221 protein-coding genes, 1 other RNA gene, 3 pseudogenes and 2 riboswitches (1 of these 227 cut by a window edge) are annotated in these 225,780 nt (G+C 63.0%); of the genes and pseudogenes, 138 read left to right on the top strand and 87 right to left on the bottom strand.

Annotation, left to right across the window (positions count from 1 at the left end; translation table 11 throughout):
* A protein-coding gene (gene metF, locus V1277_RS10955; protein ID WP_334416153.1) for a methylenetetrahydrofolate reductase [NAD(P)H] crosses the window boundary here: on the bottom strand, positions 1-508 show its 5' portion. The gene continues 407 nt to the left of window position 1, outside the view; 508 of the gene's 915 nt are visible here — the first part of the coding sequence; it begins with the start codon at positions 506-508; its stop codon lies off the left edge, out of view.
* Between the two features lie 382 nt (positions 509-890).
* On the opposite strand from metF, the gene V1277_RS10950 reads away from it, so the two are divergent.
* Positions 891-1,910, top strand: a complete 1,020-nt coding sequence (locus V1277_RS10950) for an LLM class flavin-dependent oxidoreductase (RefSeq protein ID WP_334416152.1) — start codon at positions 891-893, stop codon at positions 1,908-1,910.
* A gap of 925 nt (positions 1,911-2,835) precedes the next feature.
* Here V1277_RS10950 and V1277_RS10945 read toward each other — a convergent pair.
* Positions 2,836-3,696, bottom strand: coding sequence for a prephenate dehydratase (locus V1277_RS10945; RefSeq protein WP_334416151.1), 861 nt, complete (start codon positions 3,694-3,696; stop codon positions 2,836-2,838).
* Positions 3,697-3,729: 33 nt separating this feature from the next.
* The gene (locus V1277_RS10940) at positions 3,730-4,470 is read right to left on the bottom strand and encodes a 3-deoxy-manno-octulosonate cytidylyltransferase (protein WP_334416150.1); all 741 of its coding nucleotides are present in this window, start codon (positions 4,468-4,470) and stop codon (positions 3,730-3,732) included.
* A 200-nt stretch (positions 4,471-4,670) separates the two neighbouring features.
* Between V1277_RS10940 and V1277_RS10935 the strand changes: the two genes are divergently transcribed.
* The 8 genes from V1277_RS10935 (at position 4,671) to V1277_RS10900 (ending at position 13,943) form a co-directional block, all read left to right on the top strand.
* Positions 4,671-5,222, top strand: coding sequence for a c-type cytochrome (locus V1277_RS10935; RefSeq protein WP_334416149.1), 552 nt, complete (start codon positions 4,671-4,673; stop codon positions 5,220-5,222).
* A gap of 295 nt (positions 5,223-5,517) precedes the next feature.
* Positions 5,518-7,431 (top strand): extracellular solute-binding protein, encoded by a 1,914-nt coding sequence (locus tag V1277_RS10930; protein WP_334416148.1) that lies wholly within the window; start codon positions 5,518-5,520, stop codon positions 7,429-7,431.
* A 14-nt stretch (positions 7,432-7,445) separates the two neighbouring features.
* On the top strand, positions 7,446-9,329 hold the full coding sequence (locus V1277_RS10925; protein ID WP_334416147.1) for an extracellular solute-binding protein: 1,884 nt from the start codon (positions 7,446-7,448) through the stop codon (positions 9,327-9,329).
* Complete coding sequence (locus V1277_RS10920; RefSeq protein WP_334416146.1) at positions 9,329-10,441, top strand: microcin C ABC transporter permease YejB; 1,113 nt, start codon at positions 9,329-9,331, stop codon at positions 10,439-10,441. The genes V1277_RS10925 and V1277_RS10920 overlap by 1 nt, the downstream gene beginning before the upstream one ends.
* Positions 10,441-11,619: an ABC transporter permease gene (locus tag V1277_RS10915; protein WP_334416145.1), complete on the top strand. Its 1,179-nt coding sequence runs from the start codon at positions 10,441-10,443 to the stop codon at positions 11,617-11,619. The genes V1277_RS10920 and V1277_RS10915 overlap by 1 nt, the downstream gene beginning before the upstream one ends.
* Positions 11,620-11,654: 35 nt before the next feature.
* Positions 11,655-11,882, top strand: a complete 228-nt coding sequence (locus V1277_RS10910) for a hypothetical protein (RefSeq protein WP_334416144.1) — start codon at positions 11,655-11,657, stop codon at positions 11,880-11,882.
* Positions 11,875-12,315 carry a type II toxin-antitoxin system VapC family toxin gene (locus tag V1277_RS10905; protein WP_334372587.1) on the top strand — a complete coding sequence of 147 codons (441 nt, stop codon included), beginning with the start codon at positions 11,875-11,877 and terminating at the stop codon, positions 12,313-12,315. The genes V1277_RS10910 and V1277_RS10905 overlap by 8 nt, the downstream gene beginning before the upstream one ends.
* The gene (locus tag V1277_RS10900) at positions 12,315-13,943 is read left to right on the top strand and encodes an ABC transporter ATP-binding protein (protein WP_334416143.1); all 1,629 of its coding nucleotides are present in this window, start codon (positions 12,315-12,317) and stop codon (positions 13,941-13,943) included. Before V1277_RS10905 ends, V1277_RS10900 begins: the two co-directional genes overlap by 1 nt.
* Positions 13,944-14,103: 160 nt before the next feature.
* On the opposite strand, the gene V1277_RS10895 is transcribed toward V1277_RS10900, so the two are convergent.
* Entirely contained in the window at positions 14,104-14,946 is an 843-nt protein-coding gene (locus tag V1277_RS10895) for a C40 family peptidase (RefSeq protein WP_334416142.1), read from the bottom strand.
* Positions 14,939-16,321, bottom strand: coding sequence for a leucyl aminopeptidase family protein (locus V1277_RS10890; protein ID WP_334416141.1), 1,383 nt, complete (start codon positions 16,319-16,321; stop codon positions 14,939-14,941). The genes V1277_RS10895 and V1277_RS10890 overlap by 8 nt, the downstream gene beginning before the upstream one ends.
* 130 nt (positions 16,322-16,451) lie before the next feature.
* Here V1277_RS10890 and V1277_RS10885 point away from each other — a divergent pair, with 130 nt between their 5' ends.
* The gene (locus tag V1277_RS10885) at positions 16,452-17,288 is read left to right on the top strand and encodes a tetratricopeptide repeat protein (RefSeq protein WP_334416140.1); all 837 of its coding nucleotides are present in this window, start codon (positions 16,452-16,454) and stop codon (positions 17,286-17,288) included.
* A gap of 334 nt (positions 17,289-17,622) precedes the next feature.
* Here the strand turns inward: V1277_RS10885 and V1277_RS10880 are convergent, their stop codons facing one another.
* From V1277_RS10880 to V1277_RS10835, 10 genes are all read right to left on the bottom strand, one after another.
* Positions 17,623-18,597: a type II secretion system F family protein gene (locus tag V1277_RS10880; RefSeq protein WP_334372595.1), complete on the bottom strand. Its 975-nt coding sequence runs from the start codon at positions 18,595-18,597 to the stop codon at positions 17,623-17,625.
* A 10-nt stretch (positions 18,598-18,607) separates the two neighbouring features.
* Positions 18,608-19,585 carry a type II secretion system F family protein gene (locus tag V1277_RS10875; RefSeq protein ID WP_334372597.1) on the bottom strand — a complete coding sequence of 326 codons (978 nt, stop codon included), beginning with the start codon at positions 19,583-19,585 and terminating at the stop codon, positions 18,608-18,610.
* A 7-nt stretch (positions 19,586-19,592) separates the two neighbouring features.
* Entirely contained in the window at positions 19,593-21,059 is a 1,467-nt protein-coding gene (locus tag V1277_RS10870; protein ID WP_334372598.1) for a CpaF family protein, read from the bottom strand.
* Positions 21,060-21,081: 22 nt separating this feature from the next.
* Positions 21,082-22,353 (bottom strand): AAA family ATPase, encoded by a 1,272-nt coding sequence (locus tag V1277_RS10865; RefSeq protein ID WP_334416139.1) that lies wholly within the window; start codon positions 22,351-22,353, stop codon positions 21,082-21,084.
* Complete coding sequence (locus V1277_RS10860; RefSeq protein ID WP_334416138.1) at positions 22,350-23,099, bottom strand: CpaD family pilus assembly protein; 750 nt, start codon at positions 23,097-23,099, stop codon at positions 22,350-22,352. The genes V1277_RS10865 and V1277_RS10860 overlap by 4 nt, the downstream gene beginning before the upstream one ends.
* Before the next feature lie 9 nt (positions 23,100-23,108).
* Positions 23,109-24,572 carry a type II and III secretion system protein family protein gene (locus tag V1277_RS10855; RefSeq protein ID WP_334416137.1) on the bottom strand — a complete coding sequence of 488 codons (1,464 nt, stop codon included), beginning with the start codon at positions 24,570-24,572 and terminating at the stop codon, positions 23,109-23,111.
* Between the two features lie 17 nt (positions 24,573-24,589).
* Entirely contained in the window at positions 24,590-25,381 is a 792-nt protein-coding gene (cpaB, locus tag V1277_RS10850; RefSeq protein ID WP_334372604.1) for a Flp pilus assembly protein CpaB, read from the bottom strand.
* 127 nt (positions 25,382-25,508) lie between these two features.
* Positions 25,509-26,033, bottom strand: coding sequence for an A24 family peptidase (locus V1277_RS10845; RefSeq protein WP_334372605.1), 525 nt, complete (start codon positions 26,031-26,033; stop codon positions 25,509-25,511).
* Between the two features lie 85 nt (positions 26,034-26,118).
* On the bottom strand, positions 26,119-27,903 hold the full coding sequence (locus tag V1277_RS10840) for a GtrA family protein (protein WP_334416136.1): 1,785 nt from the start codon (positions 27,901-27,903) through the stop codon (positions 26,119-26,121).
* A gap of 183 nt (positions 27,904-28,086) precedes the next feature.
* The gene (locus V1277_RS10835; protein WP_334416135.1) at positions 28,087-28,251 is read right to left on the bottom strand and encodes a Flp family type IVb pilin; all 165 of its coding nucleotides are present in this window, start codon (positions 28,249-28,251) and stop codon (positions 28,087-28,089) included.
* A gap of 278 nt (positions 28,252-28,529) precedes the next feature.
* On the opposite strand from V1277_RS10835, the gene V1277_RS10830 reads away from it, so the two are divergent.
* The 6 genes from V1277_RS10830 (at position 28,530) to V1277_RS10805 (ending at position 33,681) form a co-directional block, all read left to right on the top strand.
* Positions 28,530-29,357, top strand: a complete 828-nt coding sequence (locus V1277_RS10830) for a sterol desaturase family protein (RefSeq protein WP_334416134.1) — start codon at positions 28,530-28,532, stop codon at positions 29,355-29,357.
* Between the two features lie 18 nt (positions 29,358-29,375).
* Complete coding sequence (locus V1277_RS10825; RefSeq protein WP_334416133.1) at positions 29,376-30,824, top strand: hypothetical protein; 1,449 nt, start codon at positions 29,376-29,378, stop codon at positions 30,822-30,824.
* A gap of 60 nt (positions 30,825-30,884) precedes the next feature.
* Positions 30,885-31,712, top strand: coding sequence for a sterol desaturase family protein (locus V1277_RS10820; RefSeq protein ID WP_334416132.1), 828 nt, complete (start codon positions 30,885-30,887; stop codon positions 31,710-31,712).
* Positions 31,713-31,847: 135 nt separating this feature from the next.
* Positions 31,848-32,342 carry a pilus assembly protein N-terminal domain-containing protein gene (locus tag V1277_RS10815; protein WP_442894469.1) on the top strand — a complete coding sequence of 165 codons (495 nt, stop codon included), beginning with the start codon at positions 31,848-31,850 and terminating at the stop codon, positions 32,340-32,342.
* Between the two features lie 182 nt (positions 32,343-32,524).
* Positions 32,525-33,085, top strand: coding sequence for a TadE/TadG family type IV pilus assembly protein (locus V1277_RS10810; protein WP_334416131.1), 561 nt, complete (start codon positions 32,525-32,527; stop codon positions 33,083-33,085).
* An 8-nt stretch (positions 33,086-33,093) separates the two neighbouring features.
* Positions 33,094-33,681 (top strand): TadE/TadG family type IV pilus assembly protein, encoded by a 588-nt coding sequence (locus V1277_RS10805; protein ID WP_334416130.1) that lies wholly within the window; start codon positions 33,094-33,096, stop codon positions 33,679-33,681.
* 124 nt (positions 33,682-33,805) lie between these two features.
* Here V1277_RS10805 and V1277_RS10800 read toward each other — a convergent pair whose 3' ends face one another.
* The 3 genes from V1277_RS10800 to V1277_RS10790 form a co-directional block, all read right to left on the bottom strand.
* On the bottom strand, positions 33,806-34,018 hold the full coding sequence (locus V1277_RS10800; RefSeq protein ID WP_002714433.1) for a cold-shock protein: 213 nt from the start codon (positions 34,016-34,018) through the stop codon (positions 33,806-33,808).
* A 268-nt stretch (positions 34,019-34,286) separates the two neighbouring features.
* Entirely contained in the window at positions 34,287-34,574 is a 288-nt protein-coding gene (gene infA / locus V1277_RS10795; RefSeq protein WP_247834591.1) for a translation initiation factor IF-1, read from the bottom strand.
* 23 nt (positions 34,575-34,597) lie between these two features.
* The gene (locus V1277_RS10790; RefSeq protein ID WP_334416129.1) at positions 34,598-36,040 is read right to left on the bottom strand and encodes a DEAD/DEAH box helicase; all 1,443 of its coding nucleotides are present in this window, start codon (positions 36,038-36,040) and stop codon (positions 34,598-34,600) included.
* A gap of 543 nt (positions 36,041-36,583) precedes the next feature.
* Here V1277_RS10790 and urtA point away from each other — a divergent pair.
* From urtA to V1277_RS10715, 15 genes are all read left to right on the top strand, one after another.
* Positions 36,584-37,900: an urea ABC transporter substrate-binding protein gene (gene urtA / locus V1277_RS10785; RefSeq protein WP_334365194.1), complete on the top strand. Its 1,317-nt coding sequence runs from the start codon at positions 36,584-36,586 to the stop codon at positions 37,898-37,900.
* Between the two features lie 101 nt (positions 37,901-38,001).
* Positions 38,002-39,615, top strand: a complete 1,614-nt coding sequence (gene urtB / locus V1277_RS10780) for an urea ABC transporter permease subunit UrtB (RefSeq protein ID WP_334416128.1) — start codon at positions 38,002-38,004, stop codon at positions 39,613-39,615.
* On the top strand, positions 39,612-40,778 hold the full coding sequence (urtC, locus tag V1277_RS10775; protein WP_334416127.1) for an urea ABC transporter permease subunit UrtC: 1,167 nt from the start codon (positions 39,612-39,614) through the stop codon (positions 40,776-40,778). The genes urtB and urtC overlap by 4 nt, the downstream gene beginning before the upstream one ends.
* Positions 40,779-40,782: 4 nt before the next feature.
* Complete coding sequence (gene urtD / locus V1277_RS10770; protein ID WP_065747478.1) at positions 40,783-41,544, top strand: urea ABC transporter ATP-binding protein UrtD; 762 nt, start codon at positions 40,783-40,785, stop codon at positions 41,542-41,544.
* Positions 41,545-41,701: 157 nt separating this feature from the next.
* Entirely contained in the window at positions 41,702-42,397 is a 696-nt protein-coding gene (gene urtE / locus V1277_RS10765; RefSeq protein WP_334416126.1) for an urea ABC transporter ATP-binding subunit UrtE, read from the top strand.
* Positions 42,398-42,432: 35 nt separating this feature from the next.
* Positions 42,433-43,269, top strand: coding sequence for an urease accessory protein UreD (locus V1277_RS10760; protein ID WP_334416125.1), 837 nt, complete (start codon positions 42,433-42,435; stop codon positions 43,267-43,269).
* Positions 43,270-43,309: 40 nt separating this feature from the next.
* Positions 43,310-43,612 carry an urease subunit gamma gene (locus V1277_RS10755; RefSeq protein ID WP_028349318.1) on the top strand — a complete coding sequence of 101 codons (303 nt, stop codon included), beginning with the start codon at positions 43,310-43,312 and terminating at the stop codon, positions 43,610-43,612.
* A gap of 131 nt (positions 43,613-43,743) precedes the next feature.
* Entirely contained in the window at positions 43,744-44,049 is a 306-nt protein-coding gene (locus V1277_RS10750) for an urease subunit beta (protein WP_065747475.1), read from the top strand.
* A 176-nt stretch (positions 44,050-44,225) separates the two neighbouring features.
* Positions 44,226-45,941, top strand: coding sequence for an urease subunit alpha (gene ureC / locus V1277_RS10745; RefSeq protein ID WP_334416124.1), 1,716 nt, complete (start codon positions 44,226-44,228; stop codon positions 45,939-45,941).
* A 46-nt stretch (positions 45,942-45,987) separates the two neighbouring features.
* Positions 45,988-46,287: a putative quinol monooxygenase gene (locus tag V1277_RS10740; protein ID WP_334416123.1), complete on the top strand. Its 300-nt coding sequence runs from the start codon at positions 45,988-45,990 to the stop codon at positions 46,285-46,287.
* Positions 46,288-46,311: 24 nt separating this feature from the next.
* Positions 46,312-46,611, top strand: coding sequence for a putative quinol monooxygenase (locus V1277_RS10735; protein WP_057841049.1), 300 nt, complete (start codon positions 46,312-46,314; stop codon positions 46,609-46,611).
* A gap of 21 nt (positions 46,612-46,632) precedes the next feature.
* Positions 46,633-47,208: an urease accessory protein UreE gene (locus V1277_RS10730; protein ID WP_334416122.1), complete on the top strand. Its 576-nt coding sequence runs from the start codon at positions 46,633-46,635 to the stop codon at positions 47,206-47,208.
* Entirely contained in the window at positions 47,189-47,926 is a 738-nt protein-coding gene (locus V1277_RS10725; protein ID WP_334420335.1) for an urease accessory protein UreF, read from the top strand. Before V1277_RS10730 ends, V1277_RS10725 begins: the two co-directional genes overlap by 20 nt.
* Before the next feature lie 162 nt (positions 47,927-48,088).
* Positions 48,089-48,721, top strand: a complete 633-nt coding sequence (ureG, locus tag V1277_RS10720; RefSeq protein WP_334416121.1) for an urease accessory protein UreG — start codon at positions 48,089-48,091, stop codon at positions 48,719-48,721.
* Between the two features lie 363 nt (positions 48,722-49,084).
* Entirely contained in the window at positions 49,085-50,743 is a 1,659-nt protein-coding gene (locus V1277_RS10715) for an HWE histidine kinase domain-containing protein (RefSeq protein ID WP_334416120.1), read from the top strand.
* A 131-nt stretch (positions 50,744-50,874) separates the two neighbouring features.
* Here the strand turns inward: V1277_RS10715 and V1277_RS10710 are convergent, their stop codons facing one another.
* On the bottom strand, positions 50,875-51,423 hold the full coding sequence (locus tag V1277_RS10710) for a sigma-70 family RNA polymerase sigma factor (protein WP_028349310.1): 549 nt from the start codon (positions 51,421-51,423) through the stop codon (positions 50,875-50,877).
* A complete protein-coding gene (locus V1277_RS10705; RefSeq protein ID WP_028349309.1) occupies positions 51,423-51,614 on the bottom strand; it encodes a NepR family anti-sigma factor in 192 nt (63 codons plus the stop codon). Before V1277_RS10705 ends, V1277_RS10710 begins: the two co-directional genes overlap by 1 nt.
* 314 nt (positions 51,615-51,928) lie before the next feature.
* On the opposite strand from V1277_RS10705, the gene V1277_RS10700 reads away from it, so the two are divergent.
* The 5 genes and pseudogenes from V1277_RS10700 to V1277_RS10680 all read left to right on the top strand — a co-directional run bounded on the left by V1277_RS10700 (position 51,929) and on the right by V1277_RS10680 (position 57,141).
* Entirely contained in the window at positions 51,929-52,735 is an 807-nt protein-coding gene (locus V1277_RS10700) for a response regulator (protein ID WP_065747466.1), read from the top strand.
* Positions 52,736-52,883: 148 nt separating this feature from the next.
* Positions 52,884-53,883: pseudogene (locus V1277_RS10695) on the top strand (DUF808 domain-containing protein).
* Between the two features lie 291 nt (positions 53,884-54,174).
* Positions 54,175-54,789, top strand: coding sequence for a LabA-like NYN domain-containing protein (locus V1277_RS10690; RefSeq protein ID WP_442894572.1), 615 nt, complete (start codon positions 54,175-54,177; stop codon positions 54,787-54,789).
* Between the two features lie 432 nt (positions 54,790-55,221).
* Positions 55,222-56,496: an MFS transporter gene (locus V1277_RS10685; protein ID WP_334416119.1), complete on the top strand. Its 1,275-nt coding sequence runs from the start codon at positions 55,222-55,224 to the stop codon at positions 56,494-56,496.
* A 228-nt stretch (positions 56,497-56,724) separates the two neighbouring features.
* Positions 56,725-57,141: a hypothetical protein gene (locus V1277_RS10680; protein WP_334416118.1), complete on the top strand. Its 417-nt coding sequence runs from the start codon at positions 56,725-56,727 to the stop codon at positions 57,139-57,141.
* Between the two features lie 1,164 nt (positions 57,142-58,305).
* On the opposite strand, the gene V1277_RS10675 is transcribed toward V1277_RS10680, so the two are convergent.
* From V1277_RS10675 to V1277_RS10665, 3 genes are all read right to left on the bottom strand, one after another.
* Positions 58,306-58,755 (bottom strand): hypothetical protein, encoded by a 450-nt coding sequence (locus V1277_RS10675; protein WP_334372648.1) that lies wholly within the window; start codon positions 58,753-58,755, stop codon positions 58,306-58,308.
* Positions 58,756-58,873: 118 nt separating this feature from the next.
* Complete coding sequence (locus V1277_RS10670; protein ID WP_334416117.1) at positions 58,874-59,233, bottom strand: DUF883 family protein; 360 nt, start codon at positions 59,231-59,233, stop codon at positions 58,874-58,876.
* A 66-nt stretch (positions 59,234-59,299) separates the two neighbouring features.
* Positions 59,300-60,403, bottom strand: a complete 1,104-nt coding sequence (locus V1277_RS10665) for an AI-2E family transporter (RefSeq protein ID WP_334420333.1) — start codon at positions 60,401-60,403, stop codon at positions 59,300-59,302.
* A 310-nt stretch (positions 60,404-60,713) separates the two neighbouring features.
* Here V1277_RS10665 and V1277_RS10660 point away from each other — a divergent pair, with 310 nt between their 5' ends.
* Positions 60,714-61,466 (top strand): L,D-transpeptidase, encoded by a 753-nt coding sequence (locus V1277_RS10660; RefSeq protein WP_334416116.1) that lies wholly within the window; start codon positions 60,714-60,716, stop codon positions 61,464-61,466.
* A 35-nt stretch (positions 61,467-61,501) separates the two neighbouring features.
* Positions 61,502-62,143 (top strand): DUF2865 domain-containing protein, encoded by a 642-nt coding sequence (locus tag V1277_RS10655; protein ID WP_334416115.1) that lies wholly within the window; start codon positions 61,502-61,504, stop codon positions 62,141-62,143.
* Between the two features lie 42 nt (positions 62,144-62,185).
* Here V1277_RS10655 and V1277_RS10650 read toward each other — a convergent pair whose 3' ends face one another.
* Complete coding sequence (locus V1277_RS10650) at positions 62,186-64,279, bottom strand: methyl-accepting chemotaxis protein (protein WP_334416114.1); 2,094 nt, start codon at positions 64,277-64,279, stop codon at positions 62,186-62,188.
* 206 nt (positions 64,280-64,485) lie between these two features.
* On the opposite strand from V1277_RS10650, the gene V1277_RS10645 reads away from it, so the two are divergent.
* A complete protein-coding gene (locus V1277_RS10645) occupies positions 64,486-64,638 on the top strand; it encodes a Thivi_2564 family membrane protein (RefSeq protein ID WP_156908724.1) in 153 nt (50 codons plus the stop codon).
* 51 nt (positions 64,639-64,689) lie between these two features.
* Here the strand turns inward: V1277_RS10645 and V1277_RS10640 are convergent, their stop codons facing one another.
* The 4 genes from V1277_RS10640 to cysD all read right to left on the bottom strand — a co-directional run bounded on the left by V1277_RS10640 (position 64,690) and on the right by cysD (position 70,083).
* Complete coding sequence (locus V1277_RS10640; RefSeq protein WP_334372657.1) at positions 64,690-64,890, bottom strand: CsbD family protein; 201 nt, start codon at positions 64,888-64,890, stop codon at positions 64,690-64,692.
* A gap of 93 nt (positions 64,891-64,983) precedes the next feature.
* Positions 64,984-67,146: a malate synthase G gene (locus tag V1277_RS10635; protein WP_334416113.1), complete on the bottom strand. Its 2,163-nt coding sequence runs from the start codon at positions 67,144-67,146 to the stop codon at positions 64,984-64,986.
* A gap of 201 nt (positions 67,147-67,347) precedes the next feature.
* Positions 67,348-69,264: an adenylyl-sulfate kinase gene (cysC, locus tag V1277_RS10630; protein ID WP_334416112.1), complete on the bottom strand. Its 1,917-nt coding sequence runs from the start codon at positions 69,262-69,264 to the stop codon at positions 67,348-67,350.
* Positions 69,265-69,288: 24 nt separating this feature from the next.
* Positions 69,289-70,083 (bottom strand): sulfate adenylyltransferase subunit CysD, encoded by a 795-nt coding sequence (cysD, locus tag V1277_RS10625; protein ID WP_028349295.1) that lies wholly within the window; start codon positions 70,081-70,083, stop codon positions 69,289-69,291.
* A 253-nt stretch (positions 70,084-70,336) separates the two neighbouring features.
* Between cysD and cysG the strand changes: the two genes are divergently transcribed.
* From cysG to V1277_RS10565, 12 genes are all read left to right on the top strand, one after another.
* Positions 70,337-71,773, top strand: a complete 1,437-nt coding sequence (gene cysG / locus V1277_RS10620) for a siroheme synthase CysG (RefSeq protein ID WP_334416111.1) — start codon at positions 70,337-70,339, stop codon at positions 71,771-71,773.
* On the top strand, positions 71,770-72,081 hold the full coding sequence (locus V1277_RS10615) for a DUF2849 domain-containing protein (protein WP_065747452.1): 312 nt from the start codon (positions 71,770-71,772) through the stop codon (positions 72,079-72,081). Before cysG ends, V1277_RS10615 begins: the two co-directional genes overlap by 4 nt.
* Before the next feature lie 13 nt (positions 72,082-72,094).
* The gene (locus V1277_RS10610) at positions 72,095-73,750 is read left to right on the top strand and encodes a nitrite/sulfite reductase (RefSeq protein ID WP_334416110.1); all 1,656 of its coding nucleotides are present in this window, start codon (positions 72,095-72,097) and stop codon (positions 73,748-73,750) included.
* A complete protein-coding gene (locus V1277_RS10605) occupies positions 73,737-74,252 on the top strand; it encodes a DUF934 domain-containing protein (protein WP_334372666.1) in 516 nt (171 codons plus the stop codon). The genes V1277_RS10610 and V1277_RS10605 overlap by 14 nt, the downstream gene beginning before the upstream one ends.
* On the top strand, positions 74,249-74,980 hold the full coding sequence (locus tag V1277_RS10600) for a phosphoadenylyl-sulfate reductase (RefSeq protein WP_442894468.1): 732 nt from the start codon (positions 74,249-74,251) through the stop codon (positions 74,978-74,980). Before V1277_RS10605 ends, V1277_RS10600 begins: the two co-directional genes overlap by 4 nt.
* Before the next feature lie 137 nt (positions 74,981-75,117).
* Positions 75,118-76,107: a sulfate ABC transporter substrate-binding protein gene (locus V1277_RS10595; RefSeq protein ID WP_334416109.1), complete on the top strand. Its 990-nt coding sequence runs from the start codon at positions 75,118-75,120 to the stop codon at positions 76,105-76,107.
* Between the two features lie 68 nt (positions 76,108-76,175).
* Positions 76,176-76,982 carry a sulfate ABC transporter permease subunit CysT gene (gene cysT / locus V1277_RS10590; protein ID WP_334372669.1) on the top strand — a complete coding sequence of 269 codons (807 nt, stop codon included), beginning with the start codon at positions 76,176-76,178 and terminating at the stop codon, positions 76,980-76,982.
* A 10-nt stretch (positions 76,983-76,992) separates the two neighbouring features.
* Positions 76,993-77,991: a sulfate ABC transporter permease subunit CysW gene (gene cysW / locus V1277_RS10585; protein WP_334416108.1), complete on the top strand. Its 999-nt coding sequence runs from the start codon at positions 76,993-76,995 to the stop codon at positions 77,989-77,991.
* The gene (locus V1277_RS10580) at positions 77,981-79,030 is read left to right on the top strand and encodes a sulfate/molybdate ABC transporter ATP-binding protein (protein ID WP_334372673.1); all 1,050 of its coding nucleotides are present in this window, start codon (positions 77,981-77,983) and stop codon (positions 79,028-79,030) included. Before cysW ends, V1277_RS10580 begins: the two co-directional genes overlap by 11 nt.
* A gap of 197 nt (positions 79,031-79,227) precedes the next feature.
* Positions 79,228-79,725, top strand: coding sequence for a CAP domain-containing protein (locus tag V1277_RS10575; RefSeq protein ID WP_334416107.1), 498 nt, complete (start codon positions 79,228-79,230; stop codon positions 79,723-79,725).
* 136 nt (positions 79,726-79,861) lie between these two features.
* Positions 79,862-81,037, top strand: a complete 1,176-nt coding sequence (locus V1277_RS10570; RefSeq protein ID WP_334416106.1) for a patatin-like phospholipase family protein — start codon at positions 79,862-79,864, stop codon at positions 81,035-81,037.
* A 5-nt stretch (positions 81,038-81,042) separates the two neighbouring features.
* Complete coding sequence (locus V1277_RS10565; protein WP_334416105.1) at positions 81,043-81,831, top strand: 3-hydroxybutyrate dehydrogenase; 789 nt, start codon at positions 81,043-81,045, stop codon at positions 81,829-81,831.
* Between the two features lie 164 nt (positions 81,832-81,995).
* Here V1277_RS10565 and V1277_RS10560 read toward each other — a convergent pair whose 3' ends face one another.
* The 4 genes from V1277_RS10560 to V1277_RS10545 all read right to left on the bottom strand — a co-directional run bounded on the left by V1277_RS10560 (position 81,996) and on the right by V1277_RS10545 (position 84,969).
* Entirely contained in the window at positions 81,996-82,823 is an 828-nt protein-coding gene (locus V1277_RS10560; protein WP_334416104.1) for a sulfite exporter TauE/SafE family protein, read from the bottom strand.
* A 216-nt stretch (positions 82,824-83,039) separates the two neighbouring features.
* A complete protein-coding gene (locus tag V1277_RS10555; RefSeq protein WP_334416103.1) occupies positions 83,040-83,321 on the bottom strand; it encodes a type II toxin-antitoxin system RelE/ParE family toxin in 282 nt (93 codons plus the stop codon).
* A complete protein-coding gene (locus V1277_RS10550; RefSeq protein ID WP_334416102.1) occupies positions 83,318-83,539 on the bottom strand; it encodes a hypothetical protein in 222 nt (73 codons plus the stop codon). The genes V1277_RS10555 and V1277_RS10550 overlap by 4 nt, the downstream gene beginning before the upstream one ends.
* Before the next feature lie 71 nt (positions 83,540-83,610).
* On the bottom strand, positions 83,611-84,969 hold the full coding sequence (locus V1277_RS10545; protein ID WP_334416101.1) for an oligosaccharide flippase family protein: 1,359 nt from the start codon (positions 84,967-84,969) through the stop codon (positions 83,611-83,613).
* 277 nt (positions 84,970-85,246) lie between these two features.
* On the opposite strand from V1277_RS10545, the gene V1277_RS10540 reads away from it, so the two are divergent.
* Positions 85,247-85,519: a hypothetical protein gene (locus tag V1277_RS10540; protein ID WP_334411825.1), complete on the top strand. Its 273-nt coding sequence runs from the start codon at positions 85,247-85,249 to the stop codon at positions 85,517-85,519.
* A gap of 134 nt (positions 85,520-85,653) precedes the next feature.
* Here the strand turns inward: V1277_RS10540 and V1277_RS10535 are convergent, their stop codons facing one another.
* Positions 85,654-86,487 (bottom strand): protein-disulfide reductase DsbD domain-containing protein, encoded by an 834-nt coding sequence (locus V1277_RS10535; protein ID WP_334372686.1) that lies wholly within the window; start codon positions 86,485-86,487, stop codon positions 85,654-85,656.
* Between the two features lie 137 nt (positions 86,488-86,624).
* On the opposite strand from V1277_RS10535, the gene V1277_RS10530 reads away from it, so the two are divergent.
* A complete protein-coding gene (locus tag V1277_RS10530; protein WP_065747440.1) occupies positions 86,625-87,275 on the top strand; it encodes a YqgE/AlgH family protein in 651 nt (216 codons plus the stop codon).
* 113 nt (positions 87,276-87,388) lie between these two features.
* Here the strand turns inward: V1277_RS10530 and V1277_RS10525 are convergent, their stop codons facing one another.
* Together V1277_RS10525 and V1277_RS10520 are read right to left on the bottom strand one after the other, a co-directional pair.
* Positions 87,389-88,276 carry a TauD/TfdA dioxygenase family protein gene (locus tag V1277_RS10525; RefSeq protein WP_334416100.1) on the bottom strand — a complete coding sequence of 296 codons (888 nt, stop codon included), beginning with the start codon at positions 88,274-88,276 and terminating at the stop codon, positions 87,389-87,391.
* A gap of 346 nt (positions 88,277-88,622) precedes the next feature.
* Positions 88,623-89,402, bottom strand: coding sequence for an SDR family NAD(P)-dependent oxidoreductase (locus tag V1277_RS10520; protein ID WP_334416099.1), 780 nt, complete (start codon positions 89,400-89,402; stop codon positions 88,623-88,625).
* Between the two features lie 98 nt (positions 89,403-89,500).
* Here V1277_RS10520 and V1277_RS10515 point away from each other — a divergent pair, with 98 nt between their 5' ends.
* The 3 genes from V1277_RS10515 to V1277_RS10505 all read left to right on the top strand — a co-directional run bounded on the left by V1277_RS10515 (position 89,501) and on the right by V1277_RS10505 (position 91,245).
* Positions 89,501-90,019, top strand: coding sequence for a GNAT family N-acetyltransferase (locus V1277_RS10515; RefSeq protein WP_334416098.1), 519 nt, complete (start codon positions 89,501-89,503; stop codon positions 90,017-90,019).
* Between the two features lie 23 nt (positions 90,020-90,042).
* Positions 90,043-90,777, top strand: coding sequence for an SDR family NAD(P)-dependent oxidoreductase (locus V1277_RS10510; protein ID WP_334416097.1), 735 nt, complete (start codon positions 90,043-90,045; stop codon positions 90,775-90,777).
* Between the two features lie 93 nt (positions 90,778-90,870).
* Positions 90,871-91,245 carry a CsbD family protein gene (locus V1277_RS10505; RefSeq protein ID WP_334372693.1) on the top strand — a complete coding sequence of 125 codons (375 nt, stop codon included), beginning with the start codon at positions 90,871-90,873 and terminating at the stop codon, positions 91,243-91,245.
* Between the two features lie 235 nt (positions 91,246-91,480).
* On the opposite strand, the gene V1277_RS10500 is transcribed toward V1277_RS10505, so the two are convergent.
* Both V1277_RS10500 and V1277_RS10495 read right to left on the bottom strand, forming a co-directional pair.
* Positions 91,481-93,184: an SGNH/GDSL hydrolase family protein gene (locus tag V1277_RS10500; protein ID WP_334416096.1), complete on the bottom strand. Its 1,704-nt coding sequence runs from the start codon at positions 93,182-93,184 to the stop codon at positions 91,481-91,483.
* Between the two features lie 159 nt (positions 93,185-93,343).
* Positions 93,344-94,726, bottom strand: a complete 1,383-nt coding sequence (locus V1277_RS10495) for a lytic murein transglycosylase (protein ID WP_334420331.1) — start codon at positions 94,724-94,726, stop codon at positions 93,344-93,346.
* A gap of 231 nt (positions 94,727-94,957) precedes the next feature.
* Between V1277_RS10495 and galU the strand changes: the two are divergent.
* The 3 genes and pseudogenes from galU (at position 94,958) to V1277_RS10480 (ending at position 96,519) form a co-directional block, all read left to right on the top strand.
* Positions 94,958-95,837: pseudogene (gene galU, locus V1277_RS10490) on the top strand (UTP--glucose-1-phosphate uridylyltransferase GalU).
* Between the two features lie 44 nt (positions 95,838-95,881).
* Positions 95,882-96,220, top strand: coding sequence for a type II toxin-antitoxin system RelE/ParE family toxin (locus V1277_RS10485; protein ID WP_334416095.1), 339 nt, complete (start codon positions 95,882-95,884; stop codon positions 96,218-96,220).
* Positions 96,217-96,519, top strand: a complete 303-nt coding sequence (locus V1277_RS10480; RefSeq protein WP_334372701.1) for a helix-turn-helix domain-containing protein — start codon at positions 96,217-96,219, stop codon at positions 96,517-96,519. Before V1277_RS10485 ends, V1277_RS10480 begins: the two co-directional genes overlap by 4 nt.
* Here the strand turns inward: V1277_RS10480 and V1277_RS10475 are convergent.
* Complete coding sequence (locus V1277_RS10475; protein ID WP_334416094.1) at positions 96,516-98,042, bottom strand: GGDEF domain-containing protein; 1,527 nt, start codon at positions 98,040-98,042, stop codon at positions 96,516-96,518. The genes V1277_RS10480 and V1277_RS10475 overlap by 4 nt on opposite strands.
* A 132-nt stretch (positions 98,043-98,174) precedes the next feature.
* On the opposite strand from V1277_RS10475, the gene V1277_RS10470 reads away from it, so the two are divergent.
* On the top strand, positions 98,175-98,459 hold the full coding sequence (locus tag V1277_RS10470) for a DUF7662 domain-containing protein (RefSeq protein ID WP_334416093.1): 285 nt from the start codon (positions 98,175-98,177) through the stop codon (positions 98,457-98,459).
* Between the two features lie 157 nt (positions 98,460-98,616).
* On the opposite strand, the pseudogene V1277_RS10465 reads toward V1277_RS10470, so the two are convergent.
* From V1277_RS10465 to V1277_RS10455, 3 genes and pseudogenes are all read right to left on the bottom strand, one after another.
* Positions 98,617-98,918, bottom strand: a pseudogene (locus tag V1277_RS10465) (HigA family addiction module antitoxin).
* Positions 98,919-98,969: 51 nt separating this feature from the next.
* Entirely contained in the window at positions 98,970-101,846 is a 2,877-nt protein-coding gene (locus V1277_RS10460; protein ID WP_334416092.1) for an EAL domain-containing protein, read from the bottom strand.
* Between the two features lie 121 nt (positions 101,847-101,967).
* On the bottom strand, positions 101,968-102,966 hold the full coding sequence (locus tag V1277_RS10455; protein ID WP_065747424.1) for an NAD(P)H-quinone oxidoreductase: 999 nt from the start codon (positions 102,964-102,966) through the stop codon (positions 101,968-101,970).
* Between the two features lie 121 nt (positions 102,967-103,087).
* Here V1277_RS10455 and V1277_RS10450 point away from each other — a divergent pair, with 121 nt between their 5' ends.
* The gene (locus V1277_RS10450) at positions 103,088-103,279 is read left to right on the top strand and encodes a DUF1192 domain-containing protein (RefSeq protein WP_334416091.1); all 192 of its coding nucleotides are present in this window, start codon (positions 103,088-103,090) and stop codon (positions 103,277-103,279) included.
* Between the two features lie 505 nt (positions 103,280-103,784).
* The gene (gene rcdA / locus V1277_RS10445) at positions 103,785-104,297 is read left to right on the top strand and encodes a protease adaptor protein RcdA (protein WP_065747422.1); all 513 of its coding nucleotides are present in this window, start codon (positions 103,785-103,787) and stop codon (positions 104,295-104,297) included.
* Between the two features lie 194 nt (positions 104,298-104,491).
* Here the strand turns inward: rcdA and rpmE are convergent, their stop codons facing one another.
* On the bottom strand, positions 104,492-104,719 hold the full coding sequence (gene rpmE / locus V1277_RS10440) for a 50S ribosomal protein L31 (protein ID WP_057833964.1): 228 nt from the start codon (positions 104,717-104,719) through the stop codon (positions 104,492-104,494).
* 180 nt (positions 104,720-104,899) lie between these two features.
* Between rpmE and V1277_RS10435 the strand changes: the two genes are divergently transcribed.
* On the top strand, positions 104,900-106,753 hold the full coding sequence (locus V1277_RS10435; protein WP_334416090.1) for an ABC transporter ATP-binding protein/permease: 1,854 nt from the start codon (positions 104,900-104,902) through the stop codon (positions 106,751-106,753).
* Between the two features lie 18 nt (positions 106,754-106,771).
* Here the strand turns inward: V1277_RS10435 and V1277_RS10430 are convergent, their stop codons facing one another.
* The 3 genes from V1277_RS10430 to V1277_RS10420 all read right to left on the bottom strand — a co-directional run bounded on the left by V1277_RS10430 (position 106,772) and on the right by V1277_RS10420 (position 109,404).
* On the bottom strand, positions 106,772-107,218 hold the full coding sequence (locus V1277_RS10430) for a GNAT family N-acetyltransferase (protein ID WP_334416089.1): 447 nt from the start codon (positions 107,216-107,218) through the stop codon (positions 106,772-106,774).
* Entirely contained in the window at positions 107,218-108,243 is a 1,026-nt protein-coding gene (locus tag V1277_RS10425) for a peptidoglycan -binding protein (RefSeq protein WP_334372711.1), read from the bottom strand. Before V1277_RS10425 ends, V1277_RS10430 begins: the two co-directional genes overlap by 1 nt.
* 165 nt (positions 108,244-108,408) lie before the next feature.
* Complete coding sequence (locus V1277_RS10420; protein ID WP_334416088.1) at positions 108,409-109,404, bottom strand: flagellar motor protein MotA; 996 nt, start codon at positions 109,402-109,404, stop codon at positions 108,409-108,411.
* Between the two features lie 372 nt (positions 109,405-109,776).
* Here V1277_RS10420 and V1277_RS10415 point away from each other — a divergent pair, with 372 nt between their 5' ends.
* The 3 genes from V1277_RS10415 to V1277_RS10405 all read left to right on the top strand — a co-directional run bounded on the left by V1277_RS10415 (position 109,777) and on the right by V1277_RS10405 (position 115,493).
* Positions 109,777-110,802, top strand: coding sequence for an SAM-dependent methyltransferase (locus tag V1277_RS10415; protein WP_334416087.1), 1,026 nt, complete (start codon positions 109,777-109,779; stop codon positions 110,800-110,802).
* 320 nt (positions 110,803-111,122) lie between these two features.
* Positions 111,123-112,328 (top strand): efflux RND transporter periplasmic adaptor subunit, encoded by a 1,206-nt coding sequence (locus V1277_RS10410; protein WP_334416086.1) that lies wholly within the window; start codon positions 111,123-111,125, stop codon positions 112,326-112,328.
* 9 nt (positions 112,329-112,337) lie between these two features.
* On the top strand, positions 112,338-115,493 hold the full coding sequence (locus V1277_RS10405) for a multidrug efflux RND transporter permease subunit (RefSeq protein WP_334416085.1): 3,156 nt from the start codon (positions 112,338-112,340) through the stop codon (positions 115,491-115,493).
* 203 nt (positions 115,494-115,696) lie between these two features.
* On the opposite strand, the gene V1277_RS10400 is transcribed toward V1277_RS10405, so the two are convergent.
* The gene (locus V1277_RS10400) at positions 115,697-116,683 is read right to left on the bottom strand and encodes a LysR substrate-binding domain-containing protein (protein ID WP_334416084.1); all 987 of its coding nucleotides are present in this window, start codon (positions 116,681-116,683) and stop codon (positions 115,697-115,699) included.
* 135 nt (positions 116,684-116,818) lie between these two features.
* Between V1277_RS10400 and V1277_RS10395 the strand changes: the two genes are divergently transcribed.
* Positions 116,819-117,781 carry a tripartite tricarboxylate transporter substrate-binding protein gene (locus V1277_RS10395; RefSeq protein WP_334416083.1) on the top strand — a complete coding sequence of 321 codons (963 nt, stop codon included), beginning with the start codon at positions 116,819-116,821 and terminating at the stop codon, positions 117,779-117,781.
* A gap of 38 nt (positions 117,782-117,819) precedes the next feature.
* Entirely contained in the window at positions 117,820-118,980 is a 1,161-nt protein-coding gene (locus V1277_RS10390) for a mandelate racemase/muconate lactonizing enzyme family protein (protein WP_334416082.1), read from the top strand.
* 248 nt (positions 118,981-119,228) lie between these two features.
* Here the strand turns inward: V1277_RS10390 and V1277_RS10385 are convergent, their stop codons facing one another.
* Positions 119,229-119,864: a cation diffusion facilitator family transporter gene (locus V1277_RS10385; protein ID WP_334416081.1), complete on the bottom strand. Its 636-nt coding sequence runs from the start codon at positions 119,862-119,864 to the stop codon at positions 119,229-119,231.
* Positions 119,865-119,954: 90 nt separating this feature from the next.
* Positions 119,955-120,389: a hypothetical protein gene (locus tag V1277_RS10380; RefSeq protein WP_334416080.1), complete on the bottom strand. Its 435-nt coding sequence runs from the start codon at positions 120,387-120,389 to the stop codon at positions 119,955-119,957.
* 890 nt (positions 120,390-121,279) lie between these two features.
* Here V1277_RS10380 and V1277_RS10375 point away from each other — a divergent pair.
* Genes V1277_RS10375 through V1277_RS10365 form a run of 3 tightly spaced genes read left to right on the top strand, consistent with a single transcriptional unit; the run spans position 121,280 to position 122,192 of the window.
* The gene (locus V1277_RS10375) at positions 121,280-121,549 is read left to right on the top strand and encodes a hypothetical protein (protein ID WP_334416079.1); all 270 of its coding nucleotides are present in this window, start codon (positions 121,280-121,282) and stop codon (positions 121,547-121,549) included.
* Positions 121,542-121,838 (top strand): hypothetical protein, encoded by a 297-nt coding sequence (locus V1277_RS10370; protein WP_334416078.1) that lies wholly within the window; start codon positions 121,542-121,544, stop codon positions 121,836-121,838. Before V1277_RS10375 ends, V1277_RS10370 begins: the two co-directional genes overlap by 8 nt.
* Positions 121,839-121,883: 45 nt before the next feature.
* Positions 121,884-122,192: a DUF1488 domain-containing protein gene (locus V1277_RS10365; RefSeq protein WP_334416077.1), complete on the top strand. Its 309-nt coding sequence runs from the start codon at positions 121,884-121,886 to the stop codon at positions 122,190-122,192.
* 694 nt (positions 122,193-122,886) lie between these two features.
* Here the strand turns inward: V1277_RS10365 and V1277_RS10360 are convergent.
* The 8 genes from V1277_RS10360 to tkt form a co-directional block, all read right to left on the bottom strand.
* Positions 122,887-123,681 carry an inositol monophosphatase family protein gene (locus V1277_RS10360; RefSeq protein ID WP_334372739.1) on the bottom strand — a complete coding sequence of 265 codons (795 nt, stop codon included), beginning with the start codon at positions 123,679-123,681 and terminating at the stop codon, positions 122,887-122,889.
* A 40-nt stretch (positions 123,682-123,721) separates the two neighbouring features.
* Positions 123,722-124,873 (bottom strand): tetratricopeptide repeat protein, encoded by a 1,152-nt coding sequence (locus V1277_RS10355; RefSeq protein ID WP_334416076.1) that lies wholly within the window; start codon positions 124,871-124,873, stop codon positions 123,722-123,724.
* Between the two features lie 9 nt (positions 124,874-124,882).
* Positions 124,883-125,593: a thiamine phosphate synthase gene (locus V1277_RS10350; RefSeq protein ID WP_334416075.1), complete on the bottom strand. Its 711-nt coding sequence runs from the start codon at positions 125,591-125,593 to the stop codon at positions 124,883-124,885.
* 2 nt (positions 125,594-125,595) lie between these two features.
* Positions 125,596-126,621 (bottom strand): class I fructose-bisphosphate aldolase, encoded by a 1,026-nt coding sequence (locus tag V1277_RS10345; RefSeq protein ID WP_334416074.1) that lies wholly within the window; start codon positions 126,619-126,621, stop codon positions 125,596-125,598.
* Positions 126,622-126,735: 114 nt separating this feature from the next.
* On the bottom strand, positions 126,736-127,803 hold the full coding sequence (gene fba / locus V1277_RS10340) for a class II fructose-bisphosphate aldolase (protein ID WP_334416073.1): 1,068 nt from the start codon (positions 127,801-127,803) through the stop codon (positions 126,736-126,738).
* A gap of 50 nt (positions 127,804-127,853) precedes the next feature.
* Positions 127,854-129,050: a phosphoglycerate kinase gene (locus V1277_RS10335; RefSeq protein ID WP_334416072.1), complete on the bottom strand. Its 1,197-nt coding sequence runs from the start codon at positions 129,048-129,050 to the stop codon at positions 127,854-127,856.
* Positions 129,051-129,179: 129 nt separating this feature from the next.
* The gene (gene gap, locus V1277_RS10330) at positions 129,180-130,187 is read right to left on the bottom strand and encodes a type I glyceraldehyde-3-phosphate dehydrogenase (RefSeq protein ID WP_334372749.1); all 1,008 of its coding nucleotides are present in this window, start codon (positions 130,185-130,187) and stop codon (positions 129,180-129,182) included.
* 140 nt (positions 130,188-130,327) lie between these two features.
* Positions 130,328-132,313, bottom strand: coding sequence for a transketolase (gene tkt / locus V1277_RS10325; protein WP_334416071.1), 1,986 nt, complete (start codon positions 132,311-132,313; stop codon positions 130,328-130,330).
* Positions 132,314-132,601: 288 nt separating this feature from the next.
* Between tkt and V1277_RS10320 the strand changes: the two genes are divergently transcribed.
* Together V1277_RS10320 and V1277_RS10315 are read left to right on the top strand one after the other, a co-directional pair.
* On the top strand, positions 132,602-132,928 hold the full coding sequence (locus V1277_RS10320) for a DUF4164 domain-containing protein (protein WP_334416070.1): 327 nt from the start codon (positions 132,602-132,604) through the stop codon (positions 132,926-132,928).
* A complete protein-coding gene (locus tag V1277_RS10315) occupies positions 132,925-133,308 on the top strand; it encodes a cell division protein ZapA (RefSeq protein WP_028349229.1) in 384 nt (127 codons plus the stop codon). The genes V1277_RS10320 and V1277_RS10315 overlap by 4 nt, the downstream gene beginning before the upstream one ends.
* 321 nt (positions 133,309-133,629) lie before the next feature.
* Here V1277_RS10315 and V1277_RS10310 read toward each other — a convergent pair whose 3' ends face one another.
* A complete protein-coding gene (locus tag V1277_RS10310) occupies positions 133,630-134,025 on the bottom strand; it encodes an endonuclease domain-containing protein (RefSeq protein WP_334416069.1) in 396 nt (131 codons plus the stop codon).
* A 243-nt stretch (positions 134,026-134,268) separates the two neighbouring features.
* On the opposite strand from V1277_RS10310, the gene ssrS reads away from it, so the two are divergent.
* From ssrS to V1277_RS10295, 3 genes are all read left to right on the top strand, one after another.
* Positions 134,269-134,429: non-coding RNA, 6S RNA (ssrS, locus tag V1277_RS10305), on the top strand.
* Between the two features lie 195 nt (positions 134,430-134,624).
* Positions 134,625-135,200, top strand: coding sequence for a 5-formyltetrahydrofolate cyclo-ligase (locus V1277_RS10300; protein WP_334416068.1), 576 nt, complete (start codon positions 134,625-134,627; stop codon positions 135,198-135,200).
* A 3-nt stretch (positions 135,201-135,203) separates the two neighbouring features.
* The gene (locus tag V1277_RS10295; RefSeq protein WP_334372757.1) at positions 135,204-136,025 is read left to right on the top strand and encodes a TIGR00282 family metallophosphoesterase; all 822 of its coding nucleotides are present in this window, start codon (positions 135,204-135,206) and stop codon (positions 136,023-136,025) included.
* A 179-nt stretch (positions 136,026-136,204) separates the two neighbouring features.
* On the opposite strand, the gene V1277_RS10290 is transcribed toward V1277_RS10295, so the two are convergent.
* The 4 genes from V1277_RS10290 to V1277_RS10275 form a co-directional block, all read right to left on the bottom strand.
* A complete protein-coding gene (locus V1277_RS10290; protein WP_334416067.1) occupies positions 136,205-138,412 on the bottom strand; it encodes a xanthine dehydrogenase family protein molybdopterin-binding subunit in 2,208 nt (735 codons plus the stop codon).
* Between the two features lie 5 nt (positions 138,413-138,417).
* Positions 138,418-139,434 carry an FAD binding domain-containing protein gene (locus V1277_RS10285; protein ID WP_334416066.1) on the bottom strand — a complete coding sequence of 339 codons (1,017 nt, stop codon included), beginning with the start codon at positions 139,432-139,434 and terminating at the stop codon, positions 138,418-138,420.
* Positions 139,431-139,910 (bottom strand): (2Fe-2S)-binding protein, encoded by a 480-nt coding sequence (locus V1277_RS10280; protein ID WP_442894571.1) that lies wholly within the window; start codon positions 139,908-139,910, stop codon positions 139,431-139,433. The genes V1277_RS10285 and V1277_RS10280 overlap by 4 nt, the downstream gene beginning before the upstream one ends.
* Before the next feature lie 323 nt (positions 139,911-140,233).
* A complete protein-coding gene (locus tag V1277_RS10275; RefSeq protein WP_334416064.1) occupies positions 140,234-141,991 on the bottom strand; it encodes a methyl-accepting chemotaxis protein in 1,758 nt (585 codons plus the stop codon).
* A 197-nt stretch (positions 141,992-142,188) separates the two neighbouring features.
* Between V1277_RS10275 and V1277_RS10270 the strand changes: the two genes are divergently transcribed.
* From V1277_RS10270 to V1277_RS10230, 9 genes are all read left to right on the top strand, one after another.
* Positions 142,189-142,935: a YebC/PmpR family DNA-binding transcriptional regulator gene (locus tag V1277_RS10270; protein ID WP_065743088.1), complete on the top strand. Its 747-nt coding sequence runs from the start codon at positions 142,189-142,191 to the stop codon at positions 142,933-142,935.
* Between the two features lie 231 nt (positions 142,936-143,166).
* Positions 143,167-143,694 carry a crossover junction endodeoxyribonuclease RuvC gene (ruvC, locus tag V1277_RS10265; protein WP_334416063.1) on the top strand — a complete coding sequence of 176 codons (528 nt, stop codon included), beginning with the start codon at positions 143,167-143,169 and terminating at the stop codon, positions 143,692-143,694.
* 304 nt (positions 143,695-143,998) lie between these two features.
* Positions 143,999-144,616, top strand: coding sequence for a Holliday junction branch migration protein RuvA (ruvA, locus tag V1277_RS10260; protein WP_334416062.1), 618 nt, complete (start codon positions 143,999-144,001; stop codon positions 144,614-144,616).
* Positions 144,617-144,657: 41 nt separating this feature from the next.
* Positions 144,658-145,077, top strand: coding sequence for a cytidine deaminase (locus V1277_RS10255; protein ID WP_065726757.1), 420 nt, complete (start codon positions 144,658-144,660; stop codon positions 145,075-145,077).
* Positions 145,074-146,117 carry a Holliday junction branch migration DNA helicase RuvB gene (gene ruvB, locus V1277_RS10250; RefSeq protein ID WP_334416061.1) on the top strand — a complete coding sequence of 348 codons (1,044 nt, stop codon included), beginning with the start codon at positions 145,074-145,076 and terminating at the stop codon, positions 146,115-146,117. The genes V1277_RS10255 and ruvB overlap by 4 nt, the downstream gene beginning before the upstream one ends.
* A gap of 147 nt (positions 146,118-146,264) precedes the next feature.
* On the top strand, positions 146,265-147,176 hold the full coding sequence (locus V1277_RS10245) for a metallophosphoesterase (RefSeq protein ID WP_334416060.1): 912 nt from the start codon (positions 146,265-146,267) through the stop codon (positions 147,174-147,176).
* Positions 147,177-147,380: 204 nt separating this feature from the next.
* Entirely contained in the window at positions 147,381-147,833 is a 453-nt protein-coding gene (gene ybgC, locus V1277_RS10240; protein ID WP_334416059.1) for a tol-pal system-associated acyl-CoA thioesterase, read from the top strand.
* A 123-nt stretch (positions 147,834-147,956) separates the two neighbouring features.
* A complete protein-coding gene (locus tag V1277_RS10235) occupies positions 147,957-148,424 on the top strand; it encodes a nuclear transport factor 2 family protein (RefSeq protein WP_334416058.1) in 468 nt (155 codons plus the stop codon).
* 4 nt (positions 148,425-148,428) lie between these two features.
* The gene (locus V1277_RS10230) at positions 148,429-148,995 is read left to right on the top strand and encodes a TetR/AcrR family transcriptional regulator (RefSeq protein WP_334416057.1); all 567 of its coding nucleotides are present in this window, start codon (positions 148,429-148,431) and stop codon (positions 148,993-148,995) included.
* 180 nt (positions 148,996-149,175) lie between these two features.
* On the opposite strand, the gene V1277_RS10225 is transcribed toward V1277_RS10230, so the two are convergent.
* Complete coding sequence (locus V1277_RS10225; protein WP_334416056.1) at positions 149,176-149,820, bottom strand: glutathione binding-like protein; 645 nt, start codon at positions 149,818-149,820, stop codon at positions 149,176-149,178.
* Between the two features lie 107 nt (positions 149,821-149,927).
* On the opposite strand from V1277_RS10225, the gene V1277_RS10220 reads away from it, so the two are divergent.
* Both V1277_RS10220 and V1277_RS10215 read left to right on the top strand, forming a co-directional pair.
* Entirely contained in the window at positions 149,928-150,587 is a 660-nt protein-coding gene (locus tag V1277_RS10220) for a TetR/AcrR family transcriptional regulator (protein WP_334416055.1), read from the top strand.
* A 204-nt stretch (positions 150,588-150,791) separates the two neighbouring features.
* Positions 150,792-151,220, top strand: a complete 429-nt coding sequence (locus V1277_RS10215; protein WP_334416054.1) for a VOC family protein — start codon at positions 150,792-150,794, stop codon at positions 151,218-151,220.
* A gap of 102 nt (positions 151,221-151,322) precedes the next feature.
* On the opposite strand, the gene V1277_RS10210 is transcribed toward V1277_RS10215, so the two are convergent.
* Entirely contained in the window at positions 151,323-152,288 is a 966-nt protein-coding gene (locus tag V1277_RS10210; protein ID WP_334416053.1) for a 2-hydroxyacid dehydrogenase, read from the bottom strand.
* A gap of 334 nt (positions 152,289-152,622) precedes the next feature.
* Between V1277_RS10210 and V1277_RS10205 the strand changes: the two genes are divergently transcribed.
* The 5 genes from V1277_RS10205 (at position 152,623) to V1277_RS10185 (ending at position 156,093) form a co-directional block, all read left to right on the top strand.
* Positions 152,623-152,991 (top strand): YciI family protein, encoded by a 369-nt coding sequence (locus V1277_RS10205; RefSeq protein ID WP_334372786.1) that lies wholly within the window; start codon positions 152,623-152,625, stop codon positions 152,989-152,991.
* Complete coding sequence (locus tag V1277_RS10200) at positions 152,988-154,259, top strand: RNA polymerase sigma factor (protein ID WP_334416052.1); 1,272 nt, start codon at positions 152,988-152,990, stop codon at positions 154,257-154,259. The genes V1277_RS10205 and V1277_RS10200 overlap by 4 nt, the downstream gene beginning before the upstream one ends.
* Positions 154,260-154,573: 314 nt before the next feature.
* The gene (locus V1277_RS10195; RefSeq protein WP_334416051.1) at positions 154,574-154,987 is read left to right on the top strand and encodes a DoxX family protein; all 414 of its coding nucleotides are present in this window, start codon (positions 154,574-154,576) and stop codon (positions 154,985-154,987) included.
* A 32-nt stretch (positions 154,988-155,019) separates the two neighbouring features.
* The gene (locus V1277_RS10190) at positions 155,020-155,556 is read left to right on the top strand and encodes an SRPBCC family protein (RefSeq protein WP_334416050.1); all 537 of its coding nucleotides are present in this window, start codon (positions 155,020-155,022) and stop codon (positions 155,554-155,556) included.
* Between the two features lie 123 nt (positions 155,557-155,679).
* Complete coding sequence (locus tag V1277_RS10185; protein WP_334416049.1) at positions 155,680-156,093, top strand: VOC family protein; 414 nt, start codon at positions 155,680-155,682, stop codon at positions 156,091-156,093.
* Between the two features lie 146 nt (positions 156,094-156,239).
* Here V1277_RS10185 and V1277_RS10180 read toward each other — a convergent pair whose 3' ends face one another.
* The 4 genes from V1277_RS10180 to V1277_RS10165 form a co-directional block, all read right to left on the bottom strand.
* Entirely contained in the window at positions 156,240-156,677 is a 438-nt protein-coding gene (locus V1277_RS10180) for a hypothetical protein (RefSeq protein ID WP_442894467.1), read from the bottom strand.
* Positions 156,678-157,218: 541 nt separating this feature from the next.
* The gene (locus tag V1277_RS10175; protein ID WP_334416048.1) at positions 157,219-158,007 is read right to left on the bottom strand and encodes an SDR family NAD(P)-dependent oxidoreductase; all 789 of its coding nucleotides are present in this window, start codon (positions 158,005-158,007) and stop codon (positions 157,219-157,221) included.
* Between the two features lie 165 nt (positions 158,008-158,172).
* Positions 158,173-159,858, bottom strand: coding sequence for a methyl-accepting chemotaxis protein (locus V1277_RS10170; RefSeq protein ID WP_442894466.1), 1,686 nt, complete (start codon positions 159,856-159,858; stop codon positions 158,173-158,175).
* Positions 159,859-160,066: 208 nt separating this feature from the next.
* The gene (locus V1277_RS10165) at positions 160,067-160,564 is read right to left on the bottom strand and encodes a winged helix-turn-helix transcriptional regulator (RefSeq protein ID WP_334365087.1); all 498 of its coding nucleotides are present in this window, start codon (positions 160,562-160,564) and stop codon (positions 160,067-160,069) included.
* 117 nt (positions 160,565-160,681) lie between these two features.
* On the opposite strand from V1277_RS10165, the gene V1277_RS10160 reads away from it, so the two are divergent.
* From V1277_RS10160 to V1277_RS10115, 10 genes are all read left to right on the top strand, one after another.
* Entirely contained in the window at positions 160,682-161,227 is a 546-nt protein-coding gene (locus V1277_RS10160) for a dihydrofolate reductase family protein (RefSeq protein WP_334416046.1), read from the top strand.
* Positions 161,228-161,280: 53 nt separating this feature from the next.
* Positions 161,281-161,934 carry a glutathione S-transferase family protein gene (locus V1277_RS10155; RefSeq protein WP_334416045.1) on the top strand — a complete coding sequence of 218 codons (654 nt, stop codon included), beginning with the start codon at positions 161,281-161,283 and terminating at the stop codon, positions 161,932-161,934.
* 11 nt (positions 161,935-161,945) lie between these two features.
* A complete protein-coding gene (locus tag V1277_RS10150) occupies positions 161,946-162,314 on the top strand; it encodes a nuclear transport factor 2 family protein (RefSeq protein WP_334416044.1) in 369 nt (122 codons plus the stop codon).
* Between the two features lie 277 nt (positions 162,315-162,591).
* A complete protein-coding gene (locus tag V1277_RS10145) occupies positions 162,592-163,008 on the top strand; it encodes a YciI family protein (protein WP_334416043.1) in 417 nt (138 codons plus the stop codon).
* 148 nt (positions 163,009-163,156) lie between these two features.
* Positions 163,157-163,582 (top strand): YciI family protein, encoded by a 426-nt coding sequence (locus tag V1277_RS10140; protein ID WP_334416042.1) that lies wholly within the window; start codon positions 163,157-163,159, stop codon positions 163,580-163,582.
* A 130-nt stretch (positions 163,583-163,712) separates the two neighbouring features.
* Positions 163,713-164,423 carry a TetR/AcrR family transcriptional regulator gene (locus tag V1277_RS10135; RefSeq protein WP_065726781.1) on the top strand — a complete coding sequence of 237 codons (711 nt, stop codon included), beginning with the start codon at positions 163,713-163,715 and terminating at the stop codon, positions 164,421-164,423.
* A 108-nt stretch (positions 164,424-164,531) separates the two neighbouring features.
* Positions 164,532-165,017, top strand: coding sequence for a DUF2852 domain-containing protein (locus V1277_RS10130; protein ID WP_334377019.1), 486 nt, complete (start codon positions 164,532-164,534; stop codon positions 165,015-165,017).
* 306 nt (positions 165,018-165,323) lie between these two features.
* Positions 165,324-165,611, top strand: coding sequence for a hypothetical protein (locus V1277_RS10125; protein WP_334372807.1), 288 nt, complete (start codon positions 165,324-165,326; stop codon positions 165,609-165,611).
* Positions 165,612-165,838: 227 nt separating this feature from the next.
* Positions 165,839-166,597, top strand: coding sequence for a serine O-acetyltransferase (locus tag V1277_RS10120; protein WP_334416041.1), 759 nt, complete (start codon positions 165,839-165,841; stop codon positions 166,595-166,597).
* A gap of 112 nt (positions 166,598-166,709) precedes the next feature.
* A complete protein-coding gene (locus V1277_RS10115; RefSeq protein ID WP_334416040.1) occupies positions 166,710-167,159 on the top strand; it encodes a GNAT family N-acetyltransferase in 450 nt (149 codons plus the stop codon).
* Between the two features lie 219 nt (positions 167,160-167,378).
* Here the strand turns inward: V1277_RS10115 and V1277_RS10110 are convergent, their stop codons facing one another.
* Positions 167,379-168,647, bottom strand: coding sequence for a serine hydrolase domain-containing protein (locus V1277_RS10110; RefSeq protein WP_334416039.1), 1,269 nt, complete (start codon positions 168,645-168,647; stop codon positions 167,379-167,381).
* A gap of 1,373 nt (positions 168,648-170,020) precedes the next feature.
* Here V1277_RS10110 and tolQ point away from each other — a divergent pair.
* The 4 genes from tolQ (at position 170,021) to tolB (ending at position 173,632) form a co-directional block, all read left to right on the top strand.
* Positions 170,021-170,734, top strand: coding sequence for a protein TolQ (gene tolQ, locus V1277_RS10105; RefSeq protein ID WP_057847291.1), 714 nt, complete (start codon positions 170,021-170,023; stop codon positions 170,732-170,734).
* Positions 170,735-170,771: 37 nt separating this feature from the next.
* Positions 170,772-171,251, top strand: a complete 480-nt coding sequence (locus V1277_RS10100; RefSeq protein WP_334416038.1) for a biopolymer transporter ExbD — start codon at positions 170,772-170,774, stop codon at positions 171,249-171,251.
* A 45-nt stretch (positions 171,252-171,296) separates the two neighbouring features.
* Entirely contained in the window at positions 171,297-172,229 is a 933-nt protein-coding gene (locus tag V1277_RS10095; protein WP_442894465.1) for a protein TolA, read from the top strand.
* A gap of 71 nt (positions 172,230-172,300) precedes the next feature.
* Positions 172,301-173,632 carry a Tol-Pal system beta propeller repeat protein TolB gene (tolB, locus tag V1277_RS10090; RefSeq protein WP_334420329.1) on the top strand — a complete coding sequence of 444 codons (1,332 nt, stop codon included), beginning with the start codon at positions 172,301-172,303 and terminating at the stop codon, positions 173,630-173,632.
* A 149-nt stretch (positions 173,633-173,781) separates the two neighbouring features.
* On the opposite strand, the gene V1277_RS10085 is transcribed toward tolB, so the two are convergent.
* On the bottom strand, positions 173,782-174,189 hold the full coding sequence (locus V1277_RS10085) for a hypothetical protein (protein ID WP_334416037.1): 408 nt from the start codon (positions 174,187-174,189) through the stop codon (positions 173,782-173,784).
* A 78-nt stretch (positions 174,190-174,267) separates the two neighbouring features.
* Between V1277_RS10085 and V1277_RS10080 the strand changes: the two genes are divergently transcribed.
* The 3 genes from V1277_RS10080 (at position 174,268) to pal (ending at position 177,843) form a co-directional block, all read left to right on the top strand.
* Positions 174,268-176,148 carry a putative bifunctional diguanylate cyclase/phosphodiesterase gene (locus tag V1277_RS10080; RefSeq protein ID WP_334416036.1) on the top strand — a complete coding sequence of 627 codons (1,881 nt, stop codon included), beginning with the start codon at positions 174,268-174,270 and terminating at the stop codon, positions 176,146-176,148.
* 160 nt (positions 176,149-176,308) lie between these two features.
* Positions 176,309-177,049 (top strand): N-acyl amino acid synthase FeeM domain-containing protein, encoded by a 741-nt coding sequence (locus V1277_RS10075; protein WP_334372816.1) that lies wholly within the window; start codon positions 176,309-176,311, stop codon positions 177,047-177,049.
* Positions 177,050-177,351: 302 nt separating this feature from the next.
* Complete coding sequence (pal, locus tag V1277_RS10070; protein ID WP_028351332.1) at positions 177,352-177,843, top strand: peptidoglycan-associated lipoprotein Pal; 492 nt, start codon at positions 177,352-177,354, stop codon at positions 177,841-177,843.
* Positions 177,844-177,894: 51 nt separating this feature from the next.
* Here the strand turns inward: pal and V1277_RS10065 are convergent, their stop codons facing one another.
* Positions 177,895-178,239, bottom strand: coding sequence for an alpha/beta fold hydrolase (locus V1277_RS10065; protein ID WP_334416035.1), 345 nt, complete (start codon positions 178,237-178,239; stop codon positions 177,895-177,897).
* Between the two features lie 181 nt (positions 178,240-178,420).
* Here V1277_RS10065 and ybgF point away from each other — a divergent pair, with 181 nt between their 5' ends.
* The 4 genes from ybgF (at position 178,421) to V1277_RS10045 (ending at position 183,154) form a co-directional block, all read left to right on the top strand.
* Positions 178,421-179,566 carry a tol-pal system protein YbgF gene (gene ybgF / locus V1277_RS10060; protein ID WP_334416034.1) on the top strand — a complete coding sequence of 382 codons (1,146 nt, stop codon included), beginning with the start codon at positions 178,421-178,423 and terminating at the stop codon, positions 179,564-179,566.
* A 50-nt stretch (positions 179,567-179,616) separates the two neighbouring features.
* On the top strand, positions 179,617-180,648 hold the full coding sequence (tilS, locus tag V1277_RS10055; protein ID WP_334372819.1) for a tRNA lysidine(34) synthetase TilS: 1,032 nt from the start codon (positions 179,617-179,619) through the stop codon (positions 180,646-180,648).
* 267 nt (positions 180,649-180,915) lie between these two features.
* Complete coding sequence (gene ftsH, locus V1277_RS10050; RefSeq protein WP_334372821.1) at positions 180,916-182,838, top strand: ATP-dependent zinc metalloprotease FtsH; 1,923 nt, start codon at positions 180,916-180,918, stop codon at positions 182,836-182,838.
* A 130-nt stretch (positions 182,839-182,968) separates the two neighbouring features.
* Positions 182,969-183,154, top strand: coding sequence for a hypothetical protein (locus V1277_RS10045; protein ID WP_334416032.1), 186 nt, complete (start codon positions 182,969-182,971; stop codon positions 183,152-183,154).
* A 95-nt stretch (positions 183,155-183,249) separates the two neighbouring features.
* Here V1277_RS10045 and V1277_RS10040 read toward each other — a convergent pair whose 3' ends face one another.
* Positions 183,250-183,450, bottom strand: a complete 201-nt coding sequence (locus V1277_RS10040; protein WP_334416031.1) for a hypothetical protein — start codon at positions 183,448-183,450, stop codon at positions 183,250-183,252.
* A gap of 164 nt (positions 183,451-183,614) precedes the next feature.
* Positions 183,615-185,990 carry a 5-methyltetrahydropteroyltriglutamate--homocysteine S-methyltransferase gene (gene metE, locus V1277_RS10035; RefSeq protein WP_334416030.1) on the bottom strand — a complete coding sequence of 792 codons (2,376 nt, stop codon included), beginning with the start codon at positions 185,988-185,990 and terminating at the stop codon, positions 183,615-183,617.
* A gap of 113 nt (positions 185,991-186,103) precedes the next feature.
* A riboswitch (cobalamin riboswitch) is annotated at positions 186,104-186,317 on the bottom strand.
* 133 nt (positions 186,318-186,450) lie between these two features.
* A riboswitch (cobalamin riboswitch) is annotated at positions 186,451-186,668 on the top strand.
* Positions 186,669-186,782: 114 nt separating this feature from the next.
* On the opposite strand from metE, the gene V1277_RS10030 reads away from it, so the two are divergent.
* The 5 genes from V1277_RS10030 to V1277_RS10010 all read left to right on the top strand — a co-directional run bounded on the left by V1277_RS10030 (position 186,783) and on the right by V1277_RS10010 (position 193,780).
* The gene (locus V1277_RS10030; protein ID WP_334416029.1) at positions 186,783-189,689 is read left to right on the top strand and encodes a ribonucleoside-diphosphate reductase subunit alpha; all 2,907 of its coding nucleotides are present in this window, start codon (positions 186,783-186,785) and stop codon (positions 189,687-189,689) included.
* Between the two features lie 25 nt (positions 189,690-189,714).
* Positions 189,715-190,845, top strand: coding sequence for a ribonucleotide-diphosphate reductase subunit beta (locus tag V1277_RS10025; RefSeq protein WP_334416028.1), 1,131 nt, complete (start codon positions 189,715-189,717; stop codon positions 190,843-190,845).
* Positions 190,846-191,096: 251 nt separating this feature from the next.
* Entirely contained in the window at positions 191,097-192,320 is a 1,224-nt protein-coding gene (locus V1277_RS10020) for a glycosyltransferase family 87 protein (protein WP_334416027.1), read from the top strand.
* A gap of 271 nt (positions 192,321-192,591) precedes the next feature.
* Positions 192,592-193,266 carry a TetR/AcrR family transcriptional regulator gene (locus tag V1277_RS10015; RefSeq protein WP_334416026.1) on the top strand — a complete coding sequence of 225 codons (675 nt, stop codon included), beginning with the start codon at positions 192,592-192,594 and terminating at the stop codon, positions 193,264-193,266.
* Between the two features lie 88 nt (positions 193,267-193,354).
* On the top strand, positions 193,355-193,780 hold the full coding sequence (locus V1277_RS10010; protein ID WP_334416025.1) for an OsmC family protein: 426 nt from the start codon (positions 193,355-193,357) through the stop codon (positions 193,778-193,780).
* A 140-nt stretch (positions 193,781-193,920) separates the two neighbouring features.
* Here the strand turns inward: V1277_RS10010 and pyk are convergent, their stop codons facing one another.
* Together pyk and V1277_RS10000 are read right to left on the bottom strand one after the other, a co-directional pair.
* Complete coding sequence (pyk, locus tag V1277_RS10005; protein WP_334372834.1) at positions 193,921-195,357, bottom strand: pyruvate kinase; 1,437 nt, start codon at positions 195,355-195,357, stop codon at positions 193,921-193,923.
* On the bottom strand, positions 195,354-195,932 hold the full coding sequence (locus V1277_RS10000; protein WP_213288724.1) for a DUF1036 domain-containing protein: 579 nt from the start codon (positions 195,930-195,932) through the stop codon (positions 195,354-195,356). Before V1277_RS10000 ends, pyk begins: the two co-directional genes overlap by 4 nt.
* 200 nt (positions 195,933-196,132) lie before the next feature.
* Here V1277_RS10000 and V1277_RS09995 point away from each other — a divergent pair, with 200 nt between their 5' ends.
* Positions 196,133-196,435 (top strand): DUF1244 domain-containing protein, encoded by a 303-nt coding sequence (locus V1277_RS09995; RefSeq protein WP_334416024.1) that lies wholly within the window; start codon positions 196,133-196,135, stop codon positions 196,433-196,435.
* A 295-nt stretch (positions 196,436-196,730) separates the two neighbouring features.
* Entirely contained in the window at positions 196,731-197,003 is a 273-nt protein-coding gene (locus V1277_RS09990) for a DUF2312 domain-containing protein (RefSeq protein WP_057847308.1), read from the top strand.
* Positions 197,004-197,215: 212 nt separating this feature from the next.
* Here V1277_RS09990 and V1277_RS09985 read toward each other — a convergent pair whose 3' ends face one another.
* The 5 genes from V1277_RS09985 to V1277_RS09965 all read right to left on the bottom strand — a co-directional run bounded on the left by V1277_RS09985 (position 197,216) and on the right by V1277_RS09965 (position 204,257).
* Positions 197,216-198,859 (bottom strand): DUF882 domain-containing protein, encoded by a 1,644-nt coding sequence (locus tag V1277_RS09985; RefSeq protein WP_334416023.1) that lies wholly within the window; start codon positions 198,857-198,859, stop codon positions 197,216-197,218.
* Between the two features lie 255 nt (positions 198,860-199,114).
* Positions 199,115-201,262, bottom strand: a complete 2,148-nt coding sequence (locus tag V1277_RS09980) for a L,D-transpeptidase family protein (protein ID WP_334416022.1) — start codon at positions 201,260-201,262, stop codon at positions 199,115-199,117.
* A 357-nt stretch (positions 201,263-201,619) separates the two neighbouring features.
* Positions 201,620-203,119, bottom strand: a complete 1,500-nt coding sequence (locus V1277_RS09975) for a sigma-54-dependent transcriptional regulator (RefSeq protein ID WP_334416021.1) — start codon at positions 203,117-203,119, stop codon at positions 201,620-201,622.
* A 103-nt stretch (positions 203,120-203,222) separates the two neighbouring features.
* On the bottom strand, positions 203,223-203,864 hold the full coding sequence (locus tag V1277_RS09970; RefSeq protein WP_334372841.1) for a TerC family protein: 642 nt from the start codon (positions 203,862-203,864) through the stop codon (positions 203,223-203,225).
* 120 nt (positions 203,865-203,984) lie between these two features.
* On the bottom strand, positions 203,985-204,257 hold the full coding sequence (locus V1277_RS09965) for a hypothetical protein (RefSeq protein ID WP_334416020.1): 273 nt from the start codon (positions 204,255-204,257) through the stop codon (positions 203,985-203,987).
* A 147-nt stretch (positions 204,258-204,404) separates the two neighbouring features.
* Here V1277_RS09965 and V1277_RS09960 point away from each other — a divergent pair, with 147 nt between their 5' ends.
* The 14 genes from V1277_RS09960 (at position 204,405) to V1277_RS09895 (ending at position 215,415) form a co-directional block, all read left to right on the top strand.
* Positions 204,405-204,737 (top strand): helix-turn-helix domain-containing protein, encoded by a 333-nt coding sequence (locus tag V1277_RS09960; RefSeq protein WP_334365056.1) that lies wholly within the window; start codon positions 204,405-204,407, stop codon positions 204,735-204,737.
* A 2-nt stretch (positions 204,738-204,739) separates the two neighbouring features.
* Positions 204,740-205,177, top strand: coding sequence for a hypothetical protein (locus tag V1277_RS09955; protein WP_334416019.1), 438 nt, complete (start codon positions 204,740-204,742; stop codon positions 205,175-205,177).
* Between the two features lie 45 nt (positions 205,178-205,222).
* Positions 205,223-207,085, top strand: a complete 1,863-nt coding sequence (locus V1277_RS09950) for a M3 family oligoendopeptidase (protein WP_334416018.1) — start codon at positions 205,223-205,225, stop codon at positions 207,083-207,085.
* Between the two features lie 100 nt (positions 207,086-207,185).
* A complete protein-coding gene (locus V1277_RS09945; protein ID WP_334416017.1) occupies positions 207,186-207,773 on the top strand; it encodes a dioxygenase family protein in 588 nt (195 codons plus the stop codon).
* A gap of 219 nt (positions 207,774-207,992) precedes the next feature.
* Complete coding sequence (locus tag V1277_RS09940; RefSeq protein WP_334416016.1) at positions 207,993-208,217, top strand: AbrB/MazE/SpoVT family DNA-binding domain-containing protein; 225 nt, start codon at positions 207,993-207,995, stop codon at positions 208,215-208,217.
* Between the two features lie 12 nt (positions 208,218-208,229).
* The gene (locus V1277_RS09935; protein WP_334416015.1) at positions 208,230-208,625 is read left to right on the top strand and encodes a type II toxin-antitoxin system death-on-curing family toxin; all 396 of its coding nucleotides are present in this window, start codon (positions 208,230-208,232) and stop codon (positions 208,623-208,625) included.
* Positions 208,626-208,709: 84 nt separating this feature from the next.
* A complete protein-coding gene (locus V1277_RS09930; protein ID WP_138831019.1) occupies positions 208,710-208,862 on the top strand; it encodes an aa3-type cytochrome c oxidase subunit IV in 153 nt (50 codons plus the stop codon).
* 133 nt (positions 208,863-208,995) lie between these two features.
* Complete coding sequence (locus V1277_RS09925; protein ID WP_334416014.1) at positions 208,996-210,123, top strand: Re/Si-specific NAD(P)(+) transhydrogenase subunit alpha; 1,128 nt, start codon at positions 208,996-208,998, stop codon at positions 210,121-210,123.
* An 11-nt stretch (positions 210,124-210,134) separates the two neighbouring features.
* Positions 210,135-210,452 carry a proton-translocating transhydrogenase family protein gene (locus V1277_RS09920; protein WP_018453812.1) on the top strand — a complete coding sequence of 106 codons (318 nt, stop codon included), beginning with the start codon at positions 210,135-210,137 and terminating at the stop codon, positions 210,450-210,452.
* Between the two features lie 43 nt (positions 210,453-210,495).
* Positions 210,496-211,893: an NAD(P)(+) transhydrogenase (Re/Si-specific) subunit beta gene (locus tag V1277_RS09915; protein ID WP_334416013.1), complete on the top strand. Its 1,398-nt coding sequence runs from the start codon at positions 210,496-210,498 to the stop codon at positions 211,891-211,893.
* A gap of 18 nt (positions 211,894-211,911) precedes the next feature.
* The gene (locus V1277_RS09910) at positions 211,912-212,769 is read left to right on the top strand and encodes an alpha/beta hydrolase (RefSeq protein WP_334416012.1); all 858 of its coding nucleotides are present in this window, start codon (positions 211,912-211,914) and stop codon (positions 212,767-212,769) included.
* 4 nt (positions 212,770-212,773) lie between these two features.
* Positions 212,774-213,871, top strand: a complete 1,098-nt coding sequence (locus V1277_RS09905; protein ID WP_334416011.1) for a calcium:proton antiporter — start codon at positions 212,774-212,776, stop codon at positions 213,869-213,871.
* A 15-nt stretch (positions 213,872-213,886) separates the two neighbouring features.
* Positions 213,887-214,171: a cupin domain-containing protein gene (locus V1277_RS09900; protein WP_028351303.1), complete on the top strand. Its 285-nt coding sequence runs from the start codon at positions 213,887-213,889 to the stop codon at positions 214,169-214,171.
* Between the two features lie 185 nt (positions 214,172-214,356).
* Positions 214,357-215,415 (top strand): hypothetical protein, encoded by a 1,059-nt coding sequence (locus V1277_RS09895; RefSeq protein ID WP_334416010.1) that lies wholly within the window; start codon positions 214,357-214,359, stop codon positions 215,413-215,415.
* Between the two features lie 23 nt (positions 215,416-215,438).
* Here the strand turns inward: V1277_RS09895 and V1277_RS09890 are convergent, their stop codons facing one another.
* Entirely contained in the window at positions 215,439-216,110 is a 672-nt protein-coding gene (locus tag V1277_RS09890; RefSeq protein ID WP_334416009.1) for a tetratricopeptide repeat protein, read from the bottom strand.
* A 197-nt stretch (positions 216,111-216,307) separates the two neighbouring features.
* On the bottom strand, positions 216,308-216,610 hold the full coding sequence (gene rpsU / locus V1277_RS09885) for a 30S ribosomal protein S21 (protein WP_028350145.1): 303 nt from the start codon (positions 216,608-216,610) through the stop codon (positions 216,308-216,310).
* A 254-nt stretch (positions 216,611-216,864) separates the two neighbouring features.
* On the opposite strand from rpsU, the gene aqpZ reads away from it, so the two are divergent.
* Positions 216,865-217,587 carry an aquaporin Z gene (gene aqpZ, locus V1277_RS09880; protein WP_334416008.1) on the top strand — a complete coding sequence of 241 codons (723 nt, stop codon included), beginning with the start codon at positions 216,865-216,867 and terminating at the stop codon, positions 217,585-217,587.
* 36 nt (positions 217,588-217,623) lie between these two features.
* Here the strand turns inward: aqpZ and V1277_RS09875 are convergent, their stop codons facing one another.
* Both V1277_RS09875 and purE read right to left on the bottom strand, forming a co-directional pair.
* Positions 217,624-218,727, bottom strand: a complete 1,104-nt coding sequence (locus tag V1277_RS09875; RefSeq protein ID WP_334416007.1) for a 5-(carboxyamino)imidazole ribonucleotide synthase — start codon at positions 218,725-218,727, stop codon at positions 217,624-217,626.
* On the bottom strand, positions 218,724-219,212 hold the full coding sequence (gene purE, locus V1277_RS09870) for a 5-(carboxyamino)imidazole ribonucleotide mutase (RefSeq protein ID WP_334416006.1): 489 nt from the start codon (positions 219,210-219,212) through the stop codon (positions 218,724-218,726). The genes V1277_RS09875 and purE overlap by 4 nt, the downstream gene beginning before the upstream one ends.
* Positions 219,213-219,363: 151 nt before the next feature.
* Here purE and V1277_RS09865 point away from each other — a divergent pair, with 151 nt between their 5' ends.
* On the top strand, positions 219,364-220,050 hold the full coding sequence (locus V1277_RS09865; RefSeq protein WP_334416005.1) for a GGDEF domain-containing protein: 687 nt from the start codon (positions 219,364-219,366) through the stop codon (positions 220,048-220,050).
* A 110-nt stretch (positions 220,051-220,160) separates the two neighbouring features.
* On the opposite strand, the gene V1277_RS09860 is transcribed toward V1277_RS09865, so the two are convergent.
* The 3 genes from V1277_RS09860 to V1277_RS09850 all read right to left on the bottom strand — a co-directional run bounded on the left by V1277_RS09860 (position 220,161) and on the right by V1277_RS09850 (position 221,058).
* The gene (locus V1277_RS09860) at positions 220,161-220,412 is read right to left on the bottom strand and encodes a hypothetical protein (RefSeq protein ID WP_028350150.1); all 252 of its coding nucleotides are present in this window, start codon (positions 220,410-220,412) and stop codon (positions 220,161-220,163) included.
* Positions 220,413-220,440: 28 nt separating this feature from the next.
* A complete protein-coding gene (locus tag V1277_RS09855; protein ID WP_213288746.1) occupies positions 220,441-220,647 on the bottom strand; it encodes a hypothetical protein in 207 nt (68 codons plus the stop codon).
* A 204-nt stretch (positions 220,648-220,851) separates the two neighbouring features.
* The gene (locus V1277_RS09850; protein WP_028350152.1) at positions 220,852-221,058 is read right to left on the bottom strand and encodes a YdcH family protein; all 207 of its coding nucleotides are present in this window, start codon (positions 221,056-221,058) and stop codon (positions 220,852-220,854) included.
* Between the two features lie 240 nt (positions 221,059-221,298).
* Here V1277_RS09850 and V1277_RS09845 point away from each other — a divergent pair, with 240 nt between their 5' ends.
* A complete protein-coding gene (locus V1277_RS09845) occupies positions 221,299-221,484 on the top strand; it encodes a YdcH family protein (protein ID WP_057858669.1) in 186 nt (61 codons plus the stop codon).
* Positions 221,485-221,557: 73 nt separating this feature from the next.
* Here V1277_RS09845 and V1277_RS09840 read toward each other — a convergent pair whose 3' ends face one another.
* Complete coding sequence (locus tag V1277_RS09840; RefSeq protein WP_334416004.1) at positions 221,558-222,721, bottom strand: NAD(P)/FAD-dependent oxidoreductase; 1,164 nt, start codon at positions 222,719-222,721, stop codon at positions 221,558-221,560.
* A gap of 198 nt (positions 222,722-222,919) precedes the next feature.
* Between V1277_RS09840 and V1277_RS09835 the strand changes: the two genes are divergently transcribed.
* On the top strand, positions 222,920-225,625 hold the full coding sequence (locus tag V1277_RS09835) for a sensor domain-containing protein (protein WP_334416003.1): 2,706 nt from the start codon (positions 222,920-222,922) through the stop codon (positions 225,623-225,625).
* The last annotated feature ends 155 nt before the right edge of the window (positions 225,626-225,780 follow it).

The following is a 225,780-nucleotide window of genomic DNA, read 5'->3' as shown; positions in this document are numbered from 1 at the left end:
CGATATCGGCGTCGATCGTCGGGCTCTCCGGATGTTTTTCCGGATAAGCGGACACCGAGATTTCGATATCTGGATAACGCTTCTTGATGCCTGCAATGAGATCAGGCGAACTCTGGTAGCCGTCCGGATGCGCGCGATAGGCGGTGCCGATGCCGGTGGTGGGATCGCCGCGCAACGCTACGATGTGGCGGACGCCGATCTCGTGGTAGCGCGCCACCACGTCGTCGATCTCGCCCTTGGGCGCGCCGACGCAGGTCAGGTGCGCGGCAGGCGTTAGGCGCGTCTCTTTCAGAATGCGGGCAATGGTCGAATGGGTTCGCTCGCGGGTCGATCCCCCTGCGCCATAGGTCACCGAGACGAAATTGGGGGCAAGCGGCGCCAGCCGGTTGATGGTCTCCCACAGGCTCCGCTCCATCTCTTCGGTCTTGGGCGGAAAGAACTCAAAGGAGATCTTTGGCGAATGCAGCGCGCGATGGCCGTCGAAAGCGGGGGGCGTAACCTCGGTCATGGCACTTCACAAAGCTCCGAAACGATGGGCGAACGTCAGCCGTAGCGACGATGCGCTAAAATAAGCGAAACAGGACGGGCCAAACAGCCCATTGGAGATGGGAAGTGGCCCAATATCTTAAAAATAGACGAGTTTTCTGTCTTTATCGAAGGGCTGAGTGGGCGACGCCCATGGTAAATTATGCAGCAAATACAATGGATAATAGGAGGGTTTCTGGTGAAGAGGGCGCGTTAGGTGGTGGGCACCAGTACAAATTATCAAATTTGTCACATTTCGTCCCACCCCAGCGCTGCGATATGGCGCTCTTTATCCCCACAAGCGCGGGCCTGCCCTGCGCCGGCCAGGCCTTTGTCGCCTCCCGTTGCCGCACTAGTTTAGCGCCATGATCCCGCTTTCCGTCCTCGACCTCTCCGTCGTCACCACAGGCACAAGACCCGCCGCCGCGCTGCAGAACAGCATTGATCTGGCGCGCCATGTCGATGGGCTCGGCTATGTCCGCTACTGGCTCGCCGAGCACCACAATCTGGCGTCGGTGGCGAGCCCCGCGCCTGATTTGATGATCGGGCAGATCGCCGCGGTGACCAAAAACATCCGCGTCGGCTCCGGCGGCGTGATGCTGCCCAACCATGCGCCGCTGGTGGTGGCCGAGCGTTTCAAGATGCTGGAGGCGCTGTTTCCCGGCCGCATCGATCTCGGCTTGGGCCGCGCGCCCGGCACCGATGGCGCCACCGCCCATGCGCTGCGCAGCCGGCTCGACCGCCGCGAGGGCGACGATTTTCTCGAACGGCTGAGCGAACTGGTGTTGTGGGAGACCCGCGGCTTTCCAGCCGGCCATCCCTACAACAACGTGGTGGCGATGCCGGACGATACGCCGCTGCCGCCGATCTGGCTGCTCGGCTCCTCTGACTACAGTTCGGAATTGGCGGCGCAAGTCGGCATGGGCTTCGCGTTCGCGCATCATTTTGCTTCCTACGATGCGATCGCGGCGATGACGAACTACCGCAACCATTTCAAGCCGTCCGGTTGGCGGGAGGGCCCGCACGGCATTCTGGCGGTTGCCGCAATCGCCGCCGAGACCGATGCGGAAGCCGAACAACTCGCGACCTCGATGGACCTCAACCGCCTGCGCCGCGACCGCGGACAATATCTGCCGTTGCCCAGCGTCGAGGAAGCGCTGGCTTATCCGTACACGGATGCCGAGCGCGCCTCGATCGCGCGCAACCGCTCGCGGCTGTTCGTCGGCAGCCCGGCGACCATCCTGACAAAGCTGCAGCCGATGATCGCGGCCAGCCAGCCGGATGAGCTCATGATCATCACGGCGGTCTACGACCACGACGCACGCAAGAAGTCGTATAGTTTGTTGGCCGACGCGTTCGGGTTGGGCAAGAAGGCTGCCGCGTAAAGACTGTCGTCTCTGCGAACGCAGGGACCTATAGCCACCGAATGCAATTGTTTTAGCGAACGTCAGCCACCGCGCTTCATCGATAGATCACGCGGTATGGGTCCCTGCGTTCGCAGGGACGACGCGTGGAAAGGGCCGCGCACTTACCTCAATCCAGCTTCTCGCTGAACGTCTCGCGGAAAGGGCGGGCCGGGTAGACGCCGACGATGCGCAATTGCGCACGCTTCGCGCGCCCCGGAATGACGGTTTTAGATCGTGATGACTTTTCTTCGAATCTCCTCTCATTTTTTTGAGCATACCCTGCGCTGGTTTCGGATCTTGGAAGCAACCAAACGTTGTCAAAGAGGTTGTTGAGGTCTCCAACCACGGAGACAAACCATGGAACTGAAATCTGCTATTGTTGGGTTGGCCGCCCTCGGCGGCGTTGTGCTCACCGCCGGCTCGGCTTCCGCTGCGATGCCGAACGGCCTTCCGCAGGCCGACCAGATTTCACGCCAAGCCAATGATGTCGAGCAGGTCCGCTGGGTCTGCAACGCTTGGGGCCGCTGCTGGTGGCGTCCGGGTCCAAGATGGGGCGCCTGGGGTCCGCGTCCGGGATGGCGCGGCGCCTATGCTTGGGGTGGCCCGCCAGTTTGGCGTCCGCGCCCGGTATGGGGCCCGCGCCCAGGATGGGGCCCGCGTCCAGGATGGGGGCCGCGTCCGGGATGGGGCTGGCACGGCAGGTGGTGATCGGAGAGGGGGCGTACGCCGGCTGATAATGCCGGGCGAGTACCGCTTTCAATATCCGTATCCGCTGCACCGTTGATGCCGCGCAACTCGCAGCTCGCTGGTAAGCACCCGGCTGCTGCACGTCACGAATCTGCGCTCTCCGCGCCCACGTCAGCAATCGTGCGCCGGGAGATGCGGGCAGACGTGCGCGCGTCCCTCAGTCCAGCTTCTCGCTGAAGGTGGCCCGGAACGGATGCGCCGGATAGACGCCAACGATGCGGAATTCGCGCGAGAAGAACTTCAGCTCTTCCAGCGCAAAGGCGAGGCCCTTGTCGTCGGGATGGCCGTCGACGTCGGCATAGAACTGGGTGGCGAAGAAATTGCCGTCGACCATGTAGCTTTCCAGCTTGGTCATATTGACGCCGTTAGTGGCGAAACCGCCGAGCGCCTTGTAGAGCGCGGCGGGCAGGTTGCGCACCCGAAAAACAAAAGTGGTGACCAGCGGGCCCGAGCCTTGCTTCGCCCAGTCGGCCTCGCGCGCCAGCACCACGAAGCGCGTGGTGTTGTGCGCTTCGTCCTCGACGTCCTCGGCAAGAATATCGAGGCCGTAGATTTGCGCCGCCAGCCGGGAGGCGATCGCGGCCACGCCTTTGTCCTTGCGTTCGGAAACGTCGCGCGCGCTGCCGGCGGTGTCGGCCGCGACGATCGGCTTGATGCCGAGCTTGCGGATGATGCGGCGGCACTGGCCGAGCGCATGGACGTGGCTCTCCACCGTCTTGATGTCGGCGAGCTTTGCCCCCTTCGGCGCCATCAATTGATGGCGGATCGGCAAGAACCATTCCCCGACGATGAACAGACCGGACGCCGGCAGCAAATGATGGATATCGGCGACGCGCCCCGCCACCGAATTCTCGATCGGGATCATGCCGAGATCGGCCTCGCCCGAGGCGATCGCCGACAGCGCGTCCTCGAAGGTCGCGCAGGGCAACGGCTCGGCGTCCGGATAGGCCTCGACGATGGCGATATGGGAATTGGCGCCAGGCTCGCCCTGGAATGCGATTTTGAGCTTTTTGGTCATGTTGTCTTTCCTGGCGGGCCTTTTAGCAGCCGATCAGCTATTTGCCAGTATGCGGCGGGCGGTTTCGAGGTCGGCCGGGGTATCGACGCCGCGCGGCACGCTATCGACGATGGTGATGTCGATCCGCATCCCGGCTTCCAGCGCGCGGAGCTGTTCGAGCTTTTCCTGCTGCTCCAGCGGGGAGGGGGGCAACGCCACGAACTGCTCCAGCGCGGCGCGGCGGTAGGCATAGAGGCCGATATGGTGGTAGCGCGGTCCGTCACCGTGAGGCGCGGTGGCGCGGGTGAAATAGAGCGCACGCAGCCGGTTTGGACCGATCGGCGAGCCGACCGCCTTCACCACGCTCGGCGCCCGGTCTTCCTCCTCGGTGTGGATCTGCGAGGCCAGCGTCGCGATGTCGACCGCGGGGTCGTCGAGCGGCGGCAGCGCGGCGCGGATGGTGTCCGGCATGATCGTCGGGAAATCGCCCTGCAGATTGACCACGATCTCGGCCTTGCCGGCCGGGTCGAGCGCCAGCATGGCCTCGTGGATGCGGTCGGAGCCGGAAGCGTGGGAGGCACCGGTCATCACCGCCTCGCCGCCGGCAGCCCGCACCGCGTCGGCGATCTCCGGGGTGTCGGTCGCAACCGCAACCCGGCCGATTTTGGCTTCTTCCGCCCGCCGCAGCACATGCACGATCATCGGCAGGCCGGCGATATCCAGCAGCGGCTTGCCCGGTAGCCGGGTCGCCGCCATCCGGGCGGGAATCAGCACCAAAATACGGGAATCGGTCATCGTCTGAAGGCCCGGCGGGACAGCTGGTTTTGATGGGGATGGGACGAAATTCGGCGCGTTTATACGGGTTGCCAGAGCCCGGGCAAACCGATATCTCAACCCTGCTGAGGGTGCGGCGCGAAAGGCTGATTCCTCACGCCCACCCGCGGCCGTTTTGCCGGCCTTCAGTCGACCTTTCCGGCCTGGAGCCTGATCCCGTTATGGACTCCTTCGAACTCAACAAAATTCTTGGTGCTGTCCTTGGCACCTGCATTCTTCTTCTGGTGACGAGCTTTGCCGCCCAGGCGATTTTTGCACCCGTGAAGCCGGAAAAGCCGGGCTTCGAGATCGCCGTGAAGGAAGACACCTCTCACGGTGCAGCCAAGGAAGCCGCCGCGCCGTCCGAGCCGATCGAGAAGCTCTTGCAGACCGCGTCCGTCGAGAAGGGCACCGCCGCCGCCAAGAAGTGCGCTGCCTGCCATACGTTCGAAAAGGGCGGCCCCAACCGCGTCGGCCCCAATTTGTACGGCGTCTTGAACGAGCCGAAGGGCCAGGGACGCGGCGGGTTCAACTTCTCGGCCGCCTTGAAGGGCAAGGGCGGCACCTGGACCTATGAGGACCTCAACAAGTTCCTCGCCAATCCCAAGGCCTTCGTTCCGGGCACGGCGATGGGTTTTGCCGGTATCCCGAAGGACAGCGAGCGCGCCGACGTGATCGCCTATCTGCGCAGCCTCTCGGAAAACCCGGCTCCGCTTCCGACGGCGGCGAAGTAATATTTCGTCAGTCCGGCATGGACTTGTCACGGCATGACGGCCAGGCATCGCCTGGCCGTTTCGCTATGTGGGATCGCATCGTTGTTGTCGGAGTTGTTACCGGGACTATTCGCCGCAGCGGCGGTGTTCCCAAGCTGCTATCATGAGGAAAAAGCAACGTAATTCGTCGAACCCTTGCCTTATATTGGGTCCTCACTAGCTCCGCCTTGTTGTTTGCGTAGTTCGTGTCCGGGGCCGCGGGCAGATCACCGACTTCGAAGGTATGGATACTGGGTCAGCAACAGGAATTCTGCATTTGGCAATTACCAGACGATACCTCCTTCAAAGCAGCGCCGCCGCCGCTATGGTGCCGGCGCTGGGGCTGGCCCCAGGCATCCCGGCAATTTCGTCGGCCCACGCACAATCGAGCGCGGGCGAGCCGGTCTTTCGGCATGCCCTGTCGCTGTTCGGCGACATCAAATACCCCGCCGACTTCAAGCGCTTTGACTACGTTAATCCGGACGCGCCCAAGGGTGGCACCGTCCGCAACGCTGCCTTCGGGACCTTCGACAATTTTAATATGGTGGTCGCAGGCGTGAAGGGCGCGCTCGCCGGCGCGATCCCTCTCATCTATGAAACTCTGACGACAGCGTCGCTTGATGAGGCCTCGACCGAGTATGGCGAACTCGCCGAGGCCGTCTGCCATCCCGACGATTTCTCTTGGGTAATCTATCGCCTGCGGCCGGAGGCGAAATGGCACGACGGCAAGCCGGTCAGCACCGATGACGTCATCTTCTCGCTGGAAGCTTTCAAGAAGCATCATCCGCAGTTTTCGCAATACTATCGACACGTTGTACAGACCGACAAGTTGAACGACCGAGAGGTGAAATTTGTCTTCGATGGTCCGGGCAACCGCGAGCTCCCGCTGATCGTCGGCCAGCTGTATGTCCTGCCCAAGCATTGGTGGGAAGGAACTGACGGCGAGGGACGCAAGCGCGATATCTCCACAACCACCCTGGAAGTGCCGCTCGGGTCTGGCCAATACCGGGTGAAGGAGTTTGTTGCTGGCAGGTCAATCACGTTTGAGCGTGTGAAGGACTATTGGGGCCGCAATCTTGCGGTCAATGTCGGCCGTGCCAATTTCGACGAGCTCCGGTACGACTATTTTCGAGATGCAACGGTCGCGCTTGAGGCCTTCAAAGGCGATCAGGTCGATTTTCGTGTCGAGAACAGCGCGAAGAACTGGGCGACAGCCTATGATTTTCCTGCGGTGACCGACAAGCGAGTGTTGAAGGAGGAATTCCCCAACAGGCGATCGGGGGTGATGCAGGCGTTTGTGCCGAACACTCGCCGCAGCAAGTTTGCCGATCCTCGCGTGCGACTGGCATTGAATTTCGCGTTCGACTTCGAAGAGATGAACAAGCAGATCTTCTTCGGGCAATACACGAGGATCAGCAGCTATTTCCACGGCATCGACGAATTGATGGCAACCGGGCTTCCGACCGGAAAGGAGCTGGAGATTCTCGAGTCCGTGCGGGCGGAGGTTCCGAAGGAGGTCTTCACGACCGCCTACTCCAATCCGGTTGGAGGAAGTCCGGAAGCGGTCCGCAGCAATCTGCAGCAAGCGCTAAGGCTGATGAAGGAGGCGGGCTTCGAGGTTCGTGATCGAAAGCTCGTCAACGTCGCAAGCGGTGAGCCGTTCTCAATCGAGCTGTTGTCGCGTGCCGATGATCCGGCTTTCGAACGCGTCGCGTTGTTTTACAAACCTTCTCTGGAACGGATCGGCATTTCGGTCTCTGTTCGTAGTGTCGATGCGATCCAATATCAGAACAGGCTTCGCAACTGGGATTACGACATGTTGACGATTTCGTCGTGGGGCCAGTCGCTGTCGCCGGGCAACGAGCAGCGTGAGCACTGGAGTTCGAAGTCCGCTGACCAGCCTGGATCGGACAATTACGTTGGAATCAAGAATCCGGCAATTGACAAGCTGGTTGACCGCGTCATCTTCGCTACGGATCGTCAAGACCTCATTGCGGCCACCAAAGCGCTCGACCGGGTGCTACTGTGGAATCACTACGTCGTGCCGCAGTGGACCTATCCGAAACAGCGCACGGTGCGTTGGGATCGCTTCAGCCGTCCTGCGGAAATGCCAAAATATGGCTTGTCGGCCTTCCCCGACATCTGGTGGTACGATGCAGAGAAGGCTACCCGGATCAGCAAGCGCTCTTGAAGGATATTTCGCGTATGGCGCAATTTTCCCGCCGGCACGTCCTCGGCCTTGGCGCAGGCGCGCTGAGCGTTCTGCGGCTTGGCCCCGTCCGCGCTACAGAGGAAAACGGCACTGAGATGCACGGCATCTCGGCGTTCGGCGATCTGAAATATCCGGCCGACTTCAAGAATTTCGACTATGTGAATGTCTCTGCCCCCAAGGGCGGCATGTTCTCGACCATCCCCTCGACGCGCTCCTACAATCAGTCCTACCAGACCTTCAATTCGCTCAACGCCTACATCCTCAAGGGCGAGGGCGCGCAGGGCATGGACCTGACCTTCTCAGCGCTGATGGTGCGGGCCGGCGACGAGCCGGATGCGATGTACGGGCTCGTCGCAAAGTCGGTGCGAATTTCGCCGGACAAGCTGACCTACCACTTTACGCTGCGCCCCGAGGCCAAGTTTCACGACGGCTCGAGGATCACGGCGCATGACGTCGCCTGGTCCATCAACACGCTGAAGGCCAGGGGCCATCCGCTGATCCAGGTGCAGATGCGTGACGTCAAGGGCGCCGAGGCGCTCGACGATGCGACCATGATCGTCACCTTCGCCGAGAAGCGCGCGCGCGACGTGCCGCTCTATGTCGCGGGCCTGCCGATCTTCTCGAAGAAATATTATGAGACGCGGCCCTTCGATGAATCGACGCTAGACACGCCGCTGGGCTCGGGGCCCTATAAGGTCGGCAAGTTCGAGGTCAACCGTTTCATCGAGTACGAACGCGTCAAGGACTGGTGGGGGGCGAACCTCCCGGTCTGCCGCGGCTATTACAATTACGATGTGGTCCGCTACGAATTCTATCGCGACCGCGACGTCGCCTTCGAAGGCTTTACCGGCAAGAACTACCTGTTCCGCGAAGAGTTCACCGCGCGCATCTGGGCGACGCGCTACGACTTCCCCGCCATCAAGGACGGCCGCGTCAAGCGCGAGCAAGTACCGGACGAAAGGCCGTCCGGCGCGCAGGGCTGGTTCATCAATACCCGCCGCGACAAGTTCAAGGACCCCCGCGTGCGCGAGGCGCTGATCAACGCCTTCGATTTCGAGTGGACCAACAAGACCATTATGTACGACGCCTATGCGCGTACGCATTCGCCATTCCAGAATTCAGACATGATGGCGAAGGGGCCGCCCTCACCGGAGGAGCTGAAACTGCTCGAGCCATTCCGCGGCCAAGTGCCCGACGAAGTGTTCGCCCAGCCCTACGTGCCCCCGGTTTCGGATGGCTCGGGGCAGGATCGCACCATGCTGCGCAAGGCGCAGCAATTGCTCAACGAAGCCGGCTTCGTCATCAAGGACGGCAAGCGGATGACGCCGAGCGGCGAAGTGTTTCGCATCGAATTCCTGTACGATGAGCCTTCGCTGAATCCACATCACGCGCCCTATATCAAGAATCTGGGAACGCTCGGCATCGAGGCGAGCCCGCGCATGGTCGATGCCGTGCAGTACCGCGCGAGGGTGGAAGATTTCGATTTCGACATGACTATCACGCGCTTCTCGATGTCGACGACGCCGGGCGACGCAATGCGTGCCTTCTTCTCCTCGCACGCTGCCAAAACCAAGGGCTCTTACAACCTGGCCGGTATAGAGAATCCCGCCATCGACGCGCTGATCGAAAAGATCATTGCGGCGGATACCCGCGCCGAGCTGACGGTTGCCTGCCATGCCTTCGACCGCGTTTTCCGCGCCGGCCGCTACTGGGTGCCGCAGTGGTACAACAAGACGCATCGGCTGGCCTATTGGGACACCTTCGACCGCCCGAAGAACCTGCCGCGTTATCAGATCGATGCATCGGGCTCCGGCGAGCGAGTTATCTGGTGGTATGACGCTGCCAAGGCCGGCAAACTTGAGCAGGCGAAGCAATAATGACCGCCTATATCGCCCGCCGCATCCTTTTGATGTTTCCGACCTTGCTCGGCATCCTCTTCATTTCCTTCGTGGTCGTGCAGTTCGCGCCGGGCGGCCCGGTCGAACGTGTGATCGCACAGCTTTCCGGCGCCGATACCGGCGGCTCCTCGCGCATCTCTGGCTCTTCCACCGGTGACTTTGCCGGCCGTACGCCCCAGGCGGGCGCCTCCGCCGATGCTGTCAATTCGAAATACCGCGGCGCGCAGGGCCTCGATCCGGATTTCATCAAGAACCTGGAAAAGCAATTCGGCTTCGACAAGCCGGCGCATGAGCGCTTTGCGCTGATGGTATGGAATTTCGCCCGCTTCGATTTCGGCAAGAGCTACTTTCGCGATACCACCGTGTTGCAGCTGATCAAGGAGAAGCTGCCGGTCTCGATATCGCTCGGCCTCTGGTTGACGCTGCTGACCTATTTGATCTCGATCCCGCTCGGCATCCGCAAGGCGGTCGCGGACGGAACGCGATTTGATACCTGGACTTCCGCCGCTATCATCGTCGGCTTTGCGATCCCCGGTTTCCTGTTCGCGATCCTGCTGATCATCCTGTTTGCCGGCGGCTCGTTCTTCAACTGGTTCCCGCTGCGCGGATTGACCTCGGACGGCTGGTCGCAATTCCCCTGGTACTGGAAGATCATCGACTACCTCTGGCACCTCACCCTGCCTTTGATCGCGATGGGTCTTGGCGCCTTCGCCACCATGACGCTGCTGACCAAGAACTCGTTTCTCGATGAGATCAGGAAGCAGTATGTCATGACCGCGCGTGCAAAGGGTTGCAGCGAGGGGCAGGTGCTCTACGGCCATATCTTCCGCAACGCCATGCTGATCGTAATCGCAGGCTTTCCCGGTGCGTTCATTGGTGCATTCTTCTCCGGCTCGCTGCTGATCGAGACAATCTTCTCGCTCGACGGGCTCGGGCTGCTCGGCTTCGAAAGCGTGCTCAACCGCGACTATCCGGTCGTGTTCGGCACGCTGTTCATCTTCTCCCTCGTGGGCCTTGTGGTGGGTCTGATCTCCGACCTCGCCTACATGTGGATCGATCCTCGGATCGATTTTGAGGCGAGGGAAGTCTGATGGCGCTGCTCGCTCCACAACCGGTCGAAACCACCGCGCGGTCGCCGCTTGGCGAGGTTGTGCCGGCCACGCAGCACGCGTTCGCGCCGTCGCCGCTGAACCGCCGGCGCTGGCAGAACTTCAAGGCGAACCGCCGCGGCTACTGGTCGCTCTGGATATTCCTTGCGCTGTTTATGGTCTCGCTGTTTGCCGAACTGATCGCCAACGATCGGCCGTTTCTTATCAAGTATGACGGAAAACTGTATTGGCCGGCTTTCGTCAGCTATTCCGAGACCACTTTCGGCGGCGATTTCGAAACCGCGGCCGACTACCGCGATCCCTATTTGCAAAAGCTGATCGCCGAAAAAGGCGGCACCATCATCTGGCCCTTGATCCGCTACTCCTACTCTACCCACAATCTCGATTTACCGACGCCGGCGCCGTCGAAGCCGACATGGATGCTGACTGAAGAGCAGTGCAAGCCCGTGGTGGAGAAGAAGGGCCTGAAGAGCTGTAGCGACCTCGAATACAACTGGCTCGGTACCGACGACCAGGGCCGCGACGTGGTGGCGCGACTGATCTACGGTTTTCGCATCTCGGTGCTGTTCGGCCTGACGCTGACCATCCTGTCCTCGATCATCGGCGTCATCGCCGGCGGCGTCCAAGGCTATTTCGGCGGCTGGACCGATCTGATCTTCCAGCGCATCATCGAAATCTGGAGCGCGATTCCCTCGCTCTATCTGCTGCTGATCCTGTCATCGGTGCTGGTGCCCGGCTTCTTCGTGCTGCTCGGCATTCTCCTGCTGTTCTCCTGGACCTCGCTGGTTGGCCTGGTTCGCGCGGAATTCTTGCGCGGGCGCAATTTCGAATACATTCAGGCGGCGCGCGCGCTCGGCGTCTCCAACGGCGTGATCATGTTCCGGCATCTGCTGCCGAACGCGATGGTGGCGACCATGACCTTTCTGCCGTTCATCGTGTCGTCCTCGGTGATGACGCTGACCGCGCTCGACTTCCTCGGCTTCGGCCTGCCGCCGGGTTCGCCATCGCTCGGCGAGCTGCTGTCGCAGGGCAAGTCCAACGTGCAGGCGCCCTGGCTCGGTTTTACCGGCTTCTTCTCGGTCGCGATCATGCTGTCGCTGTTGATCTTCATCGGCGAGGGCGTGCGCGACGCCTTCGATCCGCGCAAGACGTTCCGGTAAGATTTATGGTAAGCTCGACTGAATAGAGGTGAACCATGAACAAGATCGTCAAGGAGCACTATCCGGCATCGAAGCTTCCGGAAGATTTGCGTGCGGGCGTTGATCCCGCCGCTATCGTGACCGTGACTATAGTCGAGGAGCAGCCCCAACCGGAAAGAAGGGTAGCCCTGGACGAGATTTTTGCAGCTCGTCAGCCGCCATTCCGTTCCGTGGAAGACATCGATAAGGATTTGCGCCGTCAGCGAGACGAATGGAATGACTGAATCGCGCATCTATCTCGATGCAAATGTGTTCATCTATGCGGTTGAGGGAAGCCCTGACGTCGCCGGTCAGCTTCGTGATCTTTTTGAGTTGTTTGGAAACAATCGCGGCATCGGGGTCACAAGCGAACTAACGCTGGCAGAAGTGCTGCCGAAGGCATCTGCGGTGCGGAAACGATTATATCTCGACTTGATTGTCTGGAGCTGCCTTTTTGATTTGCAGCCTGTCAGTCGAGACATTCTGATTGAGACCGCCGAGTATCGAAGAATGGCCCAGATGCCCAAGCTTCCGGACGCCATTCACGTAGTGACCGCTATCCGCGCTGGTTGTCGTACGATTCTTTCAGCGGACTCGCGGCTCAAGCTACCCGAAGGACATGTGGCGCTATTGCCGAACTCTGTAAACATTGCTCGTCTTATCCGTGAGCTATCGTAATGGACGCCGTCAACCAGCCCTTGCTCGATGTGCGCGATCTCTCGGTGGCGTTTCACCAGCCGAGCGGCGCCACGATTGCGGTCGACCGCGTCTCGTTTTCCATCAAGCGCGGCGAGTGCGTGGCGCTGGTCGGCGAGTCCGGTTCCGGCAAATCGGTCAGCGCGTTGTCGGTGCTAAGACTGCTGCCCTATCCGACCGCGTCGCATCCCTCCGGCACCATCCATTTCAAGGGCCGAGAGCTGCTCAATGCCTCGGAACGCGAGATGCGCGAGATCCGCGGCAACGACATCTCGATCATCTTCCAGGAGCCGATGACCTCGCTCAATCCATTGCACACGATCGAGGCGCAGATCGGCGAAATCCTCTCGCTGCATAGAGGCATCGGCGGGCAGATGGCGCGGGCGCGCACACTCGAGCTCTTGACGCAGGTCGGCATTCCCGATCCCGAAACCAGGCTGAAGAGCTATCCGCACCAACTGTCCGGCGGCCAGCGTCAGCGCGTCATGATCGCGATGGCGCTCGCCAACGAGCCGGACCTTCTGATCGCGGACGAGCCGACCACCGCGCTCGACGTCACGGTGCAGGCCCAGATCCTGGCGCTGCTCGCGGAGATCAGGTCCCGGCTCGGCATGAGCATGCTGTTCATCACCCATGACCTCGGCATCGTCCGCCGCATCGCCGACGTGGTCTGCGTCATGAATTCGGGCAAGATCGTCGAGCAGGGCCCGGTCGAGCAGGTCTTCACCGCGCCGAAGCACGCCTATACCCGCGCGCTGCTCGCGGCCGAGCCCAAGCCCGATCCGGCGCCGCCACGGCCCAACGAGCCGGTGGTGATGTCGGCCGACAATCTCAAGGTCTGGTTTCCGATCAAGCGCGGGCTGTTGCGCTCGACCGTCGGCCACATCAAGGCGGTGGATGGCGTCAGCGTCGCGGTCCGCAAGGGGGAGACGCTCGGCGTCGTCGGCGAATCCGGCTCGGGCAAGACCACGCTGGGTCTCGCGCTGCTCCGGCTGATTTCCTCCGACGGCCCAATCGTGTTCCTCGGCAACAACATCCAGGGCCTGCGCTTCAAGGCCATGCTGCCGCACCGTCGCGACATGCAGATCGTGTTTCAGGATCCGTTCGGCGCGCTCAGCCCGCGCATGTCGGTCGGCGATATCGTCGCCGAAGGCCTGAGCGTGCATCAGAAGTCGCTGTCGCGTGAAGAGCGTGAAACGCGCGTCGTCAAGGCGCTCACAGACGTCGGTCTCGATCCGGCGACGCGATTCCGCTATCCGCATGAATTTTCCGGCGGCCAACGCCAGCGTATCTCGATAGCGCGTGCGGCGGTGCTGGAGCCGAATTTTGTCGTGCTGGACGAGCCGACCAGTGCGCTCGACATGCTGTTCCAGGCGCAGATGGTCGACCTGCTGCGCGAGCTGCAGCGCAAGCGCGATCTGACCTACATGTTCATCTCGCACGATCTGCGCGTCGTGGCCTCGCTGGCCAGCCATCTGATCGTGATGCGTCACGGCAAGGTGGTGGAGGAGGGGCCGGCCGCGGAGCTGTTCAAGAATCCGAAGAGCGACTACACCCGCGCCCTTTTCGCAGCCGCGTTCCGGATCGAGGCGGTTCCGGAGCCGCAGTAGCAGCCGTCACAAGTAACAGCCGTCAAAAATAGCGATCGTCATACCCCGCGAAGGCGCGCGAAGGCGGGGTATCCAGTACGCCGCAGCCCCTCGTTCACTCACAACTGTCTCGGAGTACTGGATCATCCGCTTTCGCGGGTGATGACAGTGGGACTTTTGGCTACAGCCGCTTGATCGCGGTCACCTCGCTACCCGCCGCCTTGATCCGCGCAATCGCGTCATGCGTGTTCTCGATCACCGTCGCCATGTGATGCGCATTGGCGTGCACGATGCTGTCGGCGTCCCGCACGATCGCGACGTGGCCCTTCCAGAAGATCAGATCGCCGCGCTGCAGCTTCGTCATCTCGGCGGGACTCAATGCCCGGCCGAGGCCTCCCTCTTGCATGTCGCTATCGCGCGGGCAGCCGGTGCCGGCGGCGTTCAGCGTCACCTGGACGAGGCCGGAGCAATCGATGCCGAGCGAGCTCTTGCCGCCCCAGAGATAGGGCGTGCCGATGAAGCGTTCGGCGACCGCGACGAAATCCTTTTCCACTTCGTCGAGGTTGCCGACATGGTGACGCGGCAGATACCAGCCTTCGCTTGTAATGGCGAACGCGCCGTCTTCGCGTATCACCGTCACTCTTGCTCCCGTCGTCAGCGTCTCGACCGGCGGCAGCTTGATCGTAGGGCCCGGAAACGCGAACGTCCGCAGCGCCGTGACCTTGTGCGTCGGTACGGCCGCTGGCTTTGCCAGCGCGGCATCCGGAATCCAGCCGACATAGCCGTCGCTCGCGAGTTGGCCCCAAGCAAATCCTTCGCCGTTGCGGTCGTAGATCGTGACGCGTTCGCCCTTCAGCGCCTGCGTCAGCATCATGGCGCCGGCAGCAGGTCGCTCCCACAGCGGGGCGATGGCCTCACACACGCAAAATTCTTCGCCGGACACATAGCGCGCGGCCTTTGCCTTGCCTTCGAGATATTTCGCGGCGATTTCGGGCCGTGCCGGCGTCAGGCGCGGATCATGCATAGCGTTCGCTCAACAGTTTGTAGATCGCGCGTGCGGCCTGGCATTCGCCGCCTTCGGGACGCGCGGGTTTTGCGGAAGGCGTCCAGCCGTAGATATCGACATGCAGCCAGCTTTTGGCATCGGTGACGAAGCGTTGCAGGAACAGCGCGCAGGTGATCGAGCCGGCAAAACCGCCCGACGGCGCGTTGTTGATGTCGGCGACCTTCGAATCTAGCCACGAATCATAGGGTGGCCACAGCGGCATTCGCCACAACGGATCGTTCTCCCGTTTCGCATGTTCTGCGACGCTTTCGGCCAGCGTCTCATCATGGGTGTAAAAGGGCGGTAAATCCGGTCCCAGCGCCACCCGCGCCGCGCCGGTCAGTGTGCCCAAGTCAATCAACAGATCCGGTTTGTCTTCGTCCGCCAAGGCCAGCGCATCCGCCAGCACCAGCCGTCCTTCGGCATCGGTGTTGCCGATCTCCACGTTAAGTCCCTTGCGCGACTTGAAGATGTCGAGCGGACGGAAGGCGTTACCGGCGACCGCATTCTCGACCGCGGGGATCAGGACGCGCAGGCGGACCTTCAGCTTCGCATCCATCACCATCTGCGCCAGCGCCAGCACGTTGGCGCCGCCGCCCATGTCCTTTTTCATGATCAGCATGCCGCTGGACGGCTTTAGGTCGAGCCCGCCGGTATCGAAGCAGACGCCCTTGCCGACCAGCGTCACTTTGGGGTGGGCGGGATCGCCCCAGCTCAGGTCGATCAGGCGCGGGGCACGCGCCGAGGCCATGCCGACGGCGTGGATCAGCGGAAAGTTCTGCTTCACGAGGTCGTCGCCGACGACGCAGTCGAAGCTGGCGCCGAAACGCGCCGCCAATGCTTTCGCGGCTTCCGCCAGTTGCTCCGGCCCCATGTCGTTCGACGGCGTATTGATCAGGTCGCGCGCCAGCGCCGCCGCTTCCGCCATCCGCGCGATGTCGGTGATATCGACGCCGTCGGGCGGCACCAGCCGGACCTCGGGCTTTTCGGCTTTGCGATAGCGGCCGAAGCGGTAGCTCCCGAGTGCAAAGGCGAGCGTCGCCAGGCGCAGGTCGTGCGGCGTGTTGGCGAAGCGATAGACGCCCGGCGGCAGCAGGCCGGGCAGCGCGCCGGGCCGGAACAGGTCGCGCGACTTGGCGGTCTCTTCATCAAGCCCGAACACGACCTGCGCAATCTTGCCGTCGGGGGCGGGGAGCGTCAGGCACTTGCCGGGCTTGGCGGTAAAATCATTGGCGAGCGCAAACTGCCGGGCCGGTTCGGGAAGGTCTTTGGCGATCGCGCTCCAGGTGGTTTTGGTGGCGAAGGTAATCGGAATGGCGGGGGCGATGGGCGCGGTCTCGAACGGCGATTGCATGCATGTCTCGCGGGGATTGGGGCGTGTCTGGCTGGCATAGCACGGCCAATTAACCGGCCGTTAGGGTTAACAGTCTATTGCTTCCTCGTACGGCTCTATTTGTTCCGCCATTCCCGTGAGTTGAAGTGCCATGCGTCGATCGTCCAGCCACGCCGGGTCTTTTGCCCGGTTCCTGACCTCAGCCGCGGTGACCGCGGTTTTGGCCGCGGGCCTTGGCGGCTGCCAGACCATGTCCGACATCACGGGATCGCTGAGCTCATCGTCACCCAAGGCGCAGGCCGTTCCCGACGATCCGCGCCGCGCGGCCGAGATATATGGCGAGCGCTATCGCGCCAATCCCAAGGATGCCGAGGCGGCGCTGGGGTATGGCCAGGCGCTCCGCGCCACCGGCCAGCGGGCACAGGCCGCTGCCGTGCTCGAACAGGCCACCATCGCCCATCCCGGCAACAAGACGCTGCTCGCCGCTTATGGTCGCGCGCTCGCCGACAACGGCAATTCGCAGGCTGCCTTCGACGTGCTTAGCCGCGCCCATACGCCCGCCAATCCCGACTGGCGCATTCTTTCGGTGCAGGGCACCACGCTCGACAAGATGGCGAAGCACGAAGAGGCCCGTCGCTATTACGCGAGTGCGCTGAAGATCGTGCCGGAAGAGCCGTCGGTGCTGTCCAATCTCGGTCTCTCCTACATGCTGACGCGGGAGCTGCCGCAAGCCGAGGAAACGCTGCGGCGCGCCTATTCCAATCCGCGTGCCGACGGAAGGGTGCGGCAGAACCTCGCGCTCGTCGTCGGCCTGCAGGGCCGTTTCGCCGAAGCCGAGACCATCGCCAAGGGCGATCTGCCCGCCGACGAGGCGGCTGCCAACGTGGCTTACCTGCGGGAAATGCTGAGCCGCAAGGACAAGGACCATTCGCGTCCCCCCGGCAACAAGGCGACCGTCCCGGTCGCCGCCCTCAACCGGCCGGACTGAGCATCGCAGCGGTCGCGCGCCGCAGCCGTGATCGCCGCGCGAAAGCACTGATTGTCCATCCACAGCTCAACGAATACTGCTCACCAGCTTTCGCGACTCATGAGGGCGGAGTTCCGGTACCTGCCGCATGGGCCCCGGATCTGCAGCGCACTGCCATAGCGCGTTGAAGACGCGCGTAAACGCGCTTTTGGCGCTGCGCAGCGTCCGGGGAACGGAGACTGTTTCCAGGTCTCAAAGCTCTCGTGTCACGGACGCGGCGCGTAGTGACGCGACGCAGAGCCGGACGACCACCGGACATATGCCCGGGAAGCGCCGGTCCGCCGCGCCGATCGCCTCATGGCAACGCCTGGATCTTGATGTAGGTCGGTCCGAGAATGACGATGAACAGGCATGGCAGGAAGAACAGGATCATCGGCACGGTCAGTTTCGGCGGCAGCGCCGCCGCCTTCTTCTCGGCCTCGTTCATGCGCATGTCGCGGTTTTCCTGCGCCATCACGCGCAGGCTCTGGCCGAGCGGGGTGCCGTAGCGCTCCGACTGCATCAGCGCCAGACAGACCGATTTCACGCCCTCCAGGCCGGTGCGCTTGGCGAGGTTCTCGTACGCCACCTTACGATCCTGCAGGTAGGACAATTCCGCCGTGGTCAGGGCGAATTCCTCCGACAGCGCGATCGATTGCGACGCGATCTCGGTAGAGACCTTGCGGAAGGCGACTTCGACCGACATGCCGGACTCGATGCAGATCAGCAGCAGGTCGAGCGCGTCGGGAAAGGCGCGCTTGATGGAGAGCTGGCGCTTGCTGATGGCGTTCTTCAGGAACAGCATCGGCGCCTGCAGCCCGAGATAGGCGGCGCCGATGCAGATGCCGAGCTTGACCGTCAGCGACTTGTCCATCTGCGTGATCACGAAGACGTAGAGGGCGGCGCCGAGAAACAGCACGACCGGCGTCACCGCGCGGGCAAACAGGAACGTGACGTAGGGCGCGTGGCCGCGGTAGCCGGCCATAATCAGCTTGTCGCGCGCGGCTTCCTGCGCCAGCCATTTGGTCAGGTTCAGGTCTTCCACAACCTTGGAAACGAGCTGCTTCGGAGTCTGGCGCAGCGACACCTTCTCCGATTTGTTGAGGCGGTCGCGCTCGCGCTGGCGGAGCCGTTCGCGCTCGCTGGCGACCGCCTTCATGCGCTTGGCAAGACCTTCGCCGGCAAACAGTGGCATGATCAGCGTATAGGCGGTGGCACTCGCCGCGATGGCGGCAAGCAGCATGGTCATGAACCGCGCGTCGTGCATCTTGGCGATCAGAAACTCAATCATAGGCGCACCGTCAGAAGTCGAAGTTGATCATTTTCTTCATCACCAGGACGCCGATCGTCATCCAGGCGACGCAGCATAGCAGCATGAACTGGCCGAGATGATGGGTCCAAAGCAGCCCGATGTAGTCGGGGGTCGTAATCCAGACCAGCAGCATCACGACCGGCGGCAACGAGCCGATGATGCCTGCGGAAGCCTTGGCTTCCATCGACATCGCCTGAATCTTCTCCGCCATCTTCTTGCGGTCGCGCAGCACCTTGGAGAGGTTGCCGAGCGCTTCCGACAGGTTGCCGCCGGACTTCTGCTGGATCGCGATCACGATGCCGAAGAAGTTGGCTTCCGGCAGCGGCATCCGCTCATACAGCCTTGCGCAGGCCTCACCCAGCGGCATGCCGATCGTCTGGGTCTCGATGATGGCCATGAACTCGCCCTTGAGTGGTTCCGGCGCGTCGGCGGCGACCACCTTGATCGATTCGAACAGCGGCAGGCCGGCCTTGATGCCGCGCACGATGACGTCGACGGCGTCAGGCAGTGCTTTCAGAAACGCCTTCTCGCGGCGTTTCCTGAGATAGCTCAAGAGCCAGCGCGGCAGGCCGAGGCCCGCGCCGAACGCCATCACGGCGGCGCCCAACAGCGAGCCGCCGACGATGAATGCGAGCGCGAAGCCCACTGCCGCGAGGATGCCGGAAGCGGTCCAGAATTTCTGAGGCGTCCAGGATCCCAGGCCGGCCTGGGTGAGGCGTGTCGAGAGCGGAACGGACTTGTCCTTCTTGCGCCGGGCGTCGAGTTCCTTGAGCGATCCTTCGACCTGCTCGCGGCGCGAGCGCTGGCTTTTCTCGGCCTGGCGCGCCGGCGCGTCGGCACGGGCGATCGAGGCGCGGCGCGATTCGGCCTTCCTCTCGCCCGACAGCGACGGATAGATGAATACCCAAGCCAGGCCGCCGATGGCGGTGGCGGCGAGGAACGCCAGTGCGAGCGCTTGCATGCTCATCGCCTCCTCACGTCTTGTCGACGACTTCGGCGGCATCGAGCGCGGCCGCAAGTCGCTTCTCTTCGTTGTAATACCGCGCGCGCTCCCAGAACCGCGGCCGTCCGATACCGGTCGAGCGGTGCCGCCCGATGATCTTGCCGTTGGCGTCTTCGCCGAGCAATTCGTAGACGAACAGGTCCTGGGTGATGATGGTGTCGCCTTCCATGCCCATCACCTCTGTGATGTGGGTGATGCGGCGCGAGCCGTCGCGCAGGCGCGCGGCCTGCACGATGACGTCGATCGAGGCGCAGATCATCTCGCGGATGGTGCGCGAGGGCAGCGAGAAGCCGCCCATCGTGATCATGGATTCGCAGCGCGACATGGCTTCGCGCGGGTTGTTGGCGTGCAGCGTTCCCATCGAGCCGTCGTGGCCGGTGTTCATGGCCTGCAGGAGGTCGAACGCCTCGGGTCCGCGGACTTCGCCGACGATGATGCGTTCGGGGCGCATACGCAGGCAGTTGCGGACCAGCTCGCGCATCGTGACCTGGCCTTCGCCCTCGATATTGGGCGGGCGGGTTTCAAGCCGCACCACGTGAGGCTGCTGCAGTTGAAGTTCGGCGGCGTCCTCGCAGGTGATGACGCGCTCGTCATGCTCGATGAACTGGGTCAGGCAGTTCAACAGCGTGGTCTTGCCGGAGCCGGTGCCGCCGGAAATCAGCACGTTGCAGCGGACCCGGCCGATGATCTGCAGGATTTCCGCGCCTTCCGGCGAGATCGCGCCGAACTTGACCAGTTGGTCGAGCGTCAGCTTGTCCTTCTTGAACTTACGAATGGTGAGTGCAGGCCCGTCGATCGCCAGCGGCGGAACGATGGCGTTGACGCGGGAGCCATCGGCGAGACGGGCGTCGCAGATCGGGGAGGATTCGTCGACGCGCCGGCCGACCTGGCTGACGATGCGCTGGCAGATGTTGAGGAGCTGCTGGTTGTCGCGGAAGCGGATGCCGGTTTTCTGAATCTTGCCGGCGACTTCGATGAACACCGTGCCGGCGCCGTTGACCATGATGTCGGCGATGTCGTCGCGCGACAATAGCGGCTCGAGCGGGCCGTAACCGAGCACGTCGTTGCAGATGTCGTCGAGCAGCTCTTCCTGCTCGGCGATCGACATCACGATGTTCTTGATCGCGATGATCTCGTTGACGATGTCGCGGATTTCCTCGCGTGCGGACTCGCCGTCGAGTTTGGCGAGTTGGGCAAGGTCGATCGCCTCGATCAGCGCGCCGAAGATGGTCGCCTTGACCTGGTAATAATTGTCGGAGCGCCGCGCCTCCATAGTGGCCGCGGGCTGCTGCTTTGCGGGGGCGAGTGGCGGCGAAGCCACCGTCGGCGCCGCGATCTCGCGCGGCGCGGCTGCGGCGCTGGAGACCGGCTCCGGCGCCTGAATGGCGGGCTTGAGTACCCGCGTATCACTATCATTTCCGCTACGCTTACCGAACACGATGGCACTCCACGCGGGCTATCTACTTCTTGGCCCGCAACTTCTCGATCAAAGGCGACAGCAACGAACTCTTCGGCTTCTTGGTCTCGCCACGGCCCGTGAGCCGTTGCGCAATCTGCAGGAACATCTCGGTGGTGCGATGCGTTGCGGAGAGCTCCGCGATCATCTGGCCGTTGTTGGCGGCCGAGCCGAAGATTTGCGGCTCGAACGGGATCGTGGCGATCGGGTGGTTTTCGATCGCCTTGGCGAACTCGGCGGCCGGGATCTCCGGCCGCTTCGGGATGCCGACCTGATTGAGGCAGTAGAGCGGCGCACGATCGTTCGGCCGCGATGCCTTCAGGAGGTCGAAGATATTCTTGGTGTTGCGCAGGTTGGCGAGATCGGGCGCGGCGACGATCAGGATGTCGTCGGCCGCGATCAAAGCACGCTTGGTCCATCCCGACCATTGATGGGGAACGTCGAGCACGATGCAGGGCATCGTGGTGCGAAGCGTATCGAAGATCGAATCGAAGGCTTCCGCGCCGAAATCGTAGACCCGGTCGAGCGTGGCCGGCGCCGCCAGCAGGCTCAAATGGTCGGTGCATTTCGCCAGCAGGCGGTCGAGGAACGCGGTATCGACCCGGTCGGGCGAGAACACCGCGTCCGCAATGCCCTGCGGCGGATCCTGGTTGTAGTCGAGGCCTGCGGTGCCGAAAGCGAGGTCGAGGTCGGCGACCACGGAATCCAGCGCCAGATCGCGCGCGATCGCCCAGGCGACGTTGTGGGCGACGGTCGATGCGCCGACACCACCCTTGGCGCCGACGACGGCGATGATGCGGCCGACGGCCTTGGCTTCCGGCGAGGAGAACAGGTTGCAGACCGAGCGCACGACGTCGATGGCGCTGACCGGGGCGATGACGTAATCGCTGACGCCACGGCGAACCAGTTCGCGATAGAGCATGACGTCGTTGACGCGCCCGATCACGATCACGCGGGTTCCGGCGTCGCAGACGGAGGCGAGTTGGTCGAGCCCGACGAGAATGTCGTTGCGGCCCTCGGTCTCCAGGATGATGACGTTCGGGGTCGGGGCCGAGCGGTAGGCCTCGATGGCAGCGGCCATGCCGCCCATCTGGATCTTGAGATGAGCTTTGCCGAGGCGGCGGTCTTCGCCCGCCGACTGCACGGCGGCCGCGGTTTCCACCGTCTCGCAGAACGCCTGCACCGACACCCGCGGCGCCGGCGCGATGTGGTCCTCGGTCGACGGCGCCGTGATTTCCGGCTGCGGTTCTGTATTCTGGCGCGAGTAAGTGATCATTTGCCGGTATCGCTGAGTTTGGCCCTGTCGCTCTCGGGATAGCTGGTCGCCGTGGTCGTACCCTTGCGATACTTGTCGAAGGCTGTGCCACGGCGCGGCGCAAAGGCTGGGGTTTCGGGACGCGGCTGCGCGAGGTCGGACGGGTTGTCGACCATCGCCGCCAGGTTGCGCTGGTTGGAGCAGCCGAAATTGTAATACTGCTTGTTGTCGAAATAGCCCTTGTTGTGGATCGACGGTCCGAGGTCCTCCGGCCACAGGCCGCACGGGCCGGCCACCGCCGAGATCTTCGGATAGTTGAGGCGGATCGCGGCCATGTGCCTGGGATCTTCGGGATGATACTGACGGACATTGATCGCGCGCGGCGGCACGCCGGCAGCGGCAAAGCTCGCCCGGATCTCGCGCAATGAATCCTCGGCTGCCCGCGCGTTCGGCGTATTGACGGGCACGTCGACGCTGATGACGCCGGTGCCTTCGCGAAGCCAGTCCTGGGCCAGGCCCATGACGTCGGCGCGCTGAGAGGCGGACAAGCCGCCGCGTCCGCGACCGACGAAAACCACGATCGAGCGGTCGGCTTCCTGGACCGCGATCGGATGGCGCTGGCGATAGTCGTCGGGCACGCCGGCTGTCGTCGCGGGATCGACGACGGTATGTTTGCAGGCGCCGAGCGCCACGGAAAGACCGATCAGCGCTGCGGTCACGCGGAGCGCGCGCTTGCGATCGGCGGGTTTTGTGTTCTGTGATGTCATCGTCCCGCCTCAGTCCGTAATAAAGCCGTAGGTGCCGCGATAATTCCGCGCCTTCTCGACGCGGCCGGGAACGCCGTAGATACGATTGATGCTGCCGAGCAGGTCAGCCTGCGGATCCGACGCGCTGGCAAAGCCGTCATCGGGACGCGACAGGTCCTTCTGCGCCACCGCGCGCACCACATAGGGTGTGACCAGAACCATCAGTTCGGTCTGGTTGTTGACGAAGTCGCGGCTGCGGAACAGCGTGCCGAGAACCGGCAGTTGCGCCAGACCCGGAAGACCGTTGATCGCCTGCTTGGTCTGGTCCTGGATCAGGCCGGCCATCGCCATCGCGCCGCCGGACGGAATTTCCAGCGTCGTCTCGGCGCGGCGGGTCTTGATCGACGGAATGGTTGTTCCATTTTGGCCGCCAGTCAGAGCGTTTTCGGTCGAGACTTCCGACACTTCGGTCATCACCCGAAGGCTGATCCGTCCCTCCGTCAGCACGACCGGCGTAAAGTTGAGGGAGATGCCGAATTTCTTGAAGCTGACGGTCTGGACGCATTGTCCGATGCCACCGGCCGTTGTTGCTTGGCAGGTCACGCCGGTCGGAATTGGAAATTCGCCGCCGGAGATAAAGGTCGCGGACTCGCCGGAAATGGCCGTGAGGTTAGGCTCGGCAAGGGTCCGGACCACGCCGGCGCTCTCCATCGCACGCAGCGTCGCCTGCACGGATGGCATCGTGCCGAAAGTCCCGGTAAGGGAGTTGCCGGGGACGAGCGGCGCACTGTTTGCGGTGAACGGGTTGTTGTTGGTGAACCTAACAACGGATGTGCCGTAGGTCATGCTGGCGCTGAGATCGATGCCCAGCTGCTTGATGACCGAGCGCTGGACTTCAGCGAGCGTGACTTTCAACATCACCTGGTCACGGCCGCGAACTACGATCGAATTGACGACCTTTTCGGCGCCGCCCACCAGGCGGGCGGCGATGTCGGCGGCCTGTTGCGCCTCGACCGGGGTCGCCGCGCTGCCGCTCAATAGCACGCCGTCACCGACTCCGTCGATCTGGATGTCCGAATTCGGCACCGACTGCTTCAGCGCGGCGCGCACGCCGTTGAGGTCGCGCTTGACGGCGATGTCGTAGGCCGCGATCTGCGCGCCGGTAGAATCGAAGAAAACGATATTGGTCTGGCCGACCGCGGCGCCGATGACATAGGCGCGCTGGGTCGAACGCACCACGGCGTTGGCGATCTTCGGATCGGCAACCAGCACGTCCTTGATCTCGTGCGGCAGGTCGATCACGATGGATTTGCCGATCCCGAGCGAAACGAAGCGCGCGTTCATCTGCCCGTCGGCGGACATCGGCGCGACGCGATAGTCGCTCGCCGCCACCGGCGTCAGCGCCGGATTGAGCGAGAGAGCAGCCACGGCCGAAAACGACAGGGCGCGGACGATGAACGTTCGCATCATCGGCTGAATTTCCCTGCACTTCATATCGTGCGTCCTTTCGGTCACTTCTGCATCGTCTGCTGGCTGGCAACGCCGTAACGAACGACGTTGAGGCTTTCGCCGGGCTTGTTGAGTTGTTCGTCCGGCTTTTCGACCGCCTTGATGTCGGCAATGCTGCGCAGCGCCAGCGTCAGCGTGCCGCTCTGGCGCGACCGCGCCAGCGTTTCGGCCTGCTCGGGCTTCACCTCGAGGGTGACTGTCCTGCCGACCAGCGAGCTGGCGCCTTCTTTTTCCTTCGGCGCCTGGTCGATCGCGAGAACGCGAATGTTGGTGAGAATGATCTCCGAATGGGAGACGTCCGGGCCCTTGGCGTCCGGATTTTTCTCGCGCTTGGTTAGAATCACGTCGACGCGGTCGTTCGGCAGGATGAAGCCGCCGGCGCCGGTTTCCGGTGAAATTTCGGTGGAAATGGCCCGGTAGCCGGCGGGCAGGATCGCCGCCATGAAACCGGAGCCGTCGGCCTTCACCAGCTTCTGCTCGCGAATCGGCTCGCCCGCGATGAACGGCGCGCGCGCGATCGAGCCGGTGATCTCCTTGACGGCGTCGGCCTTGCTGGCGCGGCTGATGAAATTGCTGCTGGCGGTCGCGGCCGGCCAGGTCTGCCATTGCAGATCGTCCGGCTTGACCGACTGGCCGAGGCCGATATCCGATTTCGCGACGAGAATATCGACGGTCTGCATCTGCACGACCGGCTGCGCCGGGGCAGACTTGTCGTCGGACCCACTGGCGAGATATGCGGCAATGCCGCCGGCGCCGATCGCGATGGCCAGGACCACAATGCGTGCGGATTTCATACGCGCTCACTTTCCACATTACGCTGCGACGCTTCCGTCGCTGTGATGGGAGTTGACCAGCTATTCGTCAAAGCATGGTTAATGAGGCGTGTGTAAATTGCCTTAACGGAAAGTTAGCGACGCCGGATCAGCGCATCGCGAGGTGAGTGAGGTCGACCGCCTTGATCCATTCGGTTTCCGGATAGACGATCAGCGCGCCGAGCGCGAGCGCTATGCCATAGGGGACTCCGCTCTGCCTGTCGTGCAGCCGGTTCAGCCAGGCTTGTCCCGTGAGCAGGGAAGGTAGCGGCCATTGCCGGAACTGAATCAGCAGGACCGTCAGCGCTCCGCCGAGCAGCGAGACATAGACGAGATAGTTGAGGAGATGGTCGAAGCCGAACCAGAGCGCCACGCTGGCCGCGACCTTGGCGTCGCCGCCGCCGACCCATCCCATCGCGAAGCAGGCAAAGGCCACGACGAGAACGGTGGCGCCGGCGCCGAAATGCAGCAGCATGTCGTGCAGACCCATGCCGCCGAACGCCGCAAGCGCAACGAAGCCCGCGATCAGCGCCAGCGACACCCGGTTCGAAATCGTCATGGTGAAAAGGTCGCTCGCGGCTGCGAACGCCATCAGGGCCGGAAACAGCAGGAGGCGGGCGGTATCGAGGATCATGGCGTAACGGCCCATTGAGTTGCGAAAGCGCTTCGCGCGTCGGCGCAGCCTATTGACGACAGGTAAACGATCGGAAAACGGCACATCAGGGTTGCGGCCGGACCCGATAGATATCGAGCGGCTGGCTGGCGTCCTGCGGCAACTTCTCGAGCCAGTCCGGCGGCTCGTCGCGGGCCAGCGCAGCGAGAAGGCCGGTGGGCGCTTGCCCGGCCAGCAGTGCGGTTTCTGCGTTGCCGCGACAGAAGACGACAAGTCCAATCCGGTTGTTCTGGACCGTGGTCAGCGCCTGCTCGGCCGTGCCCGTGAAGGCGTCGAGCGTGAGCAGGTTGCCGGTGACGTTGCGGTGATAGGGCCCAGCCAGCGCGCGGTGAGGCGAGCGCGCAAGGATCGGCGCCCCAAGGTTGGAGATCGCAAGTACGGTGGTCGGCGGCTGCGCAGCGAGAAGGGCGTAATCGGCAGGTCGCTCGCAAGTGCCCGCCGGCGAAGCCGCGCGCTCCGTCTCTCCGAGGGCCGCCGACGCCGCATGGGCGGCCGCGCTCCAGGTAACATTCAGGGAAACCAGCCAGACCAACGCCATCCGCGGCGAGGAGAACCGGTCCGACGACAACGCCGTGCGGTGTCGCCAGTCGCCGACCCAGCCTGCGAGCGCAATGGCTGCGAGCGGCAGCGAGAAAGTGGCCCCGCGCACCTGCCAAAGGCTGACAACGAAAGCTGCAGTCAGCAATGCCATCAGCATCCATCCAGCCCCGTTGCTACGACGGCGCAGCCGCAGCCCGAGCACGATCAGCGCGAGGATGGGTGTAACGTAAAAGCCGGCGGCCTTGACCCAGTTGTCGGAGAGCACGCGCCAGAACGGCTGCGCCTCAGTCACCTGATTCAACCAGAACTGCTGCAGCTTCGGATCCAATCCGGCATAGGGATCGGCGAGGCACTGTGGAAAAGCGGTCACCGCCACTGCGGCAACCGCGATACCGAGCGCAAGCAGCGCGGTGAGCCTTCTGCCGAAGCTGTGGGCGAGGATGGGAGAGACTGCAGCTACTGCCAGGCCGATTCCGGATATCGCCGCTACAGAGAATTGCGGGATCGAATAGGCGTCGCAATGCGGCAAGAGCCAGCTAATGGTCGGCACCGTGGCAACGAACGCGGCAAGGCCACCGCCGGCGAGGCCCATTCCGAAGCCGACCGCCTTGGCGGCCTCGGGGCGATCACCCAGCAGATACATTGCCGCTGCGGTCAGCCCGGCAACGGCCACATAGGGTAGCGTTTCCATGCCGACGGCCAGCATCAGCGCGCAGGCGGCGCCTGCAGCGATCCCGGCAACATAACCTCGTCCAACGATCAGGGCGGTTATGGCGGCGAGGCAGAGCGTGAGCTGGATATTGTGGTGGTCGATATTGCCGGGGGCAAAGACGCCGCTGAAGTGGGGCGCCGCGGCGCAGATGATGAACGCCGGCATGATCGTCCACTCGTCACCGACGGAGCGTGCGATCCGCAGCGAAAAAGTCAGCGCGGCCGCCATCAACGGGGTCGTCCAGGCGAACAGCGCCACGGTTTCGCCTGCCGCCAGCTTTCCGGTCAAGGCGGATACGACAAGGATAACAGCCGCGATCGGCGCATCGACAAGGCGTGACCAATGCATGACGAAGCCGCCTGGTGGGCCCATCCGGTACTGGTGCAGGTCGAACCACGCCTGCCCGCCGATGAAATCGCGAATCTCGACCAGCCGAAGCAGGCTGTCATTGTCTCCGTTGGCGACGGCGAGCGTCGGGAAACCGGCCAGCGCGTGCAGGCCGAGCGCCAGCAGAGCCCCTGCCAGTCCCAGCATGGCATCGTCGCGCCATGTACCCGGTCGGACAGCGCTTTGGAGCATCATCCTCTCGTTGACTGTCATTCGAAACTCGGACGTTGGGGAGAGGACAGGCTAGCGGCCCACTTTCAACGAAGCGTAAAGCATGCTCCGCAGCAACGCTGTCGTCCGGCGATCGGTCAAGGCCAATAACGATAAAGGCCCCGGCAATGCCGGGGCCTTTAAAGCACCTACGTGAGGCTTCGCTTACTTCAGCGAGGTCGAGATCGCGTTGAAGTTGGTCCCCAGCTTGGTACCGACGCCCTGAACGGCAGTGATGATCGCGATCGCGATGCCGGCGGCAATCAGACCGTATTCGATGGCGGTGGCGCCGGACTCATCCTTCACGAAACGCGAAACGAGATTCTTCATGATAACTCCTGTGTACACACGTGGCTGGTCGAACTTAAGTTTGGTCTGCCGGCGTTCTCAGCACCGTGACCATGGCGTCACCCTAGGGTGCGACAATTTCGGCGCAGTTAATTCGATCCCGCAAAAATGCTCGGAACTTGCAGTTCTTGAGCACAGTAAACACCGCATTAAGGCATCCGATAAAATGCAAGCGCGGCTTCGTCGACCGACGCCTTTGATTCACGGCTCCTTAAGCGCGAGCGGATACGCCTTGCGGTGTCCGATTGAACGAGGTCGTCATGTCCGGTTTGCCAATGGAAGTCATCGAGGTAGTGGGCCAGACGATAGCGAAGGTCGTTCCTGTCACGATCGCGCTCGCCCTTGTGTTCACGGTACTCTCGCATTTCTGGGCCTGCAATCCGGGCAAACCCTGGTGGCGCAAGCGCGAGCTCATCACCGACATCTGCTATTGGTTTCTCGTACCGGTGTTCGCGCGCATCTTCCGCATCGGACTATTGGTGCTCGGCGCTGCGGTCGTCTTCAACATTCACGAAGTCGACGAACTGATCGCATTCTACGACAATGGCCATGGACCGCTGGCGCAGCTTCCGCTCTGGGTGCAGGCGCTGTTGTTTCTCGTTGCATCCGATTTCATGCTGTACTGGCTGCACCGCATGTTTCACGGTGGCGGGTTCTGGAAGTATCATGCCATCCATCATTCCTCTGAAGATCTCGAGTGGATCTCGGCTGCGCGGTTTCACCCCGTCAACCTGTTCATCGGAACGATCCTGGTCGATGTCATCCTGCTGATGGCGGGCATTTCTCCCAACATCATGCTCTGGGTCGGGCCGTTCACGACCTTCCACTCCGCCTTCGTTCACGCCAACCTGAACTGGACGCTTGGACCGTTGAAGTATGTGCTTGCCACGCCGGTCTTCCATCGCTGGCATCACACATCGCTCGAGGAGGGCGGCAATACCAATTTCGCGGGCACCTTCCCGCTCTGGGACATTCTGTTCGGAACGTTCCGCATGCCGGAGAACCTGCTGCCCGAGGGCTATGGCGTAGACGATCAGGAGATCCCGACCGCGATCGGCGGACAATTGGCTTATCCATTCCGTCAATAATCCGGCCGGTCATTTCGTATGAGCACTGAAGCCGGGACGATCCAGCGGGCCAAAGCCTTCAGCCTTGGCGATGTCCCGGCATGGCTCTGGCTCGGCATCGCCGTCTACGCGCTGGTACTGATCGGTGGATGGCTTCTGAAGGATTCCGATACCTACTGGCAGATCGCCGTGGGCCAGTGGATCCTCGACCACCACGCTTTGCCACGCGTCGATATCTATTCTTTCACCAAGACCGGAGAGCCCTGGACATCATCGTCCTGGCTGTCGCAGGTACTGTATGCGGTGAGCTACAGTCTGGCGGGCTGGACCGGACCGGTGGTTCTCGCCGCGACCTCTATCGCCGTAACCTTTGCGTTGTTCGCCCATATTCTCGGCCGCCGCATTCCCGCGACCTATGCGGTCGCGGTCGCGATCGCGGCGCTGGTGCTCTCGATGGGCCATTTTCTGGCGCGCCCGCACGTGTTGGTGCTGCCGATCATGCTGGCATGGGCGTACGGGCTGATGTCGGCGAGCGAGCGCGGCCAGGCGCCGTCGCCATGGCTTTTGCTCTTGATCGCATTGTGGGCGAACCTGCACGGCGGATTCGTATTTGGCCTGGTGCTGGTCGGCGCCTTCGCGCTCGATGCGCTGTGGAACTCCGATCGGGCGCAGCAAAGGTCGCTGGCGCTGCGTTGGGCGGCATTCGGCATCGGCGCGCTGGTGGCCTGCTGCGCCACGCCTTACGGCTGGGGATCGATCCTTGCCGTACGCAAGATTCTTGATCTCGGCGAGCTGCTGCATCTGATCTATGAATGGAAGCCGGCGGACTTCAGTAAATTCGGCGCGTTCGAGATGGCGATTCTTACACTGATCGCCGGCGCGCTTCACGGCGGCGTCAAGCTCACGCCGCCACGGATCGCGCTGGTGCTCGGCCTGTTGCACATGGCGCTGTCGCACGTCCGGAACGTCGAGATCTTCGCGTTGTTGCTGCCGATCGTGGTGCTCGCGCCGGTGGCGTCGCAGTTCGCGCTGCGGCCGGCCTGGCCCGCCCGCGCCGGCGCTTCGATGTCTGTGATGGCCGCGGTAATCGTCCTGCTCAGCGGCTGGACATGGCTGCTCGCGGTCAACACCACATTTGCACCGCCGGAAAGCCAGTCGCCTTCCGCGGCCGTGGATGCGCTGAAGGCGCATAGTCCGAAGCGGGTTCTCAACGACCTTCCGTTCGGCGGCTATCTGATCTGGCGGCAGATTCCCGTATTCGTCGACGGACGCGCCGAGCTCTATGGCGAAGCCTTCGACGTGGCTTACTACCGCGCCATGCAGCTCAAGGACGTCAACCAGTTTCTCGACATTCTCAGGACCTGGGACATCGACGCCGTACTGCTGACGCCGCACACCCCGGCGGTCAGCCTGCTCGACAATATCAGCGGCTGGCGGCGCGCCTACGCCGACGAGAACGCAGTGCTGCACGTCCGCACCACTCACTGATCCGGCCGATCTCCGGGAGGCGAACTGGCGGACAAGCCGGGATTCTGGTACGCGAGCCGGATGAACCTGCCGATCGAAGTCGTGGAAATGCTGGGCCAGACCATGGCCAAGGTGGTGCCGGTCACGATCGCGCTGGCGCTCGTGTTCTCGCTGCTTTCGCATTTCTGGGCCTGCAATCCCGGCAAGCCGTGGTGGCGCAAGCGCGAACTCGTCACCGACATCTGCTACTGGTTTCTGGTGCCGCTGTTCGCGCGCGTGTTCCGCATCGGATTATTGGTGCTCGGCGCCGCTTTGTTGTTTGGAATTCACGACGCCGACGAACTGATCGCCTTCTACGACAACGGCCACGGCCCATTGTCGAGGATGCCGTTGTGGCTGCAGGCGATCCTGTTTCTGGTCGTGGCCGACTTCATGATGTACTGGCTGCACCGCATGTTTCATGGCGGCGGGTTCTGGAAATACCACGCCATTCATCATTCGTCGGAAGATGTGGACTGGATTTCGGCGGCACGCTTCCACCCCGTCAACCTGCTGTTAGGTACCATCGGGGTCGACGTCGCGCTGTTGACCGCCGGCATTTCGCCGGGCGTGATGCTCTGGCTCGGGCCGTTCAACATCTTCCATTCGGCATTCGTTCACGCCAACCTCAACTGGACGCTGGGGCCCTTCAAATACGTCGTGGCGACGCCGGTGTTTCACCGCTGGCACCACACCTCCCGCGAGGAGGGCGGGGACACCAATTTTGCCGGCACCTTTCCGCTCTGGGACATCCTGTTCGGGACCTTCCGAATGCCGTCGGATCGCCTGCCGGAGCAGTACGGCGTCGACGATCAGTCCTCGTTCCCGCGCGAAATCATTGGGCAACTGGCTTACCCGTTCCGCAAATAGGCCGGCGGCGGATTTCTTGCCGCACGGTGGCGCCTATTTGCCGTTTGTTCATGAATTGTCGTCAGATTCACCTTGTCGGGCGCCGGTTCCGCTGCGTATCGCCATCGCCGGCTTGTTGATGCCCCGGGGTAAAGTATGTCGTTCAAGTTCCCGCGTATTCGCGCACGTGCGCGTTTTGGATTGCGTTTCCTCGTTGCAGGGATGCTGTTGTGGCCGGCCGTCGGCCTGGCCTCGCCCGATCCCGACCGAATCGCCGTCTATGTCGACCAGGCGAAGCTCGTGAAGCTTCCCGCCAAGGTCTCCACCATCGTGGTTGGAAATCCGTTGATTGCGGACGTCACCCTGCAGAGCGGCGGCATCGTCGTCGTCACCGGCAAGGGCTACGGCGCGACCAATTTCATCGCCATGGACCGCAACGGCGAGGTGCTGGTGGACCGCCAGATCCAGGTCGAAGGCCCGACCGATCAGCTCGTCACCGTCTACCGCGGCGTCGAACGCGAATCCTATAGCTGCATGCCGATCTGCCAGCGCCGGGTCACCCTTGGTGACGGCGACGGCTACTTCAGGACCGCCATTGATCAGGCCGGCTCGCTCTCCAGCCAAGCCGCCGGGTCCGCGGGCGGCAAATGAACTGAACCGGTTGCGCACGGCTCGGCGTTCCGTTCGGCGGGCAGCGTAGGCGCTGGTCTTCCAGCGCGGTTAATATCCGCTTAACGGCGCAGGCCGTTCTGTCTGCATCGGACGAAACAATTCAACAATCAGTTTCGGATAGGTTTTCGCGGCAATTCCCCTCGGGTTCTGAGGTCCCTTCGATGCCGCCTTCCACAGCTTCCAAGACAAACATCCTGCGCCGGTTTGGTCGCAACCGAAGGGGGTCGGCCGTTGTCGAGTTTGCACTGGTTGCGCCGATATTCTTGGCCGTTCTGTTCGCGATCATCGAACTGGCGCTGGTGTTCTTTGCTAGCCAGATCCTCGAAACCGTGACGCAGGATACCGCCCGCCTGGTCATGACCGGCCAGGCGCAGGACATCAAATATACCAAGGAGCAGTTCAAGGATCTCGTTTGCGCCAAGCTCGTCGTGATGTTCGATTGCGCGAACGGTGTCTCGATCGATGTGCGGAGCTATCCGTCGTTTGCCGGTGTGAACATCGACGCACCGATCGACGCTGCGAAGGTCTTCATCGACGACACGAAATACTGTCCCGGCAAGGACGGCGATGTGGTTGTGGTGCGGCTGTTCTATCCATGGCCGGTGTTCGTCCCCGGGCTCGGCTTCAATCTGACGAACCTGGCCAACGGCAAGCGTCTTCTGACCGCCACCGCTGCATTCCAGAACGAGCCGTTTCCTACCCCCGGCGTTACCTGCTCATGAGCGTTTCCATGAAAACGAAAATGCTGTCATCGATATGGTTGTTGCGCCTGCGGCGCCACGTTGCCGCTCTGCGCAGGAACAACAGCGGTCTCGCCGCGATCGAATTCGCCATGATCATCCCGCTCATGGCTATGCTGTTCATTGGAACCAACGAGTTTGCCGCGGGCGTTGCCGTCGACCGCAAGGTGACGATCATGGCGCGCACGCTTTCGGACCTGACGTCGCAAAACAGCGAGGTCGACGACGCGAAGTTGACCAACTTCTTCAATGCCGGCAAGGCGATCATGACGCCCTATTCGTCGACGCCGGTGCAGGGCACAATCTCGGAACTCTGGATCCACCCGGACACGAAGAAGGCGCGGGTGCAGTGGAGCAAGGGCGCCGAAGCGCATTCGCCGGGCGACATCATCGAGATCCCGGATGCTCTCAAGATCGGCGGAACCTATCTGATCTACAGCGAGGTCAAGTACAAATACGTGCCCAGCGCCGCCTGGTTCATCAACAAGGTGAGTGGCATCACGCTCAGCGACGTCTCCTACACCCGTCCGCGCCAGGGGATTTGCGTGAAGTACAAAGAGGACTGCTCCACGAAGTGACACGCCGCGCCCGGATTGGATGAGTGCGTCGAAAAGAATCACAAAGAAAAAGGCCGCGCCAAAAGCGCGGCCTTTTGATTTATTCAGGAGCGACCTCCGGGACGCGCATGCCCCGGAAAATCGCTTATCCGGCGGCGCGCAGATTGTCGGCCGAAGATTTGCCAGAGCGGCGATCTGCCACGATTTCGTAGGAGATCTTCTGGCCTTCACGCAACGTTCCGAGGCCGGCACGCTCGACAGCGCTGATGTGCACGAACACGTCATTGCCGCCGTCATCCGGCTGGATGAAGCCATAGCCCTTGGTAGCGTTAAACCACTTCACGGTTCCCATGCTCACTGGGGTAGTCCCTTCTCAGATAGACAAGTCGTAGCCCACCTTTCGATGGGCTGGTGAGATCGAATTTTTGGAAGGGTCGTCAGCGTCTAAACCGGCTGTACCGGTGGATAGCTAATGTCGTCCGGCCGAAAATCGATACCTAATATTATTCGATAGTAGGGTTCAAAACAATCCTGACGTGCGATTTTTTGATTCGGCCGGCCAGCCGCCCCCGCTCGCGCGCGACGCGGCCGCGTCGGGCGCGATTTCGAGGGCGTTTACGATCTGTTTACCGGCGGCGGAACTGACCGCCGCGCGGCGGCCCACCACGTGGGGCGCCCGGTGTCGACGGACGCTCGTCCTTGTGTCGGAAGATCAGGCGACCCTTCTCCAGATCGTACGGCGACATCTCGATCGTCACGCGATCGCCTGCCAGCGTCTTGATCCGGTTCTTCTTCATCTTGCCCGCGGTATAGGCAACAATCTCGTGTCCGGCATCGAGCTGCACGCGATAGCGCGCGTCGGGGAGAATTTCGGTCACCAGTCCTTCGAACTGGATCAGCTCTTCTTTAGCCATGGTGGTCTCCAGGTCGATTGAGGCTAGCGCTGCGGTCGGTGGTTACGGTTCGGTTGATTATTCGGACGGCTCTCGCGATGCAAGAAGGCGACGCCTTGAATGCCTTCGCTGTGGCCGGCCTGGCTCTTGCCGCCCTGCTGCGCCGGCCGCGGCGCTTCGTGCCTGTTCGGCTGCTGCGCATTATTACCACCACCGCGGCGGTGTCGGCGAGGGCCTTTTGCGCTTGGGGCCGGTTCATGGGAACGGCTAGCATGGACACGTGTTCCGGGCCGTCCGCCCCGGTGCTGGGCGGGGGCCGGCGCCGCATCACGGTGGCCCGGCGTCCTTCGGTCTTCCCGCGGCAGCGCGATGCGAATCAGCCGCTCGATGTCGCGCAGATAGCCCATTTCCTCGGCGCCCGCGATCAGCGAGATCGCCACGCCCTCGGCGCCGGCGCGCGCGGTGCGGCCGATGCGGTGGACATAGGTTTCGGGAACATTGGGCAGGTCGAAATTCACGACATGGCTGATGCCGTCGACATCGATGCCGCGGGCGGCAATGTCGGTGGCGACCAACGTGCGGATCTCGCCGGAGCGGAACGCCGCCAGCACGCGTTCCCGGTGGTTCTGCGATTTGTTGCCGTGAATGGCATTGGCTTCGATGCCGGCCTTGGCCAGCACCTTCACCACCTTGTCGGCGCCGTGCTTGGTGCGGGTGAAGACCAGCGCGCGGTCGACCGGTTCCTGCTTCAAAAGCTGCGCCAGCACCGCCGGCTTGGCCGCGAAATCGACCTGGATGATGCGCTGGGTGATCCGGTCGGCGGTCGAGGCCACCGGCGTCACCGCCACCCGCGCAGGGTCGCGCAGCATGGATTCGGCGAGTTCCGCGATATCCTTCGGCATGGTGGCCGAGAAGAACAGCGTCTGCCGCTTGATCGGCAGCTTGGCGACGACTTTGCGGATGTCGTTGATGAAGCCCATGTCGAGCATGCGGTCGGCTTCGTCGAGCACCAGGAACTCGACCTGGTTCAGCTTCAGCCCGTTGCTTTGGACGAGGTCGAGCAGGCGGCCGGGGGTCGCCACCATCACTTCGACGCCCTGCATGACCGAGCGGACCTGGCGGCCCATCGGCACGCCGCCGATCGCCAGCGCCGAGGTCAGGCGGATGTGGCGGCCATAGGCGTTGAAGCTGTCGAGGATTTGGCCTGACAGCTCGCGGGTCGGCGACAGCACCAGCACGCGGCAGCTCTTCGGCTGCGGCCGGGTGCGGTTCTCCAGGATCCGGTGCAGGATCGGCAGCGCAAACGCCGCGGTCTTGCCGGTGCCGGTCTGGGCGATGCCGACCACGTCACGGCCGGTCAACGCGATGGGAATGGTCTGGGCCTGGATGGGCGTGGGCGTCTGGTAATTCTCTTCCTTGAGCGCGCGCGAGATGGGATCGGCAAGGCCGAAATCCTGAAAGGAGGTCAAAAGGGTGGTTCTTTCCATTAAAAAAGGCAGGCGCCCGGCGATGTCAGCCAGGTGCGCGCGAGTGTGTCAGAGACACCCGCGTGTTTGGGGCGTCGGTTTTGCTAGCTGAAAGGGGGCAAGCCAGAAACCGCAAAACGGGATCAGAACACGCGGCTCGCAGGGACCTGATGATTCTCTAGGTCACGACAGTCATATGGAGCACCTGCGCGCCGCTTTCAAGGTGAATTCGGCGCGCCTCGCCAGCGCGGTTAAAAGAAACCGATCGGCCAGATCGCGCCGTGCCGCATGGCCAACCCAAACGATCAAAATTCGTGCAAGAAATTTAGCCAAATTGCGGCATTTGCACAAAAAATAGATAGTTTGCCCCCAAAGCATACATTTCCACTGTCTAACAAATAGGCAAATTTCCCGCCGGCGGTTTTCGCGTAGCCGGAATTTCCAAGCGATTATAGGAGTTTATCCGGCCATCGAGCAATGGCATGGTTCTTGCGATTCCCTTAACGCAGGCGGCCGTGGGGCCGTTCGCAGCGTTCAACGCCTGCGTCAGGGAGATGACATTTCATGCTTACAAAATTGACTCACGATATAGCGACGCTGAGCCGCCGCCGCTGGCTGGCGGCCACTGCCGGCCTGGTTTTGGGTCTGGCTGCGTTCTCCAACGCCAAGGCGCAGGAGACCATCAAGGTCGGCGTCCTGCATTCGCTTTCCGGCACCATGGCCATCAGCGAAACCACGCTGAAGGACACCATTCTCTTCCTGATCGAGGAACAGAACAAAAAGGGCGGCGTGCTCGGCAAGAAGCTCGAGCCTGTCGTCGTCGACCCCGCCTCGAACTGGCCGCTGTTTGCGGAAAAGGCGCGCGAGCTGATCACCAAGGACAAGGTTTCGGTCGTGTTCGGCTGCTGGACCTCGGTGTCGCGCAAGTCCGTGCTGCCGGTATTCAAGGAACTGAACTCGATCCTGTTCTACCCCGTGCAATACGAGGGCGAGGAGAGCGAGCGCAACGTGTTCTACACCGGTGCTGCGCCGAACCAGCAGGCGATCCCCGCCGTCGACTATTTGATGAAGGACGAGAAGGTGAAGCGCTGGGTGCTGGCCGGCACCGACTACGTCTATCCGCGCACCACCAACAAGATCCTCGAAGCCTACTTGAAGTCGAAGGGCGTCAAGCAGGAAGACATCATGATCAACTACACGCCGTTTGGTCATAGCGACTGGCAGACGATCGTGGCCGACATCAAGAAGTTCGGCTCGGCCGGCAAGAAGACCGCGGTGGTCTCCACCATCAACGGCGACGCCAACGTTCCCTTCTACAAGGAGCTCGGCAACCAGGGCATCAAGGCGACCGACATTCCGGTGGTTGCGTTCTCGGTCGGCGAAGAAGAACTCGCCGGCATCGACACCAAGCCGCTGCTCGGCCATCTCGCCGCCTGGAACTACTTCCAGTCGATCAAGTCGCCCGAGAACGAGAAGTTCATCAAGGCCTGGCAGGCCTACACCAAGAATCCGAAGCGCGTGACCAACGATCCGATGGAAGCGCACGTCATCGGCTTCGACATGTGGGTCAAGGCGGTCGAGAAGGTGAAGTCGACCGATCCGGACAAGGTGATCGACGCGCTGCCCGGCATCGAAGCCAAGAACCTGACCGGCGGCACCTCCAAGATGCTGCCCAACCATCACATCACCAAGCCGGTGTTCATCGGCGAAATCAAAGCCAACGGCCAGTTCGACGTGGTGTGGAAGACGCCGGGCCTTGTCGCTGGTGACGCTTGGTCGAAGGAGCTCGAGGGCTCCAAGGACCTGATCGGCGACTGGGTCGGCAAGAAGTGCGGCAACTACAACACCAAGACCAATAAGTGCGGCGGTCAGGGCTCCTGATCCCTGTCTGACCTGCAACGATAACTTCCAAGAGAACTACCGAAGACCGGAGAGGGCGGCGCTGCCGCCGCCTTCTCCCACACTCCTGCCGGGGTCGTATTGTGTCTGCCAATTTCCTTGATCGCTTTCGCGCGCTCCTGCTCGCGATCCTTTTGGCTGCGGCCTTTGCGGCGCCGGCACTGGCGGGCCCGTTCGAGGACGCGGTCGCCAAGTTCGCCAACGACGATTTTTCCGACACGGATGAAGCGATCGGCGCGGTCGCAACGTCGGGCAATCCGCTGGCCTTTCCGATCATTAGCGCGCTGCAGGAAGGGCGGCTGTCGGCCGATCCGGATACCAAGAAGGTTTTCGTCACCGGGAGCGACGGCAAGGTCATCGATGCCGCGACCGGCGCTGCCGTGGACAAGCTGCCGGACAACGCCGCCGCCGTGCGCCTCAACAACCGTTTGCGCCGCGCCGTTGAGGCCGCGCTCGGCGGCTTGACGCTGCTGTCACCGGACCCGGCCAAGCGGACCGCGGCGGCGCAATCGGTGTTCAAGAGCCATGAGGAGAGCGCGCTGCCCGTAATCGACGGCGCCCTGGCGAAGGAGACCAACAAGTCCGTCAAGGCCGCCTTCGCGGAAGCCCGCGCCGCCATCCTGCTCTACAAGTCCGACGCGACCGAGGTCGAGAAGCTCGAAGCGGTCGCCGTCGTTAAGGCGCGCGGCGATCAGGAGGCGATGGCGCTCCTGACCGGGCTCGGCAGCGACCTGCCGCCCAACGTCGCGCGCGCCGTAGCAAGCGCGATTGCCTCGATCCAGAGCAATCTTGCGATGTGGTCGATGGTGCAAAACGCCTGGTACGGCCTGTCGCTGGGATCGGTGCTGCTGCTCGCCGCAATCGGCCTCGCCATCACCTTCGGCGTCATGGGCGTCATCAACATGGCCCATGGCGAGATGGTGATGCTGGGCGCCTACACCACCTTCGTGGTGCAGGAGATCATTCGCAGCAATTATCCCGGCCTGTTCGATTATTCGCTGCTGATCGCGGTGCCGCTGGCGTTCCTCGTCGCGGGCGCCGTCGGCGTGCTGATCGAGCGTGGCATCATCCGTTTCCTCTATGGCCGCCCGTTGGAAACGCTACTCGCGACCTGGGGCCTGTCGCTGGTATTGCAGCAGGCCGTGCGCACCGCGTTCGGCCCCACCAACCGCGAGGTCGGTAATCCCTCCTGGATGAGCGGCGCGTTCGAGCTCGGCCAGATCACCATCACCTATAACCGGCTCTGGATCCTTTGCTTCACGCTCGCGGTATTCGTCATCCTGCTCGCGATGCTGCGTTACACCGCTCTCGGGCTCGAGATGCGCGCGGTGACGCAGAACCGCCGCATGGCGGCCTCGATGGGCATCGCCACCTCGCGCGTCGATGCGCTGACCTTCGGCCTCGGCTCGGGCATCGCCGGGATCGCCGGCGTGGCGCTGTCGCAGATCGACAATGTCAGCCCCAATCTCGGCCAGAGCTACATCATCGACAGCTTCATGGTCGTCGTGTTTGGCGGCGTCGGCAATCTCTGGGGCACGCTGGTCGGCGCCTTCACGCTCGGCATCGCCAACAAGTTCCTGGAGCCGGTGGCCGGCGCCGTGCTCGGCAAGATCGCCATCCTCGTGCTGATCATCCTGTTCATCCAGAAACGTCCGCGCGGCCTGTTCGCGCTGAAGGGCCGGGCGGTGGAAGCATGACGCCGCACATCCTCACGCGCTCGCTCGACCGCAGCGCCACCATCTTCCTAATCGTCGTCGCCGGCCTCGGCGTGCTGATCCCGCTCTCCAATCTCCTGCTGCCTTCAGGCTCGGCGCTGCAGGTGCCGACCTATCTGGTCGCGCTGTTCGGCAAATACGCCTGCTACGCCATCCTGGCGCTCTCGATCGACCTGATCTGGGGCTATTGCGGCATTCTCTCGCTCGGCCACGGCGCGTTCTTCGCGCTCGGCGGCTACGCCATGGGCATGTACCTGATGCGCCAGATCGGCAGCCGCGGCGTCTACGGCAATCCGATCCTGCCCGACTTCATGGTGTTTCTGAACTATCCGGCGCTGCCCTGGTACTGGCACGGCTTTGATATGTTCTGGTTTGCGGCGCTGATGGTCATTCTTGTTCCCGGCCTGCTCGCGTTCTGCTTCGGTTGGCTGGCGTTCCGCTCCCGCGTCACCGGCGTCTATCTCTCGATCATCACCCAGGCCATGACATATGCGCTGCTGCTGGCGTTCTTCCGCAACGATTTCGGTTTCGGCGGTAACAACGGTCTGACCGACTTCAAGGACATCCTCGGTTTCAATGTGCAAGCCGACGGCACCCGCGCCGCCTTGTTTGCCCTGAGCTGCCTGGCGCTGATCGTCACCTTCCTGATCTGCCGGGCGGTCGTGACGTCGAAGCTCGGCAAGGTCTTGATAGCGATCCGCGATGCCGAGTCCCGCACCCGTTTCCTCGGCTACCGCGTCGAATCCTACAAGCTGTTCGTGTTCACGCTGTCGGCCTGCATGGCCGGCGTCGCCGGCGCGCTCTACGTGCCGCAGGTCGGCATCATCAATCCAAGCGAATTTGCACCGGGCAACTCCATCGAGGCGGTGATCTGGGTCGCCGTCGGTGGCCGCGGCACGCTGGCGGGCGCCGCGCTTGGCGCTGTCGTCGTCAACTACGCAAAAACCTACTTCACCTCGGGCCCGCTGGCGCCGTACTGGCTGTTCATGCTGGGCGCGCTGTTCATCCTGGTGACGCTGCTGCTGCCAAAGGGGATCGTCGGCACCTTCAACGCCTGGCGGGAGTCCCGGAAGGCAACCGAAAAAGCCAATGCCGAAAGCGCTGCGCTCGAAGACGGCGTCGGCGAACCGAAGCCGGCGGAGTGAGCGCATGAGTGTCATGGAGGGAAGGACCACTTCGGCGCTGCTCTACCTCGACGGCGTGCACGTCTCGTTCGACGGCTTTCACGCCATCAACAATCTCTCGCTCACCCTCGAGCCCGGCGAGATGCGCGCCATCATCGGCCCGAACGGCGCCGGCAAGACCACGATGATGGACATCATCACCGGCAAGACCAAACCGGACGAAGGCACGGTGCTGTTCGATGGCATGACCGACCTGACGCGGCTGGATGAGACCCATATCGCCGAACTCGGCATTGGCCGCAAATTCCAGAAGCCGACGGTGTTCGAGAGCCAGACCATCGAGGACAATCTGTTGCTGGCGCTCAATGTCGATCACAGCGTCAAGGGTACGCTGTTCTGGCGCGGCAGCAGGGACGAATCCGAACGGATCGACCGCGTGCTCGAAACCATCCGTTTGACCGATGCGCGCAATCGTCTTGCGGGCAGCCTGTCACACGGCCAGAAGCAGTGGCTGGAGATCGGCATGCTGTTGGCACAGGATCCAAAACTGCTGCTGGTCGACGAGCCGGTCGCGGGCATGACCGATGTCGAGACGCATCAGACCGCCGAGCTTCTGAAGGAAATCAACAAGGAAAAGACCGTCATGGTCGTCGAGCACGACATGACCTTCGTGCGCGAACTCGGCGTCAAGGTCACCTGCCTGCACGAAGGCACAGTGCTGGCGGAGGGGACCATCGATCAGGTCTCGTCGAACGAGCGCGTGATTGAAGTGTATCTGGGAAGATGAAGAATATGCTGACGGTTCCTCGTGAAAGCTGTCATCGTCCGCGAAAGCGGACGATCCAGTACTCCGAGACGGTGAGCTTTACCGCAGAGGCTCGGCGTACTGGATACCCCGCCTTCGCGGGGTATGACGCCACCTCTCAGCCGAAGCGAAGTGCCAAATGTTGAAGGTCGACAACATCAATCTCTACTACGGCGCAGCACAAGCCTTGCGCGGCGTCTCGCTGTCCGCCGAGCCCGGCAAGGTGACGTGCGTGCTGGGCCGCAACGGCGTCGGCAAGACCTCGCTGCTCCGCGCGATGGTCGGCCAGTATCCGATCGCGAGTGGCTCGATTGCGCTTGATGGCAACGACATCACCAGCCTCAAGCCGTACGAGCGCGCGCGGCGCGGCATCGGCTTCGTGCCGCAGGGCCGCGAAATTTTTCCGCTGCTCACGGTCGAGGAAAATCTCAAGACCGGGTTCGGGCCGCTCAAGCGCGAGGACCGCTACATCCCCGATGACGTGTTCTCGCTGTTTCCGGTGCTGAATACGATGCTGGGACGCCGCGGCGGCGACCTCTCCGGCGGGCAACAGCAGCAGCTCGCGATCGGCCGTGCGCTGGTGATGCGGCCGAAACTATTGCTGTTGGACGAGCCGACCGAAGGCATTCAGCCCTCGATCATCAAGGACATCGGCCGCGCCATCTCTTACCTGCGCAGCCTCGGCAACATCGCGATCGTGCTGGTCGAACAATATCTCGACTTTGCCTGCGAGCTCGGCGACAATTTCGCGGTCATGGACCGTGGCGCGGTGAAATATGCCTGCGACCGCGCTAATCTCGATCCCGCGGAGATCAGTCGCCAGATGGCGCTGTAACGTTTCGAGCGCGGCACATACCGTTTGGGGGACGGATGCGGACCGATATTACGCGCGCGGCTTCAGCGACGTTCGCTGCCAATCGGGCCCAGGGCGCGGTGCGGTTCGGCGTGCATCTGCAGGATGGCGTCACCCGCCGCGGGGACCTGCATGAATCTGGATCGCTGCGCGTGCGCTTTCCTTCTCCCGAGGCAGAAGGCCTGTCCGGCGTCTTCGTCAACACCGCCGGCGGCATTGCCGGCGGCGACCGTTTCGACATCGACATCGGGGCAGGCGAGGGCACCCGGCTGACGCTGACGACGGCAGCGGCCGAAAAGGTCTATCGCGCCTCCGGCGCCGCCGCCCAGCTCAGCATCGCCCTGAAGGCGAAAGCCGGTGCGCATCTCGCCTGGCTGCCGCAGGAAACCATCCTGTTCGACCGCGCGCGAATTGTCAGGCGTATCGACATCGACCTGGCCGAAGACGCCTCGCTTCTGCTCTGCGAAATCGTCGTGTTCGGCCGCGCCGCGATGGGTGAAACGATGCGGCACGGCGAGTTCGTCGACCGCTGGCGCCTGCGCCGCGGCGGCAAGCTGGTGTTTGCGGAGACCATCCGGCTCGACGGCGACATCGGCGCAAAACTGGCGCGGTCGGCTGTTGCGAAAGGCGGCGTCGCCATCGGCACCGCGCTGATCGTGCCGGGCGATGAGGCGATCGTGGAGCGGATCCGTGAAGCCTCGGAAGCGTTCGGCGGCGAGGTCGGCATCTCCTGCTGGAATGGATTTGCAATGGCGCGCTTCTGTGCCCAAGATGCGGCCCGGCTGCGCGCGGATATGATGACGGTGCTCGGCCGCGCCAGCGGCGCAGCGCTACCAAGACTTTGGCTCAATTAACCGCTGTGGCTCAACGAGAGACAATCACCAGAGTGCTCGCATGAATCTCTCCCCCCGCGAAAAGGACAAGCTCTTGATCTCGATGGCGGCCATGGTGGCGCGCCGCAGGCTCGAGCGCGGCGTCAAGCTCAACCACCCCGAGGCGGTCGCCATCATCTCCGACTTCATCGTCGAGGGCGCCCGCGACGGCCGCACCGTCGCCGAACTGATGCAGGCCGGCGCCCAGGTCCTGACCCGCGCGCAGGTGATGGATGGCATTCCCGAGATGATCCACGACATCCAGGTCGAAGCGACGTTTCCGGATGGTACAAAACTCGTCACCGTGCATGAGCCGATAAGATAGTCATCGTCATTCCGGGGCGGCCGCAAAGCGGCCGAACCCGGAATCCAGAGATTGTTGATCGAGATTCTCAGATGCGCAATTGCGCATCATAGTTCGCCCTTCGGGCGCCCCGGAATGACAGAGGAGGGTACATGATCCCCGGCGAACGCTTCATCAAGGACGGCGAGATCGAGCTTAACGCCGGCCGCAAGACCGTGACGCTGACGGTGGCGAACACCGGCGACCGTCCGATCCAGGTCGGCTCGCACTACCACTTCTTCGAGACCAACCCCGCACTGAAGTTCGACCGCAAGAAATCCCGCGGCATGCGCCTCGACATCGCCGCCGGCACCGCGGTGCGTTTCGAGCCCGGCCAGACCCGCGACGTGCAACTCGTCGCGCTCGCCGGCAAACGCACCATCTACGGCTTCCGCGGCGACGTGCAGGGGAAGCTGTGAATTGCGGGAACGCGCTGCGATGAGTTGCAGTGAGGTGAGTACACTGGCTGGGCTCCCTCCCCCCTCGTGTCCGCCGAAGCCTTGGCGAAGGCGATGCGGGGGAGGGTTGGGGAGAGGGGTGGCCGCGAATTGCCAAGCCCGCAATGGGCACGAAACGCCGAAAGCTGGAGTCCGTCATGTCTGTGAAAATCAAACGTAGCGTCTATGCCGACATGTTCGGGCCGACGACTGGCGACAGAGTGCGGCTGGCCGATACCGATCTCATCATCGAGGTGGAGAAGGATTTCACCACCTATGGCGAGGAGGTGAAGTTCGGCGGCGGCAAGGTGATCCGCGATGGCATGGGGCAGTCGCAGGTCACCAATCGACAGGGTGCGGCCGATACCGTCATCACCAATGCGCTGATCGTCGACCACTGGGGCATCGTCAAGGCTGACGTCGCGATCAAGGAGGGCATGATCGCGGCGATCGGCAAGGCCGGCAATCCCGATATCCAGCCCGGCGTCACCATCATCATCGGCCCCGGCACCGACGTCATTGCTGGCGAAGGAAAAATTCTCACTGCCGGTGGCTTCGATAGCCACATTCATTTCATCTGCCCGCAGCAGATCGAGCATGCGCTGATGTCTGGCGTCACCTCGATGCTGGGCGGCGGCACCGGGCCCTCGCACGGCACCTTTGCGACCACCTGCACGCCCGGCCCCTGGCACATGGGCCGGATGATCCAGTCGTTCGACGCCTTCCCGGTCAATCTCGGCATCTCAGGCAAGGGCAATGCCGCCCGCCCCGCTGCGCTGGTCGAGATGATCAAGGCCGGCGCCTGCGCGCTGAAGCTGCACGAGGATTGGGGCACCACGCCGGCCGCGATCGACAACTGTCTCGCCGTCGCCGACGATTACGACGTCCAGGTGATGCTGCATTCGGACACGCTGAACGAATCCGGCTTCGTCGAGGACACGGTAAAAGCCTTCAAGGGCCGCACCATCCATGCCTTCCACACCGAGGGCGCCGGCGGCGGGCACGCACCCGATATCATCAAGATCGCCGGCCTGAAGAACGTGCTGCCGTCATCGACCAATCCGACGCGTCCGTTCACGCGCAACACCATCGACGAGCATCTGGACATGCTGATGGTGTGCCACCATCTCGATCCCTCGATTGCCGAAGACCTCGCCTTTGCCGAAAGCCGCATCCGCAAAGAGACCATCGCGGCCGAAGACATCCTGCACGATCTCGGTGCGCTCTCGATGATGTCGTCGGATTCGCAGGCGATGGGTCGGTTAGGGGAAGTCATCATCCGCACCTGGCAGACCGCCGACAAGATGAAGAAGCAGCGCGGCGCGCTGCCCGAGGACAGGGGCAACGACAACGACAATTTCCGCGTCAAGCGCTACATTGCCAAATACACCATCAACCCATCGATCGCGCATGGCGTCTCGAAGCTGATTGGATCAATCGAGAAAGGCAAGCTCGCCGATCTCGTGCTGTGGTCGCCGGCGTTCTTCGGCGTCAAGCCGGACTGCATCATCAAGGGCGGCTCGATCGTGGCTGCTCCCATGGGCGATCCCAACGCCTCCATTCCCACGCCGCAGCCCGTGCATTACCAGCCGATGTTCGCAGCCTTCGGCAAATCGCTGACCGCATCCTCGGTGGTGTTCACCTCGAAGGCCGCCGTCACCGGCGGGCTGGCGCGCAAGCTCGGCATCACGAAGCAGCTCTATCCCGTCAAGAACACCCGCGGCGGCATCTCCAAGAAGAGCATGATCCATAACGGCGCCACCCCGAAGATCGAGGTCGATGCCGAGACCTATGAGGTGCGCGCAGACGGCGAGCTCCTGACATGCGCGCCCGCCGAGGTCCTGCCCATGGCGCAGAGGTATTTCATGTTCTAAGGTTGATCCCGGAACTTTAGCCAGAACAAAGTCCGGGAGGATCTAAGTGATTTACGTCGTTGCCACGCTGACCATAAAACCCGAAACGCGCGCCGATTTCATCGCCGCCGCCACCGCCTGCATCAAGGAAACCCGCAAAGAGCCGGGCAACATCGCCTATGACCTGCATGAGAGCGTCACCGATCCCTCAAAAATGGTGTTCGTCGAGCAGTGGGAAAATGCCGAGGCGCTGGTGCCGCATCGTGGCGCCGAGCACATGAAGACCTTCGGTCGCGTCGCCGTGAAATGCATGTCGGCGCCGCCGAAGATCGAAGTGATCACGCCCGAAAAGGTCGACGTCCGCTAATCAAGAAAACACGGGAACAAACCTATGATCTATGTCATCGCCACCACGCCGATGAAGCCGGAGAACAAGGACGACTTCATCAAGGGGCACAAGGCCTGCATCGCCGAAACGCGGAAGGAGAAGGGCTGCATCTCCTATGAGGGTCATGTCAGCGTGAACGATCCAAATCTATATGTGGTGGTGGAGCGCTGGGAGACCCGCGACGACCTCAATGCGCATGGCCGTGCGCCCCACATGAAGGTGTGGCGGGAATATTCCTCGCAAATGAAGACCGCGCCGACGGTGATCGAGATCATCAGCGACGGCAAGGTGGAGAAATTCTGACGTGTCTTTGAGCAGGGTGCCATGATCCGCGCGACAACAGTCCTGGGCCAGCATCGCTGGACGCAATCGGCGGCCGATACCGTCGTGCTCGATTTCGACGACCGGCACCGGCGGCGGATGGCGATGACGGGAACTCGCGGGCTGGAATTCCTGCTCGACCTGGAGAACGCGGTGGCGCTGCGCGGCGGTGACGCGCTGGTGCTGGAGGACGGCAGGCTGATCGAGGTGGTCGCGGCCGCCGAGCCCCTGATCGAGATCCGGGGCGTCGATCCCTTGCATCTGGTCCGCATCGCCTGGCATCTCGGCAACCGCCATTTGCCGACCCAGATCATGCCGAAGGGCCTGCGCATCCGCCGCGATCACGTCATCGAGGCGATGGTGAAGGGGCTGGGTGCGCGCATCATCGAGATCGAGGCGCCGTTCGATCCCGAAGGGGGCGCCTATGCGCAGGCTTCGCATGATCATGCCGCGCACCACCACGGCCACGGCCATGATCATCACCATGATGATGATCATGCGCACCATCACCATCACGACGAACATTGCGACCACGATCATCACCACCACGATCACTCCCATGCTCATGACCACAAGTGAGCCCGCGCCCGCCGACGCGAGCAGCGGAATGAATGCGGAGGAGTCAGCGGCGCTGTACCGGCTGATGACCTGGCTGTCGCCGTCCTTCCCGGTCGGTGCATTCTCTTATTCCAGCGGCATCGAATGGGCGGTGGAGGCGGGCGATATCACCGACGCCGCATCGCTGCGCGACTGGCTGGCCGCGGTGCTGGTTGATGGTTCCGGCTTCTGCGACGCCGTGTTTCTGGCGCAGGCGTATCGCGCCGCGTCCGTGCAGGAGGCCACGGCGTTGCGCGAGATTGCTGAACTCGCCGCCGCCTTCGTGCCCTCGCGCGAGCGTCAGCTCGAGACGACGACGCAGGGCCGCGCCTTCATCGATATCGCGCGCGCCGCCTGGGCTTGCGACGGGCTCGACAGCATGGTTGCCGCGAGCGGCAGCGCGATCGTTTATCCCGTCGCGGTCGGTGTCGTCAGCGCCGCCCATGCCGTTCCGCTTGCGCCGGCGATGCATGCCTTCCTGCATGCCGTGGTGTCGAACTGGATTTCCGCCGGCGCGCGCCTCGTGCCGCTCGGGCAAACCGACAGCCAGCGCATTGTCGCGAGCCTGGAAACTGAGGTCGCTGCAACGGCGAAGCGCGCGCTCGCCGCCTCGCTCGACGATCTCGGCAGCGCCACCTTCCGCGCCGATCTCGCCAGCCTCCGCCACGAGACGCAGTATACGCGGCTGTTTAGGTCATGAGGGACGTGAATTTTTCATCATCCGTCGTCCCTGCGAACGCAGGGACCCATAACCACGGGCGTTCATTTTGCGAAGGTCGTCGGCCACCGCGATTCATTGCGGGGCCGCGGCGTATGGGTCCCTGCGTTCGCAGGGACGACGACAATCGAGAGAGCTGCGCACATGTCTAATTCTCACGGCCCGCTTCGGATCGGCGTCGGCGGTCCCGTCGGCTCCGGCAAGACCGCGCTGATGGACCTGCTTTGCAAGTCGATGCGGGAGCGTTACGACATCGCCGCCATCACCAACGACATCTACACCAAATGGGACGCCGAATTCCTGGTGCGCTCGGGTTCGCTGACGCCGGATCGCATCGCCGGCGTCGAGACCGGCGGCTGCCCGCACACCGCGATCCGCGAGGATGCATCGATGAATCTCGCGGCGGTCGCCGACATGCGCGCGAAATTTCCCGATCTCGATCTGGTGCTGATCGAGTCCGGCGGCGACAATCTCGCCGCAACGTTTTCTCCCGAACTCGCCGATCTCACGATCTACGTGATCGACGTTGCCGCCGGCGACAAGATCCCTTCCAAGGGCGGCCCCGGCATCACCCGCTCGGACCTCCTTGTCATCAACAAGATCGACCTGGCGCCTTACGTCGGCGCGTCGCTGGAGAAGATGGAGACTGACGCCAAGCGGATGCGCGGCGAGCGGCCGTTCGTGATGACCAATTTGAAGAAGAGCGAGGGGCTCGATCGCATCATCGGCTTCATCGAGACCAAAGGCGGCCTGCGCCCGGCCGCAAAGGCCCGGTAGGCCCGGGGTAGCCGGCCCCGCGGGGCCCGGATGAACAGGCGGATGAACAGGCGGCCGAACGAGCGGCCAGGCCAGCGGCGCATTAACATTAATGCTCGGTCCGCCGCCGCAGCCCTCGGATTTGTCCGTCCGCGCCGGAACCAAATCGACGCTGTCAGATTATCACCTTCTGGCGCCGCCAAATCAGCGTTAACGGCTGCCGTGTTGTGTTTGCCCGCTGCCAAGCTGTCAGTTGCGTGCTGATGATCGCTCCGTCATATTCGCCGCGCTTGGCCTTCGCGCTATTGCCACGTGTCTCTGCCCCGGCAGACCTCGAAATGCTTCCAATACGTCTTCGCCAACACGTCATTCCTGAGTAAGCGAGTGGTTCGGCTGGGCTTCATTATCGGCTTTATTGCCCTGATCGGAGTTTTGCTCTCCGGTCTCGCAGCCTATCGCGTCCACGAGCAGGAACTGGCGATCGACGGCATCGCGCTATCGCGCGCCATCGACGTTCATGCCAGCCTGGTGCAGGACCGGCTGACCGAGCGCGAATTGCTCGCACGCGTTGCATCCGGCTTGTTTCGCTCACCCTCAGTAGTGAAGGCCAACATGCTGCAGCCGCTGCGCTCGGCGATCTATGCCTTCAAGACCGATTTCGTGAGCGCGTTCTGGATCGCGCGTCTCAAGCCGGGCGATCTGGCGGCCGCGCAGGCGGAGCTAAAGGGGGCCGGCTTCACCAATCCGACGATCAGGGATTTCGACGACAAGCCGCTGGATCTCCGGACCATCAACAGGCCGATCGACGTGCTGATGGATCTCGAGCCGCGCAGTCCGGACACGCTGGGTTTTCCCGGCCGCGCCTACGACCGGCACTCGGTGATCGGACCGATGCTGGCGCAGGCGGCGGCAACCGGCAAGCCGCTGGCGTCGGACCCGATCCCGCTGTTGCGCCAGCACGGGCCGATCGGTCTCGTGCTGGCGTCTCCGATTCTGCTGGAGGGCAGTTCGGAGCCGGCCGGCTTCGTCACCTTTTCCTACGAGCTGGCGCCGCTGATGCTGACCGATGACGACCGCTCGCTGTTCTCGGTGGTGTTGAAGGACCCGGATGACGCCAACGACGAATATGTCGCCAACGACCAGGGTGTCATCACCCTGCGGGCGGTGAGGCAGGGCGATCCGTTGCCGTCGGTGGTGCGGACGGTGACGTTCGGCGCCCGCGACTGGTCGCTCGCCTATTACGCCAAGAACAACGCCGCGCAGCGTGCACAGCAGACCGCGATCGTCGTGGCGGCCATTGGGCTGGCGCTCACCGGCATCGTCTGCGGCTTGTTCGGCTATGTCGCCTACAACAATCTGCGGCTCAGCCGCGAGATCCAGGTGCGGATCGGTTTCGAGCGGCGCTTGACCGCTGTCATCGACGAGCTCAACCACCGGGTCAAGAATATCCTGGCCGTGATCCAGTCGATCGTGACGCGCACGCTGCGTCACGGCTCCGACATGGATGTGGCACGCGAGCTGTTGATCGGCCGCATTCATGCGATGTCGAACGTGGTAACGCTGCTCAGCGAAAGCCAGTGGCAGGGCGTCAAGCTCAAGGGCCTGTTCGAGTCGCGCGCGATCCCGCATGCCGACCGCATCGTCGTCAACGGCCCGGATATCGCCGTCAGCGCGCGCGCCGCGCAGTCGCTCTCGCTGTTGTTTTTCGAGCTGGCCTCGCACTCCGATGAGGGCCTGTCGCTGGTCGGCAAGCACCCGCATATCGTCGCGAACTGGGAAGTCTCAGGCGAGGAGCCCGACACGATCTTTCATTTCCGCTGGGAAGAGTTCAACACCAGCGCGGCGACACGGCGCGAAGACTCGGATTTCGGCCTCATCCTGCTCGACCGCGTCGCTCCCGAAGCCCTCGGCGGCACCGCAAAGCGCTACTTCACCGATGTCAGCTATGTCTACGAACTCATCGCGCCGATGGCCACGGTGGTCGACATGACCGAGCGCGACCGCACGGGCGAGATTTCCGCGCCGGTACGGCCGGTAAAGTAGGTCACGCTCCGTTCGCCTGTCGTCCCTGGTTCGCAGGGACGACAACGTTGAAGGCATCACGTCAAGGTTTCGATAGCGACAAAAAAGGCGGCCGCTCGGGCCGCCTTTTCCGTGTCGTCTCGATCGCGTCATCAGCCGCCGTTGCCGCCGATCACGGCGCGCACGGTCTCGTCAGGTCCGAAATCCTCGGCGCCCTCGACATAGAGCAACGCGGAGAGTTTCGAGCGCGCGCGGTTGACGCGGCTCTTGATGGTGCCGACCGCGCAGCCGCAGATGGCGGCGGCGTCCTCGTAGGAGAAGCCGGAGGCGCCAACCAGGATCAACGCTTCGCGCTGGTCCTGCGGCAGCTTGTCGAGCGCTGTGCGAAACTCCTCGAACTCCAGATGCGCGTTTTGCGACGGCTGGGTCTTCAAAGTTTTCGCATAATTGCCCTCGGCGTCCTCCACCTCGCGCCGCCGCTTGCGATAGTCCGAGCGAAACAGGTTGCGCAGGATGGTGAACAACCAGGCCGGCAGGTTCGAGCCGGGCTGGAACGAGTCGATGTTGGCAATGGCGCGCAGCAACGTCTCCTGCACCAGGTCGTCCGCACGATCACCATTGCCCGAGAGCGAGATCGCGAACGCGCGCAGGCTGGGTACCGACGCCAAAATGTCGTCGCGAAGAGAGTCTGTGAGAGGCATTAGTCCCTCCCGTCTTCTTGTTTGTCGATTTGGGCCGCCGCCGCCTCCGGCCCATCGAGCTTCCGGATCAGCTCCGCAAAGCGGTCCGGCACGCCCTGTCGGACCACATCGTCGTACATGGCGCGGAGCTGATGGCCGATCCTCGATTGAATCTCGGCATTGAGCCCGCCCTGCTTTTTTGCTTCCTTCATGGTCTGATCCACGCTTCCCCGAGAGTTAATTCTCTGTGGTTTCAAGAGGTTACCTCGAAATTGGGCCTAGGCCGCCGCGTTATAGGTCAGAGGCTAATGCGAATATCTGCGGATGGTTCCGAAATCTGGGAACCTTTTTTGGAACTTTTTTGCCTTCCGCGAGTAGTCGGGGTGACAGGGGAACCGGGTCCCCCCGAATCGAGCCTTAAAAAACTTTTAAATTGGCGCCGGACGCGGCGCACGAGGTTACGTCCGCCCAGATGCGACCCTAAGTAACGGCCATGGATACGGCCCAAGACAAGGATGGAATGGGGATGTCCCGATCACAGCTCGTTGCTGAACATCTGCCGCTGTTGCGGCGCTATGCCCGTGCGCTCACCGGAAACCAGGCCTCGGGCGATGCTTATGTGGCCGCCATGCTGGAGGCCCTGCTGCAGGATGCCTCGCTGCTGGATGAACGGTACGGCCCGCGCGCCGGGCTGTTCAAGCTGTTCACCCAGATCTGGAATTCGGTCTCGCTCAACGACAATCCTGATGTCGCGACATTGGCGCTGCCGCCGGAGCGGCGGCTGTCGAACATCACGCCGCTGCCGCGGCAGGCGTTCCTCTTGCTGTCGCTCGAGGGCTTCTCCGAGGAAGAGGTAGCGTTCATTCTCAATACCGACATCGCCGAGACCCGGCAGTTGACGGATACCGCCGGCCGCGAGATGGCGGCCGAAATCGCTACCGACGTCCTGATCATCGAGGACGAGACCTTCATCGCGATGGATCTCGAGAGCCTCGTGAAGAACCTCGGTCACAATGTTATCGGCGTCGCCCGCACCCATGCCGACGCGGTCGCGCTCGCCAAGAACAAGAAGCCCGGCCTGATCCTCGCCGACATCCAGCTCGCCGACGGCTCGTCGGGCCTGGATGCGGTCAATGAATTGCTGCGCGCGTTCGAGGTGCCGGTGGTGTTCATCACCGCTTACCCCGAGCGCTTCCTGACCGGCGAACGCCCCGAGCCCGCGTTCCTGATCTCAAAACCGTTCCAGCCCGCAATGGTTTCGGCGGTCGCGAGCCAGGCGCTGTTCTTCCAGCGCAACTCGCGCAATCGCACCCCGCGCGCAGCCACCGGCTGACGGGAGCCTTGTAGCGAGAGCAGTAACGATCCGGCGCGCTCAACTAGCGCGCCGGATTTTTTGCGGTCATAAACCGCAAGGCTTGAACCGCAAGGCTTGAACCGCAAGGCTTGGGGCCGCGAATCAAATGGTGTGGGGGTAGAATTCGATGAGTATCGGGCTGATCGGCCTTCTCGACGATGTCGCTGGTATCGCGAAGGTAGCTGCAGCCTCCCTCGATGATGTCGCCAGCCAGGCCGCCAGGGCGGGCTCAAAAGCCGCAGGCGTTGTGATCGACGATACCGCGGTCACGCCCGGTTACGTGATCGGGTTCGAGCCGAAGCGCGAGCTTCCCATCGTGGGCAGGATCGCCGCAGGATCGCTGCGCAACAAGCTGTTGATTCTGCTGCCAGCCGCCTTGGTGCTGAGCTACTTCCTCCCCTGGACGATCACGCCGCTGCTGATGCTGGGCGGCGTCTATCTTTTGTTACGAAGGGGTCGAGAAAGTGCTCGAAGCGGTCATGCCCCATCAGGCACATCAGCATGAGGCCCAGCTCGGCTCGGTGGCGTTGAACGCTCAGTCGATCGAAGACGAGAAGGTCGCAAGCGCGATCAAGACCGACTTCATCCTTTCAGCCGAGATCATGGCGATCACCCTGGCGGCGCTCCCAGCGGGGAGCATTTGGAAGCAGGCGCTCGTGCTGGCGGTCGTGGCGATCGGAATCACCGTCGCCGTGTATGGCGTGGTCGCGCTGATCGTGAAGGCCGACGATGTTGGCGTTGGTCTGGCGCGGAGCGACCGCGCCTCGGCTGTTGGCCGCGCACTCGGACGCGGCATTGTTCGCAGCATGCCCGTACTGCTGAAAATCCTCAGCGTCGTCGGCACCGCCGCCATGATCTGGGTGGGCGGCGGCATCATCCTGCATGGCCTCGAGGTCTACGGCCCGCCCGCGATCGAACACGCCGTCAAGGCGGCGGCGGAGGCTGCGGCGCACGCGGTGCCGCCCATAGCCGCGATTCTCGAATGGGTGGTTGAGGCCGCCATCTCCGGTGTCATCGGATTGCTGGTCGGCGCCGCATCGATTCCGGTCGTCGGATTTGTCGTCGCGCCGGCGTGGAAATGGCTGAAGCATTTTCTGCAACGCGGTCAGAACAGGTCGGCTCAGTGAAGAGCCGCCGGTTTGCGGCGGAAGAGGTTAAACCTTCGTATAGTCGGTCCATCCGTTTCGATACCGGCGGCTTACCTCGGTACAATTGAGCTCGGCGCGCATGCACCTTAACGTTGGCGCGTCGAGGCAGGATGTATATCGACTAAACTACTGGCGCAGCGCGCGATTGTTCCTCCCGGTCGTCGGCGCCCCTGCCTCGTCACCTCGGTCAGCTTTGGTACCTAGAGCGTGCGGGCAAGCCTTTAGCGAATGCTCGCTCGATCGGCGTCCCCTTAAATGAGAGGCCAGTGTCTGATGATGCCGTCCGACAGAATTGCGCTCTTTATCGATGGCGCCAATCTATACGCGACCGCCAGGACACTCGGTTTCGACGTCGACTACCGGCGGCTGCTTGAGGAGTTCCAGGGCCGTGGCGCGTTATTGCGCGCGTTCTACTACACGACCATTGTCGAGGATCAGGAATATACATCGATCCGTCCTCTGGTCGATTGGCTCGATTATAACGGCTACACCGTCGTTACCAAGCTCAGCAAGGAATTCACTGATGCCAGTGGCCGCCGCAAGGTGAAGGGCAGCATGCATATCGAGCTTACCGTCAATGCGATGGAGCTCGCCGAGCGTATCGACAGGATGTTTCTGTTCTCCGGCGATGGGGATTTTCGCTCGCTGCTGGAGGCGGTGCAGCGCCGCGGCGTGCACGTTACTGTCGTCTCGACCCTGACCAGCCAGCCTCCGATGGTGGCTGACGAACTGCGGCGTCAGGCCGATGCCTTCATCGAGCTTGCGGAATTGAGGGCAACGATCGGGCGCGATCCGTCCGAGCGGCCGCCGGCACGCGACATCCGTCAGCAGTTGCCGCCATTCGCAACGCGCGGAGCGATCAATGGCGGCGGCATCGCGGGATGACTTCTGATTGGTCGGTTGAACCGCGGGCTGCGGACTGATCCGAGTTGTTGTTGCGTAGAGTTGGAATGCCCGCTGCACGGCCTTTCTTTTTTGTGCACGCGGTCTGTGAAGCAGTTCACCTCCGGCTTGTGAGGCCGGCGGTATGATTGCTTCTCCTGATACGCCGCGGATCCCGGAATTCCACACGCTGGGACCGGCGACCGCCGGCGTTACCGTGTTCTCGGCCGGGCACCTCCCCCTGGCTAGGGCCACCAGCTTCGATGTGTAAGCTGGTCGGACTATCCGGCGCGCCACCAGCGTGCCGGATTTTTTTTCGGACAATGCCGTGCGCGCACTGGAGGCTACCAATCGGTTCGATTGCTTGTTGAACTGCGCGCCGCGCCCGCATAGGCTCGTTGCAACGAGAAAACAAACGGAAACGTTCCTTCACCGATGCAGTCCGCCGAGCGGCCTTTCCCCCACCGCCGGGGCCTCATCATCGTTGCGACATTGGCGACCGCCTATGTCGCCAGCCATTTTTTCCGCGCCTCCAACGTCACCATCGGCCTCGATTTGATGCGCGATCTCGCGATCGGGCCGGAAGCGCTGGGGGCGCTGACCGGCGCGTTCTTCTTCGGCTTCGCCGCGATGCAGATCCCTTGCGGCTTCTTCTTCGACCGTTTCGGGCCGCGCTATACCGTGGTCGGCATGCTGATCGTGGCCTGCATCGGCGGTGCGATGTTCTCGCTGGCGCCGAGCTGGCCGGTGCTCTTGACGGGCCGCGCGCTGATGGGCGCCGGCTGCGGCGTGATGCTGATCGGCAGCATGGTGGTGATCTCGCGCTGGTTCCCGCCGGATCGTTTCTCCACGCTAACGGCGCTCGTGCTGTCGATCGGCCTGCTCGGCAACCTCGCCGCCACCACGCCGCTCGCCTGGGCATCGCAGGCGGTCGGCTGGCGGCCGGTATTCGGCGCCGTCGTCATCTTCACCGCGCTCGCCACGGTCGCGATCTTTCTGGTGGTGCGCGACGCGCCGCCCGGCCATCCCTTCCTCAGCCGCAAGGCGGAGCCGCCCGGCGAGATGCTCAACGGCCTGATCGAGGTGCTGCGCAATCCGCGCCTGAAGCCGATCCTGGCGCTGAACTTCTGCAACTACGCGTGCACCTTCACCGTGCAGGGCCTGTGGGGCGGCGCGTTTCTGCGCGAGGTGCATGGTTTGAGCCCGATCGCGGCCGGCAATGTCCTGCTCTGCGCCGTGATCGCCTACCAGGCCGGCATGCTCGCCTTCGGCCCGCTCGACCGCCGGCTCGACACCCGCAAGTGGATCGCCATCGGCGGCACCTCGGCGATCATTTTGCTGCTCGCGATTCTGGCGCTGTTCTCTCACCCGCCTGCCTGGCTACCGATCGGCGCCATCGTCGCCATGGGCTTCTTCTCCGCCTCAAGCACCATGGTGATGACCCACGGCCGCGGCATCTTCCCCGACCGCCTGATCGGCCGCGGCATCTCGACCATGAACACATCAGTGATGCTCGGCGTCGCCTGCATGCAGACGCTCTCCGGCATCATCATCGGCGCGTTCGAGCCGCTGGCGAATGGCGCGCGCACGGAGGACGCTTATCGCGCGCTGTTCGGCACGCTGACGCTGGTGCTGATCGTCGCGGTTGCGATTTACAGCCGCTCGCAGGACGTGAGGCCGAGTGAGGAGATGAAGGCGGCTGGGCGGTAGTTACAAAAAAAGCAGGGTGCGACCGGCATCACCACGGTCGCACCCTACGTCGCCGGTCAATGGGGCAGGGGGAATAACCGGCTGCCGGGATGACTCCGAGCCCCCGGAGTCGTTCCATGGTGCCGCAAATATTTTTCATACACGGTTAAGTGATCGATAAGCGCCGGACCTACGGCTACTCGGTTCGGGTTGTGTTCGTGATCGCCATGGGGCGAGGGACACAGAGCCATGTCACAGATTTTCAAAGCAATTTTTGCCCTTCTTGCCGTCTTCGTCACGTTTGGCGCCGTTCAGCTTGCTTCCGGTCACGATCTCGCCAGCCGGCTGAAACTCGCCGCGACCGCACCCGGAACAGACATCAACCGCGGGGCAGACATCAACCGCGCCGCCAAGGCCGACCGCGCGGCGGTCAAAGCCGCGGCGGGCCAGACCGAGACGATTACCATCCGGACCGTCGGCCTCGAGGACACGTCCGTGGTAGTCCGTGTTCCCGTGGTCCAAGAGGAGGCGCGGAACCGTCCGGCGCCACCAGCCAAGCCAGACAACAAGCCCGGCAAATCGAAGACAACGATCGCCTGCGAACCGCCCGTCAGCGTGTTGACCGAAGTCGCAAAACTGCTCCAGCCCGGCCGCTGCGTGACCTGAGGCATCGTATCCGCCAAACGAGATCTGTAGGGTGGGCAAAGGCGCGATAGCGCCGTGCCCACCATCTATCACCGGGCACGTTTCCCGATGATGGGCACGCTTCGCTTTGCCTCCCTGCGGCACTTGCTCACCCTCCCCTGGAGGGGGAGGGTCGGTTCGCATGAGCGTAGCGAAATGCGAAACGGGGTGGGGTGATCTCTCCACCCGGGCACTGATCGTGAGGTGAGACCGTCACCCCACCCCGCCGCTTCGCGGCGACCCTCCCCCTCCAGGGGAGGGTGAGCAAGCCGCGGCTGTCGCAGTTGTAGGGTGGGCGCTTTGCTCACCCTATGATTTCTGTGACTTTGTCTGTGACGACCCCTGACGGGGCAAATCACTTCTGATTTTCCGAAATGGTGTCAAGCCCAGGAATCAAAAATATTCCGCTTAACATGACGGGCAAATCAGTCGCATAACTCCGTCCGTCTCACCCATTGAGGGGCGCTCGCGATCGTCACGACCGTGCGGTGAGATGCGATGGACGCGGATGGCGCGCTAGACGTAGGCGCCGGAGGCGTACGGCGAAGTCGTGTGGTTCTGGCGCCGCGGTGCTGGCGTTAAGTTGGCGGGAAGTGTCCCGCCGACGACGGAGGCAAAAGAGCCGTTCTCCGGGGAGAGCACGTTATAAGCCGTAAAGCCATTGCGCAGGGAAGGCCGGGATGCTCCCGCTGTACCTGTATGCTCGTGTGCGCTTTTGCTATGCGCAATTGCACACGAGACCGCGGGTGCAGCAAGCACCCGGTCTTCCCTGCGCCCTCAGAACGAGAGGGCGGGAAGTTGATGGCAAATCTCGGGCGCCATGCGCCGCGAGAATGCGGAGTCATATTCAGTTGTCATCGCCCGGCTTGACCGGGCGACCCCAGTATCCCAGAGACGTCAGTGATAGAACCGAGAAGCCGCAGCGTACTGGATCCCCCGCCTTCGCGGGGGACGACAGTGGTGTGTGCGTCGCTATCTCCGCGTCATTGCGAGCGGAGCGAAGCAATCCATCGCGCCGCGCAAACGGAGGAATGGACTACTTCGTCGCTGACGCTCCTAGCAATGACGTGGATGGGCTGCAGCGCACTGGATGCGCCGCGTGCTCAGGATGTGACAGCTTCACGATCTCACGACACGCGAGTTCGCCTACTCCGCCGGCGCTTCGCTCTCGCCGCTGCTGGCGTTGGCGCGGCTTGCCAAAAATCCCAACGCCAGTCCGCCGATTGCGAGAATCGGGATCAGCTTCTTGACGCCGATGGCGCGGATCACCTGGATGCCGGTCGCGACCAGCACCGGATCGGACAGCACGGCCTGCGCGGTGGATTTCGCCTTCGCCGCCTGTTTGGCGCGCGCCTCGATCTGCCTCTTGCGCACCATGTACCAGCCGGCCGCGATCAGCGCGACCACGAAGAAGATGGCGGCACCGGTGAGGCAAGCCTGCACGGGACCGTACCGCTCCAGCACGAACACGAAGGCCGCTGCGCACAGAAAGGCGGCCGTGACCAGCAATGCTATAGCCGCCGCTGCCGCCAGCGAAGTCAGCCGCAACGCGGTGCCGGTCGATTCCTTGAAATCGTCGATCAGTCGCTGAAACATGGCCACGCCTCGATCTGAAAACCGCGTCAACAAAACACGCCGCAGCGCTCCGTCGCCACGGGAATGCAAGAGGCGATGCAAGGCATGGCTGCCCGGCGCCCGCGATCGGTCGCCAAACCTACCTACGCCACGCCACGCCGATCAGAAAGCCGATCCCCAGCGCCACGGCGACGGTTGCCAGCGGACGCTGCGTGATGGCGTCTTCCAGCGTCTCCTCGATCGAAGAGGCCGCGTCTTGGGCTGCGTCCATCATCGCGCTGCCGCGCTCCGACACGTCGTCGACCGCCTGTTCTGCATTGGCGCGCGCCTGCCTGTAGCCGTGCCGCGCCTGCTTGCCGGCGGTGCCGGCAAAACTGCTCAGCGCGTCGGTGATCTGCTCGGTCAGGGCTGCGATATCGTTTTTCACAGCGGTCACGTCCTTCTGCAGGCGCTCGTAGGTCGCTTTGTCCGTCAGATTCTTCATTGCGGCGTCAGACATCGAAAGCTCCCGGGTACTGAGTTCATTCGCGGAACAAACGCTCCGCCGAATGGGAAGTTCCTCGCCCTAGTCCTCCGGCAGTTGCGGCGAAGCCGGCGGCATCAAGTGCTCCTTCACGATCAGTGCGACGATCAGAAGCGGCGACGACAGGAACGCGCCCATCGGGCCCCACAACCAGGTCCAGAACGCCACCGCCAGGAATACTGCAAGCGCGTTTAGCGCCAGCCGGCGGCCGACGATCGTCGGCGTCAGGAAATGGCCTTCCAGGAAAGTCATCGCGGCGAACATGGCCGGCGCCAGCAGCCCGGCGCTGATGGTCGGGAATGCGACAAGGCCGACCACGACCAGCACGGCAAACATCGCCACCGGGCCGATGATCGGAATGAAATTCAGGATCGCCGCCAGTGCGCCGAGACTGGCCGGGTTGGGCATGCCCGTGACCGCGCAGATCAGCCCGGTGGCGATGCCGACGCCGGCATTGATCATGGTCACCACCAACAGATAGTTGCCGAGATGCTCCTCGATCTCGTTGAGGATCCGCAGCGTCCGCAGCCGCCACGCCCGCTCGCCGAAATTCAGGATCAGGGCCCGGCGCAGGTCCCGCCAGCTCGCGATGAACAGGATCAGCGTTGCGATGAACAGCAGGAATTCGGCAAAGGTCGGCGACAGGAATTCCAGCGTCGGCTGCACCCAGTCGACCTTGGGCAGATGCAATGTCGTCAGCGTATCGGGCCCGCCGAGCATGCTCTGCAGCTCCTGCCACTGAGCGAGCGGCCGGTCGAACACGCGCAGCTTGTCCCTCAAGAGCGCTCCCAGCTCCGGAAGCTTGCTGCTCCATTCGATTGCGGGCGAGGCGATCAGACCGACCATGAAAGCGGCGGCGGCGCTGGTGGCCGCCACGATCAGTACCGCGGCGACCGCGCGCGGAATGCGGTAGCGCTCCAGGAAGCTGGCGGCCGGCGACAGCATGGTCCCGACGATAAAAGCCATCGTGATCGGCAGAAGGAGCGGCTTGGCGAGATAGAGACCGGTAATGATGCAGATGACCAGGAGGCCGACGAGCGAGATCGCCACCAGTTCAGTGCGGCGGATGACCGGCGGCTGCTCTGCCTTGCTGTCGGGGATCGGCGCGCCTTCGTGCCCGTTGGGAAGCTGGCGTTCGCCGGGCAATGGCTTTGTCGGCTGAGATTTGGAAGCCAAAGGCTTGGCGGGCGAACGCTTGGGTGGCGGCGGCTTGGTGGGAATGACGCTCACAAATGGTTTTCCCTCGCCCGAAGCTGCGGTGACACGGCAACAGCGACGTCGCAAACCGGACTGGAATCAGAACGTGATGTGGAGGCGCGGGTTCCATCGCGCAGGCGTGAGCGGTGCCGCGCGTGGCGCGATGCGCAGCGGCGCCGACGGCACGGAACCGCCGGCTCGCGGCGGCGTTTGTTGGAGCAGAGCATCCAGCGATGCACAATCCCACGGGGCAGGTCCCATGACACAGTCCTCCGATCGCCGGCCTTCGTCGCGCGTGGCGAGCGCGTTTGTTCTCGTCGCCGCCGTTTTGCTGATGCCGTTGAGTGCTGCGAACGCGCAGACGCGCGACTACGCATCCACCCAGCCGAATGGCTATCCCGCCGATGAGGTGATTGCGTCCGACGAGGGCGCGACGCCCGAACGGCTTCGCCGTGCTGTCGTCCCCTTCGGTACGACGGAGGCGCCGGGCACCATCGTCATCGATACCGGCAACACCACGCTCTATTATGTGCTCGGCCAGGGCCGGGCCATCAGGTACGGCGTCGGCGTTGGCCGCGAAGGCTTTACCTGGGCCGGGATGCAGACCATCAGCCGCAAGGCGGAATGGCCGGATTGGCATCCACCCAGCCAGATGATCGCGCGCCAGCCCTATCTGCCGCGCTTCATGGCCGGCGGTCCCGGCAATCCGCTCGGCGCGCGGGCGATGTATCTCGGCACCAGCCAGTACCGCATTCACGGCACCAACGATCCCTCGACGATCGGGAAATTCGTCTCGTCCGGCTGCATCCGCCTGATCAATGAGGACGTCATCGACCTGTTCAACCGTGTCGATGTCGGCACCAAGGTCGTGGTGCTGCCGAAGAAGGCGCCGGTCATGGCGCGCGGCGGGGATTCCAGGACCGCTCGTCCGGCCGCGGCGCATTTGCGCCCGGTCGTCGCCGCGCCTTCGGGCCGCCAGGCGATGAACCTGACGCCGCCGGAGCTGAACTGAATTGATGCCTGGTATTGCGTGAGAGGAGCCCGTTGATGCGATCGGGAAAACTGGCGGCATGGGGAGCAGCCGCGCTGGCGTGCGCGTTGGCGCTGGCGCCTGCCGCGCAGGCGCAGGACTTCTTCTCGCAACTATTCGGCGGATTCGCCCGCCCGCGCCATCAGCCAAATATCCAGATGCCCTTTCCCAATGACGACGGCCAGGTGTATGCGCCGCGCGGCGAGGGGCGCACCCGTTACGGCGGTGGCGGTCAGGCGTATTGCGTGCGAACCTGCGACGGGCGCTACTTCCCGCTCACAGCGTCCGACAACGCAAGCCGGGCGGCCTCCTGCAACAAGCTATGCCCGGCGAGCGAGACCAAGGTGTTCTACGGCAGCAGCGTCGACGACGCGGCCGCCGAAAACGGAAAAGCCTATTCGGAATTGCCGAACGCGTTCCGCTATCGCAACGAACTCGTCAGCGGCTGCACCTGCAACGGCAAGGACCAGGTCGGGCTGGCGCAGGTCAAGATCGAGGACGACCCGACGCTGCGCAAGGGCGACATCGTCGCCGGCGAGAACGGCCTCCTGGTCGTGGGCCGCAGCGGCGACAGGCGCGGCACTGAGCTGAACTTCTCACCCGCATCCGGAAAGGTCCGCGCCAAGTATGGGCGCGTGCCCGTGGTGGCGCGGGATTGAGAATGATTGCCGGCAAGCCCGGGCATGACGAGTGGAGGTGAACTACGCCGCGCGGATCTTGCCGAGGAACGCGGTGACCTGATTGCCGAGTTGCTGGCTCTGCGTCTCTAGCGTCTGGGAAGCCTGCTTGACGTCCTCGGCGGCGGCCGCGGCCGCGTCGGCATCAGCCTTCACGCCGGTGATGTTGTCGGACACATTCTTGGTGCCCTGCGCGGCAAACTGGGTGCTGCGGGTGATCTCCTGGGTCGCGGCTCCCTGTTGCTGCACGGCGGCGGCAATCGCGGTCGCGACCTCATTGACCTCGCCGATGATGCTGCCGATGCCCTTGATGGCGTCGATGGCCTCGCCGGCAACGCGCTGGATGTCCGAGATCTGCTCGGAAATCTCCTCGGTCGCCTTCGCGGTCTGGCTCGCCAGCGATTTTACCTCGGAGGCGACCACCGCAAAGCCGCGGCCGGCCTCGCCGGCGCGCGCGGCCTCGATGGTGGCGTTGAGTGCCAAGAGGTTGGTCTGTGCGGCGATGGTATTGATCAGGCCGACGACTTCGCCGATCCGTCCTGCCGATTGCGCCAATCCCTGAACGGTGCCGTCGGTGTTGCGCGCCTGGCCGACCGCGCGGCTGGCGATGCTGGCGGCATGCGCCGCCTGCTGGCTGATGTCGTTGATCGAGGCGCTGAGCTCTTCGGAAGCCGCAGCGACCGTCTCGACGCTCATCGAGGCGTCGCCGGAGGCCTTCTCGGCGACCTGGACGCGCTCGTTGGTCTGGCGCGAAATCGTCGAGAGGCCAGTCGAGGTGGTCCGCATCTGGCCGGAAGCATCGCCGAGCTGGTTGAGCGTCTGGCGCACCATGCCCTCGAACTCGCCGACATAGCTCTCGATCGCCTGCTGCCGCGCCATCGCGCCAGCGTTGCGCTCGCGCTCCTGCGCCTCGATCCGCGCCTTGTCGGCGGCCTGCTGCTTGAACGTCTCCAGTGCGCCGGCCAGCGCGCCGATTTCGTCGTGGCGCGCCGCATAGCCGGTATCGACGCCGAGGTCGCCGGCTGCGACTTTCAGCATGGCGTCGCGCATGGCGTGCAGCGGCTTGATGACGCGGCGGGTAACGATCGCCATGGCACCGAACGCCAGCGCCAGCGCGCCGATCAGCAATGCGAGCTGCATCGTCAGCGAGCGTTGGGCGGTGGAGCGCAGGTGCGCGGCGTGATCCTTGGCGGCGTCAAGCGCGGCCTCGGCCACGGCGACGGCGGCAGCGAGACGCCCAACCGTGACCGGGGTCCACTGGTTGGCGGTCAGTTCCGACTTCTCGCCGGCCGCAACCTGCGTCAGCAACCGGTCGCGCAGAGCGAGATATTGCGGCTCGAAATAGGCGGTTTTGGTTGCAGCCATGGCGCTCGAAATCGCCGGGGGCAACTGCATCCCCGCTGCCGTCAATTCCAGCGCGCTCCAGGCGGCGTCGATGCCGCCGCTGTATTTCGTATAGGCGAGCCTCCCCTCGGGCGAGACCTTCCCGGTGCTGAGCCCGGTCGAGACGATCAGCGAGGCCTCGCCGGCGGTGTTGCGCAACAGCCAGGCGATCTGCTTGATCGCCAGCAACTGGTCGATGGTCGCGTCTTGGTGATTGACGGCCGCACCCAGCGCCCTGGACAGCTTCTCCAGCGTTTCCAGCATGGCGCTGGCGGCGGCCATATACTCCTTGGCCAGCTCGGGTCGGCGCGCGGCCTTCGGCTTGGCCACGGCTTCCCAGAACTCCTTCTGCAGCGCCGTCATCGTCTTGTAGAGGCGGTCGAACTCGGGGACCAGCGTCTGGTGCTGCGCGAAGTCGATGCCGCCGAGCAGGCCGAGCGCGTTGCCCATCGCCGGCATTTCGGTGTCGCGGATGTTGCGCAGATACTTCTCGATATCGGCATCCATCGGCGCATCGGAATTCAAGAGCCGGTTGGTCGTGGAGCGATCGGTGCGCAGATTGTGCATCGCCTTGAACATGTTTGCGGAGGCGTCGGCGATGACCGCAATGCGGCTCGCCACCTGCAAGCGGCCCCAGGAGTCCCAGGCGCTAAGCGAAAATCCAACCACCACGCAGAATGAGGTGACGAGGATGACGGTTTTCAGCAGTGCGGATACGGTCAGACGGTTAAACATGATGCTCCCCCGAGGCGTCGTGGCCATTTGGAGGGCAAACGGTAAATACTTATCGAGTGAGAGCCCGCGTAGTACTACGAGGATTCCTTGAAATGGCTGCGATTTTCCAAGCGGGGTCGGTTCCGTGACGCGGAACCCGGCGCGCTTGTTCACGTTAACAAAACACTACCAGCGCATTTTCCGGCCAACGCCGAAGGGGGCTTCGCATGCTTGTCAGCATACTCATCACGTTCCTGGTCGTTATCCTCGTCCTCTATCTCATCAACCTCCTGCCGATCGACGGCCGCGCCAAGCAGATCGCCCGCGTCGTGGTGATCATTCTGGGCGTGATCTCGCTGTTGAGATACATCTCGGTCTAAAACGAAAAGCCCCGACGGATGCGGGGCTTTTGGTGTTCGGAAAGCGAGGGCCTACTTCAAGGTCTTGAACCAGTCGTCCACGTCCTTGCGGATCTGGTCCTTGGCGAAGCCGTAGCGCTGCTGCAGCTTGCCTTCGAGTTGTTCGCGGCGGCCCTCGATGACGTTCAGATCGTCATCGGTAAGCTTGCCCCACTTCTCCTTGGCGGAGCCCTTGAACTGTTTCCAGTTGCCTTCAACCCTGTTCCAATCCATCGCCATCTCCTCCTCTTGGTATGGCGATCAACGGACAAAAAGCTCGGGCGTTCCGCCAGAATCGATGCGGCATCGTGACGTGTCGCGGCGGGCTCAGCCCGCCGCCTTTGCCTCGCGGCGGCGCGCGGTGAGGATGTATTCGGTGTAGCCGTTCGGCTGCTCGCGGCCCTTGAAGACGAGATCGCAGGCGGCCTGGAAGGCAACGCCGTCGAACGAAGGCGCCATCGGCTTGTAGAGCGGGTCGCCGGCATTCTGCTTGTCGACGACGACGGCCATGCGCTTCATCGATTCCATCACCTGATCCTTGCTGACGACGCCATGCGCCAGCCAGTTCGCCAGATGCTGGCTGGAAATCCGCAACGTCGCGCGGTCTTCCATCAGGCCGACATCATGGATGTCGGGTACCTTGGAGCAGCCGACGCCCTGGTCGATCCAGCGCACGACATAGCCGAGGATGCCCTGGCAGTTGTTATCGATCTCCTGCTTCACGTCATCGGGCGCCCAGTTCGACTGCGAAACCGGAATAGTGAGGATGTCGGAGAGTTTTGCGCGCTGGCCGCCCTTGGCGAGCTCTTCCTGTCGCGCGATCACGTTGACCTGATGATAATGCAGCGCGTGCAGCGTGGCAGCGGTCGGCGACGGCACCCACGCCGTGGTCGCGCCGGCCTGCGGATGGCCGAGCTTCTGGCTGAGCATGTCGGCCATCTTGTCGGGCGCCGCCCACATGCCCTTGCCGATCTGGGCATGGCCGGGCAGGCCGTCGATCAGGCCCATGTCGACGTTCCAGTCCTCATAGGCCTTGATCCAGGGCTGCGCCTTCATGTCGTTCTTGCGGATCATCGGACCCGCTTCCATCGAAGTGTGAATCTCGTCGCCGGTGCGGTCGAGGAAGCCGGTGTTGATGAAGCAGATGCGCTTCGAGGCGTTCTGAATGCAGGCCTTCAGGTTCACCGTGGTGCGGCGCTCCTCGTCCATGATGCCGACCTTCATGGTATTCTCGGGCAGTCCGAGCAGCTTTTCCACCTCGCTGAACAATTCACAGGTCAGCGCGACTTCATCGGGGCCGTGCATCTTCGGCTTGACGATGTAGACCGAGCCGGTGCGGCTGTTCCTGACCTTCGAATTGCCCTTGAGGTCGTGGATCGCGAGCAGACCGGCGACCGCAGCATCCAGAAGTCCTTCCGGAATCTCCTCGCCCTTTTCATCGAGCACGGCGTCGGTGAACATGTGATGGCCGACATTGCGCATCAGCAGCAGGCTGCGTCCGTGCAGCGTCAGCTCCTTGCCGTCGGGCGTCTTGTAGACGTGGTCAGGGTTGAGAGATCGTTGAACAGTCTTGCCGCCCTTCTCGAAATCGGCCGAAAGCGTGCCGTTCATCAGGCCGAGCGTGTTGCGATAGACCAGCACCTTGTCTTCGGCATCGACGGCGGCGACCGAATCTTCCATGTCGAGAATGGTGGAAACCGCCGATTCCAGAATCATGTCGGCGACACCGGCCGGATCGTCCTTGCCGATCGCATGATTGCGGTCGATCTTCACTTCGACATGCATACCGTTGTTGACGAGCAGGACCGCGGAAGGTTGGGCGGCATCGCCCTGGTATCCGGCGAACTGCGAGGCAGATTTTAGCGCGGTGGCGTTGCCGCTCTTCAGTTTCACCGCGAGCTGGCCGGCGATGACGCTGTACGACGTCACATCAGTGTGACTGCCGGTTGCGAGCGGCACGGCGGAATCGAGGAACGCCTTGGCCTTGGCGATCACCTTGTCGCCGCGCCCCTTGTTGTAGCCGCGGCCAGCCTCGCTCGGATCATGCGGAATCGCGTCGGTGCCGTAGAACGCGTCATAGAGCGAGCCCCAGCGGGCATTCGCCGCGTTCAGCGCGTAGCGGGCATTGGTCAGGGGAACGACGAGCTGCGGTCCGCAAATCTTGCCGATCTCCTCGTCGACATCGGATGTCTCGACCTTCTGCGTAGCCGGCTCGGGCAGGAGATAACCGATTTCCTTCAGGAACGCCGTATAGGCGTTCATGTCGAACGCCTTGCCCTTGTTGGCGCGATGCCAGCCGTCGATCTTGACCTGCAGCGCGTCGCGCAGGGCGAGCAGCTCGCGATTTTTCGGCCCGAGCTTTTTGACGATGGCGGCGACGCCGGCCCAGAATGCATCTGGGGAAATCCCGGTCTTGGGAGTTGCCTCCTTGGCGATGAAGTCGAACAGGACAGGGGCGATCTTCAATCCGTGGGCATCGACACGATTCATGACGGGCTTTCTCAGGTAAAAACTGGCGTTCAATGGCTGGTTTTCAGACGAAAACAGCAAAAAACGCGCCAAAGGGGCGGCATTGGCCGCCCTTTTAGCCCTAAAGCCGGGTCGATGAGAAGGCCCCAAAAGGAAGTGGAAGGCCTTATTTGGACGCGTTTTCTTTACGCGAACCGGTGTCCACTTCGCTCGAAAACGCTTTTAGATGTTCGCTGCTAGATCGACCAGTTCGTCGAACAGAATGCCGGTCTCCGCCAGCATTCGCTCGATCTCGTCGGTTGCGTCCGAAACCGTGCGCGCAGAGGTATCGATGCGGAGCTCCGCTTGAGCCGGCGGCTGGTAGTCGTTGCCGATGCCGGTGAAAGCCTGCAACGTGCCGGCGCGCGCCTTGGCGTAGTGGCCCTTGGGGTCGCGGCTCTCGCAGACTTCGGCCGGCGTCGCGACATAGATTTCGCGGAACGAAGCGTCGGCGATGCGGCGCGCGGCTGCGCGATCGTCGGCCGATGGCGAGACCGCCGCGACGACGGCAATGTGTCCGTTGCGCGCCAGATGAGTTGCGACTTCCGCCAGTCGCCGGATGTTTTCGGTGCGGTCCTGCGCGGAGAAGCCGAGATCGCCGTTGAGGCCGGCGCGCAGGGTGTCGCCATCGAGCAGGATGGGCGAACCACCGCGCGAAAACAGCCGTCGCTCGAGTGCGCGCGCCAGCGTCGATTTGCCCGAGCCCGGCAGGCCGGTCAGCCAGATCACTGCGCCGTTGTGGCGGTAGCGCGCCGAGCGCTCTTCGGGGCGCAATGCGGATTCCACCGGCACGATGTCGATCGGAACGGCGCGCTGTCCGGCATCGACCGACAGCACGAGGCCGCCGCCGGCGATGCGGCCGTTGACCTCGATTACCAGCCGACCGGTGCGCGAATTTTCCTGATAGGGATCGGCCGCGATCGGCTGCGCCAGCGAAATGTCGATTTCGCCGACGTGGTTGCGCGCGATCGCCGTGGTCTCCTCGTTGGAGAGTTCACCGGGATCGACCGCCTTCTCGATCGCGACAACGCTGGCGCGGGTTTCCCGCGTGCCAAGGCGGATCAGGATCTGATCGGCCTTCGACAGCGGCTTGTCGTGCAGCCAGAAAATGCGGGCGCGAATCCGCCGCGTGTCGCGCGGGGTAGCTCCCGCATGGGCGATGACGTCGCCACGCTCGATGAACAATTCGCGGTCGAGCGTGATGCCGACCGAACGGCCCGCGCCATGGCTGCCGTTGAGCGGCGTCACCGGCCAGCTCTCCACGCTCTTGATCTTCGCGATCTTGCCGGAGGGCATGATGACGATTTCATCGCCGGCACTCAGATGTCCTGACTCGATGCGGCCCGCCACGATGCGGCGGTCGTCGAACTTGTAGATCGCCTGCACCGGCAGCCGCAGCGCCAGTTGCTCCAACGGCCGCGCCGGCTCAAGCGCGTCAAGCGCTTCGACGACGGTCGGTCCCTGGTACCAGCCGATCCGTGGCGTCTGCTCCGCAACGCCGTCGCCGTCACGCGCGGAAATCGGAATCACCGCCGAGGGCGTCACGCCAAGGCCGATGAGATGCGCCGAAATTTCGTCGCTGATCGCCTTGAAGCGATCCGCGCTGAAATCGACGCGGTCCATCTTGTTGACGACGATCGCGACCTGCTTGATGCCCAACAGATGCAGCAGATAGCCGTGACGCCGGGTCTGGTCGCGCACGCCTTCCAGCGCGTCGATGATCAGCACCGCACCGTCGGCCTGCGAGGCGCCGGTGATCATGTTGCGCAGAAATTCGGCATGGCCGGGCGCGTCGATCAGTACGACGTCGCGCGAGCGGGTGCGGAAGCGGATTTGCGTGGTGTCGATGGTGATGCCCTGGTCGCGCTCGGTCTGCAGCGCATCGAGCAGGAACGACCATTCGAACGGCATGCCGCGCCGTGCGCTGACTGCTTTGAGCATCTCCAGCTTGCCCTCGGGCAGGCTGCCGGTCTCGTGCAGCAGGCGGCCGACCAGCGTGGATTTGCCGTGATCGACGTGACCGACGATGACGATGCGGACTTGCGGGCGGGTGGTGCCGTTCGGTGTTGCCGAAACGCTGGCAGGCAGGATCATGTTCATCGCAACGCTCACAGCAAATGTCCGTTAGAGATAGCCGGCGACACGCAGCCGCTCGAAAGCATCTTCGGTTTCATGATCCAGCGCGCGGCCGGCGCGCTCCGGCACCTTGGTGCCGTCGAGCTCGGCGAGGATCTCGTCGATGCTGGAAGCGGTCGACGCTACCGGATTGGTGATGTCCTGATCGCCCAGCGAGCGATAGCGCTTGCCGTCCTTCGAGAGATAGAGCGGAATGATCGGAATGTTTTCGCGCTTGGTGTAGGCCCAGATGTCGGCCTCGGTCCAATGCAGGATCGGATGGACGCGTAAATGTGCGCCTTGCGGCACTGATGCGTTGAATTGGTCCCAGAACTCCGGGGGCTGATCGCGCACGTCCCAACCGCCTTCGAGCCCGCGCGGCGAGAACACGCGCTCCTTGGCGCGCGTGGCCTCCTCATCGCGGCGGATGCCGGCAATCAATCCGTCGAAACCATATTTGGTCAGCGCCCACTTCAGCCCTTCGGTCTTGCGGGCGGCCGAACGTGCGGCCGGCGGTAGCGTTGGATCGACGGCATCGATCGACGGGCAGGGTTCGACCTTCAGATCGAGATCCCACTCCTTTCCGAAGCGGTCGCGGAAGGCGTACATCTCGGCAAATTTCTTGCCGGTATCGACGTGAAGCGCCGGAAACGGCACGCGGCCGAAGAAGGCTTTGCGCGCCAGCCAGATCATCACGTTGGAATCTTTTCCGAGCGACCACAGCAACGCGAGTTTTTTCAACCGCGCGAACGCCTCGCGCAGAATGTAGATGCTCTGCGCCTCGAGCTCGTCGAGATGATCCATCGAGGGCGGCGGCAGCCGTCCATCGGTGAAAATTTGTTCGACGGTGGCGCCGCTTTTGCGGTCGGCGCCACGCAACCGGTCTTTGGCAGAGTCGGGATTGAGAAGATGCATCTCTGGGCCTTGGCCTTGGAGGGCGAAAATTCTATAGTTGCGACGCAATAGAGAAGAAATAATTTTCTCTTTGCGGGCGTTGAACGAGACATATATAGAAAATAATTCCAGTCAACCCCGAAGTGGGGGAAGCGAGTTTCGCATGCGATTTCTGCCCGTGTTTCTCGATCTGCAAAGCGGCGTGGTGCTGCTCGTCGGAGCAGGCGAACTCGTGCGCGCGAAGCTGCGCCTCTTGGCATCGGCCGGCGCAAACATTCGCTGGTATGCGACCGACGGCAGCCATGACGTTCCGGGCCTCGATGCGGCCGCTGCCGCGCGGATCGAATGCGCAACCGGCGATCCGCTCACGGCCGATCTCGCGGGTGTCATCGCGGTGCTCTGCGCCGGCGCCGGTGATATCGGCGTCGCGATGTCAGTGCGCGCGAAGGCGGTCGGTCTGCCCGTCAACGTGATGGACGATCTCGCGCATTCCACTTTCATCTTTCCGGCGATCGTCGATCGCGGCGACGTCGTCGTCGCCGTCGGCACCGGCGGCGCGTCGCCGGTGGTCGCGCGCCGCGTGCGCGAGCGCATCGAAGCGGTGCTGCCGGCGCGCATCGGCGATCTCGCCGCCTTCATCGGCAGCTTCCGTAAATCGATGCATGCGCGCATTCCCGAATTTGCGCTGCGCCGCCGCTTCTGGGAGCGCGTGATCGACGGCCCGATCGGTGCGCTGGTTCTGGCTGGGCGCAAGGCCGAGGCGGAAACCGCGCTGAATGAAATCGCCGATCCCTCCGCCTTCGCCGGCGCGAGCAAGGACGGCAAGGCCGAGGGCAGGGTGACGCTGGTCGGCGCGGGGCCGGGCGATCCGGATCTGCTCACCATCAAGGCGCTGCGCGCGCTGCAGGATGCCGACGTCGTTTTCTACGACGAGTTGGTGTCGCCGGAAATTCTCGATCGCGTGCGCCGCGACGCTTCGCGCATTCCGGTCGGCCGCCGCGTCGGCAAGCCCGGCATCGGCCAGGATGCGATCAACAAATTGCTGATTGAAGCTGCAAAATCTGGACAGCGCGCGGTGCGGCTGAAGGGTGGCGATCCCTTCATCTTCGGCCGTGGCGGCGAGGAGATCGAAGTGTTGCGCGCAGCAGGCGTCGCCTATTCGGTGGTGCCGGGCATCACCGCAGGCCTCGGCGCTGCCGCGCAGTTCGAAGCGCCGCTGACTTACCGGCATGAGGCGCTGCGCATCACTTTCCTGACCGCGCACAAGGCAAAGGACGCCGAGAACGTCGACTGGTCGGTGCTGACAGACAAGAAGATGACCATCGTCGTCTATATGGGCATGACCGCCGCGCCGTCGGTCCGCGCGGGCCTGTTGGCTGCCGGCCGGTTGCCGCAAACGCCCGTCGGCGTGTTCGCGCGGGTGACGCGGCCGGATGCGCAGGCCGTGGTCGGGACGCTCGAAAATCTTCCCGCGCTGGTCAAAAAAATCGATGGCGGCCCCGCCATCCTCATCATCGGCGACGTCGTCGCGCATTCCGCGCCGTGGCGCCAGTCCAACCTCAACCAAGTCATCTCAAAACTATTGGATGCTGCCGAATGACCTCTCCGCTCGAACAAAAGAAAATCAGAATCACCGGGCCGTCGGTAGTGACCGCCAACCGCACCTGGGATGGCGCCGTAGTCTACCGGACCGCACAACAGGGGTGGTCGACCGCTCTGTCCGACGCTGCGATCGTGAGCACTTCGGATGACGCGCGTGCGTTACTCGCCGAAAGCGCGGCCGATGACGTCGGCGCGGTCGGTGCCTATATCGCACCGGTCGAGCTCAAAGGCGGGGTGGTCAAACCCGGCAATCTCCGTGAACACATCCGGTCGAAGGGCCTCACCATCGACCTTCTTCCGGCCTAAAGGCTGATCCATCATGTATGCATATGACGAACTCGACCGCACGCTTATCAACGAGCGTGTTTCGGAATTCCGCGATCAGGTGAAGCGCCGCCTCTCGGGCGAACTCACCGAGGACGAATTCAAGATGCTGCGGCTACAGAACGGCGTGTACCTGCAACTGCACGCCTACATGTTCCGCATCGCGATCCCCTATGGCACGCTGTCATCGAAGCAGTTGCGCCGGCTCGCCCATATTGCCCGCCGCTACGATCGCGGTTACGGCCATTTCACCACGCGGCAGAACATCCAGTTCAACTGGATCAAGCTTGCCGAGTTGCCCGATGCGCTGGCCGAGCTTGCCGAGGTCGGCATCCACGCGATGCAGACCTCGGGCAATAACATGCGCAACGTCACCTCGGACCAGTGGGCGGGCGTCGCGCCCGGCGAGGTCGAGGATCCCCGCATCTGGTCGGAGATCCTGCGTCAGCACACCACGCTGCATCCGGAATTCTCGTTCCTGCCGCGTAAGTTCAAGATTGCGATCACCGCATCCGAGCACGACCGTGCCGCGATCAAGATCCATGACATCGGCTTGCGCCTGCACAAGAACGCCGACGGCGAGACCGGTTTCGAGGTGCTGGTCGGCGGCGGCCTCGGTCGCACGCCGTTCATCGCCAAGACCATCAAACCGTTCGTAGCGGGCCGCGACATTCTCAGCTACGTCGAGGCGATCCTGCGCGTCTACAACCAGTACGGCCGCCGCGACAACATCTACAAGGCGCGCATCAAGATCCTGGTGCATGAGCTCGGCATCGAGAAGTTCGCGCGTGAGGTCGACGAGGAATGGCGGCAGATGGGCCACAGCGCTCTAACGCTCGACCATTCCGTCATTGAGGAGGTGCGTTCGCGCTTCTCCTATCCGGCCTACGAGAAGCTTCCGCACATGCCGGACGAGCTGAAGCAGGCCGCGCATGATCCACTGTTCGAGCGCTGGCGCAAGAACTCGGTGGCCCCGCACAAGGTGCAGGGTTATTCGATCGTGACGCTGTCGCTGAAGCCGGTGGGCGGCCCGCCCGGCGATGCCACCGCCGATCAGATGGATGCGGTCGCCGATCTCGCCGACAAATACTCCTTCGGCGAAATCCGCGTCGGCCACGAGCAGAATCTGGCGTTGCCGCATGTTGCCAAGCGCGACCTGCCGCAGTTGTGGAAGGCGCTCGACCGTCTCGGGCTCGCCACGCCGAACGTCAATCTGGTCACCGACATCATCGCCTGCCCGGGGCTCGACTACTGCTCGCTCGCCAATGCGCGCTCGATTCCGATCGCACAGGAATTGACCCGGCGTTTTGCCAACCACGACACCGCCGACATGATCGGCCGTCTGCACATCAACATCTCGGGCTGCATCAACGCGTGCGGCCATCACCATGTCGGCCATATCGGCATTCTCGGCGTCGAGAAAAACGGCGAGGAGTTTTACCAGATCACGATCGGCGGCCGCGCCGACGAGAACGCGCAGATGGGCGCGCTGATCGGCCCGGCCGTCCCCTATGCGGAAGTTGCCGACGTGATCGAAGACATTGTCGAAGCCTATCTCGCGCTGCGCGACCGTCCCGAAGAATTGTTCGTCGATACGGTCAAGCGTCTGGGCGTCGAGCCATTCAAGGAGCGGGTCTATGCCACTCGTTAAGCAGGGAAGAATCACCACCGACCTGTTCGTCCATGTTGCCGACGGCGCCGAATTGCCGGGCGACGGAGCGGTCCTCATTTCGGCGGCGCGGTTCCTCGAAGATCCGGAAGCCATTCTCAAGCGCGCCGGCAAAACCGGCGTGATCTGGCCGAACAGCCGCGCCGTCGACGACCTCGTGCCCTATCTCGACCGCCTGGCCGCCGTCGCGCTGGTGTTCCCGACCTTCCGCGACGGCCGTGCCTACAGCCAGGCGCGCTTGTTGCGCGAGCGGCATGGCTATGACGGCGAGCTGCGCGCCACCGGCCAGGTGCTGCGCGACCAGTTCGTGTTCATGTCGCGCGCCGGCTTCGACGCGTTCGAGGTGAAGAAGGATGCCGACGCCGATGCCTTCGCCGAGACCATGAAGCGCTATTCGGTGTTCTACCAGCCGACCGGCGACGGCCGCGTCACCGCGCTGAACCGGCGGATGCAGTTGCGTCATTCGGAGAGTGCCGGCCAGTGAGCACGATTTCACAGCAGGTGGTCGCCGCTGAAGCAGCGATCCTTCATTCGGCGCAGACGCTCGACCATACCTTGCGCGACGCTTCGCCGGCGCAAGTCATTGAAACCGCGCTGAAGACTGTCGGCCGCGAGCAGCTTGCGCTGGTGTCGTCATTCGGCACGGAATCGGCAGCGCTGTTGAAGGTGATGGCCGACGTCGATCCCGCGATTCCCGTGATCTTCCTCGATACCGGTTGGCTGTTTGAGGAGACGCTCGCCTATCGCGATACGCTGATTGCTGCGCTTGGTCTCCGCGACGTCCGCTCGATCAAGCCGCTGGCAGAAGCGCTCTCACGCCAGGATCCCGATCGCGAATTATGGTTTTCCGACCCCGACGCCTGCTGTCGTATCCGCAAAGTAGAGCCGCTGGCGCGGGCGCTCAAACCGTTCTCGGCCTGGATCAACGGACGCAAGCGTTTTCAGGGCGGCGCGCGCGCTGAGATTCCCGTTGTCGAGGACGACGGCAACAAGCTGAAATTCAATCCCTTCGCCAACGTGTCGCGCGAAGAGATCGAGGCGATCTACAAGCTCACCAAATTGCCGCCGCATCCGCTGGTCGCCTCGGGCTACCTGTCGGTCGGGTGCATGCCGTGCTCGAGCCGGACGGCGCCGGACGAGGACGCCCGCGCCGGCCGTTGGCGCGGCAGGCCCAAGACGGAATGCGGCATCCATACGACCAAAACTTCGTAGAGTCCGGACTTTATAGGACAAGGAAGCTGCGGAACCGCAAACATTGAAATGCGGTTTCGTTGACTAAGCGGCCTTCCGTCGCGACTTATGCATTCGTGGTTGATGATGTGCTTCGTCAAGCCGAATGGAGATCAACGATGATCCGTCGCATTCTGCCGCTTGTTGCCGGATTGCTCTGGGCGGGTTCGGCCTTCGCCGCCGATCATACCCTGCTCAACGTGTCCTACGATCCGACGCGCGAGCTCTACGCCGATTTCAACAAGGCGTTCGCGGCGGCTTACCAGAAAGCGAACGGCAAGAGCGTCGAGATCAAGCAGTCGCACGGCGGCTCCGGCTCGCAGGCGCGCGCGGTAATCGACGGGCTGCAGGCCGATGTCGTCACGCTGGCGCTGGCCTATGACATCGACGCCATCGCTGCGAAGGGGCTGGTGGCGTCGGATTGGCAGAAGCGCCTGTCGCTGAATGCATCGCCGTATACTTCGACGATCGTCTTCCTGGTGCGCAAGGGTAACCCCAAAGCCATCAAGGATTGGGACGATCTGATCAAGCCCGGCGTGCAGGTGATTACGCCTAACCCGAAGACCTCGGGCGGCGCGCGATGGAATTACCTGGCGGCTTGGGGCTTTGCCGAAAAGAAATTCGGTTCCGCCGAAAAGGCGAGGAAGTTCGTCGCCGATCTCTTCAAGAACGTTCCGGTGCTCGATACCGGCGCGCGCGGCTCGACGGTAACCTTCGTCGAGCGCGACGTTGGCGACGTGTTGCTGGCGTGGGAAAACGAGGCATTGCTGGCGCAGCGCGAATTCGGCAAGGGCAAATTCGCGATCGTCGCGCCGCCATTGTCGATTCTCGCCGAGCCGCCGGTTTCGGTCGTTGACAAGGTTGCCGATAAAAAAGGCACGCGAGCCGTCGCCGAAGCCTATCTGAAGTATTGGTATACCAAGGAAGGCCAGGAAATCGCCGCGCGCAACTCCTATCGTCCGCGCGATGCGGAAATTGCGAAGGAGCACGAAAAATCCTTCGCCAGGATCGAACTTTTCACAATCGACGACGTTTTCGGCGGTTGGACCAAGGCGCAGAAAGATCACTTCGGCGAAGGCGGCATTTTCGACCAGATCTACAAGAATTGATCTGGCCAACGTCAGCCGTAGCGGAAGCAGGGGGATTTGTGAGCACAGCGGTTGCACGGCGCACGAGCTTGCCCGGGTTCGGTTTGACCATGGGCCTGACGCTGACGTGGCTCTCCGTTATCATCCTCATCCCGCTCGCCGGTCTGTTCCTCAAGACGCTCGAGCTTTCGCCCGCGCAGTTCTGGGAAATTCTCACCAGCCGCCGCACGCTGAATGCGCTGAGGATTTCGTTCGGTCTCTCCTTTGCCGCAGCCTGTGTCAACCTGGTGATGGGCACCATCATCGTGTGGGCGCTGGTGCGCTACCGCTTTCCGGGCCGGCGGATATTCGATGCCATCGTCGACATTCCCTTTGCGCTGCCGACCGCGGTTGCGGGTGTGGCGCTGACGCAATTGTTCGCACAGAAGGGATGGCTCGGCGCGCCGCTGGCTGAGCTTGGCATCAAGGTGGCGTTCACGCCGATCGGGATCTTTATCGCGATGGTTTTCATCGGCATCCCCTTCGTGGTGCGCACGGTTCAGCCCGTCCTGATCGATCTCGATCCGGAGATCGAGGAAGCGGCCGCAAGCCTTGGCGCCAACCGCTGGCACACGGTGTTTCGGGTGATTTTGCCGAGCCTGATTCCGGCACTGCTGACCGGCTTCGCGCTGGCGTTCGCGCGCGCGGTCGGCGAATACGGCTCGGTGATCTTCATCGCCGGCAATCTGCCCAACGTATCGGAGATCGCGCCACTGCTGATCGTGATCCGGTTATCCGAATTCCGCTACGCCGATGCGACGGCGATTGCCGTCGTCATGCTGCTGGCTTCGTTCGTGATCATCTTAGCCGTCAATCGCCTGCAACGCTGGGCGCAAACCCGCATTCCCGCGCATTGAGGGCCGACCGATGTCGACGCAAACGAGCTTTGTCACTCCGGCGACGCCGCTAAAGGCCTACGCGTCAACGGCGGGCGCGGCCATTTCCTCGCTGTCGCGCCGCGAAGCGCGCGAGCGTCCGCGGGCGATTGCTTCACCCAAGGATTTTCGGACCGAGCCCGGGCCGGTCCGCTTTGTCATCATCGCGCTTGCCGTCAGCTTCCTCACCATCTTTGTCGTGCTGCCGCTGGTCGTGGTGTTCGCATCGGCCTTGTCGAAAGGGTTTGGCGCCTATTTCGCCGCGCTGGCCGAACCGGAGGCGCTGTCGGCAATCCGGCTGACCCTGCTGGTGGCGGCGATTTCGGTCGGTCTCAATCTCCTGTTCGGGGTGATCGCGGCTTGGGCGATCGCAAAGTTCGATTTTCCTGGCAAGACCTTCCTGGTCACGCTGATCGACCTGCCGTTCTCGGTCAGTCCGGTCATTTCGGGCCTTGTCTTCGTGCTGCTGTTCGGTGCTCAGGGCTATTGGGGCACCTGGCTGCAGGCGCACAACATCCATATTCTGTTTGCCGTGCCCGGCATTGCGCTCGCGACCATCTTCGTGACGTTTCCGTTTGTGGCCCGCTCGCTGATCCCGCTGATGCAGGAGCAGGGCACGCAGGAGGAGGAAGCCGCGATCTCGCTGGGAGCGTCAGGCCTGCAGACCTTCTTCCGCGTCACTCTGCCCAATATCAAATGGGGCCTGTTATATGGCGTACTGCTGTGCAATGCGCGCGCCATGGGCGAGTTCGGCGCGGTATCGGTGGTGTCGGGCCATATCCGCGGCGAGACCAACACCATGCCGCTACTGGTCGAGATCCTTTATAATGAGTATCAGTTCGTAGCCTCGTTTGCGATCGCCTCGCTCCTGGCGATGCTGGCCTTGATCACGCTGGTCGTGAAGACCATTCTCGAACAGCGTTTGGATGAAGGACAAACCCCAAGCGACGATCTAAGAGACGATCTAAGGGACGATCCGCGTGACCATTGAAGTCAAAAACATCGTCAAGAAATTCGGCGCGTTCGCAGCCCTCGACAACGTCGATCTGAAGGTCGGCAAGGGCGAATTGCTGGCGCTGCTTGGCCCATCCGGTTCGGGCAAGACCACGCTGCTGCGGATTATCGCCGGCCTCGACTGGCCCGATGCAGGCGAGGTGCGGATCGATGGCGAGGATGCACTCGGCCACGGCGCCAGCGAGCGCCATGTCGGATTCGTGTTTCAGCACTACGCGTTGTTCCGCCACATGACGGTGTTCGAGAACGTCGCCTTCGGCCTGCGCGTGCAGCCGCGCGCCGTTCGCAAGGATGAGGCCACGATCCGTGCCCGCGTCAAGGAATTGCTTGACCTGGTGCAGCTCGACTGGTTGGCAAACCGCTATCCCAGCCAATTGTCGGGCGGCCAGCGGCAGCGCATTGCGCTCGCGCGCGCGCTTGCGATCGAGCCGCGCATCCTCCTGCTCGACGAGCCCTTCGGCGCGCTCGACGCGAAGGTGCGGAAAGAGCTGCGGCAATGGCTGCGTTCGCTGCATTCCGAAATCCACGTCACCTCGATCTTCGTCACCCACGACCAGGAAGAGGCGCTGGAAGTCGCCAACTGCGTGGTGGTGATGGACAAGGGGCGCATCGAGCAGATCGGCACGCCCGGCGATGTCTATGACAATCCGGCGACCGCCTTCGTCCACGGCTTCATCGGCGAATCTATCGTGCTGCCGGTCGAGGTCTCAGGCGGCTCGGTGCGGCTCGGCGGCCGGCCGCTCAATATTGCCGCCGATGGTGCAGCCTCCGGCGCCTCAAAGCTGTTCGTCCGTCGCCACGACATGCAGATCGGGCCCGCCGGAACCGGCTCGCTGGAGGGCGCGGTGCGCCATGTCCGCTCGTTCGGCCCGATCCAGCGGGCGGAGATCGCGTTGACGGGCGGGGAGGACAAGACCGTGATCGAGATCGACGCCCCCCGGGACCGGGAACTCCAGGCCGGCGAAATCATCAGCCTGCAACCCCGCCGCTACCGGATTTTTGCCGCGCAGGATTGACGACGAAGTCGTCATTCCGGGGCGCGAAGCGAACTATGGGGCGCCCTTGCGCCCCTGAGAATCTCGACATTCCGGGTCTGGTGCTAGCGCACCATCCCGGAATGACGTCGAAACGACGGCCCGTTCACCATTCAGCCACGGTTGGTATGCAACAAGCGGCCATCCAGGCTTAGGGGCTTCTTCGGGGGATTCTTTCAGTGAAACGGGCGACCACCGCCATTATCGGCTTATTGCTGCTTGCCGGCTGCTCGGCAGACGTCAAGATTCCGGAACAGCCGGCCATGTATCTCGACATGGCCCAGCCGGGCGCCACGCTCGACCCCGTGGCGGCGGCGATCCTGATCTCGCAATATCGTCAGAACAACGGCCTCGGCGCTGTCGTGGTCGATCCTGATCTGATCAAACTGGCGGAGCAGCAGTCCCAGGCGATGGCGGCCCGCAACAAGATGGACCACAATGCGAAGGCCCCGCTGGAGAAGCGGCTGGGGGCCTCAGGCTATCCGGCGAAGCTTGCCGTCGAGAATATCTCGGCCGGCTATCACACGATGGCGGAAGCCTTTTCCGGTTGGCGCGACTCGCCGCCGCACAAGGCCAATATGCTCAAGAACGGTGTCACAAAATTGGGCATCGCGGCGGTTTACGCTCCAAACACCAAATACAAGGTGTTCTGGACGCTCATCCTTGCATCAACCTGAGGCAACGCCGGATGCGGGCATCGGCGTCTCACAAAGCGATAAACTCGGCGTGATCCTTGCTCGATCTTGCCTGATTGACGCCGTCGCGAACTGTCGCCACGGTGCCCCGGTCATTGTCCACTAGCCGACGGTCACGATGGATCATTACGATACCGCGCCGGCAACCACGCCCGCCAAAGCGCAGCGTGTGCTGGTCCTGCAAGGCGGCGGCGCGCTCGGCTCCTATCAGGCAGGTGCCTTTCAGGCGCTGTGCCGCTCGGGGTTCGAACCCGAATGGATCGCGGGCATTTCGATCGGCTCCGTCAATGCCGCGATCATTGCCGGCAACGAAGGCGAAAAGCGCGTCGATCGGCTGAAAGAATTTTGGGAGATGGTGTCATCTCCGGTGCCATGGAAGCCCGTCGCATCAGGCGACCGCGCGCGCTCGCTGTTCAACGAGACCAGTGCCGCGCTGATTGCGACCTTCGGCGTACCGGGCTTCTTCACGCCGCGCATTCCGCCTGCACCCTTGTGGCCGCCGGGCAGCCGGCAATCGCAAAGCTATTACGACACTGCGCCGCTGAAGAAAACGCTGGAGCGGCTGGTCGACTTCGACCGCATCAACGATCTGAAGACGCGGCTCAGCGTCGGCGCGGTCGGGGTAACCTCGGGCAATCTGAAATATTTCGACAATTTCGAGTTCAGGAGGCTCGGCAAGAGGATCGGCCCGGAGCACATCATGGCCTCCGGCGCGCTGCCGCCTGGCTTTCCTTCCATCGAGATCGAAGGCGAGCACTATTGGGATGGCGGCATCGCCTCCAACACGCCGCTCGATTATGTGCTGGGCGAGGAAACCAACCGCGATCTCCTGATCTTTCAGGTCGATTTGTTCAGCGCGCGCGGCGAATTGCCGACATCGCTGCTGGAGGCCGCAGAGCGCGAAAAGGACATCCGCTATTCCAGCCGCACCCGCATGACTACCGACAAGAACAAGCAGGTGCACAACGCGCGGAAGGCGCTGCGCGAGTTGCTCGGAAAGCTGCCCGATGATCTCAAGAGCGATCCGTCGGTGGCAGTTCTCTGCAACGCGGCCAAGGAAAACACCGTCACCGTCGTGCATCTGATTTACAAGAGCAAGAACTACGAAACGTCATCCAAGGATTACGACTTTTCGCATGTCGCCATGGTCGAACACTGGAACGCAGGCGTCCGCGACGTTCATCTGTCGATGCGTCACAAGGATGTGTTGGAGCGTCCGCAATCCGGCCAGACCATGGCGGCCTACGATATGACGGGGGATGTTTGGAAGACCGCCGCAGGCAAGCAGGAGTGAATGGAATGGGTACGTTAAAAGGCAAGACCGCTGTCGTGACCGGCTCGACAAGCGGCATCGGATTGGCTTACGCGCGCGCTTTTGCTGCCGCCGGCGCAAATGTCGTCCTCAACGGCATGGGCGTGCCGGCCGATATCGAGCGCGAGCGTTCCGGCATCGAGACCGACTTCAAGGTCCGCGCCGTGCACTCGCCCGCCGACATGACCAAGCCCGCCGAGATTGCCGAAATGGTCGCGCTTGGCGAGAAGACGTTTGGTTCGGTCGATATCCTCGTCAACAATGCCGGCATCCAGTTCGTCTCGCCGATCGAGGAGTTTCCGCCCGAGAAGTGGGAAGCCATTATCGCCATCAACCTGTCGTCGGCGTTCTACGGCGTCCGTGCCGCAGTCCCCGGCATGAAGAAGCGCGGCTGGGGCCGTATCATCAACACGGCTTCCGCGCATTCGCTGGTCGCGTCGCCGTTCAAGGCGGCCTATGTCTCGGCCAAGCACGGCATTGCCGGCCTCACCAAGACGGTGGCGCTGGAGCTTGCGACGTTCAAGATCACCTGCAACTGCATCAGTCCCGGTTACGTCTGGACGCCGCTGGTGGAAAAGCAGATTCCCGACACCATGAAGGCGCGCAGCCTGACCAAGGAGCAGGTCATCAACGACGTGTTGCTGCAGGCGCAGCCGACCAAGGAGTTCGTGACCTCCGAACAGGTCGCCGCACTGGCACTGTTTCTGTGTAGCGACGATGCCGCCCAGATCACCGGCGCCAATCTATCGATCGATGGCGGATGGACCGCGGCATAGCAATTGCGAACGAGGAATTTCGAACGGCCCTGGAAGCGCGGCTAGAGCCCGGTTCTGATTGAATCAGAGCCGGGCTCTAGGTTTTTTGTTTTGACGCGTTTTCTTGACGCGAACCGGTGTCCACCCCGGATCAAGTCCGGGGCAGGCTTTCGCTGGAAAACGCGCTAATGGGCGACGCTCCCGGTCACGGCTGCGATACTCTGGGAAAAATGCAGCTCACTGAAGCCGAGCTTGCTGGCCACCAGAATCAGGACTGAGGCCAGCACCACCCTCAGCACCGTCTCCGGGACGCGAACCGCGCAGTAGCTGCCGATCACGATGCCGGGCAACGATCCGACCAACAGCACACTCATCAGCGCCCAATCGACCGAACCCAGCGCCCAGTGTCCGATGCCGGCCACCAGCGTCAGCGGCACGGCATGTGCGATGTCGGAGCCGACAATGCTCGCCATCGGCAGGCGCGGATAGAGCAGCAACAGCGCGGTGACGCCGACTGCGCCGGCACCTACGGATGAAATCGAGACCAGCACACCGAGCGCCACGCCGACCATCACGGTCGCGCGGCCGGTCGCCGCGGCATCGAACCCTTCCATGCGCCGGCGATAGTGATCCATTATCGCCCTGCGGAAGATCAACGATGTCGCCGTAAGGAGGAGTGCGAAGCACAGCACCAGATTGACCAGGCTGCGCGCGGACTCCCCCTTGAGCTCGAGTTGCCACAGCACGAGCAATGTAACGACGCTTGCCGGGATGCTGCCGCTGGCGAGACGCATCACTGCCGGCCAGTGGATGCTGCGTGCAAAGCCATGCACCAGGCTGCCGCCCGTCTTGGTGGCCGCGGCATATAGAAGGTCGGTGCCGACAGCGGTCGACGGGTGGATGCCGAATAGCAGAATCAGCAACGGCGTCATCAGCGAGCCGCCGCCGACACCGGTCATCCCGACCAGCAGGCCGACGCCGAATCCCGAGGCAACGTAAAGTGGATCAATCATTTCCGGGTGCAAGTTCCATGTGGCGTGAGCGAGTATATATCAACGCAGGGGATAAACGTCCTATCGATGGCGGTGCATCGAGTGAAATAAGAATATTTCATACGCGCATCGGAATCCGGTGGTTATTTCCCCCAATTTGCCGGTGCAGAGCGAAACCGGTATCCTCCCTCGCCGATGCTGTCGACGCGCCTGGCGGAGCCCTACTGGTCAATCTCGTTAACGGGCCGTCGCGACGTGTGTCGGATGTGCAGGATATCGATCGTGTCCTTGCGCACACGATAGAAAAATCCGGAACGGATAACGCAGGACTGTTACGACACGAACTTGAGATCGCTGCGAGACTCTCGGAGCAGATTCAGGGACGCGGCAGATGCGCTCGATGACATCTTCCAGCCGCCGTCCCACGGAATCAGCTATCGCGGAGCTTGCGTTGGCCGCGTAATAGGCCGAAATTCCATCGAGATCAGCGAGCGCTCGTCTCGAATAGACGAGCTTCATGCTTTGCGAAACTTTGCAAAGGCTGTCTTGAGTTCAGCGTCGGTCGCGGTCTCGCCGGCGTCGATCGAGGCCATAGCCGCGTCAATGATCCGCAATTCCTCCTGAGTCGCCTGATAGTCCTGCCCTTGCAGCTCATTCTCGATCTGGTTTGCGATCGCAACAAGCTCATCCTGTGCCTCTTCAGGCCAGGCTTGAACGCGTTCCAGCAAATTCTTCAAGTCGGTCGCAGTCATGAGGAGAATATATCATGCAGGCGGCCGTCTTCCAACCGCTCCAGTGGTCTGTAGGATCAGCGCTTCCCGAACGCCAGCACATGTAGTCCGAGCCGCCGGCGCACGATCCAAAACAGCAGCACCGTCTCGAACGTCAGCGAGATCGAGGTCGCGGCCGCCGCGCCGTGGCCGCCGAAGCGGGGCACCAGGACGACACACAGCACAACGTTCATGACAAAGGCGAGCGCATAGGCCAGCGCGCAGATGTGCTGGTGGCCGAGCATGTTCAGGAGCCGCTCAACCGGTCCGATGGCGGAACGCACCACAAGGCCAATCGCTGCAATGAACATGATGTCATAGCCGACGACGAATTGCGGTCCGAACAACCACAATAGCGGCTTGCCCAGCGCCAACAGCAGAATGGTCGCGCCGAGCGACGGCCAGAACGTCCACTGGATCGCATGCGCCACATAGGCCGACAGCCGCGGCTTATCGCCCTGCGCGTGATACTCGGCAAAGCGATGCGCAGTCGAAGCCCCCATCGCGTAGTGAATGAAGGAGACCAGCGCCAGCGTCTTCACCACGGCAAAGTAGACGCCGACCTCTTCCGAGGAACGGAATTGCTGCAGCACCAGTACGTCGGTGTAGGACAACAGCAGATAAAAGCTCTCTACCAGCAGGATCGGCAGCGAGACCGCGAGCCAGCCGCGGAAGTCATAGGCCCGGGGACCGGGCTCGATGTGGCCGCCGAGCTTGCGATTGAGCACAATCATCTGGCCGATCATCGCGATCCATACCGCCGCGGCGCTGGCCCACATCGCGGCGGTGGCGCCGAGATTGAAGCCGAGCACGAAGGCGCCGGCGGTCAGGCCAATGATCAGCGACTGGCGCACGATGAACTGCGGCACCAGGCCAAGCCGCATCCAGTCGTGCGAGCGGGCGATGCCGTCCTGGGTGTTGGCGACGACGAACGCCGGCAATGTCAGGCAACCGATGTAGAGTGGAACGATCGCGTTGCCGTCGATCCACGGCGACAATCCCTTCACCATACCCGCCAGCAGCAGCGAGACGATGGAGGAGACTGCGAACGTCATCCATCGGCTGCCGGAGAGAAAGCCGCGCAGCAGCGCATGCTCGCCGCGTGTACGATATTCCGGAATGAGCTTCTGCGCGGATGCCGAGATGCCGAAATCCATCATGCTGCCGAGCAGCAGCACCCAGGTCCAGACATAGACATAGACGCCGTAGTCCGAGCCGCCCATCCAGCGCGCCAGCAGGATCTGCGAGAAATAGGCAAGCGCCGCGCTGAAGACGCGGATCACGAAGATCGTGCTGGCCAGCCGCCTTGTAACGGAGGCTTCACTGGAGCCGCCAAGCAGCGCCCGCAGGCGCGCGATCACGCCACCAGGCGAAGCGGTTGCGGATTGCGAATCCATTACGGCCACAACGGTACATCCCCGAAACGTGCCGCGAGGCGGCGGCGACGATCGGATGTATCAACCATTCGTTAAGATTCGGTTGGGTGGCCTGCTGATCGCTCTCGAATCGCATTCCGCTGAATTGCTGCCGCCCAAAACTGCGAAACGATGAAGTTCTTAGGAATAAAGTGGCTGAGCCGCCCGATGCCGATGAGGCCCGCGGGTCTCTTGGGAACTTTTCTGGCTTTTTGTAATTTTCAGCTTCGGTCGCATGGTGCGGCCGGGGAGGAAAAATATGAAACTACTGCTTGTCACCGCTGTAACGATCACCACCGCGCTGGCTGTCAGCCCGGCTTCTGCCCAGAAGGCTTCTGCCCAGAAGACGGGTTGCACAAGCGAAAACATGGCCAAGCTCGTCGCGTCCGGTAACGCTATGCCTGATAGCCCCGGCAAATTTGCGATGATGAAAGAGATGGGCGCGGCGAATGCCGCCATGTCAAAGGGCGACATGCGTAGCGCTTGCAAGAGCTATATGCGCGCTCAGCAAATGAGCGGCCAGAAGAGCTAGGAGGACAGGTTGCTTCCGAGGAGAGCCGGCGAGCGCCGGCTCTCCTCGGACTACAAAGCGTAGCTGCACCGGGGCGGAAACACGTCGCGGCATCATGGCGCGGCTGCGCACATCCGCAGGGACACTAGATTGCGTCAATTCAAGCTGACGTTGAACTCGTAGGCCCGGTCACCGCCGACCAGCGTCAGTTTGAGCGCGGCGCCTTCCGGACTGGCGCCGGGTGGCAGGCCGTCGAGTTCGAAGGCAAAGCGTTTGACGCCGGGCGGGCCTTGCTCCACGAGCTTGGGAACCGGCAACGCCCAGTCGGGCGTCGGCCCCTCGGCGAACAGGTTGACCTCCTTGGCCTCGGGCGCGGTCACGTCGACCAGCACATTCTTTCCCTCGCGCTTGACGTCGCGGATGGTCAGCGGATTGGTGTCCCCGACATTGGCCGGCTTCGGCACCGCATTGAGCGCATCGGACAATGTGCCGTCCTCGGTGCTTGCCACGCTGGCAAAAGCGAGTTCGGCATGGGCTTCGACGGGAATGCAGAGCTTTTCGCAAACCGCGTAGCTGATGTGGGTGCGCAGCGTCACCGGCTTGTCGGCATTCTTGGCGACGATCCGCAACGGCAGCACGACCTGTTGCTTGTATCCCAGCGCGGTGCCGCCTGCGCCGTCGTCGAATTTCATCGGTGCTGGCCACAGCACCGTCACAGCTTCGACATTGTCGGATTTGGAGAAGTCGAAGCGGGGTGGCACGCCGGAATCCCCGGGCGTCCGCCAATAGGTCTTCCATCCCGGCTGCAACTGGATGGCTACGCCGCCGAGCAACACCGCGCCGCTGCGTGATCCCGCCAGCAACCGTACCGCGGAATGGGCGTCGTGTTGCCACGGCGAAGCATCCTGGGCGCGAACCTCCGACGCCGCACACGCGACACTCAATGCGGCGACGCCGAGTGCGGCGCGCAGGGGAACTAGGACGCTCATGGCACGTCTTTACAGGCAAGTTTGGAGGCAAACCATTGAATTGCGTGTGATCGGCAGCCGAATGATGCCGGAAGCTTGATTGACAGAAACCGCACCCGATATCAGGATATGAACCAGCAAGAGAAAGGCCTTTGCGGATGAGCCCTGAAGGCAAGACATCGAAGCCTGTCCGCCGCAAAACCGCTGGCTTTGGCGATAATTCGTCCGGCGAGGGCTATCTGGACGGCCGGCTGCTGATCGCCATGCCGGTCATGGGCGATCCGCGCTTTGAGCGCTCCGTCATCTACATGTGCGCGCACTCGTCGGAAGGGGCGATGGGCATCATCGTCAACCGTCCGGCCGGCAGCATCGACTTTCCAGGGCTGCTGGTGCAGCTCGACATCATCGAGAAGGCCGACCAGATCACGCTGCCGGAAAACGCCGAGACCATGCAGGTGCTGAAGGGCGGCCCGGTCGATACCGGCCGCGGCTTCGTGCTGCATTCGAGCGATTTCTTCATCAAGGACGCGACGCTGAACATCGACGATGGCATCTGCCTGACCGCGACGGTGGACATCCTCAAGGCGATCGCCAAGGGCACCGGTCCGAAGCACGCCATCCTGGCGCTCGGCTACGCCGGCTGGGCACCCGGGCAACTCGAGAACGAGATCCAGCACAATGGCTGGCTGCATTGCGACGCCGACCCGGATCTGATCTTCGGCGACGACGTCGACGACAAATATCAACGGGCGTTGCGCAAGATCGGCATCGACCCCGGCATGCTGTCGAACGAGGCCGGGCACGCGTAGCTCCGATACGTAGGGTGGGCAAAGCGAAGCGTGCCCACCATTCACGACAACGGTTTGGATGGATGGTGGGCACGGCGCAAGTGCGCCTTTGCCCACCCTACGGCTTTGGCTCTCTACTCCGCGGCCTGCTGCGTCACCGTCGGCTCGGTACCGGCAACCGTGGCGCGGCGCATGTCACGGGGCTGCGACTGGTCGTAGCGCCGTACCCGGTGCATGGTCTGGCGGTTGTCCCACATCACGAGGTCATGCACGGTCCATTTATGGACGTAGACGAATTCCTTCTGCGTAGCGTGCTCGGTCAGGTCGCGCAGCAATAACCGCGCCTCGGGCATGCTCATGCCCAGAATCGCGCCCGCGTGCGATGACAGATACAGCGACTTGCGGCGATGCACCGGATGCGTCCGCACCAATCGCTGCAGCACCGGCTTGAACATCTCTTTTTCTTCATCGGTATAATCCAGGAAGCCGAGCGAGCCGCGCGAATACATCAGCGAATGTTCGCAGATCAGGTCCTCGATCTCGGCCTTGGTGTCGTCGTCCAGCGCGTCATAGGCCGCGCGCATGTCGGCGAATTCGGTGTTGCCGCCCTTCGGGTTCACCACCCGCGCCGACAAGAGCGAGAACTTCGCCGGGATCGGGCGGAACGAGCTGTCGGAATGCCACAGGCAATTGCCGAGGTTGAACAGATGCGCGCGGCTGTCGCGCGGCAATGGCTTACCGTCCTTGCCGAGATTGGAGACGTCGTTGAGGCCGGTCGAGAGGCGCGAATCCTGAGGCTTGACGATATTGCCGCCACGAGCGTCTTCGCGCTTGCCGAAATTCAGCGCAAATGCGAGTTGCTGTTCGTCCGTGATGTCCTGGTTACGGAACAGCAGCACGGCGTATTTGTCCATGCCGGCGTCGATGTCGGCGGCTTCCTGCGGCGTCAGAGGTTTTCGCAGATCAAGTCCGGATACTTCGCCGACAAAATGCGGATGCAACTGCCGGATTGCGATCGCCATGGCGTCTCTCCCGAAAGCGGCGGGCGGCTTTGCCCGCTCTGTTTGTAAGAAAAATTACTCCCCAACCTGTCCAAGTCAACGTTGCGGCGCGCATGCGGCATTGCGCCTGTCTCGTGTCCCGGACGTTGCTGATTTCTCATGCCCCGGTTCAGCAGCGCAGCACAGAGTGCTGCGCTGCTGAACCGGGGCCCAGGTCTAGCGGCGCTATGGGTCCCGGCTCTGCGGCGCAGCGTTGCCGGACGATGCTTCGCATCGCCTAGGCTGCACCGCGTCCGGGACACGTTAGCCCTCCACCCCATCTTCCAGAGTGTCAGGCATAGCTGCTGCGCAGCATCCGGGGAACGCCTCACGCATTCCGCGCCATCAAGCCGCCATCGACCGGGATCACCGCACCGGTCAGGAACGAAGCCGCCGGCAGGCACAGGCTCAGCGTCATGTGCGCCACTTCCTCAGGCTCACCGTAGCGGCCGAGTGCGGTGCGGCGCTTGGCATAGATCGTCTTGTGCTCTTCGGAAATCCGCTCGGTGATCGCGGTGCGGATCGGGCCCGGGCAAATGCAGTTCACGGTGATGCCCTCGCGGCCGAGCTCGACGGCGAGCGAGCGCGTCAAGCCGGTGACGCCGGCTTTCGCCGCCGAATAGGGACTGTGAAGTGCGGTGGCGCCGAGAGCCTCGGTCGATGCGATGTTGACGATCCGCGGATTCTTCGATCGGCGCAAATGCGGCAACGCGGCCCGGATGATGCGTGGATGCGCGGTCAGCATCACGGCCAGCGCCTTGTCCCAAGCTGCTTCATAACCTTCCTCGTCGATCGCCACGCGTACGGAGATGCCGGCATTGTTGATGACGATGTCGAGCGCGCCGAAATGTGCGGCAACGTCGTTGACCACCTTGACGATGTCGTCGGGCTTCGCGACGTCGAGCGTCCACGCTTTCGCCGTGCCGCCATTTGCTGCGATTTCGTTGGCAACCGTCTGGGTAAGCTCGGCGTTTAAGTCGGTAACCGCGACATTGGCGCCCTCGGCTGCGAACACGAGCGCGGTCGCGCGGCCCATGCCGCTGGCAGCACCGGTGACGAGAACGGTCAGACCTTTGACCGAGCGGCTGAGCTGCTTGAAATCTGACATGATGCGATCCGGACAAAGATGCGAGGTGCGCGTTGCAGGATTGACAAGGCTGGCACCGATCCGCAGACAGGTCAAACGAAGCCGAGCGAGGTGCAAACGTGACGAATATTCGCGGCCTGCAGATCCGCCGCCTGGAGCCTTCGGACGCTGCTCTGTTCAGGGATATCCGGCTGGAAGGCCTGCAGCGAAATCCGGAAGCCTTCGGCAGCACGTTTGAGAAGGAGAGCGCGCTACCGCTGTCGTGGTTCGAAGCCGTCCTTGGCCGTACCGTCATCTTCGGCGCTTTCGTCGAGGAGATGCTCGGAGGCGTCGCGGCCTATGCTGCGCAGGAAGGTACGAAGCAAGCGCATCGGGCGACCCTCTGGGGCATGTATGTTCGAGACACCGCAAGAAACTTGGGGCTCGGGAAGAAGCTCGTTGCGGCGGTCCTCGACCATGCACGCGGACGCGTGGAGATGGTTCAACTTACCGTGGTGAGTGAGAATGAGGGCGCGCGCCGCCTTTACAGCGCCGCGGGTTTCGTCGAGTACGGCTATGAAAAGAGGGGCCTCAAGCATGATGGGCGATATTACGACCAGGTTCTGATGGTCAAATTCCTCGACGAAGGATTGAACTAGAATACAAGGAAGGGATCGCAGGGATGAACGAACTGGATTTCAGCGGCAGGCAGGTGCTGGTGGTCGGCGGCTCCAGCGGGATCGGCAATGGCGTCGCGCAGGCGTTTCGTGCCAAGGGCGCGCGTGTTGCCGTCTGCGGCACCCGCGAAAGCGTCGCCGACTATTCGCCCGACGAAGGCTCGCATCTTGACGGGCTCGACTATTTCCAACTCGACGTCAGCAATGCGCAGGCCATTGAATCCTTCAAGCCATCCTTCACGAAACTGGACGTGCTGGTGTTGGCGCAAGGCGCGGTGATCTACCGCCGCGGCGAATTCGAGATGGATGGCTTTCGCAAGGTGGTTGAAGTCAACCTGATGAGCCTGATGGCCTGTGCGACAAAATTCCATGCGATGCTGAGCGCCAGCAAAGGCTCGCTCATCATCGTCAGTTCGACCGCCGCCTATCACTCGACCATGGGCAATCCGGCCTACAACGCCTCGAAGACCGGCGCGGTAGGGCTGACGCGCACGCTCGGCGAGGCGTGGGCCGGGGATGGCATCCGCGTCAACGGCATCGCGCCCGGCCTGGTCGACACCAAGATGACCAAGGCGACCACCGCCAATCCGAAACGCCTCGAAGGCGCGCTCGAGCGGATCCCGTTGAAGCGGCTCGGCACGCCGGCCGACATGGCCGGCGCCGCGCTGTTCCTGGCCTCGCCGCTTGCGTCCTACATCATCGGCCAAACCATCGTGGTCGACGGCGGGCTGATCCTGTAAGCCCGGCATCTTGATTAGAAGTGCGTTTCGATCGCGGTAGGAACCCGAACGGGGTCTCACCGGTTACTTCCGCTGAAGACAGGAGTGACCGCGATGGACAAGGATCGGATTGCAGGCTCGGCCGAGGATTTTGCGGGTAAGGTCGAAAGCACCGTCGGCGACATGGCTGGCGATGCGAAGACGCAAGCCGAGGGCCGCGTGCGCGAAGCGGCCGGCACAGTGCAAAATCTCTACGGTCAGGCCAAGGACGCCGCTCGCGACGCCACTGACACCGCCGTCAGCTACGCCAAGGACGCCATTGAGCACAGCGGCGACACCATTCGTAGCGGCCAGCAGACGGTAGCGAAAACCGTGCAGGAGAATCCGCTCGGTGCGCTGTTGGTCGCAGCCGGAATTGGCTTTGCGCTGGCGCTGTTGATGACCCGCCCGCCGCGCCGCCCGCCGCCGCGCTGGCGCTATTACGGCTAACTTCATCCTGAGGAGGCCGCAACGCGGCCGTCTCGAAGGGCGACGGCCCGACTGGGGCCGCTCATCCTTCGAGACGCGCGAAGACGCGCTCCTCACCATGAGGACTAGAGCCCCGTTCTGATTGAATCAGAACCGGGCTCTAGGTTTTTGTTTTGACGCGTTTTCTTGACGCGAACCGGTGTCCACCCCGGATCAAGTCCGGGACAGGCTTTCGCTGGAAAACGCTCTATCTAAATCATCGCGTGAAATTGCCCGGCGGAACCTCTGCCGAGCGCCCGACATTGCCTGGCGGCCGCGGTGCGCCCGGAAGAGCAGCGGGTCCACGCGGCGGTGCAGCCGCGGGCGGCGCAGGCGGCCGCGGCGCCGCACCGAAACCGCCGAAGAAGTCGCGTAGCGAGGGCCCGTTATTTTGCGCCGGGCGGATCTGCATCGGCGGCGGCAGTTGTCTCTTCTGTTGCTGCAGCGTTTGCTGCGGCGGCGGCAGTAAAAGCTGCTTCTGTGGCGGGGCGGCTGCCGCGGTTCCGCTCGGTGAGGTGGCCGCCATCGGCGTATCACCCTTCGCCGGCTCGCGGCCGATTTCGCGGCGAGGCCATATGTAGTCGTCCGCGCGGCCGGCCGGCGCGGCCAGCGCTTCACCCTTCACCAGCGTGCGTGCGGCGAGCGCATCGACCGCTGCCGGACGCGAGCCGGGACCGCCGAGCAATTGATCGGTGCCGACGGACGAGGCGACCAGCGGCATGACCGGTCCGGCCAGAGGACGCGGCGCCGGCTGGCCGGGCGCGACATTGGCCTCCGGCGTCGCCGGTTCGATCGGCACCGCGATCGGCCCGGAGCGGGCGGCCAGCAGGCGCGTCACCTCGCGCTCGACATAATGCGCGAGCTTGCGCGCGCCGGGCCTGGTGAAGAAGACGCCGTCGGCCGTGCGGAGCTGGCGGATCTGGCCTTCGAAGTCGGGACCTTTCTGCAGGAACCGGCCGGCTTCATCGACAAAGCCATCCCAGATATCGACATAGGTGATACCGGCCTTGCCGGCGCCGTCGCGATACAGCGCATCGAGGAACAGCATATCGGCCGTTCCCCTTTGCCCGCGGATCGCCGGCAGGCCGACCCACAACACCGGGACGCCCTTGGATTTCAACACGCCGATCAGCTCTTCGATCTTCTTGGTGTAGAGTTCGACCCAGCGCTCGTCGCGGAACTCGTAAAGTCCGCCGCCAGATCGCGCGGGTGCGGCGCTTTGTGGCGTGTCGTTATCGGCTGCATCGTCAGGCGACAATTCGGCGTCGGCCGGCTTATCGTCGCGCTTTGCCGTGTCAGCCGAGCCTTCCGGCTTCTTTGCGTCCGCCGGCTTGGTATCTGTCTTGCCGCGCGCGTCCTTCTTGTCTTCCTTCTTGTCGGTCTTCTTCTCGGTGACCGCCTCGCGGATGGCCTGGCGGTCGTGGAGGCCGAGCATGACGACGATGGCGTCGGGCTTTTCGGTGGCGAGGATGCCCTTGGCGGCCGCGGTCCAATCGGCGGGCTCGCCGCGCGGCTGATACTTGATCAGGCCGGAGACGGTCTTGTGCTTGCGGATCACGCCCATGTCGGGCTGCTCGGAATAGGTGTCTTCCAGGCCATAGGCGAGCCAGTCGGCCATGGCGTCGCCGAGCACCAGCACGTTACGTTCCGGCACCGTGTCTCGCTTGGCGGGCGCGGGCGCGCGGGAGAAATCCTGGCGCGGCGCCTGCGGGGCCTGCTGCTGGAATGGCGAAAAGAAATCGCCGCCGAACCAGCCGCGTTGCGGCGCTTGCCGCTGCGGCTGCCCGCCAAAGCCGCCGAAATTGAAAAACTGCGCCGACGCGGGTCCCACGATCCCGATCAGGAGCGCGATCGCAACCGCCAGCGCCACCAGTGGCCCGGTCTCGGTAAACACGCGCAAGAAGGACGTTGGCTTTCGCATCCGGCTCGGTCGCAAATGGATCGTGAAGCGTCACATATAGCAGCGGAATCGGGCCGCAAGCGGGCAGATTTCACATCCCATAAACCGGGGTTCCGGGCCCAGCGTCAAGGCTCCTGCCGAATCGTGGTTTCAGGGCCACTTTAGCGCTGAAAACGGGCCTTAACGGCCCCGCAGCCGCTCCAGTACGTCGGAAGAGGCAAACCCGTCCGCTGGCGCCCCGATCGAAGCCTGGAAGCTGCGGAGCGCCTCCCGCGTCTGGCCACCGAACTGGCCATCCGGCGTGCCCTTGTAGAAGCCGCGCTGCGCCAGGAGCTGCTGCAGTTCCAGTCGCTCCGCCCGCGACAGCACCCGTTCCTGCCGCGGCCAGGGTTGCACGAACGGCGGCCCGCCGCGCAGGCGGTCGGCAAAGTGCCCGATCGCCAGCGCATAGGCCTCCGCCGGATTGTATTTCATGATCACCCGGAAATTCTGCAGCATCAGGAAGCCGGGCCCCTGCATGCCGGCCGGCGCCAGCAGATAGGCCTTCTCGGTTGTGTCGGGAAACGGCTTGCCATCGGCCCGCTTCAGTCCCTGGCTCTGCCACTGCGCAATCGTCATCGCCTTGGACTTGTCCGCCAGCATGAAATTAAGGCCCTCCGGCAGCACCACCTCGTAACCCCAGCTCCGGCCGGTCTGCCAGCCGTCTTTCTTGAGGTTGTTGGCGGTGGATGCGATCAGATCGGCGACGTTGTCGACGACGTCGCGGCGGCCGTCGCCGTCGGCGTCGACGGCATAGCGCTTGAAGGCGGTCGGCATGAACTGCGTCGGCCCGAACGCGCCGGCCCAGGAGCCGCGCATCTGTTCGGGTCTGAGATCGCCGCGGTTGAGGATCTCGATCGCGGTGAGGAATTCATCCTTGAAATAGGCCTGGCGGCGGCCGACGCAGGCCAGTGTCGCGGTCGATCGCACGACGTTGCGGTCGCCCACTTGCGTCGAGTAGTTCGATTCGATGCCCCAGATCGATGCGATGATGTAGCGGTCGACGCCATAGGCTTTCTCCACCGCGTCGAATTGCGGCTTGTATTGGGCGAGGATCTCGCCGCCCTTGGCAAGGCGGTTGTCGTTCACGAGGATGTCGAGATAGTCCCAGATCGCCTTGGTGAATTCGGGCTGCGAATCCATCAGGTCCATGATGCGCAAATCAGGCTCGAGCCCGGCGGTGAAGCGCTCGAAATTTTGCTGGGTGACGTTGCGCCGCGCAGCATCCGGCCACATCGAGGCGACGCAATTTTGAAAATTAGCCGCCGCCTGCCGGATCGCGGACGCCGTCATCAGCGGATGGCCGGAGGCGCCGTCTTCGCCGCTCCAGGGCGGCGGACTGCCGTCCGGGCCGGGCGTGGCCTGCTGCGCCACAGCCTTCTGCCCTGAGAAGATATTGCCGAAAAAGTTCGAAACCCCGTTGCCGGAGGATTGGGCCTGGGACTGGCCGCTGGAACACAACAGCGCTGCGGCGATTAAGATCGCGCCGGTTCGATTACTCGTCACTCGTTCCAAGAGACCCATGCCGTACCCGTCCGTCGAAACCAACCCCGTGCCAGAAGGCCCTGACACGGTTTCCAATAGCTTAACAGAGGGCATTTTGTTGTCCCGCCCGGCGCGCGCAAGGGGAGGTGCAAGTCGGGCGGGAACGCCACCATACATCCGCCTTTGTTCAAGGGTGCAAACCGGCTATCAACGTGCAATCAAAGCACTTTCCTCATTTCCAAATCTCGATATCAAGGCGCCCGACATCCCATGAAAATCCGTAAAGCCGTCTTCCCGGTCGCCGGCCTCGGCACCCGCGTCCTGCCCGCCACCAAGGCAATGCCGAAGGAAATGCTGACGATCGTCGACAAGCCGCTGATTCAATACGTGGTCGACGAGGCCAAGGAGGCCGGCATCGAGCATTTCGTCTTCGTCACCGGGCGCAACAAGGGGGTGATCGAGGACCATTTCGACCGGATGTTTCGAGCTCGACACCACGCTCGCCGCGCGCGGCAAGAAGGCCGAGCAGGACATTCTGGCGCGCGACCAGCCCGAAGCCGGCGCCATGAGTTTCACCCGTCAGCAGGCGCCGCTCGGCCTCGGCCACGCGGTCTGGTGCGCACGCGATATTGTTGGCGATGAGCCGTTCGCCGTGGTGCTGCCGGACGAGCTGGTGCTCAACAGCCCGGGTTGCCTGAAGCAGATGATCGAGGCCGCGGCGAAACTCGGCGCTAAATCCAATCTGCTCGCGGTGGAGGCGGTGCCCGACGATCTCACCCACCAGTATGGCATTTGCGGCGTCGGCAAGCGCCTCGCCAAGAACATGTTCGAGGTCGACGGCATGGTGGAGAAGCCGCCGAAGGGCACCGCGCCGTCAAACCTTTCGATCACCGGGCGTTACATCCTGCAGCCGGAAATCTTCAAGATCCTCGAAACCCAGGAGCGCGGTGCGGGCAACGAGATCCAGCTCACCGATGCAATGAAAGCTCTCGCCAAGATGCAAAAGTTCTACGGCGTGGAATTCGAGGGCGAGCGGCACGACTGCGGCTCCAAGCCAGGCTTCCTGCGCGCCAACATCGCCTACGGCATGGCCCGCCCCGAGCTGCGCGAAGGCCTGCGCGCGGAGATGAAGAAGTATCTGGAGAAATGAGTGAACTTGACCATGCTACGGCATTGCCGTAGTGTAGTCCCTTGATGCAGACCGTTGTCGAGACGCCGTCGTACCTGGCCGATGCGGAACGCCTGTTTTCGTTGGACGAACGAAAAGCCATCGTGGATCGACTGGCATCCGATCCTGCCTGCGGGGTAGTCGTCCCCGGTGGTGGCGGTATTCGTAAAGTGCGATTCGGCTTCGGCGCACGCGGCAAGAGCGGTGGTGCGCGAATTGTCTATTTGTTCTCTGGAACAGACCTGCCTGTATTTATTCTGGCAGTTTTTGCCAAGAACGAGAAGGCCAATCTCTCGGCTTCTGAACGTAATGCGCTAGGCAAGATGGTTGCGACTATGATCGAAGACTATCGGAGGCGAAGGTGACAAAAGCCGCATTCGACAAGATCAAGGCAGGGCTGGGCGACGCCAAGGCCTATCTCGACGGATCCGCGAACAAGAGGACATTCGGAATTCATGTTCCTGCGCGGGTGAATGTAAAAAAAATACGTACGCAGCTCGGTATGTCGCAAGAGAGCTTCGCTCAAACCTATGGATTTGCGTTGTCGGCCGTGCGTGATTGGGAGCAAGGCCGCCGGCAGCCGGAACGCAGTGCCCGCATTTTGCTCAAGGTCGTGGAGAAAGAGCCCGACGCCGTGACGCGAGCCTTGGCGAAGAGCGCCTAAGCCACCAGCGCGAGCTGCGGGATCGCGGCGACCACGGACTGGTTGCGGCCGTTGGCCTTGGCGGCGTAGAGCGCCTTGTCGGCGGCTTCGATGAGGTCGGACCAGCTAAACGAGGCTGCAGGCGTCATGCTGGCCACGCCGACGCTGACGGTCGTCACGCCGGGATCTTCCGACCATTGTTCGACTTTCAGGCGGATGGTTTCGGCGACGGTGAGCGCTTCCACCGCCGAGAGGCCGGGCAGAAGTACCGCGAATTCCTCGCCGCCGTATCTGGCCGGACAGTCGCCGGCCCGCTTCACCGAATCCGAAATGCAGATCGCAATGCCGACCAGCACCTGGTCGCCGGCCTGATGTCCAAACGTGTCATTGTACGATTTGAAATGATCGGCATCGATCATCAACACCGCGACGGGGGTCTGGTTGCGCGTCGCCCGCCGCCATTCCAGATCGATCTCGGAATCGAATTTGCGCCGGTTCTTCAGGCCGGTGAGCGCGTCGGTGGTCGCAAGCTCTTCCAGCTTTTCCTCAGCCTCGGCGCGGCGGCCGATCTCGCGCGCGAGGAACAATGTGGTGCCGAGCACGAACAGGATCAGGGCCACCATGACCGCTCCGATCCGGATCACCTCCCGGTGCCAGAGGCTCAGGATGCTCGCCAGCGGTTTTCCGACTACGACAAAGAACAGGCTCGTATTGGCGCTTCGAACGTAAAGCCGCGGTGTCGGATCCACCGGTCCGACCCCGGCGTAGGACCCGCCTTGCTTCAGATTTGCCGGATTCCAGTTTCTTTGCTCTGCCAGATTTTTGCCGACGATGTCGAGGTCGAATGGTTTGCGCATGATGATCGTCCGGTCACGACGCAATACCGTGATCGTATCGGCGGGATCGAGTGTCAGCCGCCCGAATAAATCGTGGAAATAACTGAAGCGGATCGAGCCCACGACCACACCGAGAAAACCACCATCGGCGTCGGTGATGCGCCGGCTGAGCACGATCGAATAGGCGCTACGATGCAGCATCGGACGGCTCATGTACAAGCCCACGTCGGGCCTGTCGCGATGGACGAAGAAGTATTCCTCATCGCTGCGATCCTCCGGCACCGGATCGAGGCTTGCCGCATCGATGGTCAGCTTGCCTTGCGCGTCGAACACCTGGATCGCGCCGAAATGCCTGGCAGTCGCGGCATGATCGAACAGAATCAGATGGCGAATCTCCTTGCTGACCTTTTCGATCTCCGGCATCACCAGATTGGTGGCGACGTTACGCAGCGACAGGTCGTAGAGTTCGATATTCCGGCTGATATCGGCGTCGATGCTCGAGGCTAGATTTTCCAGTGTTTGCCGCGCCAGCTCTTCCTCGCCGCGGCGCATGTCGAGCATGACGCTGGTGCAAATCGCGGAGAAGCCGATCACGGCCGCGACCGACGATGCGATCAACAGCTTTACGGACAATCGCCAGGGGCGGCGGCCGGAGTCTTTCCTGAACCAACCCTTTCTGGCTACGTCGCTTTGCCGCTCGAATAGCATCATCCGCTCCAAGCCTTCCGGTATGCGCCGGATAAATTGTTGCGGTCTTAAGCGGCGACGGCGATATGGTAGACAGTTAACATTGGGTTGCCGGCGCCGACGGTTTTGTGCAATTCGCTTAAGAGGGCACGCGTGAACGTTTACGATCCGTTGCGGGACTATCTGAAGGCGCAGACGCGCACCGAATTCGTGCTGAGCTTCGAAGAGATCGAGGAGATCATCGATGCGGCGCTGCCGCGCGCCGCGCACCGTGCGTCATGGTGGGAGACGTTGCGCAGCCCGCAGGAGAAGATGCCGCAGCGCGAGGCCTGCCTCGAAGCCGGCTACATCGCAACGCGGCAGGCGGATGGAAAGAGCGTGAAGTTCAAGAGAATGCCTCAAGACCGCCGTCGTCCCCGCGAACGCGGGGACCTATAACCACCGGGCGTTGTTGTAGCGAAGGCAATTGGCCCCATCACTTCACGGAAAAGCCGCGGCGGATGGGCCCCTGCTTTCCGCAGGGGCGACGAAGACATTGGGCTAACGGTGCGGATTTCGGTCTCCGATCTGTGGAAGAATAGCGGGCGTTGCGGCTTCAGGCAGCATCAGCGATCACCGGCTTGATCTTTTCCAGTTGCTTGCCGAGCTCGCGCTCAGCCGTCTGCACGTCATAGGCGTTCTGTAGGTTAAGCCAGAGCAGGGCTGACGTATTGAGCGCCTTGGACAGTCTGAGAGCCGTATCCGCCGTGATGTTGGTGGTCTCGCTCGCAATGCGCTCGATCCTGGTGCGGGGAAGCCGCACGCCTTCGCCAGCGCACCTGGCGAGAGCCCGAGCGGCTTCAAGAACTCTTCCCGGAGAACTTCTCCGGGGTGCATCGGTGCCAGTTTCTTTGCCATGTGCGACTTCTCCAAGGACCTGCCCTTCGGCAGGGACTCGTGCCGCAGCGATTAGCTCGCCGCTTGCAGCCGTTCTTCGGTCAATAGCCGCATCGCGGCATCCGCATCCATCGGCTCGCCGAAGGCGAAGCCTTGCGCGTATTCGCAGCCCAATTGATAGAGCTCGACCGCATCCGAATCCGTCTCCGCGCCTTCCGCCACCACGTCCATGCCGAGGTCATGCGCCAGCGCAATGATTGATTTGAGGATCACCGGCCGTGTGCCGCGGCTGGTGGTGCGCACGAAGGACTGGTCGATCTTGATGGTGTCGAAGGGAAAGCGCTGCAGATACGCCAGCGAGGAATGGCCGGTGCCGAAATCATCCAGCGACAGTCCGGTGCCGAGTTCGCGAATGCGCGCCAGCATCTGCGCTGCATGCTCCGGATTCTCCATTACAAGCGACTCGGTGAGCTCCAGCTTAAGCGTGCCGCGCGCCACCGACGAACGCGACAGCACGGTGCGGATATCGTGGATCAAGTCATGGCGCAGCAACTGCCGCGAGGAGACGTTGACGGAGGCGAAGATCGGCTCGCGCGAGCGCATCGCGCGCTGCCATACCGAGAGCTGCCGCGCGGTCTGGTCCAGTACGAACATGCCGAGATCGACGATCAGGCCGATTTCCTCCGCAATCGTGATGAACTCGGAGGGCGACATTCTCCCGAGCTTGGGATGGTCCCAACGCGCCAGCGCCTCGAAGCCGGCGATCGAGCGATCTTCCAGCCGCACGATCGGCTGGTAAAGGATCGTGATCTCCTGCCGCTCGATGGCCCGGCGCAATTCGCTTTCCAGCGTCAGGCGGTCGGTCTTCCGGGCGCGCATCGCCGGCTTGTAGACGTCGATACGGTCGCCGCCGATCCGCTTGGAGTGATACATCGCAAGCTCGGCGTCCTTGATGATCTCGTCGGACAATTGCGTCTGCGGATCCGACAGCGCGAGCCCGATGGACGCGGTCAGGAAGATCTCGCGGTCGTTGAAGGCGATCGGTGCGCGGATGGTTTTGCGGATGGTTTCGGCGAAGGCGGTGATGCGCGCCGGGTCCTGCTCCGACATCAGGATCAGGCCGAACTGGTCGCCGGCCAGCCGCGCCAGCGTATCCTGCGGTTTCAGGATGCGCGTCAGCCGACGCGCCAGCGTCAGCAGGATAGAGTCGCCGACCGCAATGCCGACGGAATCGTTGACCTGCTTGAAGCGATCGAGGTCGATCACCATCAGCGTCGGCCGCAGGTTCGGCATGCTCTTGGCGAAATTCGCCACCGCGCCGAGGCGATCCATGAACAGTTTGCGGTTGGGCAGGCCGGTGAGGTTGTCATGCACGGAGTCGTGCAGCATGCGCTCTTCGGCGTTCTTGATTTCGGTGACGTCGGTCAGCGTTCCAACCACGCGCGAGACTTCACCGTCGGAGCCGACCACCGGGCGCGCCTTCAGCGCAAACCACATGAAGTGACCGTCAGGCGTGCGCAGGCGGAAATCCTGCACCAGCCGGCCGCGGCGCTGGTCGAGCACGCTGTCCAGCGCGGCACGGAAGCGATCCTGGTCGAGCGGGTGCAGCACCTCCAGCCATTTTGCGGCCGGACCTTCCAGCGTGCCGCGCTTCAGCCCGAGCAGGCTTTCGGTCTCCGGACTGGTGAACACCTTGTCGGCGGAGACGTCCCAGTCCCAGATCAGGTCGCCGGAGCCGGTCAGCGCCAGCGCGCGGCGCTCGATGTCGGAGACAATGCCGGTTGTCGCGCCGCCGCCGGCGAACGCGTGCTGCATCACCGTAAATCCGATCAGCATCACGATCAGCACGAGGCCGCCGAGCAGCGCCGGACCCACGATGTCGTTGGTGACGGAGCCCGCCACCGTCATGCCGGCGGCGATCACCCAGACCACCAGCAGGAACCAGGTCGGGATCAACAGCACCGCGCGATCGAAACCATGCGTCGAGAGATAGACGATCAGCGCAAAGCCGGCGAAGGCGATCAAGACCAGCGAGATGCGCGCAATGCCCGAGGCGACGGCGGGATCGAACAGCGCCAGCGCTACCAGCGAGCCGAGGAAGGCCAGCCAGCCGACGGTGATGTGGGAATAGCGCACATGCCAGCGGCTCAAGTTGAGATAGGCGAACAGGAACACCAGCAGCGTCGCCGCGAGGATCGCTTCGCCGGCCGCGCGCCAGACGCGCTCGGCGTTGTTCGACATGTCGAGCACCTTGCCCCAGAAGCCGAAATCGACGCCGATATAGACCAGCACAGCCCAGGCCAGCGCCGCAGCGGCGGGGAACATGATGCTGCCCTTCACAACGAACAGGATCGTCAGCACCAGCGCCAGCAGGCCGGAGATGCCGATCACGATGCCTTGGTAGAGCGTGAACGAGTTGACCTTGTCCTTGTAGGCGTCGGGTTCCCACAGATAGAGCTGCGGCAGCTTGTCGGTGCGCAGCTCCGCCACGAAGGTGATGACGGCGCCGGGGTCGAGCGTGATGCGGAAGATGTCGGCGGTTGCGCTTTCCTGGCGCTCGGGACGATCGCCGGTCGATGGCGTGATGGTTGCGATGCGCGACAGGCCGAGATCGGGCCACAAGAGGCCGGATGATACGATGCGATAGTGTGGCGCGACGATCAGGCGGTCGAGCTGGTCGTCGGTGTTGTTGGCCAGAGCGAACACGACCCAGTTCTGTCCGCCTTCGCGAGCGCGAACCTCGATGCGGCGGACGATGCCGTCGGTTCCTGGCGCCGTCGAAACCTGGATGCGGTCGGTCTCGCTGCGCTGATGATCGAGCACCGCGGTGAGATCAATGGCGGGCGCGTCACTGCGGACGCTGACCGCGTCGATGGCATGCGCCGCAGGCGCGGCCATAACAATCATGAGGCCCAGCGCGACTAGCGCAAGGCACCTGATCAGACGCAATGTCAGTACTCCGCGACCAACGATTCTCCCGGCCCAGCGAACGGGGTCGGCGTTGCCGCGATAAATGACATGAAAGCAAAGCAAATCAAAGGGTTTCCACCCGCGCTTCGCTCGCGATCGGCTAGACCGCCAACACAATTTTGCCAATATGTGCGGAGGTCTCCATCCGCCGGTGCGCGTCGGCCGCTTTTTCCAGCGGGAATGAGCTGTCCATCAGCGGTTTTACACGTCCCTCGCGCAATAGCGGCATCACCTTGGCCTCGATCGCGGCGACCATCGCTGCCTTATCCGCATTAGTACGGGGGCGCAGCGTGGAGCCGGTATGGGTCAGCCGCTTCACCATCACCTTGGCAATGTTGACGGTAACCTTGGGGCTATTGAGCGTTGCGATCTGCACGATACGGCCGTCGACCGCAGCAGCGTCGTAGTTGCGATCGACATAGTCGCCGGCGACCATGTCGAGGATCAGGTTGGCGCCGACATTGTTGGTCTCGGCCTTGACCACGGCGACGAAGTCTTCGGTCTTGTAGTTGATCGCGCGGTCGGCGCCGAGCTTGAGGCAGGCGTCGATCTTGTCCTGAGAGCCGACGGTCACGATCACCTTGGAGCCGAACGCTTTCGCAAGCTGGATCGCCATGGTGCCGATGCCGGACGAGCCGCCGTGGATCAGAAGCGTTTCGCCGGGCTTGAGCGCGCCGCGCTCGAACACATTGTGCCAGACGGTCATCAGCGTTTCCGGGATCGCGCCGGCTTCCTGGATCGATAGCGACGGCGGCACCGCCATCGCCTGCGCGTCTTGCGCAATGCAATACTGGGCGTAGCCACCGCCCGCGACCAGCGACATCACCTTGTCGCCGAGCTTGTGCTTTTTGGCGCCTTCGCCGAGCGCCACTACTTCGCCCGCGATTTCAAGGCCGGGCAGGTCGCTGGCGCCAGGCGGCGGCGGGTACGCGCCGGAACGCTGCGCGACGTCGGGACGGTTGACGCCGGCGGCCATCACCTTGACCAGGATTTCGCCTGGGCCGGGCGCTGGAACGCTGCGGGTTTCGGGCAACAGCACTTCGGGGCCGCCTGGCTTGCTGATGCCGATGACGGTCATTTGCGCGGGCAGCTTTTCCATGATTTGTCCTTGCGAAAGGCTGAGAATTGAAGGCGGCCCCTGATTAGCCAGCCCGGCTGCGGCTGGCAACCGCGAGAAGGGACGGCCAGACCTGCAGGGAAATGCCGAAAGGAGGAAACGCATGGCCATCGAAGACGACGACAAGCCGCGGAAGAAAATCAGCCATGAGATCGGCCAGGATCTGTCGCTGCTCTCGGTCGAGGAGCTGACGGAGCGGATTGCACTCTTGAATTCCGAAATCGCGCGGCTGCAAGAGGCCGCCACCAAAAAGCGCGCGTCAAAGGACGCCGCGAACAGTTTCTTCAAGACGTGAGTGGATCTCGTGTCCCGGACGCGGTGCAGCGCCCTTAGCGCTGCTCCGCAGTGCCGGGACCCACACTTTCGTTCCGGGCAAGATGGGCCCCGGATCAGCAGCGCATCGCTTGCGCGCTGCGCAGCATCCGGGGCACGAGACCGGCTACTCTCCAAACGATTGCAAGTCCAAAACTCGGCCAATGGCCGACATGGCAAACAATCCCTAAAGAAATTCGTTCGTTTACGGTCCGTTAAGCTTTCTCGATTATGACTGTCATCGTCCTCGTTTGGACACCGAGTGGCTCCTGTCCACTCTGTTTGACGCCTCCCTGTTATCAACTTCAAAAGCCGCCGGAAACGGCGGCTCTTTTTTGTGCTCTCCGCGGCTATTTTGTGCCCCCACGAGCTGGAAACCATAAATCCGGTTGTCGCTGGACTCTCGACTTCGCCCGAGCAATGATTTGTTCATCATAAGCCGGTGGTTCACAGCCGGTGGGGCAAATAGTGGCGTGAGGGCGTTAACCATGGCGGACCGTTCGCAAAGCGAATCCGCGCTCGTTCTGTTCAGCGAGCGGCTGACTAATTCGGCGGCGTTCGGAACTCTCTTCCGGGAAGGCATGGATCTGGTCGAGGAAACCGCCGCCTATCTCGATGGCGACGGCCGCACCGAAGCCAAGGCGCTCGAACGTTCTGTCAGCCTTACTTACGCAACCGAAAGCATGCGCCTGACCACTCGCCTGATGCAGCTTGCGTCATGGCTGTTGTTGCATCGCGCGGTCAAGGAAGGCGAGATGACGCTGACCCAGGCCAATCGGGAAAAGACCAAGGTCAAGCTCACGGCCGCCGATCCCGGGCCGGAGGACATGATCGAGAAGCTCCCGCAGCAATTGCAGGATCTGATTGCGCGATCGATGAGCCTGCAGACGCGGGTCCGTCGCCTCGACATCTCGATCCACGCGGCGCCCGCGGAACGCGCGCCGATCGGCAATCCGCTGGTGCCGCAGCTCAACAGGTTGAAGGCGGCGTTCGAGCAGTAAGTTCGGACCACTCCGTCATTCCGGGGCGATGCGCAGCATCGAACTATGGTGCGTAATTGCGCACCTGAGAATCTCGAGATTCCGGGTCTGGTCCTTCGGCCCGTCCCGGAATGACGACGGTAGACAGCAACAAAAAACGCCCCGGTAGACCGGGGCGTTTCGCATTTCTGGTCTCGAAGAGGGGGCTTGCGGCCTCAGTCCTTCTTGAGGAAGCCCGAAAACTTCTTCTGGAAGCGCGACACTCGGCCGCCGCGGTCGAGGATCTGCTGCGAGCCGCCGGTCCAGGCCGGGTGCGACTTGGGATCGATGTCGAGGTTCAGCTTGTCGCCTTCCTTGCCCCAGGTGGAGCGGGTCTGGTACTCGGTCCCGTCGGTCATCACGACCGTAATCGTATGATAATTCGGATGAATTTCGGCTTTCATGGCATATCCTTCGGCGCGCCGGCGCCCGTCTCAACTGTCAGGGGATACGGGATTTGGCGGCTCTATAGCTTAGGAAGCCTGTCAAAACAAGCTACGTATATGTCCTGATTGGGAATCTCCCGGATTTGCCAGAGGGGGGCGCGGAGGCCTATCTGGAGGCAGAAAAACGGGTCGGATTTCATGAGCGCAGTGGAACAGATTGAAGCCCCCCGCGGCACGCCGCCGCGTGACGCCCTGCTCGAGGAAGAGGCCTTCATCGAGAGCCAGTTGACGCAATCGCCGGCCAGGACCGGCGCCAGGCTGCGCCCGCTGCTGGCGCTCGCGCCCTATGTCGCGCGCTACCGCTGGCGCGCGGCGCTCGCCTTCATTTCGTTGACGGTTGCGGCGATCACCACGCTGGTCGTGCCGATCGCGGTCCGGCGCATGATCGATTTCGGCTTCAGTCCCGAAGGCATCGCCCTGATCAACAGCTATTTCAGCGTCATGATCGCGGTCGTCGCGGTGCTCGCCGCCGCCAGCGCGTCGCGTTACTACCTCGTCATGACGATCGGCGAACGCATCGTTGCCGACGTCAGGCGCGACGTGTTCGCGCATCTGATCTCACTCTCGCCCGCGTTTTTCGATTCCGCGCGTTCGGGCGAGTTGGTGTCGCGGCTGACGGCCGATACCACCCAGATCAAGTCCGCGGTCGGCGCCTCGGTATCCATCGCGCTGCGCAACATGATGCTGTTCATCGGCGCCGCCACCATGATGGTGATCACGAGCCCCAAGCTTTCAGGCTTCGTGCTGCTGGCAATTCCTGTGATCGTGATCCCGCTGGTGGCGTTCGGGCGCTGGGTGCGGCGGCTGTCGCGCAACGCGCAGGATACGCTGGCGGACGCCAGCGCCTACGCTTCCGAACTGGTCGGCGCGATCAGGACCGTGCAGGCCTATACCAGCGAGCGGATGGCCACCGCCCGCTTCGGCGGTGAGGTTGAACAGGCCTATGAGGCGGCGCGCAGCTCGACGCGGGCGCGCGCGGTGCTGACGCTGATCATCATCTTCATCGTGTTCTCCAGCGTGGTGGCGATCCTCTGGGTCGGCTCGCACGACGTACTGACCGGCCAGATCACGGCCGGTCGGCTCGGCCAGTTCGTGCTGTATGCGGCTTTCGCGGCGACCGGTCTTGGGCAGCTCAGCGAGGTCTGGGGCGAAATCTCCGCCGCCTCCGGCGCAGCCGAACGGCTGTTCGAGATCCTGCGCGTCAAGTCGCAGGTCACGGCGCCGCGGCAGCCGGTCGCCCTGCCGCAGCCGGCGCGCGGCGACGTCGGGTTCGAGAACGTCAGCTTTGCGTATCCGGCGCGGCCGGACGTGCTTGCGATCGATCAGGTTTCGCTCTCGGTCAAGGCCGGCGAGAAGGTCGCGATCGTAGGTCCCTCGGGTGCGGGCAAGAGCACGCTGTTTCATCTCCTGCTGCGGTTCTACGATCCGGCCAACGGCACGATCTCGCTCGACGGCGTGCCGGTCAAATCGGCGGATCCGCTTGACGTCCGCTCGCGCATTGCGCTGGTGCCACAGGACTCGGTGGTGTTTGCGGCCACCGCGCGCGAAAACATCCGCTTCGGCCGGCCCGATGCCACCGACGCCGAGGTCGAGCGCGCCGCCGGTCTCGCGCACGCCACCGAATTCCTGCGCAAGTTGCCCGGCGGCTTCGAGGCGCAACTCGGCGAGCGCGGCGTAACGCTGTCCGGCGGCCAGCGCCAGCGCATCGCGATCGCCCGCGCGATCCTGCGCGACGCGCCGCTACTGCTGCTCGACGAAGCGACGTCAGCGCTCGATGCCGAAAGCGAGACGCTGGTGCAGACCGCGCTGGAAGAACTGATGCGCCACCGCACCACGCTCGTCATCGCGCATCGCCTCGCCACCGTGCTGTCCTGCGACCGCATCATGGTGATGGACCAGGGCAGGATCGTCGAACAGGGCACGCATGCCGAGCTGGTCGCGGCGAACGGACTGTACGCGCGATTGGCGCGGCTGCAGTTCGAGGGCGTGTAGCCGATCTGGGTAAGGGTGTTATGCCTTCCACATCATCTTCAGCACCGGCCGGCCCGAGGTCGGGTTTACATCCTCGCCGGCATGTTCAAACCCGTTGCGCTCGTAGAAGCGGATCGCGCGCGCGTTGTCCTTATTCACGAGTAGCGTGACGCCCTTCGGCGAGATGCGCTTGGCCTCTTCGACCAACAGGTGAGCGACGCCGGAGCCCCAGTGCTCTGGCGCAACCACAAGCTGGTCGAGATAGCCTTCGCGATCGACGGTGACAAAACCGACCAGCGCGCCGCCCTCCTGTTCCGCGACCACAATCTCGGCTTTCGGTACGAGATCGTTGCGCCAGCGGCCGCGCCACCATTCCAGCCGTGAGGTGAAGTCGATCTCGGGATACGCCTCCTGCCAAGTGCGATGCCACAGCTCAATTGCCGCTGCTTCATCATCTGCACGGTAGAAGCGAGTATGATATCCCACTACCGTTCCGTCAGCTTCAGTTCGATGCGGCGGTTGCGCTTGTAGGCGTCTTCGTTGGGGGCTGAATCGAGCGGCTGGAATTCGGCAAAGCCGGCGGCGACCAGCCGCTGCGCGGGAACGCCGAGGAAAACCAGATATTGCACCACGGAGATGGCGCGCGCCGACGACAATTCCCAGTTCGACTTGAACAGCGGCGAGTTGATTGGCCGCATGTCGGTGTGGCCGTCGACCCGCAGCACCCAGCCGATCTCGCTCGGTATCTGCTTGTCCAGATCGATCAGCGCAGTGGCGAGTTTGTCGAGTTCGGAGCGGCCCTCGGGGAGCAGCACCGCCTGGCCGGTATCGAAGAACACTTCCGACTGGAATACGAAGCGGTCGCCGACGATGCGGATATCGGGGCGATTGCCCAGAATGGCGCGCAGGCGACCGAAGAATTCCGAACGGTAGCGCGACAGTTCCTGCACGCGTTGCGCCAGCGCGACGTTCAGGCGCTGGCCGAGATCGGCAATCCGTCCCTGGGATTCCTTGTCGCGCTTTTCGGAGGCTTCCAGCGCTTCCTCGAGCGCCGCAAGCTGGCGGCGCAGCGCGCTGATCTGCTGGTTCAGCACCTCGATCTGGGCGAGCGCGCGCGAGGTCACCGCCTTTTCGGATTCGAGCGCCTTGTTGAGCTCGTTGGCGCGGCCCTGGGCGTCGCCGGCACCGCTCAACCCATCGTAAAGCCCCTTGATGCGGTCGCGTTCGCCTTCCGCGGCGGCGAGGCCGGCGCGCAATTGCGCGAGCTGGTCGTCGAGCGTGATCTTGCCGAGCTTTTCCAGCGACAGCAGGTCGTTCAACTGTGCGATCTTGGCGTTGAGTTGTTCGAGCGCCTTGTCCTTGCCGGTGACCTCCTGCGACAGGAAGAATTGCACCACCAAAAACACTGACAGCAGGAACACGATCGACAGCACCAGCGTCGACAGCGCGTCGACGAAGCCTGGCCAGTAGTTGAAGCCGGATTCACTGCGGCGTGCACGGGCGAGGGCCATTTATTGTCTCCGATATCTGTCCCGGACACGGTGCGGCGTGCAACGCCGCTCCGCAGAGCCGGGATCTACTCGCCCGGCTCTGCGTCGCATCACCATAGCGTGTCGAAGACGCGCGTAAACGCGCTTTTGCGTGCTGCGCCGCGTCCGGGACACGAACTTTCCACTTCAGCTCTTCTCGGGCTGCCTGGCGATCCGCTCCAGAAGCTTCTTGATCTCGCGGTTTTGTTCGCCCTGGCCGTCGGCCCATTCGCGGATCATCTGCTGCTCGGTGCGCATATGCGCAACCAGGCCCTGGATCGCCTCGGCCAGATTGGCCATCGCCGCCGTGGTGTTGCGGCTGCCGCCGCTCTCTTCCACCACTGCGCGGATACGTTCCATCGCATGCTGCAGTTCGCCGCCGATCCCGGAACTGCCATCGCCATATTCGCGCACGGTGGAGGCGAGCCAGTCTTCAAGGTCGGTATAGAAGCGGTTCTGCGCCTGGCTCGATTGCAGGTCGAGAAAGCCCAGGATCAGGGAGCCCGCGAGGCCGAACAGCGAGGACGAGAACGAAATGCCCATGCCGCCGAGGGGCGCGGCCAATCCCTCTTTGAGGGTGTCGAACAGCGAGCCGGCATCGCCGCCGACCTTCAAGCCGTCGATCACCTTGCCGACGGAACCGACGGTTTCGATCAGGCCCCAGAAGGTGCCGAGCAAGCCGAGGAAGACCAGCAAGCCCGTCATGTAGCGGGAAATATCACGGGCTTCGTCCAGCCGTGTCGCGATCGAATCCAGCAAGTGCCGCATGGTCTGCTGCGAGATGCTCATGCGCCCCGAGCGCTCGCCGCCGAGGATCGCCGCCATCGGCGCCAGCAGCTTCGGGCGCCGGTCGATCGCGAGGCCCGGATCGGCGATGCGGAAATTGTTGACCCAGGCCACTTCCGGGTAGAGCCGAATCACCTGCCGGAACGACAGGATGATGCCGATCAGGAGCACCCCGCCGATCAGTGCGTTAAGGCCAGGATTGGCAAAGAACGCCACGATGATCTGCTTGTACAGCACGACCATGACCAGCGCGCATAGCACCAGGAACACGAGCATCCGCACCAGGAAAATCCGTGGTGAGGACAGTTTGCTCAGCTCGATCTCCATTTCGGAGCGGGAGGAGGGGCCTGAAGGCATTTGCGGGGTGTCATCCGGTTACGAAAAGCCGCGCTGGCGGCCAATATGGCACAGCGGGCTGGAGAAAAAAGCTGGCAAGCCGCGATTTCGGGCCGACGGTGGTGGAACCTCTTCCCGAAACCCGGCTTTGACATCAGCGTATTTTGGAACGGTTCGATGTCCAACCGGGATTTTTCATGACGCTCTTATATCCCGAGGCGTGGGTGCACCCACCGCCCAGCGCCCGGCAGTGGCGCTATCGCGACTGCCGGTTGCGCACCGGCCCATTCTTCCCGCGGCCGCCGCCGCCATGATCCACCCGGAGGGTCGCGTTAGTTAGCCCATAGCGGGACCGGTTCTTGAAGGATCGTGCCAAAAAGGGAGGGAGTGGTCATGAGCTTCGTCTCCACGATCATGGGCACCGCCGAGCGGGTGCCGCTGCCCGACGTCATTGTCCGGGCCGCAATCCACCAGCTCTGCTCACGCACCGCCACGAAGCTCGCCACCGGAAATGCAGAAAGCGATGCCTGGCTCGCCGACGAAATGGCGGCACGCGCCATCGAATATGCCGACGCGCTCGATATCCAGCATTACGAGGTGCCGGCCGCTTTCTTTGCCCGCGTGCTCGGTCCCAACCGGAAATATTCCTGCTGCTTCTACCGCGAAGCGGCGTCGACCCTGCAGGAGGCCGAGGAAGAGGCGCTGCGCCAGACGGTGGAGCATGCCGATCTGACGGACGGGCAGTCGATCCTCGAACTCGGCTGCGGCTGGGGTTCGCTGTCGTTGTGGATGGCGCGGCAGTTCCCGCATTCGCAAGTTACCGCGGTCTCCAACTCGAACGCGCAGCGCGAATGTATTGAGGGCGAAGCCGCAAAGCGTGGTCTGGCCAATCTGCGCATTGTCACGTCAGACGTGAACCTGTTCGCACCGGAAGCGCGATACGATCGCATCCTCGCGATCGAGATCTTCGAACATATGATGAACTGGCGCGAACTGATGATGCGTCTGCGCGTATGGCTGAAGCCCGACGGCCGCTTCTTCCTGCACATCTTCACCCACCGCTCCGGCGCCCATCTGTTCGGTCGCGCCGATGGCGAGGACTGGATCGCGCGGCATTTCTTTACCGGCGGCGTGATGCCGAGCCATCACCTGATCAGGCAATATGCCGATCTGTTCGAGGTCGAAAAGGAATGGCGCTGGAGCGGCATGCATTATCAGCGCACCGCACAGGATTGGCTGGCGAACTTCGACCGACATCGCGACGAAATCGAGCGCGTGCTTCGCAAGGTCTATGGCGGCGAGACCGCGCTGTGGATGCGGCGCTGGCGCTGGTTCCTGCTCGCCACCGCAGGCCTGTTCGGTTACGCCGGTGGCAGCGAGTGGGGCATCAGCCATTACCGGCTCAAGGCGGCGGCTTAGCCCGGCGTTAACCGATTCGTGCCGGATGCCTCCCGCGCGGTCATCTGTTGCAATCTTATGCAGCGAAACGGAATGTTCCCGGCCGTCTGTTTCCGACTCAAACTCAATGGAACCGGCTCACAATCAAGTGAGTCCTGAAAAATTGGTGGTAATTCAGTGCGATAGCGTTGTGTGACATTGGGCCGCCGCGAAACCGTATTGCGTCGCAGCACCCTGTCCCTATCCTATCTTCCATCAACCGTGAGTTCCCAAGACTACTTACGACAACGTCGCGAATGCTCAATTCGCGCCCTCCAACCTGAACTGGGGCAATGCTTTCAATGTCCGGACTACGAACGCAATCGGCATGCATCATTGTGATGTTGACTGCGATGGCGCCGCTTTTGGCTGGCTGCAATGAACCGATCGCCGCGACCGCAGCGGCAAAGCCGCCCGAGCCTGAAGTGGGCACTTTCACCGTCAGATCTCAGGCCCGCGCCATCATTCGTGAGTTGCCCGGCCGAATCGCACCCACTCGGGTCTCGGAAGTCCGTGCGCGGGTTTCGGGCATCGTCGTCGAGCGCCTGTTCCAGCAGGGCACCGAGGTGAAGGCCGGCGATCCGCTGTACCGGATCGACCCCAAACCGTTCGAAGTGGAACTGCAGGCGAGCGAAGCCGCGCTGGACAAGGCGGAAGCTGCGCTCGATCTCGCTACTCAGCACGCCCGGCGCATTGCGACCCTGACCAGCCAGCGCGCGGCGCCTGAGGCCGAGAACGAAAAGGCCATCGCAGCCCAACGCCAGGCTGAGGCTGAAGTTGGCAGCCGCAAGGCCGATGTCGCCCGCGCGAAGCTCAATCTCGACTATGCAACAATCCGTGCGCCAATCAGCGGCGTCGTCGGCGCCGCGCTGGTGAGCGAAGGCGCCCTGGTGGTGCAGAACGAAACCACAAGCCTCGCCACGATCCAGCAACTCGATCCAATCTACGCCGACTTCACCCAATCGATCGCGGAGATGAACAAGCTGCGCCGTGCGCTCGAAAGCGGCGACCTCGACCGGATCGCGCCCGACGTGGCCAAGGTCCGCCTCGTGCTCGACGATGGTCCGGTCTATCCGATCCCCGGCAAGCTTCTGTTCTCCGATGCCAAGGTCGACGCCTATACTGGGCAGGTCACGCTGCGCGGACAGTTTCCGAATCCGAATCGCGAACTGCTGCCCGGCATGTATGTCCGCGTCCTGATCGAACAGGGCATCGATTCCGATGCCATGGCCGTGCCGCAGCAGGCGATCCAGCGCGATGCCAGCGGCGGCAGCGAGGTCTTCGTGGTCAAGGACGACGGCCGCGTCGCGACGCAGCCGGTCCGCACCGGCCCGATGCAGGACGGCCTGTGGCTGATCAGCGATGGCCTCAAGGAGGGCGACCGCGTCATCGTCGACGGGTTCCAGAAGTTTGTTGCCGGCGACAAGGTCAAGGCGAAGGCGTGGATCGATGCGGATGCCTCGGTTGGTACGATACCGGCAGCACCGGCAGCGCAAGCGTCCCGCTGAGACCGGGACATGCCCTCCTTCTTCATTGACCGGCCGATCTTCGCCTGGGTGGTCGCGCTTTTCATCTGCCTGATCGGCGCGATCTCGATCCCGTTGCTGGCGGTCGCGCAATATCCGATCATCGCACCGCCCTCGATTTCGATCTCGACCAGCTATCCCGGCGCGTCGCCGGAGAACCTCTACAACAGCGTCACGCGGCTGATCGAGGAGGAGCTCAACGGCGCCTCCGGCATCCTCAATTTCGAATCTACCTCTGACTCGCTGGGGCAGGTCGAGATCATCGCCAACTTCGTGCCCGGCACGGAGACGGGTGCGGCGTCGGTCGAAGTGCAGAACCGCCTCAAGCGCGTCGAGGCGCGGCTTCCGCGCGCGGTGATCCAGCAGGGCATCCTGGTCGAGGAGGCCTCCTCTGCCGTGCTGCAGATCATTACGCTGAATTCGTCCGACGGCTCGCTCGACGAGATCGGCCTCGGCGATTTCATGATCCGCAACGTGCTCGGCGAGATCAGGCGTATTCCCGGCGTCGGCCGCGCCACGCTCTATTCCACCGAACGTTCGCTGCGGATCTGGGTCGATCCGGCCAAGCTGGTCGGCTACGGCCTCACTGCCGACGACGTCAACAAGGCGATCTCGGCGCAGAATGCCCAGGTCGCCTCGGGCAGCGTCGGCGCCGAGCCGAGCACGCCGGAGCAGAGGATTTCTGCGCTGGTGCTGGTCAAGGGGCAGCTCTCATCGCCGGATGAATTCGGCGCCATCACGCTGCGCGCCAATCCGGATGGATCGACGGTGCGGCTGCGCGACGTCGCCCGCATCGAGATTGGCGGCTTGAGCTACCAGTTCAACACGCGGCTCAACGGCAAGCCGACGGCGGGTCTTTCGGTGCTGCTGTCGCCGACCGGCAACGCGCTCGCCACCGCGAGCGCTGTCGAAGCCAAGATGCAGGAATTGTCAAAATTCTTTCCGGCCAATATCGGCTACGAAATCCCCTACAACATCACGCCCGTCGTCAAGGCCTCGATCAACAAGGTGTTGATGACGCTGGTGGAAGCGGTGGTGCTGGTATTCATCGTGATGTTCCTGTTCCTGCAGAACATCCGCTACACCATCATCCCGACCATTGTGGTGCCGGTGGCGCTGCTCGGCACCTGTGCGACGCTGATGGCGGCCGGCTATTCCATCAACATGCTGACCATGTTCGGCATGGTTCTGGCGGTCGGCATTCTCGTCGACGATGCCATCGTCGTGGTCGAGAACGTCGAGCGGATCATGGCGGAAGAGGGCCTGCCGCCGAAGGAAGCGACCCGCAAGGCGATGTCGCAGATCACCAGCGCCATCATCGGTATCACGCTGGTGCTGATGGCCGTGTTCGTGCCGATGGCGTTCTTCCCGGGATCGGTCGGCATCATCTATCGCCAGTTCTCGGTCACGATGATCTCGGCCATCGCCTTCTCCGCGCTGCTGGCGCTTTCGCTGACGCCGGCGCTGTGCGCGACGCTGTTGAAGCCGGTCGAGGCCGGCCACGGCCATGCGCGCAAGGGCGTGTTTGGCTGGTTCAATCGCGTGCTCGAGACGAGCCGTGGCGGCTATTCGCGCACCGTGCAGGGCTCGCTGAAGCGCACCGGGCGTTTGATGCTGATCTACGCCGCGCTGCTCATCGGCCTCGGCTGGGCCTTCGTCCGGCTGCCCGGCGGCTTCCTGCCGGTCGACGACCAGGGCTTCATCACGACAGACGTGCAGACGCCGTCCGACTCCTCCTACGCCCGAACCGAAGCGGCGGTCCAGGCCGTGGAGAAGTATCTGCTCAATCGCGCCGGCGTCGAGGACGTCACGTTCCTCACTGGCTTCAGCTTCCTCGGCCAGGGCATGAACACCGCGCAGGCATTCATCACGTTGAAGGACTGGTCGGAACGGGGCAAAAAGGATTCCGCCGCCGCGATCGTCGCCGACGTCAACCGCGAGCTCTCGTCGATCCGCGACGCCAGGATCTCGGCGCTGCAGCCGCCGCCGATCGACAATCTCGGCAATTCCTCCGGCTTCTCGTTCCGCCTGCAGGATCGCGGCCAGAAGGGCTATCCGGCGCTGGTCGCCGCATCCGACCGGCTGATCGCTGAAGCCAACGCCAGCCCCATCCTGCAGAAGGTCTATGTCGAGGGCCTGCCGCCCGCGCCGCAGGTCAATCTGATGATCGACCGCGAAAAAGCCGGCGCGTTCGGCGTCACCTTCGAGGACATCAACCAGACGATTTCGACCAATCTCGGCTCGAACTATATCAACGACTTTCCGAACCGCGGCAGGATGCAGCGCGTGATCGTGCAGGCCGACCGCGCCAGCCGCATGAACGCCGACGACATCCTCAATTACAACGTCAAAAACAGCCGCGGTCAGTTGGTGCCGTTCTCCGCTTTCGCCACGGTCCAGTGGTCGAAGGGGCCGACCCAGATCGCGGGCTTCAACTATTATCCCGCCGTGCGCATCTCGGGCGAAGCCAAGCCCGGCTTCACCTCCGGCGATGCCATCGCCGAGATGGAGCGGCTGGCCAACAAGCTGCCGCGCGGCTTCGGTTTCGAATGGACCGGCCAGTCGCTGCAGGAAAAGCTGTCGGGCTCGCAGGCGCCGTTCCTGCTCGGCCTCTCGGTGCTGGTGGTGTTCCTGCTGCTTGCTGCGCTCTATGAGAGCTGGACCATTCCGCTTGCGGTCTTGCTGACGGTGCCGCTCGGCATCTGCGGCGCGGTGATTGCCGCGACCATGCGGGGGCTACCGAACGACGTCTACTTCACCGTCGGCCTGATCACCATCATCGGCCTGGCGGCGAAAGACGCCATCCTCATCATCGAATTCGCCAAGGATCTGCGTGCGCAAGGTAAGCCGCTGATCGAAGCCACGGTCGAAGCCTGTTCGCTGCGCTTCCGCCCCATCCTGATGACGGGCTTAGCCTTCGTCTGCGGCGTGCTGCCGATGGCGATTGCGACCGGAGCCGGCGGCGCCAGCCAGCAGGCGCTCGGCACCAGCGTGATGGGCGGCATGATCGCGGTGGTGATCCTGGCGCTGTTGATGGTGCCGGTGTTCTTCGTCTCAGTGCAGCGCGTGCTGGCGGGGGACCGGGAGAAGGTGGAGGAGGTGGCGGGAGCCGAGGTGGCTGGCCCGCCGGCGCCGGTGAAGTCATAGACGCTGTCATGCTCCGTGACCCCGCGACGCCAGGGCTTCGCCGGGACTTGCGGTCTCGGGCCGTCGAGAAGCCTTGGCGCAGGCGGCGGCCGATGCATCCAGTCCATGAACCCATAAATTTGCCGGGGTGACGCCGCGCCAGAGTCCGCTATGCCCCGATAGCCGACGTGCTACTGCAAACAGCGAAACGACGCTATGGGCCTCTAGCGGACGCTGGACCGCTTCTTTGCCCGTTGGAATGTGCTCCGAACGGCGTGCGCGATACGAGACTGTTTAGAGCGACCCGACCGACGCGGTTGAATGCCTTCGGAAGAAGACAGACTCTGAACCAACAATTGCGCCGGTAGGCTCAGGCCTTTCTCACGCACTAAAACGACGAACTGGCGCTTGGCCCATTTATCGCTGAGGGGGATCACCTTGAGCCCTAGCGCCTGCTGAATCGCGCTCGCCTCCTCAGCGGGTACAATCGCCACTGCCAATTGGGCCGCCACGATCCGGTAAGCGGCGTCCACGGTCGAGACCTGGATGCGGTAGCGCATCTGCTTGCCGGCGGCGGCCGCAGCACTGCGCTGGGTCGTCTGCATGATGCTGCGAGCGACGATGTCGACATGCTCGTAGTCAATCGTGTCGACGAAGGAGACAGAACGTTTTCTCGCCAATGGATGGGCGGGATGGACGACTACCGCAAGATGGTCGCGGTGATATGGCAAGGTCCGCAGGCCGCGCATGTCGACGGCGTCCCAACACACTCCGATATCGGCGCGCCCTTCCTCAACGCCGCGCACCACTTCCCAGATTTCGCGCTCCTCCAGGCTGACGCGTACGTCGAGATAGCGTTGCGCGAACAGGCTGATATCTTCCGGCAGGAATTGCGCCACCGCCGATTTACTGCCGAAGACACGCACGTGACCTTGCACTCCCTCGGCAAACGCTCCCAGTTCTGCCTGCATCCGGTCGAGCAATTGCAGCGATTCCCGCGCATAGCGGCACAGCACCTCCCCCGCCGCCGTCACCGCAACGCCGCGCCTGCCGCGTTCGAGCAAGGTGACGCCTGCGGCTTCCTCCATCTGGCTGATGCGCTTGCTCACCGCGGACGGCACGATCGCCTCGCGCCGGGCGGCTGCGGCGATGTTGCGTTCCTCGCAGACCGCGATGAACAGCCGCAACGAAACGGGATCGAAATTTCGCATGATCTGTCCTGCCGTCAGATTTAGACATCTCTTATGGGAATAGCTGAGCTGATAATTTACCATTTCTGAGATGGCTGACAACTCGGCAGTTTCACCTACATTGCGTGGATCAAAAAATGATCCTGGGAGATATTCATGCGTGCGGTTGTGTGTGCTTCTTTGCTGTTCTTGACGGCGTCTGCGGCGATCGCCCAGGATTTCCCCAAGCGGCCCATCACCATGATCGTGCCTTTTGCCGCCGGAGGCCCTACCGACACCGTGGCGCGCGTGACGGCCGAGAACATGGGCCGTCTGCTCGGGCAGCAGGTGATTGTCGAGAACGTCGCCGGCGCGGGCGGCACTCTGGGCAGCAATCGGGTCGTCCGTGCTGAGCCTGACGGCTATACGCTTCTACTTCATCATCTCGGACTGGCCACAGCCGTCACGCTGTATCGGAAGCTTCCGTTCGATCCGACCACCGACCTGAAGCCTGTCGGCGTCGTGTCCGATGCCAACATGGCAATCATTGCGCGCCCGGACTACGCCCCGAATACGCTGGCCGAAGTCATTGCAGACATCAAGGCCCGAGGCGATCACGTCACCTTCGCGCATTCGGGCCTGGGTGCGGCGTCGCAGCTTTGCGGTATGCTATTCATGGCGGCTGTTCAGAAGCAGATGAACGTCGTTCCATTCCGCGGAGGCGGCCCGGTTCTTCAGGCGCTGATGGGGAAGCAGATAGATCTTGGGTGCGAACAAGCCACGACCGCCGCGCCGCTGGTCCAGGCCAACAGCGTGAAGTCTTACGCCGTCACCAGCGCCAAGCGGCTGCCATCGATGCCTAACGTGCCCACCTCGGCCGAGGCCGGCCTGACTGGCATGGAGATCAGCGTTTGGCACGGTATCTATGTGCCGGCGAAAACGCTCGATCCTATCGTGCAGGTGCTAACCAAAGCCTTGGCCGAGGCGCTCAAAAGTCCGGCGCTGGCCAGCAGGTTCGCGGATATCGCGACCGATCCGACGCCGGATAAGGCAACGCCGCAAATCCTTCGTGAAACGCTGAAGGGCGAGATTGACCGCTGGCGTCCGATGATCACCGCAGTCGGCCAATACGCCGATTAAGCTTCCGCCCTCCATCCTCCGATACGGACATCCTTCTCATGCGAATTGTCGACATCCGGGAGCGTACCGCTCCGATATCTTCTCCCATCGCCAACGCCTTCATCGACTTTTCGAAGATGACGCTGAGTCTGGTTGCCGTGGTCACCGACGTCATTCGCGATGGCCGGCCAGTCATCGGCTACGGTTTCAACTCGAACGGTCGCTACGGGCAGGGAGGGTTGATCCGCGAGCGTTTCGCGCCGCGCGTGCTGACGGCTGCGCCGGACAGCCTGCTTGACGAAGGTGGCCTTCTGGATCCTGGCAAAATCTGGGCGGCCATGTTCACTAACGAGAAGCCGGGCGGACATGGCGAGCGTTCGGTCGCCATCGGCACGATCGATATGGCGGTGTGGGACGCCGTCGCCAAGATTGCGAGCAAGCCCCTGTTTCGACTCTTGGCGGAACGCGCCAAAGTGCAGGCCAACCCGCGTGTCTTCGTCTATGCGGCCGGCGGTTACTACTATCCAGGCAAGGGCCTCGAAGGCCTGGCAGCGGAGATGCAAGGGTATCTCGACCGCGGCTACACGGTCGTGAAGATGAAGATCGGCGGTGCGCCGCTGGCTGACGACTGCAAGCGCATCGAAACCGTCTTGAAAATGTTACCTGCGGGCTGCAAGCTCGCCGTCGACGCCAACGGCCGCTTCGATCTCGATACTGCGGTGGCTTATGCGAAGGCGCTGCGCCAATACGATCTGTTTTGGTACGAGGAAGCTGGCGATCCGCTGGATTATGAGTTGCAAGCGAAGCTGGCCGAGCACTATCCTGGCCCGATGGCCACCGGCGAAAACTTGTTCTCGATGCAGGATGCTCGCAACCTGATCCGCTACGGCGGCATGCGGCCAGATCGGGACTGGCTGCAGTTCGACTGCGCGCTGAGCTACGGGCTGGTTGAGTATTTGCGCACGCTGGAAATGTTGAAGAGCTACGGCTGGTCGTGGAGCCGCTGCATTCCACACGGCGGACACCAAATGTCGCTCAACATCGCAGCGGGGCTCGGGCTCGGCGGTAATGAATCATATCCCGATCTGTTCCAACCGTATGGGGGATTCCCCGATGGGGTACGGGTGGAAGCCGGGCATATCACCATGCCGGAGCTTCCTGGCATCGGCTTCGAAGGCAAGTCCGACCTGATTACCGAAATGCGAAGCCTAGCGTCGTAAGGAGCCCCGCGAAATATGTAGCCCGCGCCCTTGGTCCGCTTTGGGTCAATCGCTACACCGGCGACCCAGCGGCAAGTCCGGCCAAGTCCGGCTATGCCTCCGAAAGCGGAAGTAAATTCAGAGCATCAGCGGCTTCGCTAGGGGCCGGTGCGGATTGATGGCGCTACCCTGGACGTCATTCAAGCTTCGAAACCGGAGCCTCGAATCATGCGCTGCGAATTCAGCGAACATGCTCAGTTTGAAAATCACTAACTTTCGGCGGCACGCGATTCAGCGTGATCCGGATGACCGCAAACGATCTTTTCGGGCCAGATCAGTTCCTCGTGAGATTCGAATACCTCACGGCCCGTAGTCACAATTATCCAGACGGCGATGGCGCCTGCGATAAGAGAATCAAAAAAGGAATAGCTTGTGAGGAGCAGGAGCACCCCTGCCACCACCGGTGCAAGCGACACCCACACGTCACCCATGTTGTGAATGCATGCGAGCCGGATGGCGGCATTGTTACGGCTCGGTTCCAACAGTAGCCGGGCGACGCCCCAATTCGCGGCAGCGGCAGCAAGTCCGACAATAATGGGGACGACTCCGTGCACGAGCACGGGATTCCACATACGCTCGACCGCCTGCCACAACAACAACCCGCTTACTGCGATCAGGCCAACTGAATTGAAGAGATTGGCGCTCCTCAGCAGCTTTTGGGACGGCCCTTGGGCGACGATGAATGCCAGGTAAAGGCAGACAAGTGCCAGTTCATCAGACAGGTTATGGACGCTGTCCATGATGAGGCTCAGGCTCGAAGCCTGATAGCCCGCGACCGCTTCAACGACGAAAATGCCGGTGTTGAGTCCAACCGCAGCAGCTATGGGCTTTCGGTAGTGGGCCATGGAAGTTACCTTCCACTCCAGTTGGTGATGTACGCAATACTATAACATCACATCTCAACATCAATCAGCTGGGGTGGCTGGCGTCCGCAACTATTCCATTAATTGGCGGTTGAGTGGGGGTATCGATTGGAGATTGAGTCGCAAGGAGTATCGACGATGGCCGAATGCACCGAGAACCACCACGACAATCACCCCCACAAGCATGGGCCGGGCTGCGGGCACACCGCGATTCGCCACGACGGCCATGTGGATTACCTTCATGATGGCCATCTCCATCACATGCACGAGGATCATGTGGATGAGCATGCGATCGCAATCAACACCACAAATCCCGTGCAGTGCACGCCGGAAGTCCGTTGCTCGCACAAACACGGTCCAAATTGCGGACACGAAGCGGTGCCGCACGGCGATCATGTCGACTATCTCGTAGACGGCCGGCTGCACCATCCGCACGGCGATCATTGCGATGATCATGGGCCCGTGCAGCTCGCTTGAGAGCCGGTCACGACGCTGGTCGAGCCGCATAAGCAGCTCATTTCAGAGTTGGTCAGAGTCGGACGAAGCCGCGTTTGAGTTCGCTTTGCCTAGGTCAACGGAGATCGCCGCGCAGTGGTGTGAGGTCCGAGTTGGGCCAACAGGTGATATTCGCGAAAATGAAAGAGGCCGCCAACAGAGGCGGCCTCAAACCATCAACACCGGTATGGCGGTGGTTGGTGACCCGGCGGAATTCCAGGATACCAAGTTCTGCACGAGCCCGGTGGCGGCAGGTGGCCGCGCGGGATTCGTTCCGCACGATGATAGCCGCGCCCACGCCGTGGTCCTTCATCCTGCCAGTTGTAAGCGCCGCGCTCGCGCCACTTTCCGCTTTCGTCCTTACCCGGATCGGCAAGCGCCGGACCTGCGAGCGCCAGAAGCGCAAAAATACCTAGTGCGTATTTCATGTCCCGTCTCCAATCGTGCGTTCGATAACACTGAGGCGTCGGGAATGTTCGACAACAAATCATGACACCCCGCAAATTCAACTTAGGACACGAGGGGTCAAAACGGACATGGAGGACGGCCACCGCGATCACGACGATCGCAAGCAGCAGGGGAACGATGACGGGCGGCAGGATCCACTCGGCCAGGCGAAATTCCGCAAGGGAATGCTCCTGCGCTTTGCGGCGGGAGCGCGACCCTCAATCACCGGTGGATGCCGTGGGAAATGCGGTGATGGCCGGCCTACGCTGTTTTTCCAGCAGCAATAGCGAGCGCCAAAACGCTTCGCACCGGCTGCGGCAAGAGCGCACAGGAAGCGACAAGGAACCGCCTCCATTCGCCGCGCGGCAAGAAAGCGATGGCTATTGCGGCGGAGGGAGCGCATGCTGCTCTGCGGGCGGCGCCGGCGTCGGCACTTTTGCGAAAGGCAGGCGCGCATGACCATCCGTTCCCGACGTGAAGTCGTCACCTTCAAACATCCGTTCCGGATCAGGGGCATCGATCGCCTGTTGCCCGCCGGCGCCTACGAGGTCGTCACCGATGAGGAGACGATCGAGGGCCTTTCGTTCGCGGCGTTCCGCCGCGTCGCCACTATAATCGAGGTGCCGGCGGAAGGCTCGCGCGGATTGGCGATGGAGGTGGTCTCGATCGGCCCGGTCGATTTGTCGGACGCCCAGCGCATCGACGCGAGCACATCCGATGACTGACGAACCACTCGACCTCGACAGCCACCGCGGCATGGCGGCGCAGAAAGCGACCGACATCCGCCGCGCGCTGGCGGAAGTCGAGACCCATGCGCGGGAGCTGCGCGAACGGCGGGCCGAGATCGAAGATCACCTGCTGGCGTTTCCCGCCGAATCGTGGCCGGAGGCGGCCGCCAAGGCGCGCTACGTCCTGAAGCTGTATGCCGCAGGACTGGCGCCGGAAGACACAAGGCATCGCGACCTCGTCGCGGCCATCCTCGAGGACTTTGCCCGGCTCACTGAGCAGGGTTGAGGCAAAAAAGGGCTGCGATCGCGGCGCCGCGTAAGGAGTAGTTACATGACGCTCACGCACGGACGCTTCATCAGTTACGAGTACGACAGGATGGTGGTGCTGTTCTCGATGCTCGACGGCAACAGGGAGATCCCTTGCGCGGTCTCGACCTCCGCCATGGATGAGCTGGATGGTGTGGTGCGCGCGGCAGCGGGCCAGCGTGAGGAGCAATTCATGCGGTTGCGCGAGCGCATCGAGGCGTGCGCAGCCGACAAATATCGGGCGACCGAGTTCGAGGGCACGCCGCCCGGAATTGTCCTGCGCAGCATCGATTTCCACAGCCGACGCGAAAAATTTCTAAGAGCGTCGGACTAGCCATAGGGTGGCTCAAGCCCCATATTACTAGTATCACCGATCGTAAAAAGGCTTCAGTGACTGAGAGACCGTACCGTGCTCCCGCCGCCCAACAGGAGGGAGTCCATGAAGTCGATCATCTATCCATTGCATTTTCAGCGAAGGTTCGAGCGCCGCTGGGCTTCTAGAATGGTCAGCGAGCTGCCCCGCTCTCCATCACGAGGGACCAATACCTGCAGCTGCGGACAACTTGTCACTGCCCCGGTCAGTTCAACCTATTTGCCCACGGGCGTTGTCAACGAATGGCGGTGTTCCGCTTGCGGCAACAACTGGGAGACGATTGCTGATCCCGGCGCGGGCTCAACGAAGCCAGCTCAATGAGCCATTGGCCTGCCTTGTGCTCGGCAGAGGCGGCGCGGCGGTGACCGAAGCCGCCCCATAAAGGCGGCTCTGACACAACGGCGAAAGAGCGCAGCGATTCGCACGGCTCGACCTGAAGCAAGGAGGCTCTTGTGAAAGGCAATATATTCAACAGCAAGGGTAGTCACGTCGGTTATAGTGGGTCGAGAAATTTTCGACCGTCGCCGGCTACTGTGCATGGGGTTGTTTTCAATATTTTGGTTGGGAGCGCCGAGGCTCCTCGTCCTTCCGCCGTCTGTGGAAGACTGCATCGCCGATCCCGGATGATGACGGCGTGCGGCTTGGAACCGTCGCTCTACTTGTCGAGCGGCCCCAATATCTTCACCAATTCGCCGTGTACGAACTCGTTGCCGCAGACGACGTGCCCGGTCTTCAGCGCATCGTCATTGCCGCCGATATCAGAGATCGTGCCGCCGGCTTCCCGCACCATGATCTGCCCCGCTGCGATATCCCACGGCGACAGGTTGCGTTCCCAGTAGCCGTCGAGGCGGCCGGCGGCGACGAAGGCGAGGTCGAGCGAGGCGGCGCCGAAGCGGCGGAAGCCGGCGACCTTGTTTTGCAGCGCGGCCATTTCCTTCAGCGCCAGCGCATGGTCGCCACGGCCGATATGCGGCAGGCCGCAGGCGACCACGCATTCGTTGAGCTGGCGGCGGCCGGCGACGCGCAGCCGCTGGTCGTTGAGGAACGCGCCCTTGCCGCGCTCCGCGATGTACAATTCGTCATTGGCGGGATTGTAGATCACGCCGGCGATGATGGTGTCTTCGCGCCGCAGGCCGATCGAGATCGCGAATTGCGGAATGCCGTGCAGGAAGTTGGTGGTGCCGTCGAGCGGATCGACGATCCAGGTGTGGGTCTTGTCGGCGCCCTCGCGCGTGCCGCCTTCCTCGCCGATGAAGCCGTAGCCGGGGCGTGCCTTGGCAAGGTCCTCATACAGCATTTCCTCGGCGCGCTTGTCGGCCTTGGTGACGAAGTTCGCCGGCCCCTTCAGCGACACCTGCAGATGCTCGATCTCACCGAGGTCGCGCTTGAGGCTGCGGCCGGCGCGGCGCGCGGCTTTCACCATGACGTTGATAAGGGCTGAATACAGCATGATGCGAGCGCTTATAGTGAGAGGGAACGGCGCAATGCCGTCAGGGTTTAGGGACTGGGTGCCCTGCTGATATGCCGCCGTCAAGGCGTGATTTGTCGGCGGTACCGGTCCATTTCCGCGCCGCCGCCTCTACCTTGGCGCGATCCTCGGGATTGAGCTCCGAGAGCCTCTCATCCAGTTCGGGATCGCCCTTGCCGGCGGTCTTGGCGACAAGGTGCCACTTCAGGCCTTCGATCTTGTCCATCTGCACCCCCAAGCCGCTCACGAGCACGCGGGCGAGGCGGTTCTGCGCGATCGGCGAGTTCTGCCGCGCTGCCTTCCGCAACAGCGCGACCGCCGCAACCTGGTTCCTCGGCGTGCCGGTGCCGTTGTAGAGCGCAATGGCATATTCGACCTCGGCATCGACATTGTCGGCCAGCGACGCCGCCTGCAACAGCCGCACCGCCTTGTCGATGTCCTTCGGCACGCCGGTGCCTTCCTTGTAGAAGGTAGCTAACGCGTATTGTGCTTCCGGACTGCCTGCGTCGGCTGCGACGCGCAGCAGTTCGGCAGCGCGCCGGACATCCTGCGGCAGTGTGTTGCCGTCGAGGTAGAGCAGCGCCAGATTGTAGGCCGCCTTCGGGTTGCCGAGCTTGGCCGCGGAGGCCAAAAGCTTGACGGCCTGTTCCCGATTGGTCGGCCCGCCGCGGCCGGACAGCCGCATCATGGCGAGCGCGAACATTCCCTCGCGGTCGCCGGCATCGGCCGCACGCTGGTACCAATCGGCGGCCTTTGCATAGTCGCGCTTGACACCGAGCCCGTTGGCGTAGAGCTCGCCCAGCATCGTCATCGCCTTTGGGTCGCCGTTATATTGCGCGCGCGTCGTCGCGAGATCGAACGCCGTCTTGTACATGCCGCGCTGATAGGCGCCGTAGACGAGATCGACGTTGGGATCCTCGAAGGCCGCCGTCGGCGAGGGCGAGGGCGCGGGCGCGGGCGTCGCCGCCGGCTTGGGCGCTGGCGCAGGCTTTGGCGGCGCGGTGGACTGCTTCGCTGCGGGCGGAGCTTTTGGCTTGGGCGGCGCTTCCTTTTTCGCCGGCGGCGGGCTGGCGGGCGGTTGCGCGGCAGGCGGCGTCAGCGAGATCTGCGCGGAGGCGCCGGCCATCGTCATCACGAGGCCCGCAAGCAGCGATATGGGACGCAGGAGTTTCATTGTCCGGCGTTATCCGTGCCCGGCCTTATCAGTGCCAGACTTATCGGTACCAGCTTTGGCTTTTCCGAACGCGGCTTCGTACGCTTGCGCGATTGCCTGCGCGGCGTCGATCAGTGCCGCCTTGGCGCCGCGCGGATCGGCCCAGATGAAATCGCCGACCAGCACGAAATCGGCGCCTGCAGCCGCAAATTCGAAAAGCTCCTCGCGCGAGGCGGCAAAACCGACGCAGGGCGGCTCGAACAGTTCATCCCACCATTGCAGGCGTTCGGCAATCGCTTCAGTCGATGGCCGCTGGCCCTTGGCATCGGGCTCGCCGAACAGCACGTAGTCGGCGCCCGCTTCGCCCGCGGCCATCGAATCGTGCCGCGTGGCAAGGCCGCCGATGCCGGCGATGCGGTCCGGCTTCAGCGACGGCCAGGCATCTTCCAGGGCGGCGAGGCCGGTCAGATGCGCGCCGTCGGCGCCGGCACGCGCCACCAACTCGACGTGGCCGTCGAGCAACAACGCCGCGCCGCCGTTCTGGACCGCGGGCGCAAGTGCTTTCACGCGCGCGATCATCGTGCGCTGGTCGGTCTGCTTCAGCCGCAGCAGCACCGCCGCGATGTCGGCCGCAGCCAACAGCTCCGGAAGCTGGTTTGCGAGCTGCGATGGATCGTCCACCTCGGGCGTCGCGAGATAGAGGCGCGGCGCCGGGCGCGGCGGAACGGGTTTGTTGGACAAGTCTAGGCGACCTTCTTTTCCAGGCCCGTGTCCCACTCGCCCTTGCTCGCCAGCGCGTTCATCCGCGCACGGTGTGTGAACGCGCGCTGGCCTGCGGCGACGTTCTCGGCCTTACCCGACCACGCCTTCTGCGGCGCCGCCTGCAGCGCCCGGCCATAGGAGAAGGTCAGCCGCCAGGGCAGGCCGCCGATCCGGTTCATGGCGTTCAGATGCGCAGTTGCTTCCTCATCGGATTGTCCGCCGGAGAGGAAGGCGATGCCGGGCACGGCCGCGGGAACGCACGCCTTCAGGAGACGGACGGTTTTCTCCGCAACTTCGTCGACGGAAGCCTGCTTTCCGCACTTCTTGCCTGAAATGGCCATGTTGGGCTTCAGCACCATGCCCTCGAGCTCGACACGCTGGACCCGCAATTCCTGGAATGTCTTGTTCAGTACACGCTGGGTCACGTCGTAGCAGCGGTCGATATCGTGATCGCCGTCCATCAGCACTTCCGGTTCGACGATCGGCACGATCTGCGCCGTCTGGCACAGCGCGGCGTAGCGCGCCAGCGCATGCGCGTTGACGTGGATCGCCGTCTGTGTGGGGATGCCGCTGCCGATATCGATCACCGCGCGCCACTTGGCGAAGCGCGCGCCGCGCTCGTAATATTTTTTCAGGCGCTCGGCGAGCTTGTCGAGGCCGACGGTCACCAGTTCGCCCGGACACTGCGGCAGCACTTGCGTTCCTTCATCGACCTTGATGCCGGGGATGGCGCCGGACTGCTCGATCAGCTTGACCAGCGGCGTGCCGTCCTTGGCGTTCTGCCAGATGGTTTCGTCGTAGAGGATGACGCCCGAGACGTACTTGCTCATCGCCTCGGTGGAGCGGAACAGCATTTCACGGTAGTCGCGGCGATTATCCTCCGTGGATTCGACCTTGATGGCGTCAAAACGCTTCTTGATCGTGCCCGAGGATTCGTCGGCGGCGAGAATGCCCTTGCCTGGGGTGACCATGGCGAGGGCAACCTTGTTGAGGTCAGCAAGATTCATGGGAACGTTCTCCGAAAACATCATGCCCTTGCGCACCAAAATAGGCGGTTCTCGGGCAATTGCCTAGAAAACGTTCGTCGCACCCTGGGTGTTTGCAAGGCGCGGGGCGCCGGCTCAGGCGACCCGCGGGTCCAGCTCACCCTTGCCGTACCGCTTGGCCATTTCCGCCGTCGTCAGCACTTTCTTGATCTTGCTGGCCTGGCCTGCGGTATTGAATTCCTGCAGCCGCTGCTTGCACAGCTTGGCCATCGCTTCCATCGCGGGCTTGAGGTATTTGCGCGGGTCGAATTCTTCCGGATTGTCCTTGAAGACTTTGCGGATCTGCCCGGTCATCGCCATGCGGTTGTCGGTATCGATGTTGATCTTGCGCACGCCGTTCTTGATGCCGCGCTGAATCTCGGACACCGGCACACCCCAGGTCGGCTTCATCTTTCCGCCATTGGCATTGATGATTTCCTGCAAGTCCTGCGGCACCGAGGACGAGCCGTGCATCACCAGATGCGTGTTCGGCAGCTTGCGATGGATTTCCTCGATCACGTTCATGGCGAGGATGTCGCCATCCGGCTTGCGGGTGAACTTGTAGGCGCCGTGCGAGGTGCCCATCGCGATCGCCAGCGCGTCGACCTTGGTCTCCTTGACGAACTTCACGGCTTCGTCGGGGTTGGTGAGCAACTGGTCGTGCGACAGCTTGCCTTCGGCGCCGTGGCCGTCTTCCTTGTCGCCCATGCCGGTCTCCAGCGAGCCGAGCACGCCGAGCTCGCCTTCTACCGAGATGCCGCCGAGATGGGCCATGTCCGTGACCGTCCTGGTCACGCCGACATTGTAGTCCCAGTCGCCGGGGGTCTTGCCGTCGGCCTTGAGCGAGCCGTCCATCATGACCGAGGTGAAGCCGGCCTGGATCGCGGTCATGCAGGTCGCGGGCTCGTTACCGTGGTCGAGATGCACGCAGACCGGGATCTGCGGATAGATTTCGGTGACGGCGTCCATCATGTGCTTGAGCATCACGTCATTGGCGTAGGAACGCGCGCCGCGCGAGGCCTGGATAATGACGGGCGCGTCGACCGAGGAGGCGGCCTCCATGATGGCGAGCGCCTGCTCCATGTTGTTGATGTTGAACGCCGGCACCCCGTAATCGTGCTCTGCCGCGTGATCGAGCAGTTGACGCAAGGTAATGCGAGCCATTCAAATTCTCCTGTATTTGCCGCGCCTTCGGCGCTTCATTAAGTCGTGGTCTAACTCAGTTTGAGAACTTCGACGCCGGGAAGCGGTTTGCCTTCCATCCATTCGAGAAACGCGCCGCCTGCCGTCGATACGTAGGAAAAATCGTCGGCCGCGCCGGCCTGGTTCAGCGCCGCGACCGTGTCGCCGCCGCCGGCGACAGAGATCAGCTTCTTCGCCTTGGTACGCTCCGCTGCGTGTTTGGCCGCAACGACCGTACCGCGGTCGAATGGCGTCATCTCGAACGCGCCGAGCGGGCCGTTCCAGACCAGCGTCGCGGCGTCGTCGATCGCGGCGTGAATCCGCGCGATCGATTGCGGCCCGACGTCGAGGATCATGCCGTCGGTGGGAATGGCGTCGAGGCCATAGGCGTGCGAGGGCGAGTTGGCGGCGAAGTGATAGGCGACCACGGCATCGACGGGGAGGATGATGGCGCAGTTCGCAGCGGTGGCCTTTTCCAGGATACGCAGCGCGGTCGCGGCGAGGTCCTTTTCCGCCAGCGATTTGCCGACGCCGACGCCCTGCGCGTGCAGGAAGGTGTTGGCCATGCCGCCGCCGATCACGAGCGCATCGACTTTCGTCACCAGGTTTTCGAGCAGATCGATCTTGGTGGATACCTTGGCGCCGCCAATGATCGCGATAACCGGCTTGGTCGGCGCTTCCAGCGCCTTGCCAAGCGCGTCGAGTTCGGCCTGCATGGTGCGGCCGGCATAGGCGGGCAGCTTGTGGCCAAGGCCTTCGGTCGTAGCGTGCGCACGATGCGCCGCCGAAAAGGCGTCGTTGACCCAGATGTCGCCGAGCTTTGCCAGTTCGGTTACGAACGTCGGATCGTTCTTCTCTTCCTCTTTATGGAAACGGGTGTTTTCCAGGCAGAGGACCTCGCCGTCCTTCATCGCGGCCACGGCCTTGGCGGCAGCCTCGCCGATGCAGTCGTCGGCAAACGCAACCGGCTTCTTGATGACATGGCTGAGCGCCGCTGCCACGGGCTTCAGCGAATCCTTGGCGTCGCGCCCCTTCGGCCGGCCGAAATGCGCAAGCAGGATGACCTTGCCGCCCTTGTCCGCGATCTCGGCAATGGTCGGCGCGACACGCTCGAGCCTTGTCGCGTCGGTGACGCGGCCGTTCTCCATCGGCACATTGAGGTCGACGCGCAGCAGCACGCGCTTGCCCTTCACGTCGACGTCATCGAGGGTTCGGAATGTTTTCGGCATTTGCGCTCTCTTGTCCCGGGCGCACTGCGCCGCCAAGCGCCGCTGTGCAGAACCGGGACCTCTACGCTGGAGTGGGTCCCGGCTCTGCGTCGCGTCACTTCGTGCCGCGCCGCGTCCGGGACACGAGACTTACAGCAACTTCCCCATCGCCACGGCGGTGTCCGCCATGCGGTTGGAGAAACCCCATTCATTGTCGTACCAGGACATCACGCGCACCAGCGTGCCGTTCTGCACCTTGGTCTGATCCTCGTGGAACGTCGACGAGTGGGGATCGTGGTTGAAGTCGATCGAGACATTCGGCGCGGTGGTGTAGCCGAGGATGCCCTTGAGCTGCTGCTCGGAGGCGCGCTTCATCGCCGCGTTGATTTCCTTGGCATCGGTTGCGCGCTTGGCGACGATCTTGAGATCGACGACCGAGACGTTCGGCGTCGGCACGCGGATCGCGACGCCGTCGAGCTTGCCCTTCAGTTCGGGGAGCACGAGGCCGATGGCCTTCGCCGCACCGGTCGAGGTCGGGATCATCGACATCGCCGCCGCACGGCCGCGATAGAGATCCTTGTGCAGGGTGTCGAGGGTCGGCTGGTCGCCGGTGTAAGCGTGGATCGTGGTCATGAAGCCGGTCTCGATGCCGACGGTGTCGTTCAAGACCTTGGCGAGCGGCGCCAGGCAGTTGGTGGTGCAGGAGCCGTTGGAGACGACCAGGTGATCCTTGGTCAGCGTGTCATGGTTGACGCCGTAGACGATGGTGGCATCGGCGTTGTCGGCGGGCGCCGAGACCAGCACGCGCTTGGCGCCGGCGGTCAGATGCGCGGAAGCCTTGTCCTTGGCGGTGAAGATGCCGGTGCATTCCAGCGCAATGTCGACGCCGAGCGCCTTCCACGGCAGCTTCGACGGGTCGCGCTCGGCGGAAACCTTGATCTTGCCGTTGCCGAGGCTGATCGAGTCGCCGTCGACAGTCACAGTGCCGGGGAAGCGGCCGTGCACGGAATCGAAGCGCAGCAGGTGGGCGTTGGTCTCGACCGGGCCGAGATCGTTAATGCCGACCACTTCGATATCCTTGCGGCCGGATTCTGCGATGGCGCGCAAGATATTGCGGCCGATGCGGCCAAATCCGTTGATCCCGATGCGGACTGCCATGCTGGTTTCTCCTCTGATAGCCGGTGCCCGCCCCGCGGAGACGTTCCACGGAGGTGCTGACGGCGGAACGCCCGGTTCGGCCGGGCGGGAACGGTCAAGATGGGGGTCTAGGTAGTCCTTTTTCCCCCGGACCTCAACCGTCAGCCCAAGCGCTTCAGGACAGCGTTAACCGCAGCCTCGGCAGTAATTCCGAAGTGCTTGAAAAGGTCCTTGGCGGGAGCGCTAGCCCCGAAACCGTGCATGCCGATGAATTCCCCATCCTGGCCGATCACGGCGTCCCAGCCCCAGCGTACCGCGGCCTCGATGGCGACCTTGACCGGCGCATTGCCGATAATGGCTGCCTTTCGGTCTGCCGGCTGCGCCAGCAGGAGTTCGAGCGAGGGCACCGAGACGACCCGCGACGGGATGCCACGCTCGCTCAGTTGCTTTTGGGCAGCCACCGCGATCTCGACCTCAGAGCCCGAGGCGAACAGCGACACTTTTGCCTCGCCCTGCGCCGCGACCAACTCATAGGCGCCATGCGCGCAAGGATTATCGTTGGGCGCATTGGTGCGAAGCTGCGGCAGGTTCTGGCGGGTCAGCGCCAGCACCGTCGGGCCGTCGACACGGTTGAGCGCCAGTTCCCAGCATTCCGCGACCTCGACGGCGTCGCACGGGCGGAACACGCGCATGTTGGGAATGGCGCGAAGCGCCGCGAGATGCTCGACCGGCTGATGCGTCGGCCCGTCCTCGCCGAGCCCGATCGAATCATGGGTCATCACGTAGACGACGCCCGCGCCCATCAGCGCGGCGATCCGCATCGCAGGCCGCGCGTAGTCCGTGAACACCAGGAAGGTCGCGCCGTTCGGCGCGAAGCCGCCATGCAGGAAGATGCCGTTCAGCGCCGCGGCCATGCCGTGCTCGCGGATCCCGTAGTGGATGAAGCGGCCCTTCGGCGTCTTGGCCGAGAACGCCACTGCCGACTTCGCCTTGTTGTTGTTGGAGCCGGTGAGGTCGGCCGAGCCCGCCAAAAATTCCATCGGCATCGCGGCGGCGATCGCCTCGATCGCAGCTTCGGAAGATTTCCGCGTGGCAACATTCAGCGGCGATTCCAATAGCGCCTTCTTGTGCACCCGCAGCGCCTTCGACAGCGCGGCCGGCCGCTCGTGCCGCATTCGCCGCTCGAACTCGGCGCGCTTGCGGGGGCCGAGCTCGGCGAAAACGCCTTCCCATTCCTCGCGCGCGGCAGCGCCGCGGCTGCCGGCGGCACGCCATGCCTTCAGCACATCGTCAGGCACCGAGAAGGCGTCGAGCGAAATGCCGAGCTTTTCCTTGGCGCCCTTGAGCTCATCGGCGCCGAGCGCCTCGCCATGGGCCTTCGCCGTGCCGGCCCGCGTCGGCGCGCCGTAACCGATCGTGGTCTTGCAGGAGATCAGCGACGGCTTGTTGGATTTTTGCGCGCGGGCGATCGCGGCGGCAATCGCCTTCGGATCCTGGCCGTCGATCAGTTCGGCCGCCCAGCCCGCGGACTTGAAGCGCTTCACCTGATCGACCGAATCGGCGAGCGAGGTCGGGCCATCGATCGAGATGCCGTTGTTGTCATACAGCACGATCAGCTTGTTCAGCTTCCAGTGCCCGGCCATCGCGATCGCTTCCTGCGACACGCCTTCCATCAGGTCGCCGTCGGAAGCGAGCACGTAGGTGTGGTGGCTCACCACCTTCTTGCCGAATTCGGCGGCCAGCATCTTTTCCGCCAGCGCCATGCCGATCGAGGTGGCGATGCCCTGGCCGAGCGGGCCGGTGGTGGTCTCGACGCCGCTGGTCTCGAAATTCTCCGGATGTCCCGGCGTCTTGGAGCCGAGCTGACGGAAATTCCGGATCTGATCGAGCGTCATGTCCTTGTTGCCGGTCAGGTACAGCAGGGCATAGAGCAGCATCGAGCCGTGTCCGGCCGACAGCACGAAGCGGTCGCGGTCGGGCCAGGTCGGAGCCGCCGCGTCGAATTTGAGGAACTGTGTGAACAGCACGGTCGCGATGTCGGCGGCGCCCATCGGCAGGCCGGGATGGCCGGATTTCGCCTTTTCGACGGCATCCATGGCAAGCCCGCGAATCGCATTGGCCATACGGGTATGATCGACCTGCGTCATGATGAAAATCCGCCTGAAATGAGGTGCTTGGTTAGGGGTATGTACCGGGCGAAGGCCGCAATACGGGCGTGTTTGAGGGAAAGTGCGGGCTGGATAGCACCTCAATCCCCGGGAGTCCAAGGCGTGGAAACGCCCTTGCCATGCGAAAAGGTGCTTAGCAGTGCATAGCTTCGCGCGGGCGTTGCGCTCGGCTCGCTTGCCACGTAAATTTCGTGCTCTAACCGCTTGCCGAACCGCGGATTTTGCTGCCGTGCGGCGGGCCTACCGCGAAGGTGCGCGCTGTCTTTCATGGGCGATCGTCACACCAACGGGGCCGGCAATGCCGAGCCGGTCTATGCCGACATCGACGCCGCTACGCGGCGCCTGATGATGGCGCTCGATGCGCTCGAGGCTGCGGCCGAGCGGCGGCGCGACGCCGACCGCGACGAGAACGAGCTGGCGAGCCGGATCCAGGCGCTCGGCGCCGATCGCTCGCGGCTCGCCGACGAACTCGACGGTTCGCTGGTGAAGACGCGGCGGCTGGAGCGCACCAACCGCGAGATATCAGAAAAGCTGGATGCCGCGATCGGCACCATCCGTGCGGTGCTCGATGCCGACGCCGGGGAGAGTGAATGAGTCACATCAACGTCACCATCAACGGCCGGCAGTATCGCATGGCCTGCGAGGAAGGGCAGGAGGTGCGGCTGTTGAAGCTCGCCGAGAGCCTGGAATCGCGGGTCGGAGAGTTGCGCGGCAAGTTCGGCGAGATCGGCGATGCGCGCCTCACCGTGATGGCCGCGCTCACCGTGTGCGACGAACTGCTGGATGCCAACGCGCGCATCCGTGCGCTGGAGGGCGAACTTGAAACCCTGCGCAACGTCCGCACCGCCGCCGCCGACCGCGCCAAGGCCACCCAGGTCGCCGTCGCCAACGCGCTCAACGCCGCCGCCGACCGCATCGAGAAAACCACGCAGGTCATCAACCGCACCATCGGCAGCGGCGTCGCGATCGGGTGATAGACCGCGCCAATTCTTCACCCTCCCCTGGAGGGGTCCGAGACGAGCGAAGCTCGCTCGTGGGTCGGCTCACAGCGAGCGAAGCGAGATGTGAGGCGGGGTGGGGTGATCTCTCAACACGGGCAGCGCCCGATACGAAAGACTGTCGCCCCACCTCGGTTCGCATTTCATGCGAACCGATCCTCCCCCTCCAGGGGAGGATAAGGGGCGCGCTACGATGGCGCGAATGTCTGCGACAAGTCGCGAATGATTGACGCGCGCTCGCTCTACCCTCCCCTGGAGGGGGAGGGTCGCCGCGCAGCGGCGGGGCGGGGTGACAGTCTATCGTCGTCGGCGGTGCTTCAGTGGCAGTGCGTCAGCCTCTCTCGACCCATACACTTCCACGTAAATCTTCTCCATCACCGCTCTGAGATCAGAGGCCACATCCGAATTCCAGAAGCGAATAACACGGTACCCTTCCTGCTCCAGCCAGGCTTGCCGTTCGCTATCGCGCTTGGCCGTCGCATCGTCGTTATGGTGCCCGCCATCAAGCTCAATGACGAGACGTTTTGCGGGACAGAAGAAGTCCACGACATAACGGCCGATCGGCGCCTGTCGCCGGAAATGTGTGCCTTCCATCGGCAGCTCTTTCAAAGCACGCCAGAGAGCGCGTTCATGCGGCGTAGTATTCGCCCGCAGCTTCTTCGCTGCGGCGCGTCGGATTGCCGTTGAAATCATATCTATCTCGCTCGTGGATAGATCACCCCACCCCGCTCGCATCGGACGATGCTGCGCATCGCCCGAGTGCGAACGACCCTCCCCCTCCAGGGGAGGGTGAATTGGAGTGCAATCTTAACGCGAGTGCAACTGGCCATTTCGAAAGTTGTGTTCATGTCGCGCGGCCCGTCTTCCGCGTTAGGGGACGGGAAAGCTAAGCGGTAACCGCTGGCGGACTCGCCTCGTAGCGCTTACATTGGCTTCGCGAAGCTGCGTCGTGCGTCAGGAGCCATATATCCCCGGGGCCTTATCGATCCTTTAGGGAACTGTCCCTGGCCGGGTCCGTGGATCCGGACATATGGTGCCCACCTACTTTCGTAGGGAACTCCGGGATCGAGTGCTTCAACGGCGTTCGCGGCCTCGCACTTTCGTTTTGTTGCTTGCGACCTCGTCCTACCCGCGCACGTCCCGTCATACCCCGCGCATGCGGGGTATCCAGTACGCCGCGGCGTCTCGGTTGAATCACTGAAGTCTCTTGAATACTGGATCACCCGCCTTCCGCCTTCGCTCGTTGAGCTTCGGCGGACAGGTCGCGGGTGATGACGGCGGAAAGATACTGCATGACGGCAACCCTGTCGAAAGCCGATCTCCGCGCCGCAGCTCTGGCGAAACGCGATGCGTTGAGCGACGAGCAGCGCGCGGCTGCGGCGCAGGCGATGGCGAAGCGCGGCCTGCCGTTCGAGGTCGAGCCAGGGCTCGTCGTGTCGGGATATTCGCCGATCCGCAGCGAGATCGATCCGGCACCCCTGATGCGCAAGCTCGCCGAACAGGGCGCGAAGCTCGCGCTGCCCGCAGTGCTGTCGCGTGGCAAATCGCTCGCGTTTCGCGCGTGGGCGCCCGATGACCGGCTGATGATGGGGCCGCTCGGCATTCTCGAGCCGTCGCCGGCGGCGGCCGAACTCGTGCCCGATATCATGCTGGTGCCGCTGGCGGCGTTCGATCGCGCCGGCCACCGCATCGGTTATGGCGCAGGACACTACGACTTCACACTCGCCCACTTGCGCAAGGCGAAGGCCATTACGGCCATCGGCACCGGCTTTTCCGTGCAGGAAATAAAAGCCGTTCCCGCGCTGCCGCACGACGTGGCGCTGGATTATGTGCTAACGGAAAAGAAAGTGTTCGATTTCCGGAGCTGAACTTTGCGTATTCTCTTCGTTGGTGACGTGGTCGGCCGAGCAGGGCGCACCGCGGTCGCGGCATATCTGCCCGGCATGATCAGGGACTGGGCGCTCGACCTCGTCGTCGTCAATGGCGAGAATTCCGCCGGCGGGTTCGGCATTACCGAGGCGATCTATCAGGAATTGCTCGACGCCGGGGCGGATGCCATCACGCTCGGCAATCACGCCTGGGATCAGCGCGAGGCGCTGGTGTTCATCGAGCGCGCGCCAAAACTGGTCCGGCCCGCGAACTATCCAAAAGGCACGCCGGGCCGGGGAGCGGCGCTGGTCGATACCAAGAACGGCAAGCGCGCGCTGGTTATCAACGCGATCGGCCGCGTCTTCATGACGCCGTTCGACGATCCCTTCGCGGTGCTCAATCAGGAACTCGAGGCCTGTCCGCTGCGCGAAGCCGCGGATGCGATCGTGGTCGATTTCCATGGCGAGGCGACGAGCGAGAAACAAGGCATCGGCTATTTCTGCGATGGCCGCGCCAGCCTCGTCGTCGGCACGCATACCCATGTGCCGACCGCCGATCATCAGATCCTCGCCGGCGGCACCGCCTACATGACAGACGCCGGCATGACCGGCGATTATGATTCCATCATCGGCATGCAGAAGGAAGAGCCGCTACGGCGCTTTACGACGGGTATCCCATCAGCCCGCTTCGAACCGGCCGCAGGGGCGGCGACACTCAGCGGTGTCGCGGTCGAGACCGATGATGCCACCGGTCTCGCGCTGCGTGTTGCGCCGGTGCGGGCCGGCGGCAGGCTCGAGCCGGCCGTGCCGGCGTTTTGGGCGTGAGGCGATACAAACGCCGGCGAGCGTCGATGCCGAGGCTGCTGGCTCCGTTCCCCGGACGCAGCGCAGCACGCAGTGATGCGCTGCTGAGCCGGGGTCCAGAGATGATATGCGGAAAGATGGGTCCCGGCTCTGCGGAGCAGCGCTGCGCGCTGCACCGCGTCCGGGACACGGACCTCGCTTCAATTGAACTGAACCACCTTGTCGAGCGTAATCGGCAGGTCGCGGACGCGCTTTCCCGTCGCGTGATAGACCGCGTTGGCGATCGCCGCCGCCACGCCGGCAATGCCGATCTCGCCGAGGCCCTTGATACCGAGTGGATTGACGATCTGGTCGGGCTCGTCGACGAAGATCACCTTGATGTCGTGCACGTCGGCATTCACGGGCACGTGGTATTCAGCGATATTGGCGTTCATGACGCGTCCGAAGCGATGGTCGAACAGCGTTTCCTCGTGCAGCGCCATGCCGATTCCCCAGACCACGCCACCCATGACCTGGCTGTGGGCGGTCTTCGGGTTGAGGATGCGGCCGGCGGCGACGGCATTGACCACGCGGGTCACGCGGATGACGCCAAGCTGTTCGTCCACCTTGACCTCCGCGAAGATGGCGGAGTGGACATTGCGCGCGTGAGACTTGTCTTCGGCAACCTTGTTGGCCTCCTCGCGCGTGATGCGATCGGCATTGCCGGATTGCATCGCGCTGGCAATCGAGACTGCGCGGGTCGCATCGCGCTTGCTGACGATCTTGCCGTCAATCAGCGCGGCGTCGTCCACGCCGGCGCCTGCCAGCGGCGAATCCTTCATGCCGATTGCAAGCTTCAGCAAGTCGCCGCGAACCGCGCGGGCGGTATTGGCAATCGCGTTGCACACTGAGGACGCGATCCACGAACCGCCTTCGAGCGGACATTGTGGCAGCGTGGAATCGCCGAGCTTGACGCTGATATTGTCGATCGGCAGGCCGAGCATGTCGGCCGCGACCTGGGCCATGATCGTGTAGGTCCCGGTGCCGATATCGGATGCGGCGGTCGCCACTTCCGCATGACCGTTCGCCGTCAGCACGATGCGCACCGTGGTCGGCATCTGCAGCGCCTCCCATACGCCGGATGCCATGCCCCAGCCGACCAGGTCGCTGCCCTCGCGCATGGAGCGCGGCTCGGGCGTGCGCTTGTCCCAGCCAAACGCCGCCGCGCCCTGCCGGTAGCATTCACGCAGTTGCTTGCTGGTATAGGGAATATCCGCGCCTTGATCGCGGTCGGAATAGCATTGCAGCCGCAACTGCACCGGATCCGTCTTGAGCGCGACGGCGAGTTCGTCCATCGCGCATTCGAGCGCATAGACGCCGGTCGCAGCCCCCGGCGCGCGCATGTCGCAGGAGGTCGGCAGATCGAGCTTTACCAGTCTGTGCCCGAATTCCGCATTCGGACTCTTGTAGAGCAGGTTTCCCCAGCCAGTATCGTTGCGCGCGAACTCCTCAAACTGCGAGGTCACAGTGATGGCTTCATGTTGCATTGCTTCGAGCGCGCCCTCGCTGCTGGCGCCAAGTGCAAGCCGTTCGATGCTCGCCGGCCGGTAGCCGAGTGCATACATCTGCGCCCTCGTCAGCATGACGCGAACCGGACGTTTGAGCGCACGCGCCGCCAGCACCGCCAGCACGACCTGATATTGCGGGCGCAGGCCGGAGCCGAAACCGCCGCCCATGTACGGCGACATGACGCGAACCGCGTCCGGCTTCATCTTGAACACGCCACAGAGATATTGCTGGACGTTCTGCACGCCCTGCGTCTTGTCGTAGACGGTGAGCTGGCCGTCATCCCAGATCGCCGTCGAAGCGAACAATTCCATCGGATTGTGGTGCTCGGTCGGAATGAAATATTCGGCCGCATGGCGCACGGCGGCGGACGCAAATGCCTTTTCGGCATCGCCGCGCGGCTTCTCCGGCTTATCGATGGCAAAGGCGCGGGTGCGCTCCGCGTGCAGATCGGTGACGTGAAGCGCCTTCTGGTACTCGACCTTTATCAGCGAAGCGGCGACGCGCGCGGTTTCCCAATCCTCGGCCAGTACCAGCGCGAGCGGTTGTCCGCTGAAATGGATCATGTCGTCGTAGAGCGGGCGATAGGGTGAGCCTTTTTCCGGCGCGACTTCGTCCTTGTAGGCGTCATCCTTGTCGGGCATCTGCGGTCGATTCCGATGGGTCAGCACGTCGATCACGCCATCAACCTCCAGCGCCCCGCTGGTGTCGATGCGCACGATCCGCCCCTTCGGTATCGTCGATTCGACGACATAGCCATGGACGAGGCCGGCGACGTTGAAATCGCCGGCATATTTGGCTTCGCCGGTGACCTTGGCCCTGCCGTCGACGCGGGATGTCGCTGATCCGATATAGCTTGCCATGGCGCTCACCGTATTTTCTTGTCGGAGACCGACTGCGGCGTGCCTCGCGCGGCCTGATCGAGCGTGCGAATGATAGCGCGCCGCGCCAGGCCGATCTTGAAATCGTTGTGCCCGTAGCCTTTGGCGCCGTGCAGCAGCCAATCCGCGGCTTTCGCAAATGCGGTCGCGTCAGTGCGTTGTCCGAGCAGGGCCGCTTCGGCCGCGGTACTGCGCCATGGCTTGTGTGCGACGCCGCCGAGCGCCAGGCGGGCTTCCTTGATCGTGTCGCCGTCGAGTTCGAGCGCTGCCGCCACCGATACCAGCGCGAACGCGTACGATAGACGATCGCGGATCTTCAGGTAGGAATAGTTTGCGCTAAACCCTTTTGGCGGAAGCTCGATGGCCGTGATGATCTCATCGGGTTCCAGATTGGTGTCGCGCTGCGGCGTGTTGCCGGGCAGGCGATGGAAATCCGCAAACGCGATGGTGCGCGCCCCAGCTGGACCCGTGACATGCACGGTGGCTTCGAGCGCTGCGAGTGCCACGCACATGTCGGAAGGATGCGTAGCGATGCAGGCCGCGCTGGTTCCGAGGATCGCATTGATGCGGTTGACGCCATCGATCGCCGAGCAGCCGCTACCCGGCTCACGTTTGTTGCACGGCGTCGCCGTGTCGTAATAGTAGAAGCAGCGCGTCCGCTGCAGCAGGTTGCCGCCGGTCGAGGCCATGTTGCGCAACTGCTGCGACGCGCCTGATAGTATCGCGCGCGAGAGCAGTGGATAGCGCTGTTCGATCAGGGGGTGGTAGGCGAGGTCGGTGTTCGGCACCATCGCGCCGATCAGAACGCCACCGGCGGAGGTTGGTTCGACGCTCCTGAGCGGCAGGTGCGAAATATCGATCAGCCGGCTCGGACCCTCGACATCATATTTGATCAGGTCGATCAGGTTGGTGCCGCCCGCAATGAATTTTGCCGAAGGATCCGTGGCAATCTGCTTGATGGCATCGGCGACGTCGTTTGCGCGCGCATATTGGAACGGGGTCATGATCGCTCCATCGCCTGCTGGATCGCCGCCACGATGTTCGGATAGGCGCCGCAGCGGCAGATGTTGCCGCTCATGAGTTCGCGAATCTCGTCGGCCGTTTTGGCCTTGCCCTCGGCGATCAGCCCGGCGGCCGAGCAGATCTGTCCCGACGTGCAGTAGCCGCACTGAAATGCATCATGATCGATAAAGGCCTGCTGCAGCGGATGCAGCTCGCCGTCATGTGCAAGGCCCTCGACGGTGATGATTTCGGCGCCTTGCTTCATCACCGCCAGCGTCAGGCAGGAATTGATCCGCCGCCCGTCGACCAGAACGGTACACGCGCCGCATTGTCCGTGGTCGCAGCCCTTCTTGGTGCCCGTCAGGTCGAGATGATCGCGTAGCGCGTCGAGTAACGTCGTCCACGGGGCGGCCGTCAGTTCCATGCGGTTGCCGTTGACGGTCAGCCTGATCGGAATTTTCTCCGGCACGGTGACCATCCGCGTTGCACGCCTTGCTGCGCCAGATCGGGCCATTTTTGACCTCCGCCTGCTTGATCTCCGCCTGTCTTATCTCGACCTGCCTTGGCTGGTGCGCGAGGGGCCTGCGCGGGGACGATCCAGCCTGCTTGACCTGGCGCGCTGAGGGAGCCGTCAGCCGCGGTTCCACGCCTGCCTATCAACGAGTTCGAACAAGGAAGGTTCAGGGCGAAAGCGCGATAGCCGCAACCGCTTCACGGCACGCTTTTCAGGCAGCCATCGGCGCAATCGCGCGAAACGGCGCATGCCATTTGATGCGATATGCGCGGTGAGGGCGAGTGTGGCTAAAGCCGGTAGGCCGTGCGGAAGCCGCCCCAGTGGCGGCCCTTGACGCGGATCGGCACGTCGATCTCGCGCATCATCACGGTGTTGCCGTTGCCCATGTCGCGGGCGTAGCTCTGGATCAGATAGGCGCGCTGATTGCGCCCGGCGGCGAGTCCGGCCGGATCGTTGAAGATACGGCGGTTGCGGCTGTTGGCGGTATTCCAGGTGACGTCGCCCGGGCGCTGTGGGTGCGAATAGATTTTGTTGTGCACCGGCAAATAGCCGTTGGTGTCGATCATGGCGCAGAACGCCATCCGCTTGTCCTTGGCAAGGAACGCTTCCTGGAACGGCGGCAGCGCGCGATCGGCCCAGTCCAGGATTTTGGTGCGATATTGCACCGGGTTGCTGCCTGGTATCTCGACGTAGTTGGTGTCGAACATGTCTTCCATTGAGATGGCGCCGCTATCGATCCCGTTCTCGAAGATTTTCTTCAGCGCGGCGCCGGCTTCCATCGCGCGGGTGACCGCCTCGGTGTTGTCGTCCTGGATCGACCACAGCTTGTCTTCGATCTTCTCGATCAGCGCGGCATTCGTCCGCTCGAACCGGGCCTGCGTGCCGGCCTTCGAGCGCTCACTGACGCGAATGCGGCAAGCGCCGATATCCTGCAACGTCGCCTCAAAACTCTGGCCCTGCGCCAGCCTTTCGGCGTCTGGCCCGCTGACCAGGATGCCATCGATCGAAATCTCATAGACCGGCGCCGATATCACGCCGCGCGGCGTCTGGATTTCGATCTTGAGGCTGCACGGTAGTTTTTGCTGTTCGCGGCGCTCGGTGCGATCACCCTGGCGCAGCAGCACTGCGCAACGCGCCTTGAGCTTCTGCGCAAACGCGGTGACGGCCCGTCCGGCCTTGGCGACGCTTTCGCCATGGGCCTCGGCTTCCTTGGTGGCGCTGTCGATTTCGGTGGCGCTGGCGCCGACGGAAGCGATGAAGCTCGAAGCGGAGGCCGCATTGTCGGCCATCTCGCCGGTGGTCGCGCTCTGCTCGGCGACCGCGCCGTTGACGTTCTCGAACACCGGGCGGATCGCCTCGATCGACTGCGTGATGCGATGCACGGCATCGACCGAGCCCGCGGCATCCCGCTGCAGTGCCTCGATCTTCTTCGTGATTTCCTCCGTCGCGCTTTGGGTCTGCACCGCGAGCGCCTTCACTTCGGTGGCGACGACGGCAAAGCCGCGCCCGGCTTCGCCGGCGCGTGCGGCCTCGATGGTGGAATTGAGCGCCAAGAGCGTGGTTTGCCGCGCGATCTGCGCGATCAGGTTGACCACGTTGCCGATCGCGGCCGATGATTCCCTCAGGCGGTCGACATTGGCGCCGGCTTCGCGGGCGGCCTCACTGGCTTGGTCGGCGAGCTTGCCGGCGTCGCGCACCTGGGAGCCGATCCCTTGCGCCGATTGGGTGAACTTGTCGGCGGCGTGCGAAAACGTCGTCGCCGTGCCCTGTGCAGCGCTGGTGCGGCTCGTCAGGGCGTCGGTGCGCTGGCGAATGGTGGAGAGCGTCGCAGCGGTCGCCTCGGCGCCGCCGGCGACCGAATTGGCCGCCCGCTCGAGCTGGCGGATCATCGCGCCGAGTTCGAGTTCCAGAAGTTCGAGGATGGCCTGGGCCGAGTCGCCATCGCCCGAGACGGCCTCCGTCACGGCGCCGGCCGTCTGAACCTTGGGCTGGACGGCAGGCAAAGCCGGTTCCGCCACCTGCTTTTTGAACAAACCGAAGGCCATGGAGTCCCTTAAAAGTTGAGGGCGCGTGCGAAATCCTCTCATCCGAGCATGAAATCATGGTTAACAACTGCCTGATATTTCGGCGCGCGGCAGTACCGGCATACCCGGATGGGACGTAAATCTTTGATTTCAGCCGGTTGCCGGCCTATAAGGCCGCGCTTCACCCCTACACCCCGGATGAATCCAAGAGACTCCGCATGGCCGGCCATTCCCAATTCAAGAACATCATGCACCGCAAGGGCCGGCAGGATGCCCAGAAGTCCAAGCTGTTCAGCAAGCTGGCGCGCGAAATCACCGTTGCCGCCAAATTGGGAACCCCGGACCCGGCCATGAACCCCCGGCTCCGCGCGGCCGTGATCGCGGCGCGGCAGGAAAACATGCCGAAGGACAATATCGAGCGCGCCATCAAGAAGGCGATCGGCGGCGAAAGCGAGAGCTATGACGAGATCCGCTACGAGGGCTACGGCCCCGGCGGCGTCGCCATCATCGTCGAGGCGCTGACGGACAACCGCAACCGCGCCGCCTCCGACATCCGCTCCTATTTCACCAAGTCCGGTGGCAATCTCGGCGAAACCGGCTCGGTCGCCTTCATGTTCGACCGCACCGGCATCATCGAATACGACGCCAGCAAGGCCTCCGACGACGCGATGCTGGAAGCCGCGATCGAGGCCGGCGCCGACGACGTTGTATCCAGCGAAAGCGGCCACGAGATCTACGCCTCGCAGGAAACCTTTCGCGAGGTTGCGAAAGCGCTGGAAGCCAAGTTCGGCGAAGCCCGCAAGGCAGCGCTGACCTGGAAGCCGCAGAACACGGTCGCGGTGGATGACGAGACCGGCGAGAAGCTGTTGAAGCTGATGGACCTGTTGAACGAGCACGACGACGTGCAGAACGTCTACGCCAATTTCGAGGTTTCCGACGCGCTGGTCGCCAAGATGGGCGGGTAGGGTGTCACGTGTCCCGGACGCGGTGCAGCCTAGGCGATGCGAAGCATCGTCCGGTAGCGCTGCTCAGTAGAGCCGGGACCCATGCTGCTGAGTACCGTGCGGATAGATGGGCTCCGGCTCTGCGTCGCGTCACTTCGTGTCGCGCCGCGTCCGGGGCACGGCCAGCCTCATCCAGGGGATTTCCGTTCTCTTTATGTTTCGTTCATCCGGCTCTGGCGTTATCACTACGCCATGACATCCCCACCGATTCGCCACCCCGTCCGGATTATCGGCATCGACCCCGGCCTGCGCCGTACCGGCTGGGGCGTGATCGAGACCGAGGGCAACCGGCTCGTCTTCATCGGCTGCGGCTCGGTGGAGCCGCCGGACAACCTGCCTATAGCGAGCCGCCTGCTGGCGATCCATGAAGGGCTTGCCACAGTCCTCGGCGATTTCAAGCCGGCGGAAGCCGCAGTGGAGCAGACTTTTGTCAACAAGGACGGCGTCGCCACCCTGAAGCTAGGCCAGGCCCGCGGCGTCGCCATGTTGGCGCCCGCGATGTTCGGCATATCGGTTGCGGAATACGCGCCCAATCAAGTGAAGAAGACCGTGGTCGGAGCGGGCCACGCCGACAAGAACCAGATCGCGGTGATGCTGAAGATATTGCTGCCGAAGGCCGAGCCCAAATCCGCCGACGCCGCCGACGCGCTGGCGATCGCGATTACGCACGCCCATCACCGCCAGGGCGCAGCACTGCGGATGAAAGTGGCGAGCGCATGATGGGCTGCCGCCGCGTCAGGCCAAGTGAGGGAAGCACACTCGTCAGGCTCCCTCCCCCCTTGCGGGGGAGGGTTGGGGAGAGGGGTAAGCCGCGGGTTCCGACCGAAGATGCGCGACGACAATGTATCAACGAACTTAGCTACACAGTCGATGAGGGAAGCGCTGGCCTCGCTGTACGTCAGGCAATCGAGCAAGCGGCACCCCTCTCCCTAACCCTCCCCCGCAAGGGGGGAGGGAACCCCTTAGCCGGTGCGTCCCTCACTTTTGTCGGCGCCGCCATCGCCTTCGAATCCGGGACGTCACAATGATCGGTAAACTCAAAGGCCTGATCGATTCCTACGGCGAGGATTTTGTCATCCTCGACGTCGGAGGCGTCGGTTATCAGGTGCATTGCTCGTCGCGCACGCTGCAGGCGCTGCCGTCGCCCGGCGAGGCTGCGGTGCTCTCGATCGAAACCTATGTCCGCGAGGATCAAATCAAGCTGTTCGGCTTCCGCACCGATACCGAGCGCGAATGGTTCCGCCTCTTGCAGACCGTGCAGGGCGTCGGCGCCAAGGTCGCGTTGGCAGTGCTGTCGACGCTGCCGCCGGCCGAACTCGCCAATGCGATTGCGCTGCGCGACAAGGCCGCGGTGTCGCGCACGCCGGGCGTCGGCCCCAAGGTCGCCGAGCGCATCGTGTCTGAATTGAAGGACAAGGCGCCGGCGTTCGCCAATGTCGATCCCGCCGTGGTGCATCTGGCCGGCGCCATCGACAGCGACCGCGCACCGCGCCCGGTCACCGACGCGATCTCGGCGCTGGTCAATCTCGGCTACGGCCAGCCACAGGCCGCCGCCGCCATCGCCACCGCCTCGCGCAGCGCGGGCGAGAATGCCGAGACGGCTCAGCTTATCCGGCTGGGCCTGAAGGAACTGGCGAAATAGACTATGTTCGCCACTGACTGTCGAAGGAATGCGTTGCTGCCATGTTGAGCGAGAAAGACCAGGAACTAATTGCTGCCGCGATTGACGCGATCAGGCCGCGTTATCGCAATAAGTGGCAGGAGGTCGGCGCTGCGATGCGCACCCGCGACGGCCGCATCGTCACCGGTGTGAATATCGACGCCTATATCGGCCGGATCGCCGTCTGCGCGGAGGCGATCGCCATTGGGCGCGCCATCACCGAAACCGGCGATCGCGGCATCGAGACCATCGTCGCCGTGCGCCATCCCAAGCCGGACGAGCCCGGCAGTATCGCCGTGGTATCGCCCTGCGGCATCTGTCGCGAACTGATCCACGATTACGATGCAAAGGCGCGGGTCATCGTTCCCGACAATGGCCGCGAGCCGAAGGTCGTCACCATCGGCGAGCTTTTGCCCAACAAGTACCGGAGGGGCAACGGGTGAACACCCCCTCCCGCATCGTCACCCCCGAGCGACGCAGCGACGATGTCGGCGACACCGCGCTGCGTCCGCAATTGCTGTCCGAATTCGTCGGCCAGGCGCAGGCACGCAAGAATCTCTCGATCTTCATCGAGGCCGCGCGCAAGCGGGGCGAGGCGCTGGACCACGTGCTGTTCGTCGGGCCTCCCGGCCTCGGCAAGACCACGCTGGCGCAGATCGTCGCGCGCGAACTCGGCGTCGGCTTTCGCGCCACTTCCGGTCCTGTCATCGCCAAGGCCGGCGATCTTGCCGCACTGCTCACCAATCTCGAAGAGCGCGACGTGCTCTTCATCGACGAAATCCATCGCCTCAGCCCAGCCGTCGAGGAGGTGCTGTACCCCGCGATGGAAGATTTTCAGCTCGACCTCATCATCGGCGAGGGGCCGGCGGCGCGTTCGGTCAAGATCGATCTCGCAAAGTTCACTCTTGTCGGCGCCACGACGCGCGCAGGGTTGTTGACCAATCCGCTGCGCGACCGTTTCGGCATTCCGATCCGGCTGAACTTCTACACCGAGGAAGAGCTGGAGAAGATCGTCAGCCGCGGCGCCCGCGTGCTCAACATCGGCATGACGCCTGACGGCGCCAACGAAATCGCGCGCCGCGCCCGCGGCACGCCGCGCATCGCCGGCCGCCTGTTGCGCCGCGTGCGTGATTTCGCGTCCGCAGCCGACGCCAGCTCGGTCGACCGCGCCATCGCCGACCACGCGCTGAGCGCGCTGGAAGTCGATGCCGCCGGCCTCGATGCCATGGACCGTCGCTATCTGACGACCATCGCGATGAACTATGGCGGCGGCCCGGTCGGCGTCGAGACCATGGCGGCGGCGCTATCCGAGCCGCGGGACGCCATCGAGGACATCATCGAGCCCTATCTGATCCAGTGCGGCTATCTGCAGCGCACCCCGCGCGGTAGGCTGCTCACCTCGCACGCCTTCCGCCACCTCGGCCTCGCCGAGCCCGCCCGCGATCCCGCGCAGTTCGGCTTGTTCGGCAACGGCGACGATTGAGCGCTTCGAACCCGATCATTCCGGCGGTGCACTAAGGGCAGAATCGCTGGTGAGAAGCTGCTGGAGGTCTGCTAACGTTCTGCACAAACGCACCCCAATTCGGGCCCAATCCGCCACCATGTTGGCGCTGCATCACGATTGGATCACATGTTAACACGCCGTCATTTCTTGAAGTCCATGGGTGGCCTGGGCGCGCTGGGCGCCTCAACCACCGCTTACGGGTTCAGCGCGCCGGTCGTCCGGCTTCGCGTCGTGCGGTACAACATCTCGCCGCCACAATGGCCGGCAGGTCTCAAGCTCAGGATCGCCGCCATCGCCGACCTCCACGCCTGCGATCCCTGGATGTCGCTCGATCATATCGGTGAGATCGTCGAACGCACCAATACGCTCAAGCCCGACATCGTCGTCATGCTCGGCGACTACGTGGCCGGACATCGCAAGGTGACACGCTTCATTCCCGACGCCGAATGGGCGGGAGCGTTGGCCGGATTGAAGGCGCCGCTCGGCGTGCATGCGGTGCTCGGCAATCACGACTGGTGGGAAGACAAGGAAGTGCAGCGCAACGGGCAGGGGCTGCCGAGCGCGGGCCGTGCGCTGGAAGCTGTCGGTATCCCGGTGTACGAAAACGACGCGAAGAAACTCACCAAGAATGGCCAATCGTTCTGGCTTGCCGGATTGGGCGACCAGCTCGCTTACATTCCGGCCCGCCGCTTCAGGCCGCTCAAGCGGATCGGCGTCGACGATCTCGGCGCGACGCTGGCGAAGATCACCGACGATGCGCCGGTGGTCCTGATGGCGCACGAGCCTGACATCGCGCGCCGCGTGCCCGCGCGCGTTGCGCTGCAGCTCTCCGGACACACCCATGGCGGCCAGGTGCGGATGCTGGGCTGGTCGCCGATCTCGCCGTCCGGCCAGCAGCTCGCCTATGGCCATATCAAGATGAACTGCGACGTCGTCGTCTCCGGCGGCCTCGGCTGCAGCATCATGCCGTTCCGGCTCGGGGTGCCACCAGAGATCGTGCTGGTGACGGTGGGGGCGGGGCGGCCGGCGGTGGCGTAAGTTGAAGCAGTCCGGTTACCTGTGCATTCAGCCCTGAAGCTGATACTCTCTCCCGATGGATATACCCGTCGAAAGAGCTAGGAAGTTCTCGGAGCTTGAGCGTCTGATCGAAGAAGGTATGGCTGACGTGAAAGCGGGCCGTATTGTGCCCTGGGATCTGAAAGAGTTTCTCAGGCTGGCTCGCGAGCAAGTAAATCATTTGAAATGACTCCTTACCTCGACGGCGAGATCCGCGACGGCCGCCATCACATGCAGGTCCGTGTCTATTACGAAGACACCGATTTTTCAGGCATCGTCTATCACGCCAATTACCTGCGCTTCATGGAGCGCGGGCGCACCAATCATCTGCGGCTGATGGGCGCCTCGCAGCATGCGCTGTTCGAGCAGGCGCAGGAGGAGATGCCGGGCTTTGCCTTCGTAGTCCGCTCGATGCAACTAGACTTTCTGCGGCCGGCGCGTATGGACGACGTGCTCGACGTGGTGACATGGCCGGTCGCGGTGAAGGGCGCTTCCATCACGCTGGCACAGGAGGTGCGGCGAGGCGAAGACGTCCTCGTCAAGGCGGAAGTGCGCGTTGCCTTCATCAGCGAGGGACGGGCGAAGCCGATCCCGAAATCGCTGCGGCTGTTGATGAAGGCTGATCTGGCGCCGGAGTAATTCTTAGTTTTGACGCGTTTTCTTTACGCGAACCGGCATCCACTTCGCTCGAAAACGCTATGGATATTGACTCTCTGTACCGATCGGTACAATGTGTTGGGGTTAGCAATCCGGAGAAACTTCATGTCGCGTCCGCCGCTGCCGCCCTTCACCCGTGAAACCGCAGCCCAAAAGGCGCGCATGGCCGAGGACGCCTGGAATTCGCGCGATCCGGTCCGGGTATCGCTGGCCTATACCGAGGACAGCCGCTGGCGTAACCGTTCCGAATTCTTCCAGGGCCGCGAGGCGATCGTCGAATTCCTCACCCGAAAATGGGCGAAGGAGCATGACTATCGCCTGATCAAGGATCTCTGGGCGTTCGATCAGAACCGCATTGCCGTGCGCTTCCAGTATGAATGGCGCGACGATGCCGGGCAGTGGCATCGCTCCTACGGCAACGAGCAGTGGGAGTTCGACGAACATGGCCTGATGCGGCGGCGCGAGGCCAGCATCAACGATATCGCCATCAAGGAAAGCGAGCGCCGCTTCCATTGGCCGGCCCCGGGTCCGCGCCCGGCGGATGTCGCGGGGCTAAGCGAGAATCCGCTATGATCAGATGCTGAAAAGAGGCGTCGAACGTGGAGAGGTACTGCGCGCGCTCGGCGAGGTGTTTCGCGCGCATGGCTACGAGGGCGCCTCGCTGACGCTGATCACGGAAGCCACCGGGCTCGGCAAGGGCAGCCTCTATCATCTATTCCCCGGCGGCAAGGAGCAGATGGCCACCGAGGTGCTGGCCGAGATCGACGGCTGGTTCGAACTTCATATCTTCGCGCCCTTGCGCACCGCCGACGATCCCGCGCGCGCCATCGCTGCGATGATCGCGGGCGTCGATCAATATTTCCACTCGGGCGATCGCGTCTGCCTGGTCGGCATGGTGGCGCTCGGCTCGGCGCGCGACAGTTTTGCCGAAGCGGTCGATGGATATTTCGCGCGCTGGCAAACGGCGCTGGCGTCGCTGTTGCGGCGATCCGGGCTCACGACCAGCCAGGCACAGCGACGCGCCGAAGATGCGCTCCTCACCATCCAGGGCGCGCTGGTCCTGGCACGGGCGCGCGGCGACGCCAAAATCTTTCGCCGCGCGTTGAGCGATCTGACGGCGCGGTTGCTGGCGCCGCCGGCGTGACGGCTTTGCCGTTTGCGTTCCCCGGATGCTGCGCAGCGCCATAAGCGCGTTTACGCGCGTCTTCGACACGCTATGGCGGTGAGCGGCAGTTCCGGGGTCCACTGCATGCCGTGAAATAGGTCCCGGCTCTGCGGTGCATCACCAAGGGGTGCTGCACCGCGTCCGGGACACGAGGGCGCCTTACGCCGCTGCCTTATGCCGCGCGAGTTCGTCCTTGTAGAGTTCGAACTCCTCGGCGACCGCCTTCGCAATGCTCGGGCGGGCGCGCAGCCGCTCGTGATAGGCTTTCACCGCCGGCCACTTCGCCAGTTCGATCGGCGGCGTCGCCATCGTCCAGTTGATGATGGTGACGAGATAGGCATCCGCGACGCTGAAGTGATCGAGCAGGAATTCGCGGCCCTTCAGGTAGTTCTCGAGATAGTCGAGCCGCGACAGATTCTTGTTCAGCGCATAAGTCTTTGCGTCCTGCGGCGCCGTCTTGTCGAGGAGCGGCACGAACAGCGCCTTGTGCAGTTCGGTGCCGATGAAGCACAGCCATTGATGCAGGCGGCTGCGCTCCTCAGCGGAGTTGGCCGAGATGCCGGCGCCCGGAAAGCGGTCGGCGACATATTGCAGGATCGCCGCGTTCTCCGTCAGCACGGTCCCGTCGTCGGTGCGCAGCGTCGGCACCAGCCCGAGCGGGTTGACGGTGCGAAAATCCGAGCCGTCCTTCTGCACCACCTTGGTCTTGGGATCGACCTCGAGATAGTTGACCTCAACGCCGGCTTCGTACAGCGCAATCCGGGTCGCCAGCGAGCAGGCGAGCGGCGAGAAATACAGGTCCATGATTTGCCTCCTTGGCGGTTGATCAATCGGCCGGCGTTCAAGGCGGGCAGGATTGATTTTTATACTGTTCCGCATAATATAGATCCGGTCAAGGAATTATTTGCGAAATGGTACAAAAAAGGAAGAAGTCCCCGGTCCCCCGGATCGACGCTCCCGTCCCGCCCAAGCGGCGGGGCCGGCCGCGCGCCTATGAGCCGGGCGTGGCGCTCGGCAAGGCGCTCGACCTGTTTCGGAAGGACGGTTTTGCGGCCACCTCGCTCGACGATCTCTCCGCCGCCACCGGCATGAACCGACCGAGCCTCTATGGCGCGTTCGGCGACAAGCGCGAACTCTTCATCAAGAGCTACCGGCGCTATCGTGACGACGCGCGGGTCGCGATGGGGGACATCTTCAGGAACGAACTGCCGATCCGAAAACGCCTGGAACGCATCTATGCAGTGGCGCTCGATATCTATCTGTCCGGCGAATCCGGTCCGCGCGGCTGCTTCACGGTGATGACCGCAGCCTCCGAGGCGGTGCACGACCCCGATATCCGCGCGATGGTGCTGGAAGGTTTTGCCGAGCTCGACAAGGCTTTTGCGGCCTGTTTCCGGCTCGCCCAGGAAAAGGGCGAGCTACCGGTGAGCGCCGACGCGACCGTGCTGGCGCAACTGGCCTCCGCCACCATTCACACCATCGCCATCCGCGCCCGCGCTCAGGTGCCGCGCAAGGAACTGGAGGCGATTGTCAACGGTGCGATCGACGTGATGGTCGGGGCGGCGAAATAACTCTCTCCGTCGTCCCTGCGAACGCAGGGACCCATAACCACTGCACTTCGTCATTGAAGCAAAGCCGTCTCCGCATGTGCCATTTCCGCGGGCCGCGGCGTATGGGTCCCTGCGTTCGCAGGGACGACGATTTTTTCGCTGGTGCTGTCGGCTTCGGTTTGCCTCATTCGTCCTCGTGACGTGTCCAAAATCAGGAGCCCAGAAATGACCGACCCCGTCCAGATCGTCACGCCCCATCTCGTCGTCCGCGACGCCAACGCAGCGCTCGAGTTCTACAAGAAGGCGCTCGGCGCCACCGAAACGCTCCGAATGCCGGCCGAGGACGGCAAGCGGCTGATGCATTCGGAAATTCGCGTCAACGGCGCGCGTATCTTCGTCATGGACGACTTTCCCGAGCACCGCGGTTCCCATGGCGTCGACGCGGTATTTCCGCCGGATCAGATCAAGGGCACCTCGGTGACCATGCATCTCGAAGTCGAGAACTGCGATGCCGCGGTGAAGCGTGCCCGTGACGCCGGCGCCACCGTGACGCTGGAGCCATGGGATTCGTTCTGGGGCGACCGCTATGCTCGCATCATGGACCCGTTCGGCCATTCCTGGAGCTTTGCGCACAGGCTGCCGGCGAAGGGGTGAGGCGTTCACCGCCGTCATTGCGAGCGAAGCGAAGCAATCCATATCTCGGCATAACGGATAAGTGGATTGCTTCGTCGCTTTGCTCCTCGCAATGACGGAGAACTAATATCCCCGCTTACAGTCCACCACGTTCTCCAGCGCGCCGCCGGCTTCGAAGCGCGCGATCTGCTGCGCGACGTATTTCGATATCTCGTCGGGATCGGTATCGGCGGCATTGTGCGGGGTCAGCACCACCTTTGGATGGGTCCAGAACCGGCTGTCGGCGGGCAGCGGTTCGGTGGCATAGACGTCGAGCGAGGCGCCGCCGAGCGTGCCGTCGTCGAGGCATTGCAAAATGTCGGCCTCGTTCTGCAGGCCACCGCGGCCGGCATTGATCACGACCGGTGCGCCGAGCGGGCTTCTGCGATTCAGTTTCTCAAACAGCCCGCGATTGAGAATGTGCCGCGTCTCCGGCGTCAGCGGCAGAAGGCATACCAGAATATCGGTCCGCCGCAGGAATGGCTCGAGCTGCGCTTCGCCGTGAAAGCATTCGATGCCCTCGATCGTTCGCGGGCTGCGACTCCAGCCTGTGACACGGAAGCCCAGCCGCCGCAGCACGTCGGCGGCGTCAGTGCCAAGCGTGCCGAGCCCCATGATTCCGACGGAGATTGCGCCCGCCGCCCATTGCGATTTCGGCGCCCAGCGTTTTTCGCGCTGCGATTCCCGCAAATAGAGTTCCTGCCGGTGGTGCATCAGGACATGCAGAACGACATACTCGGTCATCCGCGCGGTGAGGTCGCCGACCGCGACGCGCACCAGCGGCACGTCGGGCAATGAGCGATCGGCCATCAGTGCATCGACGCCCGCGCCGAGATTGAAAATGACACGCAGGTTGGGGAAGGCGGCGAGCTCGCCCGGATGCGGCTTCCACACCGCCGCGTAATGGACATCAGCCGGATCGAACGACGCATCCGGCAACAGCAGCACGGACCGCCCCTCGCAAACGTCATCGAACCGGCTCTTCCAGCGCTGCGGCGACCAGTTGTCGGTCCCGCCATGCACCAGCAGCGCAAGCGCACCCTTCGTCATTACCATTCCTTTCGCGTCGCCAACCCGGCGTGACCCGCCTCACATCGCGGACCGAGGTGTTTCTCTAGCCTCCTTTCGTCCGACAAGGGAGACCTTGCATGGCCAATCAGGTCGAGGCCGTCAGATGAAAACGCTCAGGTGCATCGTTCTCATTCTCGGTGTGTGCAGCCTTTGTTCCAAGGCGGCCATTCACGCCTATAGGCATTTCAATCCACCGCCGCCGCCGATTGTAGGTCCCTGACGGCAGGCAGGTCATTTTCAAAATTTCTTCGACGCGCCTGTCGGCTCCGGGCATAATCGTTCGTCATCAAGACAACGGAGATGCTTGAGCCTCATGCTGTACGCCATTCTTTGCTATCACGATGAAGACACCGTCGGTTCCTGGAGCAAGGAACAGGACGCTGCGGTCATGAAGAAATTGTCCGTCGTTCAGGACAAATTGACCAAACAGGGCCGGCTCGGTCCGGTCGCGCGGCTCTTGCCGACCACGGCGGCGACCACGCTGCGCAAGGACGATCCGCCGCTGGTGCTGGACGGCCCCTATGCCGAAACTAAGGAACAATTGCTCGGCTTCTATCTCGTCGACTGCAAGGACCTCGACGAGGCGCTCGGCGTCGCCCGCGATCTCGGCGCGGCCAATCCCGGCGGCGCCTACGAGATCCGTCCCGTTGGCCACTTCACGGCGGGGAGCGTGCAGCCATGACCGATACCGCCTGGATCGATGCCGCACTGACTTCGGCTCGCCCCCAGGCGGTCGGCGCGCTGCTGCGCTATTTCCGGAACCTCGATACCGCCGAGGAAGCCTTTCAGAACGCCTGCCTGCGCGCGCTGAAGAGCTGGCCGCAGAACGGCCCGCCGCGCGATCCGGCGGCGTGGCTGATCATGGTCGGCCGCAATGTCGCGATCGACGACATCAGGCGCGGCAAGAAGCAAACGGCGCTGCCCGAGGACGAGGCGATCTCCGACCTCGACGACGCCGAGGAGGAGCTTGCCGAGCGGCTCGACGGCTCGCATTACCGCGACGACATCCTGCGGCTGTTGTTCATCTGCTGCCATCCGGACCTGCCGGCGACACAGCAGATCGCGCTCGCGCTGCGCATCGTCTCGGGCCTCACGGTCAAACAGATCGCACGCGCCTTCCTGGTCTCGGAAGCCGCGATGGAGCAGCGCATCACCCGGGCGAAGGCGCGCGTCGCCGATGCCAACGTGCCATTCGAAGCGCCGGGCGCAGCGGAGCGCTCCGAGCGCCTCGCCTCCGTCGCCGCCATGATCTATCTGATTTTCAATGAGGGCTACTCGGCCTCTGGTGACACCGCCGAGATTCGGGCGCCTTTGTGCGAAGAGGCCATTCGCCTGGCGCGATTGCTGCTGCGGCTGTTCCAGAGCGAGCCCGAGATCATGGGGCTGACCGCGCTGTTGCTGCTGCAGCATGCACGCTCTGATGCGCGGTTCGATGCCGATGGCGCCGTGATCCTGCTCGACGACCAGGACCGTTCGAAATGGAACAAGGCTCTGATCGCCGAGGGGCTGGCGCTGATCGACAAGGCGATGCGCCATCGCCGCAGCGGACCCTATCAGGTCCAGGCCGCGATATCAGCGCTGCATGCCCGCGCCGAAAAGCCCGAGGATACCGACTGGACCCAGATCGACCTGCTCTATGGCGCGCTGGAGATCATGCAGCCGTCGCCGGTGGTGACCTTGAACCGCGCGGTCGCGGTGTCCAAGGTGAAAGGGCCGGAAGCCGCGCTCGACATGATCGAGCCGCTGGCGGCGCGGCTGTCGAACTATTTTCACTTCTTCGGCGTGCGCGGCGCCTTCCTCATGCAACTCGGCCGCAACGAGGAGGCCCGGGTGGCCTTCGACCGCGCCATCGCGCTGGCCAACACCTCGGCCGAAGCCGCCCACATCCGCATGCACCTCGACCGCCTGCAGCGCGACAGCCAGCCCCGCGGCAAAAAAGCCGGGAAGTAGCTCCTTCTTATCCTCCCCTGGAGGGGGAGGATCGGTTCGCATGAAATGCGAACCGAGGTGGGGTGACGGTCTCTCCGCATCCAACAGTGCCCGAGTTGAGAGATCACCCCACCCCGTTTCGCATTTCGCTACGCTACATGCGAACCGACCCTCCCCCTCCAAGGGAGGGTGATGCCGCGAGCAATGATCCGTCATGCCGGGGCTGGCCAGGGCATCACGGCGTCCTTGTCAAAAAATTTCACCCGACCTGTCGGTTTCCACCTCCCTCGTTCGTCTTGAATCCGAGCAGCCATTCAAGACAACGGGGACCGATCATGACCGTCATCGCCGAGACCGCGCCTGTCTCAAATCCGGCACGCTGGGCGGGCCGCATTCTCTCCGGCCTCGTCATCCTGTTCCTGATGATAGACGGCGCCATCAAGCTGGTGCCGTGGCCGGTCGTCACGGAAACCATGGACAGAATGGGTTACGGTTCGAGCGACGCGCTGATGCGCGGCCTCGGCGTCGTCACCATCGTCTGCACCGTGCTCTACGCCATTCCGCCGACCTCGATTCTCGGGGCGATCCTGCTCACCGGCTATCTCGGCGGCGCGATCGCCTCGCACGTCCGTATCGACAGCCCCTTGTTCACACATACATTGTTCGGGCTCTATCTCGGCTTGTTGCTGTGGGGCGGGCTGTGGCTGCGTGACAAGAACCTGCGCAACCTGGTCCCCTTTCGCTGCTGACTAACTTCAACCGATTGTTCACGGAGCCCGACATGCTGGAAGTCATTGCCGTTATCGCCGTCATATTGGCGATTGCCATCGCCGTGTTGCTCATTCTCGCCGCGACCAAGCCGAATACGTTGCGGGTACAGCGCGCGATCAGCATCAAGGCGCCGGCGGAAAGGATATTTCCGCTGATCTCCGACTTTCAGCAGTGGCGAAGCTGGTCGCCCTACGAGGAGAAGGACCCGGCGATGAAGCGCACCTACAGCGGTGCGGAGCGCGGCAAGGGTGCCGCCTATGCCTGGGACGGCGACAAGAATGTCGGTTCCGGCCGCATGGAAATTCTCGAGACGCTGGCGCCGTCGAAAATCGTCATCAAGCTCGATTTCTTCAAGCCGTTCGAAGGCCACAACACTGCCGAGTTCACAATGCTGCCGCAGGGCGATGGCACCCATGTCACATGGCTGATGCATGGTCCGGCGAACTTCATGTCCAGGCTGATCCAGGTGTTCATGAACCTGGATAGCATGATCGGCAGGGATTTCGAAGCCGGTCTCGCCAATCTGAAGACGCTCACCGAGAAATGAGTGTGACGATTCTATCGTGTCCCGAACGCGGCGCAGCACGCAGAAGCGCGTGAACGCGCTTTCCGTGCTGCGCAGCATCCGGGGAACGCCGTGACGGACTAAAACAAACCAAAGGAGCCAGCGATGCAGGTCAATCCCTATCTGTTCTACAACGGTAATTGCGAGGAAGCGCTGAACTATTATCAGAAGGTGCTGGGCGCCCAGATCGAAGCGAAGATGCCGTATGGCGAGGGGCCCGCCGACATGCCGGTGCCAGCGGACTGGAAAACCAAGATCATGCATGCCCGCATCACCATCGACGGCGAAGTGCTCATGGCCTCCGACGCGACGCCCGGCGATTACCATCAGCCCCAGGGCATGTCGGTTGCGCTGGCGGTCGAAGATCCCGCCGACGCCGAGCGCCGCTTCAATGCGCTCGCCGAGGGCGGCACGGTCAGGATGCCGTTCGGCAAGACCTTCTTCTCCAACGGTTTCGGCATGTGCGTCGACAGGTTCGGCATTCCCTGGATGGTGAACTGTCCGAAGGAAGATATGTAGATTCGTTGGCGCCGTAGGGTGGGCAAAGCGACTTGTCCGCCGTAGCTCAACGAGCGAAGGCGGAAGCGTGCCCACCATTCGCGCCACAAGGAAGATGGTGGGCACGGCGCAAGTGAGCCTTTGCCCACCCTACAAAATCTGCAGAATCATCTGCACCTTGGATAGATCGCGGCCAGGTCACGCCCGCGCAGCAGCAACAGCCGCGACGTCAGGCCGCCGTGCCGGCTGATCCAGTCCCGCACCCGGTCGGGATAGGCTGCCTGTACCGCGCGCGAGGCTTCCGGCTCGGCATAGATCCGGCCGCGGCCGTCGATCGAGCGCGCGGCGTGGAATCCGAGCACCGCCCGGCGCGTCACGCAGATGCGCTCGGCCGGCACCGTCATCAGCACCAGCGTGCAGGCCGACAGGCATGGCCCGTCGATCACCACCCGCTCCCCGGTCTCGCGCACGCGATCGAACAGTTCGAGAAACGGCCCGACCTGTCCGCCGGGACTGGCGAGAATGCGAACCTCGGCCCGCACCGGCATGATTGCCGCCAACAGCGCGGCGGCGACAACGATGAGCTTGATGACCGCCATTCCCATGTGCAGCTCCTCCGTCAGCACTGCCCCCGGCCCAGTTACGCTCGAACATGTGGCAAGGTTTGGTCAAGCGTCCGCGTCAGAGACGCCGGCCCCGGTGAAGGTTGCCCATCCCGGCGTGGCAGGTGAGTGCGGCGCGCGCCAGCAGGATCCATGGTAGCAAGGCCACGGTGTCCACCGTAGCTTCACGAGCGCACGCGGAACCGGGCCCTTCACCTCTACCAGCTTACGGTCGCCGAGAAGCGCAGCGCTGCTCTATCGAAATTGCCGCGCAGCCCAGCGGAACGAACAGTGCGGCCCGCCGTTGTGGACCGCATGGATCATTTTTTCCTTAGCATTATCTGCGCGGGCATTTTGCTGCTCGTGACCGCGTTCGCCCTGGGAACGCCGAGTATGCGAGCGGATGCTCCACCGGAACAGACCGTGTTGCTGCACCGCGGCGCGCTGAAGAGTAACCTCCCTCCACGATCCAGCAACGAGAAGCCACCAGCCAAGTCCATTGTTACTGGGCTCTGATCCGCACTCCAACACAGCCACTGAGGAACTACCCGTTCCGCCGTTGGCCGCGCAGCGTCGGCAGGCCAATGCCGGCGGCATCGAAGCCGCCATCGACGGCGAGGACCTGCCCGGTGATGTAGCTTGCGCGGTCGCTGCACAGGAAGAAGATCGCTTCCGCCAGTTCCTCTTCGAGGCCATAGCGGTTGAGCGGAATGGCGTCGTGATAGTCGGCGCGGATTTCCGGCGTGTGGACCTGTTTTGCCATCGCGGTCTCGACCGGGCCGGGCGCCACGGCGTTGACGCGAATGCCGAGCGAGGCCAATTCGACCGCGAGCTGTTTGGTCAGATGCGCGAGCCCCGCCTTGCTGGTGCCGTAGGCCGAACGCAGCGTGGAGGCGCGTACCGCCGAGATCGACGTGACGTTGACAATCGCGCCGCCGCCATGTTCCCGCATCAAGAACGCCGCCGCCTTGGTGCACAGGAAAGGGCCGGTGAGGTTGACCTGCAGGATGCGGTTCCAGTCATCATCCGAGGTGTCGAGCAGCGGCGCGAACACCGCGATCCCGGCATTGTTGACCAGCGCGTCGAGCCGGCCGAAGCGTTCGCTCACCGTCGCCACGGCGTTCGCCACCGCCTTGCCGTCGGAGACGTCGCAATGCAGCGCCAGCGTATTGTCGGGGTCGGCGAGGCCGGCGACCGCGCCGCGCAGCAATTCGCCTTCGATGTCGAGCAGCGCCACCTGCCAGCCCTCGGCGAGAAAGCGTTTCGCCGTCGCAAGCCCGATGCCGCGCGCGGCGCCGGTGACGAGAGCAACTTTTGGCGGGGAGGGGGGCATGGGCGGGTCCGTTTGCGAGAGAGAAGATTTCCCGCTCCTATAACCCACGCCCCGTCGCATGTCCCGGCGACAGTGATGCAGACTTCAGCGCTGCCCGGCCGAGCCGCGGCATAGCAAATCCGGTACGGGCGGCTGTCCCGTACCTGATGCGTTCGATGATGGTATCTAACCGCCCGCGCGCTGCGCGATCGCCTTCGCTTCCGCGGCGGCGCGCTGCATGTTGGCCGACATCTCGCCGGTCACCGTGCTCTGCTCCTCGACTGCGGCCGCGGTGGCGGTGACATATTCGCTGACGCCCTGGATCGCACTCTTGATGCTGTCAAGCGCGCCGACGACGTCGCCGGAGATGCCGTTGAGATTGCTGATCTCCTGGCCGATCTTGTCGGTCGCCTGCTTGGCCTGGGTGGCGAGGTTCTTGACCTCGGAAGCCACCACGGCAAAGCCGCGTCCGGCCTCGCCGGCGCGCGCCGATTCGATCGTCGCATTGAGCGCCAAGAGGTTGATCTGGCCGGTGATGTTGCCGATCAGCTCCACGATGCCGCTCATCGCCTGCGCCGCTTCGTTCAGCCGCTGCGCCTGCGCGTCGGCCGCCTCGACCCGCCCGACCGCGGTCGCCGCCGTCTCGCGCGACTTGGTCATGGCTTCGGAGATTTCGCGGACCGAGGCGTTCAGCTCCTCGGCGCCTGCCGCCACCGATTCCATCATGCCGCGCACGCGCTCGTTGCCCATGCGGACCAGCACCTGCGCGGTGGTGTCGGTGGCGTATTTGACCACCTTGAACGGCTTGCCGTTGAGGTCGAGGATCGGATTGTAGGACGCTTGGATCCAGATTTCCTTAGCCCCCTTGCCGATCCGCTTGTATTCGGCCGCCTGATATTCCCCGCGGTTGAGCGCCGCCCAGAATTCACGATAGGCTGCGCTGTCGCGCTCCGTCTGTTCGACGAACATGCTGTGATGCCGGCCGCGGATCTCGTCCAGCGCGTAACCGACCGTCTTGAGGAAGTTCTGGTTGGCGCCGATGATGGTGCCGTCCATCTTGAACTCGATCACGGCCTGCGACTTGCCGATGGCGGCAATCTGGCCGGCGAGATCGGCGGTCGAAAGTTTCTGGCTGGTGATATCGGTGGCGAATTTCACCACCCGGAACGGCTTACCCTTCTCGTCGAGCACAGGGTTGTAGGAGGCGAGAATCCAGACTTCCTTCCCGCCCTTGCCGATCCGCTTGTACTCGGCCTGTTGGCTTTCGCCGCGGTTGAGGCTTGCCCAGAACTGCCGGTAGGCGGCGCTGTCGCGCTCCGACGGACCGACGAACATGCTGTGATGCTTGCCCTGGATTTCGGCAAGCGTGTAGCCCATCGCTTTCAGGAAGTTGTCATTGGCGGTGACAACGGTGCCGTCCATCTCGAACGCAATGACCGCCTGCGTACGGTTGATCGCGGCGATCTGGCTGGCATCCTCCATGTTCTTGATCTTGCGGGCGGTGATGTCGGTCGCGAATTTCACGATCTTGCAAGGTTTACCGCTGCCGTCGAGCACGGGGTTGTAGGTCGCCTGGATCCAGACTTCCTTGCCGCCCTTGCCGATCCGCCTGTATTCGGCGGCCTGGTATTCGCCGCGCTTGAGCGCCGTCCAGAAGTCGCGATACGCTTGGCTGTCGCGCTGCGACGGATCGACGAACATGCTGTGATGCTTGCCCTTGATTTCGCCGAGCGAGTAGCCGAGGGCTTTGAGGAAATTGTTGTTGGCGGTGAGAATCGTGCCGTCCATGCCAAACTCGATGACCGCCTGCGAGCGGCCGAGAGCGTCGGCAAGCGCTTTGTCTGTCGAGGAGCTCGTGAGAAATTGAAACACCGTAGGCCTCATTGCATGGGTGAAAATGACGAGGCTGCTGGTTAATGCCGCCGAGCCCCCTTCCGAGGCAGGTTTGATCAAATGAAAAAAGAATGCGTTAACGATATTCTCCGTAAGATGACGGATAGCATCGCGACGTAATGCTGATCTTAAGGATGTCCCCGCGCGCGACGCCCGCCGGACGAGCATGCAGCCGCGGACTTGGGGGCTATCTTCCGTTCACGACGCTTTCATACGCCGCCTGCAGTCGCTCACCGACCGACGGACCGCTACGCCTGCGCCGCTTTGCGCCGAGATGGCTCTCGCGCAACTCGTCCATGAATTCGGCCCACATCTTCGGTCCGCCCTCGCTGAGCAGCCGCGCGCGGATGCCGAGTTCCTCGGTGACGGGTAGATATTTGTAACCCCAGGCCGCCATCTGCGCGAGAACGGGCAAGAGCTCGATGCCTTGCTCCGTCAGCGAGTAGATTCCCTTCTGCTTGTGCGTGGGATCGTCCTCGCGGGTGATGATGCCCTGCTCGAGCAGGGTCTTCAGCCGGTCGGCGAGGATGTTGGAGGAGATGCCTTCCTCCGATTTGGTCAATAGCTCGCGAAAATGTCGCCGGTTGCCGAACATCATGTCGCGGATGATCAAAAGGCTCCATTTGTCGCCGAGCACTTCCAGCGAAAGATTGATCGGACAGCCGGAGCGCTGGGCATCGGTCATGGTCGTCTCCAAAAATGGGCACCAAGGCGCCTCGAAAAAAAACTGCTTGCAATATCGCACCAGTTGGGTCATTCTGCAACCAGTTGCAATTAGCAATCAGTTTAGGGAGAGATCGCAATGGCAAAGTTGATCATGTGGAACCTTATGACGCTGGATGGCTTCGTTGCAGGCCCCAACCGTGACATCTCCTGGCATTCCGACGTTTGGGGTGAGGAGCTGGCGCAATTGTCGATCGAGCAGATGAAAGCCGCCGGTGGATTGCTGTTCGGGCGAGTGACCTACGAACTGATGGCGAGCCACTGGCCGAGTGCGACCGGCGAGGTCGCCGACCTCATGAATGCCGCGCCGAAATACGTCTTCTCGCGCACGGTGAAGAAGTCCGATTGGAACAACACGCAGGTGTTCAGCGCCGATGTGCCGGAGACCGTCGCCCGGCTGAAGCGCGACAGTGCCAAGGACATTTTTCTGTTCGGCAGCGCCGATCTCGCCGGCAGCCTGATCCCGCACGGGCTGATCGACGAGTTCCGTATTGCGGTAAGCCCCGTCATCCTCGGCGGCGGAACGCCGCTGTTCAAGCCGGGTGAAAAGCGCAAGCTGAAGCTGCTCGACAGCCGGCCGTTGTCGACCGGCATCGTGATCCTGCGCTACGTGCCGGCGTCATAAATGTCGGCATCACCAGACCCAGATCGTCTTGCAAACGGCAAACCGGAGTCTCCATGTCGCTGACGCTGCACTTCCACCCGCTGGCCTCGTTCTGCTGGAAGGCGCTGATCGCGCTCTACGAGAACGACATTCCGTTCCGGCCGAATCTCGTCGATCTCGGCAATCCGGCCGAGCGCGCCGCGCTGCTGAAACTGTGGGGGATCGGCAAGTTTCCGGTGCTGCGCGACGATGCGCGGGATCAGACCGTGCCGGAATCCAGCATCATCGTCGAATATCTCGATTCATACTATCGCGGCCGCGTCCGGCTTATTCCCGAGGATCCCGTCCGCGCCTTGCAGACGCGGCTGCACGACCGCTTCTACGATCTCTATGTGCATCTGCCGATGCAGAAGATCGTGACGGACCGGCTGCGGCCCGAGGGCAAGCGGGACCCGTACGGCGTCGAGGAGGCGCGGGCGCAGTTGCGCACGTCCTACGCCATGATCGAGCAGCAGATGGAAAACGGCGGCTGGGCGATGGGCGAGGATTTCAGCCTCGCCGATTGCGCGGCAGTGCCGTCATTGTTCTACGGCAACATGGCGGTGCCGTTCGGCGAAGCGCAGAAAAACCTCAGCGCCTATCTCGAGCGGCTCAAGGCGCGTCCCTCCGTCGCGCGCGTGTTGAAGGAAGCCGAACCGTATTTCCAGATGGTACCCAAAGAGCCCTAAAGGAGCGCTGAATGGCCGAAGCAAACAAGGCGGAGACGATCCGCAAGATTTTCGCAGCTTATCTGTCCAACGATCGTCAATTCGTCGAAAATGCCTTCAGCGAGGATTTCCGCTTCACCAGTCCGTTCGATGACAACATCGATAAAGCGACCTATTTCGCGCGCTGCTGGCAGTCCAGCGACTGGATCGAACGGCACGAGCTGGAGCGGATTCTCGTCGACGGCGATCAGGCCTTTGTGACCTACCGCTGCACGGCCAAGGACGGAAAGAGCTTTCGCAATACCGAGTTCGTTGTCTTCGATGGCAACAAGGTGAAGCGCATCGACGTCTATTTCGGCGCGAACTACCAGGATGGCAAGTTCGTCAGGCAACCGGGATAGCGGCTTGCGTTCCCCGGACGCGATGCAGCGCCATAAGCGCGTTCACGCGCGTCTTCGACGCGCTATGGTGCTGCTTCGCAGGGCCGGGGTCCAGTGCTCCTTGCACGATGGGCCCCGGTTCTGCGGCGCATCAAGCTGAGCAGCTTGCTGCGCCGCGCGCACGATTACTTCGAAAATAATTTTTACTGACATGTCGGCGGCGTAGAAGCCCGGTCGTCTTGTTCACGAAGGCCGGCGCGACAGTGGCCGGCCAAGGAGATCAGAACGGAGAATGACGATGCGATTCATGGTGATTGTGAAGGCCAGCAAGGATACGGAAGCTGGCGTAATGCCGAGCACGGAACTGCTGACCGCAATGGGCAAGTTCAACGAGGAGTTGGTCCAGGCGGGCATGATGGAAGCGGGCGAGGGCCTGCATCCGACGTCGAAGGGCGCGCGGATCAAATATTCCGGCGGCCAGGGCAGCGCCAGCCGCGGTCCGTTCCCGCTCTCGGGTGATCTCGTCGCCGGCTTCTGGCTGATCAACGCCAAATCGCTCGATGAAGCGATCGACTGGATGAAGCGCGCGCCGTTCCTTGATGGAGACGAGGTCGAAATCCGCCAGGTGTTTTCGACCGAGGATTTCGGCGAAGCCCTCACGCCCGAACTTCGCGAGCAGGAAGAGCGGCTGCGGGCGCAGACTGCGAAGAAATAATTCTCCCGTCATTCCGGGGCGCGCGCAGCGCGAGCCCGGAATCCATAACCACCATCGGGAGTATGGATTCCGGGCCTGCGCCAAGGGGCGCATCCCGGAATGACGGGGTGAGATTTGAATTTCCATCTCGAAAACGAAGGACCCGACCATGCGATTCATGATGCTGATGATCCCCTTGGGCTATGAGACCGCGCCGCCGGACGTCCAGCTCGATCCTGAACGGGTCAAGGCGATGATGAAGTACAACGAGGCGCTGAAGGAGGCCGGCGTGCTGATCGCGCTCGACGGGTTGCATCCGCCCTCGATGGGTGCGCGGGTCTCCTTCGTCACCGGCAAGCCCGTCGTTACCGACGGCCCGTTCACGGAGGCCAAGGAAGTGCTCGGCGGCTACTGGATGATCAACGTGAAGTCGCGCGAGGAGGCGATCGAGTGGGCGAAGAAGTGCCCGGCGTCCGAAAACGAGATCATCGAAATCCGCCAGGTGCAGGAAATCGGCGATTTCTCGGAGGAAGTGCAGCAGGCCGCCAAAGGCTTCGACGAGCTCCAGAAGGGAAATGCGCACAAGGCGCGGTGAGTGTTTCCGCTCCCGGTCCCGTCCTTCACCCGCAAGAGTGGGGCGAGGGAGCGGACTACCTCCCCCGTTAATCTTCCTGAACGCTCAAATTAAGTGACCTTTACGGCCACCTCATGTAAAAGCCTTTAACATGAGCTGGCAAAAGGACCGCCGCGGCGAGCGTGGCTACCATCACGGCAATCTGAAAGAGGCATTGCTGCAGGCGGCGCTCGACCTGATTTCGCAAAAGGGCCCGGCCGGCTTCACCTTTGCAGACGCCGCACGCATGGCCGGCGTCAGTCCGGCCGCGCCCTACCGCCATTTTCGCGACCGCGACGAATTGCTGTCCTCGATCGCGCAACGTGGCTTCGAGCAGTTCGAGGCCATGCTCGTGCAGGCCTGGGACGACGGCCGCCCCGACACCGTCACGGCGTTCGAGCGGGTCGGCAAGGCCTATCTCGCCTTCGCGCGCAACGAGCCGGCGTTCTATTCGGCGATGTTCGAATCCGGCATTCCAGTCGATTCCAACCCGACATTGATGGCCGCGAGCGAGCGCGCATTCGCCATTATCCGCGCCGCCGCCGAGCGGCTGGCGGCCATGACGCCGCCTGGAACGCCGCGGCCGCCGGCGATGATGATGGCGCTGCATATCTGGTCAATGGCGCACGGCGTGGCCTCGCTGTTCGGGCGCGGCGATGCGGCGCGGCGCAAGCTGCCGATGTCGCCGGAAGATCTCCTGGAAGCGCAGGTGCTGATCTATCTGCGCGGCCTCGGCTTCCCGACCGATCGCCGGGCTTCCGACCAGAAGCCCGCAGGCCCGCCGCCGGTGCCGCCAGCCGGTCCATGGGGAACTCCCAAATAATTTTTCGAAGGTGCGTCCAGCCGCGCGCTTGACAAAAACGCGGGATGGTTTAGGTATGTAAATGTTATTTACATTCACAACGGCGTGATCGCCGTCATGGAGAGGGAAATGGCCTACACCGCAGATGTCAATCGATGGCGCGGTCAGACGGAACAGACCTATCGCCCGCATATGCTTGAGAGCCCCTGGCACCCCGGCTGGATCGTGGTGACTATCCTCGGCTTCATCATCTGGTGGCCGATCGGTCTTGCCCTTCTCTTATTCACACTAGGGAGCAGAAAAATGGGTTGCTGGAGCCACGGAGATCGCTGGCAGAACAAGATGGAGCGGATGCAGTACAAGATGGACCGGATGCGCGACCGCATGGAGCGCCGCGGCTTTGGCGGCTTCGGCTTCGGCCCGCCGTCCAGTGGCAACCGCGCCTTCGACGAGTACCGCATGGAAACCCTGCGCCGGCTTGAGGAAGAGCAGGTCGAGTTCAAGAATTTCCTCGAGCGTCTGCGCCACGCCAAGGACAAGGAAGAGTTCGACGCCTTCATGGCGCAACACAAGCAGCGCCCGACCCCGCCGAACGACCAGCCGCAGCAGGGCTGATCGTCAACGGTAAGAAAAGTTCAGCCGCAGGCGTGATGCCCCCATGATGCCTGATGGCGATACAGCCGCCCATCTGCGACCCGCAGGTGGGCGGTTTGTTTTTGTGCCGTGAGCGACGAGGCGGACAAACTGCTACCGCACTAGAAGGAACCGGAGTCAGGCCGCTCGACCCGCCATGTCCTGTCTAGATGTCCTGTCTAGATGTCCTGTCTGCTCAACCTGAGATTTATTCATGGATCGGCTTCGCGTGCGGTGATAGGCTGCGCGAGATCAACCCCGTTTGTCGTGAGTCATACGGAGATCAGCATGGAACAGATTCTGACTAACCTCGTTGCAGGAGCGCTTGGCGGCGTGGGTGCGGGCAAGTCATCGCCGACTTTCGATCTCGGTACGATTGGTAACGTTGTTGCCGGCTTGGTCGGAGGCGGGGTGCTCGGCCAGATCGTAACATTGTTGATGCCATCAATCATGGCCGCAGCCCAGTCGGGCGATGTGAGCATTGGCGGCATTGTCTCACACGCGATCGCCGGTGGTGCTGGCGGGGCCATACTCACGGCGCTCGTCGGTGCAATCAAGAACAAGGCTGCTGCCTGACGGTCAACCGGCAAAGTCTGAAATTCCCGGTCGGTGTCTCCACGAGTCACGCCCCCCGTATGGAGAGAGCCCCACCCGGATCGCATCTTCGATGCGATCCGACCTCCCCCGCAAGCGGGAGAGGTGGAGCAATCGGCGAAAGTCAGTTCATGAAGGCATCACCGTCTGGTGGCGCTGTTTCGCGGCCGGTCTATATTGTATGGACGCGCTAATGCAGGACGGTCGTCATGAATGAAATGCTGTCTGTCGATCAACTCTGGCACGCGATCCGCTGCGAAGCTGAAAGCGCCCTAGCGCGCGACCCGGTATTCGGCGCCGCGCTCTCCTCATCCATTCTCGATCATCCCGACTTCGCTCATGCGCTGGCGCACCAGATCGGCGCGCGGCTCGGCAAGACGCACGCGGATCGCGCGCGCTTTGCGCAGCTTGCCCGTGACGCCTTCGCGTCTTCGCCCGATCTGATCGACGCGGCGAGCCGCGATCTGCAGAGCATCGCCGTTCACGATCCCGCGACCACAACGCTGCTGCCGCCGCTGCTGAACTTCAAGGGATACGTCGCGCTACAGGTCTGGCGCATCTCCAACTGGCTCTGGCGTGAAGGCCGCAACGATCTCGCGCTGTTGCTGCAAAGCCTGTCGTCCGATCAGCTTCAGGTCAGCATTCACCCCACCGCTTCGATCGGCACGTCGGTGTTTCTCGATCACGCCACCGGCATCATCATCGGCGCCTTTGCCATGATCGGCGACGAGGTAACGATTTTACAGAACGTCACCATCGGCCGAATTCATTCGCAGCCGGACCGCGCGCCAAAGATCGGCAGGGGCGTGTTGCTCAGCGCCGGATCGACCATTCTCGGCAATGTCAGCGTCGGCGATTGCGCCAAGGTCGGCGCAGGCGCAGTCGTCGAGCACGATGTGCCGCCCGGCTGCACCGCCGTCGGCGTTCCCGCGCGACTAGCGAATTGTCCGGAGAAGATTTCTGTCTGAGCGCGTGGCAATCGTAGCCCGGGCGAGCGAAGCAACCCCGGGACAGTGTCTGAAGGAAACAATTTGATGGTTTCTGATAGTATCCCTGCAAAGCCATGATCCTTATCAGTACATGACCGAAGCCATTATCCGCTCTGCGGCAGAACACGAGCTGCCCGAGGTGTTGAACCTTTACCGACACCTTCATCCGCACGATCCTCAGTTGGAGACAGCTACTGCTGAGCGCGTCTGGTCGACGTTGCTTACATCCAGCTTCATGACCGTGATCGTGGCGCAAGCAGCGGAACTGCTTGTATCTTCGTGCACGCTCGCGATCGTGCCTAACCTGTCTCGAGGCGGTAGATCGTATGGGGTGATTGAAAATGTAGTCACTCACGCCGACTACCGTCGGCTGGGGCTCGGCCAACGTGTTCTTGCTCATGCGCTCGATGTTGCTTGGCAGGCCGACTGCTACAAAGTCCTATTGGCGACGGGTTCGAATCTGGAGACCACCCTACGCTTCTATGAGGGAGCCGGCTTTCATCGTGGGGGCAAAATCTACTTCGAAGGACGCCGTCCTTAGCGTGCAGTTTTGTACATATCGTACGGTGACCCCGTCTACGCCAAACTCAGCGCCCCTACGACGCCACGGGACGGGGCGCTTGAGCAAACTGGGCGCTCCACGCCCCGTCCCGTTGCTCCACCGAGCCCCATGGGCTCAGATGACGAACAGACTCTACTCATACGCGGATGAGAAACGGGACTCGCGTCACGGGCTCCTAATTCACTCGCGGACTGCAAACTACCGCACCATGGCGCCGTAAACGATGTCCTGCACCTGCTCGCGATAGTACTTCCGAAGTTCGCCGGGCGCCGCCGTTCCCACGACCACGACCAGGCGCTCTTTCGGGTCGCAGAAGAACTGCGTGCCGTAGGCGCCGTTCCAGGTGAACTCACCGGGATTGCCCGGTACCGACGACAAGCCCTCGCTGGTGCGTACTGCCACGCTCAGGCCGAAGCCGAAGCCGCCGCGATGCGGCTCCACATTGGCGACGTTGTTCTTGATGTCAGGCCCAAGGTGGTTGGAGATCATGTGATGCACGGTCTTGGGCCCGAGAATGCGCTGGCCGTCGAGTTCGCCGCCATTGAGCAGCATCTGTCCAAAGCGGACATAGTCGCCCACGGTGGCAAACGCGCAGGCGCCGCCGCAATCGAACTTGGTGGGCGTGTCGAGCAGCTTGATCGCCTGCGGCTTGCCGGTCAGCGGATCATTGGGAAAGGGCCGGGCAAGACGTGCGCGCTGCGCCTCGGTGGGGCGGAACGTGGCGTCCTTCATGCCGAGCGGCTGCCACACATTGCCGGTGAGGTAGTCGCCAAGCCGCTGCTCGCTGACTTTTTCAACGACAGCACCGAGCACGTCGATCGAGAAGCCATACTCGAAAACCGTCGCCGGCTGGTGCGCTAGTGGCAACTTGGTGATGCGATCGATGAAGGCCTGGGTATCGCCTTCGATCGCCGGCGCGGTGCCATCGGGATACTGACGGGCGATCGGGCTTGAGCTGTCCGGTCGTCCTCCATACATCAGGCCGGATGTGTGCCGATAAAGATCGTGGATGAAGATTGGTGAAGCCTGCGCGTCGAGCCTCAGCGAACCGTCCGCTTGCGGGACGCCCACCTTCATTTCGGCAAAGCCTGGATAGTAGTCCGCAAGCTTTGCCTGCAGCGGAAGGCGCCCCTGTTCCATCAGCGTCAGGGCCGCGACGGCGGCCATCGGCTTGGTCATGGAGGCAAGCGCAAAGACGGCATCCAGCGGCATCGGCGTGCCCTTGGTCGGATCAAGCTGGCCATACGCCTTGTACTGCACGAACTTTCCGTCGCGGGCTATCGCGACCACGGCGCCGGGCACACGCTTCGCGGCGATCTCGCGGGCAAAGAAATCATCAAGACGGGCCAGTCCCTGCTGCGAAAATCCGACGTCATCCGGCTTTGCCTCGGGCAGCGGCGCGGCATTTGCCGCATTGGCAGCGATGCCGGCAACAACCGCCGCGGCCATCATCATGAATGGCTTCATCGTCTTCTCCCTCGAATGCGGTTCAGGTCCGCAAGATTATTATGTTCGGGGCACCATGTTAGATCGCGCCTGCACGAGCGACAAGGCGAGCGCGCGAGCAGGGCACTCGTTGTGCCGGGCAAAACCGTTCTGATTTGCTCGTCGGGCAAGTGTAGCCCGGGCGAGCAAAGCGACCCCGGGATCGTGTGTTCCCGCATGTCGCTTGCGCCCATGCGGGCTACAATTCATCTCGCAGTGACTGATTTGCTTCAATTCTGATTTTCAGAAATCGTGTCAAGCCCCAGAAACAAAAAGAATCAAAAATATTCCGCTTTCGTTCTCACCCAAATCAGCCGCATAACTCCGTCCGTCTCGCGGCAGATGAGGGGCGTTGGCCATCGTCACGAACGTGCGGTGAGATGCGATGGACGCGGATGGCGCAGCAGACGTGGGTGCCTGAAGCGTACGGCGAAGTCGTGTGGTTCTGGCGCCGCGGTGCTGGCGTTAAGTCGGCGGGAATCATCCCGTCGGCGACGGAGGCAAAAGAGCCGTTCTCCGGGAAGAGCACGAAGTAAGCCGTAAGGCCATTGCGCAGGGAAGGCCGGGATGCTCCCGCTGTACCTGTATGCTCGTGTGCGTTTTCCTTTGCGCACTTTGCACACGAGACCGCGGGTGCGGCGCGCACCCGGTCTTCCCTGCGCCCTCAGAACGATGAGGGCGGGAGGTGAACAGCAAACCTCGGGCAAAGCATGTCGCGAGAACGCCGCCTCATATTCAGTTGTCATCGCCCGGCTTGACCGGGGCGACCCAGTATCCCAGAGACGTCAATGATTGAACCGAGAAGCCGCGGCGTACTGGATCCCCCGCCTTCGCGGGGAACGACAGTCGAGTGTAGCGTCACATTCTCCGCGTCATTGCGAGCGCAGCGAAGCAATCCATTGGCGCCTCATACGCGGAAAGATGGATTGCTTCGCTGCGCTCGCAATGACAGCGAACGGCTTTCGCCACATTGTCCACCCGCCGCCCTGAGGCCGGGCCAACAAGCGTCACGAGGCGCGAGGCCGGCCGCCCGGACCACCTGTCGGCGTATGGAACCCGGACCCCAGAGGCCCGTAACCGTCCGGCCGCACTGGACTTCCGGCAGTGGAATTCCCTATTGGTAACCGAAAGTTAACTAAGCTTAGCGTCTGGTTAGGGACGGAATGACGCGCTGGCAGCCCTCGTTTTGACATGTTGGCAGGGGAAGCAATGCCCGGCTTTCGGCGGGCCCCCCATGCGACAGGAAACAGGCTCTCGCGCTGGCGCAAATCGCCGCGCCCGACGCGCGGCTGTGAAACCGGCGGCCATTTGCTCCCGGAGGAATTAGGGACACTTGCGTTGAGAGGATACTACTCATGAATCCCGCCGACGTGGCTCCGTCAGCTCTGCCGCTCGTCTCGGCCGACGTGTCGCTGATCGCGCTGTTCTGGCAGGCCCACTGGGTCGTGAAGTCGGTCATGATGGGCCTGCTCGCCTGCTCGGTCTGGGTCTGGGCGATCGCGATCGACAAGATTTTCCTCTATTCGCGCACCAAGCGGGCGATGGACCGCTTCGAACAGGCGTTCTGGTCGGGCCAGTCGATCGAGGAGCTCTATCGCGCACTGTCGGCGAAACCGACGCAATCGATGGCGGCGTGCTTCGTCGCCGCCATGCGCGAGTGGAAACGCTCGTTCGAGAGCCAGTCGCGCTCCTTCGCCGGATTGCAGATGCGGATCGAGAAGGTGATGAACGTCTCCATCGCCCGCGAGGTCGAGCGGCTGGAGCGGCGGCTCCTGGTGCTGGCGACCGTCGGCTCGGCCGGACCGTTCGTCGGCCTGTTCGGAACCGTCTGGGGCATCATGTCGAGCTTCCAGTCGATCGCGGCCTCGAAAAACACCTCGCTCGCGGTGGTGGCGCCCGGCATCGCGGAGGCGCTGTTTGCGACCGCTATCGGTCTTATCGCCGCCATCCCCGCGACGATTTTCTACAATAAGTTCACGTCCGAGGTGAACCGGCAGGCGCAGCGGCTGGAAGGTTTTGCCGACGAGTTTTCAGCCATCCTGTCCCGCCAGATCGACGAGCGGGCGTGAGGGCGGCCAATGACGAGCGCATCGTGAGATCAAGATCATGGCGATGAACATGGCAGGTTCGGCCGGAGGCGGCGGCGGTGGCCGTCGCGGCCGGCGTCGTGCCGCGGTGATGGCGGAGATCAACGTCACTCCGATGGTCGACGTGATGCTGGTGCTGCTCATCATCTTTATGGTGGCCGCGCCATTGATGACCTCGACCATCGATATCGATCTGCCCGTCGCCGGCGGCGGCAAGCAACTGCAAGCCAACGCGCCACCGCTGACGCTGTCGGTCAAGCGCACCGGCGGGACCTGCAATTCGAACGTCGAGCTCTATCTCGGGGACACGCTGATTCCGGCCAATGAACTCCTGCCCAAGATAACGGCGATCAAGGAGACCCGGTCGGAGGCCGAGAGGGTGGTATACCTGCGAGGGGACAAGGACGTCTGTTACACGGATATGATGAAATTATTGGGGTATATTCGGACGGCGGGGTTCAAGGCGAATATCGTCATCGTGCCGGAGCAGGGCTCCTGAGCCATGCAGCGGCGCGGTGATTGACGGAGGAGCGGGAAAGCTCAAGTGAAGGTCAAGGACGTCGACAAGACACTGGTTGCGTCGGTCGCCCTGCACGTTCTCGTGCTGGGGTGGGCGATGGTGTCTGTCTCGACCAAGGCCCTCGAAATGCCGCCGGAAGATTCGGTGGCGGTCGATGTCGTTTCGTCCGACCAGCTTGCCAAGGTGATGGCGGGCATGAAGACCGGCAAGAAGGAAAACCCGAAGCCGCTGGTCGAGAAAGTCGCCGAAGCCAAGCCGGTCGACGACGCCGTCGGCAAGATCACCGAGAAAGCTCCTGTTGTGACCGAGACCGCGGCGCCTCCGCAGCCGAAGGTCGAGGAAAAGCCGGTCGAGAAGAAACCCGATCCGCCGAAGGTCGTCGAGAAGCCGAAGGAAGAGCCGAAGCAGGTCGAGAAAAAGCCCGAGCCTAAGGTCGATCAGATCGGCGACACCATCAAGAAGGAAGAGAAGAAGCCGCCGCCGAAGCCGCCGGTGCAGGCCGCCAAGCCGCCAGAGCCGCAGAAGCAGAGGATCGTGGAACGTCACTTCGACCAGAACCAGATCGCCGCCCTGCTCGACAAGCGAGATCCGTCGCGCCAGGCCACGACCGGCGACACGCTGAATTCCAATGCCGCCCTCGGTACAGCCAAGGGCGCGGCCGCGGATAATTCCGCAACCTGGGGTTCGATGTTCCAGCGGCAGGTCGAACGGTGCTGGAAGAAGCCCTATGGCGGGATAGAATCGCAGAAGCCTGAAGTCGCGTTTGCCATCCGTCTGAAGCGCGACGGCACGCTTGAGGGCGCGCCGATTCCGGAAGGCGTTCCGGCGACGCCGTTCCTTCGGGTCTATCAAGAGAGCGCGTTACGCGCGATCATCGAATGCCAGCCGTACAAGCTGCCGGCGGCGTTCTATGAGGAATGGAAATACTTCGCGCCGGTGTTCAAAGAAAAAGTCTGATTGCGCTCGCCCGTTGGCGATCACACATGAGCAAGATCGAAGCGATGACTGACAAAGATGGATTGCCAACAATGCCGTTCCGCCTGAACCGCCGGCAGATCATTACCGGAATGGCTGCGCTTGGCGCGGTCGCTGGCGGTCGCAACGCCTTCGCACAGGCGCCGAAGCGGATCCCCATTCCCGAAGGTGAGTTCGTTCCGCTGCCGATCGCGATCCCGAATTTCGTGGCGGGCACGCCTGGCGATGCCGAGGTCGGCGTCGGCGTGGCGCAGGTCATCACCAACAACCTCAAGCGCAGCGGGCTGTTCGCGCCGATCGATCAGGCTGCTCATATCGAGCGTGTCAGCAATATCGACGTCGCGCCGCAATTCCAGAGCTGGAAGCAGATCAACGCGCAGGCGCTGGTGACGGGCCGGATGACGCGGCAGGGCGACGGCCGCCTGAAAGCGGAATTCCGCCTCTGGGACATCAACACCAACCAGCAGCTCACCGGCCAGCAATATTTCACCTCGCCGGAATACTGGCGGCGGATCGCGCACATCATCTCCGACCAGATCTACGAACGCATGACCGGTGAGAAGGGCTATTTCGACAGCCGCGTCGTGTTCGTCGACGAGACCGGGTCCAAGGAGCGCCGCGTCAAGCGGCTGGCGCTGATGGATCAGGACGGCGCCAATGTCAGGTATTTGACCAGGGGCTCCGACCTGGTGCTGACGCCGCGCTTCTCGCCGTCGACGCAAGAGATCACCTACATGGAATTCGGCCAGGGCGATCCGCGCGTCTACCTGTTCAACGTCGAGACCGGGCAACGCGAGATCGTCGGCAATTTCCCCGGCATGTCGTTCTCGCCGCGGTTCTCGCCGGACGGCCAGCGCATCATCATGAGCCTGCAGCAGGGCGGCAATTCGAACTTGTTCGTGATGGATTTGCGTTCGAAATCGACGACGCGTCTGACCGACACGCCGGCGATCGACACCTCGCCGTCCTATTCGCCCGACGGTAGCCGGATCTGTTTCGAATCCGACCGCGGCGGCAAGCCGCAGATCTACGTGATGCCGGCCACCGGCGGTGGGGCGCAGCGCATTTCGTTCGGCGAGGGCAGCTATTCGACGCCGGTGTGGTCGCCACGCGGCGACTACATCGCCTTCACCAAGCAGGGAGGCGGCGCATTCGCCATCGGCATCATGAAGACCGACGGCTCGGGCGAACGAATTCTTACCTCCGGCTTCCACAACGAAGGTCCGACCTTTTCGCCGAATGGCCGGGTCGTCATGTTCTTCCGCGATCCCGGCGGCAGCGGCGGGCCGTCGCTGTACACGGTCGATATCTCCGGTCGCAACGAACTGCGCGTACCAACGCCCGGTTTCGCCTCCGACCCGGCGTGGTCTCCGCTGTTGTCATAATGGAACCCGGCCGCGCGGACGGCCGATCATTGTCAGGCAAACATTGCCTAGCCTGCTGATTTTTCAGGCAGATTTCCACAACCGGAAACGCACGGCAACGTCTCGGTAACGATGTTCCCTCAGAAAGACTTCATCTCAGAAGGGTAGAACTACGCACCCCTAACAGGACGCGTGCCCCGAATATGCAGCTCGCAAATCAGAGCGGAGAGCCGGATCAGCGACAGATATCGCCGAAGATTGCGGCGGCGCTGATCGATTCGCTGTTCGAAACTCAAGGTCCGGTGCACGTCGGCATCTTCTTCCTGGCCGTCGCGGCGAGCCTGACGGCGCTGAAGACCGGCGAAAATCTGATCTGGGCGTGCGTCGGGCTTCTGCTGTTGGCTGGTGCCATCCGGGCTTTCGATTTGCAACGGTACCAAGCGTGTAAAGCGAACCTGACGGCCGACGAAGCTGAGCGGTGGAAAAAGCGGTATCAGATCGGGGCCATTATCCAGGCCGCTGCAATCGGCATATGGGGCGCCGTCACCATGCTGAGCAGCGACGATGCCGTCGCCCATATGATTTGTTTGTCCGTCATTACGGGGGTCTTATCGGGAGGCGCAGGCAGGGCCTATGGACGGCAATGGACATTCCAGTTGCAGGCTGCACTTGCCTTCGGTCCAACCGTGATCGCGCTGGCGCTGCGTGGCACGCCCTATTACGTCGCGATGTCGGTCATCACCGCTGCATTCCTTATCGTTGTCATGCAGATGTCGGCCAATTTGCACGGCATATTCTTGCGGGCGCTTCTGGCGCGCGAGCGCGAGGCGGCGCTCGCCGGACAGTTCGATACCGCGTTGAACAACATGCCCCACGGTCTGTGCATGTTCCGCGGCGACGGACAGCTTGCGGTGATGAATCACCGCTTCTGCGAAATGATGGATCTGTCCGAAGATCTCATGCAGCAGGGCGCGAGCGCGCCCGACATCATCGCCGCCTGCGTGATTGCCGGATCGATCTCGGCGGCGAGTGGACAAATGATCCTCGCCGAAATCGAGAATTCACAGGCCAAGGACGTCATCACCGCCGACCCCGACATCACCAGAAATCGTTCGCTATCGTGGACCTTCCAGCCGATGGCCGGCGGCGGCGCAGTGGTGCTCCTGGAAGACATTACCGAGCGGCGCAACTCCGAAGCCAAGATCAGCCATCTGGCCCGCTACGACGAACTCACCGAGCTCCCCAACCGCGTCAATTTCCGCGACGAGATCGGACATCTTCTGGCAGCCCAGCAGGGCGCCGAACAGTTGTCGGCGCTGCTGTTCGTCGACCTCGACCAGTTCAAGCAGGTCAATGACACGCTCGGCCATCCCTGCGGCGACCAGTTGCTGTGCGCGGTGGCCGCTCGCCTGCGCGAGATGCTGCGGCCCGAGGATTTCGTGGCGCGCTTCGGCGGCGATGAGTTCGTGGTGTTCCAGCAGAACATCCAGTCCCCCGACGACGCCGCCGGTCTCGCGCGGCGCATCGTCGATCGCCTGAGCGAGCGCTACAAGATCGACAACCATCTGGTCGAGATCGGCGCCAGCGTCGGCATTGCCATGAGCTCGCGCGGCGTCAGCGCCGACACACTGCTCAAGAATGCCGACATGGCGCTCTATCGCGCCAAGGCCGACGGCCGCGGCACCTTCTGCTTCTTCCGGGAGGAGATGGCGCAAATCGTCGAGTCCCGCCGCATCCTCGAACTGGACCTGCGCAAGGCGTTGGCCAACGAGGAGTTCGAGCTGTTCTTCCAACCGCTGGTCAACCTCAAGTCGGGCCGGATATCGACCTGCGAGGCGCTAATACGCTGGAATCATCCAGTCCGCGGCACGGTTTCGCCGACCGATATCATTCCAATCGCCGAGGACATGGGCCTGATCGTCGATCTCGGCCGCTGGATTTTGCGCAAGGCCTGCATGGAATGCATGAAATGGCCCGACGCCGTCAGCGTTGCCGTCAACTTCTCGCCGCAGCAGTTCCATCAACGCGACGTGCTGAGCGAAGTCCGCTATGCACTCGAGGTCTCCGGCCTGCCGGCGAACCGGCTCGAAATCGAGATCACCGAATCCTCGCTGCTGCGTAACACGCAGTTGACCCACGACGTGCTGTCGCAATTGCATTCGCTCGGCGTGCGGATCTCGCTCGACGATTTCGGCACCGGCTATTCGAGCCTCAGTTATCTGCACAACTTCCCATTGCAGAAGGTGAAGATCGACCGCTCCTTCCTGGAAGGGATCGATAGCGACCGTCCGCTGACGCTGCTGCGCGGCGTGGCGCGGCTGTCAGCCGATCTTGGAATGTCGGTCGTGGTCGAGGGCATCGAGACCAACGAGCAACTCGAATTGATCAGCGCCGACGGGGCGGTAACGGAAGCGCAGGGCTATCTGTTCAGCCCGCCGGTCCCGGCCGTGCGCGTCCGGCAGTTGCTCAATGCGTCGCACGGTCGCCGCATGCCTGACGACCAGCTCATTGCTGTTTCTTCGCGATCGATCGCCTGACTTCAGCAATCAATCCCCCTGTTCGTGCTCTCGACACGGCTACCCCCGGCTTTGCGGGTTGCAAGGGTTAACCCTAACGTGTCTAAGCCTTTGCAATTTTGTTAAGGAGCCGTTAATCTTTCGCACTCGTGGAAGTTGTTGTGGAAGGTTAGGAGTACAGATGAAGGCCGGAGCCGAACCGCGCACTTCGCTCTTTGGGCCGGAGTCAGGGTTGTCCGATCGGGTCGATTATCGACTCATGGAAACTCCCGAGGAAAAAGATTGCATCTATTTGATGCGTTACAAAGCCTATCTGCATGGCGGAGTAACCGCGCCGTCAGAGTCTGAGCGCGTCAGCGATCATTACGACGACGCCCCCAACGCCTGGATGTTCGGAATCTATGTTGACGGAGAACTCTGTAGTTCTATCCGCCTCAACGTCGTGACGTCAGAATGTCGGATTTCCGGTTCGGCCGACTTGTTCGGCGATGTTCTTCACCCGCGCCTCGATCAAGGTGAAGTTTTCATCGATCCGCTTCGTCTTGCTGCGCTTCCCGACAAGGCGAGGCGGTTCCCTGACCTTCCCTATCTGACGGTGCGGCTGGCCTATATGGCATGCGAGCATTTCAACGCCGATACCGGGCTCGCGCTCGTTCGTGCCGAGCACCAGGCGTTCTATCGCCGGGTCTTCATGTCCGAGGTCATCGCCGAGCCGCGTTCGTTTCCGGGCTTCTTGCCCAAGGTGGCATTGATGGCGTCCGATTACCGGGCCGTGCGGGAAAAGGTCATGACCCGTTTTCCCATCATGCGTTCGACGTCCGTCGAGCGGCGGATGCTGTTCCAGCGCGCCGGTGAGCGCCATTCCTCGCCGCGCGGGGTCGCCAGATCCTTCGAGCAGGCCTCGATCGTTCCGATTTCCTGAACCGGCCGGACAACGACGGACCAGACCATCCGGCCCCATAGGCTCCTATCCGAATTCCGCGCCTTGTCATTCCTGGGTCACCGTGGCCTAAACACCGCAAATCCGGTGATTTCGGCCCCTGCGCGCTTGCCTTCACCCTCGCGCCACATTTACAAACCATTAACTATCGCGGTCGCTTTTCACGGTTTGTCGGCATTTGATCGGGTCTGGCAAGGTTCCATCAAGGTTGACGGAATGTTTGCTTAACCATCGACCTGTAGACCAGATAACAGTCGAAAAACGTGAGCGTTGGAGGCTCCGGAATGAAATACCAGATGCGTATCCTCCAGGGATGGAAGCTGGCGGCTGTGGTCGCTGTGGCGCTGTCGATGGGCGCCTGCGCCAAGAACAACGTCGGCGCCGATGGCGCGATGGCCAGCGCGGCAAGCCCGGGTAGCCAGCAGGATTTCGTGGTTAATGTCGGCGACCGCGTGTTCTTCGAGAGCGACCAGACCGATCTGAGCCCGCAGGCGATCGCCACGCTGGAGAAGCAGGCGCAGTGGCTGCAGACCTACAACCGCTACTCCTTCACCATCGAAGGCCATGCCGACGAGCGCGGCACCCGCGAGTACAACATCGCGCTCGGCGCACGCCGCGCCCAATCGGTGCGCAGCTATCTCGCCTCGCGCGGCATCGACCCGAACCGGATGCGCACGATCTCCTACGGCAAGGAACGCCCGGTGGCGGTCTGTAACGACATCTCCTGCTGGTCGCAGAACCGCCGCGCCGTCACGGTGCTGAACGCCGGCGCCTGAGCCGTCAGGCCTTCCGCAGAGTTTCAAAGCCGGCGCCTTCGGGCGCCGGCTTTATTTTGGGCGGCGCAGGATGCCGCCGAACGACGCGCCCAAGACGATCGGATTAGCGATGCCAAGGACGTCGCAGAACGCGTGCACGTCGTCGTCCCATTGCGCCAAGGTCCAGCGCTCGCGCGGGCCGTCCTCGCTGCGGCCGTTGCCGCGGTGGTCGAGGTAGATGATCTGGGCGATATCGGACAGGGCGGAATAAGCCGGCCGGTAGATCGAGTGGTCGAAGCCTGGACCGCCATGGAGCATCAGCACAACCGGCATTTCCCGCATTACCGGGCCGTCGGGGACGAATTTCGCGCCCTCCACGTCGAAGAACAGCCGCACCCCGTTCACGGACACGTGCATCGGCGGGTCTCCCTCGATTTGTGAACGGTCGGCCGCGTCGGGCGGCTTGTCTTGAAGCGGATACTAAACCATACCGGAATTCGGCGAGGCGAATCGGAACGGCCAGTCACAATTCTGGCGTACTCCCTCTCTCAATGTGTTCTGCTTTCGTTTGACACGTGATTTTCGTCGTCAGGGCAAAATGTCATCCAGATTCCTCAATGCTGCCGGCGCCGCGGCGATTGCCGCGATGCTCACTTTGTCTGTGCAGCCCTCGGTCGCACAGATCACGTTCCCGTGGGAGCGTTCCCCGCAAGGACCCCCGCAAGTCCAGGCGCAGTCCGACGACGCCGACCTGGAGATGCGGATCCAGCGGCTGGAAAATCAGCTCCGGCAACTGACCGGCCAGAACGAGGAACTGCAATACCGCAACCGCCAGCTTGAGGAGCGGCTGCGCCAGCTCGGCGCCGCGCCGCCCGCGGCGGGCGGCCAGCCCCAGGGTGCGCAGCCCAATGTGGCTGCAGCGCCGCCTCCAGTTCAGCCCGGCCCGCCGCAGCAACAGGGCTATCCCCAACAAGCCTATCCGCAGCAGGGGGCTCGCCAGCCGCAGGGCTATCCGCAGGCCCAACCCGGCTATGACCGGCAACCGCAGATCGCCTCGCCGGCGCCCATCGCGCAGGAGCCGGGAGCCCCGGCGGTCGGCGGCCGCCGCCGCGGCGATGCGTTCGACCCCAGCCAGAATCCCAGCGCTCCCGGTGCGCCGCGTGCGCTCGGCGGCGGCCAATTGCCGATCTCGAATGAAGCTTCGGTCGGCGCGCCCGGCGGACGCGGACCCGGTGAGCCGATCAATCTCGGCGGTCCGCGCGATCCCGGTGGCGCCTTGCCGCCGCCCGCTGCAGCCGCACCGCCGCCGCGCGGCCCGGGGCCCGGCGCCAGCGCCGCGCTGACCCCATTGCCGCCCTCGGCCACGCCGAAGGACGAGTTCGATCTCGGCATCGGCTACATGCAGCGCAAGGATTATGCGCTGGCCGAAGAGACCATGAAGAACTTTGCGCAGAAATATCCGAGCGATCCGCTGATTGGGGATGCGCAATACTGGCTCGGCGAAAGCCATTTCCAGCGCCAGCAATATCGCGACGCCGCCGAAGCCTTCCTCGGCGTAACCACCAAGTTCGACAAATCAGGCAAGGCGCCAGACGCGCTCTTGCGGCTCGGCCAGTCGCTGGCGGCGCTGAAGGAAAAGGAAGCCGCCTGCGCGGCGCTCGGCGAAGTGACGCGGAAGTATCCGCGCGCATCTGCCGGTGTCAAAGCCGCCGTCGATCGTGAGCAAAAGCGGGTTAAGTGCTAAAGCGGAAGCCGGTCGAGGCCGCCATCGGTCTCGAGTAGACTGGCGATGCCATGCCTGACGACGACCACGCGCCGATCTCGGTACAGCAAGCGAAAGAGCTGTTCGCGCACTGGAAGGCCGCGCCCGCGCTCGTGCTGGCGGTGTCCGGCGGGCCCGATTCCCTTGCCCTCATGTGGCTTGCCGCCCGCTGGCGCCGTGCGCTCTCGCGCGGGCCGCGGTTGATCGCCGTCACTGTCGATCATGGCTTGCGGCCCGAGGCCGCGCGCGAGGCGCGCGACGTCAAGCGCCTCGCGCGCTCGCTTGATCTGCCCCATCGCACGCTGCGCTGGACCGGCACCAAGCCGAAAACCGGATTGCCGGCCGCAGCGCGGGAGGCGCGCTATCGCCTGCTGGCGAAAGCTGCGCGGGCGAGCGGCGCGACGCACATCCTCACCGCGCATACCCGCGACGATCAGGCCGAGACATTGTTGATGCGGATGCTGCGCGGCAGCGGCATCGCCGGTCTCGCGGCGATGGCGCGCGAGTCCGAGCGCGAGGGCGTGTGGCTGGCGCGCCCGTTGCTGGACATCCCGAAGTCCCGGCTCGTCGCGACGCTGGACAAGGCAAAGATCGCCTTTGCCGACGATCCCACCAATCGTGACGTGAGCTTCACGCGGCCGCGGCTGCGTGCATTGATGCCGGCTTTGGCAGAGGAGGGCGGCGACAGCCGAAATCTCGCGCGGCTGGCATCAAGGCTGGCGCGGGCGAATGCCGCGATTGAAGTGCTGGCCGACGGCGCCGAGCGCTATCTCGCGGTGAGAGATCGTGATGATGCCACGCGCTTCGGGTTCGATGCCCAGGCGTTTGCCGGTCTGCCCGAGGAAATCCGGCTTCGGCTGCTCAAGCGCGCGATTGACCGGGCCGGTCACGAAGGACCCGCGGAACTCGGCAAGGTCGAGGCGCTGCTGGCAGTGCTGGACAACGCCATTGCGAACGGCCAAAAGCAATCAAGACTGAAACAGACGCTTGCCGGGGCCGCAATCAGCCTTACCGGAGGCCGAATTTATGTCGATGCAGCGCCGCCGCGGGGTAGCCGGGCGTGAGAAGCGTTCCTATCTCCCAATATCCGCAATATCGGGACGAAGAGCCTTAACCACCCCGGAAAAACACTGGCCTTTTGCGCCATTTTTTGACCGGGAATCGCGTTAAGATGCGTTAAATAGTCCCGTGTGGTTCCCTTGGCATTGACCCGGGCGCCACCTAGATTGGGTGCAGTGGACCGGGGATTCTCGCCTCACTACCCAAGGAATATTCTAGGGTTACTACCAAGGACATAGGGCCGCGATCCGCGCGACCACGAAGGAAGATCAATGAACGCCAATCTGCGCAACTTCGCCCTCTGGGTCATCATTGTCTTGCTGCTGTTGGCATTGTTCACGCTTTTCCAGAATCCGGGTCAGCGCACGTCTTCGCAGGACATCACGTTTTCGCAGTTGTTGAGCGAGGTCGATCAGAACCGCGTGCGCGACGTCGTGATCCAGGGGCCGGAAATCCACGGCACCTTTACCAACGGCTCCTCGTTCCAGACCTATGCGCCGAATGATCCGACGCTGGTGAAGCGTCTCTATGACGGCAAGGTCTCGATCACCGCCAAGCCGCCCGGCGATAACGTGCCGTGGTTCGTGTCGCTGCTCGTTTCCTGGCTGCCCTTCATCGCGCTGATCGGCGTCTGGATCTTCCTGTCCCGCCAGATGCAGGGCGGCGCCGGCAAGGCGATGGGCTTTGGCAAGTCGCGCGCCAAGATGCTGACGGAGGCCCATGGCCGCGTCACTTTCGAAGACGTCGCTGGCGTCGACGAAGCGAAGCAGGACCTGCAGGAGATCGTCGAATTCCTGCGCGATCCCGGAAAATTCCAGCGCCTCGGCGGACGGATTCCGCGCGGCGTGCTGCTGGTCGGCCCTCCCGGCACCGGCAAGACGCTCATCGCGCGTGCGGTCGCGGGCGAAGCCAACGTGCCGTTCTTCACCATTTCCGGTTCTGACTTCGTCGAAATGTTCGTCGGCGTCGGCGCGAGCCGCGTCCGTGACATGTTCGAGCAGGCCAAGAAGAATGCGCCCTGCATCATCTTCATCGATGAAATCGACGCGGTCGGCCGTCATCGCGGCGCGGGCTTGGGCGGCGGCAATGACGAGCGCGAACAGACGCTCAACCAGTTGCTGGTCGAGATGGACGGTTTTGAAGCCAATGAAGGCGTGATCCTGATCGCCGCGACCAACCGGCCCGACGTGCTGGATCCCGCGCTGCTGCGTCCCGGCCGTTTCGACCGCCAGGTGGTGGTGCCGAACCCGGACGTCGTCGGCCGCGAGCAGATCCTGAAAGTGCACGTGCGCAAGGTGCCGCTGGCGCCCGATATCAACCTCAAGACCATCGCACGCGGCACGCCGGGCTTCTCCGGCGCTGACCTGATGAACCTCGTCAACGAGGCCGCGCTGACGGCTGCCCGCCGCAACAAGCGGATGGTGACGCAGGCCGAGTTCGAAGAGGCCAAGGACAAGGTGATGATGGGCGCCGAGCGCAAGTCGCTCGTCATGACCGAGGAAGAGAAATTGCTGACGGCCTATCACGAGGGCGGCCACGCCATCGTCGGCCTGAACGTCGTCGCGACCGATCCGATCCACAAGGCGACGATCATTCCGCGCGGCCGCGCGCTCGGCATGGTGATGCAGTTGCCCGAACGCGACAAGCTGTCGATGTCGCTCGAGCAGATGACCTCGCGCCTCGCCATCATGATGGGCGGCCGCGTCGCGGAAGAACTGATCTTCGGCCGCGAGAAGGTCACCTCGGGCGCGGCCTCCGACATCGAGCAGGCGACGCGTCTGGCGCGCATGATGGTAACGCGCTGGGGCCTGTCGGAAGAGCTCGGCACCGTGTCCTACGGCGAAAACCAGGACGAGGTGTTTTTGGGCATGTCGGTGTCGCGCACGCAGAATGCCTCGGAAGCCACCGTCCAGAAGATCGACAAGGAGATCAAGCGGCTGGTCGAGGAAGGCTACAACGAGGCCACCAAGATCCTCACCGAGAAGCGCGAGGACCTCGAGACGCTGGCCAAGGGCCTGCTCGAATTCGAGACGCTGAGCGGCGACGAGATCATCGATTTGTTGAAGGGCAAGAAGCCCAACCGCGAGTCGGTCTTGGAGCCGAGCACGCCACGCGCTTCCGCCGTACCCCCGGCCGGCAAGCCGCGCCCGCGTCCCGATCCGGACCCGGGTCTGGAGCCGCAGCCCCAGGCGTAAGCGGATTACATCTGAACCAGAAACGCGGCGGAGACGCCGCGTTTTTTTTATGTCGCTGACCTCGTCGTTCTGCGAAGTGCTGACGGGGATGGATTTGAGCGATGACCATTGAGGATGGGGTGACCGTCGGATGAAAATCCCTGAATTGCGGCGCGCTCTTGCAGCGCTCGGCGTGCAGCGCCGAGCCGTGAGCATCGACGGCGTCGAGGCGACAGAAGAGCAATATCGCCTCAAACGGGATGGGGACACCTGGGCCGTCTACTATTACGAGCGAGGAAACAAGAACGAACTCCGGCAATTTGCTTACCGAAGATGATGCTTGCGAGCATTTTCTCAAGATCGTCCGGAACGACCCCACGACCAGAAGGTAGGCGTCCCGTTCACGAGCTGACCGGGATTGATTTCGAACCGTCATGGCGCCGCGGCTGGTGCCCCGAGGTGTACAGCCAGAATGTGTTCCGGCGTCTCCGTCACCTCGATGGTCTGCCCATCGCCGCCGACAAAGGTGAGCACGGTGCGCTCCCCGTCGCGCGACATGCTGCCGACGAGCGCAATATTGATGTGAATGGGTCGCCCCGTCTCGAATTTCGTGCATTGAATCCAGAAGCGCATTGCGGTCTCCTCATGTTGCTTGCAGCAATCAAAACGGGCCGTAGGGTGGGCAAAGCGAAGCGTGCCCACCATTCAAACCGACGATCTCGGAAAGATGGTGGGCACGGCGCAAAAGTGCGCCTTTGCCCACCCTACACAAGCTTACCCGTCGCCGACCGGTAACGTTACGCCATCGCCCGCAATTCGCGGGCGGCGGCGACCATATTGGCGAGCGCGGGTCGGACCTCCTCCCATTTGCGCGTTTTCAATCCGCAATCCGGATTGATCCAGATCTGGGTGTCGGAGAGCCGTTCTCGCGCCAGCTTCAGCAGGCCGGTCATCTCGCCGATCTCGGGGACGCGCGGCGAATGGATGTCGTAGACTCCGGGGCCGATTTCGTTCGGATAGCGGTAATCCCTGAACGCATCGAGCAGCTCCATCTTCGAGCGCGAGGTCTCGATCGAGATCACGTCGGCGTCCATCGCGCCGATCGCGCCGATAATGTCGTTGAACTCCGAGTAGCACATGTGGGTGTGGATCTGCGTTTCGTCGCGCACGCCGGACGAACAGAGGCGGAAGGCGTCGACGGCCCAATCGAGATAAACCTTCCATTCGGACTTGCGCAGCGGCAGACCCTCCCGCAGCGCTGCCTCGTCGATCTGGATCATGCCGGCGCCGGCAGCTTCGAGATCGGTAACCTCGTCGCGGATCGCGAGCGCGATCTGCCGGCAGGCTTCGCTGCGCGGAATGTCGTCGCGGACGAACGACCAGTTCAGAATGGTGACTGGGCCGGTGAGCATCGCCTTCATCGGCTTTGTCGTCAGCGACTGGGCGTATTGCCACCACTCGACCGTCATCGGCTTCGGGCGAGAGACGTCGCCGAACAGCACAGGCGGGCGAACGTAGCGCGATCCGTAGGATTGCACCCAGCCGTGCGTAGTGAAGGCAAAGCCCGCCAGCTGTTCGCCGAAATACTGCACCATGTCGTTGCGCTCGAATTCGCCATGCACAAGCACGTCCAGCCCGATATTTTCCTGCCAGCGCACGGTGCGGGCGGTCTGGTTCTGCAGGTAGAGCTTGTAGGCTTCATCCGTCAGGGCGCCCCTGGCGTGCGCGGAGCGGGCGTTCCTGACGTCGGCGGTTTGCGGGAACGAGCCGATGGTCGTGGTCGGGAACGCCGGCAGGTTGAAGCGCTCGCGCTGGACGGTGGCGCGTTCAGCGAAGATGCTGGCGCGGAAGCGCATCGGTTCATCGATGCTGGCAACGCGTGCCGCTACCTTCGCATCGTGAATGCGCGGCGACGCCTTGCGGGAGGTCGCCGCCTGATCCGATGCCTTCAGGCTGGCTTCGACTGCTCTGCGGTCATCGGCGAGTGCCGTTCCGAGCGTGGCCAGTTCTTCGAGCTTTTGTATCGAAAACGCCAGCCAGCTCTTGATTTCGGGATCGAGCCCGGTCTCCAGTGCCAGATCGATAGGGACATGCAGCAGCGAACAGGAGGGGGCGATCTGCACGCGATGCTTGCCAAGTTTGGCGATCACGGGCTCGAGCCGGTCGAGAAGCCGGCTCAAATCCGCGCGCCAGATGTTACGGCCATCGATGATTCCGAGCGACAGCACGCGGTCATCAGGGAAGCCGGCAAGCTCGTCGATCTGCTCCGGCGCGCGCACGAGGTCGAGATGCAGGCCGGCGACGGGCAGGGATAGCGCGGTGTCGCGGTTGGCGCCGAGCCCGCCAAAATAGGTCGTCAGCATGATCCTGAGCTGCGGTACGGCGCTCGCGATCTCCGCATAGGCATAATGCAGCGCCTGCTGGGCGACGATGTCGAGGTCGAGCACCAGACACGGCTCGTCGATCTGCACCCATTCCGCGCCCCGGTAGGCAAGTTCGCGGAGAACCTCGACGTAAACCGGCATCAAGCGATCAAGCAGGGACAGCGGATTGAAACCGGCATCCTTGCTCTTGGCGAGTTTGAGAAACGTGACGGGGCCGACCAGCACGGGGCGGGTTTGATAGCCCAGCGCCTTGGCTTCCTCGTATTCCTCGATCGGCTTGCGCGAGGCGAGAGTGAACTGCTGATCCTTCGCCAGTTCGGGCACCATGTAGTGGTAGTTGGTGTCGAACCATTTTGTCATCTCGAGCGCCGGCACGCCGTGCGTGGCGCCATGTCCGTGATGGGCATGGCCGCAGCTCGCCTCATGCGCCTTGCCTTGCGCGCCGCGGGCCATCGCGAAGTAAGTCGCAAGCGAGACCGGCCCGCCGTTCCAGCGATAGATCTCCGGGATTGCGCCTATCATCACTGATGTGTCGAGCACCTGGTCGTAGAACGAGAAATCGTTCGACGGGATCACGCTGACGCCGAGCTTTTTCTGGCGCGCCCAGTTGGCGGCGCGAAGGCCGACGCCGGTTTCGATCAGCGCCTTCTCGTCGGTTGCGCCCGACCAGAAACTCTCCAGCGCGAATTTCAGCTCGCGGCGCGGACCGATGCGCGGCGTGCCGAGGGAGGCAACGGAAAGTGAAGAAGTGGAGATGGTGGAAGAAGACGTAGCTTTGGAAGAAGACATGGCTTAACCCCAAAAGTTGGGGGCAAAGGCCGAAGTGACACGTCTGGATTTTTCGCGGACGGCAGAGCGCGCGCGGAAAATCGCAACCGCACCACCGGGACACCCCGCCCGAGGACGTGTATGTTGTCGAGGCAGGTCTCCTGGCTCGCGGGTCAATGCTGCTGTCCGGCCTTCCCGAAACCTTGCGAGGTCTCAGTGACTTTGTTGGACAGCGGCTCGCTGCTTACAGTTGCGGGGGCAGCTCCGGCTTTGGCTTTTCGGCCGCACCGGCTTCCCTCTTAGCTTCGGAAGAACGTCTCCCGAAGAACCACGACGGGTCCACTTATCGGCAACGCGGCAGGCACGTCAACTCGACGACATTCACCGGTGCGTTGTGATCGTTGTTCACAGCCATAGGGTTCCGTCGCCGAAATTCTTGCACATCGCCCGCTCGCCCCATTGACAGCCGCATCCGAATAACACGAGATATAGCCGTCACGGTCCGCCATGGCCCAACACATGGTGGCTAAGAGGGAAGCCGGTGATCGCGCGAAAGCGCGAAAATCCGGCGCTGCCCCCGCAACTGTAAGCAGTGAGTTGCTCCCGAATCTTACGTCACTGATGCGGCATCGCATTGGGAAGACACGGGAACAACGGCGACCTGCGAGCCAGGAGACCTGCCGCGACACCGAAGAAAACGTCCACGGGCGGGGTGTCCCGGCGGCGCTTGCAGATTCGTGCCCGCGTTTTCGCGTGGGCTAAAGCTGTAGCGTCTTCAGACATCCGGCCCCAACACCATCACGGGGTCTCTTGATGTCACTCTCTCTCGATCGCGAAGCCAACGCCGCTCCATTCATCCGACTGCGTCCCGAATCGCTTGCCGCCTCGGAAGCGCAGCCGCCGATGCAGGTGATTCGCCGCAACGGCACGGTTTCGAAATTCGACGCGAGCAAGATTTCGGTGGCGATGACCAAGGCGTTTCTCGCGGTCGAGGGACATGGCGCGGCGGCCTCCCGCCGCGTGCATGAAATCGTCGAGCAACTGACCGCCGAAGTCGTCGGCGCGCTGTCGCGCCGGATGAGCGAGGGCCGCACCTTTCATATCGAGGACGTGCAGGACCAGGTTGAACTTGCCCTGATGCGCAGCGAGCATCACAAGGTCGCGCGCGCCTATGTGCTCTATCGCGAGGAACGCACGCGCCAGCGTGCCGGACAGGACGTGGCCAAGGCCGCCCAGCCATCGGGGAAGCCCTCGTTACGTGTCACGCTGGCCAGCGGCGCGCAGGTCCCCCTCGACATCGCGCGGCTGACGCTGATCATCGAAGAAGCCTGCACTGGCCTCGAGGGCGTCGGCGCCACGGCGGTGCTCGCCGAGACGCAGCGCAATCTCTATGATGGCATCAGCGAGGACGAACTGGCGCTGGCGTCGGTGATGGCCGCGCGCACGCTGGTGGAGCAGGAGCCGAACTACGCCTATGTCAGCGCGCGGCTCTTGCTCGACAAGCTGCGCACCGAGGTGCTGTCTTTCGTGCATGATACGCCGACGAGCGCGTCGCAGGCCGAGATGGCCGAGCGCTACGGCGAGTACTTTCCGGCCTATATCAAGGCCGGCATCAACGCCGAACTGCTCGATCCCGATCTGGCACGCTTCGACCTGAAAAAGCTTGCTGCCGCGTTGAAGCCGGAACGCGACCTGGCGTTTCAGTTCCTGGGTCTGCAGACGCTGTACGATCGCTATTTCCTGCATGTGCACGGCAACCGGATCGAGCTGCCGCAGGCGTTCTTCATGCGCGTCGCGATGGGGCTGGCCGTCCGCGAGATCGACCGCGAGGCGCGCGCCATCGAGTTCTACGATCTCTTATCGTCGTTCGACTTCATGGCCTCGACGCCGACGCTGTTCAATTCCGGCACGCTGCGGCCGCAATTGTCGTCCTGCTTCCTCACCACCATCGCCGACGATCTCGACGGCATCTTCAAGTCGGTCAAGGACAATGCGCTGCTTGCAAAATATTCCGGCGGACTCGGCAACGACTGGACCCGCGTGCGTGGGCTCGGCGCGCACATCAAGGGCACCAATGGCGAAAGCCAGGGCGTGGTGCCGTTTCTAAAGGTGGCCAATGACACCGCGATCGCCGTCAACCAGGGCGGCAAGCGCAAGGGCGCAGTCTGCGCCTATCTCGAAACCTGGCATATCGACATCGAGGAATTTTTGGACCTGCGCAAGAACACCGGCGACGACCGCCGCCGCACCCATGACATGAACACCGCGAACTGGGTGCCGGACCTGTTCATGCAGCGCGTCGAGGCCGGCGGCGAATGGACGCTGTTCTCGCCGGACGAGACGCCCGACCTGCATGACCTCTACGGCAACGCATTCGCCGAGCGTTACGCGGCTTACGAAGCAAGGGCGGCGCGGGGCGAGATCCGCGTGTTCAAGCAGATCCGCGCCACGGATCTGTGGCGCAGGATGCTGACCATGCTGTTTGAGACCGGGCATCCCTGGATCACGTTCAAAGATCCCTGCAATCTGCGCTCGCCGCAGCGCCATGCCGGCGTGATTCATTCCTCGAACCTCTGCACGGAAATCACGCTCAATACCTCCGACGAGGAAACCGCCGTCTGCAATCTCGGCTCGATCAACCTGCTCCACCATGTGCGGGAAGGCCGGCTGGACCAGGCGCGGCTGCAACGCAGTGTGACGACGGCAATGCGCATGCTCGACAACGTCATCGACATCAATTTCTATACCATCCCCGAAGCGCGACGTTCGAACCTGCGGCACCGCCCGGTCGGTCTCGGGCTGATGGGATTTCAGGATGCGCTGCAGGCGATGCGGATTGCGATGGCTTCCGATGCGGCGGTGACGTTCGCCGATACCAGCATGGAGATGATTTCCTATTACGCCATTTCGGCCTCCGTCGATCTCGCCGCCGAGCGCGGGCGCTATCCGTCGTTCGATGGCTCACTGTGGAGCCGCGGTATTTTGCCGATCGATTCGATCGAACTGTTGGCCGAAGCCCGCGGTGGTCTCGCGATGGACCGCGGCATGACGCTCGACTGGGATAGCTTGCGCGAGCGGGTCAAATCGACCGGCATGCGCAATTCGAACGTGATGGCGATCGCGCCGACCGCGACGATTTCCAACATCTGCGGCGTCGCGCAGTCGATCGAGCCCGCCTACCAGAACCTTTACGTCAAATCCAACATGTCCGGCGACTTCACCGTGGTGAACGAGTTTCTGGTCCGCGACCTCAAGGCGCGCGGACTGTGGGACGAGGTGATGGTCAACGACCTCAAATATTTCGACGGCAGCTTGGGGGCCATCGATCGCATTCCCGACGACCTCAAGGCGCTCTATGCCACCGCGTTCGAGATCGACAGCGCCTGGCTGATCGAGGCGGCGTCGCGGCGGCAGAAATGGATCGACCAGTCGCAGTCGCTCAACCTCTATATCGCCAATCCTAGCGGCAAGAAGCTCGATGCGCTCTATCGGTTGGCGTGGGCGCGCGGGTTGAAGACGACCTATTACCTGCGCTCGCGCAGCGCGACGCATGTCGAAAAGTCCACGCTCCGGGGGACCGACGGCAAGCTCAACAGCGTCGCGTCCGCGGCGATGATGGCTCCAGCCCCAATCATCGTCGCGCCGGCCGCCACCGCGCCGGATTTAACCGGTGCGGTGGCGTGTTCGATCGACAATCCCGAATGCGAAGCCTGCCAGTAAGCAGCAAAAAACAAAGGAAGCCACAATGCTCGACTGGTCCGAACCATCCGCATCCCCGCGTCAGACGCCGCCGCCCCTCGTGGCGCAATCCGATGCCCAGGCCGAACAAACCGGCCTCGGCATGATAGATCGTCGCGGCGGACGCGTATCTGTCGACGACAAGCGGATGATCAACTGCCGCGCCGACGTCAATCAATTGCTGCCGCTGAAATACAAATGGGCCTGGGAGAAATATCTCGCCGGCTGCAATAATCACTGGATGCCGACCGAAGTTTCCATGCAGGCCGACATCGCGCTGTGGAAATCGCGCGACGGGCTGACGGAAGACGAGCGCCGCGCCATCAAGCGCAACCTCGGATTCTTCGCGGCCTCCGAAAGCCTGGTCGCCAACAATATCGTGCTGGCGATCTACCGCCATCTGACCAATCCGGAGTGCCGGCAATATCTGCTGCGGCAATCCTTCGAGGAGGCGGTTCATACGCACACCTTTCAATACATCGTCGAAAGCCTGGGGCTCGATGAGGGCGAGCTATTCAATATGTATCGCGAGGTGCCGTCGATTACCGACAAAGCAGCCTGGGCGCTGAAGCACACGCAGCATCTCGACGATCCCAATTTTAAGACCGGGACGCCGCAAGCCGATCAGGCATTCTTGCGCGATCTCGTCGCCTTCTACGTCATATTCGAAGGCATGTGGTTCTATACGGGCTTCGCGCAGATCCTCTCGCTCGGCCGCCGCAACAAGATGGTCGGCATCGCCGAGCAGTACCAGTACATCCTGCGCGATGAATCCATTCACCTGAATTTCGGCATCGATGTCATCAACCAGATCAAGATCGAAAACCCGCATCTATGGACCAAGGCGTTCCAGGACGAAGTCCGCGCCATGGTGCGCGAGGCGGCCGAACTGGAAGCGGCCTACGGGCGAGACACCATGCCGCGCGGGTTTCTCGGGCTGAATACGGCGTTGTGCGAGAGCTACATGCACTTCATCGCCAACCGCCGCTGCGCGCAGCTCGGGCTGCAGCGGGTGTTCGACGAGACCGAGAATCCGTTCCCCTGGATGTCGGAAGCGATGGACCTGAAGAAGGAGAAGAATTTCTTCGAGACTCGGGTGATCGAGTACCAGAACGGCGGTGCGCTGAGCTGGGAGTAGGGGGGGCGGATGCTCTCCGCTCGTCGTCCCGCGCACGCGGGGACCCACACCGCGTGATTCCTCAATGAGGCATTTAGGTGGACGCTCATTGTAACAGTTAGCTCCGGTGGTTATGGGTCCCTGCGTTCGCAGGGACGACGTAAAATCCCGCCGCTTGCGCCCGAAAACTTAAGATTTCCTCAATTCAGTCCGGCCTATTGCTTGAAGGCGTGCGCGTTCGGACAACGCGCGCGCCCAGGCAAGGACTGCGCATGACCGCCTCTCTTTCCACCCCCAAACCCAGCCACGACCAAGCTCCAATTCCCGAATGGCTCGTCAGGGTCTGCTTGGTACTGGCGGTTGCAAATGTGAGCCTTTGCGGAGTGGCGTATTTCTCGCACTGGTGGGTCTACGATACCAACGGCCTCGGTATTCCGACTGACTTCATCAACGTCTGGGCCGCGGGCCGTCTGGTGCTCGATGGCGTTCCGGCGCAGGCCTATGATTGGGACATCCAGAAGCAGATCGAGGTCGCCAAGCTCGGTCAGGATTTCGTCGGCTATTTTGCCTGGCACTATCCGCCGCCGTTTCTGTTCGTCGCATCCCTGCTGGCGCAGCTTCCTTATCAGCTCGCCTATATCGGCTGGGTCGTGGTCAGCTTCTTACCCTTCCTTGTCGCAATACGTGCGATCGTCGGCCACACCTTCGGCTATCTGCTTGCGCTTGCCATTCCGATGGCTTTCATCAACGCGCTGGTCGGGCAGAACGGCTTCCTCACCGCTGCGCTGATCGGCGGCACGCTCTATCTGATCCCGGTACGGCCGGTGCAGGCAGGCATCTGCCTCGGGCTATTGACGTACAAGCCGCAATACGGGCTGCTGTTTCCAATCGCGTTGATCGCAGCCGGGCAGTGGCGGGTGTTCATCAGCGCCAGCGTCACCGCGATCGCGCTGGCCTTTGCCTCATGGTTTGCTTTCGGCATCGAAAGCTGGCTGGCGTTCTTCCACTGGATGCCGAAATTCTCGCAAGCCTTCCTGACCGAGGGCAAAGCCACATGGTGGAAGCTGCAGAGCATTTTCTCGCTGGTGCGTTACTTCGGCGGCAGTGAGCCGCTCGGCTGGGCGTTCCAGTGGGTCCTCACCGCCTCCGTTGCCGTGGTCATGGCGCTGATGTGGCGAAGCCGCGCGCCCTACACGTTGAAGGCCGCTAGCCTTGCCGCTGGCACGATGCTGACCACGCCCTATCTCTTCATGTACGACATGATGGTGCTAGCGATCCCGATCGCCTTCCTCATCCGCATCGGACTGAGGAACGGCTTTCGCACCTACGAGCTTCCGGCGCTGGGTGTCACCGTCGCCCTCATCGTGTGCTATATGTTCACCGGTATTCCGACGGGACTCGGCGCCACGCTGATCGTGGGCGGTCTGGTCTTGCGCCGCGCCGGTCCCTGGTGGCGGCGCGAGACGGCGCCGGCATTGGCTGCGGCACGTGCGTGAACGGCCCGACGCGAGGCCGGCGATATCGCGCGACAAGACGTCAAGTATCAACCGCTTAAACCGGCCAGCGTTGAGAGCTTGTTAATGGTTCGCAAGCCCCGCCGGCAAAACCTCTCCCGATCCGTGTTGCAAAACCGTCTTGTCATCAGCCGTGAATAGTTGTTCACTTCTTCAAGCGATAGCGCTCTTTATCGCTCAAGACATTGAAGGTGTGCGCGTTCTGGCAGGCTCCGCGGGGCTCGAAGGCGCGCCGGGGGACGGAAAACGCGCCATGGTCTATCGGCGAACCCATCAGGTCGTAAAGCGGCTGGCGGCGCGGCGTAGCGCCATCCTGGCGGCGGCGCGGGATGCTGCGGCCGAAGGCGGCATGGCGGCGGTGCAGATCGCCCCGGTCGCGGTCCGCGCCAATGTCGCGGCCGGCACAGTCTATCGTTACTTCCCCTCCAAGGCCGAACTGATTTCCGAACTGATCGCCGAGGTCTCGCGGGATGAGCTGGCCGCGATTCGCCGCGCGGCAGATGCGGCGCCGGGACCGTCCTCGGCGCTCGCCGCCGCCGTCACCACGGTTGCCGTGCATGTGCTGTCGCAGCGCAGGCTCGCCTGGGGCATTCTGGCCGAACCTGTCGATGTCGACGTCTCGGTGTCGCGGCTTGCCAGCCGCCGCGAAATCTCCGGCGAGATCGCTGCCAGAATTGACGCCGCGGTGCGTGCCGGCCATCTGCCGGCGCAGGATACCGCGCTCGCCGCCACCGCGCTGCTCGGTGCGCTGCATGAATCGCTGGTTGGCCCGCTGGCGCCCGAGACTCTGGAGGACCCCGCGAAGCTGCGCGACGCCGTGCAAACGGTCACACTTTTGGCGCTACGTGCCGTAGGCGTGATGGATGCCCGCGCCCGCGGCCTCGTGGTGCAGGCGGTGCTGCCGGCCAAGGCGCTGGTCGGGGCCTAGAAACTTCCCCCCTTTGCGACGCCTTTGTGGCAACCATTTGCCACGCTGCGGCTTATCGACGGGTCCAACCCGCGATCAGGAGCATGCGATGAGCACGACATCAGGATCTGCCAAATGGCAGGGCGGCATCAAGGACGGCAAGGGCGCGATCTCGACCAAAAGCGGCGCGCTGAATGATTATCCTTACGGCTTTTCGAGCCGCTTCGAGGGCAAGCCTGGCTCCAATCCGGAAGAGCTGATCGGCGCGGCGCACGCCGCGTGCTTCACCATGGCGCTGTCGCTGATTCTGGGCGAAGCCAAGCTCACCGCCGAGCACATGGAAACCAAGGCCGACGTAACGCTGGAGAAACAGGGCGATGGTTTCGCCGTCACCTCGATTCATCTGACGCTGAATGCGAAGATTCCGGGCGCTGAGGACACGAAATTTCAGGAGCTGGCGGGTAAGGCCAAGGAGGGCTGCCCGATCTCGAAGCTTCTGAACACCAAGATCACGCTGGACGCGAAACTGCAGTAGTTGGCGCGAAGCGGCGAACTATGGTGCAATTGCGCGCCTGAGAATCTCTCGCGCCACAAGCTCTGGATTTTCGGATTCGCGCTTACGCGCGCCCCGGAAGGACGGTGAGAGTTGACGGCCGCGCCATCACCTACGCGCTATCACTTGTCGGGCTTGCCCTCCCCACCGACAGTGGCGATGCGCACCATGTTGGTGGTGCCGGGGATGCGAAGCGGCACGCCGGCGACGATGATCACGCGCTGGCCTGCGTTGGCGAAGCCGTCACGAAACGCGATCGAGCCGGCGCGGTCGACCATGTCGTCCTGGTCGTGTGCATCTTCCGCCACCACGCAATGCACACCCCAGACAACCGACAATTTGCGGCCGGTCTCAAGGTTCGGCGTGATCGCTACCACCGGCAGCTTCGGCCGCTCGCGGGCCACGCGGATCGCCGTGGAGCCCGACGAGGTCCAGCAGATGATCGCGGATAATTCCAGCGTCTCGGCGATCTGCCGCGCGGCGTCCGCGATGGCATCGCCGACCGTATTCTCCGGCTCGGCCCGCTGCGCCGACAGCACCGAGCGATAGGTCGGATCGCGCTCCACCTCTTCGCCGATGCGATTCATGGTCGAGACCGCTTCGACCGGGAATTTGCCGGCGGCGGACTCTGCTGACAGCATGATGGCGTCGGCGCCTTCATAGACGGCGGTCGCGACGTCGGAGACTTCGGCGCGCGTCGGCACCGGCGCCTGGATCATCGATTCCAGCATCTGCGTTGCGATCACCACCGGCTTGCCGGCGCGACGCGCCATCCGCGTCATCTGTTTCTGCAGGCTCGGCACCCGCTCCAGCGGCAGTTCGACGCCGAGGTCGCCGCGCGCCACCATCAGCGCGTCGGAAGCATCGATGATCTCGGCGAGCCGGTCGATCGCTTGCGGCTTCTCGATCTTGGCCATGACAGCGGCGCGGCCGCGGATCATCCGCTTGGCTTCGTTGACATCCTCGGCGCGCTGCACGAAGGAAAGCGCGACCCAGTCTATCCCGGTCGTCAGCGCGGCTTCCAGATCGGCACGGTCCTTCGGCGTCATCGCCGACACCGGCAGATCGGTATCGGGCAGGCTGACGCCCTTGCGGTCCGACATCTTGCCGCCGATCACCACCCGCGTCACTGCGCGTTCGCTCGACGTCTCCTCGGCAATCAGGCGCACCTTGCCGTCGTCGAGCAGCAGCGCATGACCCGGCCGCAGTGCTGCGAGAATTTCCGGATGCGGCAACTGCACGCGGTTGTTATCGCCGGGCGTCTTGTCCGAATCGAGCACAAAACTCTGGCCGTTCTTGAGCTGCGTCGAACCTTCGGTGAACGCGCCGAGCCGCAGCTTCGGTCCCTGCAGGTCGACGAGGATGCCGATCGGACGACCGTAGCTGCTCTCGACATTGCGGATGGTATTGACCAGCTCGCGCATCTTGTCGTGCGGCGTGTGGCTCATGTTGATGCGGAACACGTCCGCACCCGCCTCGAACAGCTTCCGGATCATCGCGCTGTCGGACGATGCCGGGCCGAGGGTTGCGAGAATCTTGATACGACGGAGCCGTCTCATTGCTTGGGCGCCGGGGCTGGCGGCAGACCCGGTCCGCCCGGCGGATTGGACAGGCCGGGAACCCCGCCGGGGCCCCCCGGTCCCATTGTGCCTGGAATTCCCGGCACGCGCTGCGCGGGCTGCTCGTTGGCTTCTGTCAATTGCACGGTCCACGCTCGCTGTTCGCCTGTATCGACCTCGAAGAACCCGGTGCGGTCATAGCCGCGCGCCAGGCAGTTCTCGGTCCCCTTGATGGTGAATTCCTTATCACGCGAACACATGAAGGCTTGCCCCGACCATTCGCCGCCGCGGTCGTAGTCGAGCGCGTAGATGTAATAGTAGCGCGCGACAAGAGTTCCGCGCAGCAGTGTCTCGCAACTGCGTGACGACACGTTCCACCAGCCTTCGGTGGTCCAGCCCTCGGCATCCTTGTAGCCCAGCGCGATGCCGACCCGGCTGGACGTATTGTTGCAGAGCCGGAAATCGGCCGCCGCTGGACTGCTCCACAGACACGCCACCGCCAGCAGCGGCGCAAGGCCGGCGGCGGTCACGCGAGCGGGGAGGGGAGACAAGCAGCGCGAATCTTTTCCGATCATGTAGCGAAGCTATATCAAATCATTGACGATTTCGCGTGACCCGGCGGGGCCTGTCAACGGCAGGGGAACGCCTTTCCCGCGCTATGGGAAACCGGGGCTCCTTGTGAGGTCGCCAATTTTGCGCGCAGATATGGCAAAATCTGTGACAATTCCCACCTGATATCAATATGCTCGGCACATGTGACGCGGGATCCAAGACCATGACGATCGACGACAAAAACAGAACAGAACTGGAAGCCGCCGTTTTCCGGCGCCTGGTCGGCCACCTGCGTGCCCGCACCGACGTCCAGAACATCGACCTGATGAATCTGGCCGGTTTCTGCCGTAACTGCCTGTCCAACTGGATGAAGGAAGAGGCCGACGCCAAGGGGGTCGCCGTCAGCAAGGACGAGAGCCGCGAGGCGGTCTACGGCATGCCCTATGAGGAGTGGAAGGCGAAATATCAGGGCACCGCCACGCCCGAGCAGCTAGCCGCAATGAAGAAGGTTCATCCCGGGCATTGAGCGTTAGTCGTGCCTGCAAAAGCGATGATCGACTGCGCGAGTCATTCCGGGATGGTGCGTTAGCACCAGACCCGGAATCTCGAGATTCTCAGGGGCGGAAGGCCGCCCCGTAGTTCGACGCTTCGCATCGCCCCGGAATGACGGCTTCTCCTGTGGGCGCGCTGTGGATGAGCGCGATGCTGCCTTGACGCGAGGCCCCCCGATCTTGAGGGTCATCTGCGCAAAAGCGCCGTGCGGTAACGCGTGCGGCGCTTGATCTTTCAGCATCACCATCAGTTCCACTCAGGAGTACCCGATGGCCACCTCCGCCGCCGCCGTCCAGGACGAGCCCGCGACAAGATTCGCCAAAGACCAGCTCAAGGCCATCATCGAGCGCATCGAGCGTCTGGAAGAAGAAAAGAAGACGATCTCCGACGACATCCGTGACGTCTATGCCGAAGCCAAGGGCAACGGCTTCGACACCAAGGCGCTGCGCACCATCGTGCGGATGCGCAAGCAGGATGCCAACGAGCGCGCCGAGCAGGAAACCATTTTGGAAACCTACATGCAGGCGCTCGGAATGCTGTGAGGCTTCCGTCGTCCTGGCCAAGCGAACCAACGGGTCCGGCCCTCGGCCGGCCCGATGACAGGCTCCGTGAGCGCGAGCCGGGACCCATAATCATAAATGGTGATGTTGCGCAAAGCTGGGGCCACAGCCGGCTCTAAGGCGCACGTTTGTGGCTATGGGTCCTCGCGTTCGCGAGGATGACATCGAGATTGTGGAAGCCGTGCGGGCCGCGCCTAGCGCAGCGCGGCGGTGCGCAGCACGAACGACTGCGTCGGCAGTTGCACGGTTGCCGATCCGGTGAAGCGGTCGCAGGTCATGCCCATCATCGGATCTTCCGAGAACGTCATGGAGACCGCGGCCTGCGGCTTGACGAAGTGGGCGCGCATCTGGGTCATCTCGGTGTCGCCGAGCACGGTCGTCGACATTGCGCTGCTGGCACTCGGCGCCAGCATCACCACCCGCATCCAGATATTGTTGCCCTGTGCGGCGGCAAGGCGGGTCGAGGTGGCGACCACGCTGTCCTGACCCTGGGCGCCTTTGGCGACAACGGTGTTGATTTCGGTCGCAGGGGCGCCGGAGTTGCGCGCCGGACGGGCGGGGCGCGGGATAGCCGCGGAGGCGGCGACGATGTTGGAGCGATCGAGCGGCGAAGAAGCGGCTGGCGCGTAGGCCATCGCCTTATTGAACGCGTCGCTGACGCTGGCGGTCGGCTGCGGATCGGTGGCGGCGGCGAGCGCCTGGCGGGCGCGGAGGGCCGCAACCTGCGCCGGGGTTGCCTGGTTCGCCGCGGTCGGCACGTCGTCCCAGAAGCCGCGGGAATTGATGATATCGGCCGGCGTTTGCGGCCTTGGCTCGGCCTTGTCGGCGGACGCCTGCGCAACCTGTTTCGTCTCAGGCTTGTTCGTCTCAGGCTTGGGCTCGGCTCTAGCTTTGGGCGCCGACACGATCTGGGCGTCGGCCGAGGCGAGCTGGATCGTCGCACCGACCGGCTTTGCGCGCGGGGTCGGGACCGGTTCGGCGGATTTCACAGCAGCCACACTGGTCGGTGCAGGCTTCTCGTTCTTGACGGGGGTGCTGGCGGCCTCGTCATCCTCTTCAGTCGACTTGCCGCCCCTGAACAAGGCTGCGAACAGGTTCGGCATCTTGATGGTAGCGGCACTATCGCCATTGCCGCGGCGTTCGATGTCGGCGCGGGCCAGTTCATAGCCCTTCATCGGACCGCCATTGGACGGCAGGTGCACCGTGCGTCCGTCCGGGAATACCCTGGCAAGCTGATCGTGGGTCATGCGCGGCCAGTGACGAACGCTGCCGGTATCGAGGTGGACGAAAGGCGATCCGGAGGTCGGGTAGAAGCCGACGCCGCCGCGCTGTAAGCGGAGGCCGGCGGCGCGGATCTGCTCCAGCGGCACGTCCGGGATGTAGAAGTCCATGGCGTGGCCGAGCATGTGCTGGCTGAAACGCGCCACGCCGGAGGAGCGGCGGCGGAGCATGGAGTTGGTGGCGGGGGAGCGATAGGCGGAGATGATCTGGATCGGCTTCTTGCCGTCGACGTCGCGGTAGACTTCCCAGATGATATCGAACAGGTGCCGATCCATCGTGGTGGAGTCCTGGCTGCGCCAGTCGCGAAGGAAGTGATTGAGCTTCTTCAGCGCCTCTTCGTCGTAGCGCCCGTCGCGCTTGAAGGTGACGGTGAGATCTTCGCCGGAATGGGTATGGTGAAAGGAGAGGGTGCGGGTTTCGTTCAGCGCCGTCGCATCATGCACCGTGCCCGCGCCAGCCAGCAGCAAAAGCGACGTCAAGCCGATCCGACATCCGGCCTTTGGCAGAGCAAGCGGATTGAATTGGCGCGCGAAACCAGCCAGCACGTATGAGCCCACCCAGTCGACGAGCGTTCACGGTGTTTCTTTTGCAGACCCCCGGCAAAAGACGGTGAACGCTTTCTTAAAGCAGGAGGGTTAACCGAGGTTTACCGTCCTGCCCCCAAGCAAGCCTTAACCTAACGCGTTGACTATGGCGAAAAAGTGCCCGGTGTCGAATCCGGATGGATGGTGGTTAACGTAAACAATCTCTCCGGCGAGGAGAGATTGTTGATTTTGTTCGAAAATTCAGCCCTCAGGCGGTAGTGCTCCGGATTACCGGGTGAACCGCGGTTGCGGTCGCCGGCCGATCGGTGCCGGCGGCGTCATGGGCGACGGACCGCCGAACAGGCGCTCGAAGAATGACGGGCCGGACGAGAAGGTGTTGTCGCTGGCGAAGTTGACGCCGGCCGGCAGGCTCGAGCCGGCCGGGCGCGAATAGCTCGGCTGCGCATGGGCAACCATGGCCTCCAAATCCCTGCTGCGGCCGTTCTTGAGCAGGGCGATCATCGTGGCGTCGCGGCCATAGATGTCCTTGCGGATCTGCAGCTTGCCGGCATCGTCCACGAAAGCGGTCTGGTAGGTGATGTTGACCGGGATCGGCGTCGGGAATTTCAGGTCGATCTCGCTGCGGCCGTACATGCTGCGGATCTTTTCCGGCGTATAGCGCTCGTTCGGCATCGTGATGTTGAGCAGGGTCGAGGCGTATTGATCCGGATTCTGCACCCGCATGCAGCCATGGCTGAAGGCGCGCTCTTCCTTCGCGAACAGATGCTTGTCCGGCGTGTCGTGCTGATAGACCAGGAACTTGTTCGGGAAGTTGAAGCGGATGCGGCCGAGCGCATTGGCTTCACCGGGCGGCTGCGAAATGTGGATGCTGCCGTCGCGGCGGCGCTCGAGCCTCAGACCCATGCGATCCAGCACGGTCGGATCCTGCTGCAGCGCCGGCAGATATTCGTTGTAGATGATCGACGGCGGCACGTTCCATGTCGGGTTGACGGTGATGAACTTCATCGTTTCCGTCAGCATCGGCGTGGCGTGCTTGCCCGGCTTTCCGGTCACCACGCGGGTGGTCCACACCGGGGCCCCGTTCTGCATCACCTTCAGCGTGAAGTCGGGCACATTGAGGATGACATAGGCATTGCCGAGCGAGGCAGCGCCGAGTTGGCGCGGCAGCCAGCGCAAGCGCTCCAGATTGACGAGGACGATGTCGATCTGCCGGTCGCGCTTCGGGCTGTTGATCGCCTTCACCGTGCGGTCGTCGAGCACGCCGGTCGGCTTGAGATCGGCGCTCTCCTGGAATTTGCGTACGGCGGCAGCAACCTTGGCGTCGTAATGCGTGCCGTCGGGATTTTCGGCGACGCCGAGCTTGGCGCGCAGTTGCGGCACGCGCGGGTCTTCCGGCGCGACCTCACCCTGCTTCTTGGTGGCGGCCTTGTACGCCAGCGCAGGACCCTCGGCGATGTGGATCATCGGTCCGTCGCCCTGGCCGCGCAGCTCGGCGAGCTTGGCCTTCAGATCCTTGTAGAGCTTGTGCGGCGGGTTGTAGCCGTCGAGCGCCGCGGAAGCGTCCTTGGCAGTCGAGATGTTGGCGAGCACTTCGGCCGGATCGGTCGGGTGCTCGGGGTACTGGATGTCGGCAGCGACCTGCGACCAGTGCATCCGGCCGCTCTGGGCCTGCCGCGCATAGTCGAGCATGCTCGCGGTCAGTTTCAGTTCGGCTTCGGCGAGCTGGTCCGGCGAAGTGGCGGCGGCAAAATCCGGTACCGGATAGTCAGCCGGATTGAGGCCCTCGGCGGCGGCGTCCTTCATGCGGGCGATCACGCCCTTGCCGCTGTCGGTCAATTTGCCCGCTTGCGTCCATTGCGGCGCATAGTCCCGCGTCGAGTAGAACTTCTCGACGGCAGCGCGCTCGTTCTTGCGGTCGAAATAACGCAGCGATTTGGCGCCGAACATGTCGCGCAACCGGTCGGCGACCGGCTGGTCGGCCGGTGCGACGGTGCTGACCTTTACCGGCTCCTTGGCAGGTTCGGGGGCGGGCGCTGTGGCTGTCGCAGCCGGAGGCGTGGTTGTGGCGGCGTCGCTCGGCTTGGCCGCTGGCGCGGTGACGTTCTCCGTCGGCTTGATATCCATCTTGGGTTCAGCCGCCTTCGGGGCCGTCCCCGGTTCGGCCGGCTTCTCTGTTGCCTTGGCCGCATCGGGCACTGCGCCGGTCGAGTCCATCTTGAAATCGCCGATGGTGGGAGGCGGAACGTTAGCGGGCTCGGGACGGGGAACTGCTGCGTCGATCGCGAGTTCGGCAGCACTGGCGCGCGGCGTATCCGACGGAGCCGCCAGTGCTGAGGTCGCTGATACCGTGAGGAAGGTTGCCGCGACGGCCATCAGCACGCGGTCAAATCCTGCACGATTCGAACAGTCACGCATCGTCACACCCCCTTGGGCGAAACTGCCCCGCATGGAACAGTCGTTGGCATCGTTCATAGCTTGCGCGGAAAAGCGCCGGCTTCGGTCGGTTTCTCTGTCGTACGCCTGCACGCCACGATTCAACGCAGACGATACATGTGCCCCTTTATGCAGCCAGCGCCATGCGGGACAACTCACGACAAACTGACCTCAAACTACCCGTTTGCATTCGGGTCACGCGGTTTTGCCACGCCACCCGTCATTTGTCTGTCACCGCCAAGCCACGGTTCAAAAGCTTCCGAACGACCGATGTCCTTGGTTTGCCACGATCTTTGCCACGCGGGCGCCGTAATCGCGTAAGCGCCCGTTGCTCCCATCTCAGCTAGCGTCCTGTGCGCCGCCTTCGGCCGGGTCGTTGGCGGCGGCCTCATCGAGCTTGCGGTAGAGCGTGGAACGACCGATCTTGAGCCGGCGCGCGACTTCCGACATCTGGCCGCGATAATGCGAGATTGCGAAACGGATGATCTCGTTTTCCATGTCTTCGAGCGGCCGCACCTCGCCCGTGGTGGTCAGCATCGAAAGGCTGCCGGCAGTGGCGAGCGGGGCAATTGGTATTTCGCTACCCGAAACCATGGCGGGCGCCGTCGACGGCGCGACGACCAGCGGTTCGCTGTGCGTTAGCTGGCCGTCCGGTACGGCCTGGCCGAGCACTTGCGGGAAATCAGACAGGCCAAGCTGATCGCTCTCGCTCATGACAACGGCGCGATACATGGTGTTTTCGAGTTGACGGATGTTGCCGGGCCAATCGAGCTGCGCGAGATGGGCCACGGCCTCGCCGCTGATGCCGGTGATAGTGCGGTTCTCCTCGGCGGCAAAGCGCGCCAGGAAATGCCGCAACAGATGCGGGATGTCTTCGCGCCGCATCCGCAGCGGCGGGATGGTCAGCGGCAGCACGTGCAGCCGGTAGAACAGGTCCTCGCGGAACGCGCCGCTCTTCACGAGGTCGAGCAGCTTGCGGTTGGTCGCGGAAATGATGCGGACGTCGACCTTCACCGGCTTGCGGCCTCCGACCGCCTCGACGGTTCCTTCCTGCAGCGCGCGCAAAAGCTTTACTTGCGCCGCGAGCGGGAGCTCGCCGACCTCGTCGAGAAACAGCGTGCCGCCGGAAGCTTCGACGAACTTGCCCATGTGCCGTTCGGTGGCGCCGGTGAAGGCGCCCTTCTCGTGGCCGAACAGGATCGATTCCACGAGATTGTCGGGAATGGCGCCGCAATTGACCGCGACGAAGGGTTTTGCCTTTCGTTCGCCGGAACCGTGAATGGCGCGGGCGAACAATTCCTTGCCGACGCCGGATTCGCCCTCGATCAGAACAGGAATGCTGGAAGCTGCCGCCTTCTGCGCGGTGCGCAGCACGGCTGCCATGGTCTCGCTGCGCGTGATGATGTCGGCAAAGGTCAGCCGTCCCTCGCGGCTGTGGCGGATGCGCTGCAATTCGCCCTTGAGCGCCGAGGTGTTGAGCGCGTTGCGCAGCGACACCTGCAGCCGTTCGAAGCCGACCGGCTTGACCACGAAATCCTGCGCGCCGGCGCGCATCGCCGAAACCACATTGTCGATGCCGCCATGCGCGGTCTGCACGATGACGGGGATGCTCAGGCCTGCTTCACGCATTTTTGCGAGCACGCCGAGCCCGTCGAGGCCGGGCATTACGAGGTCGAGCACGACCGCGTCGATCGCTTGCGCATCCGGAGCCGTCAGCAAGGCGACGGCCGCATCGCCGCTGTCGACGACCAGAGGCTCATAGCCGCACTTCTGCACCATGTTTTCAACCAAACGGCGCTGCACGGCGTCGTCGTCGGCAATCAAAATGGTGGCAGCCATGGCTCTCCCCGCACGCTACTGTATTGTACCGAATCGGGGCAATTTCGCCGATGCCGATTAACGTTCTCTTAAACGTTGAAAAAACGGCGTTGTTGAGAAGCGGCTAGGCGTTGAGGTGCGGCCACACTTCGAGCGCGCCGCGATAGCACATGTCGAGAGCCACATAGAGTATGATGGCGAGGCCGACATAGGCGATCCAGCGCTGCTTTTCCAGGAGACGCGCGATGAAGTTGGCGGCGAGCCCCATCAGCGCGATGGAGAGCGCCAAGCCGAAAATCAGAATCATCGGATGCTCGCGCGCGGCGCCCGCGACGGCGAGTACGTTGTCCAGCGACATCGAGACGTCGGCGAGCGTGATCTGCCAGACGGCCTGGCCAAGCGTTTTTTGATGACGTCCACCGGCTGACGCATCGATCGCGCTTGCGGCCGAGAGACTCTGCATTTTCGGTTCATGATGCGACGTACGCAACTCGCGCCACATCTTCCAGCACACCCAAAGCAGCAGAATGCCGCCGGCAAGCAGCAGTCCGATGATTTGCAGCAATTGGACCGTTACGGAGGCGAAGCCGATCCGCAGCGCCGTGGCGGCCAAAATGCCGATCAGAATCGCCTTCTTGCGCTGGCCCTCGGGGAGACCCGCGGCCGCAAGTCCGATGACGATCGCATTGTCGCCGGCGAGCACCAGGTCGATCATCACGACCTGGAAAAACGCTGTCAGGGATTGTGAGGAGATCAGTTCCAGCATGCGGGCCACTCCGTTGATGGTCCAATCCGACATCGCAGTTCACTTGAACTGCCAGAGGGGCCCGGGCTTGGACGCGCGTAGACAAAAGACGCAGTCAGACTGCGGATAAATTCGTTTCCGTTACTCAGGTTGATCCGAGAGCATGAAGAGCCTGACCATCTGGTCCGGCTCGATCAGAACGGAGATGACGACGCCGATGAACGTCAGGCTTCCGGCGAGGTCGAACCACATGATGCGGAATCGGTCGCGCCGGCAGAGCAGCGCGAAGCCGGCCGTTAATGCGGCAACGCCAAAGAGCAGGGTGACGATCGCGGGCGCCAGCGCATCCGCCGGCACCACGTTCCGGATTCCTACGGTCGCAATCAGCGCCACGAGCAGGATGCCGGCGAACAACTCCTTGCCGCGAGCCGCAGGGGAGCGGGCGGTCGTTTCAACAATCTGACTGCGGTCCAAGAAAGCCATCGGATTCTTATTCGCGAGCTGAGATTGTGGTAGGGAACATTACCTACCCGGTCATTCATTCCAGATAGTTTAGTAATCATGAAACGAGTAAAACATCAAGATGGTTCCGCTGAACGTCAGCCGGCTAAGGCCGCGCCGGACGCCAAGCAGTTGCGGAAACTGGCCGGGGATTGGCTGAAGCAGCGAAGGGCGGATGCCGAATTGTCGCAGGCGGATCTCGCTGCCCGCCTCGGCCTGAAATATTACACGTTCATCTCCCAGGTCGAGAACGGGTTCAGTCGAGTTCCAACTGAAATTATGGGAGCTTGGGCCGGCGAATTGGGTCTTGAACCGGCCGCCTTCGCTAGGCATCTGTTAAGGTACTACGAGCCGGAATTGCACCGGCTGCTGTTCGGAGCGGAAAGCACATGAGTGTGGTTGCGTTCGAGCGCAAACAGGATGCGGGCGAGTGGAGCGAGCGAGAACTCAGCACCATCGTTGCGGCTCTGAACGCAGCGCTTGCGCCGGGTACCGGACGCGAATGGGAAACCGGCATGACGGAGAAGCGCGATCCCCAGTTCTACCTGCTGGGACCGCTTCCGGATCAGGCTTGCGAGTTGTGCGTGTCGCGGATCGGCGGACAGTATATCCTTGAGGATGGATGGGGGCGGCTGCTCTTCGAGCACCGAAACCTCGATCTGGTCGTTCTGCACGCGCGGGCGGCAGTCCCGAGCACGTCGTGGCTTATGGTACGCGTGATCGTGTTGTGGTGTGCGATCCGTGGTGTGATGCACGAAAGGATCGAGCCGATGCTCGCCGAAAGCGAGGAGCTGCTTGTCCAATTGGCACCGCAGCTTTCGGCTTTCGCCTGAATCTCCCGCCCAATTTCCTGATCACCTCCCAATTTTGAAAGTGCCATGAGCGGAAAATCTGCGACCTCCCGAGCCGTCAAGACGTCCCGTAAGCCCGTCAAGGGCAGCAAGGCGAGCGCAGCCAAACCCAAAACCGGCAAACTGCCGGAATGGAACCTCGCCGATCTTTATTCCGGCATCGACGCGGCTGAAATCGCACGCGATCTGCAGAAGATGGATACCGACTGCGTCGCGTTTGAAACGGACTACAAAGGCAAGCTGGCGGAAAGCGTTGCCCGCGATGAGGGCGGTCTTTGGCTAGCGGAGGCGGTCAGGCGCTACGAGGCGATTGACGATTTGGCCGGCCGGCTCGGCTCCTATGCAGGCCTCGTTCATGCCGGCGACAGCGTCGATCCCGTGATTTCCAAATTCTACGGCGACGTCTCCGAGCGGCTGACGGCGGCCTCGCTGCATCTCTTGTTCTTCGCGCTCGAACTCAACCGCATCGAAGACGCCGTGATCGAGCGCGCGATGCAAACGCCCGAGCTCGCGCATTACCGGCCGTGGATCGAGGATCTGCGCAAGGACAAGCCGTATCAGCTCGAAGATCGCGTCGAGCAGTTGTTTCACGAAAAATCCCAGAGCGGCTATGCCGCCTGGAACCGGCTGTTCGACCAGACCATCTCCGGCCTGCGCTTCAAGGTCGGGACCAAGGAGCTCGCGATCGAGCCGACGCTCAATCTGCTGCAGGACCGTGCGCCGGAAAAGCGCAAGGCCGCCGCGCAGGCGCTGGCGAAAACGTTCAAGGATAATGAGCGGACCTTTGCCCTCGTCACCAACACGCTCGCCAAGGACAAGGAAATTTCCGATCGCTGGCGTGGCTTCCAGGACGTTGCGGATTCGCGCCACCTGAATAACCGCGTCGAACGCGAGGTCGTCGATGCGCTGGTCGGCTCGGTTCGCGCGGCCTATCCGCGGCTGTCGCACCGCTACTACAATCTGAAAGCCGGCTGGTTCAAAAAGAAGAAGCTGGCGCATTGGGACCGCAACGCGCCGCTGCCGTTCGCGGCGGCCGGCACGATCGCCTGGCCCGAGGCGCAGAAGATGGTGCTGACGGCCTATCGCGGCTTCTCCGCCGAGATGGCCAACATCGCGGAACGGTTCTTCACCGACCGCTGGATCGATGCGCCGGTGCGGCCGGGCAAGGTGCCGGGCGCGTTCTCGCACCCGACCACGCCCTCGGCGCATCCCTATGTGCTGATGAATTACCAGGGCAAGCCGCGCGACGTAATGACGCTGGCGCATGAGCTCGGCCATGGCGTGCACCAGGTGCTGGCGGCGAAGAACGGCGCACTGATGGCGCCGACGCCGTTGACGCTTGCGGAGACGGCAAGCGTGTTCGGCGAAATGCTGACCTTCAAGCGGCTACTGTCGCAGACCAAAAACGCCAAGCAGCGCCAGGCGCTGCTGGCCGGCAAGGTCGAGGACATGATCAACACCGTGGTGCGGCAGATCGCGTTCTATTCGTTCGAGCGCGCCGTGCACACCGAGCGCAAGAACGGCGAACTGACCGCCGAGCGCATCGGCCAGATCTGGCTCAGCGTGCAGGGTGAAAGCCTCGGGCCGGCCATCGACATCCGTCCGGGCTACGAGAATTTCTGGATGTACATTCCGCACTTCATCCATTCGCCGTTCTACGTCTACGCCTATGCGTTCGGCGATTGCCTGGTGAACTCACTTTACGCCGTCTACGAAAACGCCACCGAGGGTTTCGCCGAGCGTTATCTCGCCATGCTCGCAGCCGGCGGCACCAAGCATTATTCCGAATTGCTCAAGCCGTTCGGCCTCGATGCCAGGGATCCCAAATTCTGGGACGGCGGGCTGTCGGTCATTGCAGGCATGATCGACGAGTTGGAGACGATGGGCTGACGGGTTCGGCCCCGGGGACGAAACGGAATTGTGATGGGCGCGGATACAATTTCCGCCGCTGTCACCCTACATGATAGGGGCGACAAGAGGGGAGTGCCCCATGATCGACACCCCGACACGGCGCGCGGTGCTTGGAGCGGGCGTCTTCGCCGCCGGTTCGCTGCTCACGATTGACGCCAGCATTGCTGAGGCCCCGCTAGCCCTCACGCCCGCATGCCATGACGGCGACGCCGCAACGGTGGCGCAGACCGAAGGGCCGTACTTCAAGCCCTCTTCGCCCGAGCGCGCCGAGCTGATTGAAGAAGGCATGGCGGGACAGCCGATCGAACTGGTCGGCTTCGTTCTTACCCGCGCCTGCAAACCGATCGCCGGAGCCTTGCTGGATTTCTGGCAGGCCGACGACAAGGGCCGCTACGACAATTCCGGTTTTCGCCTGCGCGGCCATCAGTTCTCCGATGCGGAAGGGCGCTACCGGCTGCGCAGCGTCGTACCCGGCGCCTATGTCGGCCGCACACGCCATATCCACGTGAAGGTGCAGCCGCGCGGCGGCCGCGTGCTGACCACCCAGCTCTATTTCCCCGGCGAAGCGCTGAACCGCACTGACGGCCTGTTTCGCAAGGAATTGCTGGTACGCACGGCCAAGAACGCCGGCTGGCTCGCCGGGCGTTTCGATTTTGTTGTGGCTTAGGGGCCGGTTGCCGCGCCGTACCTTCAGCCGTTGCGCTTCCGGGCCACGTTCGAGGCGGGGGACTGGTACAAGTCGGGCCAAGAGATCGTAAAACATCTGTTGAACCAGGGGCGAAGCTATGTTATACAGATGTACAACATAGCTTTGGTCTGGATATCGGACATGCGGCTCCTCGAACAGCTTGAGCGCGATCGTGCGCAACTGAAAAGGAATTTCCCGATGAAAATCGAAATCAAGAAAATAGGCAATTCCGATGGTCTCCTGATTCCGCGCGAACTAATGCAGCGGCTCGATCTCAAGCGTGGCCAGCAATTGCACATCACCGAGCTCCCGGGCGGGGGCTTTCAAGCTCTTCCATACGATCCCGACTTCGAGCGGACCATGGAACTGGCGGAAGACACCATGGACAAATACCGCGATACGCTGGCGACGCTGGCAAAGTAATGGAAGTATGGAGTGAACGAGCCGAAAGAGCCGCTTTGGATTACCTTTGAGCAAGCCATCGCAATCCATAGTCGCCAACTACGTCGCTTCGGCGGCGCGCCAGGCCTGCGCGACGAGGGCATGCTACGGTCGGCGCTGGAGCGCTCGATCAACAAGTGGCGGTATGAACGAGCCGAGTTAGCCGAACTCGCTTCAGCTTACGCGTTCGGGCTTGCCAAAAATCATGCGTTTGTCGACGGCAACAAGCGCATGGCTTTCTTGGCGATGCGAATATTCCTCTTGAAGAACGGGATTAGCTTCAACCCGAAACCCGAGCACGCCACCGCCATCATTCTCTCCCTCGCCGCCGGCGAGGTCAGCGAAGAAAGCCTGGCCCGCTGGATCCGGGATAATTGGCCTTCCGAATGACCCGATAGGCAAGGGGCCGTTGCCCTCCCAAACGCTTTGCGGGTAATTGCACGCGAGAAACGCGGATTTTGACTGGGGATACCGATGGCAGACCATAACGAAGTGGCCTACACGACCGCTGACGGCAACGACTATCCGGCCCATGAGCAGACCTATGAAGGGTTCATCATGTTGGTCAAATACGGCACCGTCGCCGTCGTAATCATTGTCGCCCTGATGGGTTATTTCCTGACCTGACGCGTCGCTGCCTGCACCGCCGGCCCCGGCGGTGGCCAGAAATTCGCACGCATGCCGGTTGCGAAACCGGTATCCAACTAAGCGAAAAAGACGCTAGTTTGCTTGCGCGCGCCCGCCGCGCCGGGGAGGCCTCATGAAAATTGCCGTTGCCAAGGAAATCGATCCGTCCGAACCGCGGGTTGCCGCTTCCCCGGACACCGTCAAGAAGTTCAAGGCGCTGGGCGCCGAAGTCGCGATCGAACCGGGTGCTGGCGTCAAGTCGGGCCTGCCGGATTCCGAATTCACCGCCGTCGGCGCCACCGTCAGCGCGGATGCGTTGAAAGACGCCGACATCATCATCAAGGTGAAGCGGCCAGAGGCCTCAGAACTCGCCAAGTACAAGCGCGGCGCGCTGGTGATCGCCATCATGGACCCTTACGGCAATGAGGCGGCGCTGAAGACGATCGCGGATGCCGGCGTCTCGGCATTTGCGATGGAACTGATGCCGCGCATTACGCGCGCACAAGTCATGGACGTGCTGTCCTCGCAGGCAAATCTCGCCGGCTATCGCGCCGTGATCGAGGCGGCCGAGTCGTTTGGCCGCGCGTTCCCGATGATGATGACGGCGGCCGGCACCGTGCCGGCGGCGAAGGTGTTCGTAATGGGCGTCGGCGTTGCCGGTCTGCAGGCAATTGCGACCGCGCGCCGGCTCGGTGCCGTCGTTACCGCAACCGACGTGCGTCCTGCCACCAAAGAGCAGGTCGAATCGCTCGGCGCCAAATTCCTCGCGGTCGAGGACGAAGAGTTCAAGAACGCCCAGACCGCCGGTGGCTACGCCAAGGAAATGTCGAAAGAGTATCAGGCAAAGCAGGCCGAACTCACCGCCGAGCACGTCAAGAAGCAGGACATCGTGATCACGACCGCGCTGATCCCGGGCCGCCCCGCGCCAAGGCTCGTCAGCGCCGAGATGGTCAAATCGATGAAACCGGGTTCGGTGCTGGTCGATCTCGCCGTCGAGCGCGGTGGCAACGTCGAAGGCGCGAAGGCGGGCGAGGTCGTCGATGTCGATGGCATCAAGATCGTCGGCTACACCAATGTCGCCGGCCGCGTGGCGCAATCGGCCTCGAGCCTTTACGCCCGCAACCTGTTCTCGTTCATCGAGACGCTGGTCGACAAGGCGAACAAGGCGCTCGCGGTCAATTGGGAAGACGAACTGGTGAAAGCCACCGCGCTGACCAAGGACGGCGCCGTCATCCATCCGAACTTCCAGCCGAAAGCCTAAGGAGAGAAGCCATGGAGCATGTCGCCCAAGTCGTCGACCCCTTCGTATTTCGGCTGTCGATTTTCGTCCTCGCCGTCTTCGTCGGCTACTTCGTGGTCTGGTCGGTGACGCCGGCGCTGCATACGCCTTTGATGTCGGTGACGAATGCGATCTCCTCGGTGATCGTGGTCGGTGCGCTGCTCGCGGTCGGCGTCGGCATGATCTCGAGCGGCTCGGGCTGGGCGCGCGGCTTCGGCTTCATCGCGCTGATCTTCGCCTGCGTGAACATATTTGGCGGCTTCCTTGTCACCCAGCGCATGCTGGCGATGTACAAGAAGAAGGTGAAGTGAGTGGCGTGCACCTCGTGGTGACAAAGTCAAATGGGGACCTGAGATGAACGCCAATCTGGCAGCAGTTCTTTATCTCGTGGCGGGTGTGCTGTTCATCCTGTCGCTGCGCGGGCTGTCCAGTCCCGCATCGTCCCGCCAGGGCAATCTATTCGGCATGATCGGCATGGCGATCGCGGTCGCCACCACGCTCGCCAGTCATCCGCCGGCGGACGGTATCGCCTGGGTCCTGGTCATTCTCGGCATCGCCATCGGCGGGGCGATCGGGGCAGTGATCGCGCGGCGCGTGCCGATGACCTCGATGCCGGAACTGGTCGCAGCATTCCACTCACTGGTGGGCATGGCCGCGGTGCTGGTCGCCGCCGGCGCCTTCTACGCGCCCGAAGCCTTCGACATCGGCAAGCCCGGCGCGATTCACGCGTCCAGCCTCGTCGAAATGTCGCTCGGCGTCGCCATCGGCGCGCTGACCTTCACCGGTTCGGTGATCGCTTTCCTGAAGCTTTCGGCGCGCATGAGTGGTGCGCCGATCATCCTGCCTGGCCGCCACATCATCAACATCGCGCTCGCGCTTGCGCTGGTGTTCTTCATTTTCGGCCTGGTCCGCTCCGGCAGCGCGGTCGATTTCTGGCTGATCACGATCATCGCGCTGGTGCTCGGCGTGCTCATGATCATCCCGATCGGCGGCGCCGACATGCCGGTCGTGATCTCGATGCTGAACTCCTATTCGGGGTGGGCCGCGGCCGGCATCGGCTTTACGCTCGGCAATTCCGCGCTGATCATCACCGGCGCGCTGGTCGGCTCCTCGGGCGCGATCCTGTCCTACATCATGTGCCACGCGATGAACCGCTCGTTCATCTCGGTCATTCTTGGCGGCTTCGGTGGCGAAACGGCGGCCGCGGGCGGCGGCTCCGGCGAACAGAAGCCTGCCAAGCTCGGCTCGGCCGACGACGCCGCCTTCATCATGAAGAACGCCTCCAAGGTCATCATCGTGCCCGGCTACGGCATGGCGGTGGCACAGGCCCAGCACGCGCTGCGCGAAATGGCCGACATGCTGAAGAAGGAAGGCGTCGAGGTGAAGTACGCGATTCATCCGGTCGCGGGGCGCATGCCCGGCCACATGAACGTACTGCTCGCCGAAGCCAATGTGCCCTATGACGAGGTGTTCGAGCTCGAGGACATCAACTCCGAATTCGCCCAGGCCGACATCGCCTTCGTGATCGGCGCCAACGACGTCACCAACCCGGCTGCGGAAGAAGACAAGACCTCGCCGATCTACGGCATGCCGGTGCTGCAGGTCTGGAAGGCCGGCACCGTGATGTTCATCAAGCGCTCGCTGGCATCGGGCTATGCCGGCATCGACAATCCGCTGTTCTATCGCGATAACACCATGATGCTGCTCGGCGACGCCAAGAAGGTCACCGAGAACGTCGTCAAGGGGATGTAACGCGCTAGCAGGAAGTTCATGACCGGGCTGAAATGGCTGCTGATCATCGCTTCGGCGGGTTATATCTGCGGCCTGCTCGCGCTGTTCTTCGCGCAGCGCGCCGTGCTGTTTCCTGCCCCGACAAGCGTGCGCACGCCGCCGCAAGCGGCAGGCTTTCCTGAAGCAGAAGAACATGTCCTGGCCACCGCCGACGGTGAGAAGGTCATCGTCTGGCATGTTCCGGCCAAGCCGGGGCGTCCGGTCGTCCTCTACTTCCACGGCAATGGCGATTATCTCGCCGGTTTCTTCGGCCGTTTTCGCGGCCTGATCGCCGACGGGATAGGAATCGTCGCGCTCTCCTATCGCGGCTATGCCGGCTCGAGCGGGCAGCCGAGCGAGCAGGGATTGCTGCAGGATGCCGCGGCGGCCTATGCTTTCACGGCAGCGCGATACAGCGCGGACAGAATCGTTGCGTGGGGATTCTCGCTTGGCACCGGCGTCGCAGTGGCGCTGGCGGGCGAACAGCCGGTCGGAAAGCTGATCCTGGAATCGTCCTATACCTCCATTGTGGACGTCGCCGCGTCCGCGTTCTGGTTCGCGCCGGTGCGGCTATTTATGCGCGATCGGTTTCACTCCGACCGGCACATCGCCCGGATCAGGGTTCCGCTGCTCATGATGCATGGCGCGCTCGATCCCACGATACCCGTTGCCTTTGGCGAACGGCTGTTCGCGCTGGCGAACGAGCCGAAACGGTTTGTCCGCCTCGCCCGGGGAGGTCACAACGATCTGGACAATTTCGGCGCGATTGAAATCGCGCGGAATTTTATCAACCTTGCGCAGGGATGGTCGCAGCATGGACGGGCATACCTTCCGTCCACGAACCGGTCGGGAACGTAACCGCATGAGCGCACATGGACCGATGCCGCGATCGGCCTGGATATTCCCCGCGCTGGCGATGGTGCTGTTTGCCGTGGCCACCGGCCTCGGGCTCAACTTTACGCCGTCGGTTGGCGGGTTCGTGTTTGCGGTGCTGCTGCTCGCAATCCTGTTCGGCACTGTGTTCGCAGCCGTGCATCATGCCGAGGTGATCGCCGAGCGGATCGGCGAGCCCTATGGCACGCTGCTGTTGACGCTGGCGGTCACCATCATCGAGGTGGCGCTGATCGCGACCATCATGCTCGGCGAAAAGCCGCAGCCGGCGTTGGCGCGCGATACGGTGTTTGCGGTGGTGATGATCGTGTGCAACGGCCTCGTGGGCCTGTGTATCTTCATCGGGGGCTTGCGCTACCGCGAGCAGGATTTCCAGGTCTCCGGCGCCAACCTTTATCTCAGCGTGCTGTTCGTGCTTTCGACCATTACGCTGATCATGCCGAATTATACGCTGACGGCGCCGGGACCGATCTATTCGGCGGCGCAGCTTGGCTTTGTGGACCTGGTCACGCTCATGCTCTACGGCGTGTTCCTTTATACCCAGACGATCCGGCACAGTGATTATTTCATCAAGGGAGGCGCCGGTGCTGCCGCCGAAACCTCATCCCTCTCGAACCCGATGCTGGCGCTCAGCATCGCGCTGCTGCTTATCTCCCTACTCGCCGTGGTGCTTCTGGCGAAGAAGTTTTCGCTGGTGGTCGATGTCGTGACCGCGATGATCGGTGCCCCACCGGCATTCGCCGGCGTGCTGGTCGCGCTCCTCATCCTGCTGCCGGAGGGAGTCACCGCTATTGCAGCCGCGCGCAATAACGATCTGCAGAAGAGCATCAATCTCGCGCTCGGATCGTCGCTGGCGACCATCGGGCTGACTATTCCCGCGGTCGGCCTGGCTACCTACGTGCTCGACAAGGAACTCGTGCTCGGGCTCAACGGTCAGGGCATGGTGTTGCTGCTGCTCACGTTCTTCCTGAGCATTCTCACCTTCGGCACCGGCCGCACCAACATCCTGTTCGGGCTGGTACATATGGTGGTGTTTGCTGTGTTCGTGTTTATGGTGTTCGTGCCGTAATCGGAGAAGAATGAAATGCTTGCCGCCAAGTCCGACGTTCAGGTCGACACATCAGAAGTCCGCGTCACCGAATGGCGGCTGGCGCCGGGCAGCGCCACCGGCCATCACACCCATGAGATGGATTACGTGATCGTGCCGATAACCTCGGGCGAGATGACCATCGTCGCGCCGAACGGCGAACGCACTAAGGCGCAGCTCGCCTCCGGCAAATCCTATTTCCGGAAGGCCGGCGTCCAGCATGACGTGCTGAACGAGACCGCAAGCGAGATTGTGTTTCTGGAGGTCGAGCTGAAGCCCTGAGCCTCTCTCGGGTTCCAGCTTGGTTGCGGGTGCCGCGCCCACGGCTCTGGGAGGAACTTGCAGGGCAATTGGCAGACGTCGCTGCACCTGCACAGGAACTGCTGAATTGCCATCGATCCGTCGTAGTTGATCCCTCAATGTGCCTCAAAGTTCCGGCAATTGGGGCGCCGTGGGGAGTGGCCGGAATGCTGAACTACGTGAAGAAATTTGCGGTGGACATCTTCCCCTCGGTGGCTGCGACCGTCATCGGGGCGTACATCGTCAACCACTACATCGTGACCAAGCCCAGCGCGGACGCTCCCGCCGCGGCGTCGGCGGCCGCCAATCCCAGCAAGGCTGCAGCCAAATCCGATGCCAAGACGTCCGATACCAAGGGGTCCGAGACCACGGCCAGCGTGAGCAATATTCCGGCCGCAGGCGTCAAGGCGAGGGGTATCTCCGAGAAGGCCATCATGGAGAAGACCGCTGCCGAACGACCGGCGGCGGCTGAAAAGGCCCAAGCGAAAGCGGAAGAAAAGTCCGAAGCGAAGGCTGACGCCAAAGCCGATGCCAAGTCCTCCGATTCCAAGTCCTCCGATTCCAAGTCTTCCGAATCCAAGTCTTCCGATCCTAAGTCCGACGTGAAATCGGCCGAGAATCCGGCCGACGCCGCCAGCAATCCGGCCGACCAGCGCCGTCATGCAGCGGCGCCGCGCGAAAAGGAAAAGATCAGGGTCATACTGCCGTCGCCCGTGCAGCCTGTGGCGTCCCAGGCTACTCCGGTGGTGGCGGCTGCGCCGGCCGCCGCCCCGGTCGAGACTGCGGCTACGCCGGATGAACGGCGCGATGCCAACGATCTGGCGCGCGCCGCGATCGAACGCCTGCGCGCCAACGGCGAAACGTCTGCGCGCGCCCCCGAGACGGCCCGTGCTCCTGAAGCACCCCGTGCCCCCGAAACATCCAGGGTCGCAAATGCGCCTGCTGCCGTGAATGCGCCCGCGCTTCGTCCGCTGCCGCCGCCGGTCATGGTCTCGGGCCCACCCGCTGGCGAACCCAATGGTCAGGTTTCGCCGCAGCTACGGCCGCCTTATGCTGAGGCCATCGACCCGAACCGCCCGGTCCCGCCCGCCGAAATTCCGGTCTCGCGCCCGCTCGATCTGCGTGCCGAAGTTGCCGCGCCTTCCGTCCGCGAACGCGCCTCGGCGGCTGCCGAGGACGCGCTGTCCACTGCGAAGTCGATCTTCCACGCAGTGCTCCCGAAATAATCTGCGGTCTTCGATAGAAGACTCTAGCCGCCGGTGCGTGCGAGCCCGCTTCGTGCGGTGTCGTCCTTGGGGCGGAGCGCGAGCGCACGGCCGTAGGATGTGAACGCCTTGGCCTTGTCGCCCAGGCGCTCATAGGTGACGCCGCGTGCCGACCAGGCTTGCGCGCTGTTGGGATCGGCCTGCACCGCCTCGTCCAGGTCGGAAGCGGCTTCCTTTGTCTTGTCGATGGCAAGGTAGCTGCTCGCGCGCGCCAGCAGCGGCTCGACCCGTTGCGGCGTCAGGCCATTGGCCGCGGTGAAATCGGCGATCGCCTGCTCATGCTGCTTGTCGGCTTGATAGATCAGGCCGCGGCCGTACAGCGCCTGCACGTTGTAGGGATCGAGTGCGAGCGCGCGCTCGAATTCCGCGAGCGCTTCCTCGGCCTTGCCGGATTTGGCGAGCGTCTGGCCGCGCGTTGCGTGGCCCTGGGCATCGCTGACGCTTTGTCCGCTGATCGTGCCGGTCGGTTTCTGCTCGACTGCCTGTGGCTTTTCCCTATCCGATCCCCACGATCCCAAGTCGAACGAACAACCGCCGAGAGGCAGGCCGAGAACGATCGCGAGCAGCACGATGGATCCGGCCGTGAAGCGCGAAGCGCGGTGAAGTGTATTGCAATCGGTAACGGCCATGCGGCGGAATACTCGCGCGTCGAACATGGCATAGGTAACCCGAGGGCTCGCAAAATGCATCGGTCAAAATGGCCGCAACGGCGCCGACGGCGATGCGGGTGATCGAGCAGGGCTGCGCGCGAGAGCGCCGATTTTCCGTCGCACCCAAATTCTGAGGAACAAGATCGCGAAAAACAAAACGCGGACCCAAGGCCCGCGTTTTTCATTCAAATCTAGCGAAGTGCTTAGCGCGGTCCGCGCGGACCTGCGCCCGGGCCACGGCCGCCAGCGCCACCACGGTCGCCACCCGGACCGGCGCCGAACACCGGCTTGGGCTTCATCGGCAGCAAGCCTTCACGCTGCAGCTTCTTGCGGGCCAGCTTGCGCGCGCGGCGCACGGCTTCGGCCTTTTCACGGGCCTTCTTCTCGGACGGCTTTTCGTAATGGCCGCGGAGCTTCATCTCGCGGAAGATACCCTCGCGCTGCATCTTCTTCTTCAGCGCCTTGAGGGCTTGATCGACATTGTTATCGCGGACGAGAACCTGCACGCGGCATCCTCTTTCAATTGATCGGATAGGAATTCTGGTAAAGCGAAAGGCTGGCGAAAGGCCTGGCCCTCAACCCTGAGCGCGGGCATGTAGCAGACAAAACCGCAGATGTCCACCTGAGAAGCCGGTTTCCGGCCCGGAAAAGCCCGGAAAATCGGCGGGATTAGGCCTACAGACGCCGATTTCCTCAAATAACGAGCCCTTCACGGCGCCTCCCTAGCATCCAGCTACGCAAAAACATGCGGGAGGCGAGTATGAATACCAAAAAATATACCGCTGAAGCGATCGGCACGTTTTGGCTCACTTTTGCGGGATGCGGCAGCGCGGTCATCGCCGCCGGTTTTCCGGAGGTCGGTATAGGCTTGGTCGGTGTGTCCCTGGCATTCGGCCTGAGCGTCGTGACCATGGCCTATGCGATCGGCCACATCTCCGGCTGTCATCTCAATCCCGCCGTCACGATCGGCCTCGCGGCTGGCGGACGGTTTCCGGCGCAGCAGATAGTTCCTTACGTGATCGCGCAGGTGGTCGGTGCTGCCGCTGCCGCGGCGTTGCTCTATGTGATCGCAAGCGGCGCGCCCGGCTTCGATCTGGCCAAGGGCTTTGCCTCCAACGGCTATGGCGCGCATTCGCCCGGTCAGTACGGCATGGTGGCCTGCTTCATCACCGAAGTGGTGATGACCATGACGTTCCTGTTCATCATCATGGGCGCCACCCATGGCAAGGCGCCTGCGGGCTTTGCGCCGCTCGCCATCGGATTGGCGCTGGTGATGATCCATCTCGTCAGTATCCCCGTCACCAACACGTCGGTGAATCCCGCGCGCAGCACCGGGCCGGCGCTGTTCGTCGGCGGCTGGGCGCTGGCGCAGCTTTGGCTGTTCTGGGTGGCGCCCTTGATCGGCGGTGCGCTCGGCGGCGCGATCTATCGCTGGCTCAGCGAGGAGCCGGCCGGCGTTGTGGAAGGCTTGAAGACCGCCTGATCTGCAAACGCGCTCGGCGAGAGCGCGGCGGGCGAGCTATTTCTTGATTGCCGGAGTCACTTCAGTGACATGGCCCATCTTGCGGCCCGGCCGCGGTGTGCCCTTGCCGTAGAGATGAACCGTGGCGCCGGGAACCGTCAGCCATTGCTCATAATCGAGGATATCGTCGCCGATCAGGTTCGTCATGGTGACCTGGCCGTGACGAACCGGCTTGCCGAGCGGCCAGCCGGCAATCGCCCGGATGTGCTGCTCGAACTGGGAGATCGAGGCGCCGTCCAGCGTCCAATGCCCGGAATTATGCACCCGCGGCGCGATCTCGTTGACCAGCACGTGCGGTCCGCCGTTCCCGGCAACGACGAACAGCTCGACCGCGAGCACGCCGACATAGTCGAGCGCATGGGCGATCTTCTCGGCAACGGTTCGCGCCTGTGCGGCCAGCTCATCCGATATCGCGGCCGGCACGCGCGAGAATTTCAGGATGTGATCGCGATGCTCGTTTTCGGTGACGTCGTAGCATTCGACATGGCCATCCGCCGATCGCGCGGCGATCACGGAGATCTCGCGCTCGAAGGGAATGAAGGCTTCGAGAATCGCGGATTTGGTGCCGAGCTCTTCCCAAATACGGATGGGGTCGTCGCCCTCGCGAATAATCGCTTGGCCCTTGCCGTCATAGCCGAAGCGGCGGGTCTTGATCACGGCGGGAAGGCCGATGCGGGCAATCGCGCTCTGCAGGGTTTCCGCCGACGACACGTCGGCATAGTCGGCGGTGTCGATGCCGAGCCGCTTGACGAAATCTTTCTCGATCAGCCGGTCCTGCGTGGTTTCGAGGATTTTCTGCGCCGGCAATACCGGACGGCGCGCCGCCAGCACCATGGCGGTAGCGGCCGGCACGTTCTCGAATTCATAGGTGATGACGTCGACATCATTGGCGAACAATTCGAGCGCCTCGACGTCGGCATATTCGGCGCAGGTTGCGTTCAGCACCACGTCGAAGGCGGGCGAGTCCGGGTCCGGCGAAAACACCTGGCATTTGAGGCCAAGGCGTGCCGCGGCCATGGCCAGCATCCGGCCCAATTGTCCGCCGCCGAGAATTCCGATGGTGTCGCCCGGCTTCAGCTTCACCTTGTCTGAAACCGTCACGCCGAACCCTCCGGGCGCTCCTTGACCGCATCCGTCTGCTGCTTGCGCCAGGCGGCCAATCGCGTCGCCAGCGCCGGGTCATTCAGCGCGAGCACGCTTGCTGCGAGCAGGGCTGCGTTGATGGCGCCGGCCTTGCCGATCGCCAGCGTGCCGACGGGAACGCCGGCCGGCATCTGCACGATCGAGTACAGCGAATCGATCCCCAACAGCGCCTTGGATTCGACGGGAACGCCGAACACAGGGAGTTCCGTCAATGCTGCCGCCATACCGGGCAGGTGCGCCGCGCCACCGGCGCCGGCAATGATGACCTTGAAACCTTGAGCCTTGGCGCCCTTGGCGAAGGCGAACAGCCGCTCCGGGGTCCGGTGGGCCGAGACGATGCGCTTTTCGCAGTCGATCCCGAGCGCCGCCAACGTCTCGGCGGCGTGGCGCATGGTCTCCCAGTCGGACTGGCTGCCCATAATGATGGCGATCGGTGCGGTCATCTCGTCAATTCTGTTCGGGAATCCAGAAACATAGGCCGATTATAGGGTCGGCCCGGGGCTCATCCAAGGCGTGGCAAGGGATCAGGAATGGACTATCCTGTCTTGGTGAAGCCCGGCAAGCCTTCATAAGCGTGCCTGCACAGGGAAGGCCATGAAGAAGAAAACCAGGGCGACCGCCTCCAGGGCCGGAAAACGCCCCAAAAACGCGGCTTCCGGGCGAAAATCCGCACCGCGGCGATCGCCGCCACCGGCATCCCGGCCGCCGGCAGCTTCCAACGAAACCAAGACGACGATTCGCCGGCTGAAAGCGCAGCTCGCCCGGACTCAAGCGCAGATCGAGGAACTTCAGGCCTCCGCCGATACCGACTTCCTGTTGGGCATCCCGAACCGGCGCGGTTTCGAGCGCGAGCTCAATCGCGCGATCGCCTACATGAAGCGGTATCGCGCCAGCGGTGCCCTGGTCTTGCTCGACGTCGATCGGCTGAAGCCGATCAACGACGCCTTCGGACATGCCGCGGGCGACCAGGTGCTCAAGGCCATTGCCGCGGCGCTGCTCGCGCAGGTGCGCTCTTCCGACATGGTGGGTCGGCTCGGCGGCGACGAGTTTGCGCTGCTGTTGTGGAATCTCAGCGAGACCGACGCCAGGGCCAAGGCGGCCGCGTTGGAGGAGGCGATCGATCGCCTCAGCTTCGTGTTCGATGGCCGAACCATTACCGCGGGCGCCTCCGCGGGCGTCTCTGTGCTCGATACCCACTCCGAAGCCGGCCGCGCGCTGGAAGCGGCCGACAGCGCCATGTATGTGCGCAAGGCGCTGCGGCGGCATGAGGCGAAGGTGTAGGGTAGGCAAAGATCTGTAGGGTGGGCAAAGGCGTTCTTACGCCGTGCCCACCATCTCTCTGGCGAGCATGATGGTGGGCACGCTGCGCTTTGCCCACCCTACGACGATTCCTAAAGCCCGCTGAGATCGTCCGGCACGTTGCCGAACTTGCGCAGCAGCTTCGCGTCGCCGAATTCACCCATCATGGGATCGCCGCTGCGGCTGAAGGCAACGGCGCCGATGCTGCCGGCCATCCGCGACATCGTCTCGGCGCGCCGCAACGCGGTGGTTGGGCTCTGGCATTCTTCCGCGGCGCCCGCCACCGGCGAGCCGCTATCGTCCTGCAGGAATGGCATTGCGACGTAGTAGGTGACATCGGCCATTGTATCGCTCCAGTGTGATCGCTCCAGATCAGGCCGCATTGCTACTCGCGCGTTTGGCCGGCACGCAGCCGGCTGCTATCGCGGCCTGCAGCTCCTCCAGTTCGATTTCCAGATACTCGTTCGCCATGATCAGCGCCTTGATGGTAGAGCGCAGATTGCCGTCGCACATCGCAATCGCCTGATCGCAGGCCTGCTCGTAACGGTTGTTGTCGGACAGGGGCGGTGTGGTGGACATGGCTGGACTCCCGAGGCTGGCGGCAGGAGGATATGTTCTCTTTTTGTTCTACTCGAGTCAAGCCGCATCCGCCAGCCGGAGGCCCTTTTTTGCTGGCCGCCCGGCAAGCTCATCGCGCCGCGGCGTGTGGATGTCGGGGAAAAGAAATCTGCCGAAGGCGGACTGGTTGCGCGCCGAACTAGCGGAGCGCGGCAAGCGCAACGATCAGGCGATGATGTCAGGCGTGATCTGGTCTTCGATGAAGGCGATGCGGTCGCGCAACTGCAGCTTGCGTTTCTTCAGCCGCTGCAGCCGCAACAAGTCCGGCGCCGGCGACTGATGCAGCGCGTCGATCGCCGCATCGAGATCGCGATGCTCCTGCTGCAGCCTGGCGAGCTCGGTTTCAAGCTCGCGCTCATCATCGTCGGTCATGGTGTACGTTAGCTGAAAGCGCGATCAGGTTGCGAACGGATTCTTCGGAAGCTGGCGGTGAATATCGTCCCTGCGAGGCCGCTCCGCAAGCTGATCAGGTTCCATAGTCACGATTGGTTACAGATAAATCCGAAAATATGAGAGGCCCCGATTCTGGATACCCATCGACAGATTCGGCGACTGGTGTACACTCGCGCGTCCGGATCGAACCTGAGGTTTAACCCACCGAGGAGATTTCGTATGGCACTACAGGCGCATCTTGTTGAACTTGAACGTAAACACAAGATTCTCGAGAATGAATTGCACGAAGCGCTCGTGCACCTTTCCACAGACGACCTGCAAATTGTCGAGTTGAAGCGCCGCAAGTTGATGGTCAAGGATCAGATCGAGCGGTTGAAGCAAACCGCCGACGAAACCCTCCACTAGTAGTCCAGCAAAGTATCGAAAATCCCCACACGGCCGGATGGGCGCCGATGCGCTCGTCCGCCTGTCGGTGATGTCACAGCTCCACCAGCGCGCCGACATGATCGGCGATCGCGAGCGATGACGTCAGTCCCGGCGATTCGATGCCGAACAGGTTGATCAGTCCGGCGATGCCGTGATCGGCAGGACCCTGGATGAGAAAATCCTGCGTGGCGACGGCCGGCGGCACGATTTTCGGCCGGATTCCGGAATAGCTCGGCATCAGCGCGCCGTCCGGCAGCGTCGGCCAATAGCGCCGGATCGCGGGATAGAATCGCTCGGCGCGGGCAGGGTCCACCGCATAGTCGATGCTCTCGACCCATTCGACGTCGGGGCCGAACCGGGCTTGTCCGGCCATGTCGAGGGTGAGGTGCACGCCCAACCCACCGGGCTCCGGCACCGGGTAGATCAGGCGCGAAAATGGAGCTCGCGCACTGCAGCTAAAATAATTGCCCTTGGCGAGATAAGCGCAGGGAATCATTTCGATCGGCATACCCTCGATGTTGCGCGCCACCGCGGGCGCGCCCAATCCGGCCGAATTGACGAGCAGGTTGCACGCAAGGGTCATCGGCGCATCGCCGCCGGCTTCGATTTCGATACGACCGGTGTTGGTTCGCGCGTGCAGCAGCGGGGTGTGGAATGCGAAGGCCGCGCCGGCTTCTTCCGCATCGCCTCGCAGCGCCAGCATGTAGGCGTGGCTGTCGATGATGCCGGTGGACGGCGACAACAGCGCCGCGTCGCAATTCAACGCCGGCTCCAGTTCGCGCGCCGCTTCGCCCGTCAGCAACTGCATGTCGTCGACGCCATTGGCCTCGGCATGCGCGCGGATCGATTGCAGCTTCTCGGTTTCCTTCGGCGTCGTCGCCACGATCAGCTTGCCGCAATTGCGATACGGTATGCCGTGGTCGCGGCAGTATCGATAGAGCGCGCGCTTGCCGCTGACGCACATCTGCGCCATCAGGCTGCCGGCGCGGTAATAGATGCCGGCATGAATCACCTCGCTGTTGCGCGAGGAGGTGACGGTACCGATGCCCTCGGCGGCCTCGAGCACGATCACTTCGCGGCCCGCCTGGGCCAGGCGCCGTGCGATCGCGAGCCCGATCACCCCCGCTCCGATGACGACGCAATCGACCTTGTCCATGTCAGCTTCAGGCCCGGAAATCTGGCGCAGGAATCGGCGCTTGCCACGCTCGGTAATCATCGTTGCGTTCGGTGGAGCTGTCGAACAAACCGTTGGTTTGCCTCGAAATACGCAGTAAACGCAGTTCCATTAACGAAGCATTAATCATGTCGGGCCAATTGCCGTAATTTGGGTCGTATTTTAGAATTATGCGGGTAGTCGTTTACCCGATCCAAACCCGTCAAGCCAGACACTCCGCCCGCAAACCTCGGGTGGGTAATGGCTGACAGCAACCGGCAGGCAGGACGGAAGAATTGGATTCCGGCGCAGGCCCTCGCCTGTCTGCTCGCCATTGCTGCGCCGTGCGGGCCGGCGTGGGGGGCCGCATCCTCCAGCGGCTTTGCGCCGGCGAGCTATATCGGGGAATTCGATTCCACCATGGTCTGGGAGTTCCTGATCGGCGGGATCGTCGTCGCCTCCTTCCTGGCCGCGATCGGCATCTGGATTTTGTCGGCGCTGCGCGGGGCGAAGCGCGCGCAATTGCAGCGCAGCGCGTTCATCAGTTCGGCGCTCAACAATCTCAACCAGGGCGTGATGATGACCAACGCGCAAAACCGCGTGGTCTTCTGCAACGACCGTTTCCTCGAAATGTACGGGCTGAGCCGCACCGAGATTTCGAGCAGCATGACCGGCCGCGAACTGCTTCAACTGCGGCGCGAGCGGGGACTGCTCAATCACACCGTCGAAGAGTTCGGCAACCTTGCACGCCGCCCGGAAGGAGTCGTCACCGAACTGCCTGACGGCCGATCGGTGTTGTCGAAGATCTTCCGCCTGCCCAATGGCGGGACGATCGGAACGCATGAGGATTGCACCGAGCAGCGCCAGTTGTCGCGCAAGCTGGCATCGACCACCAAATTTCTGGAATCGGTGCTCGACAACGTTCCGGTCTGCGTCGCCGCCAAGAACATCGAGGACGGCCGATATATCTTCGCCAACCGTGCGTTCGAGCGATTCTCGCGCTTCTCCCGCGATCACATCATCGGCAAGCGCGCCGACGAGATCTCTCGGCCCGAAACCGCGAAAAGCATCGAAGCGGCGGACCGGGCGGCGCTGACCGCGCCGGAAGGCTATCACCGCAGCGAATACGTCGTCGAACGGGGCGAAGAAAAGCGCGTTGTCTCCGCAAACCGCGTCGTCGCGCGCAACGAGAACAATAAGCCGGAATTCCTGATTACGCTGTTCGACGACGTCACCGACCGCCGGTCGCTGTCGCGCGAACTCGAAAACACCAAGAAATTCCTCGAGCTGGTGGTCGACAACATCCCGGTATCGCTGATCGTGGAGCGCGTCAGCGATGGGCGCTACCTGCTCGCCAACCGCAGCGCCGAAACCATTCTCAATCGCCGCCGCGAGGATGCCACAGGCCTGACCGCTACCGACATCTTCAATCCGCGCGAAGCCAAGCTGATCATCGCGCGCGACGAGGCCGCGATCAAGAAGCGCGGCCTGCTCACCGAAGAGCACCCGATATCCACCAAGGACGGGCTGCGGCTGTTCCTGACCCGCCGCATGACGGTGCTCGACGAGGCCGGCGAGCCGCAATATCTGATCAAGACCCATGAGGACGTCACCGATCGCCGCCAGACCGAGTCGCGGATGGCGCACATGGCCTACCATGACGGCCTGACGGATCTGCCGAACCGCGCCGCCTTCCTGCAGGCGCTGGCCCAGATGATCGAGGCCTGTGCCGGCACGGACGAGGAATTCGCGGTGCTGTGCGTCGACCTCGACGGCTTGAAGGAAATCAACGACGTGTTCGGCCACGCAATGGGCGACAAGCTCCTGATCGAGGTTGCGGGCCGCATCCAGGCCTGCGCCCGGGGTGGCGTGGTGGCCCGGCTCTCCGGCGACGAGTTCGGCCTGATTATCGACGGCAAGCAGCCGGAGGCGGGCAAGGCGCTTGCCGAAAAACTCGCGCAGACGATGTCGGACGAGTTCGTGATCGACGGCAAGTCGGTGCGGACCGGGGTGACGACCGGCATCTCGGTATTTCCGCATAATGGTTCGGATGCGGCTTCGCTGCTGGCCAATTCCGGCGCGGCGCTGTTCCGCGCCAAGCAGAAGTCGCGTGGCTCGATCAGCATTTTCGAACCGGAGATGGACCAGCAGATCCGCGACCGCCGCGTGCTGCACCAGGATCTCTCGATGGCGATCAGGAACGGCGAATTGTCGCTGTACTACCAGCCGCAGGCCGCGGCGGGCTCGACGGTCGCTAACAGCAAGGTCATCGGCTTCGAGGCGCTGGCGCGCTGGATACATCCGGTGCGCGGCTTCGTGTCGCCCGGCGATTTCATTCCACTTGCCGAAGAAAGCGGCCTGATCGTCGAAATGGGCGTCTGGATCCTGCGCGAAGCCTGCCGGGAGGCTGCCTCCTGGCCGGTGCCGATGCAGATCGCCGTCAACCTGTCGCCGGCGCAATTCATGCATGGCGATTTGGTCAGCCTGGTGCATTCGATCCTGCTGGAGACTGGCCTCGCGCCCGACCGGCTCGAGCTCGAAATCACCGAAGGCGTGCTGATCGAGGATTTTGACCGCGGTCTGGCACTGCTACGGCGGCTGAAGGCGCTCGGCGTGCGCATCTCGATGGACGATTTCGGTTCCGGCTATTCCTCGCTGAGCTATCTGCAGGCCTTCCCGTTCGACAAGATCAAGATCGACCGCGCCTTCGTCATGAATCTCGGGCGCAATCCGCAATCGGCGGCGATCGTGCGCGCCGTCATCGATCTCGGCCACGGCCTCGAAATGTCGATTGTTGCCGAAGGCGTGGAGACCCAGGAACAGCTCGGCTTCCTCGCCGACGAGGGCTGCGACGCGGTGCAGGGCTATTTCCTCGGCAAGCCCCAGCCTATCGGGCACTACGCCGGGCTGGTCGGCCGCAGTGCCGCAAATGCCATCGAGACTGCGCGCAAGCTCGCCAGCGCCTGATTCCGCTAAACTGCGTCACCTATGTCTCACGACCCAATGATGCCATTGAGCGCGTAACCTTTCGGGCTTTTCGGATTTGAGCCCGACGAGGCCTTTGCTTGCCTTCATTCGCAGCCCCGGTTACTTTGATGGCCTACTCGTTCGAGAAAGGAGGG

It is taken from the genome of Bradyrhizobium sp. AZCC 1588, assembly GCF_036924735.1.
Classification (GTDB): Bacteria; Pseudomonadota; Alphaproteobacteria; order Rhizobiales; family Xanthobacteraceae; genus Bradyrhizobium.
Note: the sequence above shows the minus strand (reverse complement) of the source record. Positions and strands in the feature narration are given on the sequence as shown.

Excerpts from the sequence above, each read along its gene's own strand:
- V1277_RS10345 (WP_334416074.1), bottom strand. The coding sequence starts at position 126,621 with ATGAATCTTGCTGACCTCAACAAGGTTGCCCTCGCCATGGTCACCCCA.
- V1277_RS10500 (WP_334416096.1), bottom strand. The coding sequence starts at position 93,184 with ATGCGAAAGCCAACGTCCTTCTTGCGCGTGTTTACCGAGACCGGGCCA.
- V1277_RS10950 (WP_334416152.1), top strand. The coding sequence starts at position 891 with ATGATCCCGCTTTCCGTCCTCGACCTCTCCGTCGTCACCACAGGCACA.
- V1277_RS10280 (WP_442894571.1), bottom strand. The coding sequence starts at position 139,910 with ATGGTCACCGTGCCGGAGAAAATTCCGATCAGGCTGACCGTCAACGGC.
- V1277_RS10425 (WP_334372711.1), bottom strand. The coding sequence starts at position 108,243 with ATGGCCCTCGCCCGTGCACGCCGCAGTGAATCCGGCTTCAACTACTGG.
- V1277_RS10880 (WP_334372595.1), bottom strand. The coding sequence starts at position 18,597 with ATGATTGAGTTTCTGATCGCCAAGATGCACGACGCGCGGTTCATGACC.
- V1277_RS10680 (WP_334416118.1), top strand. The coding sequence starts at position 56,725 with ATGTCACAGATTTTCAAAGCAATTTTTGCCCTTCTTGCCGTCTTCGTC.
- V1277_RS10190 (WP_334416050.1), top strand. The coding sequence starts at position 155,020 with ATGCTGGAAGTCATTGCCGTTATCGCCGTCATATTGGCGATTGCCATC.
- V1277_RS09920 (WP_018453812.1), top strand. The coding sequence starts at position 210,135 with ATGGAGCATGTCGCCCAAGTCGTCGACCCCTTCGTATTTCGGCTGTCG.
- V1277_RS10540 (WP_334411825.1), top strand. The coding sequence starts at position 85,247 with ATGAAACTACTGCTTGTCACCGCTGTAACGATCACCACCGCGCTGGCT.
- V1277_RS09945 (WP_334416017.1), top strand. The coding sequence starts at position 207,186 with ATGATCGACACCCCGACACGGCGCGCGGTGCTTGGAGCGGGCGTCTTC.
- ybgC (WP_334416059.1), top strand. The coding sequence starts at position 147,381 with ATGACTCCTTACCTCGACGGCGAGATCCGCGACGGCCGCCATCACATG.
- V1277_RS10570 (WP_334416106.1), top strand. The coding sequence starts at position 79,862 with ATGGATCATTACGATACCGCGCCGGCAACCACGCCCGCCAAAGCGCAG.
- V1277_RS10000 (WP_213288724.1), bottom strand. The coding sequence starts at position 195,932 with ATGATCGGAAAAGATTCGCGCTGCTTGTCTCCCCTCCCCGCTCGCGTG.
- V1277_RS10560 (WP_334416104.1), bottom strand. The coding sequence starts at position 82,823 with ATGATTGATCCACTTTACGTTGCCTCGGGATTCGGCGTCGGCCTGCTG.
- V1277_RS10335 (WP_334416072.1), bottom strand. The coding sequence starts at position 129,050 with ATGCCGAAAACATTCCGAACCCTCGATGACGTCGACGTGAAGGGCAAG.
- V1277_RS10165 (WP_334365087.1), bottom strand. The coding sequence starts at position 160,564 with ATGACCGATGCCCAGCGCTCCGGCTGTCCGATCAATCTTTCGCTGGAA.
- V1277_RS10435 (WP_334416090.1), top strand. The coding sequence starts at position 104,900 with ATGAGCGCAGTGGAACAGATTGAAGCCCCCCGCGGCACGCCGCCGCGT.
- ureG (WP_334416121.1), top strand. The coding sequence starts at position 48,089 with ATGTCTAATTCTCACGGCCCGCTTCGGATCGGCGTCGGCGGTCCCGTC.
- purE (WP_334416006.1), bottom strand. The coding sequence starts at position 219,212 with ATGACCGCACCGATCGCCATCATTATGGGCAGCCAGTCCGACTGGGAG.
- V1277_RS09980 (WP_334416022.1), bottom strand. The coding sequence starts at position 201,262 with ATGCGTGACTGTTCGAATCGTGCAGGATTTGACCGCGTGCTGATGGCC.
- V1277_RS10895 (WP_334416142.1), bottom strand. The coding sequence starts at position 14,946 with ATGCATGATCCGCGCCTGACGCCGGCACGGCCCGAAATCGCCGCGAAA.
- V1277_RS10410 (WP_334416086.1), top strand. The coding sequence starts at position 111,123 with ATGTCCGGACTACGAACGCAATCGGCATGCATCATTGTGATGTTGACT.
- V1277_RS10670 (WP_334416117.1), bottom strand. The coding sequence starts at position 59,233 with ATGTCTGACGCCGCAATGAAGAATCTGACGGACAAAGCGACCTACGAG.
- V1277_RS09855 (WP_213288746.1), bottom strand. The coding sequence starts at position 220,647 with ATGTCCACCACACCGCCCCTGTCCGACAACAACCGTTACGAGCAGGCC.
- V1277_RS10450 (WP_334416091.1), top strand. The coding sequence starts at position 103,088 with ATGGCCATCGAAGACGACGACAAGCCGCGGAAGAAAATCAGCCATGAG.
- V1277_RS10875 (WP_334372597.1), bottom strand. The coding sequence starts at position 19,585 with ATGAGCATGCAAGCGCTCGCACTGGCGTTCCTCGCCGCCACCGCCATC.
- V1277_RS09950 (WP_334416018.1), top strand. The coding sequence starts at position 205,223 with ATGAGCGGAAAATCTGCGACCTCCCGAGCCGTCAAGACGTCCCGTAAG.
- V1277_RS10510 (WP_334416097.1), top strand. The coding sequence starts at position 90,043 with ATGAACGAACTGGATTTCAGCGGCAGGCAGGTGCTGGTGGTCGGCGGC.
- V1277_RS10750 (WP_065747475.1), top strand. The coding sequence starts at position 43,744 with ATGATCCCCGGCGAACGCTTCATCAAGGACGGCGAGATCGAGCTTAAC.
- V1277_RS10615 (WP_065747452.1), top strand. The coding sequence starts at position 71,770 with ATGACCTCTCCGCTCGAACAAAAGAAAATCAGAATCACCGGGCCGTCG.
- V1277_RS10195 (WP_334416051.1), top strand. The coding sequence starts at position 154,574 with ATGACCGTCATCGCCGAGACCGCGCCTGTCTCAAATCCGGCACGCTGG.
- V1277_RS10320 (WP_334416070.1), top strand. The coding sequence starts at position 132,602 with ATGGGCGATCGTCACACCAACGGGGCCGGCAATGCCGAGCCGGTCTAT.
- V1277_RS10220 (WP_334416055.1), top strand. The coding sequence starts at position 149,928 with ATGGTACAAAAAAGGAAGAAGTCCCCGGTCCCCCGGATCGACGCTCCC.
- V1277_RS10545 (WP_334416101.1), bottom strand. The coding sequence starts at position 84,969 with ATGGATTCGCAATCCGCAACCGCTTCGCCTGGTGGCGTGATCGCGCGC.
- V1277_RS10365 (WP_334416077.1), top strand. The coding sequence starts at position 121,884 with ATGACGCTCACGCACGGACGCTTCATCAGTTACGAGTACGACAGGATG.
- cysD (WP_028349295.1), bottom strand. The coding sequence starts at position 70,083 with ATGGATCATCTCGACGAGCTCGAGGCGCAGAGCATCTACATTCTGCGC.
- pal (WP_028351332.1), top strand. The coding sequence starts at position 177,352 with ATGAAATACCAGATGCGTATCCTCCAGGGATGGAAGCTGGCGGCTGTG.
- cysW (WP_334416108.1), top strand. The coding sequence starts at position 76,993 with ATGTCGACGCAAACGAGCTTTGTCACTCCGGCGACGCCGCTAAAGGCC.
- V1277_RS10085 (WP_334416037.1), bottom strand. The coding sequence starts at position 174,189 with ATGGGCGACGGCATCGTCGCTGCTCAGCATGGTGACGGCGCCCCATAT.
- V1277_RS10065 (WP_334416035.1), bottom strand. The coding sequence starts at position 178,239 with ATGCACGTGTCCGTGAACGGGGTGCGGCTGTTCTTCGACGTGGAGGGC.
- V1277_RS10475 (WP_334416094.1), bottom strand. The coding sequence starts at position 98,042 with ATGCTATTCGAGCGGCAAAGCGACGTAGCCAGAAAGGGTTGGTTCAGG.
- V1277_RS09990 (WP_057847308.1), top strand. The coding sequence starts at position 196,731 with ATGGCCACCTCCGCCGCCGCCGTCCAGGACGAGCCCGCGACAAGATTC.
- V1277_RS10115 (WP_334416040.1), top strand. The coding sequence starts at position 166,710 with ATGACCGAAGCCATTATCCGCTCTGCGGCAGAACACGAGCTGCCCGAG.
- V1277_RS10285 (WP_334416066.1), bottom strand. The coding sequence starts at position 139,434 with ATGACCCCGTTCCAATATGCGCGCGCAAACGACGTCGCCGATGCCATC.
- V1277_RS09900 (WP_028351303.1), top strand. The coding sequence starts at position 213,887 with ATGCTTGCCGCCAAGTCCGACGTTCAGGTCGACACATCAGAAGTCCGC.
- aqpZ (WP_334416008.1), top strand. The coding sequence starts at position 216,865 with ATGAATACCAAAAAATATACCGCTGAAGCGATCGGCACGTTTTGGCTC.
- V1277_RS10705 (WP_028349309.1), bottom strand. The coding sequence starts at position 51,614 with ATGAAGGAAGCAAAAAAGCAGGGCGGGCTCAATGCCGAGATTCAATCG.
- ftsH (WP_334372821.1), top strand. The coding sequence starts at position 180,916 with ATGAACGCCAATCTGCGCAACTTCGCCCTCTGGGTCATCATTGTCTTG.
- V1277_RS10045 (WP_334416032.1), top strand. The coding sequence starts at position 182,969 with ATGAAAATCCCTGAATTGCGGCGCGCTCTTGCAGCGCTCGGCGTGCAG.
- V1277_RS10390 (WP_334416082.1), top strand. The coding sequence starts at position 117,820 with ATGCGAATTGTCGACATCCGGGAGCGTACCGCTCCGATATCTTCTCCC.
- V1277_RS10205 (WP_334372786.1), top strand. The coding sequence starts at position 152,623 with ATGCTGTACGCCATTCTTTGCTATCACGATGAAGACACCGTCGGTTCC.
- V1277_RS09970 (WP_334372841.1), bottom strand. The coding sequence starts at position 203,864 with ATGCTGGAACTGATCTCCTCACAATCCCTGACAGCGTTTTTCCAGGTC.
- V1277_RS10805 (WP_334416130.1), top strand. The coding sequence starts at position 33,094 with ATGAAAACGAAAATGCTGTCATCGATATGGTTGTTGCGCCTGCGGCGC.
- V1277_RS10810 (WP_334416131.1), top strand. The coding sequence starts at position 32,525 with ATGCCGCCTTCCACAGCTTCCAAGACAAACATCCTGCGCCGGTTTGGT.
- V1277_RS10845 (WP_334372605.1), bottom strand. The coding sequence starts at position 26,033 with ATGATCCTCGATACCGCCCGCCTCCTGCTGTTTCCGGCCCTGATGGCG.
- V1277_RS10725 (WP_334420335.1), top strand. The coding sequence starts at position 47,189 with ATGCTCATGACCACAAGTGAGCCCGCGCCCGCCGACGCGAGCAGCGGA.
- V1277_RS10020 (WP_334416027.1), top strand. The coding sequence starts at position 191,097 with ATGACCGCCTCTCTTTCCACCCCCAAACCCAGCCACGACCAAGCTCCA.
- V1277_RS10395 (WP_334416083.1), top strand. The coding sequence starts at position 116,819 with ATGCGTGCGGTTGTGTGTGCTTCTTTGCTGTTCTTGACGGCGTCTGCG.
- V1277_RS10275 (WP_334416064.1), bottom strand. The coding sequence starts at position 141,991 with ATGGCCTTCGGTTTGTTCAAAAAGCAGGTGGCGGAACCGGCTTTGCCT.
- V1277_RS10495 (WP_334420331.1), bottom strand. The coding sequence starts at position 94,726 with ATGGGTCTCTTGGAACGAGTGACGAGTAATCGAACCGGCGCGATCTTA.
- V1277_RS10135 (WP_065726781.1), top strand. The coding sequence starts at position 163,713 with ATGAGCTGGCAAAAGGACCGCCGCGGCGAGCGTGGCTACCATCACGGC.
- V1277_RS10915 (WP_334416145.1), top strand. The coding sequence starts at position 10,441 with ATGGCGCTGCTCGCTCCACAACCGGTCGAAACCACCGCGCGGTCGCCG.
- V1277_RS10700 (WP_065747466.1), top strand. The coding sequence starts at position 51,929 with ATGTCCCGATCACAGCTCGTTGCTGAACATCTGCCGCTGTTGCGGCGC.
- V1277_RS10030 (WP_334416029.1), top strand. The coding sequence starts at position 186,783 with ATGTCACTCTCTCTCGATCGCGAAGCCAACGCCGCTCCATTCATCCGA.
- V1277_RS10890 (WP_334416141.1), bottom strand. The coding sequence starts at position 16,321 with ATGCAATCGCCGTTCGAGACCGCGCCCATCGCCCCCGCCATTCCGATT.
- V1277_RS10185 (WP_334416049.1), top strand. The coding sequence starts at position 155,680 with ATGCAGGTCAATCCCTATCTGTTCTACAACGGTAATTGCGAGGAAGCG.
- V1277_RS10940 (WP_334416150.1), bottom strand. The coding sequence starts at position 4,470 with ATGACCGATTCCCGTATTTTGGTGCTGATTCCCGCCCGGATGGCGGCG.
- V1277_RS10375 (WP_334416079.1), top strand. The coding sequence starts at position 121,280 with ATGACCATCCGTTCCCGACGTGAAGTCGTCACCTTCAAACATCCGTTC.
- urtD (WP_065747478.1), top strand. The coding sequence starts at position 40,783 with ATGAGTGTCATGGAGGGAAGGACCACTTCGGCGCTGCTCTACCTCGAC.
- V1277_RS10650 (WP_334416114.1), bottom strand. The coding sequence starts at position 64,279 with ATGTTTAACCGTCTGACCGTATCCGCACTGCTGAAAACCGTCATCCTC.
- V1277_RS09930 (WP_138831019.1), top strand. The coding sequence starts at position 208,710 with ATGGCAGACCATAACGAAGTGGCCTACACGACCGCTGACGGCAACGAC.
- V1277_RS10245 (WP_334416060.1), top strand. The coding sequence starts at position 146,265 with ATGTTAACACGCCGTCATTTCTTGAAGTCCATGGGTGGCCTGGGCGCG.
- V1277_RS10905 (WP_334372587.1), top strand. The coding sequence starts at position 11,875 with ATGACTGAATCGCGCATCTATCTCGATGCAAATGTGTTCATCTATGCG.
- V1277_RS10210 (WP_334416053.1), bottom strand. The coding sequence starts at position 152,288 with ATGACGAAGGGTGCGCTTGCGCTGCTGGTGCATGGCGGGACCGACAAC.
- V1277_RS10565 (WP_334416105.1), top strand. The coding sequence starts at position 81,043 with ATGGGTACGTTAAAAGGCAAGACCGCTGTCGTGACCGGCTCGACAAGC.
- V1277_RS10075 (WP_334372816.1), top strand. The coding sequence starts at position 176,309 with ATGAAGGCCGGAGCCGAACCGCGCACTTCGCTCTTTGGGCCGGAGTCA.
- V1277_RS10125 (WP_334372807.1), top strand. The coding sequence starts at position 165,324 with ATGGAACAGATTCTGACTAACCTCGTTGCAGGAGCGCTTGGCGGCGTG.
- V1277_RS10140 (WP_334416042.1), top strand. The coding sequence starts at position 163,157 with ATGCGATTCATGATGCTGATGATCCCCTTGGGCTATGAGACCGCGCCG.
- V1277_RS09975 (WP_334416021.1), bottom strand. The coding sequence starts at position 203,119 with ATGGCTGCCACCATTTTGATTGCCGACGACGACGCCGTGCAGCGCCGT.
- fba (WP_334416073.1), bottom strand. The coding sequence starts at position 127,803 with ATGGCTCGCATTACCTTGCGTCAACTGCTCGATCACGCGGCAGAGCAC.
- V1277_RS10855 (WP_334416137.1), bottom strand. The coding sequence starts at position 24,572 with ATGAAGTGCAGGGAAATTCAGCCGATGATGCGAACGTTCATCGTCCGC.
- V1277_RS10735 (WP_057841049.1), top strand. The coding sequence starts at position 46,312 with ATGATCTATGTCATCGCCACCACGCCGATGAAGCCGGAGAACAAGGAC.
- V1277_RS09960 (WP_334365056.1), top strand. The coding sequence starts at position 204,405 with ATGAAACGAGTAAAACATCAAGATGGTTCCGCTGAACGTCAGCCGGCT.
- V1277_RS10730 (WP_334416122.1), top strand. The coding sequence starts at position 46,633 with ATGATCCGCGCGACAACAGTCCTGGGCCAGCATCGCTGGACGCAATCG.
- V1277_RS10110 (WP_334416039.1), bottom strand. The coding sequence starts at position 168,647 with ATGAAGCCATTCATGATGATGGCCGCGGCGGTTGTTGCCGGCATCGCT.
- cpaB (WP_334372604.1), bottom strand. The coding sequence starts at position 25,381 with ATGAAATCCGCACGCATTGTGGTCCTGGCCATCGCGATCGGCGCCGGC.
- urtC (WP_334416127.1), top strand. The coding sequence starts at position 39,612 with ATGACGCCGCACATCCTCACGCGCTCGCTCGACCGCAGCGCCACCATC.
- V1277_RS10145 (WP_334416043.1), top strand. The coding sequence starts at position 162,592 with ATGCGATTCATGGTGATTGTGAAGGCCAGCAAGGATACGGAAGCTGGC.
- V1277_RS09915 (WP_334416013.1), top strand. The coding sequence starts at position 210,496 with ATGAACGCCAATCTGGCAGCAGTTCTTTATCTCGTGGCGGGTGTGCTG.
- V1277_RS10400 (WP_334416084.1), bottom strand. The coding sequence starts at position 116,683 with ATGCGAAATTTCGATCCCGTTTCGTTGCGGCTGTTCATCGCGGTCTGC.
- V1277_RS10505 (WP_334372693.1), top strand. The coding sequence starts at position 90,871 with ATGGACAAGGATCGGATTGCAGGCTCGGCCGAGGATTTTGCGGGTAAG.
- ruvA (WP_334416062.1), top strand. The coding sequence starts at position 143,999 with ATGATCGGTAAACTCAAAGGCCTGATCGATTCCTACGGCGAGGATTTT.
- V1277_RS09895 (WP_334416010.1), top strand. The coding sequence starts at position 214,357 with ATGCTGAACTACGTGAAGAAATTTGCGGTGGACATCTTCCCCTCGGTG.
- gap (WP_334372749.1), bottom strand. The coding sequence starts at position 130,187 with ATGGCAGTCCGCATCGGGATCAACGGATTTGGCCGCATCGGCCGCAAT.
- ureC (WP_334416124.1), top strand. The coding sequence starts at position 44,226 with ATGTCTGTGAAAATCAAACGTAGCGTCTATGCCGACATGTTCGGGCCG.
- V1277_RS10455 (WP_065747424.1), bottom strand. The coding sequence starts at position 102,966 with ATGGAAAAGCTGCCCGCGCAAATGACCGTCATCGGCATCAGCAAGCCA.
- tkt (WP_334416071.1), bottom strand. The coding sequence starts at position 132,313 with ATGACGCAGGTCGATCATACCCGTATGGCCAATGCGATTCGCGGGCTT.
- V1277_RS10255 (WP_065726757.1), top strand. The coding sequence starts at position 144,658 with ATGTTGAGCGAGAAAGACCAGGAACTAATTGCTGCCGCGATTGACGCG.
- infA (WP_247834591.1), bottom strand. The coding sequence starts at position 34,574 with ATGGCTAAAGAAGAGCTGATCCAGTTCGAAGGACTGGTGACCGAAATT.
- V1277_RS09940 (WP_334416016.1), top strand. The coding sequence starts at position 207,993 with ATGAAAATCGAAATCAAGAAAATAGGCAATTCCGATGGTCTCCTGATT.
- V1277_RS10520 (WP_334416099.1), bottom strand. The coding sequence starts at position 89,402 with ATGTCAGATTTCAAGCAGCTCAGCCGCTCGGTCAAAGGTCTGACCGTT.
- V1277_RS10885 (WP_334416140.1), top strand. The coding sequence starts at position 16,452 with ATGCGTCGATCGTCCAGCCACGCCGGGTCTTTTGCCCGGTTCCTGACC.
- V1277_RS09905 (WP_334416011.1), top strand. The coding sequence starts at position 212,774 with ATGAGCGCACATGGACCGATGCCGCGATCGGCCTGGATATTCCCCGCG.
- V1277_RS10535 (WP_334372686.1), bottom strand. The coding sequence starts at position 86,487 with ATGAGCGTCCTAGTTCCCCTGCGCGCCGCACTCGGCGTCGCCGCATTG.
- V1277_RS10820 (WP_334416132.1), top strand. The coding sequence starts at position 30,885 with ATGAACCTGCCGATCGAAGTCGTGGAAATGCTGGGCCAGACCATGGCC.
- V1277_RS10380 (WP_334416080.1), bottom strand. The coding sequence starts at position 120,389 with ATGCGGCTCGACCAGCGTCGTGACCGGCTCTCAAGCGAGCTGCACGGG.
- V1277_RS10385 (WP_334416081.1), bottom strand. The coding sequence starts at position 119,864 with ATGGCCCACTACCGAAAGCCCATAGCTGCTGCGGTTGGACTCAACACC.
- V1277_RS10370 (WP_334416078.1), top strand. The coding sequence starts at position 121,542 with ATGACTGACGAACCACTCGACCTCGACAGCCACCGCGGCATGGCGGCG.
- V1277_RS09865 (WP_334416005.1), top strand. The coding sequence starts at position 219,364 with ATGAAGAAGAAAACCAGGGCGACCGCCTCCAGGGCCGGAAAACGCCCC.
- V1277_RS10790 (WP_334416129.1), bottom strand. The coding sequence starts at position 36,040 with ATGGAAAGAACCACCCTTTTGACCTCCTTTCAGGATTTCGGCCTTGCC.
- V1277_RS10825 (WP_334416133.1), top strand. The coding sequence starts at position 29,376 with ATGAGCACTGAAGCCGGGACGATCCAGCGGGCCAAAGCCTTCAGCCTT.
- rcdA (WP_065747422.1), top strand. The coding sequence starts at position 103,785 with ATGGCGGACCGTTCGCAAAGCGAATCCGCGCTCGTTCTGTTCAGCGAG.
- V1277_RS10315 (WP_028349229.1), top strand. The coding sequence starts at position 132,925 with ATGAGTCACATCAACGTCACCATCAACGGCCGGCAGTATCGCATGGCC.
- V1277_RS10155 (WP_334416045.1), top strand. The coding sequence starts at position 161,281 with ATGTCGCTGACGCTGCACTTCCACCCGCTGGCCTCGTTCTGCTGGAAG.
- V1277_RS09845 (WP_057858669.1), top strand. The coding sequence starts at position 221,299 with ATGGCACTACAGGCGCATCTTGTTGAACTTGAACGTAAACACAAGATT.
- V1277_RS10645 (WP_156908724.1), top strand. The coding sequence starts at position 64,486 with ATGCTTGTCAGCATACTCATCACGTTCCTGGTCGTTATCCTCGTCCTC.
- V1277_RS10900 (WP_334416143.1), top strand. The coding sequence starts at position 12,315 with ATGGACGCCGTCAACCAGCCCTTGCTCGATGTGCGCGATCTCTCGGTG.
- V1277_RS10595 (WP_334416109.1), top strand. The coding sequence starts at position 75,118 with ATGATCCGTCGCATTCTGCCGCTTGTTGCCGGATTGCTCTGGGCGGGT.
- V1277_RS10605 (WP_334372666.1), top strand. The coding sequence starts at position 73,737 with ATGCCACTCGTTAAGCAGGGAAGAATCACCACCGACCTGTTCGTCCAT.
- V1277_RS10215 (WP_334416054.1), top strand. The coding sequence starts at position 150,792 with ATGACCGACCCCGTCCAGATCGTCACGCCCCATCTCGTCGTCCGCGAC.
- V1277_RS10655 (WP_334416115.1), top strand. The coding sequence starts at position 61,502 with ATGCGATCGGGAAAACTGGCGGCATGGGGAGCAGCCGCGCTGGCGTGC.
- tolB (WP_334420329.1), top strand. The coding sequence starts at position 172,301 with ATGCCGTTCCGCCTGAACCGCCGGCAGATCATTACCGGAATGGCTGCG.
- metE (WP_334416030.1), bottom strand. The coding sequence starts at position 185,990 with ATGTCTTCTTCCAAAGCTACGTCTTCTTCCACCATCTCCACTTCTTCA.
- V1277_RS09860 (WP_028350150.1), bottom strand. The coding sequence starts at position 220,412 with ATGGCCGATGTCACCTACTACGTCGCAATGCCATTCCTGCAGGACGAT.
- V1277_RS10840 (WP_334416136.1), bottom strand. The coding sequence starts at position 27,903 with ATGCTCCAAAGCGCTGTCCGACCGGGTACATGGCGCGACGATGCCATG.
- V1277_RS10270 (WP_065743088.1), top strand. The coding sequence starts at position 142,189 with ATGGCCGGCCATTCCCAATTCAAGAACATCATGCACCGCAAGGGCCGG.
- V1277_RS10685 (WP_334416119.1), top strand. The coding sequence starts at position 55,222 with ATGCAGTCCGCCGAGCGGCCTTTCCCCCACCGCCGGGGCCTCATCATC.
- V1277_RS09890 (WP_334416009.1), bottom strand. The coding sequence starts at position 216,110 with ATGTTCGACGCGCGAGTATTCCGCCGCATGGCCGTTACCGATTGCAAT.
- V1277_RS10100 (WP_334416038.1), top strand. The coding sequence starts at position 170,772 with ATGGCGATGAACATGGCAGGTTCGGCCGGAGGCGGCGGCGGTGGCCGT.
- V1277_RS10120 (WP_334416041.1), top strand. The coding sequence starts at position 165,839 with ATGAATGAAATGCTGTCTGTCGATCAACTCTGGCACGCGATCCGCTGC.
- V1277_RS09840 (WP_334416004.1), bottom strand. The coding sequence starts at position 222,721 with ATGATTACCGAGCGTGGCAAGCGCCGATTCCTGCGCCAGATTTCCGGG.
- V1277_RS10405 (WP_334416085.1), top strand. The coding sequence starts at position 112,338 with ATGCCCTCCTTCTTCATTGACCGGCCGATCTTCGCCTGGGTGGTCGCG.
- V1277_RS10150 (WP_334416044.1), top strand. The coding sequence starts at position 161,946 with ATGGCCGAAGCAAACAAGGCGGAGACGATCCGCAAGATTTTCGCAGCT.
- V1277_RS10485 (WP_334416095.1), top strand. The coding sequence starts at position 95,882 with ATGCAGACCGTTGTCGAGACGCCGTCGTACCTGGCCGATGCGGAACGC.
- ruvC (WP_334416063.1), top strand. The coding sequence starts at position 143,167 with ATGACATCCCCACCGATTCGCCACCCCGTCCGGATTATCGGCATCGAC.
- V1277_RS10830 (WP_334416134.1), top strand. The coding sequence starts at position 28,530 with ATGTCCGGTTTGCCAATGGAAGTCATCGAGGTAGTGGGCCAGACGATA.
- urtA (WP_334365194.1), top strand. The coding sequence starts at position 36,584 with ATGCTTACAAAATTGACTCACGATATAGCGACGCTGAGCCGCCGCCGC.
- V1277_RS10200 (WP_334416052.1), top strand. The coding sequence starts at position 152,988 with ATGACCGATACCGCCTGGATCGATGCCGCACTGACTTCGGCTCGCCCC.
- V1277_RS10360 (WP_334372739.1), bottom strand. The coding sequence starts at position 123,681 with ATGCTGTATTCAGCCCTTATCAACGTCATGGTGAAAGCCGCGCGCCGC.
- V1277_RS09910 (WP_334416012.1), top strand. The coding sequence starts at position 211,912 with ATGACCGGGCTGAAATGGCTGCTGATCATCGCTTCGGCGGGTTATATC.
- pyk (WP_334372834.1), bottom strand. The coding sequence starts at position 195,357 with ATGAGACGGCTCCGTCGTATCAAGATTCTCGCAACCCTCGGCCCGGCA.
- V1277_RS10530 (WP_065747440.1), top strand. The coding sequence starts at position 86,625 with ATGAGCCCTGAAGGCAAGACATCGAAGCCTGTCCGCCGCAAAACCGCT.
- V1277_RS10230 (WP_334416057.1), top strand. The coding sequence starts at position 148,429 with ATGCTGAAAAGAGGCGTCGAACGTGGAGAGGTACTGCGCGCGCTCGGC.
- V1277_RS10865 (WP_334416139.1), bottom strand. The coding sequence starts at position 22,353 with ATGATCACTTACTCGCGCCAGAATACAGAACCGCAGCCGGAAATCACG.
- V1277_RS10925 (WP_334416147.1), top strand. The coding sequence starts at position 7,446 with ATGGCGCAATTTTCCCGCCGGCACGTCCTCGGCCTTGGCGCAGGCGCG.
- V1277_RS10935 (WP_334416149.1), top strand. The coding sequence starts at position 4,671 with ATGGACTCCTTCGAACTCAACAAAATTCTTGGTGCTGTCCTTGGCACC.
- V1277_RS10525 (WP_334416100.1), bottom strand. The coding sequence starts at position 88,276 with ATGGCGATCGCAATCCGGCAGTTGCATCCGCATTTTGTCGGCGAAGTA.
- V1277_RS10130 (WP_334377019.1), top strand. The coding sequence starts at position 164,532 with ATGGCCTACACCGCAGATGTCAATCGATGGCGCGGTCAGACGGAACAG.
- V1277_RS10040 (WP_334416031.1), bottom strand. The coding sequence starts at position 183,450 with ATGCGCTTCTGGATTCAATGCACGAAATTCGAGACGGGGCGACCCATT.
- V1277_RS10710 (WP_028349310.1), bottom strand. The coding sequence starts at position 51,423 with ATGCCTCTCACAGACTCTCTTCGCGACGACATTTTGGCGTCGGTACCC.
- V1277_RS10290 (WP_334416067.1), bottom strand. The coding sequence starts at position 138,412 with ATGGCAAGCTATATCGGATCAGCGACATCCCGCGTCGACGGCAGGGCC.
- V1277_RS10910 (WP_334416144.1), top strand. The coding sequence starts at position 11,655 with ATGAACAAGATCGTCAAGGAGCACTATCCGGCATCGAAGCTTCCGGAA.
- V1277_RS10760 (WP_334416125.1), top strand. The coding sequence starts at position 42,433 with ATGCGGACCGATATTACGCGCGCGGCTTCAGCGACGTTCGCTGCCAAT.
- V1277_RS10920 (WP_334416146.1), top strand. The coding sequence starts at position 9,329 with ATGACCGCCTATATCGCCCGCCGCATCCTTTTGATGTTTCCGACCTTG.
- urtE (WP_334416126.1), top strand. The coding sequence starts at position 41,702 with ATGTTGAAGGTCGACAACATCAATCTCTACTACGGCGCAGCACAAGCC.
- V1277_RS09835 (WP_334416003.1), top strand. The coding sequence starts at position 222,920 with ATGGCTGACAGCAACCGGCAGGCAGGACGGAAGAATTGGATTCCGGCG.
- V1277_RS10175 (WP_334416048.1), bottom strand. The coding sequence starts at position 158,007 with ATGCCCCCCTCCCCGCCAAAAGTTGCTCTCGTCACCGGCGCCGCGCGC.
- V1277_RS09925 (WP_334416014.1), top strand. The coding sequence starts at position 208,996 with ATGAAAATTGCCGTTGCCAAGGAAATCGATCCGTCCGAACCGCGGGTT.
- tilS (WP_334372819.1), top strand. The coding sequence starts at position 179,617 with ATGCCTGACGACGACCACGCGCCGATCTCGGTACAGCAAGCGAAAGAG.
- V1277_RS10415 (WP_334416087.1), top strand. The coding sequence starts at position 109,777 with ATGAGCTTCGTCTCCACGATCATGGGCACCGCCGAGCGGGTGCCGCTG.
- tolQ (WP_057847291.1), top strand. The coding sequence starts at position 170,021 with ATGAATCCCGCCGACGTGGCTCCGTCAGCTCTGCCGCTCGTCTCGGCC.
- V1277_RS10300 (WP_334416068.1), top strand. The coding sequence starts at position 134,625 with ATGACGGCAACCCTGTCGAAAGCCGATCTCCGCGCCGCAGCTCTGGCG.
- V1277_RS10640 (WP_334372657.1), bottom strand. The coding sequence starts at position 64,890 with ATGGATTGGAACAGGGTTGAAGGCAACTGGAAACAGTTCAAGGGCTCC.
- V1277_RS10160 (WP_334416046.1), top strand. The coding sequence starts at position 160,682 with ATGGCAAAGTTGATCATGTGGAACCTTATGACGCTGGATGGCTTCGTT.
- ybgF (WP_334416034.1), top strand. The coding sequence starts at position 178,421 with ATGTCATCCAGATTCCTCAATGCTGCCGGCGCCGCGGCGATTGCCGCG.
- V1277_RS10555 (WP_334416103.1), bottom strand. The coding sequence starts at position 83,321 with ATGAAGCTCGTCTATTCGAGACGAGCGCTCGCTGATCTCGATGGAATT.
- V1277_RS10225 (WP_334416056.1), bottom strand. The coding sequence starts at position 149,820 with ATGGACCTGTATTTCTCGCCGCTCGCCTGCTCGCTGGCGACCCGGATT.
- V1277_RS10675 (WP_334372648.1), bottom strand. The coding sequence starts at position 58,755 with ATGTTTCAGCGACTGATCGACGATTTCAAGGAATCGACCGGCACCGCG.
- V1277_RS09995 (WP_334416024.1), top strand. The coding sequence starts at position 196,133 with ATGACGATCGACGACAAAAACAGAACAGAACTGGAAGCCGCCGTTTTC.
- V1277_RS10635 (WP_334416113.1), bottom strand. The coding sequence starts at position 67,146 with ATGAATCGTGTCGATGCCCACGGATTGAAGATCGCCCCTGTCCTGTTC.
- V1277_RS10015 (WP_334416026.1), top strand. The coding sequence starts at position 192,592 with ATGGTCTATCGGCGAACCCATCAGGTCGTAAAGCGGCTGGCGGCGCGG.
- V1277_RS10180 (WP_442894467.1), bottom strand. The coding sequence starts at position 156,677 with ATGGGAATGGCGGTCATCAAGCTCATCGTTGTCGCCGCCGCGCTGTTG.
- V1277_RS10355 (WP_334416076.1), bottom strand. The coding sequence starts at position 124,873 with ATGAAACTCCTGCGTCCCATATCGCTGCTTGCGGGCCTCGTGATGACG.
- cysC (WP_334416112.1), bottom strand. The coding sequence starts at position 69,264 with ATGAACATGATCCTGCCTGCCAGCGTTTCGGCAACACCGAACGGCACC.
- V1277_RS10310 (WP_334416069.1), bottom strand. The coding sequence starts at position 134,025 with ATGATTTCAACGGCAATCCGACGCGCCGCAGCGAAGAAGCTGCGGGCG.
- V1277_RS10025 (WP_334416028.1), top strand. The coding sequence starts at position 189,715 with ATGCTCGACTGGTCCGAACCATCCGCATCCCCGCGTCAGACGCCGCCG.
- V1277_RS10235 (WP_334416058.1), top strand. The coding sequence starts at position 147,957 with ATGTCGCGTCCGCCGCTGCCGCCCTTCACCCGTGAAACCGCAGCCCAA.
- V1277_RS10835 (WP_334416135.1), bottom strand. The coding sequence starts at position 28,251 with ATGAAGAATCTCGTTTCGCGTTTCGTGAAGGATGAGTCCGGCGCCACC.
- V1277_RS10660 (WP_334416116.1), top strand. The coding sequence starts at position 60,714 with ATGACACAGTCCTCCGATCGCCGGCCTTCGTCGCGCGTGGCGAGCGCG.
- V1277_RS10755 (WP_028349318.1), top strand. The coding sequence starts at position 43,310 with ATGAATCTCTCCCCCCGCGAAAAGGACAAGCTCTTGATCTCGATGGCG.
- V1277_RS10420 (WP_334416088.1), bottom strand. The coding sequence starts at position 109,404 with ATGCCTTCAGGCCCCTCCTCCCGCTCCGAAATGGAGATCGAGCTGAGC.
- V1277_RS10945 (WP_334416151.1), bottom strand. The coding sequence starts at position 3,696 with ATGACCAAAAAGCTCAAAATCGCATTCCAGGGCGAGCCTGGCGCCAAT.
- V1277_RS10815 (WP_442894469.1), top strand. The coding sequence starts at position 31,848 with ATGTCGTTCAAGTTCCCGCGTATTCGCGCACGTGCGCGTTTTGGATTG.
- V1277_RS09850 (WP_028350152.1), bottom strand. The coding sequence starts at position 221,058 with ATGACCGACGATGATGAGCGCGAGCTTGAAACCGAGCTCGCCAGGCTG.
- V1277_RS10610 (WP_334416110.1), top strand. The coding sequence starts at position 72,095 with ATGTATGCATATGACGAACTCGACCGCACGCTTATCAACGAGCGTGTT.
- rpmE (WP_057833964.1), bottom strand. The coding sequence starts at position 104,719 with ATGAAAGCCGAAATTCATCCGAATTATCATACGATTACGGTCGTGATG.
- V1277_RS10860 (WP_334416138.1), bottom strand. The coding sequence starts at position 23,099 with ATGACATCACAGAACACAAAACCCGCCGATCGCAAGCGCGCGCTCCGC.
- V1277_RS10010 (WP_334416025.1), top strand. The coding sequence starts at position 193,355 with ATGAGCACGACATCAGGATCTGCCAAATGGCAGGGCGGCATCAAGGAC.
- cysG (WP_334416111.1), top strand. The coding sequence starts at position 70,337 with ATGCGATTTCTGCCCGTGTTTCTCGATCTGCAAAGCGGCGTGGTGCTG.